At 63.5% G+C, this 230,686-nt stretch carries 163 protein-coding genes and 1 tRNA gene (1 of these 164 cut by a window edge); 83 read left to right on the top strand and 81 right to left on the bottom strand.

Translation table 11 applies throughout. The features are described 5' to 3' along the window. Positions 1-539: 539 nt before the first annotated feature. The 12 genes from HPY44_04470 to HPY44_04525 all read left to right on the top strand — a co-directional run bounded on the left by HPY44_04470 (position 540) and on the right by HPY44_04525 (position 12,695). Complete coding sequence (locus HPY44_04470; GenBank protein NSW55242.1) at positions 540-1,301, top strand: hypothetical protein; 762 nt, start codon at positions 540-542, stop codon at positions 1,299-1,301. Positions 1,302-1,390: 89 nt separating this feature from the next. Next, positions 1,391-2,728 carry a diaminopimelate decarboxylase gene (gene lysA / locus HPY44_04475; protein ID NSW55243.1) on the top strand — a complete coding sequence of 446 codons (1,338 nt, stop codon included), beginning with the start codon at positions 1,391-1,393 and terminating at the stop codon, positions 2,726-2,728. A gap of 75 nt (positions 2,729-2,803) precedes the next feature. Further along, on the top strand, positions 2,804-4,126 hold the full coding sequence (locus tag HPY44_04480; GenBank protein NSW55244.1) for a CCA tRNA nucleotidyltransferase: 1,323 nt from the start codon (positions 2,804-2,806) through the stop codon (positions 4,124-4,126). Continuing rightward, the gene (locus HPY44_04485; GenBank protein NSW55245.1) at positions 4,119-4,346 is read left to right on the top strand and encodes a hypothetical protein; all 228 of its coding nucleotides are present in this window, start codon (positions 4,119-4,121) and stop codon (positions 4,344-4,346) included. The genes HPY44_04480 and HPY44_04485 overlap by 8 nt, the downstream gene beginning before the upstream one ends. A gap of 80 nt (positions 4,347-4,426) precedes the next feature. Further along, positions 4,427-5,050: a site-2 protease family protein gene (locus HPY44_04490; protein NSW55246.1), complete on the top strand. Its 624-nt coding sequence runs from the start codon at positions 4,427-4,429 to the stop codon at positions 5,048-5,050. 50 nt (positions 5,051-5,100) lie between these two features. After that, complete coding sequence (locus tag HPY44_04495) at positions 5,101-6,180, top strand: glucose-1-phosphate thymidylyltransferase (GenBank protein NSW55247.1); 1,080 nt, start codon at positions 5,101-5,103, stop codon at positions 6,178-6,180. 41 nt (positions 6,181-6,221) lie between these two features. Further along, positions 6,222-7,007 carry a segregation/condensation protein A gene (locus tag HPY44_04500; GenBank protein ID NSW55248.1) on the top strand — a complete coding sequence of 262 codons (786 nt, stop codon included), beginning with the start codon at positions 6,222-6,224 and terminating at the stop codon, positions 7,005-7,007. Positions 7,008-7,058: 51 nt separating this feature from the next. Then, positions 7,059-7,730 carry an SMC-Scp complex subunit ScpB gene (gene scpB, locus HPY44_04505; protein NSW55249.1) on the top strand — a complete coding sequence of 224 codons (672 nt, stop codon included), beginning with the start codon at positions 7,059-7,061 and terminating at the stop codon, positions 7,728-7,730. Next, positions 7,727-9,025: a D-alanyl-D-alanine carboxypeptidase gene (locus tag HPY44_04510; GenBank protein ID NSW55250.1), complete on the top strand. Its 1,299-nt coding sequence runs from the start codon at positions 7,727-7,729 to the stop codon at positions 9,023-9,025. The genes scpB and HPY44_04510 overlap by 4 nt, the downstream gene beginning before the upstream one ends. Further along, complete coding sequence (locus tag HPY44_04515) at positions 8,967-9,689, top strand: rRNA pseudouridine synthase (protein ID NSW55251.1); 723 nt, start codon at positions 8,967-8,969, stop codon at positions 9,687-9,689. Before HPY44_04510 ends, HPY44_04515 begins: the two co-directional genes overlap by 59 nt. Further along, positions 9,686-11,212 (top strand): hypothetical protein, encoded by a 1,527-nt coding sequence (locus HPY44_04520; protein ID NSW55252.1) that lies wholly within the window; start codon positions 9,686-9,688, stop codon positions 11,210-11,212. The genes HPY44_04515 and HPY44_04520 overlap by 4 nt, the downstream gene beginning before the upstream one ends. Before the next feature lie 28 nt (positions 11,213-11,240). Next, a complete protein-coding gene (locus HPY44_04525; GenBank protein NSW55253.1) occupies positions 11,241-12,695 on the top strand; it encodes a CCA tRNA nucleotidyltransferase in 1,455 nt (484 codons plus the stop codon). A 27-nt stretch (positions 12,696-12,722) separates the two neighbouring features. Here the strand turns inward: HPY44_04525 and HPY44_04530 are convergent, their stop codons facing one another. The 9 genes from HPY44_04530 to sixA form a co-directional block, all read right to left on the bottom strand. Next, positions 12,723-14,663: a hypothetical protein gene (locus tag HPY44_04530; protein NSW55254.1), complete on the bottom strand. Its 1,941-nt coding sequence runs from the start codon at positions 14,661-14,663 to the stop codon at positions 12,723-12,725. A gap of 184 nt (positions 14,664-14,847) precedes the next feature. Then, positions 14,848-15,777, bottom strand: a complete 930-nt coding sequence (locus HPY44_04535; protein NSW55255.1) for a DUF255 domain-containing protein — start codon at positions 15,775-15,777, stop codon at positions 14,848-14,850. A 106-nt stretch (positions 15,778-15,883) separates the two neighbouring features. Continuing rightward, positions 15,884-17,428, bottom strand: a complete 1,545-nt coding sequence (locus HPY44_04540) for a hypothetical protein (protein ID NSW55256.1) — start codon at positions 17,426-17,428, stop codon at positions 15,884-15,886. Then, a complete protein-coding gene (locus HPY44_04545; protein NSW55257.1) occupies positions 17,425-18,678 on the bottom strand; it encodes a hypothetical protein in 1,254 nt (417 codons plus the stop codon). The genes HPY44_04540 and HPY44_04545 overlap by 4 nt, the downstream gene beginning before the upstream one ends. A gap of 153 nt (positions 18,679-18,831) precedes the next feature. Continuing rightward, a complete protein-coding gene (locus tag HPY44_04550; protein NSW55258.1) occupies positions 18,832-19,518 on the bottom strand; it encodes a hypothetical protein in 687 nt (228 codons plus the stop codon). Between the two features lie 46 nt (positions 19,519-19,564). Beyond that, positions 19,565-20,956 (bottom strand): HEAT repeat domain-containing protein, encoded by a 1,392-nt coding sequence (locus tag HPY44_04555; protein ID NSW55259.1) that lies wholly within the window; start codon positions 20,954-20,956, stop codon positions 19,565-19,567. Between the two features lie 72 nt (positions 20,957-21,028). Further along, positions 21,029-23,674: a HEAT repeat domain-containing protein gene (locus tag HPY44_04560; GenBank protein ID NSW55260.1), complete on the bottom strand. Its 2,646-nt coding sequence runs from the start codon at positions 23,672-23,674 to the stop codon at positions 21,029-21,031. A gap of 248 nt (positions 23,675-23,922) precedes the next feature. Continuing rightward, positions 23,923-24,705 (bottom strand): Nif3-like dinuclear metal center hexameric protein, encoded by a 783-nt coding sequence (locus HPY44_04565; GenBank protein NSW55261.1) that lies wholly within the window; start codon positions 24,703-24,705, stop codon positions 23,923-23,925. 103 nt (positions 24,706-24,808) lie between these two features. After that, positions 24,809-25,261: a phosphohistidine phosphatase SixA gene (gene sixA, locus HPY44_04570; protein NSW55262.1), complete on the bottom strand. Its 453-nt coding sequence runs from the start codon at positions 25,259-25,261 to the stop codon at positions 24,809-24,811. 130 nt (positions 25,262-25,391) lie between these two features. Between sixA and HPY44_04575 the strand changes: the two genes are divergently transcribed. The 7 genes from HPY44_04575 to HPY44_04605 all read left to right on the top strand — a co-directional run bounded on the left by HPY44_04575 (position 25,392) and on the right by HPY44_04605 (position 33,608). After that, positions 25,392-27,062: a DUF4832 domain-containing protein gene (locus HPY44_04575; GenBank protein NSW55263.1), complete on the top strand. Its 1,671-nt coding sequence runs from the start codon at positions 25,392-25,394 to the stop codon at positions 27,060-27,062. Between the two features lie 97 nt (positions 27,063-27,159). Then, entirely contained in the window at positions 27,160-28,242 is a 1,083-nt protein-coding gene (locus HPY44_04580; protein ID NSW55264.1) for a transposase, read from the top strand. A gap of 92 nt (positions 28,243-28,334) precedes the next feature. After that, positions 28,335-28,505: a hypothetical protein gene (locus HPY44_04585; protein ID NSW55265.1), complete on the top strand. Its 171-nt coding sequence runs from the start codon at positions 28,335-28,337 to the stop codon at positions 28,503-28,505. A 71-nt stretch (positions 28,506-28,576) separates the two neighbouring features. Further along, positions 28,577-28,804, top strand: coding sequence for a hypothetical protein (locus HPY44_04590; GenBank protein ID NSW55266.1), 228 nt, complete (start codon positions 28,577-28,579; stop codon positions 28,802-28,804). Between the two features lie 140 nt (positions 28,805-28,944). Next, complete coding sequence (locus HPY44_04595; protein ID NSW55267.1) at positions 28,945-29,583, top strand: DUF1559 domain-containing protein; 639 nt, start codon at positions 28,945-28,947, stop codon at positions 29,581-29,583. 166 nt (positions 29,584-29,749) lie between these two features. Further along, complete coding sequence (locus HPY44_04600; GenBank protein NSW55268.1) at positions 29,750-32,113, top strand: DUF4838 domain-containing protein; 2,364 nt, start codon at positions 29,750-29,752, stop codon at positions 32,111-32,113. Positions 32,114-32,243: 130 nt separating this feature from the next. After that, positions 32,244-33,608, top strand: coding sequence for a sulfatase-like hydrolase/transferase (locus HPY44_04605; GenBank protein NSW55269.1), 1,365 nt, complete (start codon positions 32,244-32,246; stop codon positions 33,606-33,608). Between the two features lie 77 nt (positions 33,609-33,685). Here the strand turns inward: HPY44_04605 and HPY44_04610 are convergent, their stop codons facing one another. After that, complete coding sequence (locus HPY44_04610; protein ID NSW55270.1) at positions 33,686-35,335, bottom strand: hypothetical protein; 1,650 nt, start codon at positions 35,333-35,335, stop codon at positions 33,686-33,688. A 224-nt stretch (positions 35,336-35,559) separates the two neighbouring features. Here HPY44_04610 and trxB point away from each other — a divergent pair, with 224 nt between their 5' ends. The 4 genes from trxB (at position 35,560) to HPY44_04630 (ending at position 39,071) form a co-directional block, all read left to right on the top strand. After that, positions 35,560-36,477 (top strand): thioredoxin-disulfide reductase, encoded by a 918-nt coding sequence (gene trxB / locus HPY44_04615; protein ID NSW55271.1) that lies wholly within the window; start codon positions 35,560-35,562, stop codon positions 36,475-36,477. A gap of 37 nt (positions 36,478-36,514) precedes the next feature. Beyond that, entirely contained in the window at positions 36,515-37,132 is a 618-nt protein-coding gene (locus HPY44_04620; protein ID NSW55272.1) for a hypothetical protein, read from the top strand. A gap of 160 nt (positions 37,133-37,292) precedes the next feature. Next, positions 37,293-38,093, top strand: coding sequence for a hypothetical protein (locus tag HPY44_04625; protein NSW55273.1), 801 nt, complete (start codon positions 37,293-37,295; stop codon positions 38,091-38,093). Between the two features lie 30 nt (positions 38,094-38,123). After that, a complete protein-coding gene (locus HPY44_04630) occupies positions 38,124-39,071 on the top strand; it encodes a hypothetical protein (GenBank protein ID NSW55274.1) in 948 nt (315 codons plus the stop codon). 6 nt (positions 39,072-39,077) lie between these two features. On the opposite strand, the gene HPY44_04635 is transcribed toward HPY44_04630, so the two are convergent. The 5 genes from HPY44_04635 to HPY44_04655 all read right to left on the bottom strand — a co-directional run bounded on the left by HPY44_04635 (position 39,078) and on the right by HPY44_04655 (position 42,629). After that, complete coding sequence (locus tag HPY44_04635; GenBank protein NSW55275.1) at positions 39,078-39,860, bottom strand: hypothetical protein; 783 nt, start codon at positions 39,858-39,860, stop codon at positions 39,078-39,080. A gap of 27 nt (positions 39,861-39,887) precedes the next feature. Continuing rightward, positions 39,888-40,886, bottom strand: coding sequence for a Gfo/Idh/MocA family oxidoreductase (locus HPY44_04640; protein NSW55276.1), 999 nt, complete (start codon positions 40,884-40,886; stop codon positions 39,888-39,890). 32 nt (positions 40,887-40,918) lie between these two features. Next, positions 40,919-41,476: a PqqD family protein gene (locus HPY44_04645; protein NSW55277.1), complete on the bottom strand. Its 558-nt coding sequence runs from the start codon at positions 41,474-41,476 to the stop codon at positions 40,919-40,921. A gap of 80 nt (positions 41,477-41,556) precedes the next feature. Continuing rightward, positions 41,557-41,940, bottom strand: a complete 384-nt coding sequence (locus tag HPY44_04650) for a hypothetical protein (GenBank protein NSW55278.1) — start codon at positions 41,938-41,940, stop codon at positions 41,557-41,559. Between the two features lie 26 nt (positions 41,941-41,966). Beyond that, positions 41,967-42,629, bottom strand: a complete 663-nt coding sequence (locus HPY44_04655) for an SPOR domain-containing protein (GenBank protein NSW55279.1) — start codon at positions 42,627-42,629, stop codon at positions 41,967-41,969. 257 nt (positions 42,630-42,886) lie between these two features. Here HPY44_04655 and HPY44_04660 point away from each other — a divergent pair, with 257 nt between their 5' ends. The 7 genes from HPY44_04660 to HPY44_04690 all read left to right on the top strand — a co-directional run bounded on the left by HPY44_04660 (position 42,887) and on the right by HPY44_04690 (position 50,788). Beyond that, on the top strand, positions 42,887-43,567 hold the full coding sequence (locus tag HPY44_04660; GenBank protein NSW55280.1) for a PEP-CTERM sorting domain-containing protein: 681 nt from the start codon (positions 42,887-42,889) through the stop codon (positions 43,565-43,567). A 159-nt stretch (positions 43,568-43,726) separates the two neighbouring features. After that, positions 43,727-44,845 (top strand): hypothetical protein, encoded by a 1,119-nt coding sequence (locus HPY44_04665; GenBank protein NSW55281.1) that lies wholly within the window; start codon positions 43,727-43,729, stop codon positions 44,843-44,845. Then, a complete protein-coding gene (locus HPY44_04670; GenBank protein ID NSW55282.1) occupies positions 44,842-46,014 on the top strand; it encodes a hypothetical protein in 1,173 nt (390 codons plus the stop codon). Before HPY44_04665 ends, HPY44_04670 begins: the two co-directional genes overlap by 4 nt. Before the next feature lie 32 nt (positions 46,015-46,046). After that, positions 46,047-46,937: an ABC transporter ATP-binding protein gene (locus HPY44_04675; protein NSW55283.1), complete on the top strand. Its 891-nt coding sequence runs from the start codon at positions 46,047-46,049 to the stop codon at positions 46,935-46,937. Next, a complete protein-coding gene (locus HPY44_04680; protein ID NSW55284.1) occupies positions 46,915-48,201 on the top strand; it encodes a redoxin domain-containing protein in 1,287 nt (428 codons plus the stop codon). The genes HPY44_04675 and HPY44_04680 overlap by 23 nt, the downstream gene beginning before the upstream one ends. Positions 48,202-48,235: 34 nt before the next feature. Next, positions 48,236-49,834: a hypothetical protein gene (locus HPY44_04685; protein ID NSW55285.1), complete on the top strand. Its 1,599-nt coding sequence runs from the start codon at positions 48,236-48,238 to the stop codon at positions 49,832-49,834. 189 nt (positions 49,835-50,023) lie between these two features. Then, positions 50,024-50,788, top strand: coding sequence for a PEP-CTERM sorting domain-containing protein (locus HPY44_04690; GenBank protein NSW55286.1), 765 nt, complete (start codon positions 50,024-50,026; stop codon positions 50,786-50,788). On the opposite strand, the gene ftsA is transcribed toward HPY44_04690, so the two are convergent. From ftsA to HPY44_04715, 5 genes are all read right to left on the bottom strand, one after another. Further along, the gene (gene ftsA, locus HPY44_04695) at positions 50,785-52,056 is read right to left on the bottom strand and encodes a cell division protein FtsA (protein ID NSW55287.1); all 1,272 of its coding nucleotides are present in this window, start codon (positions 52,054-52,056) and stop codon (positions 50,785-50,787) included. The genes HPY44_04690 and ftsA overlap by 4 nt on opposite strands. 140 nt (positions 52,057-52,196) lie before the next feature. Further along, positions 52,197-53,486 (bottom strand): GTPase ObgE, encoded by a 1,290-nt coding sequence (gene obgE / locus HPY44_04700; protein ID NSW55288.1) that lies wholly within the window; start codon positions 53,484-53,486, stop codon positions 52,197-52,199. An 88-nt stretch (positions 53,487-53,574) separates the two neighbouring features. After that, positions 53,575-53,835: a 50S ribosomal protein L27 gene (gene rpmA / locus HPY44_04705; GenBank protein ID NSW55289.1), complete on the bottom strand. Its 261-nt coding sequence runs from the start codon at positions 53,833-53,835 to the stop codon at positions 53,575-53,577. A 33-nt stretch (positions 53,836-53,868) separates the two neighbouring features. Then, entirely contained in the window at positions 53,869-54,180 is a 312-nt protein-coding gene (rplU, locus tag HPY44_04710; GenBank protein NSW55290.1) for a 50S ribosomal protein L21, read from the bottom strand. Between the two features lie 209 nt (positions 54,181-54,389). Further along, complete coding sequence (locus HPY44_04715) at positions 54,390-55,115, bottom strand: DUF1559 domain-containing protein (protein ID NSW55291.1); 726 nt, start codon at positions 55,113-55,115, stop codon at positions 54,390-54,392. A 232-nt stretch (positions 55,116-55,347) separates the two neighbouring features. Here HPY44_04715 and HPY44_04720 point away from each other — a divergent pair, with 232 nt between their 5' ends. The 4 genes from HPY44_04720 to HPY44_04735 all read left to right on the top strand — a co-directional run bounded on the left by HPY44_04720 (position 55,348) and on the right by HPY44_04735 (position 60,001). Beyond that, positions 55,348-56,685: an ISNCY family transposase gene (locus tag HPY44_04720; GenBank protein ID NSW55292.1), complete on the top strand. Its 1,338-nt coding sequence runs from the start codon at positions 55,348-55,350 to the stop codon at positions 56,683-56,685. A gap of 694 nt (positions 56,686-57,379) precedes the next feature. After that, positions 57,380-57,709, top strand: a complete 330-nt coding sequence (locus HPY44_04725) for a dinitrogenase iron-molybdenum cofactor biosynthesis protein (GenBank protein NSW55293.1) — start codon at positions 57,380-57,382, stop codon at positions 57,707-57,709. A 30-nt stretch (positions 57,710-57,739) separates the two neighbouring features. Beyond that, the gene (locus HPY44_04730; GenBank protein ID NSW55294.1) at positions 57,740-58,696 is read left to right on the top strand and encodes a radical SAM protein; all 957 of its coding nucleotides are present in this window, start codon (positions 57,740-57,742) and stop codon (positions 58,694-58,696) included. A 93-nt stretch (positions 58,697-58,789) separates the two neighbouring features. After that, positions 58,790-60,001: a hypothetical protein gene (locus HPY44_04735; GenBank protein ID NSW55295.1), complete on the top strand. Its 1,212-nt coding sequence runs from the start codon at positions 58,790-58,792 to the stop codon at positions 59,999-60,001. 243 nt (positions 60,002-60,244) lie between these two features. Here the strand turns inward: HPY44_04735 and HPY44_04740 are convergent, their stop codons facing one another. Continuing rightward, positions 60,245-63,082 carry a DUF4091 domain-containing protein gene (locus HPY44_04740; GenBank protein NSW55296.1) on the bottom strand — a complete coding sequence of 946 codons (2,838 nt, stop codon included), beginning with the start codon at positions 63,080-63,082 and terminating at the stop codon, positions 60,245-60,247. A 137-nt stretch (positions 63,083-63,219) separates the two neighbouring features. Here HPY44_04740 and HPY44_04745 point away from each other — a divergent pair, with 137 nt between their 5' ends. Together HPY44_04745 and HPY44_04750 are read left to right on the top strand one after the other, a co-directional pair. Further along, positions 63,220-63,816 carry an isoprenylcysteine carboxylmethyltransferase family protein gene (locus HPY44_04745; GenBank protein NSW55297.1) on the top strand — a complete coding sequence of 199 codons (597 nt, stop codon included), beginning with the start codon at positions 63,220-63,222 and terminating at the stop codon, positions 63,814-63,816. A gap of 44 nt (positions 63,817-63,860) precedes the next feature. Continuing rightward, a complete protein-coding gene (locus tag HPY44_04750; GenBank protein ID NSW55298.1) occupies positions 63,861-65,141 on the top strand; it encodes an alpha-L-fucosidase in 1,281 nt (426 codons plus the stop codon). Positions 65,142-65,248: 107 nt separating this feature from the next. Here HPY44_04750 and HPY44_04755 read toward each other — a convergent pair whose 3' ends face one another. Both HPY44_04755 and HPY44_04760 read right to left on the bottom strand, forming a co-directional pair. Beyond that, positions 65,249-66,316, bottom strand: a complete 1,068-nt coding sequence (locus HPY44_04755) for a translation initiation inhibitor (GenBank protein ID NSW55299.1) — start codon at positions 66,314-66,316, stop codon at positions 65,249-65,251. A 73-nt stretch (positions 66,317-66,389) separates the two neighbouring features. Beyond that, positions 66,390-69,449 (bottom strand): hypothetical protein, encoded by a 3,060-nt coding sequence (locus HPY44_04760; GenBank protein NSW55300.1) that lies wholly within the window; start codon positions 69,447-69,449, stop codon positions 66,390-66,392. A 179-nt stretch (positions 69,450-69,628) separates the two neighbouring features. Here HPY44_04760 and HPY44_04765 point away from each other — a divergent pair, with 179 nt between their 5' ends. The 6 genes from HPY44_04765 (at position 69,629) to HPY44_04790 (ending at position 80,278) form a co-directional block, all read left to right on the top strand. Beyond that, positions 69,629-72,397, top strand: a complete 2,769-nt coding sequence (locus HPY44_04765) for a discoidin domain-containing protein (GenBank protein NSW55301.1) — start codon at positions 69,629-69,631, stop codon at positions 72,395-72,397. A 39-nt stretch (positions 72,398-72,436) separates the two neighbouring features. After that, entirely contained in the window at positions 72,437-74,308 is a 1,872-nt protein-coding gene (locus HPY44_04770) for a cell surface protein (protein ID NSW55302.1), read from the top strand. Positions 74,309-74,420: 112 nt separating this feature from the next. Further along, a complete protein-coding gene (locus tag HPY44_04775) occupies positions 74,421-78,083 on the top strand; it encodes a hypothetical protein (protein ID NSW55303.1) in 3,663 nt (1,220 codons plus the stop codon). After that, complete coding sequence (locus HPY44_04780) at positions 78,080-79,042, top strand: SUMF1/EgtB/PvdO family nonheme iron enzyme (GenBank protein ID NSW55304.1); 963 nt, start codon at positions 78,080-78,082, stop codon at positions 79,040-79,042. Before HPY44_04775 ends, HPY44_04780 begins: the two co-directional genes overlap by 4 nt. Positions 79,043-79,226: 184 nt before the next feature. Then, entirely contained in the window at positions 79,227-79,760 is a 534-nt protein-coding gene (locus tag HPY44_04785; GenBank protein ID NSW55305.1) for a hypothetical protein, read from the top strand. Between the two features lie 176 nt (positions 79,761-79,936). Then, the gene (locus tag HPY44_04790) at positions 79,937-80,278 is read left to right on the top strand and encodes a hypothetical protein (GenBank protein NSW55306.1); all 342 of its coding nucleotides are present in this window, start codon (positions 79,937-79,939) and stop codon (positions 80,276-80,278) included. A gap of 41 nt (positions 80,279-80,319) precedes the next feature. On the opposite strand, the gene HPY44_04795 is transcribed toward HPY44_04790, so the two are convergent. The 3 genes from HPY44_04795 to HPY44_04805 are packed head-to-tail and all read right to left on the bottom strand — an operon-like array spanning position 80,320 to position 86,309. After that, positions 80,320-83,877 (bottom strand): discoidin domain-containing protein, encoded by a 3,558-nt coding sequence (locus HPY44_04795; protein NSW55307.1) that lies wholly within the window; start codon positions 83,875-83,877, stop codon positions 80,320-80,322. Positions 83,878-83,886: 9 nt separating this feature from the next. After that, a complete protein-coding gene (ccsA, locus tag HPY44_04800) occupies positions 83,887-84,831 on the bottom strand; it encodes a cytochrome c biogenesis protein CcsA (protein ID NSW55308.1) in 945 nt (314 codons plus the stop codon). Then, the gene (locus HPY44_04805) at positions 84,828-86,309 is read right to left on the bottom strand and encodes a cytochrome c biogenesis protein ResB (GenBank protein ID NSW55309.1); all 1,482 of its coding nucleotides are present in this window, start codon (positions 86,307-86,309) and stop codon (positions 84,828-84,830) included. Before HPY44_04805 ends, ccsA begins: the two co-directional genes overlap by 4 nt. 135 nt (positions 86,310-86,444) lie before the next feature. On the opposite strand from HPY44_04805, the gene HPY44_04810 reads away from it, so the two are divergent. Further along, positions 86,445-89,240, top strand: coding sequence for a discoidin domain-containing protein (locus tag HPY44_04810; GenBank protein NSW55310.1), 2,796 nt, complete (start codon positions 86,445-86,447; stop codon positions 89,238-89,240). A 21-nt stretch (positions 89,241-89,261) separates the two neighbouring features. Here the strand turns inward: HPY44_04810 and HPY44_04815 are convergent, their stop codons facing one another. Next, positions 89,262-90,065: a hypothetical protein gene (locus HPY44_04815; protein ID NSW55311.1), complete on the bottom strand. Its 804-nt coding sequence runs from the start codon at positions 90,063-90,065 to the stop codon at positions 89,262-89,264. A gap of 170 nt (positions 90,066-90,235) precedes the next feature. Here HPY44_04815 and HPY44_04820 point away from each other — a divergent pair, with 170 nt between their 5' ends. From HPY44_04820 to HPY44_04830, 3 genes are all read left to right on the top strand, one after another. Next, positions 90,236-91,957, top strand: a complete 1,722-nt coding sequence (locus HPY44_04820; protein NSW55312.1) for an arylsulfatase — start codon at positions 90,236-90,238, stop codon at positions 91,955-91,957. A gap of 290 nt (positions 91,958-92,247) precedes the next feature. Next, positions 92,248-92,997 (top strand): DUF1080 domain-containing protein, encoded by a 750-nt coding sequence (locus HPY44_04825; GenBank protein NSW55313.1) that lies wholly within the window; start codon positions 92,248-92,250, stop codon positions 92,995-92,997. Between the two features lie 142 nt (positions 92,998-93,139). Then, positions 93,140-97,543, top strand: coding sequence for a discoidin domain-containing protein (locus HPY44_04830; GenBank protein ID NSW55314.1), 4,404 nt, complete (start codon positions 93,140-93,142; stop codon positions 97,541-97,543). Between the two features lie 76 nt (positions 97,544-97,619). Here HPY44_04830 and HPY44_04835 read toward each other — a convergent pair whose 3' ends face one another. From HPY44_04835 to HPY44_04845, 3 genes are read right to left on the bottom strand one after another with little or no spacing between them, the layout of a single operon-like run. Further along, positions 97,620-98,633 (bottom strand): Gfo/Idh/MocA family oxidoreductase, encoded by a 1,014-nt coding sequence (locus tag HPY44_04835; protein ID NSW55315.1) that lies wholly within the window; start codon positions 98,631-98,633, stop codon positions 97,620-97,622. Positions 98,634-98,659: 26 nt separating this feature from the next. Continuing rightward, positions 98,660-102,346 (bottom strand): right-handed parallel beta-helix repeat-containing protein, encoded by a 3,687-nt coding sequence (locus tag HPY44_04840; GenBank protein NSW55316.1) that lies wholly within the window; start codon positions 102,344-102,346, stop codon positions 98,660-98,662. Positions 102,347-102,351: 5 nt separating this feature from the next. Further along, positions 102,352-105,561, bottom strand: a complete 3,210-nt coding sequence (locus HPY44_04845; protein ID NSW55317.1) for a glycoside hydrolase family 99-like domain-containing protein — start codon at positions 105,559-105,561, stop codon at positions 102,352-102,354. A gap of 152 nt (positions 105,562-105,713) precedes the next feature. On the opposite strand from HPY44_04845, the gene HPY44_04850 reads away from it, so the two are divergent. The 3 genes from HPY44_04850 (at position 105,714) to HPY44_04860 (ending at position 110,189) form a co-directional block, all read left to right on the top strand. Next, positions 105,714-109,139, top strand: coding sequence for a carbohydrate binding domain-containing protein (locus tag HPY44_04850; protein ID NSW55318.1), 3,426 nt, complete (start codon positions 105,714-105,716; stop codon positions 109,137-109,139). A gap of 14 nt (positions 109,140-109,153) precedes the next feature. Continuing rightward, positions 109,154-109,387, top strand: a complete 234-nt coding sequence (locus tag HPY44_04855) for a hypothetical protein (GenBank protein NSW55319.1) — start codon at positions 109,154-109,156, stop codon at positions 109,385-109,387. Positions 109,388-109,523: 136 nt separating this feature from the next. After that, positions 109,524-110,189, top strand: a complete 666-nt coding sequence (locus HPY44_04860; GenBank protein ID NSW55320.1) for a DUF1559 domain-containing protein — start codon at positions 109,524-109,526, stop codon at positions 110,187-110,189. 1,944 nt (positions 110,190-112,133) lie between these two features. On the opposite strand, the gene HPY44_04865 is transcribed toward HPY44_04860, so the two are convergent. The 4 genes from HPY44_04865 to HPY44_04880 form a co-directional block, all read right to left on the bottom strand. Further along, positions 112,134-113,963 (bottom strand): MBL fold metallo-hydrolase, encoded by a 1,830-nt coding sequence (locus HPY44_04865; protein ID NSW55321.1) that lies wholly within the window; start codon positions 113,961-113,963, stop codon positions 112,134-112,136. Positions 113,964-114,107: 144 nt separating this feature from the next. Next, positions 114,108-115,823 (bottom strand): ATP-binding protein, encoded by a 1,716-nt coding sequence (locus HPY44_04870; GenBank protein NSW55322.1) that lies wholly within the window; start codon positions 115,821-115,823, stop codon positions 114,108-114,110. A 39-nt stretch (positions 115,824-115,862) separates the two neighbouring features. After that, the gene (locus HPY44_04875) at positions 115,863-116,681 is read right to left on the bottom strand and encodes a PspA/IM30 family protein (protein ID NSW55323.1); all 819 of its coding nucleotides are present in this window, start codon (positions 116,679-116,681) and stop codon (positions 115,863-115,865) included. Positions 116,682-116,920: 239 nt separating this feature from the next. Further along, entirely contained in the window at positions 116,921-119,146 is a 2,226-nt protein-coding gene (locus tag HPY44_04880) for a VWA domain-containing protein (protein ID NSW55324.1), read from the bottom strand. A 425-nt stretch (positions 119,147-119,571) separates the two neighbouring features. On the opposite strand from HPY44_04880, the gene HPY44_04885 reads away from it, so the two are divergent. The 4 genes from HPY44_04885 to HPY44_04900 all read left to right on the top strand — a co-directional run bounded on the left by HPY44_04885 (position 119,572) and on the right by HPY44_04900 (position 124,681). Continuing rightward, positions 119,572-120,318 (top strand): hypothetical protein, encoded by a 747-nt coding sequence (locus tag HPY44_04885; GenBank protein ID NSW55325.1) that lies wholly within the window; start codon positions 119,572-119,574, stop codon positions 120,316-120,318. Between the two features lie 65 nt (positions 120,319-120,383). Beyond that, entirely contained in the window at positions 120,384-121,577 is a 1,194-nt protein-coding gene (locus HPY44_04890; protein NSW55326.1) for a PmoA family protein, read from the top strand. Positions 121,578-121,713: 136 nt separating this feature from the next. After that, positions 121,714-122,058, top strand: a complete 345-nt coding sequence (locus HPY44_04895; protein ID NSW55327.1) for a hypothetical protein — start codon at positions 121,714-121,716, stop codon at positions 122,056-122,058. A gap of 82 nt (positions 122,059-122,140) precedes the next feature. Beyond that, complete coding sequence (locus tag HPY44_04900) at positions 122,141-124,681, top strand: hypothetical protein (GenBank protein NSW55328.1); 2,541 nt, start codon at positions 122,141-122,143, stop codon at positions 124,679-124,681. Positions 124,682-124,705: 24 nt separating this feature from the next. On the opposite strand, the gene HPY44_04905 is transcribed toward HPY44_04900, so the two are convergent. Both HPY44_04905 and HPY44_04910 read right to left on the bottom strand, forming a co-directional pair. Further along, complete coding sequence (locus HPY44_04905; GenBank protein ID NSW55329.1) at positions 124,706-126,262, bottom strand: glycosyltransferase family 39 protein; 1,557 nt, start codon at positions 126,260-126,262, stop codon at positions 124,706-124,708. Between the two features lie 114 nt (positions 126,263-126,376). Then, on the bottom strand, positions 126,377-127,096 hold the full coding sequence (locus tag HPY44_04910; GenBank protein ID NSW55330.1) for a 4Fe-4S binding protein: 720 nt from the start codon (positions 127,094-127,096) through the stop codon (positions 126,377-126,379). A 152-nt stretch (positions 127,097-127,248) separates the two neighbouring features. On the opposite strand from HPY44_04910, the gene HPY44_04915 reads away from it, so the two are divergent. The 4 genes from HPY44_04915 to HPY44_04930 all read left to right on the top strand — a co-directional run bounded on the left by HPY44_04915 (position 127,249) and on the right by HPY44_04930 (position 130,976). Next, positions 127,249-129,216 carry a hypothetical protein gene (locus HPY44_04915; GenBank protein ID NSW55331.1) on the top strand — a complete coding sequence of 656 codons (1,968 nt, stop codon included), beginning with the start codon at positions 127,249-127,251 and terminating at the stop codon, positions 129,214-129,216. Between the two features lie 172 nt (positions 129,217-129,388). Continuing rightward, positions 129,389-130,180, top strand: a complete 792-nt coding sequence (locus tag HPY44_04920) for a hypothetical protein (GenBank protein ID NSW55332.1) — start codon at positions 129,389-129,391, stop codon at positions 130,178-130,180. A 144-nt stretch (positions 130,181-130,324) separates the two neighbouring features. Further along, positions 130,325-130,675: a cupin domain-containing protein gene (locus HPY44_04925; protein ID NSW55333.1), complete on the top strand. Its 351-nt coding sequence runs from the start codon at positions 130,325-130,327 to the stop codon at positions 130,673-130,675. A gap of 58 nt (positions 130,676-130,733) precedes the next feature. Continuing rightward, positions 130,734-130,976: a hypothetical protein gene (locus HPY44_04930; protein NSW55334.1), complete on the top strand. Its 243-nt coding sequence runs from the start codon at positions 130,734-130,736 to the stop codon at positions 130,974-130,976. Positions 130,977-131,368: 392 nt separating this feature from the next. Here the strand turns inward: HPY44_04930 and htpX are convergent, their stop codons facing one another. The 4 genes from htpX to HPY44_04950 form a co-directional block, all read right to left on the bottom strand. Continuing rightward, positions 131,369-132,226: a zinc metalloprotease HtpX gene (htpX, locus tag HPY44_04935; protein NSW55335.1), complete on the bottom strand. Its 858-nt coding sequence runs from the start codon at positions 132,224-132,226 to the stop codon at positions 131,369-131,371. 88 nt (positions 132,227-132,314) lie between these two features. After that, positions 132,315-133,055, bottom strand: coding sequence for a tRNA threonylcarbamoyladenosine dehydratase (locus HPY44_04940; GenBank protein NSW55336.1), 741 nt, complete (start codon positions 133,053-133,055; stop codon positions 132,315-132,317). An 11-nt stretch (positions 133,056-133,066) separates the two neighbouring features. After that, a complete protein-coding gene (locus HPY44_04945) occupies positions 133,067-133,906 on the bottom strand; it encodes a TatD family hydrolase (protein ID NSW55337.1) in 840 nt (279 codons plus the stop codon). Next, the gene (locus tag HPY44_04950; GenBank protein NSW55338.1) at positions 133,903-137,301 is read right to left on the bottom strand and encodes a hypothetical protein; all 3,399 of its coding nucleotides are present in this window, start codon (positions 137,299-137,301) and stop codon (positions 133,903-133,905) included. Before HPY44_04950 ends, HPY44_04945 begins: the two co-directional genes overlap by 4 nt. A 175-nt stretch (positions 137,302-137,476) precedes the next feature. On the opposite strand from HPY44_04950, the gene HPY44_04955 reads away from it, so the two are divergent. The 3 genes from HPY44_04955 to HPY44_04965 all read left to right on the top strand — a co-directional run bounded on the left by HPY44_04955 (position 137,477) and on the right by HPY44_04965 (position 140,737). After that, the gene (locus HPY44_04955) at positions 137,477-138,814 is read left to right on the top strand and encodes a sugar ABC transporter substrate-binding protein (protein NSW55339.1); all 1,338 of its coding nucleotides are present in this window, start codon (positions 137,477-137,479) and stop codon (positions 138,812-138,814) included. Between the two features lie 38 nt (positions 138,815-138,852). Next, positions 138,853-139,758, top strand: coding sequence for a sugar ABC transporter permease (locus HPY44_04960; GenBank protein ID NSW55340.1), 906 nt, complete (start codon positions 138,853-138,855; stop codon positions 139,756-139,758). Between the two features lie 97 nt (positions 139,759-139,855). Further along, positions 139,856-140,737 carry a carbohydrate ABC transporter permease gene (locus HPY44_04965; GenBank protein NSW55341.1) on the top strand — a complete coding sequence of 294 codons (882 nt, stop codon included), beginning with the start codon at positions 139,856-139,858 and terminating at the stop codon, positions 140,735-140,737. Between the two features lie 282 nt (positions 140,738-141,019). Here the strand turns inward: HPY44_04965 and HPY44_04970 are convergent, their stop codons facing one another. From HPY44_04970 to HPY44_05000, 7 genes are all read right to left on the bottom strand, one after another. Further along, the gene (locus HPY44_04970) at positions 141,020-141,283 is read right to left on the bottom strand and encodes a 30S ribosomal protein S18 (GenBank protein NSW55342.1); all 264 of its coding nucleotides are present in this window, start codon (positions 141,281-141,283) and stop codon (positions 141,020-141,022) included. A 149-nt stretch (positions 141,284-141,432) separates the two neighbouring features. Further along, complete coding sequence (locus tag HPY44_04975) at positions 141,433-144,858, bottom strand: PAS domain S-box protein (protein NSW55343.1); 3,426 nt, start codon at positions 144,856-144,858, stop codon at positions 141,433-141,435. A gap of 137 nt (positions 144,859-144,995) precedes the next feature. After that, positions 144,996-147,698 (bottom strand): beta-N-acetylhexosaminidase, encoded by a 2,703-nt coding sequence (locus tag HPY44_04980; GenBank protein NSW55344.1) that lies wholly within the window; start codon positions 147,696-147,698, stop codon positions 144,996-144,998. Then, a complete protein-coding gene (locus HPY44_04985) occupies positions 147,695-148,648 on the bottom strand; it encodes a hypothetical protein (GenBank protein ID NSW55345.1) in 954 nt (317 codons plus the stop codon). Before HPY44_04985 ends, HPY44_04980 begins: the two co-directional genes overlap by 4 nt. A gap of 227 nt (positions 148,649-148,875) precedes the next feature. Further along, a complete protein-coding gene (locus HPY44_04990; protein NSW55346.1) occupies positions 148,876-149,685 on the bottom strand; it encodes a sugar phosphate isomerase/epimerase in 810 nt (269 codons plus the stop codon). A 206-nt stretch (positions 149,686-149,891) separates the two neighbouring features. After that, positions 149,892-151,988 (bottom strand): hypothetical protein, encoded by a 2,097-nt coding sequence (locus HPY44_04995; GenBank protein ID NSW55347.1) that lies wholly within the window; start codon positions 151,986-151,988, stop codon positions 149,892-149,894. Positions 151,989-152,099: 111 nt separating this feature from the next. Further along, a complete protein-coding gene (locus HPY44_05000) occupies positions 152,100-154,802 on the bottom strand; it encodes a right-handed parallel beta-helix repeat-containing protein (protein ID NSW55348.1) in 2,703 nt (900 codons plus the stop codon). Between the two features lie 141 nt (positions 154,803-154,943). Between HPY44_05000 and HPY44_05005 the strand changes: the two genes are divergently transcribed. From HPY44_05005 to HPY44_05025, 5 genes are all read left to right on the top strand, one after another. Further along, on the top strand, positions 154,944-155,969 hold the full coding sequence (locus HPY44_05005; GenBank protein ID NSW55349.1) for a hypothetical protein: 1,026 nt from the start codon (positions 154,944-154,946) through the stop codon (positions 155,967-155,969). A gap of 88 nt (positions 155,970-156,057) precedes the next feature. Further along, positions 156,058-157,332 carry an MgtC/SapB family protein gene (locus HPY44_05010; GenBank protein NSW55350.1) on the top strand — a complete coding sequence of 425 codons (1,275 nt, stop codon included), beginning with the start codon at positions 156,058-156,060 and terminating at the stop codon, positions 157,330-157,332. Positions 157,333-157,385: 53 nt separating this feature from the next. Next, positions 157,386-161,315: a hypothetical protein gene (locus HPY44_05015; protein NSW55351.1), complete on the top strand. Its 3,930-nt coding sequence runs from the start codon at positions 157,386-157,388 to the stop codon at positions 161,313-161,315. A 26-nt stretch (positions 161,316-161,341) separates the two neighbouring features. Continuing rightward, positions 161,342-161,887: a hypothetical protein gene (locus tag HPY44_05020; GenBank protein ID NSW55352.1), complete on the top strand. Its 546-nt coding sequence runs from the start codon at positions 161,342-161,344 to the stop codon at positions 161,885-161,887. Positions 161,888-161,937: 50 nt separating this feature from the next. Then, positions 161,938-162,978 carry a Gfo/Idh/MocA family oxidoreductase gene (locus HPY44_05025; protein ID NSW55353.1) on the top strand — a complete coding sequence of 347 codons (1,041 nt, stop codon included), beginning with the start codon at positions 161,938-161,940 and terminating at the stop codon, positions 162,976-162,978. 18 nt (positions 162,979-162,996) lie between these two features. On the opposite strand, the gene HPY44_05030 is transcribed toward HPY44_05025, so the two are convergent. Then, complete coding sequence (locus tag HPY44_05030) at positions 162,997-164,505, bottom strand: Na+:solute symporter (GenBank protein NSW55354.1); 1,509 nt, start codon at positions 164,503-164,505, stop codon at positions 162,997-162,999. Between the two features lie 102 nt (positions 164,506-164,607). Here HPY44_05030 and HPY44_05035 point away from each other — a divergent pair, with 102 nt between their 5' ends. Together HPY44_05035 and ychF are read left to right on the top strand one after the other, a co-directional pair. Next, positions 164,608-165,252 carry a threonylcarbamoyl-AMP synthase gene (locus HPY44_05035; GenBank protein ID NSW55355.1) on the top strand — a complete coding sequence of 215 codons (645 nt, stop codon included), beginning with the start codon at positions 164,608-164,610 and terminating at the stop codon, positions 165,250-165,252. Positions 165,253-165,289: 37 nt separating this feature from the next. Then, positions 165,290-166,315: a redox-regulated ATPase YchF gene (ychF, locus tag HPY44_05040; GenBank protein NSW55356.1), complete on the top strand. Its 1,026-nt coding sequence runs from the start codon at positions 165,290-165,292 to the stop codon at positions 166,313-166,315. Here ychF and HPY44_05045 read toward each other — a convergent pair. From HPY44_05045 to HPY44_05060, 4 genes are all read right to left on the bottom strand, one after another. Further along, entirely contained in the window at positions 166,305-167,120 is an 816-nt protein-coding gene (locus tag HPY44_05045; protein NSW55357.1) for a hypothetical protein, read from the bottom strand. The two genes, ychF and HPY44_05045, sit on opposite strands and share 11 nt — an antisense overlap. Before the next feature lie 43 nt (positions 167,121-167,163). Beyond that, a complete protein-coding gene (locus tag HPY44_05050) occupies positions 167,164-168,525 on the bottom strand; it encodes a neutral/alkaline non-lysosomal ceramidase N-terminal domain-containing protein (protein ID NSW55358.1) in 1,362 nt (453 codons plus the stop codon). Between the two features lie 90 nt (positions 168,526-168,615). Continuing rightward, a complete protein-coding gene (locus tag HPY44_05055) occupies positions 168,616-170,079 on the bottom strand; it encodes a trimethylamine methyltransferase family protein (GenBank protein NSW55359.1) in 1,464 nt (487 codons plus the stop codon). A 90-nt stretch (positions 170,080-170,169) separates the two neighbouring features. Next, positions 170,170-170,643, bottom strand: coding sequence for a hypothetical protein (locus tag HPY44_05060; GenBank protein NSW55360.1), 474 nt, complete (start codon positions 170,641-170,643; stop codon positions 170,170-170,172). A 208-nt stretch (positions 170,644-170,851) separates the two neighbouring features. Here HPY44_05060 and HPY44_05065 point away from each other — a divergent pair, with 208 nt between their 5' ends. Both HPY44_05065 and HPY44_05070 read left to right on the top strand, forming a co-directional pair. Next, positions 170,852-173,839, top strand: a complete 2,988-nt coding sequence (locus HPY44_05065; protein ID NSW55361.1) for a hypothetical protein — start codon at positions 170,852-170,854, stop codon at positions 173,837-173,839. A 98-nt stretch (positions 173,840-173,937) separates the two neighbouring features. Next, on the top strand, positions 173,938-177,405 hold the full coding sequence (locus tag HPY44_05070) for a hypothetical protein (protein ID NSW55362.1): 3,468 nt from the start codon (positions 173,938-173,940) through the stop codon (positions 177,403-177,405). A gap of 31 nt (positions 177,406-177,436) precedes the next feature. On the opposite strand, the gene HPY44_05075 is transcribed toward HPY44_05070, so the two are convergent. Beyond that, the gene (locus HPY44_05075) at positions 177,437-178,936 is read right to left on the bottom strand and encodes a PQQ-binding-like beta-propeller repeat protein (protein ID NSW55363.1); all 1,500 of its coding nucleotides are present in this window, start codon (positions 178,934-178,936) and stop codon (positions 177,437-177,439) included. Between the two features lie 94 nt (positions 178,937-179,030). On the opposite strand from HPY44_05075, the gene HPY44_05080 reads away from it, so the two are divergent. Beyond that, entirely contained in the window at positions 179,031-181,004 is a 1,974-nt protein-coding gene (locus HPY44_05080) for a hypothetical protein (GenBank protein NSW55364.1), read from the top strand. Positions 181,005-181,290: 286 nt separating this feature from the next. Beyond that, positions 181,291-183,408: a thioredoxin domain-containing protein gene (locus HPY44_05085; protein NSW55365.1), complete on the top strand. Its 2,118-nt coding sequence runs from the start codon at positions 181,291-181,293 to the stop codon at positions 183,406-183,408. A 93-nt stretch (positions 183,409-183,501) separates the two neighbouring features. Here HPY44_05085 and HPY44_05090 read toward each other — a convergent pair whose 3' ends face one another. From HPY44_05090 to HPY44_05115, 6 genes are all read right to left on the bottom strand, one after another. Next, positions 183,502-184,437 carry a Tad domain-containing protein gene (locus HPY44_05090; protein NSW55366.1) on the bottom strand — a complete coding sequence of 312 codons (936 nt, stop codon included), beginning with the start codon at positions 184,435-184,437 and terminating at the stop codon, positions 183,502-183,504. 282 nt (positions 184,438-184,719) lie between these two features. Next, positions 184,720-185,370, bottom strand: a complete 651-nt coding sequence (locus tag HPY44_05095) for a response regulator transcription factor (GenBank protein NSW55367.1) — start codon at positions 185,368-185,370, stop codon at positions 184,720-184,722. After that, positions 185,348-187,198 (bottom strand): HAMP domain-containing protein, encoded by a 1,851-nt coding sequence (locus tag HPY44_05100; protein ID NSW55368.1) that lies wholly within the window; start codon positions 187,196-187,198, stop codon positions 185,348-185,350. The genes HPY44_05095 and HPY44_05100 overlap by 23 nt, the downstream gene beginning before the upstream one ends. Positions 187,199-187,222: 24 nt before the next feature. After that, complete coding sequence (locus HPY44_05105) at positions 187,223-190,567, bottom strand: DUF5110 domain-containing protein (GenBank protein NSW55369.1); 3,345 nt, start codon at positions 190,565-190,567, stop codon at positions 187,223-187,225. Between the two features lie 94 nt (positions 190,568-190,661). Then, complete coding sequence (locus tag HPY44_05110) at positions 190,662-191,204, bottom strand: flavin reductase family protein (GenBank protein NSW55370.1); 543 nt, start codon at positions 191,202-191,204, stop codon at positions 190,662-190,664. Between the two features lie 42 nt (positions 191,205-191,246). Next, the gene (locus tag HPY44_05115) at positions 191,247-191,393 is read right to left on the bottom strand and encodes a hypothetical protein (GenBank protein NSW55371.1); all 147 of its coding nucleotides are present in this window, start codon (positions 191,391-191,393) and stop codon (positions 191,247-191,249) included. A gap of 314 nt (positions 191,394-191,707) precedes the next feature. Between HPY44_05115 and HPY44_05120 the strand changes: the two genes are divergently transcribed. The 8 genes from HPY44_05120 to ribF all read left to right on the top strand — a co-directional run bounded on the left by HPY44_05120 (position 191,708) and on the right by ribF (position 199,663). Next, entirely contained in the window at positions 191,708-192,292 is a 585-nt protein-coding gene (locus tag HPY44_05120; GenBank protein NSW55372.1) for a ribosome maturation factor RimP, read from the top strand. A gap of 123 nt (positions 192,293-192,415) precedes the next feature. Then, positions 192,416-193,786 carry a transcription termination/antitermination protein NusA gene (gene nusA, locus HPY44_05125; protein ID NSW55373.1) on the top strand — a complete coding sequence of 457 codons (1,371 nt, stop codon included), beginning with the start codon at positions 192,416-192,418 and terminating at the stop codon, positions 193,784-193,786. A 109-nt stretch (positions 193,787-193,895) separates the two neighbouring features. Next, a complete protein-coding gene (gene infB, locus HPY44_05130; GenBank protein ID NSW55374.1) occupies positions 193,896-196,022 on the top strand; it encodes a translation initiation factor IF-2 in 2,127 nt (708 codons plus the stop codon). Between the two features lie 58 nt (positions 196,023-196,080). Beyond that, the gene (locus HPY44_05135; GenBank protein ID NSW55375.1) at positions 196,081-196,347 is read left to right on the top strand and encodes a DUF503 domain-containing protein; all 267 of its coding nucleotides are present in this window, start codon (positions 196,081-196,083) and stop codon (positions 196,345-196,347) included. Positions 196,348-196,377: 30 nt separating this feature from the next. Further along, positions 196,378-196,749, top strand: a complete 372-nt coding sequence (gene rbfA, locus HPY44_05140) for a 30S ribosome-binding factor RbfA (GenBank protein ID NSW55376.1) — start codon at positions 196,378-196,380, stop codon at positions 196,747-196,749. Next, the gene (locus tag HPY44_05145) at positions 196,733-197,731 is read left to right on the top strand and encodes a bifunctional oligoribonuclease/PAP phosphatase NrnA (GenBank protein NSW55377.1); all 999 of its coding nucleotides are present in this window, start codon (positions 196,733-196,735) and stop codon (positions 197,729-197,731) included. The genes rbfA and HPY44_05145 overlap by 17 nt, the downstream gene beginning before the upstream one ends. Beyond that, entirely contained in the window at positions 197,728-198,639 is a 912-nt protein-coding gene (gene truB, locus HPY44_05150; GenBank protein NSW55378.1) for a tRNA pseudouridine(55) synthase TruB, read from the top strand. Before HPY44_05145 ends, truB begins: the two co-directional genes overlap by 4 nt. Next, a complete protein-coding gene (gene ribF, locus HPY44_05155; protein ID NSW55379.1) occupies positions 198,599-199,663 on the top strand; it encodes a riboflavin biosynthesis protein RibF in 1,065 nt (354 codons plus the stop codon). Before truB ends, ribF begins: the two co-directional genes overlap by 41 nt. Positions 199,664-199,735: 72 nt before the next feature. Here the strand turns inward: ribF and HPY44_05160 are convergent, their stop codons facing one another. Beyond that, positions 199,736-202,384 (bottom strand): discoidin domain-containing protein, encoded by a 2,649-nt coding sequence (locus HPY44_05160; GenBank protein NSW55380.1) that lies wholly within the window; start codon positions 202,382-202,384, stop codon positions 199,736-199,738. A 177-nt stretch (positions 202,385-202,561) separates the two neighbouring features. Between HPY44_05160 and HPY44_05165 the strand changes: the two genes are divergently transcribed. Together HPY44_05165 and HPY44_05170 are read left to right on the top strand one after the other, a co-directional pair. Beyond that, positions 202,562-203,728, top strand: a complete 1,167-nt coding sequence (locus tag HPY44_05165) for an aminotransferase class V-fold PLP-dependent enzyme (GenBank protein ID NSW55381.1) — start codon at positions 202,562-202,564, stop codon at positions 203,726-203,728. A gap of 167 nt (positions 203,729-203,895) precedes the next feature. Beyond that, positions 203,896-204,063, top strand: coding sequence for a hypothetical protein (locus HPY44_05170; GenBank protein ID NSW55382.1), 168 nt, complete (start codon positions 203,896-203,898; stop codon positions 204,061-204,063). 149 nt (positions 204,064-204,212) lie between these two features. Here the strand turns inward: HPY44_05170 and HPY44_05175 are convergent, their stop codons facing one another. The 3 genes from HPY44_05175 to HPY44_05185 form a co-directional block, all read right to left on the bottom strand. After that, a complete protein-coding gene (locus HPY44_05175; GenBank protein ID NSW55383.1) occupies positions 204,213-205,550 on the bottom strand; it encodes a membrane dipeptidase in 1,338 nt (445 codons plus the stop codon). Between the two features lie 440 nt (positions 205,551-205,990). Then, positions 205,991-207,049 carry a uroporphyrinogen-III decarboxylase-like protein gene (locus HPY44_05180; protein NSW55384.1) on the bottom strand — a complete coding sequence of 353 codons (1,059 nt, stop codon included), beginning with the start codon at positions 207,047-207,049 and terminating at the stop codon, positions 205,991-205,993. Beyond that, positions 207,050-208,135, bottom strand: a complete 1,086-nt coding sequence (locus HPY44_05185; GenBank protein ID NSW55385.1) for a Gfo/Idh/MocA family oxidoreductase — start codon at positions 208,133-208,135, stop codon at positions 207,050-207,052. It abuts the gene before it with no gap. A gap of 958 nt (positions 208,136-209,093) precedes the next feature. On the opposite strand from HPY44_05185, the gene HPY44_05190 reads away from it, so the two are divergent. Together HPY44_05190 and HPY44_05195 are read left to right on the top strand one after the other, a co-directional pair. Continuing rightward, positions 209,094-209,168, top strand: a tRNA-Glu gene (locus HPY44_05190). A gap of 177 nt (positions 209,169-209,345) precedes the next feature. Further along, entirely contained in the window at positions 209,346-210,515 is a 1,170-nt protein-coding gene (locus tag HPY44_05195) for a lytic transglycosylase domain-containing protein (protein NSW55386.1), read from the top strand. Positions 210,516-210,609: 94 nt separating this feature from the next. On the opposite strand, the gene HPY44_05200 is transcribed toward HPY44_05195, so the two are convergent. The 18 genes from HPY44_05200 to HPY44_05285 form a co-directional block, all read right to left on the bottom strand. Then, positions 210,610-211,338, bottom strand: coding sequence for a gamma-glutamyl-gamma-aminobutyrate hydrolase family protein (locus tag HPY44_05200; protein NSW55387.1), 729 nt, complete (start codon positions 211,336-211,338; stop codon positions 210,610-210,612). Beyond that, positions 211,335-212,879, bottom strand: coding sequence for an apolipoprotein N-acyltransferase (lnt, locus tag HPY44_05205; GenBank protein ID NSW55388.1), 1,545 nt, complete (start codon positions 212,877-212,879; stop codon positions 211,335-211,337). Before lnt ends, HPY44_05200 begins: the two co-directional genes overlap by 4 nt. A gap of 25 nt (positions 212,880-212,904) precedes the next feature. Beyond that, positions 212,905-214,107, bottom strand: a complete 1,203-nt coding sequence (locus HPY44_05210) for an aminotransferase class I/II-fold pyridoxal phosphate-dependent enzyme (protein ID NSW55389.1) — start codon at positions 214,105-214,107, stop codon at positions 212,905-212,907. Continuing rightward, positions 214,104-214,583, bottom strand: coding sequence for an Lrp/AsnC family transcriptional regulator (locus HPY44_05215; GenBank protein NSW55390.1), 480 nt, complete (start codon positions 214,581-214,583; stop codon positions 214,104-214,106). Before HPY44_05215 ends, HPY44_05210 begins: the two co-directional genes overlap by 4 nt. A gap of 57 nt (positions 214,584-214,640) precedes the next feature. Then, positions 214,641-215,606: a cation transporter gene (locus HPY44_05220; GenBank protein NSW55391.1), complete on the bottom strand. Its 966-nt coding sequence runs from the start codon at positions 215,604-215,606 to the stop codon at positions 214,641-214,643. A 106-nt stretch (positions 215,607-215,712) separates the two neighbouring features. Continuing rightward, positions 215,713-216,909, bottom strand: coding sequence for a protein translocase subunit SecF (gene secF / locus HPY44_05225; GenBank protein ID NSW55392.1), 1,197 nt, complete (start codon positions 216,907-216,909; stop codon positions 215,713-215,715). Between the two features lie 76 nt (positions 216,910-216,985). Next, the gene (secD, locus tag HPY44_05230) at positions 216,986-219,019 is read right to left on the bottom strand and encodes a protein translocase subunit SecD (protein ID NSW55393.1); all 2,034 of its coding nucleotides are present in this window, start codon (positions 219,017-219,019) and stop codon (positions 216,986-216,988) included. A gap of 211 nt (positions 219,020-219,230) precedes the next feature. Continuing rightward, positions 219,231-219,941: a prepilin-type N-terminal cleavage/methylation domain-containing protein gene (locus HPY44_05235; protein ID NSW55394.1), complete on the bottom strand. Its 711-nt coding sequence runs from the start codon at positions 219,939-219,941 to the stop codon at positions 219,231-219,233. Between the two features lie 241 nt (positions 219,942-220,182). Then, positions 220,183-221,268, bottom strand: a complete 1,086-nt coding sequence (locus HPY44_05240) for a hypothetical protein (protein ID NSW55395.1) — start codon at positions 221,266-221,268, stop codon at positions 220,183-220,185. After that, complete coding sequence (locus HPY44_05245) at positions 221,255-222,310, bottom strand: hypothetical protein (GenBank protein ID NSW55396.1); 1,056 nt, start codon at positions 222,308-222,310, stop codon at positions 221,255-221,257. Before HPY44_05245 ends, HPY44_05240 begins: the two co-directional genes overlap by 14 nt. Before the next feature lie 42 nt (positions 222,311-222,352). Beyond that, the gene (locus tag HPY44_05250; GenBank protein ID NSW55397.1) at positions 222,353-223,054 is read right to left on the bottom strand and encodes an esterase family protein; all 702 of its coding nucleotides are present in this window, start codon (positions 223,052-223,054) and stop codon (positions 222,353-222,355) included. Between the two features lie 110 nt (positions 223,055-223,164). Further along, positions 223,165-223,590: a response regulator gene (locus HPY44_05255; GenBank protein ID NSW55398.1), complete on the bottom strand. Its 426-nt coding sequence runs from the start codon at positions 223,588-223,590 to the stop codon at positions 223,165-223,167. A 182-nt stretch (positions 223,591-223,772) separates the two neighbouring features. Continuing rightward, complete coding sequence (gene xylB / locus HPY44_05260) at positions 223,773-225,302, bottom strand: xylulokinase (GenBank protein ID NSW55399.1); 1,530 nt, start codon at positions 225,300-225,302, stop codon at positions 223,773-223,775. A 38-nt stretch (positions 225,303-225,340) separates the two neighbouring features. Further along, positions 225,341-225,715, bottom strand: a complete 375-nt coding sequence (locus HPY44_05265) for a hypothetical protein (GenBank protein ID NSW55400.1) — start codon at positions 225,713-225,715, stop codon at positions 225,341-225,343. A gap of 19 nt (positions 225,716-225,734) precedes the next feature. Beyond that, positions 225,735-226,568: a sugar phosphate isomerase/epimerase gene (locus tag HPY44_05270; GenBank protein NSW55401.1), complete on the bottom strand. Its 834-nt coding sequence runs from the start codon at positions 226,566-226,568 to the stop codon at positions 225,735-225,737. 182 nt (positions 226,569-226,750) lie between these two features. After that, positions 226,751-227,905, bottom strand: coding sequence for a glycerate kinase (locus HPY44_05275; protein NSW55402.1), 1,155 nt, complete (start codon positions 227,903-227,905; stop codon positions 226,751-226,753). A gap of 74 nt (positions 227,906-227,979) precedes the next feature. Next, positions 227,980-228,915 carry a sugar phosphate isomerase/epimerase gene (locus tag HPY44_05280; protein NSW55403.1) on the bottom strand — a complete coding sequence of 312 codons (936 nt, stop codon included), beginning with the start codon at positions 228,913-228,915 and terminating at the stop codon, positions 227,980-227,982. A gap of 164 nt (positions 228,916-229,079) precedes the next feature. Next, on the bottom strand, positions 229,080-230,686 hold the 3' portion of the coding sequence (locus HPY44_05285) for a family 20 glycosylhydrolase (protein NSW55404.1). The gene runs 571 nt beyond the window's last position; the window shows 1,607 of its 2,178 coding nt (coding positions 572-2,178); the start codon falls outside the window, past its right edge; it ends in the stop codon at positions 229,080-229,082.

Below are 230,686 nucleotides of genomic sequence, written 5' to 3' on the forward strand. Positions count from 1 at the left end.
GAACCAGCGACAGAACCAGCGACAGAACCAGCGACAGAACCAGCGACAGAACCAGCGACAGAACCAGCGACAGAACCAGCGACAGAACCAGCGACAGAACCAGCGACAGAAAACCAGCGACAGAACCAGCGACAGAACCAGCGACAGAACCAGCGACAGAACCAGCGACAGAACCAGCGACAGAACCAGCGACAGAACACCAGCGACAGAACCAGCGACAGAACCAGCGACAGAACCAGCGACAGAACCAGCGACAGAACCAGCGACAGAACCAGCGACAGAACCAGCGACAGAACCAGCGACAGAAAACCAGCGACAGAACCAGCGACAGAACCAGCGACAGAACCACGACAGAACCAGCGACAGAACCAGCGACAGAACCAGCGACAGAACCAGCGACAGAACCAGCGACAGAACCAGCGACAGAACCAGCGACAGAACCAGCGGGGCCGGTAGCCCCACCGTTGGCAGAGATGGCGCTCGCTCCCATGGAGGCCGCCCAGCCCGTGACGGGGTCACCGCGACCCCGGACAGGGCTGTTGCCCGTCAAGCCCGAACTGTACCATGAAGGCGCTGTGACGGCGTTGCCGAGCATCAGCTTGTCTGCCCCACCGGCGGCCGGACCAGTTGCGCCGTCACCCGCTGAGCCGATCGTGACTCCCGTGGTGGTTGAGCAGCCAACGCCGACCGAACCCGTTACCGAACCCGTTACCGAACCCGTTGCCGAACCCGTTGCCGAACCCGTTGCCGAACCCGTTACCGAACCCGTTGCCGAACCCGTTACCGAACCCGTTACCGAACCCGTTACCGAACCCGTTACCGAACCCGTTACCGAACCAGAACCGGGACCGCGACGACTGGGATCACAGTCTCGGAACACTGACGTTACGACGGTCTCGCAGCCCTCGGCTGCTGGAGGCCGGAGCATCACGGCCGCCGATGCCGCTCTGCTGGCGGACAGCACCGTAGTCTATGCGGGAAAGGTTCTCCCGGCAGAGGCCCGACCGGAAGTGCATAACGGTGCGGTTATGATGTCGCTCAAGCACCTGTTCGAGGCGGCGGACGGGGCCGTATACTGGTTCCCGGACCAAAAGCTGGCCCGGGGTATCACGGCTCGCGCAGATCTCGCCGTGCGCGAGGGGTCGGACCGAGCTGTGCTCAACGGCGAAACGGTGCCGCTGAAGGCACGACCGATCGCATCCGAAGGCAGGCTGCTGGTGCCGCTGGAGCTGCTGGAGAAGGCCCTCGGTGTCACGATACGGTTGGACCCGGGGACGCGCCAGATCAACGTCCGGCGTTAGGCGAGTACGTGCACGCAATCGCATGGCAGCCCCGGGTGCGCCGGGGCTGCCTTAACACGTATGATACTCAATGAAACGAGGAGACGCTGATGGACGGCTCGGAAACCTTCCTGTTCGGCACACAGAGCATCAATGAGGCCGGGCACCTGACCGTGGGCGGATGCGACACCGTTGAACTCGCGAAGAAGTTCGGTACGCCGCTGTACGTTCTGGATGAGCAGTACATCCGGGACACCTGCCGCGCGTACCGCAACGAGTTCGGTTCGCGTCTCGAGCGCGTTGAAATCGCCTATGCCGGCAAGGCGCTGCTTTGCACCGCAATCTGCCACATCATGCAGCAGGAAGGCATGGCGCTGGACACCGCCAGCACCGGCGAGCTGTTCACCGCAGTCTCCGCGGGCTTCCCCTTGAACAAAGTAAAGCTGCACGGGAATTATAAGACCGACGAACTCCTGCGCAGCGCACTGGAGTACCAGGTCGGCCGCATCGTCGCCGACAGCATCACGGAGCTACAGCGTCTGTCGCGCATCGCAGTGGAGATGGGAAAGGAAGCCGACATCCTGATCCGCGTGGGTCCCGGCATCAAGACCCAGACCCACAGCTACATCCAGACCGGGCAGGCCGACAGCAAGTTCGGGCTGAGCATCGCTTCGGGTGCGGCCATGGAAGGAATCAAGCTTGCGCTTGATCTCCCAAATATCAACCTGCACGGGGTGCACTGCCACATCGGCTCTCAGCTCTTCGGCCTGGACTCCTTTGGCCGCGCCGTGGACATGATGATGGACTTCGTGGCCCAGGTGCGCGCGGAGACCGGCTGGGAAAGCGATGAGCTGGATATGGGCGGCGGACTGGGCATTGCTTATACGCCCGAAGACGCCCCTCCAACAGTCGCCGAACTGGCGGAGATCATCTGCCCGGCGATCATTCAGGCTGCGAAGCAGCGCGGCCTGAAACTGCCGAAGTTGATTCTTGAGCCCGGTCGCTCCATTGTGGGGCCGGCGGGGATCACCCTCTACACTGTTGGCCCGGTGAAGACGATTCCTGGGGTTCGGACATATGTCGCCGTGGACGGCGGACTATCCGATAACCCGCGCCCGGCCCTTTACGAGGCAGAGTACACCGCGATCATCGCAAACAAGGCGAACCAGCCGGCGACCATGGCGGCCAGGGTCGCGGGAGCCCATTGCGAGACGGACACGCTCATCCCCGACACCACACTGCAGCAGGTGGAAGAGGGCGATATCATGGCCGTCTTCTGCACGGGCGCGTACAATTACGCCATGGCGTCCAACTATAACCGTTTCCGCCGGCCCGCAATGGTCCTCGTGAGCGATGGCCAGGCTGATATCATCTGCAGGCGCGAGACCCTGGAAGATCTGGTGTCTCACGACGTCATTCCCGCGCGTCTATCCGGGGAAGGAGAGTAGCCGCCGGCGGGCTGCGAGCGGCTTCCGGAAGCCTTGACGTTCCCGGGGGCCCGCGCCGCCTGCTCGCTCGAGGGCATGCGCTCGCGACTGGTCCGGCAGTTGTCGCCTCCCGAAGTCGATCTATTGCGCCGTGCGGGCAGGCTCGCCCGTCAGCATGGTGTGCGCCTGTTCCTTGCCGGGGGCGCTGCTCGAGATGTCGCCCTGGAGCGTCCCCACGAGGACTGGGACCTCGTGGTGGAAGGCGATGGCATCGCCTTCGCTTTGGCGCTGGCCGATAAATGGGCAGGTCGAGCCACAGTGTACGAGCCTTTCATGACCGCCACCGTGCGTCTGGCTGACGGCACGAGTTTCGACATCGCCACGGCGCGACGGGAGAGCTACCCTTACCCCGGTTCCATGCCGCAGGTAGAGCCGGCCGAGATCATTGAGGACCTTTGGCGCCGCGACTTCACGATCAACGCCATCGCAGTCGGGCTTTGCCCCGGTGAATGGGGCGAACTCCTGGACCCCACCGGTGGCATGGCGGACCTCGACGGAAAACTGGTAAGGGCCCTGCACCCGCGAAGCTTCTGGGACGATGCAACCCGTATCGTGCGCGCCGTCGGATTCGAGCAGCGCCTGGGCTTCACTATCGAGCCGGAGACCTGCCAGTGGATCCGGTCCGCGGCGGCTGAGGGCGCACTGGCCACGGTATCGACGGAGCGCCTTGGGGAGAGCATACTCCCTCTGCTTCGCGACCCCGTGGGTCCCAGGGCACTGCAGCGAGCCAACCAACTCGGGGTAGCCCGTGCGCTGGGCGCTCGGCAAGCCTTCACGCGACGCTCTCTGCGCGCGCTGGACCTGGTGCCCGATGCGTTGCGCCGCCTTGGCGAGACCGGGCATCCCAACCGTCGCGCGGTCGCCTGTCTTGCCGCGCTCCTGTTGGGCCGCGCCGTGACCGCCGACCGGGTGATCCACCAGTTGCATCTGGACCGGTTCATGGCACGTGACCTCCGCAGTGCGGCACGTTTCTTGGGAATGCATGCAGGAGGGTTCCGGCCAGCGCGTGACGATGGCGAACTGTGGGAGCAGATGCGGGAAGCGGACTTCGGTGGTGTGGTGGCCCTGTGGTTCGCGTGTGAGGATGAGGCCGACCGTCAGGCGTTGGAGCGGTACTGGACCCATCTGCGCCATTGTCGGCCCGATTTTGAACCGCGTATGCTCCGGGAATTGGGCTATCCGCCCGGTCCGGCTTTCGGGGACGCACTTCGGGCGGCTGTCAGGGCGAAGCTTGACCGGGGATTGGGCGCCGAGGAGCAACTTGCGGTGGCCCGGGTCTTGCTTGACAGGGAATCGGGACACGACCGTCCGCCGTGGAGCCCGGAGAAGCCGTCGCGCGGAGGGAACCGGCGTGGATGAACTGATCGTTATCGAAGCCGAGAGCACCGCCGAAGGGATACGGATGGAGTACGAGTGGGTCAGTGCACTGCATGGGGAGCAGGGACGCGACTGGCAGCTGGTACGTCAGGCGCTGATCTTCCTCGACGACAAGAAGGTTGACGAGTTGCACATCCGTCTCGCAGACGGTACGGAGAAGCGCTACCGGTTCGATATTACGTCATTCTTTGGCAGATTCTGAACGCTGAAGCCCCGGCGAGGGCCTGGCGAAAGAGGGAATGGCCCCCTGCACACTCCGTCGTGCGCGTGGGGCACACAACCATGCCGCTCATTCATATGCTGGGTTCCGGCGAGTTCGATCTCGGGAGGTTCATTACCTGGATCGTTGCCCTGGCCCTGGCGATCACAATCCACGAGTTCGGCCATGCTTACCGTGCGGAGAAGGCGGGCGATCCTACCCCGCGCGCCCATGGGCGTGTTTCCCTGTACCCGTGGGATCACTATGACCCGCTGGGGACCACGCTGATCCTGTTGTTCGGCCTGGGCTGGGCGAAGCCGGTTCCTACCAATCCGATGAACTTCCGCCACCCACGTCGCGATGAGATCATGGTCTCCCTGTGGGGGCCGCTGGGGAACATAGTCCTGGCCATCCTGCTGGCGATCCCGGTGCGGTTTGCGCTGGTACCGGCGGAGTATGCCATGCCGCTTGTTGACATCATGTACCTGAACCTCCTTCTGGCGGTGTTCAACCTCATCCCGGTCTGGCCACTGGACGGCTCTCACATTCTGTCTGCGATACTGCCGGTGGAGACCGCCCGAAAGCTGGACCAGACGTACCGGCAATTTGGTCCGATGCTTTTGCTCGTGGTTTTCATGATCGCGGGAAGACTAGTCTGGCCAGTGGTCGATGGTCTCATGTACTTGCTCGTGGGACTTAAGCTGTAGCCCGGCTGGCCTAGTGTCGCTGCGGAATCATCTTCAAGGAGGCCTGCAGTATGCCCCAGAAGGCCGTTGTGCTGTGTGCCGGGGAGGGCAGTCGTCTCAGGCCGTTGACTTTCTCGCGTCCGAAACACCTCTTGCCCGTTGCCGGCAAGCCCATTCTGGGCTGGGCTCTGGACGCGATCCGCGAGGCGGGCATCGACGACGTGGCCCTCATCGTCGGGCACCAGGCAGAGGCCATCCGCCAATACGTCGGTGCCGGCGATGCCTGGAACATCAGCGTGGAGTATATCACCCAGGTCGCGCCCCTGGGTATTGGGCACGCAGTGAACCTCGCCCGGGATTATGTGGCAGGCGCCCCGTTCCTTGTCTACCTGGGCGACAACCTGTTCGAGGATGGCATTTCGGGGTTTGTCGAGAGAATTGGCGCCACCGACTGGGAGGCGGCGCTGATGCTCAAGAGGGTGGATGACCCGCGGCGGTTCGGTGTGGCGCGCATGGACGAAGATCGAGTCGTGGAAGTGGTGGAGAAGCCCGCGAATCCGCCGAGCAATCTGGCGATCGTTGGTGTCTACGCCTTCCGCGCCAATGTGTTTGACGCCATTGATTCTCTAGAGCCCTCCGCGCGTGGCGAAATTGAGATAACCGATGCTATTCAGCGCCTGATCCAGGAAGGCGTGCGCGTGACCGGCCGTGAAGTCCACGGAATATGGGAAGACGCAGGCGAACCTGCCGCTTTGTTGCGCACCAATCGCGAGTGGCTCGCCCGCATGAAGGGCCAGGAGCTTCGCGGCAAGGTGGAGGGCTGCACTTTCGAGGGTCCTGTGTCAATCGACACCGGGGCGATTGCAGTCAATTCACGGTTCATCGGGCCATGCAAAGTGGGCGCGAATTGCACGATTCGAGACTCAGAAGTCGGCCCGGATGTGGCGATTTCGGAGGGCTGCGAAGTCATCGAGACACGCCTGCGAAACTGCATCGTGCAGCGCAACAGCCAAATCCGCCATCTCGCCGCCGGACTGCTGGACTCGGTGCTGGGAGAGCACGTGGAAGTTCAGGGGCGCCCCGGGGATAGTGACGGCGCACCCCTGAGCCTTCTGCTTGGCGACATGGCGCATGCCAGGGCGATGAACTGATCGCGGGGAGCATTCACGCGTCGGAGGACGCTTCGAGGAACATGTCGGCACGAACGGACCCACCGCAGGGCCCGGCGGAGATGTTCCGCGGCTTCCCTGTGAAAATCGAGATATTTGAAGGCCCCCTGGACCTGCTCTTGCACCTTGTGCGGCGGCAGGAGCTTGAGATCGCCGAAATTCAGATCGCGCTCATTACCGAGGACTACCTGCGGCACCTGGAGACACTGAGCCAGGTAAGCGTGGACCTTGCGGGCGAATTCCTGGTGATGGCGTCCAACTTGATGTGGCTCAAGTCTCGAATGCTTCTGCCCCGGCAGGAGGAGGTCTCCGCCGAGGAGGACGAACTCCTGGAGGAGGAGTTCATCAAATCCGAGGAGGAATTGCGCCGGCGACTTGATGAGTACCGCGCCTACAAGGAAGCCGCAGGCATTCTCGCCGAGTCCCAACAGATGCGGCAGCGGGTGTTTCTCCGGGCCCTCACCCAGGAGGACGACATCGGCAGCGGTTTCGTCCCGCTGGGCGAGGTATCCCTGTTCGACATGGTCTCGGCGCTCCAGGAGATGCTCGCGCGCACCAAGGAGCCGCCGCCACAGGTGGTTCGGCCGCCTGAGATAACCGTGGCCGACTGCATCGAAGACGTGCTCCTGCGCCTGCATGGATCGCCCGGCCAGACCTGCCGGTTCGTCGATCTCGTCGACCTGCCCACGACGCGGGTTGTTGTCATCATGGTATTCCTAGCCGTACTCGAGCTCATACGACGCCGAGAGATACAATTGGCCCACGACAGCAGCGATGCCCGACAGATCGTGGTCGGTCTGGTTCACTAAGTCCATCCAGCACAACTCCAATATGAAGCGGGCGCGAGCTCGCGGAAGGCAATGAACGAGGACAAGCGGATCGTCAACACGCTGGAGTGCATTCTATTCGCGGCCAAGGAGCCGGTCCCGGTGGCGCGGCTTGCGGAGGCGCTCGAGCAGGAAGCGACGGATATCCCCCGGCTGCTGGAACAACTCGACAGGAGCCTGGCAGAGACCGGCATTCAGGTTGTCGGCCTGGCGGGCGGGTACACACTGGCGACGCGACCCGAATATGCTGACGCGGTGCAACGTTTTCTTGAGCCAGACCCCGAGCGACTTTCAGTCCAGGCGCTGGAGACCCTCGCGATCATCGCATATAACCAACCCCTCACCCGCCCGGAGATCGATGAAATCCGCGGGGTCAATTCCAGCGGTGCGGTGAATAGCCTGATCGAAAAAGGGCTGGTGCGGGTTGCCGGCCGTAAGGATGCCCCCGGCAGGCCGTTCCTGCTGGAGACGACGCCCCATTTCCTGTCCGTGTTCGGGCTGAAAGACCTCGCTGACCTGCCTGCGATCAGCTCTCTACGGCAGGCTATGGAAGAGCAGATGGCGGCCCAGGTCGCCGCACCCGAAGAAGCGTCTGCAGGCGAGGCCGGAGATATTGACGATGGGGTGGAAGCGGGTGAAGATGAACCGCAGGGACCACTCGCCGTCGAAAAGGAGCACGGCGACGAGGAGGAGCCGGACCAGTGAGAAGATCTTCACCGCGATACGCGACGATCCTGGCTGCCACGCTCAGCGCCTGCATCGTCCAGGCCGCGATGGCCGTGGCCGGCAAACCCTCTCCCGAACCGCCCGAGATCAGTGCCGAGGCGGCGATTGTGGTGGACCTGGACAGCGGGCTTGAACTGTGGAGCAAGAACGCCGATGCGCGTATGTACCCGGCAAGCCTCACCAAGATGATGACCGGCGCGCTGGCTATCGAGTACGGTGAAATGGACAGCGTCGTCACCATCTCGAAGGCGGTTGCCGATGTGGACGAGACAGGGCTGTATCTCGAGGAGGGGGAGCAGATTCCCTTTCGCGACCTGGTCCAGGCCGTGCTGATCTGGTCTGCCAATGACGCCTCGGCGGCGGTTGGTGAAGCAGTGGCGGGTACGGTCGAGGACTTCGTGCAACTCATGAACGAGCGCGCCGCCCAGTGGGGTGCGCGCGACACGCATTTCGTGAACCCGCACGGCCTGCACGATAACGATCACTATTCCACCGCCCGGGACCTGGCAAAGATCGCCATCCACGCCATGAGGTCGCCGATCTTCCGGCAGATCGTGGCGAAGCGCAGTTTCGAGATGGCGCGTCCGGAGTACGTGCTTCCCCAGAAGCCCGAAGACAAGGCGGCCCTCGAGCCCGGTGCTGACAGGATTCGGCGCATGGTGGTGCGCAAGTTCACAAATCGCAACCGGCTGCTCGAGCGGTGGGACCTGTGCAATGGGATCAAGACAGGGTACACGCGCCACGCGGGGAATTGCCTGGCAGCGTCGGCTACTTCGGAGGGTTGGACGGCCGTGAGCGTCGTGCTCAAGTCTAGAGACAGCTGGTCGGATGCCCGGACATTGCTGGAGTGGGCATTTGCGACCCATCGCAAGCAGCGGGTTGTGGAACGCGGACAGGGTGCGTGGACTGTGCGCGTTGTGGACGGACGCGCGGCGAATGTGCAGCTGAAGCCCAACAAGGACATCGACTTGCTCGTGCCTGCAGAGGGTGTGCGTGTCGTCCTCCGCCCCAATGTGGACGCCGTGGTGGCCCCGGTGGAGCAGTCCGAAAAGGTCGGCGAGCTTCTCGTGCTGCTATCAGGCAAGGTGGTTGGGCGCGCCCCGCTCGTGGCTGCGCAGTCAGTGCCCTTGAGCTTCTGGGGCCATCTGAAACGTCTGGCTCTTCCGCGTCCGGTGGAGGGGCTGCTACTGTGTCTGGGCGCAGGGGTGTTGCTGCTTGGAACGGCTGCAAAAGTTGCTTGCGCGCGCCGGGATCGCCTCCCGGCGCGCCGCTGAGAAGTTGATTGTTGACGGGCGCGTCACGGTGGACGGCGCAGTTGTTGATGTTCTGGGCGCTCGTGCGGACGCCGCAACCCAGGAGATCGCAGTCGACGGCGAACCGATCCGCATGCCCGATCAGACCTACCTGTTGGCGCTGAATAAGCCTGCCGGGGTCCTGTCAACACGCGCTGACGATCGCGGCAGGAGCACTGTGATGCAGTTTGTGCCTGAACACCTGCGGTCGCTGGTCTATCCCGTTGGCCGGTTGGACCTGGACAGCACCGGGCTCCTGCTCCTCACCAATGACGGCCCGCTGGCTTTTCGTCTGATCCATCCCTCATTCCACGTCCCGAAACGCTATGTCGTCAACGTCGCCCGGCCGCCCGACGACGCGCAGATCCACAAGCTCCGCCACGGTGTGGAAATCGAGGACGGGCGCACCGCGCCTGCCGAAGTCGAGCGCAGCGGAACTGACCCTTGCTGTCTCACAATTGTCCTGTATGAGGGACGCAAGCGCCAGATCCGCCGGATGCTGCGAGCTGTGGGCAATGAGGTGGTGGCCCTGAAACGAGTGTCTTTCGGCCCCCTGGAGCTGGGCGATCTGCCGTCCGGGAAGGTGCGCGAGCTAACTGCCGACGAGGCTCGGGCGCTGCGTGAGGCGGTGGGACTGGACAAGTGAAGTCCACCGGTCCCCTGAGGTTGTCTCCAGCCCTGGTCTGGCCCGTCACCGTTCTGGCGTCAGGGGCCGGCGTCGGTGCTGCTGCGCTGCTGGCATCGCGGCTGCTCCCAAGAGGACACGCGGATGTCTGGGAGTGGAAGCTGCGCACCGAGCCAATTCCTCCGCTGCCCTGGACGCTTCCGGCTGCCCTGGTGCTGTTGGTGCTGGTGATGGTCGCTCTGGACGCCCTGCGTGCGGGAGCAACGCCCTCGCGGGGACGCTGTGCGCTGCTGGTGATCCTGCTGACCCTTGGCTCAGGCGCGCTGATGATGTCCCTGGCTGTGGACGACCCGGAGTATCCCTACCGCGCATCCGCCGCGCTTCTCGCAGATATGACCATGGGCTATTACCTGGAAGCCACTCGCGTGGACAGTCCGCGCGACTGGGTGAGTGATGTCGAGAGACGTACCAGCCGGGCTTTCGTGCCTGAACGCGTGGCGACTCATCCACCGGGGCCGACGCTATACTTCAATCTCGCGCGCAAGTATCTTCTTTCCCATCCTCAAATGCTGGAGCGCCTTGCGGTTGCCTACGACCGGTGGTCCGGCGACAAGCAGCAGCAGGCATCGGTGGCTCTTGCGCGGCGCGTGGCGACCTTCGGTCCGAAGGCCCCGGATGTGGTGATTGCCTTCTGGTCCGGGCTCGTGCTGACCCTTGCTGCTCCGCTGGTGACGCCGCTCGCCTTTGGCCTGGGCACTCTTGCGGGAGGGCCCAGACTTGGGCTGACAGCGGCCACGATTGCTACGGTGATTCCGTCCCTCCAGTGCTTCAATCCCTCCATCGACGGCTTCATTGCCGTGGTGGCCTGCGGCGCGGTGGTCTGCTGGCTGTGGTGTTTGCGCAAAGGAGGAGGGATTCTGCCCGCATTCATTGCGGGTGTCCTGTGGTCGGCCGGTCTTTTCTGGAGCTTCGGGGCGGCTTCTCTCGCCGCGGTCATGGGCATGCAGGGCATCATGATCTGGCGCGATGCGGGGCGCTCCGGGCTGCCCTGGCGAGCCGCATCGGGCCTGCTGGCAGGAGTACTGGCGCCCATCCTGACCTGGTACTCCGTGCTTGGTTACAACCCGGTGGCCAACTTCGCACTTTCCATGGCGACGCAGGGCGAGATCATGGCCCAGCGCCCCGCCGGGCTGTCGATCGTCTGGAATCTGTATGATTTTGCATTGCTTGCAGGCCCGAGCCTGATCATTGCGGCTATCGCGGGTATCCTTCTTAGCCTTTCGCCGTCGCTCAGGCCGAGGGTTGTTGCGGCGGTGGGCCTGTCCGTATTGCTGACTCTGCTCGTTCTCGCTGTCTCCGCTCGAACTCGGGGCGAGGTGGGCCGCATCTGGGCGCTGCTCATGCCGCCACTCACCGTGCCGGCCGCGGTGCCCACGGTGGGACTGCGTGGCTGGGGGCTGATCACGGCGGGTATGCTCATTGTGGTCGGTCAACTGGCAGTCACTGTCCTGGCGAATTCTCAACTCCTGCTGGTGGCGCCATGAGGCCACCGCACGGGATATATGCCTCAAAATGACGATACAGGAAGCATGGGCAGCATCGCCGACCCGCACAGTGACCGCGCGAATCGCCCGTGAGCGCGGGATAGAATCGTATGCGGTAGGCGGCGCCGTCCGCGACGTACTCCTCGGTCGCGAACCGCACGACTGGGACGTGGCATCGCGCGATGCCCTGCGGCTGGCACGCGCAGTGGCTCGTGAGCTTCATGCGGCTTTCGTGTGGCTCCACGATATGCCGGCGACGGCGCGGGTGGTCATTCGCGGCGATCAGGATGGACAGACCCGTGAAGAGCTGGACTACTCGGATTTCCGTGGGGACACGATTGTGGAGGACCTGGTAGCCCGGGATTTCACCATCAACAGCATGGCCTGGCGCATGGATGAACCGGGCGGGGAAATTGCGGACCCCTGCGGCGGGCGCGATGATCTGTCCCGGCGGATCATCCGCGCCAATAGCCCGGCCGTGCTCCACGAGGACCCGCTGCGCTGCCTCCGGGCGTTCCGTCTCGCCTCGGAGCTTGCCTTCCAGATCGACCCCGTGACGGTGCAATGGATCGCCCGACACGCGCGCCTGATCGGCACGATCCCCGGCGAGCGCATCGGTGCGGAGGTCTTGCGGCTCGCGAAGCACCCGCACTTTCCGGAGTGGCTCAGGCGAATGGACGATGCGGGGCTCCTGGAGTACGTGCTGCCTGAACTGCCCGACCTGAAGGGTGTGACGCAGGGACCGTATCACCACCTGGATGTCTGGGGCCACACGCTGCTGGTGGTGGCGGAGATCGAGCGCATCTCTGCGGAACCGGAAGACGTGTTCCCGCAGTCCGCGGAGCCTGTACGCAGCTACCTGGCAGATCCCGACCGACTGGCGCACCTGAAGCTGGCCGGGCTGCTGCATGATGCCGCGAAGCCGCAGACGCGAACGATGATGGGTGCGCGAGTCCGTTTCCCCGGCCACGAACGGGTGGGGGCGAGCATGGCCCGGCGCATCGCTGAACGGCTGCGGCTCACCCGGGCAGGGCGTTCGGCCATCTGCAGGCTCACGGCGGAGCACATGCGCCCGATGCTGCTCGTGGACAACATGGAGGGGGCGCCGCCGTCACTGAGCGCCACCCGGCGGTTGCTGCGGGACACGGACCCCGACGGTGTCGGGCTGATCGTCCTGGCAGCGGCGGACCTTCTCGCTTGCCGCGGGCCGGGGACGAACATGGATGAACAGTACGCGAAACTGTCGGTGCTGGACAGTATGCTGGCGCGGCATTATGAATGGGAGCAGAGCACCCAGTTCGAGCCCTTGCTGCGGGGAAGAGACCTGATCGAGGAGCTGCACCTGGACCCCGGGCCGGTATTCAGCGTCCTTCTCGATGAAGTCGAGCGGGCCCAGAGTGATGGTGAAATCACCACGCGCGAGGAAGCTCTTGAGCTTGCGCGAAAGATGCTGCTCGAAGGGCCGCCCGAAGGCTCGAACTGACGCGGCCACCACCGGTGGGTGGGAAGCCTACTCAGCGGCCTTGGCGCCGAGGTGCACAAGAGCGTAGTTGTTGAGGCCGTGCAAGGACAGGTCACGTCCCCGGCGCACCAGTGCGCACCCATCAGTCTCCAGGATGCGCACCTGCGAGGGGTTCACTCCGGCGCTGAGCTTCAGGTCCAGACGCGACACCCGTGCATCACCGGGGTTCACCACCAGCAGGTAGCAGTCCTCGCGGTCCTCGAAGATGCGCCAATAGGCCGGCGTCGGCACCGTCTCCCCCTGGATCGCCCGCACACTTCGCGTTTCCATGATGCCGGCCATGAAATCCGCCAGGTAGTAGCTGAGTTCCTCGTCGGTGAATGTGTCCCGGGGCACGAGGGTGCAGCGACCTTTGCCGTACTGTCGCGTGACTGGCGCCCGATCTTCTGGTACCTGAAGCTCCGGGGGCACAGTATACGCACCGTAAAGCACCCGCCACGGCTGAGAGCAGAGATAGAGCAGCTCCCCGCCATTCTCCACGTAGCTGACCAGGCGCCCGGCCAGATTGTTTGAGCCGTCCGGGTCCACAGCGAGAAAGGTGTCGCAGACTACCAGGCGCGGGTTACGGACCGGATCGAGGGCCAAGAGTGTGTCGATGTCGGCCAGGTGGAATGTCACGCCGAGGCGGTAGAGTTGGTCGGCTACTCGCTCGTAAAGCGTGGCTGCCGGCCCGCGCACCTTCCACCAGTCCAGGTCCTGTCGGCTCACCAGCACCGTGGGCGGAGACTGCCACTCCTGAAGCAGCCGCTCATTGCGCTCCAGCATGGACATGAGTGACACCGCTGTCTGGTAGAGCGGCTTCGGCGTCCGGTAGCCGTCCACGAGTCCCCAATGCTCCCGGTCATCCCGGTCGCTGTGAGCCTTCGGGTCGCCGGCCCGCTGCCAGTCATCGCAGAATTCGTACAGCCCAATACCCGCCAGCTCCGGGTGAAGCAGGGCGCACGCAACGCTCCGGGTGAGTATCTCGCGCTGCTGATCCGGCGTGGGGATGAGCGTGTCAACGCCGGTCTCGGTAAGGAGAATGGGCCTGCCATGTGCGGCCGCGATCACCTGATCGATTGTGGCACAGTAACGTGCCCAGGACCGAGCGTCCTTCTTGAAGACATTGGCGCTCACGAGTTCCAGGAAAGGCAGGCGCACGCGCTCGGACGCCGGGTCCCACCGCACGCCCGTGGGTTCCTGGTAGGTGCTGGGGCGCACTACACCCACCGAGCGAAGGCCCTTCCAGCCCTCTTCGAGGAAGCCCGCGAACCCGTCGCGCATGAACAGCCACCATTCGTAGAACTCGGGCGAGGGCGTCAGACCCACTGGAGGCAGCACCTCGCTGAAGGACTGGCGATCTTGGCCCGTCAACTGTCTGAAGCGCTCCACTGACCCGAAGCGCCGGGCAAGCTCCTTCTGGTAGGCCGCCACTGTGCCCTCATCGAACCCGCCATAACCGAAGCCCTGGAGGTCGCCGCTGAAACCGCTCCAGGCGAAATCGTTGCCCAGGCTGACCGCGAGGACCCCGGGGTTGCCCTTGAGCGCACTGCCGAGGTCTCGGGCAGCGCCGTAGAAACCCTTGCGGTTCGCGGGGTCGAGATACGCCGGCACAGGAGCGGGCTGGCCGTTGATGAAGAATGTATTCTGCCCGGCCTTGTACGGGACGGTCGGAATGCACACGATGCCGTCCTCATACCAGCTGGAGACGCGCTCGGACGTTACCTGGCCCAGGGGAATTATGCAGTTGGCGCGCAGGCCGCGGATCAGGCGCCGGTCCAGGGCCAGCGTCGTGGGGGACAGGTCGGCACCCTCTCGCGGGTGGGTGGCCGAATATGCCAGGCCTCGCATGAATATGCGCTTGCCCTCGGCCGTGGTAAGCCAGGCAGCATCGCAACAGTGGGCCAATGCAATGAGCGCGAAGAAGGGCAGCACCAATCGGGTCATCATCAATCACAGTCTGGTCGGATGACGGCGCACACGGTCTGCTTGTTGGACCAATAGGCGCGGGCGAAGTTGCTACGGGGAGCAAACCGGGGGGGCGGTGCCATCTGCGGCCGGACGATGCCCCTCCCGGCGAGATGAGACGCCAAATACCGCAGCCGCCCTGGGCCGGCTGTGGCCCTGTGGCTGCTCAGTTACTGCTCAGCTGAGCGCGGATGTTGCGTTCCAGCTTGTCGGCCTCGATGGCCCAGCGACTCCGGTATTGCGGATCATTGATTCCGATCTGCCGGAAGGGCGCAAGAGTGTCCAGCGCCTGCCGCAAGGATGCCGGGGTGTTCTGGGCGTAGTGACAGACGGCGCGCCAGTATGTGGCTTCCAAGATCCGGTCCGAGTCAGGGTAGTCTTTCATGAACCGGGCCAATTCCCGTTCAGCCTTCACTGGATCATCCACGATGGCCAGGATGACCAGATCCAGCGTCGCATCCTCCAGGGCGCCTACCTTATTCTGCGGGTCGAGCTCCTTCGCGCGATTGAGGTGCTTGCGTCCGTCTTCGTAGTCCTCGACCTCGAGGAGCACGTGGCCGAGATCGGCCATTGCCCGAGCGTCATTGGGGTTAGCGTCAATGGCGCGCTTGGCTTCAACGATCTGTTTCGCCTGACCGAGTTTCACAATGAACCCCTCGGGCGGCGTATACCCCCAGAATGTGAAGTACGGATCACCCTTGGCGTTGGTGAAAACGTGGGCGGGCATGGAACCGAATCGAACCTGTCCGCCCTCCGCCTTCGAAACGGACCAGGCGTAGCGATCGATGATCGCTTTGTTGACCGTGAGGACGGAGTCCACAGCGCAGCACTCGAAATTCGCGGAGAGGAACGCCGCGATGGTCGGGCTGCTCAAGGTCTGGGTGCGCATCAACTGGCAGGCCTTCTGGGACGGGGCGAAGATGAACAAGTAGACGGGCTTGCCGGACTGCGCCGCGGCTGCCTGCGCGTCCTCGACCCGCGTATACCACTTGACATCCGCTCCTCGAGCAGCCGACACGCTCAGGAGAAGCAACACCGCAGCCAGCAAGATCGCCCGGCAATAATAGCTATCGCGCACCAGTGCTTGAGCATGCATGAAATCAGTCACCTCAGGTGTGGAAACGCCCCCGTGCGACGGGGGGTTCCGATGCAGTCGGTCAGATCAGGCGAATGAAACGACCGATCCGCACGAAGGTCCCGTCTCACCACGTCCATCGGGCCTGGAGAAACGCTTGATCGATGCGGTCATCATATCCAAGGCGGAAGGGCCCGTACTCGGCGGCAACCCAAAGCAGCTGAGGGTCCTCGAGGAGGGGCGAACTGCCGTCGAACAGGTCGCGGACACCATCAGGCATCTTTGCTAGGCCGATCATGGAGCGGACCTCGCGATCCCAGCTGGTGGAGAACATCAGACTGTCGGCCCCGATTGCCCGGGCTATTCGCGTCTCAGCCCAACTATGCAGCACGTAGTATCGATTGAGGAAGCGCGAGAACTTCGCCAGGGGCGGGTATGACGCCACGGTCATCCAGGGCAGGTAGACCTCGCCGGCAGCATAGGCCTTGTGTTCCTTCAGCGCGCGTTTGATCGCCGGCAACGACACTTCATCCGTCTCCACGAGAGTGTAGGGCTGGCCGGCCAGGCGAGCATAGGGCGACTGGGAGATCGTTATGGGCAGGCGATCTTCGTAGCGCGGATCATTGAGGAGTGATAGAACCCGGAACATCTCGAACATGATGGGCTGGATCACGTAACCGTCAAAGTCGAACTTGAGCAGTCGCTCGGGGCCTCCGGTTACGCCGGGATGAAGCATGAACGCCAGCCCGTCTTCCTCATGGATGGTTTCGATCACTCGCTTCATGGTCATCCCATCGGGGATGTGGTCAGTGGTGAACAGCGCCAGCACCGGCCCGGAGTGAGTATAGACAACCTGGCCGGGTATTACCAGGAAATCCGGGGGGATCTCGCGCTCCCGTTGCAAGCGCGCTGCGATGCGCTGGGCCTTCTGCCAACCGTCGATGCGGCTGCGGTCGGCAACTGCAATCGCCTTCAATCCCTTTCGCGCCGCCTCCCGGATCATCCGCTCAACCGAAGCAACGGAGTCATAGCTGATATTGCTGAGCACCCGCAAGTCCACCGCGATCTGTCCTTCGGGGGGCGAGATCTCCGTGAGCTCCTCGGGCAGCCTGGGAAGGAGGACGCTGCCGGCAAAGTCGGCAATGACGTCATCTTTCAGGTAACTGGAATCCTTCAGCAACGACAACAGGGAATCACTGGCCCATTCATCTGTGCCCCGGTTGAGATAGGCGTATGCGGCCGCCCATGCCAGGCGACGACCACGCTCGTCGGCGTCGGAGGCCAACAGCTCGACTTGGTCGCGCGCGATAACGAAGGGGTTGAATCGCCAGCGCTGGGTGAACCAGGGCGATGAGTAGAAATCCTCCTCGCACATCTGACCAAGGTTGGCTCCGGGATACAGATCGGGGAGGAAGCTCGGGCAGTAGAGAGCGCTCGCACCGAACCCGTAGCCGTGATCAATCGGGGACTGCAGGCGGAGCGCAGCGATGGGCTCGTTGCCGGCATGGGCGGCCGTCTCGGCGAGAGTGCTCATTCCCAGCGTGGCCGCGAAATCCTCGAACCCTGCGCTGATCGTGGCGGTCAGTTCCGCGTCCTGTGGAGACGCGCAGGGGGAGAGGGTCAGCAGCACGCCGACAAAAGCCCTGACTCGCCAGCCGCGGGTGACGTTCACGGGGCCATCGTTCCGTTGGCCTCAAGCGCGCGCGCCACAGCCACCAGGACTTGTGACCGGAGCTGTCTGCTGAGCAGGCTTCGACCGATCTCCGCGGCGCGATCGGGTCGGGTGGGCGCAATCCGGCAAGCGATCTCGGCCAGAGCCGGCTCGACAGTACCCGGATCGTCGATGGAGCCAAGCAGGTCGATGGCCGCATCGGGGTCCATCGCCGCTGTCCGCAGGGCGACTTCGGCCAGCCCTTCGTTCCTGAGTTCCTCGTTGTGGATGGCCAGAACCGTTTCGCGTGCACGGGTCGGGTCAATGGCGGCTAACGCGGCGGCCGCGTCGAGACGCGCCCGGTCGGCTGTCTCGCCTTTCTGGTCACCGAGGGTGCTCAGCGCGGCCTCAGCGAGAACCCCCGCGGCCTGGGCCCCTTCCCCGTGTAGCTCGGCCGCTGCCGCCGCAATCACAGCCGCGCGGTGAGGGCCGTCCGGTAGCTCCTGGGCCAGCGCCAGCGCAGCATCGGGTCGCGCTGATGCCAGCGCGACGGCGAGGCCGGCCAGCGCCGTGTTCTGTCCCTGCGCCTGGACGACCTCATCTACGAGCTGCCGGGCTTGGGTGAAATCAGTGACCGCCCACGCTGCCGCCAGTTCAACACGCGCAAGATCCGCACCAGCCTCCTCCAGCGGAATGGCGCGTACCACCGCAGCCGCCTCGCGGAAGGTGGCGGCTGCCAGGTCGGCATCGATGGTGGAGAGGGTCGCCGCCAGGTCACGCAAGGCGGCCGCCTTCAGGAGAGCATCGTCGAGGGAGCGCGCCGCCTCAAGGGCGCCGTTTGCCGAGTCCCTGGAAGATGGATGGCCGAGTGTGGCTGCGAGCGCAGTCAGTTCGCGTAGCACGACGGTCCGCTGAAGAGGACCTTTGAGTTCCGCGGCGATCGCCAGCGCTGTCTCCAGTATCTGGGCCGCACGGTCCGGATCGACGGTGCCGATGCGCCGCGCAACCGATCTCAGGGCTAACGCGCTGCCCATCTCCGTGCGCTCTGCGGTCGCATAGTCGATCGCGCGGGCGACAGCATCCTCATAGTGCGATGAAGCGCGTCCGTGCCAGACGGTGGCGATGTCGGCCATGCACAGCGCCCGGCTCTGCGGGTCTTGAGCGCGTTCGGCTGCCCTTGCGGCCTCGGTCAGCAGTCTCTCGACGGTCATCTCCTCCGCCAACGCTGCGGAATTGGCGATGAGGGCAACCGCGAGGAAAAGTGTTCGCATGGCGACCCTCCTTTCGCGCGGGACTTCGGACCAATGAGTATGACGCGCTCGGACGCCCGGAGTTTCACCCGGCTGCGGGAGCAAGACCTTGGCGCAACGAAAAGGGGACCGGAGCAATGACCGGTCCCCTGGATGGGCGTGACGATGACCGCATCAAACCCCGAAGGGGTTCGAGGAAGGTTTTTCCCATTCGTGCAATTGCGCGATGTAAGGAAGCGCAGCGGTCTCCTCTTCTTCGTCTTCCTCTTCGACTTCCGGGGGCGCCACCGGGGGTACTTCGGGCAGGCTATCGACGGGCTGGCCTTTCTTGAAGGTGCTCATCGGGATCTCGTAGGGCGCGCCATCGCTGGCATCTCCGAGCTTTTTCAGAGAGAGCTTGGCCTGATCCTGCACGGGGACCGCGGCCTGACCGTTGGCGAGGAGTGCACCCGCTCCGGCGCGCAGGTGGGCAACGGCCTCGCGATCGCCGATCTCGCCCAGGACCCAGGCAGCGCGTGCCCGGTTGCCCACGGGGAGATGAACGTTCTTCATGACCCCCGCCACCATGGTCAGGACCGGGTCCGGCTTTTCATCGGTAACGTTCTCGCGTCCCTGCTTGACCAGAGCGACGCCGGCCATGTCGAAGACTTCCTCGTCGCTCTCGAGGACCTCCACCAGCGCTTCAATGGCCCTTTCATCATCGAGGTTCGCCAGTTCCAGCACAGCTCGCTGACGAACCTTCACATCCATCGAGTCGATGTCCTCAGACAGGCGCTCCATCGGGTCGAGAGCGCAGCCGCTCAGGATGATGAGCGCGCCGCCGACGATGGCCAGAACAAGCAGGTTGCTTCGGTTCGGCATGGAGTATGTCCTCCCAGTAGATCAAGAGACGAGCTGTGGGCGGCGGCTATTCCTTAGGGACGCGCATGCCGAGTTTACGCATGCTCGCCTTCGCGGCCTCGCGTGCCCAGTAGTAATCGTCATCCAGAGCGTCGTTCAGAGCGGTCTTGAGCTGTTCTTTCACGGACGCATCGGCTTTGAGCGACGCCATGGAGTGGAGGGCCGCCGCGCGTACATCTCCGACTTTGTCCTTGAGTGCCTCCACCAGAGCCGAAGCAAGGCTGGCTGCGCCCTGAGAATCCCGCACCTTCTTGGCGACGTCGGCGAATGCATAAGATGCAGCGACGCGGACCTCGACGCTGGGCTCCAGTTCCGGCTTGATCGCGAGAGACAGGGCGTCGATGCATTCCTGCTTCGCAATCATTCCCAGCACACGTGCGCACTCAACGCGCAGCTCCCAGGTCTTGTCAGATGGCGGCGCGGGAGGCGCAACCGCAGGCGGAGGTGGTGGCGGGGGTGGCGGCGGCATTGCGGCCGCGGGAAGTCCAGGCGGGGCAGGCGGAGGCGGTGGCGGGGGCTCCACCCAGAATGAAGCGGCAGGGCGACCGCCAGCTGCCCGGGAAAGCTTCTCTGCATCCTGGAAGGCCTTCGTGGCCGTCTCCAGCGCAGTCTTCGCCGCGTCCACTGCAGCCTTGGCAGCAACCGGATCGAATGGCGGAGGCTCGGGCATCCCGGCGGCGGTTGGGTAGACGGTGATGCCGCCGATGGTTCCCGTCGTACCAGGCACTGGCGCCGGCTTCTTCACCGCGGGAGCGTCGTCGGCAGTTGCAGGCGCCGCGATGGTGGCGCCCGCCGGCGGCTTCGCGGCGAGTTCCGCGTTCTTGAGGGCAGTCTCGGCGTTCTTCATGGCCTGGAATGCGGTCCAGGCGACGGCCTCAAGAGCCTCGGTGGTGTCTTTGAGGATGGTAGACAGGTCGGAAACCGCAGCGTCATGCTTGAGCAGGCCGAGTGCGCGAGCGGCGGCAATTCGGACCGCAAGGTCCTCGTCCTTGTCCGCCAGAAGGGATTGAATATCCGATGCGGCATCCTTCGCTCCCATCCTGCCCAGGGCGAGGGCAGCGGCAGCACGTACGCTGGGGATTTCGTCTTTGAGCGCACCCCTCAGGGGCTCAACGGCCGCGCGAGTGCCGACCTCGCCGAGAAGCGTGGCCGAGCGCCACCTGGCAGGCGCAAAGCTGGACCCGAGGTGCTCCTCGTTCAGCAGCGTCGGGGTGATCGAGCCTCCCCTGTCCTTGAGCTGGTCCATGGCGTCCATGACCTTCGCATAGTCCTTCGAGGTCATGTCTGCCAGCAGCTTCCTGGTGGCCACGGCGCGCTGCCACCGGGTGATTCCGAACACGGCCACCAGGATTGCAGCGATGATGGCCAGCACGGTGATCGTGCGTCGATTCACAGTCATCAACTCGCGTTCTGGCCCGTGAGGGCCCGGACTGGCTTGACCCCACGCTAAGTACCGCCGGAACGGCGGCGTCTAGCGAACGCTCACGGAACGGATAGTGTTCAGCAGCTCTGCCGCTGCCTCAACCTTGTCGGGCTGCGGCTGGTCTTCAGCAGCCAGGTGCTTGATCAAGTCCAGCGCTTGCGCGTCGCCGATGAGGGGCAGAGTGGCGACGAGCCAGGCTCGGTATTCGTTGTCGTCCGACTCACCACGCGCCTCGAGCACAGGTTCGGTGGCAGGCTTGCCGATGGCCCCGAGAGTGGCCATGATCCAGAGCTTTTTCTCGGTTGGTTCGGTCTTCAGGCGCTCAAGGAGCTCCCAGACTACGTTCTCGCCCATCATCGACAGGCCGGCTGCAACCTTGGCCCGCAGGTCGTCGTCCTGGGTGCTCAGCATCAGATCGATGAGGGTCTTGCCCGCCACGGTTACCTCGGGCTTCGTGCCCGGCTGAACCTTTGGAGCTACTCTCTCGCCGATGCGAGCAACTGCCACGGCCGCCTGAGCGGCGAACTTGCTTCCCGGGCGCAGCATCTCTGCCAGCGGGGTGAGGCTGTCCTCCGTCCCGACGTACCCCAGCGCATGGATAGCCCGGTCGCGCACTTTCGCGGATTCTCTCTTGTCCGTGGCTGCGGCGAGAAGGATTGACAGGTTTTCCGTCTTCGCGCCTTCCTGCTCGCCCGAGCCCAGAACGGCGATGTCCTCAAGCAGTTCATGGGGCGCCACAGCGGTCTGTTCCGCCAGAAGGATCGCCGCGCGGCGCTTCGTGTTCTCGTCGCCGGAACTCATCAGTCTCTGCAGCGCTTTCTCCACGTCGCCCAGACGCCAGTCTCGGAGCACATCCATGGCCGCGTCGCGTACCTCGGAAGACCGGCTCTTGAGCGCCGCTACGAGGCCTTCGGTGGCACGCTCGTCAGCGAGTTCGTCCAGCGCTTTGATGGCCTGCACCTGAACGGGGGGCTCCTGCCTGGCCAGGGCGTTGAGGAGGGGCTCAACAGCGTCGCCGGCGCCAGTTCTGCCCAATGCCAGAGCGGCTTCCGCGCGAGCCGTCACAGGAAGGGACGTGTTCTGAAGCACCGCCTTGGCGGGACCTACGGCGTTGTAGCCCACCTCACCCAGGGCAATTGCCGCCCAGTGCGCCCGAACCTGTGACGAGGAGGAGAGAGCTGTGCGCAGGGCCGGCAGCGCAGCGTCGCCGATACGCGCCAGAGCCTCGATCGCCATGCTGTTCACCCGCGGATTGGCGCTCCCGAGGGCGTCGACGAGCACCGGGACAGCTGCGGGGCCCACGTTGGCCAAGGCGTCGCGGGCCGCGTGGTAGACCTTCCAGTCGGGGTCTCCGAGAGCCGCGGCAACCTGGGGCAGTACGCGCACGTCAGCGATGTCGCGCAGGGCGTCGGCAGCGACACGGCGAATCGCTACATCGGCATCCTTGAGCATGCCTCCGAGCGGAACGACTGCGTTCGTGCCGCCGATCTCGGCGATGGCCTGAGTCGCGATGAGACGGACCTCGCCTTCGGGATTGCCCAGGACGCTGCTGAGGGCCGGGATTGCCGATTCGCCCATGGCCGTCAGAGCGATGCGCAACTCAGTGGTGGCGCCCCTGCGGTTGGTTACGAGGGTATTCACAAGCGGGCCAACGGCGCGCAGATCGCCGATACGCCCCAGCGCCTCTACGACAGCCGCCTTGACCTCGGGCCGATCCCCAAGATGCGCGATCAGCACAGGGACCACGCCGTTGTAGATCGCGACCTCCCTCAGCAGACCCAGAGCCGTTGCGGCGCGGCGCTGGACGGCCCACTGGGAATCCTTGTTCAGACGGTCGATCAGGGGCTGCACCACCGGCACGGCGGCAGCCGGCGGCACCAGAGCCGCGGCCTGGTCGCAGATGACGCCGAGAATCCTGCAGGCATTGCCGCGAACGTCGGCGTTATCGAAGGTGAGCAGATTGTCGATGATCGGCTGGATTGCCGCAGCCTTCATGGCGACCAAAGTGGCCTCGGCTGTGGCCCGGGCGCGCATGTACTCCTGGGTTGACTCCTCGCGAACCGTGCCGTCGGGGAGTGTCTTCTGGCCGGGCTCGGTCTTCTGCATGATGGGGATGAGCCGGTCCGTGACGGCGGGCAGGGCGATGCCGGCGAGAATGTCGCGCACCAGGTCACGCACGTACTGATCCCAGGCGTCAATGAGGTCAATGCAGCCGTCGATGACGAGGTTGCCCATGTCCGTTTCCATGCCGGCCATGGCTTTGCCGATAGCAATGAGCGGTGCTTTGGCGGTCCCGCGGGTCACGCCGTCCTTGTCTTGGATGGCCTCAAGGAAGATCTCTACTCCGCGAGGTCCAAGGCGGCTCAGTATATACTGGTCGCGAGCCTGAACCGGAGCGTCCAGAACGGCATGGGTGGTGAGGAGTTCATAATAGGCCTCGTTGTCGCCAATGTAGGGAATGGCGGCAATCGCGTTGTCCATGACCCAACGCGGCCTGTCCTCCAAGGCTTCCATGAGTTTCTGCTTGGCCACGAGGACCCGGACGGCCTCAATACGCTGAGCCGGCGACCCGTAGGCGATGGTGTTGGCCAGCCGGTCCATCTCGGTCCGGCGATAGATCGCGATGATGACGATCGCGACAATCACTGCCACGATGATGATCCAGGTAAGGGGGCGCCTGGTTTTCTCGTCCACGGCGGTCAACTCCTCACGGGATGGAGCGTGATCAGACTCTACTGACCCATCCTGATGGCCGAATCGGCACAGACCGGGGCATCGTCTGCGACCCGGCATCGGACACAGAGGACGCAGACAGGCACCGGCCGCATGCACCCGCTACATACAGGCGGCAGGCGGCGCTGATGCCTCTGCCGGCCTTCGTTTCCCCCCGGCCTGCCTAGATTCCTCCTGCCGGAGCGTCCCTCACACTTTTTTTTCGCGCCTCAGACCGTGCGCCAGGGGCAGGGAACTTCGTGGTAGTGCACTGCAAGTCCCGGGAACTGGCGTCTGAGGATCTCCGCGAACTCCTGCAAGCCCGGGTTCTCGCTGACTGAGTGTCCCAGCTCGATCATGGGGATCCCGGCGTCTTCGGTGAACCGGAATGCGTACTCGTCACACTCGCCCGCGATGAGTACATCCGGGTCGTACTGCAGGAGACCATTCAGAAAGCCCACGTTGACGCTCAGCCCAAGGCCGCCCCAGGGAAGCCCGGCTCTGCGCACGACCCGGTCCAGGTCGCCGCTCACGCGCACGTGGGGCATGCCGACCCGCTCTTTCATGCGGCAGGCAAGATCTCTCACGGTGACAGGATCTATGTCGTATACGCGGTCGTATCCCTGGCGCACCGACGGTTCACCCAGCCCGAGCTTTCGCGCAAAGCCGTCCAGGATGCAGAAGCGGTCCAGTTGGCCGTGCGCGCGGTAGGCGGTGAGATCGAGTTTCGCGAGGCTGCCGAAACGTGCGGTGTTCACCGGCCAGGCCATGTACTTGTGCAGGTCAGGGTCCCGGAAGGTGTAGGGGACGTGGAGTTCCTCATGGTGTATGATCAGGTTGCAGCCCAGTCGGGCGGCGACCTCCATCGCCTCCAGCGTGGCCATGAAGCACACCAGAACGCCGCGGGTCTCCGTCCGGGGATTGCCGAACTTGAAGCCCTCGTCATCGCCTCGCGGGGGCGCCAGCGACTCGATGAAATCGGCCACGTCCGCGTGTGAGATAATGGGTCGCACGTCCCTGCCTGCGGAAGCTAGGTGAGAGGTGATAACATAGCCCATCAGGATTGCAGCGTCAATATCCAGTGGCCGCGCCAGGACCCGCTCTTCTGTCCCGGCCTCACCCCCGGATGAACTTCGGGGGTGACAACCACTTCAGCAACCCCCGGCCGGCGGCGATCTCCGCGCAGTCAACCAGCGCGATTCCGGCCTTCTTCATGTCAACGTTTCCCGCGCCCATGAGCTGCCCTATCATGGTGCTGAAGTCTGGCTCATGCCCGACCAGCATGACCACGTCCTCGGGACCGTGGCGGTCCAGGAGTTCGCGCAGGTCCGCCAGGTCCGCTCCGCTCGCGAGGAGGTCCGTGACCTGCGGGCGGATGCCCAGCGCGCTGCCGACGTGATCGGCTGTCTGAGACGCGCGTACCAGCGGGCTGGTGTAGATTGCACAGACAGTGACACCCAGCTTTCGCAGGGCTTTACCGACACGCTTGGACTGCTTCACCCCATCCTCCGTCAATGGGCGTTCTCCGTCCGGGAGGGCTTCAGCATGACGCAGGAAGTACAGTTGCATGGCAGACCACCTCGGCGAAGGTATTCGGCACAGTATTCGGCGCAGGTGCGGCATCTCCCTGCAGTGACGAAGGTGCTCCGCATGTGACCCACGAATAGGCTGACCGTTGAATCTGGGAGGCTGACCCCTTATGAACTCGCTATTGATGGTCACCGTGTCCATGGCGCTCGCTGCCGTGGCAGCCCTTGCCCAACCCGCTGACGATGAAGGCGCGGCAGGGATGGTTGAGAGCTTGCCGGAACTCAGCGACGAAGTGCTGCTCAACCCGGGAATGGGTCTGTATATGCAGTATCCACCGCTGGATGTGCCGGATGACCACTGGCTGGTGAAAATGTCGGGGATTGCTTACTACCGCCTGGACTGGGCGGAAGTGAATCCGGAGCAGGACGTCTACACCTTCGATGAGTACTTCGGCCCCCGGTTTGACCGTTGGGTGAAACAGTCGGGCAAGCGCGTGGCCTTCCGCGTGATGTGTCAGAACATGCACTCGCGCCGGGAGTACGTGACCCCCAAGTGGGTGTTCGACAGTGGCGTCCCTGGTGTGCAGCATCGCGGCCTGTTCGCACCGGTGCAGATCAACCCGGTCTTCTGGGATGAGCGCTATCTGGATGTGCACTGCGCTTTCATCAGAAAACTTGGGGAGTACCTGGACGGACGCCAGGGACTGGAGTTCGTGGATATCGGGAGCATCGGAGAGTGGGGTGAAATGCACCTGGGCGGTCCGGGGCGCTGGAACCACCAGCAGCTTGAGGAAACCGGTTACACCCACGACAAGTGGGTCGCGGCGCATCGAAGGATCATCGACGCCTTCGCCGACGCGTTCCGCAAGACTCCGGTGTTTCTGAATGTGGGTGGACACAATGACCTGACCAATAATGACTACGCAGCCCTGCGCGGGATGCATTTCCGGCAGGACGGCCTCAGTCCGACGGGGGCCAGCTACAACGTTGGGGAGTGGCTCTACAAGCCGTACTCCCGGCGCGGTGTGAAGTGCAATTTCGAATTCCACAGTGGCTACCGAGAGATGCAGCAGAAGGGTTGGGACCTCACGGAGACCATCGACAGGGCCCTGGAGGCGCCGATCAGTTACCTCAACACCAACCTGGGGACTTTCGGGGGCCAGTTGCCCGAGGAAGTTGAGCAGCAGCTCACTCGCGCCGCAAGGAAGATCGGCTATCGTTTCGCGCTCGTTTCGGTGCGTCACCTGCCCCAGATGGGCGTGAGTGCTGATGTGCCCACCCGGGTGCCCCTGCTGACCACATGGCGCAATGACGGCGTGGCACCGTGCTACGAGAGCTATGCGGTGGAATGGACGGTGGAAAACAAAGACGGCCAGATCCTTGTCTCGCAGGTGACGTTCCCGGCCATTCCTACAACCCAGTGGTGGCCGGGTGAGGAGCAGAAAGTGGACACCATCCTGCGCCTTCCCGCCGGCTGCGAACCTGGGACATACACCCTCAAGGTCGCCATGCTCATGCCGGAGACCGGCCAGATCATCGCCCTGGGAAACGCCGGGAAGGACGCGCGCGGACGCTACCGTGTGGCCGATATCCCCGCTGTGCCGCGTACCGGGCCGGTGGGCGAGGTGTTCCGCGAGGGTTTCGAGGGCGAATTGGGAGGCTGGGGGCTTGCGAAGGGAATCGCCGCGAGTCTCATTACCGACGGGGCGCACTCCGGCAATGCCGCGCTGCTCATTGAAGGCGCGAGTGAGGGTGGATGGAATTACGCGCAGCGCCGAATACCCGTGGCTCCTTTGCCTGCAGCGAAATACCGCCTGACCGGAGTCCGTACCGAAGTCTAATGCCGGGGCGTGAATCTTGCTGAGAACGCAGGGAGCTACCCTTTGTTCGGAGAACGGTAGGTTGTCACCCAAAACCAATCTCCGAGGGGGTAGCTCCGTGAGCACAGTATCGATAGCGCCGTTGGATGTCAACACGTACGAGCGGGATGAAGTGTTTCGTGGCTTGATCGGAATCGTTGAAGGTGTGGCGTGTGAGGCGCTGGAGTCTCTGATCAATGGCGTGCTGGACGATGAGGTCACCCACGGGCTCCAAAGAGAGCCCGGCGCACCACGCGAAGACAGTGGCGAAGCCACGGTGCCGTGGGCGTGTCATCGCTGCGGGCAGGCGTACGCCGGCGAGATGAAGCGCAATGGGCATTACCCGCGGAATCTTCAGACGACTCGTGGCGCTCTGGTGGGTCTGCGGGTGCCGATGGTGCGGTGTTTGCGTTGCGGCGCTGCGGCGAATATCGAGTTCGCCGCCTTGCGCAAACACAAGCAATTGTGGCTCGACGTGGACGCAGAAGTGTTGTTCGCCTATGGAGCGGAAGAGGGCCTGCGCCACATCGCACAGCGTGTGGGGAAGCAGTTGGGCTGGCCTGTGAGCGCGAGCACGATTCAGGATCGGGTCCACAGTTTCTCCGATGCCCTCGCGCAGTGGCGGAATAGTTCCATCGCCGACCCGCCCGACGTGTTGATGCTGGATGGCATCTGGTTCACGGCACTGGCGCCCACCGGTGAGTACACCACGGACCGCCAGGGCCGTCAGCGTCCTGTGATGCGGCGTGTCAAGCGCGTGGCCATCATCGCGCTGGGCTTGTGGTCCGACACAGGTCGCAAGCAGATTATCGACTTCGAGATCGTCGACAGTGAAGAAGAGAGCAACTGCCTTCCCCTGCTCAACCGGCTTCACCTACGAGGCGTTACGGATGCCCATCTGCAGCTGATTGTCAGCGACGGTGCCGGCGGCCTGTGCGCAGCCATCGAGACGGTCTACCCCACCACGGCTCGCCAGCGCTGCGTGTTTCACAAGCTCAAGAACGTGGGCGAAAACTTGCGCCACAAGGGCAGCCGCAAAGCGATCCTGGAGGCCGCCTGCTGGATCTACGAATCGGCGGATGCGCGTCAGGCACACGAGCGGTTGGAGCGCTCGTCGAAGACTGGCAGGCTGTGGAGCCGGAAGCCGTCGCCAGCCTGCTGACGGATTTCGACGCGTCCATCGCATATCTCAGACCGCTCAAGGTGAAGCATCCCCGGCGGTATCGCACGACCAACGCGATGGAAGGTGGGGTGATGAGACCCTTGCGCCGCACCCTGGACCGCGCCACGGCGTATCACAGTGACACAGGCGCCAACGTGGGGATGTTCCTGGTGATCGCAAGGCTCAACGCCAAGCAACGCGGCAAGCCATGGGTACACGAAACCGACGATCTTATAACTATGCTACACAATGCCGGACCTTAGATTTTCGTACAGGCCCCCTGACCGCGTGGATGCGCCTGGACAGGCTTGGGCCGGGGGCGAAGGCGCCCTACGTGAAGATCGGTGTGAACGATACCGAGGGGCGCTGGCTAACCAACTTCAACAGCCAGACCTTCGACCCCGCGATGATGGGCGAGTGGCAGAGGCTGCAGTGCGTGGCCGAGATGCCCGCGAATGTTGGCTCCCTGGATTTTGCGGTGGAACGCGGCACGCCCACGGGTGTTATTGATGTCAGGATGCTTCTCGATGACATTGTGCTGGAAGTCCTGGAAGCACCTTGATACGGCGGGATGCATTTTCGTTCAATCTCTCGCAAAGTGAAAAGAGTTGCGGCACGCTGTCGGGGCAGGTATGTTGAGGGCGTTGTGCACAAAACGGCATCGCCGCCCCACGGGCTACACCAATAAGGAGGTCGTTCACAGTGCCGAAGAGACGTGGATTCACGCTCATCGAGTTGCTCGTAGTTATCGCGATCATTGCAATTCTGGCAGCCATCCTGTTCCCCGTGTTCGCGCGGGCGCGGGAGAAGGCCAGACAGTCGAGCTGCATGTCCAATGCAAAGCAGCTTGCTCTCGGTTTCCTCATGTATGCCCAGGACTATGACGAGGAGTTCCCGAGGCAGTACATCGTTGTCAACGGTGTGGCGGTTCGTTGGCCGGCCTACATTATGCCTTACATCAAGAACTACCAGATTTTCACCTGTCCGTCGGACAAGTCCTACTCCCTCGACACCGCGAACCCCGGCGGCGACGAGACCATCGGATACGGCTACAGCGTCTACTTTGAGGGCGGGCGGTCCATGAGCTGGATCCGAAAACCCGCCGAGACCGTGCTCCTTGGTGACGGATACACCTTCCGCATCAAGCCCGCCGGACATTCGTACGAAAACTATGCAGCGAGCCGCTACGTCATGTACAGGCACAATGACATGGCGAACATCGGCTTCTGCGACGGTCACGTGAAATCCATGACGAAGGATGCCCTGGACATAACCGCGACAAGCGAGGATGGCACCGCACTCACGGGTGATAATACCTTCGTCCTGTGGAACATCTACTGAGCTTGGCGCGACGCGTCAGTCGGAATGCCGACACCAAGCCGGCGCCCCGATCGATGGGGCGCCGGCTTTCTTCGTGTCTCCCGGCCCTGCACGTGAAGGCAGGTGCGCCCGGGCAGGTCCGCGAAATGGTTGGTATGACGTGGGTGCTCACCCGGAGGTGCACGCTATGCGCGCTCTGCTTGCCGTGGCCGTGATCATTGGTCTCTCCCCTTGCTTTGCCCTGACCCTCGCCAAAGACGGGATCCCATCCGCTGACATCATCCTGGCCGCGAATGCGAAGCCGGCGGAGGTTACTGCTGCATCCGAGCTTGCTCATTACCTGGGCCTTATGTGCGGCGGCGAGTTCGACGTCAAGACTGAGCCTCAGACTTCTGCGCTCCCGGTTGCCATATACGTCGGCCCAACGGCGAAAGCAGCTGAACTGGGCATTGATGCCGCGGCGCTGCCGGAGGAGCAGTGGGTGATCCGCGTGTCCGGCAATGCGCTGGTGCTGGTTGGTGGGGGCCACCGGGGTACGATCTACGCGGCTTATCGGCTGCTGGAGGAAGAATTGGGTGTCCACTGGTGGAACCCGTGGGAAGAGACGGTGCCTCACCTCGCGGTCATTGAGCTTCCTGATGACCTGAACCTGACCGGACGCCCGGCCTTCCCGTACCGCGACATCTACATGCTCTACGGCAACGACAAAGGCGCATGCGCGGCCCGCAACAGGCTCAACCGGGACGGCGACGCGCGAATCGCCCCGGAATACGGCGGCTGCATGGACTACGGACCGCCGTACCACGTCCACACATTCTACCTGTACTTCCCGCCGGAGCAGTACTTCGCAACCCATCCCGAGTGGTACTCGCTGATCAACGGGAAACGCGAGCATGATCACAAACAGCTCTGCCTGACGAACCCCGAGCTGCGCCGCGCCTTCCTGGAGAAGCTGCACGCCTTCATCCGCACCACTCGCGAGGAGGCGGCTGCGAAAGGTGCTCCGCCGCCCGTGGTGTTCAGCATCTCCCAAAATGACTGGGGAGGGCAGTGCCAATGCGACGACTGCAAGGCGATTGCAGAGTCCGAAGAATCGGAGGCGGGGCCGCTGCTGGACTTCGTCAACTCCATGGCGGACGCCATTCGCGAGGAGTACCCGGACGTGTTCATCGACACACTCGCGTACATGTACTCCCAGAAGCCGCCGAAACACATCCGCGCCCGGGACAATGTGATCGTCCGTCTGTGCGACACCAGCAGTAATGCCACCAAGCCCATCACCAGCGAGGAGAACACCAAGTTCCGGGAGTTCCTCCAGAGCTGGGCAGTGGTCGCCAAGAACCTGCGGATCTGGGACTACGCGGTGACCTACGCGCCACCACAGGGCCTGCCCTATCCCAGCGCCCATACTTTCCAACCCGATTACCAGTTCTACCTCGCCAACAACGTTGAAGGCGTGTTCACCGAGCACGAATACCCCATCACCAGCGACCTGCACGACCTCAAGGCGTGGCTGATGATGAAGCTGCTGGAGGATCCTTACCGGGACTACGACGAACTGCTGGCGACCTTCACTGACGGCTTCTACGGCCCGGCGGGACCAGTGATCCGCGAGTACCTCGATGCCCTTGAGGAAGCGTGCGACGCGAGGGACAGCTATATCGCCATGAGCCCCGGCCCCAGCGCCTTCAGTTTCATAGACCTCAACTTCGCCACCAGTGCCCAGGCGATGTTCGACCGTGCAGAAGATCTCGTGCGGGGCGATGAAGTGCTGCTACGCCGGGTGCGCCACGCAAGACTTCCGCTGGACCGAGCCTGCGTCGTTCTGTTCCGGAACATCGCGTCGGAATGGGTTCGCAGGGGCAATGCGCCCGAGACAGTGCCGCTTGATCGCGACGCCATTGCTCAGCGCGCCAGGGACACCCGCTACGCCCAGGCCGAGTTGCGCATGACCGGCAGCAAAGTTGCAGCCGAGAAGGCCGAGGCTGACGACGAGATGGCAAGATATGCATCGATCCCGGCTTTCGTACCGCTCCCGGAGAAGTTCCGCGACCTGCCTGCGGGCAGCGTGTTCGACTTCACCGCCGACATGACCCGCAACTGGCGGGATATCGTGAAAGTTGTGAAAGACCCCGAGGCGGAGAGCGGCATCACCAACCGGCTGGAGTTCCCGGCCCCGGTGGACCCGGTGGGGCATCCGCTGGACAAGTACAAGATGCCCATGCCCTGGGGGCTGTACCAACCATCAACGGCGACCTTTGCCTACGGGGAGTCAATCAAGCCCGGGGACGTTCCAGGGCCCGGATACCACTGGTACAGGATGAGCAAGCCGCAGAAAATCGGGCCCACTTACTACCTGTACTTCTTCTGGAGTTGGATTATTCAGTTGGACATCGATAGTGTGATCGACCCAGAGAAACCGGACCAGGAGTACGACATCTGGGCGCGGATCAAGTTCGAGGGTCCGGCATTCCCGCATGGGAAAGAGGGCGACAAGAACGCCATCAGCGTGGAGCGCGTTGTGCTGGTGAAGCACGGGGCAGGGGAGTAACGACGTTGTTCGGAGCCGGCCGGGACGGTCGGCCTACGCGGCGCATTGCCCACACGCCCAGGCTACCCGTGCAGGCCGACCGTCTCGGTCGACATCGCCTCGCACACGACACGGGAAGGACCCGCGGACTATGCCCGAAAACAGCAGACCCAATTTCATCATCATCTATACCGACGACCAGGGCTACGGCGACCTGTCCTGCATGGGTGCGCCCGACCTGAGCACGCCGCACATTGATTCCCTGGCGGCTTCCGGCGCCCGCTTCACTAACTGGTACTCCAATTCACCCGTCTGCTCGCCTTCCAGGGCATCACTCCTCACCGGCAAATACCCCGGCCACGCCGGGGTGCGGTCGATCCTTGCCGGGCACCGGCAGGCGACGGGCCTGCCGCGAGAGACGCCTTCGCTGGCATCAGCCCTCAAACGCCAAGGGTACCGCACCGCCATGTCGGGCAAGTGGCACCTTGGCGTTGCCGAGGATTCCATGCCTCACAACCACGGCTTTGACGACTGGTTCGGGTTCCTGGCTGGGTGCATCGATTTCTACTCCCATATCTTCTATTGGGGCATGGGCGGCGGAACCGACCCGGTGCATGACCTGTGGGACAATGGACGCGAGGTGTGGCGCAACGGCGAATACATGACCGACCTAATCACCGAGCGCGCTGTGAGCCAGATCAGCAGCTTCGCCGCGCACGATGAGCCCTTCTTTCTGTTCGTTGCCTACAATGCGCCGCACTACCCCATGCATGCGCCAGTGGAATACATGGAACGCTTTGCGCACCTCCCCTGGGACCGGCAGGTGATGGCGGCCATGCTGGCGGCGGTGGATGATGGGGTGGGGGAGATCCTCAAAGCTCTGGACCGACACGGCCTGCGGAACAACACCTGCATTTTCTTCAGCAGCGACAATGGCCCGTCTCGCGAGACGCGCAACTGGCTCGATGGCACGAAAGACCCGTACTACGGCGGCTCTGCGGGCATACTCAAGGGGCACAAGTTCAGTCTCTATGACGGCGGAGTACGGATGCCGGCGATCCTCAACTGGCTGGACCAGGTGCCCGGGGGGCAGGTCATACACGAGCCCGGAGCGATGATGGACATCTTCCCGACCTTTGTCAACGCCGCGGGCGGCAGCGCAGGAGACTATGATTGCGACGGCCTGGACATCCTGGGCATGGCGGCGCGGGGAGAGCCCAGCCCCCATGGCCCGATTTTCTGGGAGATGAACAAGCAGACCGCGGTTCGTCGCGGCCCGTGGAAGCTGGTGCTGGAAGGCCAACTGGTGGAAGGCGCACCGCCCGAAGACGCCATTCATCTTTCGAACCTGGACGAGGACATGGGTGAGCGGGTGAACCTGAAGGACGAAGCGCCCGAAATCTGCGCGGAACTGAAGGAAGCAGCGGAAGACTGGCGCGAGGGACTGGAGAAGTACTGGCAGGCCCGTTGGGAAGGGAGCAACTCGGGGCTTACAGGGCATTCGACGAGCCGGTAACCTGCAGATATGCGCCGGGGCGCGGGATTGGTTTTCCGCGCCTTTGTCCAGTCACCCACGCCGGGCAGTCGGCCAGGCTATTGCCCCGACACCAGCAGTTGCGTGAACCTGTCCGCGTCCTTCACATCCACCCGCCCGTCTCCATTCAGGTCGCCCACCGGGTCAACTGGGCCACCCGAGGCTGCATCTTTCCAGCACTGGACGAAGGCGCCGTAGTCCCGGGCGTCGATGAGTTGGTCTCCAGTGAGGTCCGCGCTGAGCTTACGCGTCCAGGCGGTCACGAGATCTTTCTGGCTCGCGTTGGTGACGGACTGCGCTACGATGACCGTTCCGAGTGTCTCGTTTGCCGGCACAGCTGCGTCGGGGGTCACTTCGACCCGGATGTCGATGAATGTCCCCGGCGGCATGTTGGGGCTATCCCAGCCACCGCCCGTGACGTCCGCAGTGATATCCTGACCCGCGGGCCCAAGATACCTGACCGACCAATGCACTGTGCCCGCGGAACCGGCGAGTTTGCATGTGTCGGCTGCGTTGCCATTGTTGTACAGGCGCAGGGTGTAGACGGCCTTTTCCCCGGGCATGACCGGGCCGTGTCCGGCCTGATTCTGGTCGTAGATGTAGCCGCCGACGTAGTCGCCACCCCAGGGAGCCTGGATAAGCAGATCGGGCCGGTAGTAGGGCGGCGGCGGGGCCAGGTCCAAGACGGTGACGCCGAAGTGGTCCTCACCGGCGAACTGGCCGCCCCAGGAGATGACGTGGCTGTCGCTCTTGTCGCAGTCCCAGGTGGTGCGGACGAAGCAATCTTCCTTGCCGCTCCGGGTGTCGTACCCGTAGCCCACCAGCACGTGCGGTCCCACCAGGAGAAGCACAGGTCTGCCCGCATCGATCTGGGCCACGTAGTCGTCGAAGGTGAACCCCCGGTAATTGTACTTGCCCGGCGGCGTGGGCAGGATGAGTTGGTTGAACACGTCATCCACCTGGTACCCCCGGCTTTGTGCGAACAGCTTCAGCCCGTGGCCGCCGTCGCGTACGTCGGGTTCATTTGCTGTGTAGTCCCGGGACGGATAGCCCTGACCGGACCAGAAGACATGGGTGTCTCCGTCGTAGTTGAGCTTGTCGGCGCGGCTGGTCCAGAGCCAGTCGCCGGTGCAGTCTTCCGGTTCATGCGGATCCCAGGGCGTGACCGAGTCGAAACACGGGTCATAGGGAGAGCCCATGTCATACCAGAAATCGTCCACGTGACCGTAAGTGGTCCGGTTCGCAACACCCATGTGCGAAGCCGCCAAGGGGCTTTCGCCCCAAGTACTGCTCAGAAGATTGTCCGGCCAGGCTTCCTCATTGTAAAGCGGGCATACACCGTTTCCGATGGGGTCGGTGTACATGTTCGGATAACCGTGCCGATCATAGTAACCGAACACCATGGCCGCCGCGGTGTTGTAGCAGCCGAAGCACCAGGTATAGGAGGGCATGTCGCTGAGTTTCTTCACTGTGCCGGCCTGGGCATCAACCTGGCCCGGGATAACCGGCGCCGGGCGGCGAGTGAAAGCTGCAACGCCTTCGGGCGGAAGCACATCAGGCGGTCTTCCATTCATGTGGCTGGGCTGGATGTCGCCGATGAGGGATGCTGGGGGCAAGACGGGTGCGTCCGGCCGGCCCACCGAGATGCTGGTGCTCAGTACGAAACACAGAGCGAGACAGAACGTGGAACACACCGGGCGGTCTGACATGCCAATCTGCCCCCACTTGCCCGCGTCTCGGGCGTTTCGTGCTGCCACGGGATATATCAAGTTACACTTTCGCCGTTAGCGGCCTGCCGCCTTCTCGTGCCGCGATAAAGGTTGTCGCTGTATAATGCCTGTGCTACACTTCTTGTGCCAAGTACGGTCCCGGGCGTTTGCTACGAGACCAGGAAGTCGTAATCTCTGGAGGGCCTCCGAGCGTGGCTGTCACCATGGACAGGGAACTGATTGTCGTTGGCGGAGGTGTGGCCGGTTGCACTGCCGCTATGTACGCGAAACGCTATAATGTTGACGTCATCGTCCTGGAGAAAGCAGCGCCAGGCGGGCAGACTGCCTTGGCATCGGAGATCGAGAACTACCCCGGCTTTCCGGAGGGTATTTCCGGCATTGAGCTGGCCGAGCGGGTGCGCCTGCAAGCCGAGAACACCGGCGTCGAGTTCGTGCAGGGCAACGCTGACAGCCTTGTGCGCGACGACAGCCACTGGGTGCTGAAGACCTCGGTGGGCGATATCCGCACGGTGGCTATCATTGCCGCCACGGGAGCTTCCCCCCGTCGCTTGAAGGTTCCCGGCGAGATGGCCCTGTTCGGGAAGGGCGTGTCGTATTGCGCCACCTGTGACGGCATGTTCTACCGGGGCAAGACGGTGGCGGTGATCGGCGGGGGGAATACCGCAGTTGACGAGGCGGTCTACCTCTCCGACATCTGCGAGAAGGTGTACCTGGTGCACAGGCGCGATCGTCTACGGGCTGAGGACGCGCTGCAGCAAAGGGCCTTCAAGCTCCCAAACATCGAGTTCATCTGGGACTCCGTTGTGACCGAGGTCCTGGGGTCTGAGTTCGTCACCGGGCTGCGCGTCACGAATGTCAAGACCGAGGAAGTCCGGAACCTCGACGTCGATGGCGTGTTCGTAGCTATTGGACATGATCCGCAGACGGGATGGCTCGAAGGTGTGGTTGAGCTGAACCAGGGCTATGTCGTCGCAGACTTGACTATGGCGACCTCGGCGCCCGGCATCTTCGTAGCCGGGGATACCCGCGACACCCCGCTGCGGCAGATCACCACGGCGGTCGGTGATGCCGCTATCGCCGCGTTTTCGGCCTATCAGTACGTGCTGAACTTCCGGGAGTGATCGCGGCCTGCGGGTTGCGTGTGGAGGTGGCTAACGGATGAAGCTCGCGTCGTGTCTGCTGCAGTGCCTACTGGCCGCCGGACTGGCCTGGAGCGCGCCTGCATTGGGCCCTCCCGTGGACCTGCTGGAAGGCCTGGAACGCGGGCAGATCTGGGCCCAGTTCTGGGGCGGCGGAGACACCGGGGTAAATGGCGTGATCGGCAGAGGAGAAACCGGCCCGCGCGGGGTGGACATCTCACCCGGGACCCAGTTCTGGGCGCAGACAACGGGCCGACAGGGGCAGACATCTCTGGGCCGGACCCAGGTTGACCTGTCCTCGCAGCGCTACGCCCGGGTGTGGATCCCCACCGCCTGCACCAATTTCAACCTGCTCGCCCCCACCGAAGAGCACGTGATGAACGCCTTCCCGTGCCCCAATGAAGACATGGCCCGGCTGTGTGCGCTCCCCGAGCTGTGGGGCTTTCCGCGTCCCTCGATCCAGCTTGCGGTTTGGGCCATCGCCAACGACCCGGCGCCCTCGAGCCTGCGGGGGTATCTGCGGGATCAGGTCCTTGCATCCAACAATGCCCTCACGGCCGGTGGCATCGTGGACGGCGCGGCCAAGCTCATCACGAACGCGGGGCTGGATCCGCTCCGTTTCGCCATGTTCCGCTGACTGGCGGAACACCAGTGAGTTCAGCGCGCGTTTCTCTAGGCAGTGCAAACCGCAGTGAGGTGCTTCTCGGGTAACCCGCATGAGTCCTGAGCAACCGCGCGACCCCAATTCGAGTTCCGTGCCGGACTTCGAGGCCCCCCGTCCCCGAAGGCGAAGGCCTTTGCACAAGGTCCCAGCGCGGCCCGACTTCGGCGACCCGTCCGGGGCCGCTCTCGCTGCCCCGGATCGGCGAACCCCGGCGATCCCGGATGTTCCCGATTTCCAGGAGCCCGCTGCGGAGCCTGCAGCCACCCCGGCTTCAGCGGCCGCTCCCGGTCCTGCCGCTCCCGAAAAGCCGCGCAGCCCCTGGCCTGCTCGGATCACAGGTGGCGTAACCATCCTGGCGATCCTGGCGATCCTGCTGGCCATCTTCATGCCTAAGGAGCGTCCGGAGACCGACCCGCAGGCGGGCAATCCCACGCCGCAACCCGCGCCGGTGGTGACGCCAACGCCCAATCCCACGCCACAGCAGGTAGCCCCGCAGATGCAGGTTGCCGCGCCGAAGCCCGTTGAGAGCGCTCCGGCTCCATCACCGTCGCCTAGCCCGCAACCGGCCGAGCAGTCCACGACACAGGACAACCAGCCGTCGGACCGCTACGGCACGTGCCCGACCTGCGGCGGCTCTGGGGTCACGCCCTGCCCGTATCCGGCGAACTGGCATACGAAAGATGGGCGCCTGATGCACCCGGAGGGCGTGGCGCTGCCCGAGAATGACGAGTTCGCGCGGGAACTGCGGGAGGATCTGACCGGCGAGGTCTGTCCCTTCTGCGGAGGGTCGCTGAAGACCCGCTGTCTGCGGTGCGGCGGAACGGGCAAGGTCAAACTCGACGAGAACGGACAGCCCGCCGACAACTGGGAGCAGCAGTTCCCCAGTCTCAGCGCCCTGCGGGCACTTCAGGGAGGCGCGCAGCACTCCCACTGATCCGTCTGGCAAGAGCCCCGGAGGGCCCGTATGTCCGCCGACCCAGACCGCAGCAACCGGGGCCCGGACTTCACTGACCCCGAGCCACATGCGAGCGGGCGATCGGTGCCCGATTTCGAAGCTCCCCCGGTGCTCACGGACCGGCGTTCGGCGGCCTCGGTCCCCCAGTTTGAGGACCCTCGTCCAGAGCCTGAACCTTCTCCTGCCGAACACCCGGCGGCCGAACTTCCCGATGATGAGCGCCGAGAGAGGTCGGCGGCCGGCAAAGCAATCGGCTGGCTAGTGGCTCTCGCCGTGCTGGCGATTCTGCTGGGGATCTACATGCCGCGGGAGCGCCCCACGTTCTCGGAGCAACGGCCCAACCAGGTACCCGCCGCGCCACCCATCGCAAATCCCGTCACTCCGCCGAACCGGGCCACCGTATCCACTGCGACACCGGTGGCGCCCGTGCAACCGTCACAGGTTCCGCAACCGCCGCCCCCAGTCACTACCAACCCCAATGCGCTGATGTCTTCCGAGGAAGCCAGGCAAGCTATCCTCGCCGCCGGGGATACGGAACGCGCCGGCAGAGACCAGGCGCTGGGGCTGATGATCGCCTTCCTTCGCCAGCCGCAGTTCCAGAATCCCGAGGACTTCGCGGTGCTCAAGGCGCACCTGAGCACCGTGGGACTAAGCCTGATTCCGGGCGGGGCAACGGCGGGGCACCAGGAGATCATCGCGGCCATCAACCGCGGCGCAACAGGGGAAGAGGCGGCGCGTGAGATCGAGGCGATCGGGCACCAGCCGGCGCTCCCTGCGCCGGTGGAGGAGGGGCTTCTGGCTGTGCTGGCATCGGCCACGACTCTGCCCGAGATCATGAACGGAGTGGACCGGGTTCAGGCGGACACCGGCACCCAGTTGAGCCCGGAGACCATCGAGGTCATCCGCCGCCATGCCGAGCAGGCGGCGCAAAACAAAGGGAATGCGCCCGGGCGCTGATCGCGGTCAGGAATTGGCCGCGATGAACTCTCGGACCCAGTTGGCCTGCTCCTGCTGGCCGTCGATGAGCACCGCCCCGAGGATGCTGAACCCCTGCAGGCTACCGGCCTCCAGATGTCGCAGAAGGGTCTCCCACTGGCATTTCAGCAGGTCCATGGGCACTGGCGCCACCGTCGGGTAATCCCGCAGGTAGCAGCCGAGGATGATGGGCTTGTCGCCGAAAAGGTCCCGGCAGCGCGGGATGTATTCGTTCAGCTTCGGCAGGTTCTCCGCATTCCAAACCCACAGGTTGATGATGTCCATGAAGGGGTGGAAACCCTCCCACTCCTCGGGCATGAGTTCGTGGGTATACACAACTGCCCACAACTTCAGGGCCGGATTGGCGCTCTTGAGGGCCTCGTAGACAAGGGAGTACTGGTCCGCTGTGCAGTTCTCGCGCTTGATCAGCCCGCGCATGTCGTCGTGGAAGCCGCCGGTGACATTTGGGTATCGAAGGGACATGCGGCTGACGTGTTCGGCTTCCCGGCGCACAGACTCCGGGGCGGAATCGATCCAGTGCTCCGCGCCCCCCGCCGGGCTGTCTTTGAACTTCCACTTGCTGATGTCGCAGGTGACCTCGTCCAGAAAGGAGAGTTTGGTGAGTGACAGGTCATCTGTGGGATGAAAGAGGAAGTTGGCGCGGGTGAGGCCGAAGTACTCGCAGCCCTCGCCGACGCCGAAGATTGAGGGGTCTACGCCCGGGTCCAGCCCCTGGCCCTCCCAGACCCAGCCGACATCGCACATGCGCATCGCGAGCCCTCCCTCCGGGGATTGTGTTCAGAGCCGTACTGCTTGGCCCTGTGCTTCAGAACGGGCGCAGGCAAAGACGATCCTGTGGACCCTTTCGGCTGCGCGTAGAGCCTCGTCATCCGGGGCTTCCGCGCGGACGGCCTCGACGAACGCGGCGATGGACTCGCGCATGCCGGAGAAGCCCGCTACGGGCTGGGCGCAGGGCACCTGGGCCTCGTGCCACTGGTTCACGCCCGACTTCCAGCGACAGGCACCGCTCCACAGGTCGATGATGGCCTCGCCTCGAGTGCCGACAACCGCCAGTTCGGTGCGCTGGCCTTCAGCGGCGACCAAGTTGAACTCGAACTGCCCCACTGCTCCCGTTGGGTAGCTGAAGCTCGCCCAGCCGTGGTCCATGAGGGTGCGATTCGCCGCGTAGCCCCCGGTGACGCACACGCGTTCAGGAGCAACCGCGAAGACACGGTCCAGCACATCCACGTACCAACAGCCCAGCCAGGGGAAGAAACCCTGGGGTTCGGCCTCATCCAGCCAGTCGCCGCCGCCCAGGCCCCAGTCGCACCAGAGACTGACTTTCGCGAGAAATGGCTCGCCCAGTTCGTTGGGCAGTAGGCGGGTCATCAGGAAATCCAGCACCGGCAGGCAGCGCAGTTCCAGGTCGGCGCGCACCACCTTGGGGTGACAGGCCACCGTCTCCAGCGCGTGCATGGCTTCGGCTTCTTCCACGGCAATGGGCGGTTCGTAGAGGACGTGCTTGCATGCGTCCAACGCCGCCGCGAGGGCCTCCGCATGCAGCGGCCCGGGCAGTGCAATGGCGACGGCATCCACAGGCGAGTGGTCCAGCAGGTCCCGATAGTCTGTGAAGAGCTCCACACCGGGCCCGAGCAAGTCCGCCGCCGCCTGCCGCGATGCATCGCTGGGCGCCGCGACGGAAATGACCTCCACGTGGTCCAGCGCCTCAAGGGACGGTACGTAAGCCGAGCGGGACCACATGCCGAAACCGATAAGCCCCAACCGGACGGTATCCATCCGGCTTCACCTCACTGATCGCCGGGCGCCGGTCAGTCCTGCGGTGGAGTGTTGGTCGCATCCTGCTGTTCCTCGGCCGCGGACTCCTCGGCCCTGCGCAGGTCTGCTTCCGTGTTCCCGACGTGCTCCAGCCCAAGCAGCTTCTTGTGCTCCTCACCCAGTTCAGCGGCCAGTTCGTCAGGCACAAGGAAACCGATCATCCCGCGTTTCGCAAGCATTTTCAGGAACTCAGTCAGAGACAGTTCGGCTTCTTTGCGCCCGAGACGGTACTCCTTGCTCAGCTTCGCCGACAGTTCGGCGATGCTGCTCGTTCCGTCACAGTTCTTCCAGACGAAAGTGCCAACCTCGTCCAATGCCAGCGGGCGCGTCTCGGGTACGAAAAACATCCATGCAAGAAACTTGCCCGTGATATCGGTGCGGCGCGGAAGGATAACGACGGCCTCGCCGTCGTCGTTTTCGCGCCACTTGAGGCTCGGATTGCGCACAGGGCGGGCGGAGAGGGCCTGCTCGCGCGTGAGTGGCGGGGCCTTCTGCTTCTTTTGGCCCGGCAACAGCCCCCGAGCGCTCTCGATAATGGTCATCAGATCCAAAGATGGCTCACTCCCGAATGACTGGCGGAAAGCAGTTGCCGTTCTCGCAGATGGAATGGCCGCCGACCAAGAAGGTGGCCCTACGAAGGACGGTCCGCACCGGTCGGGTCCGTTGGTGTGACCCCTCGGACTGCCCGGGAGACCACGAACGTCCATCCAGCGACCCAGGCTACCGCAGCGACGATCACCACCATCTCGCGCGGCCCCAGCGCTCGCACCGCGATGGGGCTGTCGCCGCGGGAATCGTAGTCCATGACCCCACCGCCCAGCAGGTACCGGGCATAGGCCAGGCCGGCCGTGCAGACGATGACGCCAACCCAGAGTTGGATAATGGCTGCGCGCAGCCGCCGCCGCTCCACTCCGTGACTGCTTCCGTTGATCCAGGTCAGCCCGGAGATGAGGCTGAGGGCGAGGACAATCGCGGCTCCGATGCCGATCCACTCGGGCAGGCTATGTGCTGTCAAAGTCGTATGCACCGCGGGTGTGAGGGTCAGTCCCCGGCCACGAGGCCGGCGTTGATACCCGCCGCGGCGACCTCCTCTTTCAACTGCTCCGCTTCCCCGCGCGATTTGACTACGGCGACATTCACTCGATGCAGGGTCTTTCCGTTGCGCTGTATCTTCTCAATGTATGGCTTGTAGCCCATTGCCGTCAGTTGGGAGAGAGTGCGACTTGCGTTCTCGGCGCTGGAAAACGCCCCGGCCGTGACCGTGTAGCCGCCCGACCGTCCTTCAGGTTTGCCGGCGGGCTTCGGTCTATCGGGCGGAGGCTTGTCGTCGGCCTCTGCTTCACCCTCATCATCAACCAGCGTGTTGAGCGATGCGCCATCCTGGGGCTCGGCGAGATCTTCCTCGCGCTGGATGCGTAGCTTTTCGGCGTAACTCGGGTCGCGTTCTTCGATACGCACCTCGGCCTTGTCCGGCGCGCGGGCTTCCTGCTCGATCCGCGCGGCGTTCTCCGGGTCCATGTCCGCCTGGGCCACGATTCGCGGGGCGCCGGGCGACATATCAAGAGTCCCAAGCCGTTTCCCCAACCAGTCGCGGCCAACCCGGAAGCCAAGGAAGGCCACGATGGCTGCAATAAAGATGACCACGGACCAGAAAGTCACCGATTCCGCCAGGGCGCTGGGCTCGCGGCGACGTCTGCGGGGCATGCACGACACCTCCAGCCGGCGGGGGCGCATTGGGGGCTGCGAAGCAGTGCGCCGGCGCGTGGATTCTAACACGGGAGCGGAACAGGCGGCAAGCGCCGTGTCCGTGAGAGAGAAAAGAGGACGATAGGTCTTGCAAATCCCCGGTAATTTACAGATAAATCCCCAGTTTTGCCGCACGGTTGCGTTGACCTCGGTAGCTAATCTGATTACTATATTGCGTGGATACTTTGTTTGCAGCACGCCAAGGAGGGGCAGCGATGATCCGGGTCACCATTCTCGCCATCGCTCTCGCGGTTACGTCCGTAACAGCCCAGGCCGCCCTCATCTCCTGGGCCGCCTCGCCTGATGTCCCGGACGCCGACGATGCCTTTCAGTACAGCCAGCCGCTGGTGGCTCTCTTGAACGGCCAGGACATCTACCCCGGCCTGTGGTGGGACGATGTGGCCGGCAAGCGGTACTTCCGGCTGGACATTCAGGGGACGCCGTCCGGTGGAAGCGACTATGCAGAGATCTATGGGATCTACATCGACGCGATTCCGGGCGGCTCAGACGGCCCGACCGATGCACTGGACTACATCCCGGACGAGCTTACGGGGATTGACTATATCCTTGACATGCATTACAGCCCGACCCTGGGCTGGTTTGAGCATTTCCATACCTGGACCGGCGTGACATGGACCGTCGCGACCCCCGACCTCACCCAGCGTTCCAATAGCGACAAGCAGCTTGAGTGGGGACAGGACCTCGCCGACTTTGCGGTGGCCGGCGGCTGGACCTTCTGGGGTGCAACTCACTCCGCTGGTGGCGCGGGCAATCCGGACGTGACCCACGACCTGACTGAGGCGGGAGCCGTTCCCGAGCCCGGCACGGTCGCCTTGTTTGGCCTGGGACTGGCCGCGGTTGCCTGCATCCGCCGCCGCAGAGTCACCGGAAGCTGACGTTTCATACTCGCATCCCATTCCGGGCCTCGCGATTTCCGCGGGGCCCGTTTCGGTTCTGTACCGGTTTGCGTGGCCCCGCGGGTTGGCATCGGCGCCGCATCAGGTTATAATCCTTTGAAATTGAACCATGCCGCAGACGGTGCAGGTTAGGCTCCGATGAAGCGATACTTGTTCATTGTGGCCCTGGCCGTTGTCCTGGTCGGGGCCGTTTGCATGCGAGGACGAGCGCGACCAATCGCGATCCTGGACGGACAGGTTCGTCAGATCGTGGCCGGGCCGCGCGGCGTCTTCTGGATCGAGACTCCGATGCCCGGCGATGGCGGGTCGGCCGGTGATGGACCGTGCCGGGTCGTGGGCGTTCCTCACGGAGGAGGCCGGCCGGTGGTCGTTGCGCAGGAATATGACCTGCGTTCCCTGTTCCTCGACGACGACCGCTTGCTGATCATCGGCTCCACCGGCCCGGAGATCGATAGTGGGCAACTGATCGTACTCGACCTGAACTCCGGCCGGCGCACGGTGCACAGCGGTCTGCACAGGCCCTGTGGCATCTGGGCCCGTGGCGAGCGCATTTGCTGGGCCGAGGGGCGCGAAGCCCGTGGGGCATCGGTCGTGCATGTCCCTGTGCTCCAGCATCTCCAGGCCATTCGGGCGGGAAACGGGAATCCCGCGACGGCGCGGCTGCTCGGGGTGGCGGAGAGCTCCCGCCCCCATTTCTCGGGCCAAATCCTCGGGTCTGATGGCACCTACTACTACTGGGCCGAGCGCGTCGGCGAAGGGTTGTCGGAGGGTGCGACAACGCTGCGGCGTTGCCCCGAGAACGGCGGGGAAGTCGAGACACTGGGACGAGCGGCGGGGCCGAATGTGGGTCTGCTCACGCCCGACAGCCTTGTCTGGACCGCATATTCCGAGGAAATGAACAGCCCCGGGTCTGGACGGTGCGCCCGGATGCTGCCGCTGAAGGGTGGGCAAGCCAGGACAGTCACGGACTGGCTGCCCTCGAGCGGAACATTAGTCTCGGTGGGTCGCACTGTGTGGTACGGTGGCGCCGGCTACCTGTGGCGCATACCCGATGAACTCGACGAGCCGGTTCCGGTCGCACGCACCGGCGCGGTAGGGCCCGGACAGGCCGCCGTGTATGGGGGCAATACATATTCGCAGGAGCAACTGAATGACAAGGCGGTGGTCATGCGCCGGCCCATCTCGCCGTGGGGCCGCGTTCGAGCTGCCCTGACCCTCCCTGGATCATTGAAAGCAGCCGGGCAGGTGGCGCAATGAGACAGCAGCTATCGCCCCCGCTGGTCGCGGCCGTCGTGGTGCTCACATTCCTCGCAGTTCTCACCGGTTACTGGAAAGGTCTTCTGCGAGACAAAGAGGGTGGGGGAACTGGAGAGATGGCTGGTGGCGGCGCGATGCCACCGCCGCCCCTTGTTGGCTTGCCGGGCGTACAAGTGAGCACTGTCGCCGGTCCGGCTCCGCAGGTCGCCGGGGCACTGGACATCTCTCACCGCGACGGTTTCGGCAACGACGCCCGCTTTGACGGTCCCTCCGGAATCGCTATTGCGCGGGACGGCAGCCTGCTGGTCTCCGACGCGCGCAACCATCGGCTGCGCAGGATTGGGCCAGACGGGCAAGTGAAGACTCTTGCCGGCAGTGGCCCCGTCTCGACCGTCACCGGCGCCCATTTGGACGGCCCCGCAACAGGCGCCCGCTTCTGGTGTCCAGTGGGGCTGGGGGAGACGCCGGATGGGGCGGTGGTCCTCGCTGATGCCGGTAACCACCGCGTCCGTCGCCTGAGTGGAGGGACCGTGACCACCCTGTCCGGTGGCGACACCCCCGAAGACAGCCTCGGGCTGCCGTCCGGAGCTCTCGCGGATGGTCCCGGTGCAGTCGCGCGGTTCGCATACCCGACAGATGTCGCGGTCATGCCCGAAGGCTCTGTGCTGGTGGTGGATACTGGCAACCGGCGCGTAAGGCGGGTAGCCCCCGACGGATCGACCAGTACTTACGCCGACTTGTCTGCCGCAGGCGCCAGGGAGCCGTGCGGGATCGCATTGAACGCGTCAGGAGTGGCTTTCGTGGCCGACCCGGCGGCCCAGGCGATCTTCGAGGTTCAGCCCGGCGGCGGTGTGAGCAGGCTTCCGGGCCCGGTTCCCAGCCCGATCTGGATTCGCCCCACGGGAGTCGCCGTGGCCCCTTCCGGGGTGCTGTATGTCACCGACACGGGCAGCCACTGCCTCATGCGCGTTCCCCCGGGTGGCGCTCCACAACTGATCGCAGGGGTGGTCTCTGTGGACGCTCCCGGTCCGGGCTACGGCAATGGCCAGGGCGACACCGCCAAGTTCTCGGCTCCTTGCGATATCGCAATCGGGCCGGATGGTGCTGTGTACATTGCGGATTTCGGCAACAACTGCGTTCGCAAGGTCGTCATCCCTCCGGGTATCTGATCTCGCGACACTCACGCCGGGAGGTGCGCGCGTTGCGCATCGAAGTCGACAAGCTATCGAAAACCTACGAGGGCGGGATCAAGGCGCTCCTGCCCCTGGACTTATCCATCACCGACGGCGTGTATGCGCTCCTGGGCCCGAACGGTTCGGGCAAGACAACGTTCATGCGCATCCTGGCGACCCTGCTGGAGCCGACCGCGGGCACCGCGCACATCGATGGGCTGGATCTGCGCCGAGACCGCCTGGAGATCCGGCGGATGCTGGGCTACCTGCCCCAGGATTTCGGCTTCTACCCGACGCTGACGGTGGCTGAACAGCTGGATTACATGGCTCTCCTGTGTGATCTCGGGACCCCTGCACGCCGACGCGAGGCTGTGGACAGGTGTCTTCATGAGGTGAACATGGCTCAGTACGCTGACCGCAAGGTGGGCGGTCTGTCCGGGGGGATGCGCCAACGCCTGGGCATCGCGCAGGCTCTACTCAACCATCCGCGCCTGCTGATCATCGACGAGCCCACGGCCGGCCTGGACCCCGAGGAGCGCATCCGCATCCGCAGCCTCTTGGCGGAACTGGGCGGGGACCGCATCGTTATTCTGTCCACTCACATTGTGGCAGACGTTGAGGCGACCGCGGACAATGTCTGTGTCCTGCGTTTCGGGGTCAATCTGTTCACGGGGACCACAGAGGAATTGGTTGAGCGGGTACGCGGCAAAGTCTGGATGATGGATATCGACCCCAGCGAGCTGCGGGAGGTCAAAGAGCGGTACACCTTCACGGGGGTCTACCGCACGGCCGAGGGCATGAAGATCCGGCTGCTGGCCGACGATGTAAACGATCCCCGTGCGCGCCCGGACGAGCCCACACTCGAGGACGGATACATCGGGGAGGTGGAGCGCGCCCGTGCTCTGGCGGCTGAGGTATAGAGTTCTTCCTATAGCCAGGTACGAGATGCTGCTGGGGCTGCGCAGCGCCTCCGGGCTGACGCTGCTGGGCGTGTGCCTGCTGGTGGGGCTTGTCTTGGGGGCCCGTTCCGGAATGACCCCGGCGGCCGTTTCCTATCAGGTCGGACGCATGGGCGCGATTCTGCTGGGATTCCTGTGTCTGCCACTCATGGCAGGCGCTGCCCGTAGAGATCAGCAGACCCTTGCCTCGGATGTCGTCCAATCTCGTCCACACCAGGCCCACGACCTGCTGCTCTCCCGCTTCCTGGGCAATCTGGGAGTGGCGCTTTGTCTTTTGGTTGCCTTGGCCGTATTCACTTTTGCGGCCCAGGCGGCTCTCGCCGGGTCACCTCCGCCGGGCGCGGGGCCGAGGATTGCCCCCATGGCACTCATCGACGGCATACTCGCGGGTGCGTTGCCGCTTGTGGTTCTGTGCGCTCTCGGGTATTGCGCCGGCGACCTGCTGCAGAACACTCTTTCCGCCGCGATCATCGCTCTTTACTGGATCTTGGTGCTGCTGGGGCGCGATTATCTGTCGCGGATATTCGACTTCTCCTTGTCGCAGAACGCGGCGGTCTACCTGCTGCTGTCAGCCGGCGTCGTTGCCGCGTCCATGGCGGTGGCTCGCTACCGTCAGGGCCTGTCGAATGCTCGCCGGGCCAACGTGCCTCTGGTAGCAGCGGCCCTGCTTGCCGCGGGGCTTATCTTGGCCGTTCGGTTCGTGCTCACGCGCCACGATCCCCCGATGAGCGCGCACCCGTTGGCCCAGCAGGTGGCCAGCCAGAGCATCCGATCCGGCCGCCTGCCCGGTTTCTGGCTCAAAGACCAGCATGGCAAGCGCGTGGCGCTGAGCGATTACGAGGGCAAGTGCCTCGTGGTTGGTTTCTGGTCGCCTGGCCAGCCCGATGTCGCCCATGTGCTTGGAGCCTGGCAGCGCATCCACGAGGAATATGGAGACAAGGGCGTCCAGGTAGTGGCCGTCTGCCTGTCCGATGACTGGAGCGTCGGCGCACGATTCGCACGGAGCAGCCGTTTGAGCTACCCTGTTGTTACCGACACAGGGACGCACTGGGCCGAGAACATCGAGGATTCATCGCCGCTTGCCGAGGCATACGAGATCAGCAGCTTGCCTTGCACAATGATCGCCGACCGAAACCGTTATCTGGTGCAGCGCCTGGAAGCCCAGGGGCAGGCCCAGTATGAGTCCATTACCTATGCGCTGAAAGGCCTGCTGAGCACTCCCTGACCGGGAGGGCCGGGCCTGCGAACGAGCCCAATTCATGGATAACCTGCGCACGTTGTTCCGCTATAACGCAAGGGTGCTTCTGGCCAACAGCTACTGGCTGTTGATCATCCCTGTTGTCGCCAGCCAATTGGTCATCTTCTGGCACATGGCCATTGCCTCGCTGGTGACGCCGGCGACGGTCGCCCGGACCTGCGAACTGGTCATTCCGCTGCTGGGCGCGTTCCTCGCGGCCCACGCGCTGGCCCCCGAACAGAAATACCGGGTGGACGAGATCACCTTCGCACGCCCGGTGCCCTTCACCCGCACCATCATCCTCCGGCTGCTGGCCTTGTACTCACTGCTGGTAATTCTCGCAGTGCTCATGATGTACGTCTACCGCGCGGGTCTGAAGATTGACGTGGCGCTGGGAGATGTCTTGCTCGCCGGCGTCCCGTCAGTGCTCTTCCTGTCCATGCTTAGTTTGGCATTTGCGGCCGCTTGGCGCAGCCCGGCCCTCGGTGTCGGCGCCGCGCTCCTGTACTGGATTGCAGATGCCTGGAAGGGCAGCGCGCTGAACCCGTTGATGAGCCTGTACGGGTACGCGACCTGGCTGCAACATGAGAAACTGGAAGACGAGCGCATGGAGTGGATCGCCAGCAAGGCGATCCTTGCCGTGCTGGCGCTCGTGCTGATTTTCGTGGTGACACGCGGCCTGCAGCGTCCTGCTTCCCCCCGGCGCTGGCAATCCGTGTTGCGGCTCGCCGTCGGGGTGCTGGTGGTGGCGGGAGTGTATTTCACGTCCGGCGCGGTCTGGCAGTACCAGAAAGCTGCGCGTCTTGCCGCAAGTGACCCGCAGGGTGCCCGCGAGGCCTATCGTGCCACTTTCGCCCAGTACGGGCCCATTCCGGCTGCCTACCTGTTCGGCCAGGCTTTCGCCCAGTATGTCGGCTACCAACCGGGCGCGAGCCGGGAGGCGCGCGAGATCGGCGAATCCCGCAACCTGACGATCACCCGTATGAGGAACGTTGCCGAACGCTGGCCAGACGGTCCCTGGGCGGACAATGCTCTCTACGAAGTGATCCGGATCAGTCCCACGGGCGAGGACAACAGCGAGGAGGCGCGCACGGCGAACCGAGTGCTGCTTGAGACCTCTCGCGATTTCCTGAACAGATATCCCACGTCCGAGTTCGCGCCGTGGGTCGCCGCGCGGATGGTCACTGCCGCCCGGCTGCTCGGAGATGAGGAGTCAATGCAGTGGGCCTACGAGCGGTCCGTCAAGGTCTATGGGGGCTCCGCCGCGTCCGCCCGGGCGGCTGCCGAGATGCGCCAGTTCTATGTGGATCAGGGACAACTGGATAAGGCGGTGGAGTCCGCGCGCCTGGCTGCTGAAGCCGCGGCGCCCGAGGATCGGCCCGAAGCGCTCCTGGACCTGGCTTCCTTCCTGGCTCAGCAGGGCAAGCGCGAGGAGGCGCGGGAGATCCTCCAGGGCGTCGAGAAAGCGGTACAGGAGAAGCTGGCGGCCCTGGGACTGGAGGTCCTCACCCTCGAGAATGCCACCCCAGAGAACATGAAGAGGCGGTCGGAGATCCTGCAACTTCGAACTCGGGCCCGCGAGAAACTAGCGGCCCTCGATGGCAAGCAGCCGGCGCCGTGAATCTGGAGCAAGAAAAGCGTAAACTCCTCTTTACCTCGCTGTGCCTCGTGCCGATACTGACCGAGGGCAAAGTGATTATCGCCGGACAACCGGGGGGTCTGCCCAATGGCCTTGCTGCGCACGACTCTGGCTGTGCTCTGTTTTGTGTTTTCTGCTTCCTGTTCCGCCATAGAAATCCAGAGCGGTACCTTGCAAGCCACCACAGACGAGTTTGGTTACGTGACCCAGTACTCACTGGACGGCGGCGTAACAAATGAGCTGTGGCAGCTGTACGGGTACATTGGCAACGAATACGGGGTAATTCCCACCGCGCCGGGGAGCAGCTACTCGCAGTTCTTCGACGTGGACAGTCTCAACGTAACAGCTACAGGCATCACCTCAAGCCTGAGGCTCAATGCACTCGGTGCAGCGGAGCTGGGACTGTCGGCGGGCGACATTCTGATCGACTGGGCGATCTCCGTTGACGGTCCGCCGGCCAACAGACTGCTTTGGTCGCCAACCATTCGGAATGCCGCCGCCTCGTCCATGACGCTGTCCTTCTATGCTTACCTGGATTTGGACATCAATGAGACTGAAGAGCAGGACATTGCGGAAGGCGGTTTGCACGGCGGAGCATTCGGCGAAGGTGCGAAACGCCTGATCTGGACCCTCGCGCCGACTGCGGAGCATTACGAAGCCGGTCCATTTCCCAGCATCCAGTCGCTGCTGGACAACATGGCCGCAGCTTCGGACCTGGGAGACAGTGGCCTGCCGATCGGTACGCCCTCCGACATCACAGCAGCATGGCAATTCGATCTTCAGCTGGGAGCGGGGGATTCGGCGAGGCTCGACATGGCTTTGGCCACACCGGAACCGGGCACTCTGGTCCTGATGCTGTCAGGAATCGGCGCCGGATGGGTTGCGCTTGTGCGGCGCAGGGGACGAGACACGGGGAAGAAACTGGGACATGGCTAACGACTCGGCCGGCGGGAACGGGATGGGCGGGAGACAAGACTCTGGAACCAGTTCCTGACCGCCGCGATGGTATTGCCCATGGGGAAGCCATCCAGATCGGCGCCTTCGGTGCAACTGGCGCCGTCATTGGCGGCCTGGATAGCCAGGCCGACGCCGGTCGCGTGGATGGGAGTGGCCACGCTTTCGGAGAGCCCCACCAGGTTGCGCGGCGCACCGACGCGAACCGGAAGCCCGTCGAGTACGTCGGAAGCCACCCGCCAGGCGTCCGCAAGTTGTGATCCCCCGCCGGAAATCACGACTCCGCCATTGATTGTGTGGTAGACCCCTGCCCGGCGCAGATCGTTCTTCACCAGCGTGAAGATCTCCTCGACCCGCGGTTGGATGATCTCGGAGATCAGGCGCTGCGGGACGCGCTCAGCCTTGCCGGTTCCGGCGATGTTCACCTGGACATAGTCATCTTCGGACACTGATTCCGGCATCGCCCTGCCGAAACGGCACTTGAGCATCTCGGCATCTTCGAGGCTCACATGCAGGACACGGGCGATGTCGCGGGTAAGGTGGTTGCCGGCGACGGGGATGGCGGATGTGTGGCAGATGGAGCCGTTGTCGAAGGCTGCGATATCCGTGGTCCCGCCGCCTATATCGACGAGGGTCACACCCAGGTCGCGTTCCGCTTCGGTGATCACAGCGAGGCTTGTGGCGATTGGCTCCAGAAGGTCTTGCTGGACCTCGATACCGCAGTCTTCGACGCACTTCTCCACGTTATCGATAATATTCTGCATCCCGGTGACAACGTGGACTTCGGCGTCGAGGTAGGTAGCGCTCATGCCCACGGGGCGTGTGACCCCGGGCTGCCCATCGAGAGTGAATCCCCGGACGATGGTGTAGACGATTTCGCGGTCCGAGGGCAGCGCCACACTGTCCCGTGCGCTCTGGATCACTTTCTCCACGTCTTCGGGTGTGACTTCGCCCGTCGGGCCCGTGCGCACCCGTCCGGTCACATTGGCGCACTGAATGTGGTCGCCGGTGATCCCGACATAGGCACCCGCGATCTTGATGTCCGCCATGCGCTCAGCGGCCGCCACCGCTTCGCTAATAGAATTGCGCGCCAGTTCACGATCCACCACGATGCCGCGTTTGAGGCCGTGGGACGGGTGCGTGCCCACACCCACGACATCCAGCGCCCCACGGTCCGTTGGGCGCCCGATGACCACGCAGATCTTGGTGGTCCCGACATCGATTCCGGCCACGCACAGGTCACGACGCACCGGGTGTTCTCTCCTTGGAAGAGGGCAGACAGAATCGGGTTCGGGCACAGGTCCGCCCGAAACTTTATCTTACCTTTGGCTGGCCGCGGTAGGCAAGCACCTTGCAGCGGCCGTCCGGGCAACGGCATGGCGCGGGTCCGTCAGAGCCCGGAGTACTCCATCTCCACGTCGCCCAGGAACACGGTGTCTCCCGGTTTTGCTCCCTTCGCCTCCAGCATATGCATCACTCCGAGGGCTTCGAGCTGTTCCTGGAGCCTCTCGAGTGCAGGCATGCTCTCCAGATTCGTGCGCTCCACAAGCTTCTCGACTTCGGTGCCCTGCACCACGTAGGTCTCCGGAGCCATTCTGCGCACGCTGATGCGCCTGAATGGGGCAGGCGGAGCTTCGAACAGTCGGGGCTCCCGGAGGCTGTCGTCGAGCGGGTCCGTGAGATCGAGTTCACGGAGCACGCCGGCCACGTAGTTCGTAATCTCCCACACACCCTCCCCGGTGACTGCAGAAAGCGGGAAAGCCTTGCGACCGTCGGCCTCAACTCGCACCGTGAGGCGCTCAATGCTCTCGGGGTCCTGCAGGACGTCCACTTTGTTCATGCCGACCACCTGCGGCAGCGAAGCCAGGCGGTCATCGTGGAGTTCGAGTTCGCGGTTGATGACCTCGTAGTCCTCAACCGGATCGCGTCCTTCCGTCCCGGCGACATCCACGAGGTGAACGAGCACCCGGGTTCTCTCCACATGGCGAAGAAACTCGTGTCCCAGGCCGGTGCCCGCGTGGGCCCCCTCGATGAGCCCGGGTACGTCGGCGACGACAAAGGACTGGTCCCAGTCCATGCGGACCACACCCAGGTTTGGCTCGAGGGTAGTGAAATGATAGGGCGCAATCTTCGGCTTCGCGGAGGAAATGCGACTGATAAAGGTAGACTTGCCCACATTCGGGAAACCGACGATGCCCACGTCCGCGAGGAGCTTCAACTCCAGCCGCAGCACACGCTCCTCGCTCTTCTCGCCCATCTCGGCGAAGCGCGGGGCCTGTCGCGAGGGCGTGGCGAACCGGGCGTTCCCGCGTCCGCCTTTTCCGCCCCGGACCGCAAGCAGCCTGTCTCCCGGTCGCGTCAGGTCGGCCAGCAGTTCGCCGGAATTGGCGTCATAGACCATTGTGCCGGGAGGAACCGGAACGGTCAGGTCTCTGCCGGACTTTCCGGTCTTGTGGGTGCTTCCGCCGGGTTTGCCGTTCTCCGCTTTGAAACTGTGCTTGTACTTGAAGTCCAGCAGCGTGCGCTTGGAAGGGTCTACCACCAGATACACGCTGCCACCATTGCCCCCGTCGCCACCGCCGGGGCCTCCCCTGGGGACGTGGGCTTCGTGGATGAACGACACCAGACCGTTGCCCCCGCGGCCCGATCGAACTCTGATCTCAGCTGTGTCCAGGAACATTGCGTCCACCCCAAAAGAGAAATGCCGACACGCTCGGTGCCGGCATCCCCGGGAAAGCTAACTCGCAGGTTTCTCGCGTCCGGCCGGACTACTCCGCCATCGGGATGACGCTGACCTGCCGGCGGCCGCCCGCGCGGGTACGAAACTGCACGGTTCCGTCAATCAGGGCAAACAGGGTGTCATCCTTCCCGCGGCCCACGTTTTCGCCCTGGAGAACCTTGCTGCCGCGCTGGCGAATGATGATGTTACCGGCACGGACCGCTTCGCCGCCGAACTTTTTTACGCCGAGGCGTTGCGCGGCGCTCTCGCGCCCGTTCTTGGTACTTCCCATTCCCATTTTGTGCGCCATGGGTAACACTCCCTTGGAAGGCGAAGCAGGACGCTACGCCGAGATTTCGGTGATCTGCACCTGGGTGAAATGCTGGCGATGACCGCGGATCTTCTTGTAGTGCTTTTTCGGGCGGTACTTGAAGACGATGATCTTCCGGTCCCTGCCCTGCTGCACAACTCGCCCGGTCACCTTCGCGCCGGCTACATATGGAGCACCGATGTTGGCGCTGTCGCCGTCGAAGACCGCGACGACCTTGTCAAACTCCACAACGTCGCCCACCTTGGCATCCAGACGGTCCATCTTCACGATGGTGTCGGCTTGCGCCTTGTGCTGACGACCTCCGGCCTCGATGATCGCATACATCGTAACGACTGTCCTTTCACCGTGGGACCGCGGAGAGCGGCTCCAGTCACAGGTTGGCAGAATCAAAACACAACCGGGAAGTCAGCCCTCCGGCTGTGGGATTATTAGTATATTGCTGTGCTGAATCCGTGTCAAGAGAAGAAAAGGGCCGGCTGACGCCGGCCCATTCTTGCGGATTCTGCGCGTAGCCACTGTTGTCGCGTGCGCGACTACGGATTGCCCGGGTCCTCGGCGACGAACTTGAGGCCGTTGCCGCGGCGGCCGGTGGGAATGCTGTTCTTGCCCATCCACTTCACGTGGCCGTCCCAGAAGGCGATGTTTGCGCCCTCATTGTGAGGATCCCCGATCCAGTGCCGGTGGTTGCCCGGGCCCGGGTTGCTTATGTTGGTGCAACAGTCGCGGTCTGTGTTGGCATCCTGGTAGTTGTGGGGGATCCACGCGATGTCTCCATTGCGGGTTCCACGTCCGCCACCGTCGGCGAACATCACGGTTTGAGCGGGGGAAGTGAACATTGCAAGCTTGCGGTTCTCGCCGCCCCGTCCCCATGCGTAGGAGCGCCAGGCATCATCCGGCTGTGACGGACACCACCACAGTTGGTGGTTCTTATGGTACGGCAGCAGGGGGTTCCACTTCGGCAGCGCGCTGGCCTGGATATTCCCGGCATTTGCCTCATAACGATGGAAGCAGCCGCTGCAATTGCCGCCGCCGACGAATGCCCAGTTGGTGCCGCCTGCCGTCGGGCCGTGACTGCGCTCGTCATAGTCCTGCACGTACATCAACTCGGCGAGGGCAATCTGCTTCAGGTTCGACTGACAGCTTGCCTGCCGGGCCTTTTCACGAGCTCGGGCGAAGACGGGAAACAGGATCGCTGCTAGGATCGCGATGATTGCGATGACCACCAGCAGCTCAATCAGGGTGAAACCGTGGCGCCTCATGACCAGACCTCCAATGCATTTGATAGAGTGAATGAGACCGGAATACGCACGTCCGTCAATGGCAACCATCCGCAAGTAATTGAGGAGGTTACATGACAAAGATGGGAACGTCAAGGTGCTTTGATTGTCGGGTGTAAGCGCAACGTGATAATGTCCGGTTGGTGCAAAGTAGAAATGTCCGGTGGTAGTGTCGTCGTCGTCGCGCGGCGAACTATCCGGGATGGAACTACTCATGAGCGTAAAAGAGCGTGACTGTCTGAAGATCGTTTCGCAGTTGGCAGGACCCGGCGGTGGTGCCGGCAAGTTGACCCAGGCCCAGGCCGCGGACTTGCTGGGGTGCACTGAGCGCCATGTGCGGCGTCTGGTGCGGCGCTATGAGCACGAAGGCGACGCCGGCCTTGTTCACAAGTCTCGCGGCAGGCCGTCGAATCGCTGTCTGCCCCAGGAGTTCCGGGAACAGGTCATGGTCCAGGTGCGCAAGCATTACCGCGATTTCGGCCCGACCCTTGCTGCGGAGATGCTTGCCGAACGCCACGGCCTATCGGTCAGTCGCGAGACCCTGCGCCAGTGGATGATCGCCGAAGAGCTGTGGAAGCCCAAGCGCCGCAAGGCCGTTTATCGACAGCGGCGCCCGCGCAGGGAGTGCTTTGGCGAACTGGTGCAGATCGACACCTCCGAGCATGACTGGTTTGAAGGACGGGGCGAGAGCGCGGTGCTCATCACCCTCATCGACGACGCCACCAGTCGCGTCACTATGCGCTTCTTTGAAGCGGACGACACGCAGGCCAACATGACGATCCTGCGCGACTACATCGCCCTGCATGGCCGCCCTATGGCTTTCTACGGCGACAAGGCAAGCCATTTCCGGGTCAACCGCCCGGCCAGCGTGGAAGAGCAACTGGAAGGCCTGGAGCCCGAGACCCAGATCGGGCGCGCCCTGCGCGAATTGGACATCACGTGGTTCACGGCCCATTCTCCCCAGGCCAAGGGACGGGTGGAACGCAGCTTCGACACCGCTCAGGACCGGCTGGTCAAACTGATGCGCTTGGACAACATCCGCACCATAGAAGAAGCCAATCGCTTCCTGCAGGAGCGCTACATGCCCCAATTCAATGAACGCTTCACGGTTCCGCCCGCCTGCGATACGGACGCCCACCGTACTTGCGAGGGCCTGGACCTGGACGCCATCTTCAGCCACCAGGAAGAGCGCGTGGTCACGCGGGACTACACGATCCGGTTCAAGAACCAGCGCTACCAGATCAAAAAAGAAAGCGCCGCGCCGGGCCTAGTGCAAAGCAAGCTGATCGTGGAACAGCGCCTGGACGGTAGCATCTGGCTGCGATGGCGGGATCAGTACTTGCAGTTCGTGACGATAACCCCCACCCCGACGGGCGCCGCCGCTGCCCTTCCGGTCGGGCTACGCCCTCCCTACAGGGCAGCGGCCAAGGCACAGCCGTCACCCCGAAGGCAGACCACCCGTGGAAGAAACCCTACAAAGGAGACTCCCGACCCCAACGGCAGTAGGACATTTCTACTTTGCACAAAACCGGACATTTCTACTTTGCGTTGACAGGTGCTTTGATTGTCGGGGGTGTGTTCCGCGGCAGCTGGTGGGTTCGGTCGAGCCGGGGCCCTCTCTCCGTCCTCGGGTGTACCGGCAACGAAAAGAGACGCCCCCGATACCTCAAAGCTCGCGATACGGGCCGCAAGCCCGCGGACACCGGTGCTTGTGAATCACCCAGGAGCCCCTGGAAGGGCAGCACACTGCACAGTGTTCCCATCATTTCTGTCGCCTTCGAGGGCTCAAGCGGTCTGAAGCCCACCGATTCCACGGGGTCCGTTCTGCTTCGCGGGCTGTGAGGCAAAAGGCTCTCCAGCGAGGTCCCAGCACGCTACCAACACTCTCGGCCAGCCGAGCCCGTCTCAGGCAGGGCAGGCGCCTGACTTCAGTAGGTGCTGACGCGCAAGGGGCAGCGCAACTCATGCCAAAGCAGGGAAGGGGCCTGACTTCTATGAGTCCAGGCACGCTCGGGACAGCCATAGATGACGCCCAGGTACCTGCGAGATCAAGACGCCCTCGGCTCTCTGTGCTTTGGTCTCTCGGGGTCATCAGGCGAGCTCGGCTGGAGTCTGCCCAGAAATCGCGTCGCGCGGACGCGGATCCGCGAACCTGAGGGTTCCCACGGCGCTCGATAAGTGCTATAAACATATAGATGTTTTATTAGAGAAATCCGCCCATGATTGATCAAGGGAGGTCATGACACATGAGGGTCGCTGTAGCCTGCGATGGAGAGACAGTCAGTCCTCACTTCGGCCGCTGTGAGAAGTTCCTCATTGCCGAAGTGAGAGGGACGAACATAGACAGGCTTCCGGACCTGGTGAACCCGGGGCACGAGCCAGGGCTCCTGCCGCGTATGATGCTGGAGCAGGGGATCGAATGCGTTCTGGCTGGAGGCGCGGGACCCCGCGCGGTGGGTATGCTGAATGAAGCGGGGATCCGGTTCATCGCCGGCGTCAGCGGGGATGCGACCGCGGCGCTGGCCGATTTCGCGGCCGGGACGTTGAAGGCGGGCGACAGTTCCTGCGAGCACTGAGTCTGGTTGTGCGAAGGGAAGCGGATCTTCGTGGAAACGGCAGACCGTTCTCTGGTGTTCGGCCCAGTTCCCTCGCGGCGACTGGGCAGGTCTCTCGGAGTTGATCTCGTTCCGTACAAGACTTGCTCGTATGACTGCACCTATTGCCAACTGGGGCGGACCACATGCAAAACCGTGAGGCGCGCTGAGTACGTGCCCACGGACCGTGTTCTCGCTGATCTCCGGGAAGCCGTTGAGAGCGGTCCGGCGCCGGATTACATCACTCTCTCCGGGTCAGGCGAGCCGACACTGCACAGTGGCCTGGAGGATGTGATCGCCGGGATTAGGTCGATCAGCGACGTTCCCGTGGCGGTTCTCACGAACGGCTCACTCCTGTGGGACCCGGCCGTTGCAGAGGCTGTGAGCAGGGCGGACCTGGTGCTGCCGTCGCTGGATGCGGGGGACGCCGAGACCTTCCAGGCGGTGAACCGGCCCCACCCCGGCATCAGTTTTCCTCACATGGTGCAGGGACTGATCGACTTCAGGCAGCGCTATGGTGGACAGATCTGGCTGGAAGTGTTCTTGCTCGCAGGTATCACCTCGAGCCCGGTTCAGGTGGCCAAGATCGCGGCTCTCGCGGCCAGGATTGAGCCGGATCGCGTGCAGATCAACACCATCGCACGACCACCCGCCGAGCCGGATGCGCGGGGCGTATCCCTGGAAGAGCTCTACGTGCTGGCAGAGCTGTTCACGGGCACAGTCGAGGTGGTTGCCGACCACCCGCTACCCGCTGCGAGTGCTTTGGGGGAGACGGGCGCAGACAGGGTGCTGGACCTGCTCCGGCGTCGGCCTTGTACTTTGGATGACATCGCCGCCGGGCTCGCTATGCATCGGAACGAGGTCCTCAAGTACACCGACCGGCTGGTGCGCGAGGGGGCCATTGCCATGCGTGAAGTTGGCGGCAAGACTTTCTTCGCGGCGACGGCGAAAGCGCCGGACGCGGCCTGAGATGGCTCCAGTGGCGGGGGAGGAGGTCCGCTAACACCTGTTCGGGAAGTCTTGCGAGTGCACCGAGCTACCCGCACGCGCAGGAGGCTTCCCATGCTCTTCTACGCTGTCGCTCTGGGCTGTCTCGCGGGGCTGACTGCCCTGAGTAGCGCCCAGGAACAGCCCGTCTCTACCAGGAGGCCCGTGCACGACGCCTTCCGGTACGTCATCGGCACCCAGACCTTCAGCCCGTCGTACCAGTTCACCGATAAGCCCCGCCTCCTTGAGACCGCTGAGGCGATCCTGGAGATGGGCTCCAACACCATCAAGTTCGGAATCGGCTCCAACTACTACGGTGAGCGGGGCAATGTGCCGGCCAAGACCGGCGGCATCGACAGCCTGACTGCCCTCGTCCGCGACGAGCCGACACACCGCGCGGTCCTGGACATGCCCTTCGCCCACACCCTGATCTGGGTCTACCCGTTCGCTCCGGGTTGGTGGAAGAACGGGTACTCGGCCGAGGACTCCGCGCGCCAGAGCCGGGAGATCTACGACCTCGCGTGTTACCTGCTGAAGACGTACAGCGGCTCAGGGAAGGCCTTCTATCTGGGGCACTGGGAGGGCGATTGGCACCTGCGTGACGGGTATGACACGAAGACCGACGACAATGTGAAACCGGCGGCCGTGCAGGGGATGATCGACTGGCTCAACGCCCGTCAGAAAGCGGTGGATGACGCGAAACGCGACACTCCACACCACGGGGTCGAAGTCTGGAACTACTGCGAGGTGAACCTGGTCAAGATCGCGCTCGAGGGCCGCAAGTGCGTCACCAATGATGTGCTCCCCTCCACCACTGTAGATTTCGTCTCTTACTCCAGCTATGACACCCAGGACGACCCGGAGACCCTTGAGGCCGCGCTGAACCACATCGAGTCGAAGCTCCCACCGAAGGAAGACATCCCCGGGAAGCGGGTGTTCATCGGCGAGTACGGGTTTCCGGCGGAACACAATAGCCCCGCGCAGCAGGACATCAAGTCCCGCCAGGTCATGCGCGTCGCGCTGGAGTGGGGCTGCCCCTTTGCGCTCTACTGGGAGATGTTCAACAACGAGGTCCGCGACGGACAGCAGCGAGGATTCTGGCTCATCGATAACAAAGGCGAAAAGCAGCCGGTGTATCATACTCACGCGCGGTTCTACGCCTGGGCGCGGGAGTTTGTCGCCGAATACCGCGCTCTTCACGGTCGGGAGCCCAACCGCAGCGAATTCGGGCAGGCCGGGGTGGCTTTCCTGGACTCCTTGCCGCCATCGGATACGCCGCAGGAATGACGCCGATTCCTCTGCCGTCAGAATGGACCGACCTCGACCGCCTTTCTCCACGGGCTCGCTAATCCTACACTGCCGGCTTCACTGGTCGCCGCCGGCGAACTGCTTCAGAAAGACGGTTTCGAGGACGCAAGCGCGGTGCAGACCTGGCATCGCCGGGCCAGGGATCCGACGTGTAATCACCGGGCGATGCACCCCTGGCTCCCGGAGGACGTCGCGTGGAGCCGCGCGGATATCTGGCGCCGGCTACTTGAGCGCCTCCTGCAGTTCGAGGATCCGCTCGACCAGCCGGCCGCGCAGGGCACAGAACCCCTCGTCGCTGAGCTCGGCTCCGAAGTCGTACTGGTTGACGCCCTCTTCGGACGTCAGTATAGCGGATAGAGTGGCAAGAGCCCTTTCCGACGCGGTTTTCTGCTTGGCATTGCCCTCTGCGGCGCGCGCTGCCAGTGCCTTGAGGGTTGCGATGTAACGCATGTCGTCGATGCCCTCTCGGATCGCCTCCCAGTCGAGAGTCGGAATCTCTTCCGTCTCACCTGGATACGCTGCGCACCAGTCCCGGGCAGTGCCGTCGAGGTCGTTGAAGGGGTCCGCATTGAAGCACTGGTAATGCCAGTAATAGTGAGCTTCGGCCGGCCTGCGGTAGAAACCGAAGCCCGATGAGTTTCGGGCCTTGCGGCAGCTCGACAGGTAGGCGGGTCCGTAACGCATATACCGCTTACCCCGGGCCAGCAGCTTTGCCTCCTGCTCGGTGGTGTACTCGATGTTCCCACACCAGATGTCGAAACTGTCACCCCACTTTTCCCCGGCTGCGTAGTTGTTCACGGTGATGTAGCTCGTGGCCCCGGGCACCTGCGCAATGAGACTGCACAGCTCATGGGCTTTCTGCCCGCGCTCATCGTGATTCCCGATTTCGTCAACCGGATAGAAGAGCAACTGGGGGGTGTCCTCGCGCGCCGAAACCTCCTGAATTTGCCTGACGGCCTCGACGAAGTTCGCCTCGAAATCCCCACCAGGGAAGGCCCGCTTGACTGCTCCATCAAGGCCGCCGAAGAAGGGAATCGGGCCTTCCACGCCCAGGCGCTTGAGGTGCTGCAGGAACTCCAGCAATTCGCCTGTCTCAACCACAAGCTTGCCATCCACGTTTTTCACGGGGACCGAGTTGTCCAGCGTCACCGCTGTCACGCCGTGAGCCAGCATGTCTCGGATCTGCCCGTCGAGTCGCTGCCGGTCCCATTGCTGGCTGCGCCAGTACATGCCAACGGGACGCTCCGCCTTTGCGAGTCTGAAAGGCAGGACTCGCAGTTGCATCTGGGACTCCCAGGCCGCTCCGTCGGGCGATGACAGACGTACGGGTGCGAGATATCTTCCCGGCGCGGCATCCTCGGGCACGCGAACCGTGAACCAGAACTGGCCGGTGGTGTCGGCATCGAGGTCCACCGCCGACTCCGCCAGCAGAAGTTCCGGCATTGTCTGGTATTCCTTGCTCCAGGACGACCCGAGACGCTGCGGCCAGCATTTCACGCGTCGGATCTCCACCGCGCTCGCCGGGATCACACCTGCTTCGCCCGAGAACTCACCCACTGAGACTGTCAGGCCTTTTATCTCTCTGAGCGCCCGCACTGCGATGGTGCAGGGCTCGAATTCGCCAGGAGCGGCTTCCAGGGACAGCTTGCGGGTGATGTCCTCTGCGGTGGGTACCGTGTTGGGGTAGATGAGTCGCATCCAGTTCGGGGCCCAGACGATGAAGCCGCGGGCTGTGTCTTCCGCCGAGGGCTCCACCATGGTCGCGGTCTCGACGTGGGGGACCTCGGTGAACTCCCGGTCGAAAGCTTCCTGGTGCTCGCGAATGACGGCCGCTCGGATGCGCTCGATTTTGGCATTCGCGAACTGGCGCTCCTCTTCAGTGTTCGCAGGCAGAATCGCGAGACCGTTGAGTACGAAACCCCGGTTGGCCGGGTTCTCGTGCTCCGCGTCGAGGGTGATGTCCAGCCGGCCGTCGGTGACGGTGGCGTCGAAGACCGCATCCGTTGTGCGGCTCCAGGGGAGCACGAGATTCTCGACGACGCGAGTGCCCTCCGCTTCGACCCAGTACGGCTGCAGACCCCGGCGCCCGTACTCGGTGTCCCCGTGCATCGAAAGGACCCGATATGCCCCGTCGGGCACATCCACGGCGAATGTCTGGCGCACCTGGGTGTGATAATACTCACTGGTCATCACGAAGTCGCGAAAGAGCGAGTCGCTTCCCGCGCCGCCACGGTCACGTTCCCCCAGGCCGGGGACATTAGCGCTTGCCGGTCCGAAGTTGCTCTCCACCACCGGTTCTCCGCCCTCGTATGGAATCCAGCCGTAGCCTTTCTCACGCGAGTAGACGGTCTTCGAATCCACCACGCAGAACTGTGCGAAACTCGGGGATCCCGCGGGGCCAAAGTCGAACGCCCACCAGGTGATGCCATCTTCAACGCGCTTCGGGTCGGAGACGCTCACGCTGTCTGGCGCCGCTCCGGGCACGGGCGTTCCCCAGACCTCAATCTCGCTCAGGGTGATGTAGGCGCGTCCGGGCGCTGCGTGGAAGACGAAGCGCAGGCCGTCTGCCCGTCGGCTGATGCCGATCTCGTTCCAGCCATCGGTGACGGGAGAGATCGTTCCCACCTTGAGCACGTCCGGGAACTCCAGGGGGTCGCCCTTGAGATAGACGTCGATAGCTGCAGCCCCGTGGGGGCCGGTTTCCGGGCAGAGCACCCAGATGCGTGCACGTTCAATGTCGTAGACCCCGTTCAGGCCGACTGTTAGCTCAGCTTGCTGTTGGCCTTGCCAATAGGCATAGGGGAAAGGGGTGCGCTTGTGGTCTGTGCTGATGTCGCCGTTGGTGAGGGCGCCTTCGGCGAAGCTTGCGCGCGGCGCGTCTTGGCCCCCTTTGAAGGGTGGATTCGCCTCCGCCCAGCCGCCGGTCAAAGGGCGCTCAAACTGCTCATATTGGCTGAACTCCGGATTACGGAGCCCGTTCTCCGTGAGCAGTCTGGCATTCTGGGCACAAGACATCGCGGCGACCACGAGCGCGATCAGCAGCATGAGCAGGCGCGACATGGCACATCACTCCAGTCCCCGCTGCGCAGCCGGGGAGGGATAGAGCGGCAGGTGAGGGAACCCAAGCCACTACTCATTTCGCCGACTGCGCCCCTTGGCCCTGCGGCGCAGTCACCTCCGGTCGGAGGAACCTGGCGATGAACAGCCCGTTCGAGACCGTCTACATCGTCGGGTTGGTGCTCGGGTCACTCATCCGGGCCGTTTATACTCGTGGCAGGCGATCTCGGCGCATTCTCACTTCGCGCTGTCATGCGCTGGATTCGGTGCTCTTGCTCCTTGCAGGGGTGGGCATGATCCCGGTGCCCATCGTCGCTCTTACTACCGACTGGTTGAGTTTCGGCGGCTACACGACCCCGCCGATCGTTGGATGTGCTGGGACCGTACTGCTCGCCGCGGCGCTCTGGCTGCTGTGGCGGTCGCACCGTGACCTTGGCAGCAACTGGTCAGCGCGGATCGACGTGCGCGACGGCCAGGCCCTTGTCGTCACCGGCGTCTACAGCCGAATCCGGCATCCGATGTATGCCGCCCATTGGCTCTGGGCGATGGCTCAGCTCCTCTTGATTCAGAACTGGCTGGCCGGGCCCGCGATGCTCGTGTTCTATACACCCCTGTATTTCCTGCGGGTGGGCCAGGAGGAAGCGCTGATGCGCGAGCATTTCGGGCAGCCGTATGAGGACTACATGGCCCGCACCGGCCGCGTGCTGCCCCGATTGGGAGCGCGGCGCGTTGACTGAGATCACCCCGGCGCTCAAGCGCGCCTATGGGAGGTCGTACAAGTATGGCTGACAAAACGACTGCTCGTCCGCCTTGGTTCGACCAGCCCAGGCTGGGCATGTTCGTTCACTGGGGCATCTACGCGATCCCCGCCTGGCACGAGCAACTTCAGTGGCGGGGGCGCATGTCTCGCGCGGAGTATGTGAAATTCGCCGACCAATGGAACCCGGTGCGCTTCGACCCCGATGCCTGGCTTGACCTGGCGCAGGAAGCCGGGATGCAATACCTCTGCATCACCACGAAGCACCACGACGGCTTCTGTCTATGGAACACCAAGCAGACGCCCTTCAACACCATGAATACCCCGTACGGGAAGGATATCCTGGGAATGCTGGCCGAGGCCTGTCATCGCCGGGACTTCCCGCTCTTCCTGTACTATTCGTGCGCCGACTGGCATCATCCGAACTATCCGAACCAGGGACGGCATCACGAACTGCCGGGACCGGAGCCCGGAGACGACCCCGACCTGGGCAAGTACTTGGAGTTCCTGAAAGCTCAGGTGCGTGAACTGTGCAGCAATTATGGGCGCATTCACGGGTTCTGGTGGGACATGAATGTGCCGCAGCACCGGGACCCGTCGATCAATGCGATGATCCGCGAGCTCCAGCCAGGCATCGTCATCAACGACCGCGGGTATGACGAGGGGGATTTTGGCACGCCCGAGCGAGACTATCAGCAGGGGATCGACGCGCTCAAAGGCTTTGAGCGGCCCACCGAGGCATGCCAGTCAGTGGGCATCGAGAGCTGGGGATTTCGGCAGGACGAGGATTACTACACCGACCGGCACCTCATGCGCAGCATCGACCGGTATATGGCCAGAGGGGCTCACTACCTGCTCAACGTGGGGCCAACGGCGGAGGGAGTGATCCCTGCGCAGGCAGTGCAGGTTCTGCGCCGGGTGGGAGCGTGGTTCAGGCGCATCCGCGAGTCCGTGGAGGGCGTCGAACCGATGCCGGATCTTGTTGCGAGCAATGATGTACTGCTGACTCGGCGCGGCAATACGGTCTACGTGCATCTGCATCGCGACCCTCCGACTGCAGCGGTGAAGCTCAATCCGCTGGCGGTCGTGCCTCGGCGGGCGAAGCTCTTGAATACCGGCGCACCGGTAGACTGTGTCGTTGACCTGCTTCCCAGCGAGCATGCGTCCGGCAAGCCTTGCCTGCGCCTGCGGAACCTTCCGGTGAATACGCTGGCGAACACGTGCCTGGTGGTGCGGCTGGACTTCGACGCATTGCCGGAAGGCGCCGCTCCGGACGAGGACACGCCGGAGGTTCTCAGAATGTAGCCGGAGGGCCGACGTAGAAGCTACAGGGTCCCGAGTGGTGCTCGGGACCCTGTGGACTGACGTGATCGCCTGTTCCGCGCCGTGCGTGGAGCCCGGCACGCATCCCGTCAATCACATCGCGCGGCGTCCACCTCAAGCTCGAACAGAAGGTCGTCCCGGCAGATGATGTTATTCGCCACGATTGCCGGAAGCGCCGCGAGGTCCGGGCGCGAGGCCACGAACCGTTGATATGCGCCAACGTCGGAAGTGAGCCGGACATAGGCTGTGGCGCGGGTGACGTGGCTCCAGTCCATCCCTCGCGATTCCAGGATGGCCTGGACAACCTCGAAAGTCTTCGCGACCTGACCGTCGACGTCGCCCACATACACCGTATTCCCATTCCGATCAATACTTGCGGTACCCGACACGAGCAGGCGCTTGCAGCCAGGCGTCGCCACCTCCACCACGCGGCTGAAAGAGCTTCCGTAAGCCAGCGCAGGGCACTGCAAAGGCGAGGGCACCGCTTGGATGCAGACCTGATCCGATTTGGGCTTCATCGCGAAAGCCGATGCAATCATGGCAGACCCGGCGGGGTTCGCGCCCCCGATGCCGGTGCTTGCGGGCACCAGCTTGCTGAAGACGTCCCGCTCATTGAAGAACCGGGTGCGGACCCCGTTGAACTCCCCGTACCACTCGAGTATCTGGTCCAGGAAGAGCCAGGTGCGGACCACGTTGGAGAAGTCCATGTCCACCTGGGCGAGAGCTTTCTCTATGTTCTCGAAGGTCTCGCGTGCCTGTTCCGGGCGGGATTTGTGGGTGTGGATTGACCGGATGCCTGCGAGGGTGCATTCGGTGGCGTAGGGTGTCTCCACGACCGTGCCTACGACTCGCCCGTCAACAAGGAGCGGACGGGTCTCCGCACCCTGTACGGCATGGACGTAGACACCGCTCAGATCTGCGCCGTCCGGATGCTCATTGCAGACCCAGGTTACGGGAAAGTCCGGCTCCTCCCAGCCCGGTGTTGGGGGGCCGAACACGTCAGCGCGCACGATCCGTGCGCCCCCAGCCTTGTCCACCAGATCGCTGATGTCCGTGCAGTCCGGACCGGACAGGGTCAGGAATAGTTCGTCAAACTCCTGCCTGTTCCGGGTGACGGTGTACAGCTGCTGCGAGGGTGCGGCGGCATGTTCGGCCATGAACGGACCTCCGGGTGAGCATCCGCTTGATGCTCTCTTGAGCTTTTCATTCCCCGAGACGTTCCCCCCGCTGTTAGTGTTCACCTTCGTCGGGTACTCTCTCACCGCTGCGCAAGGCGGCCCGGTTGCGCATCTCGATCTCCAGGCGCTTTGCGTATTTCGCCTCGCGACGCAGATCCAGGTCGCAGGCGACGAAACCATCCATGTCCGCCCGTGGCCGCATGGCGAGCATCCGCTTGCCGGCCTCGATGATAGCCAGTGCTTCCCGGTATGCTTGCGGGTTCTTCTCGCGGATTGCAGAAAGGCACGGGCTCAGTTCGGGCCTGTCGAAGCTCACTTGCGGCCCGGAGTTAGCGTTGCAGGCTGCTTGCGCCGCGAGGGGCACACCTGTCAGTTCCTCCAGGCGCTTGAGTTGCCGGTCGTCCAGCGGAGACCGCCCGGAAAGGTTGTCCGGATATGCGCTTGCGTATGTCGGGTAGTAGGGTGCATTGATGTCGATCCAGGTCACAATGCGGTCCAGATCCTCGGGCGTGAGCTTGTCGCCGACGTGCCCGGCTCTGAGGGTAGCCACGATCTTGCTGGCGTGGGATCCCCAGGATCGGGCCTGCTGGATCTGGGCCGGCCCTGCACCGATCGCCTTGATGAACCCGCGCCGCCAGAGTTCATTGTACGAGGCGTTGAAGAACAGGTCGCGGTCGCCGGCGAGGTTCAGCGTCTTGCCTGCGGGTTTGCCATAGTCGTGGCAGGAAACGCACAGCCGGTCGAACACGGGCTGCACCTCGGCCATGTAGCTGAACAGCCGTGGCTCGCCCCTCCATGATTCCAGCTTGCGAGGCGCCTTGTCGAGAGCTTTCAGCATGCGCGGCAGCTTCGCCGGCGGCGCCATATGTCGGTCTTCGTGGCAGCCCACACAGCCGGCATATTCCCCCGACTGCACCATGGTCCCGCTGCGCATGGACTGCACCATCATCCCGTCGGAATCGAGAAGCTGAAAGTAGACGAATCGGTCGGAAGGGACCTCGAAGTAGGCTGAGCCGTCCTCTTCCACGGGCACGGTCCCCAGAATTCGCTTGTTGTTGAAATCGTGCCAGCCCATCGCCGGGCTCTGACTGCCCTGGCCACCCCACCATGGGTAGACCCACTGCCGCTTCTCGGGGGACTCCACCACTCGCAGGTACTTCACATCGCCGCGCTTCACTCCGGCCATGTGGGTGCCGCGGTACACGTCCACCACATAGAAGTACCCCGGCGCGTTGTCGAAGTTCCGTCGCGTGGGTATGTCCGGTGGACGGGTTCGAGCCGCAAGGGGCATGGGGTCGAAGCAGCCGGGCTCCTCGGTATGCAGGAGCAGTTCATTGCCGAACACGTCCAGCAGACAGATGCCCATCTGCTCGCCGCTGCCGGTCATGCGGGAGCACAGGAAGTACTTGCCCGCGCCCGCGCCCGTGTTGGGGTCGGCGAGAGGGTACGGGTCCTCGTACTTCGGGAACAGGTTCACGTACGAGTCGATCCCACCGATGTCGACACTCTCAATTGCCGACGCAGGCCAGATCCGGACCACGGCACGGCGGCCGTCAATGGCCAGACTGCGGTCAACGATGGCGATTGCGCCCCAGGGGCGGTCGTGACACGATGTGAAGGTGCAGACAACCTGCTCCGTTCCCGGGATGATTCGCGGGTCTACTACGGCACCTGGCGAAGCGGTGTTGTTCCCCCAGTACACTGCATGATTGGTGCCATCGGGGTAGACCGTCCACAGGCCCTGGGCATCACCGAAATTGCGGTCCACGTACTCCCAGCGGTTGTACAGGATGCGGCCGTCGTGGGTCAGCGAGCCGTGACCTTCCATCAGAGTGCTCTTGCCGATCTGGTGGATGTTCGTCCCGTCCGGGTGCATGCGGAACAGGTTGGCCATGATGTGCCGGTTGCACATGCAGTACTTGGGCTCGCGGGTGGATGAGAATGCGATATCTCCACTCGGCAAGTACAAGGGGTCGATGTCGCTGACTCCCGGCGCGAAAGTCAGCTGTCGGGGTTCCCCGCCTGCCGCCGCTATCTCGTAGATGTGCGCGTCATCCCTGGCGTCCCGGCGCAGGGATACCAGGATGCGCGCGCCTTCGAAGTGCACGTCGGGGTCCCGCACGACGCCCTGCGGCAGGTCCAGGAGCGTGCGCACAGCCGCGCCGGCACCGAAGTCGATGGTCTTCAGCGCGCTGCCGCCGCGGAAGCTCCCGGTGTTGATCTCGCCGGTCTGGAACATGGTGGCGGTGTTGTGGTGGTCCGGCGCGTACTGTCTGCGCACAACGTAGAGGATTGGTTGCCCGCTGACCAGCGGATTGGCGATGAGAGCCTCGCGCTGCAGTTCGCGGAAGTCCTTGAGCGCTGCGCGGCGTGTTGAAGGGTCTTCGGAGGCGAGCGGTCCGTCAAGCGCTTCGAGACGAGCCAGGAACTCGTGTCCGCGCGGGTAACGCTCCCCGAATGTCGTGATAAGGTCTGCGATTGCGGCGCGCAGTGTTGCCGGGGTGCCCGGATCGGGCATTCCCGCAAGACGCAGGGCTTCCAGGATTACCTTATTCTGCGCGAAGTTCCGCTCTGTGGCGGCCGCGTCGATGGCGGCTTCCGCCTGGAAGTCATCGATGGTTATGTGTCCCCAGCCGCCCGTGTTGCCGTCCACGATGCGCAGGAAGAGGCGCTTGCCCACCAGCCCGGGGGCCGTCCACCGCACGGTCTGCATGGTCTCGGTGTTCTTACCCCGTGCCTGCATCTGCTCCTCACCATCATCGGCGGTGCAGAGGGCAACGTATGTGTCCTTGTGGGCCCCGCCGCCCACGAGAAGAGTCATCTCCGGTGCCTGAAGCAGGAACACAGGGGACTCGATGACGCCGGTGAAGCGGTCACTGGGTCGGTTGTCGCTTTGCTCGAGGGTGGACAGGAAATACTTCCCCTGCTTGTTGTATGGCTGCCCGGTATTGTGGAAGACCGCGCGGTCGCAGACGAGCTTGTCGAAGCCGCCTTCGATCACCCGCCAGCCCTGGAGATCGCCGGTCTCGAAATCGAACCGCAACTGCTCAGCCTGGACGCCGGACCATAGACCGAGTAATCCCACGATGACCGAAGTCAATACGAGACGCATGTGCCGAGGTCCCTCTTGTGGTGCCCGCGAATAGCTGCCGCCGATCCGGGGCCGCAGAGACTCTGAAGGTCTCTCACAGGAATTCGGAGAATACCCACTCAACAGGGAAACAATCGCCCTCTGCAGGGCGCCAATGACCGTTCCGCGAGGGGATGCCGAAGCCGGTGAGAAGATGCGCATTGCTCGCGACACTCACGTGTCTGTGCCTGACCTGCGCTGCCGAACGCATTCCGCTGACGCCCGAGCAGCTTGAGGCGGACTGGCTGCTGCAGGAGCGCGACCTGCGACCCATCAGTACGAAGGATGACGCCCTGAGCGCCCTGGACGGTGTGAAAGACGGCGGCTGGGCCTTCCATACTGGCCTGGACAACCCACCCTGGTGGCAGGTGGACCTCGGCGAGGCTGTTGCGCTCGACCATGCGCTGGTTTTCAACCGTTGCGATGCAGCCGCCTCGCGCATGGACAGGATCATCGTCCTTCTCAGCGACGACGGCAAGGACTGGCGGCAGGTATACCAGCATAACGGGCCGACTTTCTACGGCGCACGCGGCGGTCCGCCTCTCAGGGTTGACCTGACCGGCCAGACCGCGCGGTACCTGCGGCTCACCGTGCCGGGACAATCCTTCCTGCACCTCGATGAGGTCGAAGTTTACCCCGCAGCCGACCCCGAGCGCAATATCGCCCTGTGGAAGGAGGCGGACCAAAGCAGCATCAGCCAGTGGTCCTCGCGGGCCGTACGCCCCGGAGAGGACGCACCGGTTTACCTGCTGGAGCGTGTCCTCGAACGCGGACAGAGACTGGCTGCCGACCTCGCGAGCGCCGGCTTGGACACGTCTCGTGCGGCTGAACTGCTGCGTGAAATCGCCGCAAAGGCGCCCAACGCCACAGGCGAAACCCGCGGGGACCTCTGGCGGCTCGCGCGGCACACCGTGCGCGAGATGGCTTTCCGCAATCCGCTGCTCAATTTCGAGAGCATTCTCTTCGCGAAGCAGGTTCCCGGCAGTTTCAGTCACATGTCTGACCAGTACTACGGCTGGTGGTCGCGCCCCGGCGGCGGCCTGTTCATCCTGAGCGGCTGGAAGACGGACCAGCCAGTCGAGCGTTGCCTGACTTCGAGCTTCCCCGAAGGCAGCTTCATGCGCCCTGAACTGTCCTGGGACGGCAAACGCATCCTGTTCGCCTATTGCCGTTACTACCCGCATGTCGCAGGGTTGCCGGACAAGCAGAATAAGGAGAACGTCCCCGAAGACGCCTTTTACCACGTGTACGAGATGAACGTGGACGGCACCGGGATACGACAGCTAACGCGCGGCCGGTACGATGACTTCGACGCCCGCTACCTGCCATCGGGCGACATCGTGTTCCTGTCCACCCGACGCGGGCAAAAAACACAGACCAGCGCCGCAAGCGCCATGGCGACTCTGAATGCGACGCTGCCGGACTCCTACGTGCGTTGCGGGGGCGACGCGTACCGACCGGTGGCTGTCTACACCCTGCATCTCATGGACCGCGATGGCGGCAATATACGGCCCCTGTCACCTTTCGAGAACTTCGAATGGACCCCATCAATCGCCTCCGACGGACGCATCCTGTATGCGCGTTGGGACTACATCGACCGCAATAACATGCCCTACATGGGCCTGTGGTCGATGAACCCCGACGGGACCAACCCGCGCATGGTCTATGGCAACTTCACCCACAGTCCCCATTGTGTGTTCGAAGCGCGGTCGATTCCGGGCTCACACAAGCTGATTTTCACCGCGTCGGCGCACCACGCGATCACAGGGGGCAGCCTGGTGCTGCTTGACCCAATGCAGGGCTTTGACGGTCCCGAACCGCTTACGCGTCTGACGCCGGAAGTGTGTTTCCCGGAGATCGAGGGCTGGCCCGAGACCTACTACACCAATCCGTTTCCTCTGTCGGAGACCTACTACCTGACCGCCTGGAGCACGCAATGCGTGGCGCGCCAGGGCACCAGCGGGCCCAATAACTCTGTGGGCCTGTACCTGTTCGACGCCTTTGGCAACCTGGAACTGATCAATCGCGACAGCGAGATCTCCTGCATGTACCCGATTCCATTGCGGCCCCGGGAGATGCCGCAGGCCATCGCCGGGCCGGTGGACTGGAACGGTGGCGAGGGGCGTTTCGTGGTGCTGGATGTGCATGAAGGTCTCAGCGATGTCCCGCGGGGAACGGTGAAAGCCCTGCGGGTGGTGGCGGTTCCGCCGAAAACACAGCCGAACATGAACACCCCCAATCTGGGGGTCACGGCAGACGATCCGGGGAAGTGCGTATTGGGCACGGTGCCCGTGGAGACCGATGGCTCGGCGTTCCTGCGGGTGCCATCCGGGGTCTCGGTGTTTTTTCAAGCCCTGGATGAGCACGGCCAGGCAATCCAGACCATGCGCAGCGTGACCTGCGTGCAGCCCGGCCAGACGTTGTCCTGCGTGGGTTGCCACGAACCCCGTAACTCGGCGCCGGGCGTGCGCAGAACCGCGGCGCTCGGTCGCGAACCGTCCAGACTCAGGCCCGGGCCCGAAGGCTCGTGGCCCCTTCGTTACGAGGACCTGGTGCAGCCTGTGCTGGACCGCAGGTGCATCCGCTGCCACAACCCGCAGAGCAAGAGCGAGGCTGCGGCGGCATTCGACCTCTGTGGCGCGGGCTCGTACCAGCGCATGTTGCGATGGGGCAAGCCCAGCCTGGCCGAGCACGTTGCGCAGCGGTACCGCGAGGGCAGCTCCAAAGTGAACGCAGGAGCCGCGCAGACCAGCCCAATACTGGCGATGCTGCGAGAAGGTCATCATGGGGTACAGCTGGAACAGGACGAGTGGGATCGTCTTATCACGTGGATGGACACATACGGCCAGCGGCTGGGGTCCTTCAGCCCGGAGCAGGAACAGGAGTTGCGAGACCTGCGCGTCGCTCTTGCCGACCTGCTGGCCGAATAGCTCAGACCTTCGCGTTCACAGCGAATCGGGAGAAAACAGATGCTCCACGCCATGCGTCGTGCCGGTATTCCGTCGGGTGCGCGCGCTCGCTACTTCGCCCTGGGGTTGGTGGCGGTCATGCTGGTCGCTGGCGTCGCGCTCATCGGGCGGCCTGCAAGCACACAGGCAGGGCCCACTTACCATTCCCCCTTGTACATGGCCCTTTCGCCTGATCAGCAGACGCTCTACGTGACCGACCATACTGCCGATGGCCTGTGTGTCCTGTCCGCTAAGGATGGGTCGCTGGTCCGCACGGTGTCGATCCCGGCGCCGACAGGCGTCGCGGTCTCTCCCGATGGCGCAACGATTTATGTGGCGAGTTCGTTGCAGGACCGCGTCTATGAAGTCGATGCCGCGGATGGCCGCATCCGTGGATCCCTCGGCGTGGGCCGATACCCGGTCGGCCTTGCGGTATCCCCGGATGGCGCCACGTTGTACTGCTGCAATCAGTTCACCGATGATGTCTCCGTGATCGACACAGCCAATATGGCCGAAACGCGGCGTCTCAAAGCGATCCGCGAGCCCCGTTTCGTGGCGATCGCCGCCGCTGGTGACCGGCTGGTGGTTACGAACCAGCTTCCTCTGGGCTCCAACCTCGATGACTCCCTGGCGGCCGAGGCCACGGTAATCGACTTGCCCGGCGGTGATACCACGGCCGTCAAGCTCTCTCTGGGTGCGACCGATGTTGGGCAGGTCTGCTGTTCGCCCGACGGACGCTTCGCTTATATTCCCCACGTCCTGGCGCGCTGGCTCGTGCCACCGACACAGCTTGATCGGGGCTGGATCGCTACGAATGCACTGACGATCATCGACCTGCAGGAGAAGAAGCGGGTCAATACCGTGCTTCTGGATGATCTCGACCGCGGGGCTGCCAACCCGCAGGGCATCACGATCTCTCCGGACGGCGCGCGGCTGTACGTCACCCACGCAGGCACCCATGAGATACAGGTCATCGACCGGGCAAAGCTTCACAAACTGGTTGACGAGTGGCCGGCCGACGCGCTCACGGAGCTTGAGAATGACCTGACCGCCGTCTACCGGGCCGGTGTGCGCATCCGCGTGCCTTGTGGAGGCGTTGGCCCTCGCTCGGCTGCCGCCACGTCGGACGCGGTTTTCGCTGCGAATTACTACAGCGGCGATATTACCCGGCTGCCCGCTGATGGCAAGGGCAAGCCGACGATGATTGCGCTGGGAAACCAGCCGGAGATGGACTCCGTACGGCGCGGCGAAATGCTGTTCAACGACGCCCGCATATGCTTCCAGGGATGGCAATCCTGCGCAACCTGCCACCCCGAGGGACGCGCGGACGGGCTGGCGTGGGACCTGCTCAATGATGGGATCGGTAATCCGAAGAACGCCAAGTCGCTGCTTCTTTCGGGCCCGACGCCTCCGGTCATGGCCCACGGCGTTCGGGGTAGCATGGAGATCGCGGTCGGGACCGGGCTCAAGTACATTCTCTTCCACGTCCCAACCAATAACGAGATCCCGGACATCGCCGCGTACATCGATTCCATGAAACCCGAACGGAGCCCGCACCGGAATCCCGACGGCACGCTGTCGGAGGCGGCCCAGCGCGGCAAGGCCATCTTTGAACGTGAGGACGTTCAGTGCGCCAAGTGCCACCCGGCGCCGCTGTATACCGACCTGCAGACATACGATGTGGGTACCCGCGGGCCATACGACCGCCGCGACGATTTCGACACTCCCACCCTCGTCGAGATGTTCCGCAGTGCGCCGTATCTGCATGACGGCAGCGCGGTGACCATGATGGACGTCCTGACAACGTACAACAAGAACGACAAGCACGGCGTCACCTCGCACCTGTCGCAGCAGGAACTGAACGACCTGGTGGAATACCTGCTGTCCCTGTAGGCCACAAGTCGGGGCGAAGTGAGTACGCAGTTCTCCTGCCCGGGGTGGCGACGCCCCGGGCAGGAGTACATTCAGCCGCGGAATCCCGTCCGCATCCGGGAGCCTTAGCGCGATGAGCAACCGTCTCACGTATGTATGGATGTCGGTGCTGTTTGTGATTCTCCGCCCGGTCTTCTGCCAGGATGCGCCGGTCACGCCTGACAGCCTGTACGTTCGCAGCGATACCTGGCAGCATTCGTTGGAAGCATCCCTGCAGCGTCTCGCGGCCTTGGAGAAAGCCGAACGCACCGCAGCTTCCGGCGGGGTGGAACTTGGCCCATGGTACGCCGCGGGCTCCTTCAGCAACCTGGACGGGAAGGGTTTCGCCCATCGATATCCCCCCGAGCAGGCGGTCAAGCTCGACGCGCAGTATCCCGGCATGTATGGCTCCACCGTCAGCTGGCGGCGCATGGACATGTTCGAGGACGGGCAAGTTCACAGCCTGCTGCCTCATTTCCAGCACACCGAATGGGCTATCTGCTACCTGTATCGCACTATCACCACGCGCACCGGAGGCACCCTCAAGGTGTCCTTCGGCAGCGACGATGGTCTCGCGGTGTGGTTCAACGGACAGAAGATCGTGTCGCAGGATGTGCCTCGCGGGCCCGGCCCAGACCAGGCAGTTGAGACCCTGGAACTTGAGCCGGGGGAGAACCACCTTCTGCTGAAGATCGTGAACCGCACTGGCGGCTGGGGGTTCTATTTCCGCGCAGAACAGGTGGCCGGAGACTTCGAGCCGTGGCACGTCATTGGACCCTTCGACAACACTGACGGCAAGGGGTACACCACCGCTTACCCGCCCGAGCGGGAGATCGACTATGCGCGCACGTACCCCGGGATGAAGAACACCGTGGCCGCCTGGCGACCGATGGAGCGTTTCGTAGACGGGCAGGTCCATGATCTGCGGCCCCATTTCAAGCACACCGACTGGGCCATTGCATATCTGCACCGGGTCATCAATGCGAAGCGCGATGAGGAGATCACCGGTTATTTCGGCAGCGACGACGGTCTCGCCGTCTGGCTCAACGGGGAGAAGCTCATTGCGAAGGAGAAGGTTCCGCGCGGGCCTGCACCGGACCAGGACAAGGCGGTCCTGCGTCTGAAGAAGGGGCGCAATGATCTGCTCGTGAAGATCGTCAACCAGACCGGCGGGTGGGGCTTCTACTTCCACACGAAGCCCGGTGGAGGAGATCCCGAAGAGAACCCAGTGCGTCGCCAGCGCATCGCCGCCATCTGGGATCGCCTCCGCGTTGATTTCACCTCTCCGGAAGACGTGCGACAGATGAAGGACGAGAGCGCTGACGGCATCTGGCCCATCGGCTGGCACCCCACCGACTGGGCCTCCCTGGCCCGGCGATACCAGGACGCGACCCGGACCCGTCTGAGCGCTGCGCAGCGGCTTCTTGATGGCCTGCGGCTCGATCTCGGCGAAGATGAATGTGCGGCCGAGGCGCGGGCCATCCTGTCCGTGACCTCCGCGCCGTCGAGGACACCCGACGCGGACGCTGTTGAAGCTCTACGCGCACCGTACCACCAGGCTGCGCGCCTGCAAGACCTGTTCGCAGGCCTCGCGAAGCTGGTGAGCATCGGCCTCGCGGTGGACGACCTGTCTGCGACTTATCCCGGCCAGTACCCGGGTGCCGAGTTCCGAGGCGCGCTCGATGACTTGCGCGCGCGCCGGACTGCACTCCTCGCGGGCAGGGGCGGCGCATACGGGCAGCTTGATGCCGTAGCGGTCTCGGCGTGGGAGGAGGAGATCACCGCACTGCAACGCAAGGCGCTGATCGAAGCCAATCCGGTACTGGATTTCGGTGAACTGCTGTTCATCACCCGCAAGCCCGGCGGCGGCAACCCCGGCCTGCCCCAGAACTGGCAGGGCAACTCCAGCATGCGCCGCAACGGCTGGGACACGGCGATCTCTATTCTTTCGTCGGCGCGCGGTGGGGGTACTGTTCGCACGATCTTTCACTCCCCCAGCGCTTTCGTGGGCGATCTGAATCTGTCCTTCGACGCCACCCGGATACTGTTTTCCATGCCTGATGAGGCCAGGAGGATGACTTATCAGGTGTGGGAGATCGGCACGGACGGGAGCGGTCTGCGCCAGGTGAGCGTGGGCCCGGACGAAGACTATGACAACTACGACGCCTGCTACCTGCCCGATGGCCGTGTCATATTCACTTCCACTCGCTGCTACCAGGCTGTGCCCTGCACTGGCGGTGACCACGTGGCGCTACTGTATCTGATGGACGCTGACGGCGGGAATGTGCGGCAACTCACTTTCGACCAGGACCACAGCTGGGACCCCACGGTCCTGAACGATGGTCGGATCATCTACACCCGCTGGGAATACAACGATACGCCCCATTACTTCAGCCGGATTCTCTTTTCGATGAACCCCGACGGCACGCGCCAGAGCGCATTCTATGGGACTAACTCGTTCTTTCCGAACACCATGATGTACCCGCGGCCTATCCCCGGCAGCGCGACGAAGATTGTGTGCATCCTCTCTGGGCACCACGGGAACCCGCGTATGGGGGAAGTCGCCATCATCGACACCGCGCAAGGCGAGCGCGAGGCTGAGGGCGTGGTACAGATCCTGCCCGAACGCCACCGGAAGATCGAGCCGGTTATCGTGGACCAGTACGCTACCGGAAAGTGGCCCCAGTTTGTGCAGCCGTGGCCACTGTCCGACAAGTACTTCCTGGTCTCCTGCAAGCCTTCACCCGACGACTGGTGGGGGCTGTATCTGGTGGATGTCTTCGACAACCTGGTGCCGATTCGCGTGGAACCCGGCGCGGCGCTCATGGAGCCGATCCCGCTGTGCCCGCGCAAGACGCCGCCGATCATCCCCGATGCGGTCGATCTGAAGCGCAAGGACGCACTGGTCTATCTGTTCGACATATATCGGGGTGAAGGTCTGGACGGCGTGCCGCGCGGGAGCATCAAGAAGCTGCGGCTCATCGAACCGGTCTACAGGTACTGGGGCAATGGCGAGACCTACAGCACGTCCATCGATGGGACCTGGGACGTGAAGCGCATACTCGGGACGGTGCCCGTGGAAGCGGACGGATCTGCGTTCTTCCGGGTGCCTGCCAACACTCCGATCATGGTCCAGCCCATCGACGGACGGAACATGGCACAACAGCAGATGCGGAGCTGGTTCACGGCTATGCCGGGCGAAGTGCTGTCCTGCGTGGGCTGCCACGAGCGCAGGCGCGAGGTGCCGACAACCGGGGGCCGCGCACTCGCACAGGCGCGCCCACCTTCGGAAATCGAGCCCTGGCGCGGGCCGGCGCGCGGATTCTCCTTCGAAGCCGAAGTGCAACCTGTGCTGGATCGCCACTGCGTACGGTGTCATTCCAAGGGAGCCCTTGACTTGCGCCCCGCAGGAACACCGGGCGCGCGCGAGGCTCGGTTCAGCCCGGCGTATGATTCCTTGCACCCGTACGTCCGCCGGCCAGGTCTGGAGGCCACCATGCACATGCTGCCGCCGCGGGAGTTCGCGGCGAGCACCAGCCAGCTTGTGCAGTTGCTGGGTAAGGGGCATTTCGGGGTGAAGCTCACCGGGGAGGATTGGGACCGGATCATCACCTGGATTGACCTGAACGTCCCATACTCCGGTGACTGGCGCGATGCGATCCCACCTGCGCCGGAGAACCTCATCAGGCGGCGCGAGGAAATCCGCGCGCAGGACGCCTGGGCTGTAGCTCAACGGGAAGCGCAGGTGCGGCCATGAAGCGCGTTCTGACGGTCCTCGTCGTGTGCTGGATGTACACGGTGGCACTGGTCGCTGATGATGCGCCGAGGGGCTGGCCTTTCGACACTGCCGAGGCCCAGCGGCGACAGCAGGAATGCGCTGGGGAACTTGGCGGCGAGATCACCCGCTCGCTGACGCTGCCGGGCGGAGGCACACTTGCGCTTGTCCTGGTTCCGGCCGGACAGTTCCTGATGGGCGCGCCGGAAGGCGAGTCGCTGCTGGATCCAGACGAGGTTCCGCGCTTCGTCGCCGAGGTTCCCGGCCCGTTTTGGATGAGCCGGTGCGAGATTACGAATGCCCAGTACCGGCTGTTCAGGCCTGATCATTCCAGCGGCAACATTGACACATACTGGAAGGATCGCGTGGGGCCAGGTCCGTCACTTGACGCCGACGACCAGCCCGTTGTCCGCGTCTCCTGGCACGAAGCCAAAGCCTTCTGCCAATGGCTGGGGAAGCAACTGGGGAAGACGGTGCGCCTGCCGACCGAACCCGAGTGGGAGTGGGCCTGTCGCGCGGGAACCGACAGCCGGTTCCATTGCGACCCGGCAGAGCTTGACAAGTACGCGAACCTCGCAGATGCCAGCCTGCGCTCCGTCAAGCCGTGGGCAGTGCGTGACAACGAACGCAATGACGGAGTGGCGGTCTCAGCAAGTGTGGGCCGCTATCTGCCCAATGCCTGGGGTCTATGCGATATGCATGGGAACGTGGCGGAGTGGTGCGAGAGTCTGTATCAACCGTACCCGCTGAACGCGACAAAGGAGTCCGATGCGACCGCTGACCCCGAAGCTCCCCGCGTCGTTCGCGGCGGGTCGTGGGATGATCGCCCGCGCCGCATACGCTCTGCATTCCGGCTGAGCTACCCGCCGTCGCAGAGGGTTTACAACGTGGGGTTCCGGGTCATTCTTGCCGATCCAGAACCTGCAACGTTGGGCCGGTAGGCATTCCCAGTCATCCAACGCAACGTCCATCGCTATCCAACATTCCACGTCCGCGTTACGTCTCGATCCCCGTGTTGATACTGTCGTGTGTTTTCTCGCAGAACTGTGAGAATTCAAACAACGTTCGTATTGACTTTTTGATGGCCGTACCTGTATAATACACGCCATGAGGGATATGGACGCAATGGAGGTGATCACCGTGGAGCACGGGAACGTTCTTCGGTTTGTCAACATACAGGGAATACGCGATCGGATCGAAGAGTTGCGCCCGGCCGCGAATGAGTTCGATGCGTTGGTGCGTCTGTTGGACGCAGTGAACCGCGAGCTTGGCGGTGATAGTGCAGTCGCGGGAGCAACGGCCGCTCCCAGGTTGTCAGGCTCACAGGCCGAGACAGGGCCCGGTGGCGCTGATGCCCGGAAGGGGTACGGAGGCGAGGATCTGGTGGACCACGTCTTGCCGATCCTCGCGGACGCGAATGGCCCGATGGCGACCCAGGATATTCTGACTGCGCTGGAGGCCCGGGGGATAGCGTGTTCTGGCACGAGCGCTCGGAACACACTGTATAGCGCTCTGCACAGGAGCGACCGGGTAGAGCGTGTCGGGAGAGGGCTGTGGCAGCCTGCTGGACGCAGGGCTGGGGACGTGCAGGCGACTGCCCAGTCGAGTCGGTCGACAGAAGATACCGAGGAAGGTGATGCAGACGACCGCGAACAGTAACCAGAACGCAGAACGCCCCCTATCCCGCCAAGGTCTCAGGGGCGCTCCAGCCATACACGGCCACTGGGGGTGGTTGCCCCATGGCCCGACGGGTCGAGAGAGAGGACCCGAGTTAAATGGTTTATACCAGACGGAGGCCTCTTGCGCAAGAGTGAAGTTTCGGTGAGGTGTATGCCATGGACGACGCCGGCCTGAAAAAACGCCTTCTGTCGGTGCTGTGCTCGCAAGCAGTAGGACCGGAGAACGCCAAGAGCGCAGACACACTTGCACAACTCGTAGGCATCAAGCAGAGTCGAGAGAACGTCGAACTGCGCGGACTGATCCGCGATCTGTTATTCCTCGGGTACCCGGTCTGCGCGGCCACGGGTGCTCGTTGCCGGGGCTTCTTCATCGCGACGGAACGCCAGCAGTTGGTGCGATACCGCGATAGTCTGAGCAACCGGATTGCCGAGATCGCGAAGCGACGTGACGCTGTGGACCGCGCCATTGCTGCGTGGGATGAGATGCGGGCAGCCTGACGTGGAATGGCCAGGGGCCGCCGTCGCATGGCGGCCCCCCGCTACTCCGCCGGGCCGGTTGCTCCCAGGACCTTGGCCTTCATCAGCGCGTAGTTCGCGTCCTCCCGGCTCAGCCAGGTGAGGCCGCGGCACTGCTCCCAGCCGCCCTCGCTCTCAGCGAGCGGTGACATGAGCACCCGGCTTTCCTCGGGGATCGCCACGTTCACCAGCGCCTCCAGCGGCTGCTCGCTCATCCCCTCGTGGCACTCATTACACGCGCTCCTCACATGCTCGCGCAGGGCCGCCACGCCCTCTTCGGAAGGCTTTCGGCGCTCCGGTCTGGTGAATGAGTAGTCGCCGTAATACTGGCCGTTCAGGTCCAGCCACTCCGCGATGCGGGTGAAGCTATCGGGGTCGATTGGGGCCTTGCGGTGGTGCTCGTTGAGCAGGAATCGCGCGAGTTTTCCGGCGTGCGAGCCATAGTCCATGATCTTGCTGATGTCGGTCTGCTCGTTGCGATGGGCGAGGGCGACCCAGCCCGGCCGCGTCACCAGGGCCTCGTAAGACTGACTGAACTGGCCCTTCGGAGTGCCCAGCAGGTCGAGGTTACCCGCGGTCCGCTTGAGCCCGTGACAGCGGATGCAGTAGCGATCAAGCACTGGCTGCACTGAGCGAGCGTAGCTGAACCCCCCGGCGTATCGCGGGCCGGCAGTTGGCTGGAGCTCCTTTGCCTCGGCGGGGGCGAGGCGCCGGCCACCATAGGGCAGGGAGCCCCGGGGTTCGTGGCATCCGGCACAACTGATGACCTCGCCGGGCTGCAGGTAGACCTGGCTGCGCATGCTGAACACGGCCATGTTGTTTTCATCGAGAAGCTGGAACAGCAGGGGTTCTTGGGCGGGTGCGCGGAACGCCACAGAACCGTCCTCTTCGACCGGAACGGTCCCCACTACACCCTTGACTATCTCCTGGCTCACCCAGCTGCGCTCCGGGACGGAAGCAGTGGGCTGCTCTATCATGCGCACCACACGCAGGCGCTTGATGGTGCCCGGGATCAGCGGCTCTACGCTGTCGTAGACATTCTGGATCAGGAAAACACCGTCAGCACGTCCCGGCTCCAGTGAGGACGAGAGCACCGGTGGCACCGGCCGCGGCCGGACCGGGATGGGGGAGAAGCAGGACATCCTCGGGTCCCGGTAGATCAGCTCCCGGCCGCCGAGGGTGTCCACGAGGTAGATCCCATAGGCTTCAGTCGCCTGCACATTGCCCTGAGAAACCAGCCGGTCGGGGCTGTAGGCTGCGAGATACAGGTCTTCGGAAAGCGGCCAGGGCTGGCTGTAGCTGCCGATGGGCCAGCCTTCGGTTTCGGGGAAACTGGCGTCAGGGGTGATGCGCCGGACAGCATCAAGCCCATCTTCGCCGAGGCGGCGGTCAATGGCGATGATCGATCCGGCTGTATACGAATGGTGGGCCATCGCCGTGGCCGCGACGAGATCGGTCCCAGGGATCGGCTTGGCCTCGGCGATCATGCACGGATTGCGCGTGGAATTTCCATAGTAATGGGCCACTGCGGTACCATCAGGCCGGGTGGTCCACAGACTCTGCAGTACGGTGTCGTGGCGGTTGATGTAGTCCCAGCGGGTGTAGATGATCAGGCCGCTGGGTAAGACAGCCGGATCCCACTCGTTGGCTTCGCCATAGCTGAGACGCGTGATGTTGCCCCCGTTGGCGTCACACCGGTAGAGAACATAGGAGGGGGTGTAGCGGCCTCCGTGGCAGCGACCGAAGCCCTGGTTGCGGGTGGAGACAAAGGCGATCCCGCCATCCGGCAGGTAGCAGGGGTCGAAATCTTCAATGAGGACGGTGGTGCGGCCCATCCACCCTTGCAGCGGATCGACGCCGGGCACTCCGGTGAGTTGTCGAACCACGCCCGAGACAAGGTCAAGCTCGTACAGGAAGAATTGTCGCGCATTGCGGTCCTGGACGGTGTGATCACAGAAGCTGAACACCACACGGCGACCGTCGTATGACAGGTCCGGGTGGAGGACGGAGCCGACCGGCAGCTTGTCCGCGAGCAGCGGCACTGCCAGGGGCTGCGAGCGCCAGGACTTCAGGAGCACAATACCATCACCCGGGCGGCTGTGACGGCCCTCATACTGATCCACCATGTGGCTGTACAGGGGAGGCGGGCGCTTGGTGATAAGCAGGTCGCTGAAGTCCAGCAAAGGATGGGACAAGATCATCTCGCGCCGCAATTTGCGCACGTCGAGATACAGCGACTGCCAGTCAGTCCCAGGCTTCGCTTCCGCTATCCGTGCCTCGAGACCCTTCAGTCGCTCCGCAAGGTCTGGCAGGGGCCTTGCGGCAGACACGAACTCCAGCGTCTTGCGCGCGAGCTCGAGGGCGTCGGCGGTAGCGGCGCGGAACAGCGCGTTGTCAGCTCCCGCGCCCATCCTCTTCGGGGGTGTGTACGTTGACCAGGGGCTGGAGCTACTCTGGGTCGCGGGCTGGTCCAGGGCGATGTTCAAGTCGGGCTTATCGGCGGCGTAGACCTCGACTTCGTCCAGGTGCAGGTAGCTGCGACCGGGCAATTGCAGCCGCACGTAACGAGCCTTCTGGCCCTGAAGCGGCACTTCCATGGGCTTGCCATCTAGCGCGCCGTGGAAGAGCACACCCTGGTTCTGCCACACCTGCCGCCAGTTGTAGCCATCGCTGGACAGGAGCATCATCAGTACATTGTTACGCGAGCCGGCGTCCTCGCGGTTGTACAGTAGCGCGCGGTCAAGGACATATTCCTTGCCTAGGTCCACTTGCCACCAGGGCTTCTCCTCAAGCTGGGTGTGGAATCCGGTGCCGCCGTCCTTGACGCCGTCCACAGCCCCCGGTGCGTCGTCATCAACGGACACCGATGCGCCTGGCGTGGGCTTCTTTTGCCTCGCCTGGCGAATCCAGTCAAGTTCCAGCAGCAGGTCGTTGATCTCCAGTGGAAAGTCCCGGGCGATACGCTGGATGAGGGTGTCCGGGCCCTGGTCGACGGCGAATGCGAAGCCGGATGGCCCAGCGCCATTGCAGATTTTGAGGAGCAGGTGGTTTTCGCCTTTCCTTAGCTTCAAAGTGAGACGCTCGTCACCCAGTGTGCAGGCGCGCCCAATATTGTGTGCCAGCAGCTTCTCTCCATTGAGCCACACCACGATGGAATCATCACTACCCAGCAGGATCGGCAGTTCCTGTGCCTCGGGCACCGTGATCGTGCGGTAGAGGTAGACGGCGATCCAGTCGTCATCGCCGAAGATGCGCAGGGAGTTCTCCTGGCCGTCGCGGAAGCGCGTGCCCGGTTGCCAGCGCACCGTCCTGCCGCCCTTGCCCTCGTAGGAGGCCTGGAGGTCGATGGCTTTCTCGGGCGGATATACGGCGTCGAACCCCTTACCGTCCGGGGAATCGAAGGGCCCGATGTAGTACCAGCGTCCGAACTCCAGGCCACTGCCCTCGGCTTTGAGCGACGCTAGCCAGGTCTCGCGCGCGGTGTCGCACCGTACGTATTCATAAGCCAGCACCGGAGAGAGTTGCGTTGGCAGGAGCACAGCGGCGATGATGGAGATCAGCGCGGACCTCAGCCTTTTCATGTGAACGGGTCACCCGTCTGTGGTGTTGCGTGAATCGGTCTCAGCGACGTGCGCTTCCCCCACTCGGCGCTCGGCCGCCTGTCGAATCCAGTACAGTATCCCCCATCCTGCCGCCAGTGCAAGCGCTCCGTAGGCGAAGATTGCCAGGGAAACGTGGATATGCAGCCACAGTTTGTTCTGAAGGGCCGGCGGCAGGGCAGTATGGCCCTTGTGCGGGAAGTACAGATATCCGTACATGGCAATCAGCAGTGCGAGCGGAAGGCCGGCTGTGAGCGCCAGACCCTGACCCCGGAGTGACGCAACCAGCGCACACAGCACGATCCCCCACACGAACCAGAGCGAGAAGTCGTAGCCGCTGGTGAAGGTGATGCGCCCCGCGTCCACCATGCGCATTACCAGCACTGCCGAAAGTGCCAGCAGACCGGCGAAAGCCGCCACCTGGGCCGCCTTGCTCGACCCCGCCACGCCGCGCGCAAGGTTCCCGGCAGACAGCGCAAAGGCCACCAGGAACAGCACGAATGCGGCAGTGGTTAGCAGTGCCTCCGCCGTACTGACGCCCGAAAAGCCGCCCAGTAGCCGTCCTTCGGGCGATGCGTGGGCTAAGCCGTAGGAGTGAAGGCTCTGCAGGTAGTTCACACCGGCATACGTGAACAGGACCGCTGCCAGCCCTATAACCGCGAACCCGGCCGAAGCAGCGCCGCCCCAGTTCCTCTGCTTGCGTCCGTGCAGATATGCCGCGTAAATGAGCCATGTGACCAGTGACGCGGTCTCTTTCGGGTCCCAGCTCCACCAGCGCTGCCAAACATACTGTGCCCACACTGCCCCGGTGATGATGACCATTGTCAGGAGCGGGAATCCAAAGGCGATGGTGCGGTAGATGTTGCGGTCGATTTCATCAAGCGGCGGCAGGCTGCTGCAGATGTGCGCCCACACGCCCCGAGAAGGTCGCGTCATGCGGGGCCTCCAGCGGAATTGTCTATCTTGTCACCCACGCCCACGAATACCTCATGGAATGCCGAACCAAGGCGGAGCATGTCTTCATTGTCGCGCCCCGGGCCGATCGCGGCAAGAGAGACCTTGACGCCGTCCTCGCCCTCTACGAGGCGCACCGTGGCCTGGTTTGCCCGAAGGTAGAAGATGAGCATCATCCCCAGGAGGCAGCCCACAAAGCCTGTCCAGACCAGGGGTACTCCGGGGTCTCGCCGGATCCCCAGGCCCGACCAGGACAGGGCGCGCTCGAAGGTGATTTCGCCGCCCGGAATCGGCGCCGACTGACCGGTGAAAATGGGTTTCATATCGCGGATATCGTGCGTCCCGTCTTCCGCGACGGCAACCACGGACAGGCCCAGGGCCGGCCGGCCGGGAATCTCGGAACCGCTGCCTTCCACCCGCCCCTGACGCTCGACGGCATCCGGAACGAACCACCGGGCGACCAGCGCCGTCTTCCGGTCGGGCAGGATCACCGCGGCGTTGTCCTTCCGGAAGCGCCATCGCAGCCCCTGGTCGTTCTCGCCCGCGGGTTCAAGAGGAAAGAAAACGGAGTAATCTTCGCCCTCGACGGTCACGGTCGCCTCGGCTCCGGCCATGCCCCAGCTCGATTGGCTTATGTAGAACCCGCGGTACTTGAGGGGGTGGTTGACGCGTATGGTCCGGCGAAGGCGCTCCTGCCCGGATTCAAGGACGGACAGGTCGCTGTAGTAGTTCTCGATACCACCCGATTCAGGGTCGGGACGCACCTCGAAGGAGTTGAGGCGCAGGTCAAAGGGCATGCGACCGTCGGGGTCCTTGTACGTCTCGCCTTCGACGATGATCGCCGTTGTGTCTACCGAAGTCGCCGGCAGTGACCCAAGAAGGGCGCCGAAGCCTATCAGGAAGATGGAGTAGTGGGTCAATGCCGGACCCCAGGCCGCCCAGCGGAAGCGGGACAGATAGATCCAATGGGCGCCCTGGTGCTCGCCAAGGTCGTGCACGGCGAATCCGGCGCTCCTCGCAGCGAGGCGTACCGACGCCGGCATCTTCTCGACGGACGGCGCCGTGAACGTCGTCGCATTGCTCTCGGCGAAACGTGCTGCTGCAGCCGCTGCCGTGGGGACTCGCCACCGCCCAATTGACAGTCGCCAGAGCCGACGTGTGCAGGCGACCAGACTGACCATCAGGATGCCGCTGATGAGCAGGAACCACCACGACGTGAACACTCGGTCCAGACCAAGAAGGGGTACAAGGCGCCCGAAGACGCCATACCATTCCTGGTAGAGTTCGGGGGGCTGCTTCTGGGGAATGATCGCACCGGTCAGGCTCCCTGCCGCGAGGGCCGCGAGGATAACCATGACGACACGCATTTCGCTCAGGCGCGACAAGAGGAACCGCAGCAGCCGGCCTGCGGTAATCTCCGGGTTCGTCGGCGAGGGTGTGTTCGGGGAAGGGTCGGCCACGCACCGCCTCCGGATCGGTTCTGGGCAGTCTCCGGGTGTGCAGTATTGCAGGAGAGCTGCCTGTCTTGAGGGAATATGTGCAATGCCAATTGGTCATCGGGCCTGCATTTACCTGCCCGGCCGGGAGACAATCCAATGCACCGTCGCTTGACATGTTGCGTGCTGTGTCTTCTCTTCGGCCTCGGCTGTGCGTTCGGCTGGGCGCACAGTTCATCGGACTACGCCGCGAGTATTCGCGAAGACTGGGATTGGCAAGCGCGTGTCGGCGAACCGGTTACCAACCCCAGCGGCGAGATACAGGGCGCGCCGGCGTGGGCTGATGCGGCCGGTGGAGTGGATGGCGAGCGAACCGGCAGCTACGGCTTTCACACCACCAACTCGAAGAATCCCTGGTGGCAGGTGGACCTGGGCGAGCCGGTTCGGATCGGCCGGATCATTGCATACAACCGCAACGAGAACGGGCTCGAACATCGGGCTTCGGGCATGCTGATCCTGGTCTCACAAGACGGAAAAGCCTGGCAGGAAGTGTTCCGACACACAGGCGAACCCTTCGGGGGCATTCGCGATGGCAAGCCGCTGACCGTGGATTTCGGCGAGAAGCCGGTGGAAGGCCGGTTCGTCCGCTGCGCGTTAGAGAAACAGGGCTCCTTCCATCTCGATGAAGTCGAAGTATACCCCGCGGGAGAGCCGGACCGCAACGTTGCCCTGAACAAGCCCGCCGATCAAAGCAGCGCAGGTCGGTCCTCGCGTTACCACGACAATTCGCCTGTGGCTGAGGAACGGCGATGGCCAACTGAGACCATCGCGAGAGCGCTGAGTCGCCAAGAACTGCTGCTGTCGGCGCTTGCTGCACTGGACGGCGACAGGCGGGCAGCTTTCGCCGCAGAATTGAGGGCTGCCCGACAGGATCTGGATGCGCTGTCAGCCGCACCTGTCTCGTCACTTGCGCGTCGTGATCTCTACTACCGCGTGATGGAGGCCGGCCGCCGGCTGGCGCTCACCAATCCACTGCTGGACTTCGACGCGCTGGTCTTTGTGAAGCGCAGACCCGGTGCCATCGCCCACATGTGCGACCAGTTCTTCGGAAGCCTGGCGCGGCCCGGCGGGTCCTTGTGTGTGTTGGAGAACCTGCGGGGAGAGCCCACGGTGCGAGACGTCATCGGTGGCCGGCTTCCCCTGGGCAGCTATCTGTCTCCGGACCTGTCCTGGGATGGCCGGCGCATCGTTTTTGCCTATGCGAAAGGCGATGCGGCACGCGAGCCGGTCTGGAGCAGTTCGCCTGACCTGGCGTACCACATCTTCACCGTGAACCTGGACGGAACGGACTTGCGGCAGATCACAGAGGGCCGTTTTGACGACATCCACCCGCGCTGGCTGCCGGACGGGGACATCGTGTTCATTTCCACACGGCGCGGAGGGGAGACCCGGTGCAGCGGCCGTCCGGTGCCCACATACACGCTGCACAGGATGAAGCCCGACGGTTCACACATCACCCGGCTATCCTGTCACGAGACCCACGAGTGGCACCCGTCCATTTTGCCCGACGGCTCGCTATTGTATACCCGCTGGGACTACGTGGACCGGCACACCAATATCTCGCACAGCCTGTGGAGCTGCCGCCCCGACGGATCAGCCCCCGTGGCGGTGTACGGGAACTACAACCACGAACGCAAACCGTGGGGGCTCTGGTCGGCCCAGCCTGTCCCGGGTTCTCGCAAGATCCTCGCGATTGCCGGCGCTCATCATGGCTATGCCGCAGGTTCGCTGGTGATGATCGACCCCCTGCTGGATTTCGATGGGAGCGATCCCGTGGAGCGCCTCTCGCCGGAGATCGCCTTCCCGGAGGCCGAAGGCTATCCGTACTCGGCATTCGACACTCCCTGGCCGCTGAGCGAGGATTTCTACCTGGTCGCGTACAGCCCGGCCTGGTCAACCCACAGTGCCGAGCACCAGGTAACCACGGGCATCTATCTCGCGGACCGTTTCGGGAACCGGACTCTGCTGTACCGCGATCCGGAATGGCCGTCGCAGGGCCCGGTGCCGGTGCGTCCGAAGACGCGCCCCGATGTGTATCCTTTTGCCACGGAACGGGGGCCCGAGACTGGGCGGTTTCTGGTGGCGAACGTGCGCGCCAGCGGGCAAGCCTTCCCCAATGTGCCCATCAAAGGCCTGAGGATTGTGCAGATCTTGCCGAAGACCACCTACGCGGCGGATGAGCCGAGAATAAGCGTGGCGCGGCAGATTTCGGCGCGGGTTGTGGTGGGGGAGGTGCCGGTTGAGAGGGATGGATCTGCGTATTTTGAGGCGCCCGCGGGGGTGCCCGTGTATTTCCAGGCCCTGGATGAGAATCGTATGGCGGTCCAGACCATGCGCAGCATCACTTATCTGCAGCCCGGCGAGGTGCGCGCGTGCATCGGCTGCCACGAACCGAGGCAGTCGGCGGTGGCAGTGCGCCGTCCGCTTGCGGCAGTACGGGAAGCGTCGGTTCCCTCACCCGGCCCGGAAGGCACCCGGCCGTTCTCCTACATGCGATTGGTGCAGCCGGTGCTGGACCGCCACTGTACGCGCTGCCACAGCTCCGGTGGCAGAGCGGCGAAGCTGCCCCTGACCGGTGACTTCGCGTCCAAGAAGTCGGCGTTCACGCGCTCCTACGAGACCCTTGCGAGAAAGAGTCTGGTGCCCTGGTTCGACAGTGTCAATGGTGGTGAGTGGATTCCTCAAAGCACCCCCGGCAAGATCGGGGCCCGGGCGAGCAAGCTCGTGAACATGCTGCGCGAGGGGCATCAGGGCGTGAATATGCCCGCCGATGATCTGTATCGGATATCGCTGTGGGTCGACTTGAACGTGCCCTTCTACGGGAGCTACGAACCGCAGCACGTAGCTGCACAGCGCGCCGGAGATGATCCGCCAATGGAAGAGATACTGCAGTAGCCCCCGGTTGCGTCGGGCTTCTCAGCGCCTCAACTCGAACACATCTACCTGGTCGCCGTAGAACTGTGGCACGAACAGCCGGTTATTCGCACGGTCCAGACCGATATCCGCGGCGGAGTTCACGTCGGCCAGGGCGCGGGCCTGCAGGTGATCGGCGGAGATCAGCCAGACCTTGTTCCCCAGGAAATCGGAGACGATCATTTCACCGGTATCCAGCACTTCGATGCCGTCCAGCGCCGTAAAATGCTGGGCCAGCCCGAAGGGCTGCGGGTCCTTCACGCCTGCCGGATCCAGTTCGTACACTTCGTGGTCTTCCCAGCTTACCGCGTACATGTGGCCCTTGTGGAAGGTGATCCCGTTGATGACCGGCACGCCCTTCATCCAGCGTACGTGCCGGGTCGGCGGGTCAATGCGCACCACCATGCCCCTTCCGGTATCCGATGCCCAGACAGCCCTGCCGTCGGTGGCGAGGTCATTGAGGCGCTGAGCGTCAGGAACTTTGATGGTGGCGGTGGACTCCGGGTCGTCCAGTGAGAAAACCTGGACCTGATTGATGTCCGCGCAGTAGAGGAAGCCGTTGAGCACGCACATGCCCTTGGGTGCTCCCAGCGGGGCGTCCTTCGTCCGCTCGCGCCATTTGAGGGTCTCGATGGAGCCGTCGGCGTTCAGTCGCGAAATGAAGCCGACATTGTCATTCTCCCATCCGGGCCCCACGATATTTGAGACATACACGTACCCCGTGTCCGGATCGTGGTAGACGCTCTCGGGCACCACCATGCCCTTGATGGACAGGATCAGCGCGGCGATCAGGGCTTTCTCAAGCATGGTCATCTCTCCAGTTGTCGATAGCGACCCAGACAATTGTTTCCCGTGCTTTTCGCCGTCGGACTCCCGCGTACCTGCAATCCGCGAAGGTCGAGACGCCGACTGAGGGGAATGCACCATGGGACGGGCGCATCGTCTCGTTCCCCGCCCGTGCACAGGAGCGATGAGCCATGCCTGACACTCCGCGCCGCCCCAATGTGGTGCTGGTAATCACCGACGACCAGGGTTATGGAGACCTGGGCTGCCACGGCAACCCCATTATCCAGACACCCAACATCGATGCGCTGCACTCACAGAGCGTGCGGCTCACCAACTTCCACGTGGGACCTACCTGTGCACCTACTCGCGCCGGCCTCATGACCGGGCGTTACTGCAACTGCACTGGCGTCTGGCACACCATCGGCGGCCGATCCTTGCTGCGCAAGGACGAGATCACCCTGGGGGATGTGTTCCGCGCCGGTGGGTATCGCACCGGGATGTTTGGTAAGTGGCACTTGGGTGACAATTATCCTTTCCGCCCCCACGACCGTGGCTTCGACGAAGCGCTCTACCATGGGGGCGGCGGCGTGAGCCAGACCAATGACTGGTGGGGCAACGACTACTTTGACGACATCTACCTGCGCAACGGCGAGCCGGAGGCGTTCCAGGGTTACTGCACCGACGTGTGGTTCTCGCAGGCAATGGATTTCGTGGAGCGGAACCGCCAACAGCCGTTCTTCTGCTATCTGTCCACCAATGCGCCCCACAGCCCGCACAATGTCCCCGAGCGGTATGCGCGATTGTACGAGGGGCTACCCTGCGAGCGCGACCGGTTTTATGGGATGATTACCAATATCGACGACAACATGGCCCGCTTGCGCGCGCACCTGCGCGAGCTTGGTCTGGAACGGGACACGATCCTGATCTTCATGACCGACAACGGGACCGCGAACGGCTGCCGGCTGGATCGCAGCGGATTCGTGGTGGATGGCTACAACGCCGGAATGCGGGGAGTGAAGGGCTGGGAGTACGACGGCGGGCACCGAGTGGTCTTCTTCCTGCACTGGCCCGGTGGCGGGATGGATCAGGGGCGGGATGTGGGCGAACTCGCGGCAAACATCGACGTGATGCCCACTCTGGTGGACCTGTGCGGCATCCCGGGCCCCAGTCCCGAAAACGTACACGGGATCAGCCTGGCTCCGCTCTTGCGCGGGGAAGCGGAGAGCCTGCCGGCGCGCACCATCGTAACGGACTCCCAGCGCGTCGAAAGTCCCATCAAGTGGAAGCAGAGCGCAACCATGACCCAGCGCTGGCGGCTGGTCAACGGGACGCAGTTGTTCGACATCCAGGCTGACCCCGGGCAGCGCAAGGACATTGCGGCGGATCATCCCGACGTCGTGGAGCAACTGCGCGGCGAGTACGAGAAATGGTGGAACATCGTATCGGAGCGCTTCGATGATGACCCGGCGATCATTATCGGCTCAGACAATGAGCCGGTGTCGATGATCACCACCCATGACTGGCACAATGAGAACAGCGAGTGCGCCTGGAACCAGGGGATGGTGCGCCAGGGCCACCGCTGCAATGGATACTGGGCAATCGACGTGGCGAGACCGGGACGGTATGAGTTCGAATTGCGCCGCTGGCCGCGCCAGGAAGATCGTGGAATGACCGAGGGCATTCCGGGAGAGATTGTGGATTGGTACACAGGCGGCAAAGCCCTGCCACTGAGGGAAGCCCGCATCCAGGTGGGTGACTGTGAGGCGAGCCGGGCCATCGGGCCCCGCGACAAGGCGGCGGTGTTTGAGTTTCGGCTTCCCGCGGGCCTGACGAGTCTGCAGACGTGGCTTGTGGACGAGAACGGCGAAGACATTGGCGCGTATTTCGTGTACGCCCAGCGCGTGGGGGACTGAGGCGAGGGGGCGCGCCAGACGGTGGCGTGCTCCTTCCACCGTGCATTGCTCCAGGCAAGCGAGGCAATCCCTTGAAACCTGCCCCGGGGGAAACCCCGGTATGTGCGGCCCATTCCATTTCCCAGCGCCGCCGTCCTGGCACACATGCCAGACCTGTGCGAGGGGCTGTCGGTAATTGCGACGTAAGAAGGTACCCGACGTCGGGGTGTGGAACACCCTGACTATCAGGCAACCAGCATCCCAGGGACAGGCGCAAAGTGGCCTGCCCATCAACTACAGGAGGCTTTGAGATGGCTGACGGCAAGATCGGCTATGACGACACCCCGGTTCTGGTGGGCGCGAAGTGGCACGTCCACGATGGCAACCGTCCGCAGCCCAAGGTTGTGACCCCCGGCACCAACAGCACCCAGGAAGCGCCCGGGATTCCCCCGAGCGATGCCGTGATTCTCTTCGACGGTAAGGACCTGAGTGGATGGGTGGCAAAGAATGGTGGCGAAGCCGGCTGGAAGGTTGAGGACGGCTACATGGAGGTCGTACCGGGCACCGGGAACATCCAGACCAAGGAGCACTTTGGCGACTGCCAGCTTCACCTGGAGTTCCGCTCACCCCACGAGGTCAAGGGCGAGGGGCAGGGCCGCGGCAATAGTGGCGTGTTTCTCATGGGCAGGTACGAGATCCAGGTTCTGGACTGCTACGATAACCCGACCTATCCAGACGGCACAACCGGCGCCATTTACGGGCAGTTCCCTCCCCTGGCCAACGCCTGCCGCAAGCCCGGCGAGTGGTCAGAGTATGACATCATATGGGAGGCCCCGCGGTTCGAGGGAAACCGCGTGATCCGCCCCGCATATGTTACGGTGTTGCTCAATGGCATTGTCCTGCACCACCACAAGGAGTTGCTGGGCGTCACCAGCCACCGCGTTCTGACCACCTACGAACCCCACGGACTGGTGGGCCCGCTGGAACTTCAGGACCACGGCGACCTGGTGCGCTTCCGAAACATCTGGTATCGACCGCTCCTGGACTACGACGCCGAATAGTGTTGGTCGCGTTGGAGCGACGATCCATAGCGGCAGCCCGGAAGGGCTGCCGCTATGGATTCATGAGACAAGGACCTGCAGCCGAACGCGGTGAATCACTACCAGTCGCATCTCTCCAGACGTACCCAAGGGGGCCAGTGCTGTGCCACGCCTTCTCGCCGCGGCTATCGCACTTGTCTGCTGCCTTGCGCAGGCCGGGCCAACCATGCAGGACCCGGAGATGCGTCCTGCGCTTTGCCTCAACGGTGAATGGCAGTTCCAGCCTGCGACGGACGCACTTGATCCGCCCTCTGCGGACGCCTGGGACGCCGTGCCGATCCGCATTCCTTCGCCCTGGAACGTCAACTCCTTCTCGCGTGGCGACGGTGGGGACTTCGTGGCCTTTCCGAGCTACCCGGAATCGTGGGAAAAAGTGAGCGCGGCGTGGCACCGGAGAGAGTTCACCTTGCCCGAGGCCATGCGCGGCAAGAGCATCTTCCTGCGCTTTGAGGCCGTGAGTTTCCGCGCGGAAGTCTATGTAAACGGGAAGCTCGCGGGGACCAACGAGGACGCCTTCCTGCCCTTCGAACTGGACGTGACTGAGCTTGTGCGTTTCGGCGGACCCAACGAACTGCTGGTGGGCGTGCAGGGACACCATCTGTTCAACGTAAAGGGGCGAGCGACCTACGGCTGGGGGAGTTTCTGGGGCGGGCACATCCACGGCATTTGGCAGGATGTGTGGCTTGTCGCAAGACCAAAGATCTGCGTCCGTGATGCTTTCGTGATGACCAGCGTTGAAGATCGGGTCATTACGCTTCAGATCACGCTTGCGAACCAGTCCAGCCAAGCTGCCCGGGTGCGGTTGAACAACCACATCTTCCCGGCGGACAAACCGGCGCCAGGCAGCGTACCGGAAAAGGGGTTTCAGCGCAGGTGGGTTGAGATCGGTGCCGGTGAGACCTGTACCGTAACGCTCAAGGAACCCTGGGCATCCCCGCGTCTGTGGTGGCCGGATGCCCCGTATCTCTACATGCTCGTGACCCGCATCTACCTCACCGATGACGCCAGTGAACCGCTGGATATGTTGCGTACCCGCTTCGGCTTCCGAGAGTTCAGGATCGGCCCAGACGGCCGTAAGTTCCAGCTCAACGGGGTGACCTGGTCGGGGCGCGGAGACGCCTGGCACTTCATGGGCATCCCGCAACTCACACCCGCCTATGCCCGGGCGTGGTACGAGATGGCCAAGTCCTGTAACATCAACATCATCCGTCTGCACGCTCAGGTCTACCCGGAATACTACCTGGACGTGGCCGATGAGATGGGCATGCTGATCGTGGATGAGACCGCCCTGTGGGGCTCGGCCATCAACTTCTGGTACAATGACGATTTCCTGCGTCGGGCCCGCGACCACGTCAGACGCCTGGTCCTGCGCGACAGGAACCATCCTTCCGTGGTGCTCTGGAGCGTGGCGAACGAGATCTATGCCCGGAAGGCCGACGACAATGCCCCGAGCCTGGACTGGATATTCGCCCGCTACGCAGAATGGGCGCAAGAGATGAAAGACCTCGACCCCACCCGCGAGGTATCGAGCGACGGCGACAACGACCTCAACGGGCGCCTGAACATCTACAGCTACCACTATCCGGGAGCGGGAGACCCCAAGCGCGGGAAGATCACCACCATTGGCGAAGCGGGGAGCATGTACTACTCCACGCCGCCGGAGGTCGCCCATGCCATCGGCGACCGGGCGTACCGGACCTCGAATGACCGCATGGAAGCGGTGGCCATCGAAACCGCGGACCTCATCGAAGGCTACCGCAAATGGGCTGCTTACGCCACGCCGTTCAACATCGCCTGGTATGGACTGGAGCCCCTGCCGATAGACGCGGAGTTCCAGTACGATGATCTCACCGCGCCGGGCGTGAAGCCTGAGCGCCTGGGCCCTTACACCACAACCCTCAATGCCGGGCGCGACCCGAAGCTCCCGAGTTTCCGGCCCAATCCCTTGTATGTGGCGGTGAAGGACGCTTTCGAGCCGATCCGTTTCTTTCTGAAAGAGCGCGGTGCGGCTCTCTGGGCGGGGCAAGAGACCGTGCGCCACCTCACCGTCCACAATGACACGCTGGAGCGTGCCGGGTTGTCACTCGCCTGGCAGTTCAGCGTGGAAGGCAAGCTTGTAGTTCGGCGCACAGAACGCCTCACGCTGGCCCCGGGTGAGATGTCGGAAGTCGAGCTTGTGATCCCGGTTCCAGCGGTGCCTGAGAAAGCCGAAGCAGTCGATGCTCTGCTCGAACTACGACTTTCGCGGGGCGGCATGACCTGCTACCGGCAGCGCGTCGGATACACCGTCTATGCCCCCGGTCACGAGTGGTCAGCCCGGGGCCTGCTGCGCTCGATGCCCCCCATTGCTCTCTTCGACCCGTCCGGGATGACCGCGGCTCTGTTTTCCCGGCTTGGAGTGGCATTCACTGAGTACGCCAGTGTTGACGAACTGCTATCAGCCCTGTGGCCGCAGGACGATAGAGTCGTGGCCGTTGTGGGGGCGAGTTCCGGAATCACTGCCGATGATGCCCTGCGCCTGGACGACTCGCCCCACCCTGTGGTGGTATTCGAGAATAACCCGGCTTTCTACGGCGACCGCTTCTATTGCACGCGTCATGGGGGAACGTACAGGCGAGGGTTCGCCACTCCGTGGCTTGCCGTGGACCCCGATGCATCTGCTCACCTCTCCTTCTGGGGCGAAGATGGTGTGATCGCGCGGGCTGCATGCGGGCGGGAAGTGCATGGGAATGTGGTCCCCCTGGTCACCTGCGGAGATGGGGATCTTGCGATGTTTGCGGCCCAGCGTCACGGTCGGCCGCGCATCTTCTCGGAGTTGTGCCTCATCGAAAAAGCAGAGACGGAGCCTACCGCTGCAGTGCTCGCGAGGCTATCCATTCTCATGGCCGCATTCCCGGGGTCGGATTGGCCCACCGGGACTGCTCCGGCGCGTGTGCTGTCTCCTGAGGACTCGCGGTTTGGCACTGTGGGGGAAGTCCTCGGAGTCCTGAGCACGGAAGAACCGCCCGGCGTGCTCCTGTGCGATGGTTCGGCGCCGCCGACCGACCCCGGGGCCGTCCGCTCCGCTCTGGGCTCGGGAGACCCCCGCAGCGTGCTTCTCTGCGGTCTACGCCCCGAGACGTTGGACGCCTGGAACGCAGTCCTGCCGGTGAAGCTCTCCCTGGAGCCCTGTCCGGCAGTCCAGCTCATCCGCGCCGATGAGGGATCGCCGCTGGTCTGGGGCATCAACCATCGAGACCTGTTTTGGATAGAAGAGAACAACACGCGTCCGCTCATGGATTGGGCGGTGACCTGCGAGGGCCCCGATGCGCAGCCGCTCCTTGTCACCAACCACACTGACTGGCGCCGCTGGTGCTGGCAGGGCGAGAACATCAAGACAGGAGCGCTCCTCCGCTCCGAACGCGAGCCCTTCAGGGAACAGACCGGACTGCTGCGGATGCCCTCGGGCGCCTCTCAACTGCTGGTCTCCCAGGTGCGACTTGATCCAACCAGCCCCAAGTCCATGCGCTACTACAGCCAGCTTCTCACCAACCTGGGCGTGCCCCTGCGTCGCGGCAAAGCTACTTCCGTGGACATGACCGCCTTCAACGTGGACTCCGACGGATTCATCCTGTCATGGCTGCTCTGCGGGCCTTTCGCAAAGGCGGATTCGCTTCCAGTGGGCACACCGGGCTTTGCGCCCGAACCCGGTCTGCTCAATGCCGGGCGCATCTGGGGCGCACACCGGTCTGGGGCGCCCGTGGTGGACTTCACCCGGCCCGAACTGTTTGGCGAACTGCAGGACGTGGCAGTCTACGCGGCAACCTGGGTCCGTGCTGAAGAGGACACCCCTGTCCAGTTGTGGCTGGGTAGCGACGACGGGGTGACGGTATGGCTCAATGGACAGCAGGTCCACAGCAATGCGGCGGTGCGCCCGGTCACGCCTGATTCCGACCGCGTCCCGGACCTCACCCTGAAGGCCGGCTGGAACGTCCTGGTGCTGCGAGTGGATCAGGGCTGGGGCGAGTGGGGGGTGTGTGCGCGGTTCGTGGACCGGGATGGCCGGCCGCTTGAAGGCATCAAGGTCTCGCACCAGGGGCCGGCGATGGCGCGCATGGAACTGTCCCGCGACAACTGGACGGCCACTGCGAGCCCCTCAAAGGAGAGTGTGGCCAGTGCATTTGACGGTGACCCGGCGACACGGTGGTCCACCGGGGAGCCGCAGCGGGATGGCATGCAATTCACAGTGAATCTTGGATCGGAGCAGACCGTGAGCCAGATCGTGCTGGATTCAGAAAACTCGCCCGGTGACTACCCGCGAGGCCTTCGGGTGGAGGCATCGTCAGACGGGCACAACTGGAAAACGGTGGCCGAGTGCGATGACTGTTCCAGCGCACAGTCGGGCGGGGTGCTGAAGCTCATTATCGACCCGACAACCGCGAGTGCGCTGCGATTCACCCAGACCCGCCCGGCAGGTTGCGCGGGCGGGCTGTGGTGGTCGATCCATGAGTTGCGGTTGTTGAAGTGAGGGAGCGGAGAAGCCGCCCCATCCATGGCTGTTGGGTGGTGACGCACAGCGCCCACATGGGGGCTGTGCGTCCGCATCAGCTCAGCGGCACCGGCACCTTCTCACCCGTGCGGGAACTCTCAATGGCTGCAAGGACCATGGAGAGTGACTTGATGTTGTCGTGGCACTCGGTCTGCGGCGCCTTACCTGTGCGCAGGTAGTCCAGCATCTCGCGCAGTGCCCCGTGCATTCCGCCGAACTCCAGGGGAGAGGGCACAATCGTCGCGTCCTTCAGCGACCGGTGGAAGCCCTCATCGTTGGTGATTATCTGGCCGCGCGGATCGGCGTCCTGTTCGTACAGGAGTGTGCCCTGAGTGCCGATGATTCGCCAGTTGCCGTTCCAGCTTGTATGGCACCCTTCGGCGCACCAGCTCCCCCGGTATGTAAAGATCACGCCGTCCGTCATTTCGAAGATACAACTCGCCGCGGCATCGCCTTTGTACCAGGATCCTTTCGGGTTGAACTCCCGGCAGTAGACACTTACCGGGTCCAGGCCTGTCATGAACCGGGCGAGGTCGAAATGATGGATGGCCATGTCCAGGATCAGCGGGCTGTCCATTTCGTCGCGGAACCCCCCGAAATGAGCGCCGATGTAGAAGTCGCAGTTGATCGTGGTAATATCCCCGATCGATCCGTGGGCGACAGTGGCGCGCACTGAATCGTGCCGCCGGTCCCAGCGCCGGGACTGGCTCACCATGTACAGTCGCCCGGTCTTCTCCGAGGTGGCCACCTGTCGCCGCGCTTCGTCCATACTGGAAGCCATGGGCTTCTCGCCGATGACGTGGCACCCGGCCTCCAGCGCGGTGCAGGTCACCTCACAGTGGGCTTCGGGAACGGTCAGGTCCACCACAAAATCCGGCCTGTGTTTCGCCAGGGCGGCACACAGGTCGCCGGTTGCCTCGGCATCCAGTTCGTACTTGGCTATCTGGGCAAGAGCGGCGTCTGGATTGAGGTCAACAACCGCTGCGACATGCACTCCCTCGGCCTTGAGCGGCGGGAACCAGGCGTTGGATATCCCCCCGGCTCCCACGACAACTGCTGTCTCCGGCATTGTAAGCTGCTCCTCTCGGTCCGAACTCACTGGGGTTTGCGGACGCCTGCGGTGATGCCGATGAGGATCGGCACGCCGCCGCCCTCCTCGGCCACCATCTCAACTTCGGTCACATCGCACCAGTCGTGGGGATTCACCCATGCCATCATGTACACGGAGACCTTCTCAAATGTCTGATTGCTCCCGCTCCAGGCCACCTGCGTTGTGGTCGGATACTCGCGGTCCAGTGGCAGGTGGGCGTTGGGATCGGACCAGTCGCGGATGTTCTCGCCGCCAATGACGCTGAGCGTCTCCGAAGTGCCGTCTCCGCGGCGGATGATGTACTTCCAGTGGGTCCTGCCGCTTCCCAGCCAGGCGCCGGAATGCAAGAAGTAAAGGACATCTGCCTTCTTTTTCACCGGGATGACTACCCGCGCCGGGAGGTCGCTCTGGGGCCGGAAACCGGACTTGAGCACCAGGCAGCCCAGCGGGGCGTTGATCTGGAATGGGACGCCGTTGAACTCCTGCAGCCCCGTGGGGAAACTACGCAGGTCGGTTGTCGGGCCCTGATCACTCCAGCCACCGATACCGTCGTCCGCTTTCTCATCCGCAAAGCCGCGGTTCATGAGAGCGGAGATATCAACCGGCGTGAATGCCAGGTTCTTTGGAACCGCCGGGCGCTCCACAATGCGCCGGGTGCCCGCGATCTCGTACGGGCCCATGTCCGGCCCATTGCCCAGGGGGCGTCTACGTCCACGGGCATCGAAGGGAACATCCGGAAGCAACTCGCCCTGGTCAACTCCCGGGGAGTCGGGCTGCAGGCGCAGGTCCATTCCTGGCGAGCGCTCGAAAACAGGCGCGGCGGAGATGGAGTGCTTGCCGAACCCTGAAGCTTCCCGCCAATTCTCCACGGTCGAGAACGCCGCCCCTCCGAATCCCCAGCGAACCAGTGGTACGCCGCCCGAGCTATACAGCAGGTTGTAGTCGGACTGGTTCCCATAGGTGTCCTCGTCAACTCCATTGCGGCGCAGGGAGAGCTGGCAGGACAGGTTGTTGACGAGGATGTTGTTGCGCACGTCCACATCGTGGGTGGACATGTAGACAGTCACGGACTTGCGTTCCCCGTAGTCCGAGACATCGGCGCTCTCGCGCCGGGCCCATTCGGCGAAGATACCGGCCGACTCATTGCGGTAGCACAGGTTATTGTAGACCTTGGTGTGGGGCGAGGAGGAGATGAAGATGCCGTTGCCACCTGAGCCGCCCTCGGTGCGCGTGGCCTGACAGTTCACCGGTGCATAGCCCTTCTTCTCAAGAGGACTCAGGTCGATCCCGGGCAGTGTGTTGCGATTGTTGGCGCACACATTGTTGCGGACGATCACGCCCCGGCTGATTTCCACCATGATCCCGGGGCCTTCGTTGTCGTGGCAGTAGCACCCCTCGATCACGCTGTCATTGCACGAGCCGTCGAACCACAGGCCGGGGCCATAATTGAAGGCGAACTCCGAGTTGCGCACGGTGGACTTGTTGAACCACGGGATGAGCTTGGCCCCGCCGCCATGCCAGCCGGGAGAGTATCGCCAATAGTTATTGTGGGTGACGACGCAGCCTTCGATAAGCTGGTTTTCGCCCACCCCCGCTCCCATCCCCGAATTGCCGCAGTACGAAGCTTCGCAGCGCAGGATACGGTTGTCGAAGCCCGACATGCTGATGCCCACAAAGTTTGCCCAGGTGACAATGCAGTCCTCAAGGCTGCAATCGAGCCCGCTGACGCCCGAGGAAGACCAGTTCGTGACCCCTGCCATGTTGAACTGGCGCATCTGGAAACCGCGCACGCGTACGTGGCGGCGACCCACGGTGATGCCCCAGCCGCGCACGGGCACTTCGACGCCGGGGTTATTCGGGTCGAAAGGCTCGCCGGTGTCCACAGGCCAGATGGTAATGGTCCCAGTGGACTCATCCCAGAAGCATTTGCCCTCTCGCAGCTCTTCGGGCGTCCGTACCCGGAGAAGCACGATGGCCTCATCGCGGATGCCGTCTCGCTGGAAGACTTCATGCACATTGGCCGAGACAAGCCGTCCGCCCACGGCAAACTTCCGGACGAACTCATCCGTCCAGCCGGTCTTCCGCCAGACTTCGCCGTCTTTCTCCCAACCCGTCACGACTTCGGAGCCCTTCACCACCACGGTCTCGCCGGGAGCGGCCTGCACGGTGATCGGCTTGTCGGGCCGACCGATCAGGTCGAGTACTACCGACTCCCGATACACGCCGCCCCGGACAGTAAGCGTGTCGCCGGGCAGGAGTTCCTTGACACCGCGATTGATGGTCTTGAACGGCTGCTCCCGGGTGCCAGGGTTGTCATCGGATGCATTCGGGGCGTTGGTGTCAACGAAGAACTCGACGGGCTCGGGGCGCGGCTCGGGAGCCGGCGGTGTGGAGAAGTCCGGCTTCACGGGATCGGTCGGCCCCGCCAGCGGGATTGCCGGGGTCTCGGCCTCAACCTGAGCGATGACCACGGGTTGTGCGGGTTCGGAGTCCTGAGCGGTGATCCAGTACCGGGCGCTGCGAGAGATGCGCAGTTCGTCGATCTCTGTGCCCGCTGACCCGATCCCGGCAAGAGTGGGGATGCGCGAGGGCAGCTTACCGGTGGCCCAGGACCGATTCGCTTCCTGCTTTGCACCAGTATGGGCGGTGTCCACGGGGAACCCGTCCAGAAAGAGAGTGTACCAGTCGGGGGTCCAGGAGACCGCAAGATGGTGCCAGTCTCCCGCGCCCCAGCGGTTGGCGTACTGCCAGTGTTGGGACTGGACGTTCCCCATGCTCTGCGCCCAGCCGTCAGAGGCGCTGAAAAGCACGTGGTTGTACCGGTCGCGCAGGATGGAGTACCCGAACCCGTCGGTACTCAGGGTGACCAGGAAGTGGTCATTGTTGTCCCGGCCCTCCCACGCGGGCCGGAACCAGAACTCGATCGTCCCGCCCTGCAACAGATCGCGATACCTCCCGGGCACCTGCAAGAGCTCTTCGGCGCCGATGCGGTAGGCCTGTCCCTGCACGCCGCCCACCAGTTGCCCCGTGAAAAGCGCGCCCTCGGCCAGCGGTGCGTCCCCGGTGGCTATGGCCAGCGTGGCGTCATCCGACACCACGGGAGCAGCGAGATCAGGAGCATTCACGCGCGTGCCCTCGATCTCAATCGAGACATCATCGAGGAGCGCTTTGCCTGCGCCGAGGGTGAAGCTGACGCCGGCGGCGCCTTGCGGCAGGGCGAAGTCGGCTTGGTATTCTACGTACCCCTTCGCGTCTGCGTTGCCTATCGCCTGGAAGGGTGGGTAGAGCATTTTCGCGGGGGCATCCGTGAGGACCAGCCCGACGGATAGCCCTGGCTTTCCGGTGGCCCAGACCCGAACCCTCCCTTTGGCCTCCTGGCGTGCGGGCAAGTAAGGCAGGAACACTTCGCCCGGCGCCAGTTCCAGCGCGCAGTTGCCGGAATGCGCCCTCTCGGGGTCCTCAACGAGCCGGATGGCGTGGTCTGTCTTGCGCGCCGCGATGGCCCCGTAGTTGATCTGCCAGACCTGGGGCAGACGCGGGGAGAGGTTGAGTTGCGCATCCGCTGCGGACCCACGGAAGGACTCGTTGACTGCCTCCGTGCGTTCGAAACCGCCATTGACATCGATCACATCCGCCTGTGTGGCGAAAGACGTGATGACCAGCAGTGCAGCGATACAGGTCGGCGCTCTCATCAAGCTCACTCTCCCGCGGGAGCATCTTGCGCCATCTTTGCAACCTCATCAGCAGATAGTGCCCGACTGTAAATGCGTACCTCGTCCAGAACACCGCGGAAATAAGCCCTGTGGCCCGCCTCGTAGTTGCCAATCGTCATGTTGTGCCCGTCCCAGTTGATCCTGCCCCTGCGTTCCATCTGTCCACAAGGCTTTCCGTCGGCAAACAGTCGGATCATCTCGCCGTTGCAGGTTCCGACCACATGTATCCAGCGCCCCACCGGCAGAGGCTCGGCGGAGACGAGATGGTGGCTCCAGCCGCTGACGGGCACTGCGAAACAAAGGCGTCCGCCGCTGGTCACACCCATCCGAAATCCCGCGTTCCCGGGCCCGTGGAGACTGTTGATGAACCACTTATCCTGTTGTCCCGGCTCACCGACTTTGATCCAGCAGGAGACTGTCAACTCGCGCATTTTGAATTTCAGGTTGGGTCCGGGGACGGTGACGGCGCCCCCGTCGCACACCAGCGCCTTGCCTTTCACGCCGGGCACTCGCGCCGCGTCGGTGATGAACCCACCCCGGCCGTTCCCGGTCCAGTCCCAGGCGTAACCCGTATCCTCAGGTTCGTCAAAGGTGTACCACGCCTCCAGATCAGCTTCGAGGCCGCTCTCGGCAACCATTCTCTGCGCGCAGTGGGCGATGCGCTCCTTGAACCCGCGGTAGAGGGAGTCATAGGGACCCAGGCCGAGGTCCTCGGGGACCAGGTCCACGTGCGGGGGGTCATCGGTGAAGGCCTTTCGGGCCGCGTCGAGGTAGCCGAACCCGTACTCGCGGTGCGGGGAGATATAATGGCCCTCGCCAAACTCGTTCCAGTTGTCGAGCAGGATCATCTTGCTGCCGAGGCTGGTTTCCGGGAAGCTCTGCGCCATAGCTTTCGCCCGTGAGCAGGCCTCGGAGAATTCCTCCGGGGTAAGGCGCCAGATGGAACTGCTGTAGTGCCAAGGAGTGGAATCCCAGCCCATGGAGACCGTGAGCACTTCCGGGATGATCCCTTGCTCCGCGTGCTTCTTCCAATAGCGTTCCTGCGCTTCGATTGCCTCCCGGCCGGTGGGTCTTTCGGCGGACATGGGCCAGCAGTAGGCGAAGGTGTAGTCGAGCCCCTCATCGGCCATGAGTTGCAGGGGACGGGGGTCGGTGCCCCGATACTCACCCAGGAGAATTAAGCCGGCAAACCCCGCATCCACGCAGGCTTGTCGCGCCTTGTTCAAGGCCATACGCACATTTTCTACACTGCCGAGGTCGTCCACGAGGTATTCCGGGCGGTAAATGAACAAGACGGGTTTGTTGTCGATCTTGAGGTACTCGGGGCGCTTGAAGTAGTTGTCGATCCACCAGGGCAGGAGGTTTGTCAGGAAGTCCTCCTCGGACGCAACGCCGGATCGCCCGCGTGCCTGGTTCTCCCACATGATGGTGAACTTGAACTGGTCGCGGTAGCGCGCGTTGAATAGGCCGTCGTGAATGGCATGGCCCAGGAACTGCTCCACCGGCCCTCCCTGTGACGCCCGGTACCAGCAGTAGACGAAGAAGTTGATCCCGTGATCCAGCGCCCACTTGATCTCCCAGTCGGTCACTTCGGGATTGTGCTCGTCATACCAGCTTAGCGCCGGTTCGCGCTCGGGAAATGGTTCGATGAGTTCCCAGCCGCTGCCCCGTGCCCCCTGCTTCCACAGCGGGCAGTAGTGCGCACCCACCAGGATGTCGCTCTTCGGTGGTTGGGGCGCGGGCACATAGTCGGCCTTTGGCACATCCACCGCCGGGTCGAAACGGATGGGCCACGTTGACTGGCTGCTTTCCGCACCGTCTACTGAGATTCTCAGGCCGAACTGCACGATGCCGGGGGTCTCGGCGCGCACGGTCCAACTTGCTTCGCCACGCGCGAGATGGGGCAGGGATGCGATGAGCTGGGGGTTGCCTTCGAGGACCTCCACGCCCGGGGGAGGATCGAGTTGCAGCGTCACATCGTGCGCGATCCCGCCATAGTTGGTGACCTCTGCGCGGATCTGCGCTTCCCTGCCCGCGCGAATGATGGGCCTGCCAGACAGCACTCGTAGCGGCACCACCTCAGCCTGCACTTCGGGGGTGGCGGCAACGGTGAGGGAGGCCAATCGTGTCTCTGCCTCCCGGTCGGACGGCACCAGCGCCAGCATGAGCAGGTCGCCGCTCCACTGGGGCACGTCGCTCAGGTCCACGACGTAGGAATGCATCTTCCCGTCCGCGCGCAGGGGGATGACCGCCGCGCCCGGTCCGGCCGAGGTCTGGAAGAGCAACTTGCCCCGGTTCCCGGTGCTCACGCTCATTCGAAGGGAGACGAATGGCTTGTCGCCCACCGGAAGCTGCAGCCTGCGGTGAGCAATGCCGGGTTCACTGGGCGCGGTTTTCAGCAGCAGCCCTTCCGGCGTCGCACTGACTTCGCCCGAGACCCGCTGCCAGTGTTCAGGGAGAAGTCGCGCCTCAGTGGTTCTTGGCCCCTGGGGATCTGGGGCCAGGCCGAACTGGGCGCCGAGGACCTCGGTGGCAGAAAGCGCACGGTCGTACAGGCGAACCTCGTCGATCACTCCCTTGAAACCCGCGGGGGCCCACTTGAAGGGCAGGCCCACCAGAAGAGGCTCCCGTCCGCCTGTGACCCGCCCCGGCCTGCTTTGGCTGTACTCCTGCCCATTCACCCAGAGGCTGGCCATGCTGCCGTCCCAGGAAGCAACTGCGTGGTACCACTGGCCCGCCTCCAGGATAGGGCCGCGCACCCGGGGCTCCAGGCTGCCATTGAGGTCAGGGAAGAAGGACAGCCTACGCGCCTCACCGGGCGGGTCGATGCGCAGCATGAACACGCCTGCGAGGTTCACCACGCTCGCGTTTTCGGAGACCGTATCCGGCCGGAACCACAGGTCCACGGTGAATCCCCTGGACAGGTCGGGCACGCTCCCCGACGCAAGAGTCAGGCCACCTTTGCCCGAAAGCACCAGCCCAAGCCCGTGTCGCCCCTCTCCGCTTTGCGCTTCTACGGCCTGAGCATCGCGTCCGTGCTCCGAACTGTCCTTGCCCAGCGCTGCGGGGTCTTCGAAACGGTACCAGGCGAAGGGCGTGCTGTCGGCCTGGCACCAGCACGGCAGCACAATGAGCATCGTGAGCACCACCAGTCGCAGTATGACATCGGGCATCCTGGCCCCCTTGCGTCCCATCCGGTAAGCCTCCTTCGTCGAACTCAGACGTGCTGAGGGAACGTCAACGCATGCGCGGGCGTTGGTCCCAAGGAATCCGCATTATCGGCGGTGAACAGACTCGGGTCATATTTCCGTCTGCGCGCTCACAGACCTTCAAATGGAGGAACATCATGCCGCGGTTTGTTGCCCTGATGCTCTTGTTGCTCTTGCCCCTGTTGGTGTCCGCCCAGCAGGAGTTGGTCTTCGAAGCGGAGGACGTTTCCTCACCTTCGGAGGCCTGGGCGAAGGATATCACGCCCAAGGACCGCTGGAATCTGTGGTCGAAGGACAAGGACGCGGAGCTCAAGTGGTCCGGCGGCAAGGTCTTGCAGTCCCCACAGGTGATGCAGGACCGTGAGAAGCCGGAGGACGGGGCTCCAGTGCTCCACGTGGTCCTCGAGAATATCCCCGACGGGCGCTACCAGGTGGTGCTCAAGTATGGGCGCGCCCTGGCGGCATCTCTCGACCAGGAGAAGTGGATCAACCTGTCCAATACGGGCGGCGAACTCGGGCGCTTCGACATCACTGGCGGAAAGTTCGAGTTCTGGGTGGACGACCGGTTCGCGGACGCCAACAGCCCCGGGTTCACGTACTTCGACAACATTCGGCTCATCCCGCTCATGGCCGAAAAGAACGGCGTCACCAACGGGGACTTCCAGGCAGGCAATGATATGCCCGGCAGCGGCTGGAGCTGGTTCTCCCGGGAACAGAAGGGTGGCGTGACTTTCTCCGATGAGGGCCGCAACGGATCGCGCTGTGCACTGATCACTCACGAGGGCGAGCGCGACTACGCCTTTACCAACGCCGGCAGGCTCAACGTAGAGCCCGGGCAGACCTGGGTCGCTTCCGCATGGATGAAGTGCGAAAACACCGACAGTGCAGACCTGGCCATCGTGGCGCTTTCGGGCGGCAAGCTGGTGAGCTGGAGTATCGGCTCGGACGGCGTCTACGGCACCACAGATTGGAAAAAGGTGCAGGCCGAAGCGTATATCCCCCAGGGCGTGGACCAGATCCACGTGCGGGTGGTGGGCAGTGGCAATGCGAAGGTCTGGGTCGATGACGTCGCTTTCGAGGCCAGCACTACTCCCCAGCGCGTGCGGCCGAAGGGGCCGGTGAATGGCTGGGCAAAGGAGCGCGTGGAAGAGCAGATCACCCGCGGACTGGTCGCTCTGCCCAGGGAGGATGGCAGCGTCTACGTGGGCTGGCGGCTGCTCAAGAACGATCCGCCGGACATTGCTTTCAACGTCTATCGGGCCGCCGGACGGATGCTCCCGGTAAAGATCAGTGAGCAGCCGGTCACGAAGACCACGGACTTCATCGACATGGACCCACCCCGGGGCATCGACTTCTCCTACTGGGTGAAGCCCGTGGTGGACGGCAAGGAAGGCGTGCCTTCCGACCAGGCCTTCCTTCCCGCCGATCCAACGCCCACCGGTTATGTATCCATCAAGCTGGACGGTGACTACAGCTTCCAGAAGTGCGGGATCGCCGATCTCGACGGCGACGGCCGGTATGACTACGTTCTCAAGCAGCCCGGCGATAACATTGACCCGTACCAGGGCTACTGGACCCCCAGCCCAGACACATACAAGCTCGAGGCATATACCAGTGACGGCGAGTTCCTTTGGAGGAAGGACCTGGGCTGGGCGATTGAGCGTGGAATCTGGTATTCACCGTGTCTCGTGTTCGACTTCGACGGTGACGGCAAGGCCGAAGTCGCCGTGAAGACCGGTGACGGCGATCCGCGCGATCCTGATGGTCGCGTACGCTCCGGCCCGGAATATATCTCGATTCTTGACGGCATGACCGGCGAGGAGAAGGCACGCGCAGACTGGCCCTCGCGACAGGGATTTGGCGGCGGACTGAATGGCTATAACTACGCGTCGCGCAACCAGTTGGGTGTAGGCTACCTCGACGGCAAGACGCCCTGCCTGCTGGTGGCACGGGGCACTTACACCGTCATGAAGGTGGACGCCTATCAGTACCACGACGGAAAGCTGGAACTGCTCTGGAGCTTCGACAGCCGCGACGAGGTCGGTCCTTACGCCGGGCAAGGCGCCCATTTCATGCACTCGGCCGACGTGGACGGTGACGGCCGTGATGAGGTCATCCTTGGTTCCAGCGTCATCGACGATGATGGCAAGGGGCTGTGGACAACGGGCCTCGGTCATCCGGACAAGTGTTATGTGGGGGACATCGACCCCAACCGCCCGGGCATGGAGATCTTCTACGTCATCGAGCCACGGCGGAAAGAGAATGGCGTCTGTCTGGTGGATGCAGCCACGGGCGAGATTATCTGGGGGACCAGTTTCGAGACTTTCCACGTTGGTTCAGGTATGGCGGCGGACATCGACCCGACAAAGCTAGGCATGGAATGCTGGGCATGCGAGGACCCCAAGGGCGACCCTGCCGGGCTGAAGTATAACAACAACCCGCCGCGCTGGATTTTCTCCGCCTCCGGCGAGTTGCTGGGGCAGGAGGAGAAGGTCCCGTCGATGATCACTGCATACTGGGACGCGGACGGCCTGCGCGAACTGGTGGGCGGCGGACGGATCTACAAGTACCGCGGGCAGACCGTGGCCCAGGGCATCCAGGGGAGCCAGGTGATATGGGCGGATGTCCTCGGCGACTGGCGCGAGGAGATCATCACCAGCGTCAAGGGTGAGATGCGCATCTATTCCACCACCATCCCTGCCAGTGATCGACGCGTCTGCCTCATGCAGGACCCCGTCTACCGTATCGACACCGCTAACAACGCCATGGGGTACAATCAGCCGCCGATGACCAGCTACTTCATGGGCCAAAGCGGCGCGGTGCTCTGGATGGACACGGGCTCTGCATCAATCCGCTTTGGACAGCCGCGAGAAGTCAATGTGGTGCTTGAAGCCCCGGCGAAGCAGGCGGTCCAGGGCACCGTTGTTCTCACAGGCAGCGACGACCTGACAATTGCGCCTGGGCAGGTCGAGATCAACGCTCCCGCCGGGGGCAAAGCGGAAGCCACCTTTACCGTTTCCCTCCGCGATAGGCCCGCCTTCCTGGCGGGGGTGAAGAGCCTGGCCTTGACCGCGACGCTAACCGCGGATGAGCCCCTCCAGGCGAGCGCGTCCCTGCGCGCCGAGGATGAACTTCCCGAAGGTGCGTTGGTGGTGGAAGCCGAGAGTTTCACGGCGCAGGAGGGTGGGGAGGTCCAAATCCGCGAGGACAAGGTGGGGCACTCCGGCAAGTCTTTCTCTCACTGGGACGCTGCCGGTCACGCGCTGACATGGAAGGCAGAGGTGCCGGCAGACGGCGAGTATATGCTGGTCGTGCGCTACTGCTCCACCTGGGACGTGGACCGGGAGATTGCCATCGACGGTGGTCAGCGGGTGAAACAGAGGTTCGTGTCCACTGGCGGCTTCAGCAGCACATCCAGCGACTGGCTGCACGCTCCCGTCAAGGATGCGGACGGAAAGACGGCATTGCTGTCCCTGAAGGCCGGCGAACATATCATCGAGATGGTGAATACCGACGGCAAGGGGATGAACCTGGACTACATCGCCCTGGTACCGAAGGGCTGAAAGGAGTCGATACGATGTCGGACGGCACTGAAGCCACACTCATCGCAACCTGCGCAGACTACCTCAAGACGACTTACGGCGAGGAACTGCTGGAGTGGGACATCCTGGACAACTCTGTGGACAATGGCAACGGCCGCCTGCGGATGGAGTGCGTTGTGCGGGCAGGCGCGAGCCGGTCCCGGTGGCAGAAGACCTTCACCTTCAAGAACGGCAGGGTCACGAATATGACGTGGCAATACCTCGGGTAATGCATGCAAGAGGGCCGGTCCTTCAGTAATGAAAGACCTTGCTCAAAGCTTCTCTTTTCTGTAAGATGCAGGGGTCCAGGTGGCGCTCCAATTGTGTGGAGCGCCACCGTTATCTCTCCAGGAGGTCCTTTGCGCAATGGTTCGACGTTCCGGCTTCACTCTCATTGAACTGCTCGTGGTCATCGCCATCATAGCCATACTCGCCGCGATCCTCTTTCCCGTGTTTGCGAGGGCGCGGGAGAAGGCCCGTGCCGCGTCCTGCCAGTCCAATCTCAAACAGATCGGCATCGCCTGGGCCATGTACATCCAGGACTACGACGAAACGCTGCCGGGCTTGTACACCGTGACCCCGGGGCTTTCCGGAGGGTACTTCCACACACCCGAGGTCCTCAACCCCTACGTCAAGAATGTGCAGCTGTGGCTTTGCCCCTCGGACAAGTCCTCCTACCAGGCTTTCCAGGACCCGCCTGGTCTGAACATCAACTACGGCTACAACCAGAGCCGGTTCGCCCAGGCCTCAGTCCAGTTTGACGGCTTCCTTCCCCTGGCCAAGATCGACGACCCTGCCCAGACCATCGTCTTCATGGACGACACAAACCTGTATGCCGGGCCTTACAACCCCTACGTTCCGGTAGGCTACAATCCGGCGGAGAATGTGCCCAACGACCCGACGCAGGCCAACACTGCAAGCTGCCGCGCGGTCCCGCGCCACAATGACATGTACAACATCCTCTTCGCGGATTCGCACGTGAAGACGATGAAGGACACCCAGTACCGCCACTGGTCCTACTGGACCGACTAACCTTCTGGCTCTCGCCCCATCACCCTGCAAACACGCGCAGCACGGCGACCCTTCGCCGTGCTGCGCTGATTCGTATGCCGGGCATGTTCATGATCTCGGAGGTGGAAGTCCTCTACGGTATCGGAGACCGTAACCGTTAAGCGAAGGCAAGGGCGTCGCCGCGAGGCGGGGTCTGAAAGAAGCCTTAGCCACAGCCACGACCTGACGAACAGAAATCGGATAGAAGGCATCGAGCGCCGGGTGAGCTGGCGAACGACAGTGAAACCCGAGGTCTCCAAAGGCGGCCCGGTGTAAATCCGGCAGGTGCGGGGCGAAAGATCATGGGCTTATCCCGGGAGATCTGCCTGTCTGCCACAGATGTGGCTACCTGATCGGCAACGGTCGGGGATGGGCGGGCAGAAGTCAGCAAAGGCCATAGTACCTCGCCGTGTGAGGGAAGGGCTGAACACCAGCTACAAGGACCCACGTGAGGGATCGGACACGTCATGCGGCAGAAAACCAGGCAACTGGCCTTCGACTGGGGGGAGGACGGTGAATTCCGTCCGGGCCTCAGTGAAGGGCTCGACACGTGCCTGCCGCCTTCACGCACGGGAGCCTTGGCGCACGGCCTGATGGAGGCTGTGGTTGCCGCCGACAATATGCGGCAAGCTCTGAAGCGCGTCTGCGCGAACAAGGGCAGCCCCGGCGTCGACGGGATGAGGGTCGACGAATTGAAGGGCTACCTGACGGGCGCGTGGCCGCAAATCCGCAAGGCCCTGCTGGAGGGGACATATCGCCCGCAGCCGGTGAAGCGAGTGGACATTCCGAAGCCGGATGGCGGGACACGACAGCTGGGCGTCCCGACAGTGTTGGACCGGCTGATCCAGCAGGCGCTGCTGCAAGTGTTGTTCCCGCTGTACGAGCCCACGTTTTCTCCCCACAGCTACGGCTTCCGTCCGGGCAGAAACGCCCACCAGGCTGTGGAAGCGGCCCGCGGATACGTGGCGGAAGGGAAGATGTGGGTGGTGGACCTCGACCTTGAGAAGTTCTTCGACCGGGTGAACCACGACGTGTTGATGGGCCTTGTCCGGCAGCGCATCGGCGACCGGCGCGTGCTGCGCCTGATCCGCCGGTACCTGCAGGCCGGTGTCCTGTTCAACGGCGTGGTGACGGACCGGTACGAGGGCACACCTCAGGGCGGTCCGCTGTCTCCGCTGCTTGCCAACATCCTGCTGAACGAGTTGGACAGGGAGCTGGAGCGCCGAGGCCATTGCTTCTGTCGGTACGCCGACGACTGCAACATCTACGTCGGCAGCCGACGCGCGGGCCTTCGCGTGATGAGTTCGGTGACGGAGTTCCTGGAACGCAGGCTGCGATTGCGAGTGAACCGCGACAAGAGCGCGGTTGCCCGTCCGTGGCATCGCAAGTTCCTTGGCTATCGGATCATCCTGCAACGTGAAGTGCGCCTGACCATCGCCCCGGAAAGCCTGCAGCGCGCGAAGCACAAGATACGTTGCCTCACGCGCCGCAATCGGGGAGTGAGCCTGGAGCGAGTGCTGCAAGAGCTGCGGACGTTCACCGACGGTTGGGTGACGTATTTCCGCTACGCGCGCAGCCCTTCGCTGTTCAGGGAGTTGGATCAATGGATCAGGCGTCGCCTGCGGTGCTACGTATGGAAGCAGTGGAAGAAACCTCGAAACCGAGCGCGGGAACTGATGAAGGCGGGCGTGGCCCCGGACCTGGCCTGGAGGACGGCCTATAGTGGGGCGAGGCTGTGGCGTATGGCGGGAAGCCGCGCCCTGACCCAAGCACTGAGCAATAGACGACTTCGGAACTGGGCTATCACAGCCTACTTGAACGGTACGAGGCGCTTGCCGCTGCGTGAACCGCCCGGTGCGGACCCGCATGCCGGGTGGTGTGGGAGGCGGGGTCGGCAACGACCCCGCCTACCCGATACCAGACCGGTTATCCTGCGATGTCGACGAAGGCCTCCGTCGCCTGTCCCATGCGCTCGTTCCCGAGGGTCACGTCTGCGGCGATGGCCACGCGTGGCAGGCCCTTGTAACGCTGGCTCACGGAAAGCTCGAACTTGACTGTCCCCTCCTGTCCGGGCGCCAGCTTGACCTCGCGTGAGGATGGCTCGAAGGCTATCTGGCCCGGCCCGGCCATGGCGACGCGAACAGAGACCGGCTCCTGCCGGGGGTTCGTGATCTCCACGGTCAGCTTTGCCTTGCCGCCCCGTCTGGCCTCGATCTGGTAAGGCCGAATGCGCACCCAGTAGGGGTTGATGGCATCCAGCCCCGCATCCTCCGGCAGGATGCGGCGGAAGAGGGTGCGAAGCTGCTGGGTGTGCTGGCGCAGCGACGCGAACTCGTCGGCATGCGGCACCCACGGCTCACCGTGCCCGGGGGCGATGATATCCGCTCTCAGGCCCATCAGCCGATGCGCGCACTCCTCGTGGCTGCCGAAGCGCAGGTTGTTGCGCATAATGACGGGGCATGCCAGATGATTGCCTATGCGCTGCAGGCTGTCGCCGGTGAACAGCACGCGTTTTCCGTCGACGTGGAGCAATACCAACGAGTGGTACTCAGTCTGGCCGGGGAAATGCCATGCCTGTAGCCGGAATCCTTTCCATTCAAATTCCTCACCGTCAGCCAGCGTGCGCGCCACCGGAATTGGCGTGGGTAGCAGGCACAATTCGCTGTAGCGTTCGGGGTGTTCGAGAATGTCCTGAAGCACCTCGGATGCCCAGACCTCGGTGCCAAAGCGCCTCCGCAAGTAGGGGAACCCGGCAACGTGGTCATCGTGGTAATGGGTCGGTATCGCCACATCGACGGACTTGAGGCCGTGGCGGTTCTGCAGTTCCCACAGCCCATGGTCGACATACCTCGTTGTCTCCCAGGGCTCGCGGTACGTCTCGTGCATCCCGAAATGCGGACCATCCGGGGTCCCATGATCGATGAAGAGCGCCTGGCCGTTTTCCGCGACCAGGGCATACCATGCGCAGCATGCCTGCGGGAAGGCGAACAGGTGCTCGGTAATCTGGACCGGCCGCTGGAGGCAGGGAAGCTCCGAGCCCGTGCGCCAGCGGTACCACGCACGGGCGTTGTCCTGAAGCGCACGCAGAGCCGGCCGGGCATTGGGGATGGGCTCTCCGTGGGATGGGCAGATCAGCTCCACAGGTTCGCGTTGGAGTCGGATTGCCGAATAAGCGGTCTGGTCGGCGCCCTCACATCCGCCGTAGTTGTGCTCCAGATCATGCAGGCTCGGAAACCTGCCGTCGTCGCAGAGAAGGTCGCCGGTAAAGGCCACTTGTTGGCCATCGATTTCGCAGAGCAGCGAGCACGCGCCGCGGGTGTGTCCGGGAGTGGGGATGATGTGGAACTCAAAGCCCCGCCAGCGGAAGATCTCGTAGTCCTGAAGCGGCTGATCCACAGGCAGGTCAGTCAGGCGTGTCTGCACAGTGCTGCGGCCATTGTAGCTGTCATAGACGGGGCGACTCTGCATGTACTGCGAAGCATGCTCGAAGAGGAAGCGCTCATGTTCGGGAACCGCGACCCGCGCCCCCTTGCTGACCAGCTTTTCTGCGCCCTGGTTCTGATCGCGGTGGTGGTGGGTGAACAGCAACCACTCCACCTCCTCCACACCCAGGCCGCGCAGGCGCGCGGTGAACCCGGCGTCCCCGCAGTCGATGACCAGGGCCCGGCTTCCTTTGCGGATCAGATAGGCATTGCAGGTGTCGCGCAACAGGTACAGGTGCTCCGACAGCCGAATCGGCTCGGTGACCTGGGCCACGTGGCCTCCCTCCCGGCGCCACTCCCCAGACCGTGCTGGCCGGCATCCGCGGCGTGCCGACCCGTTCCCGGTATTGGGGTTGGATCTGTCGCGTCCGCCCGGTACGTCGCTGCTCCCTGGTCCCCGCCCCCGTTGTGCCCCTCGTCAGATCCCCATCCTCATGCGCAGTTCCTCCAGTTCCCGGTGGAGGACCCCACTCTCCAGGGCCCCGACGTAGGCCTCGGGGAGGAGGGAACGAGACGTGCATGAAAGCACCGACAAGAGCTCCATGAGCCGGATCTGGTCGGCGTTCGAAGTGGTCGGAGGGATGTAATCGCCAACGGCGAAGGTCAGGTCATCCGGGCTGACGCTTTCACGCCCGTCGAAAACTGCCTTGCGCTGGGCGATCCGCACGACTTCCTTCAGATCTGCGCCCGAGTAACCCGCAGTCTGGTCGGCGGCGGCACCGAGGTCCTCCACACAGTGGGGTACCTTGAGGGATCGGAAGGTTACCTCAAAGATGGCCTTGCGGGCGTCCCGGTCCGGCAGGAGGAACGGTAGTTTGAGGTCGAACCGTCCCGCCCGAAGGGTCGACGGGTCGATTAGATCCGGACGGTTGGTCGCCGCCCCGAACAGGATTTTTCCCTGGTGGCGTTCGTCGCTGAGGAAGGCGTTGAACATCGCGAAGACGCGCCGGCTTACCCCGCTGTCCGAGTCGCTGGTGACCCGTCGGCCGTACGACTGGTCGAACTCGTCGATGAAGACGAAAACGGGCGACAACGCCTCCAGATAGTGAAAGAGCTTCTCGAGGTTGGATTCAGTCGCGCCAACGTACTTGCTGAAAACGTTCTTGAGCTGGACGAATGGGATCCCGCAGTCTTTGGCAAAGCACTCCATGCAGAAGGTTTTCCCGCAACCAGGCGGGCCGGTGAGCAGGATGCCTTTCGGGACTACCGCCGTCTTTCCGGAACGAAGTGCCTCGGCGGTGCGCAGGAGAATCTCTTTCTGCTTATCCACGCCGGCGAGGGCCTCCAGCCCCATCCGGGGCATGGTGAACTCCACCAGGTCCCCGATTTCTATTTCAATGGCTCGGCGCTTCCATTCAGCAACTAGCTCGAACGTCACCTGGCGTTGCTGACGTATGGCGCCACGCAGGAGCGACCCCACCTGAGTGAGTGACAGCCCATTGGTGATCTCGGCCAGCACTTCGGGTGTCATGGCCAGTTCGGGCCGCGAATCTCCCAATGCTTCCAGCTCGAACTCCACGTACCGGGCCCGGTCGCCTTTCTCTGGCATCGGGATCTCAACGACTTCGGTCCGCGATGCCCGAGCGTACAACTCTTCGCTCACGTCCGCCAGTGATGCGGCAATCAGGAATACGAAACTGTTGCGGCGCAGGAGTCGAGGGTCGTCACCGAGCTGGCGGAGCATGGTGACGAGGCGCCGCTCGTCGAAACTCATGAACCGCGCCTCCTCGCGGGGCGCGATCTTGTCCAGGTAATCCACGATCAGCGCCACGCCGTTGCGCGAAAAGAGATACTCCTGCAAGAGTGGGAGCGCAACGGCGGGCTTGATGATCTCCTCGTCGGTGGGACGGCCGCCGGATTGCCTGCGGTAGACCTGGAGGAATGCGTCGAACTCCCGCTGTGTTTCGGGCTGCGGGAACTGCATGCCGCGGCTGATGTCGTAGACGACGACTTTCTTGTCTGCGCAGAAAGCGTGTTCCAGAAACTCCGGCAACTGCAGATACCTGCCGGAGTAAGGGAAACGATCGCGCACGCCGTGCAGGATGAAGACGGAGGCGTTTGCGGACATATATGAGTCGCGGATCTGAGTTACCCACGCCGGCATGTTGCCCGAAGTGGCCGTGACTTCCTGCATCTGTGCTTCCTCGTGGCGGTCGTGGTATTCCGCACGGGCCTACTGCTGCTGGGTGTCCTCCTGCCTGGGCTGGGCCCAATTGACATCGCCGGTCATATCCTGCTGCTCCACGGTCTCCGGCGGAGACGGGGGTGCTTCGGTCTGCAGGGGCACGGATTCCATGGTTTTGACCGGGGCTTCCTCTTCGGGTAGCAGCCCCAGTTGCCGCTGATACTCCTGGTAGGCCGCCTCGGCAGAATCCAGCGCAACATCTTGTTCGAGTTCGGAAATCTGTGTCTCCACGCTGCTCTGGGCCACCTCGATGCGGGCCTCGGCCCGGGCGAGCTTCTCGTCAATCACTTCGGTCATGCGCTGGAGGGTATCGGTCTCGTCACCTGTCTCGAAGGTCCCCATAATCTCGGCCATCTCGGCCTCGACCTGCGCCCGTTTGGCCCGGTCGATCTGGTGCATTGCCTCCTGCATCTGCTGGCGCACCTTGGCCTCGAAGGCGGCGCGCATCTTCAGCATGCGCTGGGAGTTCTCCTTGGCCCGCAGGAGAGCTGCCTGGGTCTCCGCGAGCTCCTTTTCAGCCTGCTGGAGCTGCATGATGAGCGCTTTGGCGGCCTCCTTGCGCTCGGGACCGGCTTTCACGGCTGCCTCGACCTGGGGCTTGAGGCGTGCAACCGCTTCGGACTGTCGGTCTAACTGCATTTCCAGCATCTTCTCGTGCTTCACGATCTCTGCAACCTGGCGGTTCAGCTCAGGGATCTTCTCCCGCAGGTCGTCGCGAAGCTGCCGCAAGATCATCTCGGGATCCTCCGCGCCCCGGATCAGCCAACCGAAAAGCGCCCGAAATATGCGCTTGATGCGTTTCCACATGGATGATTCACCTCGTGTAATGTGACAGGCAAAGGCACAGGTGCATCTGCCGGGGCACATGCTCAGGTTTGTTTCTACTTGGCCGGGTGGGAATCCTGCGTCGGACAACGTCTTTTTTCGTAGCGGCGCTGAATCGTTGCTTTTCGATCCACCGTTGTAGAGAGAAAAAGAGACGGCGGGCACTGGATGGGCCCGCCGTCTGCGTGTACGAACTCGAGGGAGAGTGCCAGTTCTGGCGTCTAACCCCGCGCATTGCGGAGATTATCTATGTCCTCTCGGGTCAAAGTCGTCTTTCCGTCGGCGCCAATCTGCACCGCCCGGCCGTTGAGGACGAATACGACATTGTCGGAAATCGCCAGGTACTGGTTGGCCATCGGGAACTCCCGGCTGAGTTGGAAGTACGCCTCGCTGTACGCCTGAACTTTGAGTGGCTCGCCGAACTTCGCCGGGTCATAGCGCAGGTCCTGGACCTGCCCGCGACGGTTCACGAACCCGCGTTGTCCTCGGGCTTGAACGTTACTGATCGTGACCTCCTCACCTTTCTCATTGAGGTACCGGTTCCGGGTTACCAGACTGGCGCTGTCTCGCATGCGCTGAGCGTTCTGAGCCTGGGATGTCGCCCAGCCTCCTCCGCGCTGCTCGAAGGCCACACCCATGGCTGCCTCAGCCGCTGGGGCGGCTGCCGCCATGCCTGCCGGGCCGGTGATCGGGGCGTCCTCGTCGGCCAGGAAGGCCGTGTACTCAGTGAGGATTCCATATTCCGTGCTCAGGGCGACAATCTCGTCCACCAGCTCTTTCCCCTTGCCATGCAGGCGAATCTGGTCCAACAGGAACCCGATCTTGCGGGACGCCCACAAGGGCGCAAGATACTCAGTATGGTCCCGGGTTTCGGGGAAGGTCACCTTCGTCTCGAAGCTGCGCTTCGCATCTCCCGCCTTGCCGGAAAGAGTGATCGTGGTGGTCCCGCAGCTTTCGCTCTTGTAGCGACCGAATACCGCCAGTTGAGAGCCGGAGAACAGGTCCGGCAGTTCGCGCGGGTAGCTGTCATAGGTCTTCACGGTGCCGAAGTCCAGCTCCAGCTCTGTGAGAACCGGCTGGGCGATCTTTGAATACCAGCTGGAGACCTTCACCTCGATGTTTTCGCCGGGGCGCACGTAGGTGGACACGCCGCCGTTTTCGTCCGCCACGCGGTCGAGGAAGTGGGTGTCCACATCATAACCCACGCCGAAGGTGAAGATGCGGGTGGGCAGGGACTTGTCGGCGATCTGTTTCTTCGCATCATCCGCGATCTGATCCGGGTCTGTGACCTCTCCCACCGTAGGCAGTCCGTCCGTGATCAAGGCGATGTAATTGGGATGCTTCTCGCCCCTCGCACGGATGGCGCTTGCCAAGGCCTCGCTCATCGCGGTCCCGCCGCGCGCCGTGATGTCGGCCACGAACTTGCGGGCCTTGTCGATATTCTCCTTGCTCGCCGGCATCAGCCCCTCGCCCAGGGATTCCACGGTGGAGGAGAAGGCCAGTATCTCGAACTCATCCTGAGGATTGAGGCTGTTGACGCAGAACTCCAGGGCTTTGCAGGCCTGCTCGATCTTCTCCCCGGCCATGGAACCGGAACGGTCGAGCACGAAGATCACTGACTTGGGCGCGGCTTTCGCGGGCCCGGCGTCCTCGCTTGATGGGGACGCCAGGAGCAGGAAGAACCCGTCCTCATTCTTCTCTTTGAAGGTCAGGACGCTGGTGGTCACATCCTGCTTCGCGGGCGAATAGTGCAAGATCATGTCCCGATCAGGCTTGGTGTTGGTCTCCTCGTAGGACACCACCACTTCGCCGTCCGCCTTGCGGCTCACGTCCACCTCATGGCTGGGCGAATAGACCGCGCCGATCTTGCCCTCGGACTTGATCTTCGCCTCGAACACTGTCTCGCGGATGGGCTTGGCCGAGAACTTCTCCGTGCTCATGGGGTAGTTGTACGAGACCAGCCCATTGTCGAACCCGAGAAGCTCAGTGTAGCGAAGCTCAATGCGCCTTTCGCCGCGCCCAGGGATGGGGTAGATGCGGGCCCGATATGTGTTGCGGCCGGTGTACTCCAGCAGCGCGGGGTCCTTGCGCTTGCGGACGATCTCTTCGTAGATGGAAACGGCCTTCTCGCGCTCGAGGATCTCCCCGGGCATTGGCTTGCCGTCTACGATCAGCGTGAAGTCCTTGACGACTGCCCCAGGCGGCAGGGGGAAGATGTACGTGGCCTCCTGCTCGCGGTCGGTCTCGTTTACGAATACCTGGTCCACGTAGGTGGTGGCGATCTGACCCTCGATGCTCACCTTGACGTGGTGATATTTGATGCTGAAGTAGGGGGCTTCTTCGATGGGGCGCAGCGGCGGGATGAGAATCCCGTCAGCAGCGACACCCGCGCAGATTGCCACAGACAGTATCGTCACCCAAAGATGCACCAGCGCGCGTCGCGACATGAGCTTCGCCTCCCGGCCGTTGTCTGGAGCTATTGCCCAGCACGTCATTATGCGCCACTGCCAGATGGACGGATGGCAAGGCCGGTATGTTCCGCAATCGAAACTGTGCGTGCAGGGTCCGTAACAAGCGGTCGCATACGGGGGCGACGAAGATGGGACTGGCATTACGCGTCGACCGCAGGCGGTCACCAACCGGGTGCTTGTACCCGGCGGGGCAAGCCTTCGCGGAGTGCGCATTGGGTGCAGGCGCGGTCTGTGGATGACGCTCGGAGCCGGATGCCGGTCTCCCAATGCGGAAGGAGAACCTCGCTGCCCCTCATTACCTTCATCACTGGGAGGGCGCATCGGGTTGTCCGGCGAATGTAATCCCGCGTGGGCGCGATGGCCCGGCTGCGAACAGACACCTGATGGGCTGGGGATGCCCGATGCGATTCGGTCTCGAGATAGGATTCGAGGATGGCGAGGACGACCTGGCCCGTGTGGCGAGGCTCGCAGAGATCGGGTACCAGTATATCCACCTCTCGGTGGACTGCCTTCGTTGCGGCGCGGAACCCGAGACCTACTACGCGGTGCGCCGGGCCCTGAAACGCGCGGCCCTGCGGCCCGAGGTCTTCTCGTGGGCGATGCCCCCGGAGATGCCACTGGTGGGTGATGATGTTCACTGGCCCGCCACCGAGAAGCATCTGGCCCTTGCGCTGGAGCGCATCGAGGAGACAGGCGGGCAGGTCCTCGCTTTTCCGGCCAATCCGGGCGCACGGGTCCCGCCCGACTACCCCATTGACGACGCGGTGAACCAGGTCCGGTATTTCCTGGGGATCGCTGCCGACTATGCCGGCTCTATCGGCCTCGCCCTGGGTGATCTGCTCCGGCCTCCAGAAGACGCCGATGAATCGGCGCCGGACGCAGAGGAGCTTCTCAGACTCCTCGGACGGCCCGAGATCTCGCTGCTGTTGGAAGGGCCACGGGATCAAGGAAGAGTCCGTGATGACCTTGACGTAGCTCGCGTGGCGCAGGTGATTGTCTGCGGCGACGAGCCGGACAGACTGGAAGACTGGGTAACTTCTATGGCGCGCGCGGGCTACGCCGGACGCGTTACCATCCAGCTGGCAAGTCTTGATGAAGATACGGCAAGTGAAGCGCTGCAAGCTGCCCGTCGGGCAGGCGGGGCTTGACTTCCCCTCGCCGGGGTTGGTTAACTAACCACACCAGCGGTACAACACGAGGAGGCGCAAGCATCATGGCCGAGTCTCACCAGCCGGGCACAATTCTCGAAGTCAATGCCGGACTCCACGATCGCAAGGACGCGATCGTTACCTGGACCTGCTCAGGCGGTTGCGACTGCGAATGCGACTGCGAGGTCGGGCACGTCCTGTACGAGCTGGACGAAAACGGAAACCAGGGCGCGGAAGTGCCCTGCCAGTGCATTCCTGACTGCGGGTGCGAAGATGACTGCGGAGGGGAGTGCGGCAGCCTTACGTGGGTCGTCCCCGAGCTCAAAGCGGGGCAGACGAAGCGCTATATTATCGGCGATGGCCAACCCACGCAGGTTCCCGGTGTGACAGTTGGCCTCACCCCGGGCGAGAAGGCCGATTTCGTCGTGGCAGGAACGCCTTTCACGAGCTACGTGGTGAAGGAGGGCATTGCCCGACCGTACTGCTATCCCGTCTACGGACCGGGCGGCGCCGAGGTCACGAATCTCGGCCCCTCGGACCATGTGCACCACAAGTCCATGTACATCGCGCAGGGTGAGGTCAACGGCTGCGACAACTGGTCGGAGCTTGAGGGCCACGCATCGACGATCAACCGCGAAGTCCATGTGACTGCGGAAGGCCCGGTTTTCGGCGAGATCGTGAGCATCAGCGACTGGGTCAGCGCTAAGGGCCAGAACATCCTGCAGGAGATCACCGCGATCCGGGTCTACAACACCCCGGACAACCGCCGTATCATGGACTGGGACATCACCTGGTTCGCGGCCTACGGCGGCGTGTTCTTCGGAGATACCAAGGAAGCCGGGACCCTTGCGGTGCGTGTGGCCGAGAGTATGGAGGTCCGCAACGGTGGCACCATCCGCAACTCCTACGGCGGCTTGAACGACGATGAGTGCTGGGGCAAGCGCGCGGAATGGGTGGACTACTACGGCCCTGTGACCTCCGGCGTTGCCGGGATCACGATAATGGACCATCCGGACAACCTGCGATTTCCGACTTACTGGCATGTGCGCGGCTACGGTCTGTTCACCGCGAACCAGTGGGGGATTCACGACTTCACCGGTGACTGGAGCCAGCGCGGCGACCTTGCCCTGGAAGCAGGCGATGCCCTGAACTTTGTGTTCCGGGTGTACATCCACGATGGTGACACGGATCATGCGGCAGTGGCGGCCAAGTACATTGACTTCATCTACCCGCCGAAGGTGACCGTGGTCCAGAGCTGAACAGCGTCCGAGATTGACAGAGCCTCAAATGAAACGGCAGGGGGCGCCGTTGGCGCACCCCCTGCCGTTTGCTGTGACCTGCCGGACCCAATGTTCGCATGCAGGAACTGCCACTAATGCACGGAGACAAATCGACGTGAAGGAACTCAGTACGCTGCACCGCAAGGTCCCGTTCTACTATGACGGACAGGTTGGCGAAGATACGATCATCCATTACGGTGAAGGTGGCCGGAAGACCACGCGGATCAGCTCCGCGGGGTGGAAGGCCATGTTGAAGGAGTTCAGCGGGCAGGAAGTGCGACTGGGCCGCTCTCCTCGCAACCCGTCCCCGGGCAGCCTGGGCGAATGGCTGAAGAAAGTGTTGCGGCGACCCGGCATCGCTTCTTACGTGGCACCGATCCTGATTGCCGAGGGGTACGCCGAAGAGGTGCCCGGCGAGAAGAGCTCGCGCATACGCTTTTTCGGAAACGGTGAGCACTGAAGGAGGCCCGGGTTCCCCCGCGGCGAAGTTTATGGGACGCGCGTTGGGAGCGCGATCTCAGTGGAAGCCGGAGGGGATTGCCGTGCATGGAGCCATCATCGGATGCGTCGCCTTGCTGCTGATCGCCGGGCATGCGCAGGCGGATTTCGACGACCCCTTTGATGCCCCCGCACTCGACGAAAGATGGGAGTGGTACGTTCCCAAGCCTGGTCCCGAGCTTTCACTAACCGCCAATCCTGGCCATCTGCGCATCACACTGCCTGCCGTGCCAGGCGGCTACAACCATTGGGTCAATCCCGACGCCAAGCAGGCTCCCCTGCTCATCACTGCCGCCCCACAGGAAGACTTTCTGCTGTCCGCCCGGATCAAGCTGATCTCGCACAATCCCCAGAGCAACTTCCACCTTGCGCTGATCACCGGATTCTCCAGGCGGTACCTGCTGGGCTGGGGACCGTTCTTCGCGCCGGCACTCGGGAACCCCACCCAGGCCCCCGAATTGTGGGGGGAACCCACCGGACAGGGCGGTTATCTCAAGCTCAAGGCGGACTGCACTGACGTGATTCTCGCCATCCGCAAGCGTGGACGGGTCTACGAGATGCTGGTGCGCGAGGCTGAGAACGCTCCCTGGCGCACGATCGGCAGTTGGGAGACCCCGTGGCCATCGAAATACGTCGGCTTCATGGGCAAGACATTCGGCGATTCGGGGCCCGTGATCGTGGACATCGACTGGGTGCGCCTGGAGTCGTCAACTCCGGCTCCCGTTGAACCACTGAGGGCGAGCATCAAGGTGGACGCAATGCACCAGGGCTGGCCGCTGGACGAGATGCGCTTCGGCCAGTTCATTGAGCACATGTTCGACTGCATCCAGAATGGCATCTGGGCAGAGCTTGTCTGGAACCGCAAGTTCACCGGTGCGGTGGACGGCAATGGGGTAGTCGAAGGCTGGCGGGCCAGCGGCCTGCGCGAGGGCGTTCGTTACAGCCGCGACAACCGCGTGTACTACTGCCCGGCTCAATCGCAGCGGATCGAGCTCCCGGAAGGGGATCCCGCGGGTATCTCGCAGCAGTTCGGTCTGCGAGGAGGAGTGGAGTACAGGGCGCGATTGGTTGCCAGACAGGACGGTCTCGCAGGTCCGGTCAGCCTGCTTTTCATGGATGGCGACCGCCTGATCTCCCGCGCTGAGGTCACGGTTGGGCAGGACTGGACTGTCAGGGAAGTGACTCTCGCGGGGCCGGAGCACGAGTGCACCGGGCGCTTTGTCATTCAGGCGGCCGGTCCGGGCACGCTTTGGCTGGGGGCGGTGTCCGTGATGCCGGCGGACAACGTTGAGGGCTTCCGGGCAGATGTGCTTGAGGCCATCAGAGAGATACGGCCCCCCGTCGTGCGCTGGCCGGGAGGGAACTTCGTGTCCGGATACGACTGGCGCGACGGCATTGGCGAACGCGACCGCAGGCCACCACGCTGGAACCGCGCCTGGAATCACTGGGAGTTCAATGACGTCGGAACAGACGAGTTCATCCGCTTCGCTCGGCTGATCGAGACGAAGCCGTACATCTGCGTGAATGCGGGCGAGGGCAATGCCCGGGACGCCGCGGCCTGGGTGGAATACTGCAACGGAGCGGCGGACACGCACTGGGGCAGGGTGCGGGCTGATGGCGGCAATCCGAAACCGTACGCGGTGGAGATATGGGGCATCGGCAACGAGATCTACGGCCCGTGGCAACTGGGGCATTTGCCGGCAACGCGATACGGGATCAAGGCGGTGGAGTTCGCCGAGGCGATGAGGGCCGTGGACCCGGGCATCCGCTTGATCGGAGTCGGCGTTGAGGCGGACGGCTGGAATGGCTGGAACGCCGAGGTCTCGCGCATCGCCGGTCACACCTTCGACTGGCTCTCGGTTCACTATTACCTGGGGATCGAGTCGCGCGATGACCCGGTGCTGAACTACATGTCTGTGCTCGGAGGTCCACCTGCGGTGGAGAGGATGCTGGATCGTTCCTGGCAGATCGCGCGGGAGGCGTCGGGCAAGGACCTGCCAATCGCCTTCGATGAGTGGAATGTGGTGGTTGACAACGGCGCGTCCGTCTACTCCCTGCGTGACGGACTGTTTGCATGCGCCGTGTTCAACGCCCTGCACCGCCTCGGACCAAAATGCCCCATGGCGAATCTGGCGCAGCTTGTAAATGTACTGGGGGCTGTCGAGACCACCCAGACGCGGGTGCTGCGCACGCCGGTCCATCGGGCGTTCCAGCTTTACACGGAGACAAGCCAGCCTGTGGGTGTACCAGTGGAGCAGGAGTGCCCGTCCATCGAGACGCCCGGCGGGAGAGTGGATGCCCTGGATGTGGTGGCATCGCGCAGCGAGGACCGATCGGCGCTGACCATCGCGCTGATCAACCGAATGCCGGGCGATCCGGTAACGGCAGATATACAGCTGGGAGATTTCGTGGCGCGCGGTTCGGTCAAGGTCTCGGCGCTGATGGCCGACACCCCGGAGACCACGAATACCTTCGAGCATCCCGACCAGGTGACGATCAAGCGCTGGAGCATTCCGGTGGACGACTTGCGCTCGCTGGAAGTGCCTCCGCACACGGCAATGGTGCTTGAATTGGAGAGGGAGTAGCGCGGACGGCCTGCCCGCACCCTCTTAGTCCTCAGCAATGGGTTGTTTTCGCTCCAGGATGTCCACGAAGGTGCGATATGGCGGAAATGGCCGTCTCACGAACCGGCGCTTCATCGCGGCGTCCGGATCGGGGTTCAGGTTGAGAGTGACCTTGGGCTCAAAGCCCTCCTCCTTCACCATGCGGTCCAGTGACGATGGGCCGGCGCCCTTCCTCTCGCTGGCTCCCGAACCCGGGGAGCGCTCCCAGATGATGCGCTGAGCAGCCGCAACATCGTGTTGCTGCACCGCGTAGGCATTGAGCGCAGGGGTGCCCTGCTGCTTCAGATACCACAACATCGCGGGATGTCCGGTGATCACCAGGTCTCCGGGCTGATAGGCCTCGCCGATGCGCCTGGCTACTTCTCGCCAGTCGTCGAGCGCCTGCGTACCAAGGTAGTCGCGCCCGGCAAACATGTTGGCCTGCCCCAAAGCCGCAATCATCGTGGCCGCCAGCAGCCCCATAGCAGCGGGCATCCGATTACCGGACCGCATGAGCAGGAGAGCCTTCAGGGCAAGATACGCCGCGTTGCTGGCAAGGTAGTAACAGGCCACCGCCATCCGCGGGAGCCAGATGAACATGGCAACCGGCACGGCGGCCAGCACGAGGAGCACGGCACAGGGGTTCGGGCCGGTCACGAGACCTGATGCGAACGACGCTCTTCGCCGAAGTGCAGACAGGGCCCACGCGAGAGCGATTGCGGTCACCAGGGCGTAGGGGACCACGATATGCCAGCGCCAGGGAAGGAGCGTCGCCCCGACGTCGAAGGAGTACAACAGGTAAGCGATCTTGCCAAGGATGCCCCCCTCAATGGGTGCCCGGTCGAAGCCGGCTGAGCCGCGGATGAGGCCGGGAATCTTGATGGCCACCCACGGGGCGACGATGAGCGCAGACAGAGCATGGGCCCCCAGCAGGACTGTCCACAATCGTGCCCGGCGCCGGACGGGCGTGAGTGCGTAGATGATCCACTGGACCAGCACGATGCCCGCAAAGGTCAGGTTGTACAGGGCGCCAGCGATACAGGCGAGAATGAGGCCGGTTGTGGTCGCACGGGTTCTCCCCCGAAGGATGATCGAGATCCAGCACCAGATTGCGAGTAGCGCCAGCGCCGCAAAGGGCATGTACCAGCGCGCCGAGCGGCTGAACAGGACCAGGTGGGGAGAGATCGCCGCCAGGTAAGCCGATGCAATGGCAATGCGCCTATCGCCTGCAAGATCCCGGACGATGAGATACACCAGGGGGATGAGGAGGATCCCGGCGATCGCAGCAGGAATACGCACCGCAGCTTCGGACGTTCCCGCCACCCGCACCCAGCACCAGAGCATGAGGGTGTGCAGGGGCGGGTGCACGTCACTCTCGGCGATTTTCATCGTCTCGACGAAGGGCTGGATCGCCGCATTGACGCTCCAGGCGTCGTCCCCGGTCAGACACAGGCGGCCGAGGTCAGCGAATCGCAAGCTCGCACCCAGGAGCATGATGCCCGCGAGCCAAAGAGCGTCTCGTGCGTATCTGGGACGGTCGGGCGCGGATACGTCTCCCGTCAAAGGAATCACCGAATTGCCGCTGTAGAATGAAACTCGCCGGGGGCGAGATTGAGAGCGCAAGCCCGATTTCGCTTTGCACTCCCGAAGCACCTCTCAGCACCCCGGCGCTCAGGTTCAGGCCGCCTTTTCCTTCGTCTGGTCACCTTTACTCGGGAAGGCCAATGCGCCGACGGGGCAGGCTACAGTGCACTCGGCGCACTTCAGGCAGTCGCGGTCCTCGAGGATTCCAGCGTCCTTGTGGTCCATGGGCGACAGACCAAAGGGACAGGCCTTCGCGCACAGGCCGCAGGACTTGCAGGCCGACCCGTCGATCTGCAGAGTGTGCTTGTGCCCCCCAAGCTTGTTCTGCATAGTCCCCATGGGGCAGAAGGAACACCACGCGCGAGGGTGAACCAATACCCCTAGAGCTACGCCGATTGCAGTGGTTGCGAGGCACGTCACCCAGAACACCCGGCCCCAGTGCATGATGTCCGTCGGGTTCTGGGATATGCGGAAGACCATGAACCCCATCATCGCAGCCAGGACGATCCACCGAAATGCCGGCTTGCGCAAGAACTCTGGAATCGGCCGCTTCAGGCTGATTGGAGCGATTATTCGGTCGAGGAAGCTCCCGCGCGGGCAGAGGTTCCCGCACACGTAGCGGCCACGGATGATTCCACCAATGATGCCGATGAGCATGACGGTGGGGACGATCAGACCGATCAGCGGGTACTTCCAACCCAGGCCGATGGTGATGATGACCAAGGGAGCGAGCAACCACTGTGTGGTTCTTCGCCGCACATTGACGCGTGAGGCTTTCTTCTTGCGGGGCGTGGACGCAGTTGTCGCGGACATGGGCGACGCCTCTTTCATTGGAATATAACTAATTTCTTATAATATATCTGGCGAAGCAGTACCTGTCAATACCTGGAGCTCAGACATCAGAGGTGTGAGCGTTCGGGCAGTTGAGCTAGCAACATTCTTCGATCCCATGGAGGGGTGTACCCATGAGACCGCTGTTTGCCCTGCTTGTTCTGCTCTTCTCGGCCGCCGCTTGGTCCGAAATGGCCGTGACCGACGCCAAGGGCAACATCACCGCGATCCAGACCGCGGGAGAGTATATCCCTGTGCAGATCGGTTTGCGCATTCCGGTGAAGGGGTGGTCGCCGATTCGCTCGCTGAGTGACGCAACCGATGTGAAAATGACCCGGGATGGCGACGCCATCTCCTGGCAGGGCAAGGTGGAGGTGGAGGCCGGGAAGACCTTCGGGTATGTCCAGAGACTTGAGGAGCGCGAAGGCTCAATCTTGCTGCACTGGGACGTTACCGCCCAGGCCGCCGCGAACATTGAGGGCGTGTTCCTGTGGCTGGATGTGCCGATCGAGTCATTTTCGGGAGGCACCTGCGAGCTTCTAACGGGAGACGTTCCCACCGCATCGGCCAGCTTCCCAGTCTCGAAGCCTGAACAGCGTCACTTCGTTCGGGCGACATCGGACCGCATTGTCATGACCGCGCCGAATGGCCGGATTCGCCTCGAAGTTGCCCTCGACCGTGCTCTGAACGTGGTTGTTCAGGATACGCGGGAGTGGAATGGGGCGGTGTACACTGCCTTCCCGCAGATCGCCGGTGGTCTCGAGGCGGGGCAGACGGCGTCGTTGGACCTGGAACTGAAGGTCACCGCACAGCCCGATGAGACCCCGGCCAACCTGTCCCTCGATGCGAACAAGACCCGGTTCCGCCTGCACGGGTTCGGAGGCAACTACTGCTTTGGCATCGAGTCGCCGGTGACCCAGTACACCCTGGCGAATCTCAACGTCGCATGGGCCCGCACGGAGATGACGCCTATCGAATGGGAGCCCGAGAACGATGACGCCGACCCATCACACATGAACTGGGAGGCCTATGAGAGTCGAGACAAGCCAGGCAGCAACCTCCGCCGGGAATTCGAGCTTGCCCGGCAGATACAGGACAAAGGCATCCCGTATGTGATCAGCATCTGGAACCTCCCCGAGTGGCTGTACAAGGACCCCGGCAAGGGTATCCAGGCCCACCACCGGGAAGTCTCACCGGAGCTGTGGGACGAGTTGCTGGAGTGCCTTGGATCGTATCTGCTCTATGCGAAGCGCCAGTATGGGGTGGAGCCAGACCTATTCTCCTTCAACGAGCCGGATTACGGGGTAAAGGTGTACTTCTCACCTGAAGGTCACCGGGAGGCGATCAAGTCTATCGGCGGGTACTTCGACAGACTTGGGCTGAAGACGAAAATGCTCCTGGGGGACACCGCTGCGCCGCGCAATACCCACACCTACGGCATCCCGGCATCCGAAGACCCTGAGGCCTTGAAGTACGTGGGGGCCGTGGCCTTCCATTCCTGGGGCGGAGCTTCACCGGAGCAGTACAAAGCATGGGGCGACTTCGCGGAACGTCTGGGCCTGCCGCTTCTGGTTGCCGAACTCGGGGTGGATGCAGGTGCGTGGCGGACGCGCTCCTATGACAGCTTCCACTATGCCTTGCGCGAGGTCCAGATGTACCAGGAACTGATCCTGTACGCCCGGCCGCAGGGAACGATGCAGTGGGAGTTCACCTCGGACTACAGTATTGTCAAAGAGGTCCGAGGAGCGGACGGCACGGTGACCCTCGAGCCTACCGTGCGCTACCACTTCGTGCGGCACTTCTGCAACCTGACGCCGCACGATTCCGAAGCGCTCGCGACTGAGAGCGACCATCCGAAGGTGCTCTTCACCGCCTTCCGGAAAGCCACCGAGGAAGGGGAGAGATGGGCTCTGCACATCTCAAACCACGGGGCAGCCCGCAAGGTGCGCGTCGCCGGACTGCCCGGTTCGCTGACGAGTCTCATCCCGACAGTGACCAGCGAGAAGATGTTCTTCCAGCAACTCGGCTCGATTGCTCCGCGGGATGGCGTGGTCGAGATTGAACTGCCGGCGCTGTCACTCACGACGCTCACCAGTCCATAGCCTGGCCTGAGCTCACGGAGCTGCATGGATGTCCGGCCGCCAAACTGAGTATGAGCTTTACTTCCGTCTGCGACGAGGAGGCTGCGGAGTTCCTTTTGCTCTTGCGCGTGCCGAGTGTCATGCGTGTCTCCGGGACTTGCCGGTGGTCGTGACGAGCGAGGCCCCCGCTCGGATGAAGATGCGGCTAACCTGCCCTCATGAACTTGAGGCCGAGCTGATCCGCCGTGCCGGGTTCCTCGGGTACTGTGTGGCTCTGAGCCGGGTCACACGCGTTCCGGGAGCCGGGAGCAGACTGAGCCAGGGCCGCAAACATTCGGGGAGAGTCCTGCGCGGCGAGTACCGCGTGGGGGACGATCTTGTTCGGTATGAGCCTATCTGGACTTCCGACGAGGAGCGCAGGGCGAGTGCCTCGCCGCACCGCCGGGAGTTCCTGCTTGACGTTGACGGCTTCGCGGTCCGTAGTATGGCTCGACGTAGATACAGACGCCTGTCGGTCTGTGATGCACGCCTGCTGCTGAACCTGGCGAGACTTGACGAGGGCGCGACGGTTCTCGATCCATATGCAGGAATTGGGGGGATCGTACTGGAAGCCCGGCAGCGCGGACTACGCACGATCTGTGGCGACGTAGACCCGGCGCTGCGTCTCGGTCTGGCGGAGTTGTCAGGCGGGCTGGCGGCGGTCTGGGATGCCACAATGCTCCCGCTGCGTGACTGCTGCTGCGACGCCGTCGTAACCGAGCCTCCCTATCTGGGTGCCGCGCATGGTGCAGTCGTCGTCGCGCTGCCCGAATTGGCGCGCTGCGTCCGGCCCGGTGGCCGTCTGTCGATGCTTGTTACCCGCGAACTCGGCAGGGAGGTCTTGCGTGCGGCCCACGGAATTGGGCTGGTGTGTATGGAGACCTACGAACTGCGCCGTGAGGGATGCATGGTTTGTGACGCGGTGGTGCTGCAAAGGCGCGAATGACCGGAAATGGACGGCGCAGGAGGCCGGTCTCTCGCGCCTTGAAGCGTGTGTGCAGAGGCGTGGGGCCGGGATTGCCGAGTAAGAGCCTGTCGAGACTGAGTAGCAGATGCGAGCCGTCACCGCGAACCCATTCGGAGGGAGACAATGCCAATCGTCAATCTGTACGAATTACCCCAGACCCAGACCTGCGTTCGTGGCGGAGAGGGGATGTGCCTCGGCGCCACGGCCTTTGGCCCGGAGGCATTCAAGAGCAAGATCATGGGCGTTGGGATGACTATCATTCCGCCGGGTTGCAGCATCGGCAGCCACAACCACGGGAACGAGGAAGAGATCTACCTGGTCATGGAGGGCGAGGGCATCGCCGAACTGGATGGCCAGCAGCAGCGTGTGAAGAAGGGCGATGTGATGCTCAACGTTCCCGGCGGCACTCACGGTCTGATGAACGACCAGCCTGAGGACCTTGTGATATTCGCATTCGCGGTATCGGCAGATTGAATTTGCGGCGGCATATCTTTGCTCGGGTGTGGGGACGAACAGAGAAGAGGTCTGCGGCATGCAATGGCCAAAGTTGTTTCTGATCATCCCGGGCGTTCTGGGCTTCATGATCCTGGCCTTCGCCATCGTGCTCCTGGTGGTGAAGCTCCTGTGGGCATGGACGATTCCCGACCTGTTTCCGGGAGCCGTGGAACAGGGCCTTGTGGCCGGAACGATCTCCTGGTGGACCGCTTTCAAACTGGCGGTGTTCGTGGCGGTGCTCACGGGGATAGCCGGTGCGCGTCGCGGGAGTTCGGAATAGACGATGGAGCAATCCCGACGATGGGACGGCAGGTGCTGTCGATAACCGGCTCCCCCAGTCCAACCTGCGCCGGTGTGTCAGAGTGACTGCGCAGCGAATGGTGACACGGGGGACGGTGTCACATACGACGGCGGCTGACGCCGTGCATCTGCACAGCGGGGACTGTTCGGCGGCCCTGCTATCCGAGCCGGTGTACCGGGATGTGGTGCTGCCGACGAATGGGAGATTGCCCGGCGTTCACTTTCAGCCGTTCGTCGCCCCGGCGCCCAGATGACCCTTCGCGTCTGGTCACTGGACCGCGAGTCGCCCGCGGGGAACGTGGCGGCGATCTACGAAACAGTGGAGGAGCGCGCCCAGTCCTGAGCGGCTCCTCCGTGGCTGTCCGACCGAACCTATCCTAACCCGCCCTCACGTGCCATCCTCTCCAGGCGCTCGATGCGTGCCTCAAGCGGCGGGTGGGTGCTAAACAGGTTGATGATCGAGCTCCCGCTGAGGGGGCTGACGATGAACATGTGAGCGGTGGATGGCTCCGCGTCCATCGGGATCGCCTCATTGCCCCGCGAGAGCTTCTGCAGTGCCCTGGCAAGTCCCAGGGGATTATGGGTCAGCGCCGCAGCGCTCGCGTCCGCCTGGAACTCCCGGGACCGCGAGATTGCCATCTGGATCAGCATCGCTGCGATGGGTGCGAAGATCATGGCGAACAGGGCGCCGAGGCCCCCGCCATTGCGATCCCGGTCTCCGCCCCCGCCAAAGATTAGCATGGAGTATCCCAGGATACGCGCCAGGATCATCAGTGCCCCCGCGAGGGTGGCGGCGATGGCGCTGATAAGAATGTCCCGGTTCTGCACATGGGAAAGCTCGTGGGCGATGACGCCTTCCAGTTCCTCCTCAGTGAGCATTCGCACGATCCCATCTGTGACCGCCACGGCGGCATGCTGCGGGTCGCGCCCTGTTGCGAAAGCGTTTGGGGTAGGCGTCGGGATCACATACAGCGCAGGCATGGGCAGCCCTGCGCGCTGTGTAAGCCGCTGCACCATGGAGTAGAGCCTGGGCGCAGAGGCGTAGTCAACAGGCTGCGCCCGGTACATCGCCAGCACGATCTTGTCGCTGAACCAGTAGCTGACGAAGTTCATGACCGCGGCGATGCCCAGGGCGATGTACATGCCCTGCCGCCCGCCCGCAAGGTCTCCCACGAACACCACTAGTCCGGTCAACAAGCCCATCAACAAGACAGTCTTGATTGTATTCATTCGCATCACCGTCCAACCAGCAGGTGCTGGTTCTCATCGATTCGCTGCCCGTATATATAACGCGTTTCGGCCCCTGGAAGTTTACATTTCAGCCGGATTTCGAACCCGGGAACAGGTCGCCCAGGAGTATGCGCAGAGCCTCGTTGGCTGCGAACAGGCCAAAGATGCCAGTGAGAGTGGGCAGGCTGCCGAGGGCCCGTCGCGGGCGGCCGCGTGCGAACTCGTCGCACCAAGGCTCGCCAGACTCTTCCGGCGGCACTACGAAACGGGTGTCGGCGGGTTCATCGCTGTAAATGCAGGAAATGCCGGCATCCAGGCCTCGCGCCCTGAGGGCCTTGCGCACGCGTCGCGCCAGGGGGCAGCACTGTGTGGCGGAGAGCGGCCCGCAGCGGATGCGCGTTGGGTCGGTGCGCAAGGCCGCGCCCATGGATGAGATGACCGGTACGCCCCGCTGGATGCAGCCTGCCAGCAACTCAACCTTCGGACGCATGGAGTCGATGGCGTCGATGACGAGATCCGGCGGTCCGGCGAGCACCTGGCCGAGAGTATCCCCGTGGACGAAGATCTTGAACGCTTCGACCTGGCAAGACGGGTTGATGTCGAGCACCCGCTCGCGGGCCGCTTCGGCCTTTGGCTGCCCGATGGTGGACTCAAGCGCCAGGAGTTGCCGGTTGATGTTGCTGGGGCGAATCACGTCGAAATCCACCAGTCGCAGGCGCCCGATGCCCGCACGGGCCAGGGCTTCCGTAGCGTAACTGCCTACCGCGCCCAGGCCGACCACCGCGACGAAGGCAGAGTGCAGGCGTGCCAGGCCCTCGTCACCCACCATGTGCCGCAGCCTCAGGAAGCGGTCGTCAGGCAAGGCAACTCCCCCATGAGTCTGTGGGTATTCCGTACGGTGGTGCGGGCAAGATCGGCGGCCGGGATGTTCCGGATCTTGGCGATGCCGGATACGATTGCCGGCAGGTTCGCGGGCTCGTTGAGCGCCTCGCCTTCCGGCCCAAGCGTCACCGAAGGCCGGAAGGGTTCAGGGGGTAGCATTGCCGGGGCATCGGTCTCCACGAGCAGGCGTTCCAGCGGAACCGCCGCGAGGCCCGCTCGGGCGCGCTTGTGGGCCGGATCCAGCACGCTCCCGGCGAAAGAGCAGTATGCACCCATCTCCACCAGGGGCGTGACCATCTCCGCTGCACCGCCCCAGGCGTGGATCACCATCCCTGCGCGAGGCGGCCCCATCTCGTCGAGAATACCAAGCAGCATGCCCCATGCGCGCAGGCAGTGGATCATTGCGGGCAGGCCGAGGCGATTCGCCAGATCAAGCTGGGATCGGAACACCTCCTCCTGCTCTGTCTCGTCACGGTCCCGAACCCAACGATCGAGCCCGATTTCTCCCAATCCGCGGCAGCCTTCCTTGAGAAATGATTCCAGGCGCTCCAGCCAGCCCTTGGACCGCTCGCGAACGAACCACGGGTGCAGTCCCAGGCAAGGGATCACCTGCGGCCAGCGGCGGCTGATCTCCAGCACTGTCTCCCAGTCACCTTCGTGAGTTCCGTTGCAGATAAGACAGGCCACGCCAGCCTGCAGACTCCGGCGGATCATGTCATCCACCAGCCCCTCCAGAACCTCCTCCTGCAGGTGGCAGTGTGCGTCAACCAGGCCTGTCAGCGTCGGCGCATCGGTCACCAGGTCACCCTGAATCTCCCGGCGCCCGGCTGCCCTACTCTGAACACCACGCGCCCGTTTTCGATGCGGTGCGGCACGACACCCATATCTTCCGCGGTTCCCGCCGCAAGCGCTCGGACCTCTACTCGCGCGAGGTCGATGGTCGCGGCCGGGACCGCCCGCTTCGGGTCTATGCTCACCGTGAACTCTCGGTCGCGCGGATAGGGGAAGACCGTCAGGCTATCCTGGGCCAGGTTGACCTTCACCGAACCGTCCGTGGCGATGACCCCGAAATCAACCATCGTGCCCGCTGGGTTGGTATGGGCACTGAAGTCGGCACGGACCGCCGCCCAGCGCTCACAGGCCTCGTCGAAGTCGGCCAGTTCGATGTTGGTGATCTGTCCATCTTGTCGGGTCACGCGCAGCTCGCCCAACAGATACGCCCGGTCACCCGCCACGGGTCCCTTGAGGGCCACGCGGCCCTGGGCGTCGTAGAGCCCTGCCACGATTGCGTAGCGGTCCCAGGGCTCGTCCGGTACCGTTATATCATGCGGGCCGTCCACGATGACGTCGCCGGGCTTCCAGTCCCGGACCGGCTTGCTGAAGCCGTGGTCATTCTGAAATACAATCCCCTGGTTGCCACCCGCGGATGGGTTGGTGAAATGCACGAAGCTGATAGGGTCACGGTTCAAGACCTGCTTCACATCCCACTCGTATGTGAGTCGGATCTTGTCTCCGCCCATATACTCAAAGCTGCGCAGGCGCGGTTGGATGTCGTTCTCGGCCAGATAGGGCATATGGAAATAGGTGCGGGCGTCGGCGAACAGGTACTCGGGACACCGGGCGAAGTCCGCGAACTTGCCGCCGTCGACTACGGTGCCGACCTCGGTGCCGGGCCCCAATGCCAGGAAGCCCCACTGCGGGAGAGTGCGGCCCTCCACGTCCCACGGCTCCTCTCCCCAGTTGACCCAGAGGGTGAGGCCAGTCTCGTACTCGATCTTCTGTCGCATCCGTTCGTTCGCCGCCAGCGCCGCGCTCCCGGTTACAAGCCGACCGTCGACCTCGTAGGCGATCCGCACCGGCCTGCTGTTTCCGGTCAGCCGCTGGACCGCGTGCATCAGGTGGTGTTCCTTCGCCACCCACTGCACATTAGCGGTCTGGGCGTTACCGATAAACCCCGCATGTCCGTAGGCCAGTTCCTGCGCCCGGTACTTGTCCACCTGCCAGGGCGCGCCGGTGTCCATGCCCCACTGGTGGTTGTAGCCCCTGGTGAACCAGCGCTCGTAATACCCCATGCCGTGGTTGACCATCTGCGGGTGGATCTTGAGCAGGTCGAAGTCCAGGAAGGGAACGTGGTTTTCACCGCCGGCGACCTGGGCCTCCACGCCGTCCACCTGCCCCGCCCAGTAGAAATGGTTGTGGCCCTCGCCGAACAGCGGGCCCTCGTGGGTCTGGCGCATATAGTCGAACAGTTCCGCATCATAGATGACCTTTGCGCGGCACATCGCGGCCATGGGTTGGTCCGCTTCGTGGTCAAGCTGGTGCCACGGCGGCACGCAGGTGTGCACATCGAGATAGGCCGCAGTAGTGGCGAACCGCCGGTGGATTTCGGGGGCATTCTGCTGAGCATATCCCAGCGCGCGGTTGCACTTGAGCCCGTAGCTCTGAACGCCGGTTCCCGCATTGAACCAGGCCTTGGATGGTTCGCCGTTTGCCAGCAGCACGCGCGCCGCCGGATCGTAGGATGGTGCGTCTGGATACAGGTCGATGTAGTTTTCATGCAACGACCAGACATAACCGCACTCATTGGCGGCCTTGCCGAACTCCACCATGCCCTCATCGCCCCCGTATCGCGCATTGGCGGGCAGGTGGTCCGGGAGCTTCACGTCGTATCCGTAGCACTGCCAGTCGTGGGAGATGATGGCCAGGTGATCCACGCCATTGTCCTTGAGATTGCGCAGGTTTTCAGCATCGCCCTGGTAAGTGCCCTTGTAGTGGCCCCAGATGTCCAGCATCACCCGGTCCCCGAGCAAGTCCAGGTAGCTTGACGGCTGCCATGGAATGTTTGGAAACACCTCGTTCACGTTGGGCGACACGCAGACATAGCCGGTCTCGAAAAGCGGGTTGCGGGTGCCGTCAGTTTTCGGCTCGTACACGGAAGCGCCCTGTGGGCAGCGCGAGGCATTAGTCTTCGTCCAGTCAAGGTACCTGCCCACGAACAGCAGGTCGGCTGGGAGCCACTCCACCGAGCCTCGGCTCCAGTCCGCGGGAAGGTAGGGGATGGTGATGGTCCGGCGCAAGGGAGCTCCGGCCACGTTACCCAGCGAGAAACCCTCCGCCACCGGTTCATCGCAGGAGACTTCCACTGTGAGGGCTTTGGCCTGGATGCCGAACTTCCAGGTCGCCCGCACGGGACCGCCCGGAAGGGCGTATTCCCAGACCACCCGCACCTTGCCTGCGTCGACACCAGCCGAGACGAGCCTGGCCTTCGCGTCCTTTCCTGTGTCCCCAAAGTTGATAGCCCCTCCGCCGGCAGGTTGGAAAGGTTTGCCTGCGTCAACAGACACCCGGAGATCGTCAAGCGTCCCGGTCCGTGGCTCGTAAATGTAGGTAATGTCCGCATCTGCAGCCTGGTAAACGAACTCGAACCCGTCGCCTGCCCTCCGCACGGCGTTCTGGCAGTCCAGGAGATTTGACGGCGCGATCCCTTGGCCTGATGCATTGCTCAGACGCACCAGACTGACATCGGCAGTTGCCTTATAAGCGCGACTGTTGACGATCCGTTCCAGCAGGACCGACTGAGCATCAGCGCCAGCGCCGCAAGTGATCGTTGCGTCGCCGAAGTACGAGTAGTCGAAAGAAGGGCTATTCTTCGGGCCTGGTTCGGTCTGCAGGCGGAGCGTGATCCGCTCACCCGCATAGCGCGACAAATCAAAATTGTAGTCCCTCCATTCGCCCTTGTCGTAGTGAACCCGCAGGAGTTCCTCCCGGTTATCCTGCTGGATCACCGTGGCGCTGAAGGTCACGCCGTCGCTCTTGCCGGGCACGGCGACGTCTGGAAGCATCGCAATCCCGAATCTGAGGGTGATCGGGCGCTGGTCGGGAAGCTGCAGAAGGTAGTCGACCCAGGCGGGGCCAGTCGGCACGCGCCACGGGCAGTGCAGCAGGATCGCCGGGCGGCCCAGGAGCCACTCCGCAGGGGAGTATGAGATGCCGCTGGTGGGCTCGAAATGCCCGGTCCACGATGGCGGCATGTCTACCTGGTCGCCCTCGTAGGATCGGTACGAGACCTGATATACCCCGATGTCCGACAATGCGGTCTCACCCGGCGGCAACGCGACGGCCTCCGGCTCCCCGATAGCGGGCAAGGCGGCGAGGATCAACAATGCCAACAGCACGGCGTATTCCACGGACATTGGGAGCACCTCTTCACGGGTTCGGACATTTCTGACCCGTCCGTTCTTTCGCCGTAGCCTCGTCGCGTCCTTCCACGAGTGTCAGGAGGAGAACGGCGCCTGCCGTGCGAAACAGACATTGTGCATACGGACCGGGAGCGTTGCGCCGGGCCGCTATTCCTCTGGAGCCACGTTCATGAAGCAGCTCTTCCTGGCGATGTTCGTCGTGCTTGCGATCCTCTCGGTGGTGGCGCAGGTGACCAAACCCAGCCGCGAGTTCGCCGGGCGGACGCGGATTATCTGGACCACCGACGACAACCCTGCGCGGCAGGCCCAGATTAGCATCTTCGATCAGCAGTTCCCGCACCTGAAGCTCACCATCGACCCCGCGAACAATGACATGAGCAAGATCATCGTCCAGACGATGGCCGGGATCGGGCCCGATGTCATCGACTGCTACAACCGGATGCAGCTTTACACCTACTACCAGGCCGGGATTCTCGAGGACATTACCGACTGGGCGAAGGAAGCTGGAACCACGCCGGACATCTGCTGGGAAGCGGCCCGGGAGAATATGATGATCGAAGGTCGCCAGTACGGCTTCCCCACCAACCCCGGACCGTGGGTCATCTTCTACAACAAGGACATCTTCGATAAGGCTGGCGTGCCGTACCCAAGCGGAGACTGGACCTGGGACGAGTTCGTGGACGTGGCGAAGAAGCTGACCCTCAAGGAGCCGGGCAGCCGCCGCAATACCACGTACGGAATCATGGGCTATGACATCATGGAGGCGATCTGGCAGAACGGCGGGAGCCTGTACAACAAGGACGGCACCCGCTGCGTTCTGGATTCGCCCGAGGCAATCGAGGCGGCCCAGTGGCTCATGGATCTGCAGTTCGTGCATGGTTGTGCGCCCAGCCCCAGCGAAGAAGAGGCCATGGCTGCGGCCGGCGGTTGGGGGCAGGGCATCATCACCCTCTTCGATGCGGGCCGCCTGGGAATGATCCGTTACGGCCGCTGGGGGCTCATCGTCTGGCGCAAGAACCCGAAGCTGCGCATTGGCGTCTGCCCTCTGCCTTACAAGAAGCAGAAGGCGACCACCTTCGTGACCCGCATCAGCGTCCTCAACAAGAAGAGCCCGTACAAACGGGAAGCCTTCAACTTCATGAAGTTCCTGGCCAGCGAGGATTACGGCAACCAGATCAATGACAGCGCCGACAACCTCGCTCCGGTAAAGAGACTCTGCTACCTGGACCGCTTTCTGCACAACCCGCAATACCCGCAGGAGGACTATAACGAGGTTTTCCGCGACGAGATGGCCTGCGCCAGGAGCGTGGAACTGAGCAAGTTCTCGAATCCTTTCGTGGTGGACCGCATCTTCAGGCGCTACATCGACCTGATGCGAAACAAAGAGATGACTCCCGTCGACGCAATGACTGCGGCGGCGAAAGAGATCAACGAGTCGATCGAGGAGCACGTCGCGAAGTTTCCGGAGCTTCAGGCAGAGTACAGGAGACTGACAGAAGCGCGCTGACCGTCTCTGCTCCACCCATCCCTTGCAGGGGGAAATCCATGACACGACGCGAGAACAACTGGCCCACGGCGCTGCTCTTCCTGGCGCCCAATTTCCTGGGTTTCCTGGCATTCATGCTGTTGCCGATCGTCTTCAGCCTGGTGATGGCCTTCACCAACTGGCAGATGACCGCCACGGCGCCCCTGGAGTTCGTGGGTATCGACAACTTCAAGGATCTCCTCACAGATCGCCGTTTCTGGCAGTTCTTCGGCAATACGGTCTATCTGATGATGGGCATTCCGCTGAGCATCGCCGGGTCGCTCGTCCTCGCGGTGGTTCTCAGTGCGCGCCTGCGTGGCGTGGTCTTGTTCCGCACCATGTTCTACCTGCCCACCATCACCAGCGGAGTCGCCCTGTTCATCCTGTGGAAAGCCATCTACAACCCGGAATTCGGTCCGCTGAACACCATGCTGGGTGGATTGTTCGACCTGTTCGGCATCCAGGCCGATCCCCCCGACTGGCTCCTTTCCATCGCTTGGGCGAAGCCCGCCATCATGATCATGGGCATCTGGACAGCCATCGGTGGCACGAACATGCTCCTTTACCTGGCGGGGATCAGCAATATTCCGCCGGAACTCTACGAGGCCGCGGAGATTGACGGGGCCGGCCGCTGGGCGATGTTCCGGCACGTCACCTGGCCGCAGCTTGCGCCCACCACGTTCTTCATCGTCGTCATGAGTGCGATTGGCGGTCTGCAGGGCGGCTTTGAGCAAGCCCGGGTCATGACACGTGGCGGCCCGGCGGAGTCAACGGTCACCCTCGGCTACTACATCTACATGAAGGGCTTCGAGGAGTACCAGCTCGGATATGCTTCAGCAATCGCCTGGGTCATGTTCCTGCTGATCTTCGTGATGACCCTGATCAACTGGAAGTTCGGCAAGAGCGCCTTCGATATGGACGTGTGAAGCAGACGGAGTCCGGGCACCGGACCCCGAAGGGTTTGGGATACGGCCCCGAGGTGTCTGGCCGGTCATCACTACTCGCGATACACGAGGACGCCCAATGGCGGCACACGACTACCTGGACGAGAAGGAAACGCGAACCGCGCAGGGGTTCCGCAAGCGCACGCCCCTGCAGGCGGTGGTCACGATTGGCGGCTATGTTCTTCTTACCGCCACGGCGCTGACCATGATGTACCCATTCCTGTGGATGGTCGCGACCAGCCTCAAGCCACTATCCGAGGTACAGTCGGGCCATTTCCTGCCCATGGAATGGCGATTCGCCAATTATGCCGAGGTCATTCGGACCATCCCCTTCGGGCGCTACTACTTCAACAGCGTCTTTGTGGCCGCGTGGGTGACTTGGGGGCAGGTGCTGACCAGCGCCGCTGCGGCTTATGCCTTCAGCCGTCTGCGGTGGAAGATGCGGGACCAGGTCTTCTTGCTGTATCTCGCCACACTCATGGTCCCGGGCCTGGTCACGCTCATCCCGAACTATTGGGTCCTGACCACATTGAAGCTCATCAATACTTACACGGTCCTGATCCTGCCGGCGTGTTTCAGCGCATACGGCACCTTCCTGCTGCGACAGTTCATGCTGACCATCCCCACTAGCCTGGACGAGGCGGCGGAGATCGACGGCGCCAGCCACTGGCAGATCTTCTGGGACGTGGTGATGCCCCTTGCGCGCCCTGGCTTGATTGTGCTGGCGATCTTCACCTTCATGGGCAACTATCAGTCATTCTTCTGGCCGCTGGTCATGATCAAGGACGACTTCCTGCGCACCCTGCCCATCGGCTTGCTGTACTTCGACAGCACCTACGGCCGCGAGACCACCCTACTCATGGCGGCGTCGGTGATGGCAATGATTCCGCTGATCGTGCTGTTTGTGGTGGGCCAGCGCTTCTTCGTCCGTGGCATCCAACTCGGGGCAGTGAAGGGGTAGGGGAGACACACCAGACGCGCCGCGGAACAGAGGCATGCCGTGAGGACCCGGGATCGCGGCAATCGGGGGGGATGATGAGTGGACTCAGGCAGTCTTCTTACGAAGATCCGTCCGGGACCGGCGGGTGCGCGCGAACGAGCCTGCCGCTAGAATCACACACGCCGCGCAGACGGAACGCGCGCGGCTGAGAGGAGATCGCTGGGGGCCTCCGGCGACGGCCAACACGGCGAACCCGCGCGGCCTGCCGTTGAGAGGCGACCGCGCGGGTGCAATAAGTGTCCGCTAGTCGACGACGTAGGGCAGCAGGGCCATGACCCGTGCGAGCTTGATGGCCTTGGCAACCTGGCTCTGATGCTTGCGGCAACTGCCAGTTTGCCGGGCCTTGCGCACTCGGCCATGCTCGTCAACGTATTGCCGGAGCAACTCGAGGTTCTTGTAGTCCACGATGTTTACTGCGGGATTTGCGCACATCGCGCACGGCTTCTTCCTGCGCCTGCGGAAGGGGCGCGGTCGGCGCTGCCCGCCACGACGTCTGTCTTGTGCCACGTCTGTCCAGCCTCACTTTCTGATCCTGCGTCGCAAAGCGGGGTAACTATAACAGACATGCCCGGCGTCGTCAATTGAAGCAGAAACTTTGCGGGACCATCAGTCTTGTGGGATCTGTGCCGGCTGAGGCCGCAGTGCCGATAGACAGGTCATTCGCCGGGCTCGGCCTGTCGTCGGGCAGCACAGTCCTCGAGCCTTTTCACCAGGTCCGCAACGCTGAACGGTTTGGCGAGCAGGACGTCGGCCAGACCACTCATGGCCTCCTCGTCGGGCTCGATGCGGCCCGTGACGACGATTGCGATGGGGCGCGGGTCCAGATCCCTCAAGGCCTGCAGCGCCGCAACACCACCGCCGCCAGGCATGACGAGATCGGTCACCAGCGCGTCGAATGGGTAGCTGCGCAGGGACTCTGCGGCCGCGTCGCCGGACGCCACTGTGACCACCACGTGCCCGCGCTGGGTAAGTACGTCGGTGATCAGTTCCCGCAGGCCTGGCTCGTCCTCGGCGACCAGCACCCGAAGACCCGAGACCGGGGCGCCGCTTTGCTGCACGGTTCTGCCGGGGCGTGAGGAACGGGCCTCTTCGTCGGTGCAAGCGGGAATGCGCAGGGTGAAAGTGCTGCCCCTGCCCCACGTGCTGCTGGCCTCGAGCGTCCCGCCGTGGCCCCGCATGATGCCGAGAGAAACCGAGAGCCCGAGACCACTGCCGGGCAGACGGCTGTCTCCCCGGACGCCCTTAGTCGTGAAGAACGGCTCGAAGATGTGGGGCATGTGCTCGGGCTTGATCCCGGTGCCGGTGTCAACCACGTCTGCGACCGCCACCCGACCACCGCCCCCGTCTACCTCGCTTCGGGTGCGGAGGGTCACGACGCCACCGACCGGCATGGCGTGGCATGCGTTGATGATGAGATTGAGGAATACCTGCTCCAGTTGCCCCGGGTCCGCCATGACTGTGACCCCGCCGCTGCGGTAGTCCCGGACCACCGTAACATCGCTGATTTCCAGTTGGCGCGACGCCACGCTCAGGGCGGCATCGATGGCCTGTTCCAGCGTCACCGGTATTCGCATTGGCTCGCGCGGCCGCGCGAAGGTCACGAGATTGTGACAGATCTCGGCCCCTCGTGCGGTCGACTCAAGCACGACCTCGGTGAGCCGGCTGAACCCCTCGGGGTCACGCCGGTCCTCGGCGAGTTCGGCGGCCAGCATCATGCTCGCCAGCAGATTATTGAACTCGTGGGCGACCCCAGCCGCGAGCTGCCCGATGGCCGCCAGACGTTGTGCGTCGGCGATGCGTCGGCGCTCTGTGACATCGTGGAAGACCCCAAGCAGTGCGCTGATCCCATCCAGCTCAACCCGTCTCGCGCTAATGTCCGCATAGAAGACGCTCCTGTCGCGCCGCAGAACGGGCACGTCCTTGACCACGCTCAACTCGCCGCTGGCCATGGCGTGGAACTGGCGCCTGACATCTTCGAAGGATTCCGGCGGATGGATGTCGCGGATGCCCATGGTCAGGAGTTCATCGGTGGTATACCCGATCATCTCGCTGAACGCAGGGTTTGCTGTCAATATCCGTTCCGTTGCGATGCCCACCGCCAGAAGCCCTTCATTGGTGGCATCGAAAAGGGATCGGAAGCGTTGCTCGGAAGCCCTCAGCGCGTCCTCGGCAAGTTGTCTGTCCGTGATGTCGACCGTGAAGCCGATCACCTGCACAGCGCGCCCAGTCTCGTCATGAACGTTGGCGGCCTTGGTATTCACCATCCGCACTTCGCCGTTGGCACGGATGATGCGGTACGAGAAGTCGAGCTCATCGGCGCTTTCCGCGTTCAGCACGTACTCCGCAATCCGCCGGTCCGCTGGGTGCACCAGTTCCAGCCAGGCATCCTCCCGGTTCAGAAAATCCGCAGCCGGCCTGCCGGTCAGCCTCTCGAAAGCTGGGCTAATGTACTCCAGGCGGCGGCCATCAACCGAACTCATCCAGAAAACGGCGGGCATGAGCTCGGCCATTTTCCGGAGTCGCTCTTCGGAGCTGCGCAATGCCTGTTCCGCGCGCTTACGCTCAATAATGTTCCCCAGGAAGGAGCAATAGACAGCGACCAACTCCTGGGTCACCGGGTCTAGCGGTCGGCGCTGGCGGGCATTGTCGTTGTAGAAGATTCCCACCACCCGGTCGGCGGCGCGGATCTGGGTCCGGGCCGTCCATCCGGGACCGATGTCGCGCATCTCTCGCCCATCCCACTCTACGAGGGCCCCCTGGGACGCAGTCCAGCGGGGCTGTCCCGGCTCGCGCAATCCTGCAGCTTCGGACCGGATGTCCGCGGGGATGCGCAGTTCGCGCTCATCGCTGGTGGACCCGTCGAGGTGAGTGCCATAAGTCCCGCGCAAATGATCGCCTTCCGTCAGATACACGGAGCAGCGGTCGAGACCAAGGGCCTCGCGCGGGAGCTCTACGGCTTTGCGCAGAAGTGCGTCCATCTCATCACACTGGAGCAACTCATCCGCAATCGCCACCAGTGATCGCAGACCGCTGGCCATGAGACGCTGGCGCTGTTCGGCCTGCCTGCGTTCGGTGATGTCATGGACGTAGACGGCAAGCCGCGTGACAGTGCCGTCCTCGCTCAGGACAGGGTAGATCGAAGTCAGGAAACGGCTATCGCCGCGCGTCTCCTCGAAACGCGCCGGTTGCCTGGTACGCAGGACCATCTCGCCGCGCTGGCGGCGCAGCTGGACCACCGACGCATCCATGTGCTCATAGACCTCAGTTCCGACAAGGTCTTCGACGCGCTTTCCGAAGGTCCGTGCGCAGGCATCGTTGATTGCAAGGATCCGCCAATCTGGATCGACGAGAATCGCCAGATCGTTGCTGGCGTTGAGGAGAGCCCACGCTGTATCCTCGCTGGCGCGAAGGGCTGCCTCGGCCTCGCGACGGGCCGATACGTCTCGCGAGACTCCCAGGACAGAGACGACGTTCCCTGATTCATTCAACAGGGGCACGAGACGAGTGTCCAGCCAGATGTGACGTGTGCCCAGGTCGATGCAGCTTTCACGGGAAACGGATCTGCCGGTTTCGAAGGCCTCCGCGAGAGCCGCCCGCTGGCTCGCCGCGACGCTCTGCGGGAAGAGGGAGGAACGCGGCTGGCCAATCAGGTCTGCGGCCGTGCGTCCCAGGACGTTGGCCGCGACCTCATTGACGTATTCGATCTGGTCGTCGCGCCCGATGATGAACACTAGGTCCTGGGTTGCGTCAATGATGCGCCGGAAAATGCGGTCGGTGCCGCTGTCCGACGGGGAGATCACAACTATCCACCCGCCGTTTGCAAGGGACGCGATCACCACATGCGCCGCTAGCTCGCCCCCGGGCGTTCGGAAGCCGCAGGCGCGGCCAGACGGCCCCGTCGCTTCGGGAGCCCTTCCGTCCAGCGAGAGCTCCAGCCACGACACCTCTCCCGACCCGTTGCAGAAACCGAAGAGTTCCCGGGCAGCCGGGTTGGCATACGCTATCCGGGAATCGCTATCCAGCAAGAGCGCGGCGTGCGGGATCGTCTCGCACAGTCCCCGTACATCGGCCCACTCCGACATTGGCCACTCCCAGGCCCCCTCTTGGTTGTCGCATTTGCCACAGTTTAGTCGCTCTCGCCCGGAGCGGCAAGATGCGGGATTTCTCGACGCGCACGACCTGTCCACGGACGTGGGTGGTTTCCATGAGCGCCATGATATCAGGGCGCCCAGGGCTGCTCCGGCAGCTTGCCCGTGTTGATCAGCCGCTCAAGATGCTTGATCAGCGCTTCCACCTGCGCCTTGGCCTGGGGCGCTCGAAACTGAACTCCGCCGCCGGCAACATACGGGAACCAGCCACCCCAGCCGCATGGTCCACCGCCGGCTTCCAGGATGGAACGCTGGTACATGGCTTCGATGGTCTCCAGGTCTTTCGCCAGACGCCGGAACTTCTGAAGCTCGGGCGCGAGCTGATCCGGGAGCTCCGCGAACCCAAGCTGCCGCGCCTGGGCGTAAGATTTCACAAGGCTATCCACCGCCAGGATCAGCCGCGCAACAGTCTCGTGAATGTGTACGTCATGCAGGTAGAACTCGGCTGTGACCACATTTCGGGGTGCTGTGGCGAGCCAGTGCTCCAGGGTGCTCCGAGCCTTGCGGCAGTGCCCCTCAAGCTCCTGCGCCTGGGACACCATCTCCGGCTTCTCGGCGAGGGTCTCAGCGAGTTTCGACAGGGGCTGCCCGAGGATCTCCTCCAGTGCCCGGTTGTTGGCCCAGAAGCCCTGCTTGCCGGGAGCGCCGTAGGGGGCGTGGATGGCGTCCATCACCTGCTGGCCCAGATCGGGGTCGTCCAGCCCGAACCATTGCCGCCCAAAGCGCCATGCGAAGTCTTCCGTTTCCGCCGCCAGCGGATTCCAGGCGCAGTTTGCGCTGAACACCACGCCGTACAGGTTCAGCTCGAACAGGTTGCGTCCGCCCCAGATACCGTGGACCCAGGTGCAGGTGCATTCGCCCGGCACCCTGCGCCGTGCGCCCTCTGTCAGGAAGCCCCGGATGTTACCGAAGGTGTTGCGCCAGTCGTTTCCGCCGTCGTAGTAGCGCGTCACCGCCGGCGTGGCCCAGGTCGGGAACCCCAGGTCCTGCAGGCGCTTGAGCGACGGATAACTGGCCTGGTTCCCGTAGTGCCAGTCGAAAACCGCGATATCCTTGGAGAGCCTGTCTCCTGCCTTCTCCGTGAAGCCCTCCTCGTGCCACCAGATCATCATCTTCCTATTGCGCGCCGCCAGCATCTCACGCAGCTTCTCCAGGTGTTCGGCGTACAGCCCTTCGGGGCCGATCTCCGCCGCCCGGGCCTTGCACTGGTCGCACTTCGCGAACCCGTGGAGGAACTCGTCCCCGCCCACGTGAATGGCTTCGGCGTGAGGGAAAGCCTGAATGAGTTCATCGAACAGGTCGCCCAGGAACTCGAAGGTGCGCGGGTTGGATGAACAGAAGACCCCGCCGCTCTCGCGCAGGTCCTTGAGCTCCTCGTGGGCCAGCACATTTCCGGAGTGCCCGAGGGCCTCCTGTTGCGGGACAAGGCTGATGAAATGCTCTTTGGCATAGTCGCTGAGTTCCTTGCCCTTCTCGATGGTGAAGCCGTCCCGGCCCTTGAGTCCCAGGAAGGGGTACTTCTCGTAGTAGAAGGTGCCGCCCTCGAAGTAGGGCATGATGTGGCTGATCTTCACCGCGGCCAGTTCGCGGATCACCCGCTTCCAGTACTCGACGTCGATGACCTTGAACGCCCCCTGGCTCACGGCGATCATGACCAGGCGGCTTTCGATGGCCGGCCAGTCGGTAATGGTGCACTGCGGAAGCTTCCGGCCTGCCGACGCAAGCTGGCAGAGGGTTTGGGCGCCGTAGAAGAAGCCCCTCGGCGAGTCGGCGATGATCTCCGCGCTGTTGCCGAGCACCTCGATCCGGTAGCCCTGGTCGCCATGCCAGTCCGCCGGGCGCTCAGCGGTGGGACGGCTGAGAATCAGAGCGCCGGCGGGCCCGTCAGTGCCCACGCCCAGTTCCAGGTCCAGTCGCTCCTTGAGGACAGCACGGACGATTTCCACGTCCCGCATCCTGTCCGGGTGATTGGGGTCCGGGATAATGACGGTGTCTGGAGCGAAATCGAAGGCTCCCTCGCCAAGTGTCACCCGCTGGGGGAAAGGGATCAGCGCGATGCCGAGTTCGGCCAACTTCGCGCATGCTTCGGCCTGCTGTTCAGCCAGCCGGCGCTCTTCAGCAATGCGCCGCGCCTGTTCCTGCATGGCCACCATGACGTCTTCGCGGTCGGTGTCCACGGTCAGGTTGTCCCAACGCGTGCCGCCCTGGTTCGTGGGTGCTTCGTCTACGAGGGCGCAGGTGGTCTCCTGGCCCACGTCGTCCATGGGGAGAATGCCGGTGTCCCACAGGTCCTGATCTGCGCCCTTCTCTCGGACCGTGAACTGGAATGACGTGCGCGTCAGCGTCGCCCGGGCGGTGTACCATGTATCCGGCCTGATCGGCCCGGCCCAGGAGGCGCGCTGCTTCCATGCGCCTTCATGCCGCAGGTGAAGGTTCATGCCGCCTCCCGGATGCACATACACCATATAGTGGTGGCTGCTCGGGGTCTGCGAGACGAAGGACTGGCACTGGTTGCCGGGAGCAATCTGCTGGAAGTCATACTGGACCGTCCACGTCCCGTCACCCACGGGCAGCGGGCCAACGTTGACGCCGCTGCGCTGCCAGTTGGGCAGTGGAGTGGTGACCAGGACGCCGTCCGCGATCTTGGCGTCTCCGGTGATCTGGACAAACGGCCCGGTCTTCTCGGAGCCAAAGTTTTCCGTAATGACCTGGGCCGCCGAAGCACTCAGGCACAGGGCCGCCAGAGCAGGCGCAAAGAGTGTCCACAGACTCATTGTCCGTCTCCTTCAGGCTTCCGGACCACTGCGCGCCGCAGGGCCGTGGTCATCTCGTGCAGATCGAAAATGTAGCCGAACATGGTGCTGGTCTTCCAGTACGCGTACTCGAGGTTCTGTTCACCCACTGCGGATTCCCGGTTCTCTATAGCCACGCAACCACCGCGCACCGCCGAACACAGGTAGCCCTTGCGGCTCATGTCGCACATGCCGCCGGGAGAGAACCACAGGCACCAGTTGAGCGCCCAACCGCAGTAGATGAGGTGGTCAATGCCCCGGTTCTTGCAGAGCCGATGCAACTGCCAGGAGTATGCGGCGCAGATGTCTCCCTCCCGGGGCTCGATAACGCTGCCCTCCAGCTTCCAGGGCAGGTTGGGCGCGGAAGCATCGATGGCGGGCTCATCCGGTCGGGGCAGGTCAAAGACATCCCGCATGTGGCGAGCCCAGCGGGTTTCGTCCCGTGGGATCACATCTTCATCCGGCGGGGGAGCCTCGCCGGCTTCCTTCAGAGACGCCTCCCAGACCGGTCCGTCCCCGGGTGCGCCCCAGACATGGGCCACCTGGAGCCCAGCCGCCCGCGCTGCCTCCACCAGCCTTGGCAGGCGAAAGGCGACGAGGTCCATCGTACGCGGCACCCACTCGACGGTGCCGAGACTGTTGGGCGTCCGGCAGTCGGGGCCGAACTCGGTGTCTGGGGTCAGGCCCGTGGAGGGCAGGTGCATGAGGACCAGGCAGGTGCGCTTCAGGTTGAGCGGACGCACCTCGCTGTCCCAGCCTTTGAAACCCGCGGCGGCCGAGTCCCAGCGGGAGAAGTCCGCGGGGAAATGGCGGTAAATATGCCACGGCACGTCAACTGTGGTCGCGTCACTGTCACCATTGGCCGCACCTAAGGAAACGCACAGTACCAGCATGATGGCAACGCAGAGACCGAGAGCGAAGAGCAACGTCACTTTGCGACCTCCTGATTCTGCGGCGGGGTCGGGCCCCGGTGGAAATGGGTGCGCGTCAGCCACGCGTTGGGCATCGTGCGCTTCGTCCCATCACTCAGTAAGAACGCGGTGTGCCGTGGGTCGACCGACTAGACCGTACCCATTTGCCGTCGCCGAGATCGAAGCTCTGGTCCGGGGACGGACGGTTGGGGTGTTTGTATATTCTCGTCAGCCCCCGGCTCACAGTGTCACGGCAGCAGCGATTTCAGGTACTCGAAACTCAGCCGGTGGTTTTCGGCGGCAGTCCGTGTCTGCGGCGTCCCTTCTTCCAGGGCCAGTTCGAGCAGGACCGGGCCGCTGAAATCCCGCTGAACGAGCTGATGGATCAGCGGGCGGTAGTCCAGGTCGCCATCTTCAAAGGCCTCGGTCCAGATGCCGTCCCGGGACTGCCGCAGGTGGAAAGAGACCACGCGGTCGCCGTACAGTTCCCATAGTTCCCACGGGTCCGAGCCTCCGCGCCAGCACCAGTGCCAGTCCATACAGAGCCCCACGGCGTCGGGGGATGTATTGCGCAGGTTGTGGTGGAACTCCCGGGCGCCGTTCACCATCTCCGGAGTGTGATTGTGCAACCCCAGGGCGATCCCCACCGACCGCAGGCCCTCACCCAGCCGCTGGATCGCTGCCGCCTGGACTGTCAGCTCATCGACGGTTTTCTCGCGTCCGATGGGATCCGGGTTCATGTTGAGGACGCGGAACCCCTGTTCCGCCAGAGTGGGAGCGAGTGCGAGCAGGTGATCGCAGGTGTTCCGCGCGGCCTCGATCTCGTGCAGTGCGCCACCGGCGTAGAGGCTTACGGGTGTGAGATCGTTGGCGCGCAGCAGGTCGGCCCAGGCGCGCACACCGGCGGCATCCAGGTCGCCCAGCACTCGCTCTGCGGTGCCCATCCCGATGTCACGCACCGTCGCAAGCACCTCGTGGTAGTGGTCCTCGATCCGCTGTCCGTCACGCGCGTATACCTGTCCCCATCCGTACAGCTGGGTACCTGTGAGCAAGGACATAGGGGGGCCTCCGCCGGATGTTGCCCGGCCAACCGTGTGTGTCTACCTCGCTACTGGCCAAGTTCGCCGCGGCTTGCCCGAGTACCTCGGCGGAAACCAGATGCGAAGCGCGGGGACCGGCCCTCCCCGTGGTGTCTCGGGAGAAGTGCCGGTCCCCGCTGCTGGTTCACATCAGTGCTCTGCAGCCTCTCGGCCACACGCGTACGCTAGGGTCTGATCTGTTCGGTCCGCAGCCGCGCTCCAGCCAAGTTGAGGCGATCCAGCTGCAGGCTCTGCCCCTGTATATTGCGCCAGTTGCCGGGACGCAGAATACCGGTCTGGGTCGGCTCTATCCTCATCCCCACCAGGCCGGTTGCTGAATGCAGATTCGGCCCATCGACGGCCAGGCGAACCTGGGTGTTGAGTGCTGCCCCTCCGCGGTTCACCATGCGCAGGGCACTGTTGCCCGTTTCGAGGCTCACCTCAACAGGGTCCGCTCCGGCTCCCTGCAGCCCGCGTATGTCGAAGGTCCGCTCCTCCGCCGGGCCCGTGATGCCGATGAGCTTGAGCGACTGCAGGTTCATCGCGCTGGGATTCAGCAGGCGCAGCACAGGTTGGTTCGTGTTCACTGCCGAGCTGCCAAGCCTGATCTGGGCTCCCGTTGCGACGAGATCGGTCACCAGGCCCTTCTGGGTGAAGTTGATGGTGGTGGCCGCGCGGGTCGGGTTCTCGATCTCGATGGTGTACTCGCGTCCGCGGGAGTTCATGAGCAGCCACGTTTCCGGGTAGTCCGGAGCCGGCGGATTGCCCAGCGGGAAGGTGCGTATGACCCCCGGTATGCGATTGGCTCCGGTATTCTGGTTCCCGCCCACGTAGTAGGTATTCCCCTGGGGGTCCGAGATCTGCGCCACCCGGGCGGGGGGTGTGACCGACAGGTAGCTGCTGTCGGCCGCTGCACCCATGCCCGGACCGCCGGCCTCCGTGGGAAGGTTCGGCGCAACGAGAAGCTCTGGCAGGTCATAAGTACCCACCCTGTTGTACGAACCGTAGGAGAAGGTATTGGCAGCCTTGTTTGTCGTGGCAATGCTCCTGTCGGGGCCGCCGGTCTCAGTAATGGTGTAGGGGGTGTTGTTGTCGTAGAGCATGAACCGGCGGCTGGCTTCATCGGGCCCGACGTCATAGACGACCACCGCATGGCCGCCGCCGCCGGTGATGCCCATGACCACTCCGTGGGGCGCGGGCAGGTCTACATGGTCCCGCGCGAAGACCCACGCCTGGTTCGGAGTCTGGTTGTCGATGCGATCCCAAAGGAGCGTGTGCTGCGGCTCGGACAGCTGGCTTCCTTGCATTTCCATGACGGTCTGCCAGACTTCATCCAGGTTGCGGTTGGTATCGTAGTCCCATACCCACCGTTTGGGATTGGCGATGAACCACGCGCTGTGCAGAAGTCCGGTCAGGTTGCCGTGCTTCACGCGCAGGCTCGACAGGCTCATGCCGTAGCAGTTGCCGCCACCACCGATACCTTTGTAGCGGGAGTCATACCAGCTCTGCGCTGCAGGCCGGTGGGTTCCGTCTGCGAACTCTACCGCGGACGCCCCGAAGTAGTTCCGGTATATCGCCCAGGGAATTGTGGGGCCGCCCCGGTTGGCGACCTTCCAGCCCCATTTGCCCCGGTAGCCGCGAGGCGAGACAATCTGGAAGTTGATGCTCCCACTGGAGCTGTCACCAGTGCGCACCTGCATCGGATAGGTCGCGCCCACGGTCACCCCTGTGGTCGGCAACTGGAAGCAAAGGAAGCGCGGGCTGGCGTCGCCCCAGAACAAGATCGGTGTTGTGCTCAGTTCCACGTTGTTCAGGTAGACTTTGGAGGTCGACCGGAAGTTGTCTCCGATAGCCAATCCGTACTCGCCCTTGGCTCCGTCAGGCGGCGAGACGGCGCGGAGCACTGGAGGCAGGAGCAGCTTGATTTTCTCCGGGTCAATCCGAGCCCAGGGACTGGGCCTCAGCGCTCGAGTCCCAGGTTCCAGACGCTGAACCTTGTCGGCCGGCTCGATCTGCCTGACAAGTTCCTCCTGAACAGGAAGCGGGAGCTTCCTGAATGCGGCCAGGTCCTTTTGCATCGTGGCTTCGGGCATGTTCTGCGCCTTGAGCAGCGCCGAGAACTCAGCCTCTGGTTGCAGGGACAACTGCACGGCAGGGAGCTTGATGCTTTCCAGGGCTCGGGCTCCCGGAAGTTGACGTGGCGTACCCTGGCCCCACGAGACGGATGCGACCAGCAGCACGAAGAGCGTAACCATCGAAGCAGTTGGGTGGACTTTACGCATCGTTCTCACTTCCCCTCTCACTCAGATAGACGCCTGTTAGCCCCACAACATGCCATTACATTATTCTCGCACCGGGCGCTCTCCGCCAAACCACGATGTTCCGGATCGCGGCTACTCCACCTCCTGGGTGATGATGACATTGTCCACGTACCATGTGGCCTGTGTAGCCAGGCTGGTCACGAATCCCAGCCAGTGCAGTTGCTGGAACTGATTGCCCGCGAAAGGCAGGTCCGTCCACCGCTGAGTCTCCTTTCCGAGCGGGGTCAACGAAAGGGAATACGACCGCGCCGCGTCTTCGCCCAGCGGGCAGACGAGTTCCACCCGTGTCCAGCTCTCCAGGGGCAGCGTGGTCAGCCGGCGTTGGCCTGCCAGAATATCCCCGTCGGCCTCGAAGGTGATGCTCGGGCCGATGCAGGCGGGATAACCGGTTTGGTCGCGCAGTTCCACCAGCAGAGCGCCCTCGCCGCCCAGGTACACGTCGAAGCTCAGACGGGCGGTTCCGTCGGTGTAGCGCGGCTGGTAGAAGAAGTGGGGCTCCCAATCATTGCTCAGGCCGGGGCGGTCGGTGATCTTCAGACTACGTGCGCCTTCTGCTGCTTTCTCGTCGGTCACCCGGATCGATGCGCCGCCCTGTTCCCCCGAGACGAAGGAGTTCGCCGGACGCGCGCCCACGGGCGTGTCTTCGAAGCCATCCGCCACCGTCAGCGGTTTGGGCGGTGGAGGCGGCTCGGGTAGCTTCGTCGGCGAGTGCTGGACCAGTTGCGCACGGGCGACCCACTGAGGGTCGCCATACAGGCCCACCGTCGATGTGTCGATGGACTTGATCCCCAGTGCCGGCGCCGGCGAGTCCTCCCGGAGCCGGAAGTCGTATGCGCCGGCGTCAACAAACTTCGGGTCGGCGATGATGGAATGGGTGTCCAGCCCCATCTCTTGCCACTTCGCCCACCTGTGGCCGAAGAAGCGGATGTCGGGGTCAGTCGGGTTCCAATAGCAGTTGTAGTCCCACTCGCCGATGGGTTCGTTGCGAGTCAGGCGCTCGCGCAGCCGGGTCTCAGCCATGGGGATGAACAGATCGCCCTGGGTGATGTAGATTATATTGCGGCGGAAGACATTGGGCTCCACGGCGGGCCAGCAGGGCCAGAGCATCTGTTGCGCGGAGAAGGCGAACACGTTGTTCTGGATGATGTTCGCATGCCCGCCGTTGTGCTTCATCAGGCCCCCGCTGAGAGTGTTGTAAACCACGTTGTTTTCCACGAGATAACCGTTGGTGGTGGCGTCCAGGTAGATGCCCCAACCGATAGCGCTGTAGGGCCACACGTCGTGAAAGACATTATTGCGGATAACACTGCCCGGCGAGGTCCCCAGGGTGTAGATGGCCCCGCCGTCATTGAGCATCCCGTTCATCACATGGTGGACATGGTTGAACTCGATGATATTGTCGCGGGTGCGGTTGGGCGCGTCGTCCCAGTTCCAGCCGATGGACATGCCGGAGTAGTTGAAATCGTGGACTTCATTATGCGAGATTACGTTGCGGCTGCTTTGCGCCACCCAGATGCCCACTCCCGAAGCGTAGACGTGCCCACCATCATACAGGTGGCAGTTGTCCAGGACGTTTCCGGCAGATTCTCCGGCATCTTCGGGCGCTCTGACGGTTTCCCCGATCCGCACCGCTCCCGCACCCAGGTCCCGCACGATACACTGCCGGATTACATTGTCCCGGCAGCCCCGCCGCAGCCAGATCCCGTAGCCGCCAACGTGGGCCAGTTCACACCCCTCGAAAGCGCAACCTGAAGCGCCGTCAGCCATGATCGCCGCGGGCACCGTGAAGCATGCCTGGGCGTCACTGTGCCCCCTCGGGTCGATGGTCCAGTCCTGGTGCTCGAAGGTGATGCCGGAGAAGGTCACATTGCACACAGCCAAGCCCAGATCGGGTTCGCCCCGCAGTGCTACCAGCGTTGCCAGCCGTGGGGCGATGACCTGCGCCCGCGCCATGTCCTCGCCGGGCATTGGGATATACCTGAGAACCCCGCTCTGCCGGTCGAGATACCATTCTCCCGGTTGATCCAGGAACTCCGGGGAGTTCTCGGCGAAATACCGCTGCTTCGGTCCCCATCTCTCGAAGGGCCAGGCGGCCGGGCCGGTGAAAGTGACCTCGGAACTCTCCTCGTTGATGCTCTTGATGAAGAGCCGGGAGACATCCCAGGAGTGGAAGACCACCACGTTCACGTCCTCCAAGCCGTCCCAGGTCTCGATGTCACCTGGAACGAAGCGGAAGGCGACATTCGACGGCGCGCTCGCCCCCGGTGGCAGGACGGTGCCGGCGGTGTAGAAGTAGCCCTCGTTGGGGGTGCGCGCTCGGGTGCGGCGCGTGCCATTTACGAAGAGCTGCTTCGGGTACCAGCGACCCTCTGCAACCCCGGGCACAAGCGCCTGCCACACACCGCCTTCGCCCCGCTGCCAGCCAGTGATCTGCGTGCCACCGCTGAGCACCGGCTTCTCGCCCGGATAGGCGGCATAGGTGATGGGAGCCTGCTCGGACCCCGAGTCCAGCGGTGTAAGGACGAAGGGCTCGGACAACTCGTATCGGCCGGCCCGCATGAGCACCCGGGCCGGCTCATTCCTCGCGGGCATGGCGCGCAGGCGATCCCGGGCTGCGAAGATGGTCGCCAGCGGACCGTCGGTTCCCGCTTCGTTGGGGGCGGGAATGCTGCCGGTCCAGGCATCGTTCCCGTTCGGGGCAACGTAGAGCGTGACGGGCTGGGCAAAGGCCGCTGTTGCGGCAATCAGCGCACAGAGGGCAAGCCCTGGTTTCATATTCAGCACCTCGGTTCGGTTTACTCTGTCATGACTCCTGTTCGCGCGACACAGCCCGGTCTCCTGCGCGTCATTTGCGGTTGAAGGTCGGGGGCCGGGGAGAGGGGAACGCGGAGACACTAAACAACGAGGGAGTCCGTTATGTTCGAGCCTGTCGCTCTTGAGGTCTACAAGCGCCCGTCTCTTGTCCCGGGGCTGGAAATCACCGACTTCGCGTCGCCGGACACCGAGCTGATCTGCCCGTACTTCCACCAGCGCTTCTTCACCGCCGATAGTCGAAGCTTCATCTGTCAGGGGACCTTCGAGGGGACCCCTGAGGCCGTCGTGGTGCGGATGGATGAGGCGAAGGCGTGGCGCCTCACCAAAGGCGGGGCCAATGTGCATACAGCGGACCTGGCGCCGGATGCTCGCACCCTGTACTTCACCCGCGATCAAGCCCTCTGGTCGGTGGATGTGGAGACCGGGGCTGAAGCGCGGCTGCGGGACCTGCCCGCCGAAAACGGGTACGTCTGTCTGCGTTGCGTCCACCGCAATGTGGACGGGAGCCTGATCGCGCTGGCCGCGAACCGTGAGCACGCCAGCGGTGCCAGAGAAGGCCGGGTGTGGGCGATCCCCACGGACGGCGGCCCGGCGCGGGTCATCATTGACAGACCTTTCCAGATCGGCCACGTACAGTTCTCGACCACCGACCCGGACCTGGTCATGTATTGCCACGAGACCGGCGGATCATCGCCTCAGCGCATGTGGCTGGCCCGGGTGGACGGCAGACATCCCGGAGCGCTCTTCTACCATCCCGGCCACCCGTGGGTGACTCACGAGACATTCACCCGCAATGGCGAATGGGTGGTGTTTGTGCAACACCCGGACGGGATGGGCATGATTCGGCCGGATAACACGGACTACCGCGCTCTGGACGCTCCTCGCGCCTGGCATCCGGGCCCCACGGCTGACGGGAGCTCGATCATTCACGACACCCACGCCGGGGAGGTACGCCTGCTCCTGCTGGGTGAAGAGGTTCAGCTTGTGACACTCAGCCGGTCGGAACTCGCGCCCGGTGGCCCCCACCCGCACCCGTGTTTCGCACCCGACGACCGGACGGCGATCTGGACTTCCAGTGGGAGCGGGAAGGCCTGCGCATCCGTTATCGACCTGCTTGGCGTGGTCTGAAGGGACCCGCGGGAGCAGGATGGGGCAGGCCGCTGGAGAATAGGACAAGGTCGGCTTCGCAAATCTCGCAGACCGGGGTACGAAGAGGATGACCGATCAGATCGGTCTCGAGCCTGAACAGGTGCTTGGTTTGGTGAGTACCATCATCTTGTGCCTGCTCATCGGGTGGGAGCGCGAAGAGAATCGGGCCACCGACAAGGTCTACATCATCGGCGGGGTGCGCACATTCCCGATCATCGGGCTAATCGGGTATGGAATCACTCTTGTCTCCGAGGGGAACCCGATCGGGCCTGCGGTGGGGCTTGCCGCTGTGTCCGCGTTTCTGCTGGTCTCATACCTGCACAAGCTGCGAGACGCCGACCATGGCGGCACCACCGAGCTTGCCGCGCTGCTGGTATACGTCGTCGGAGTTCTGGTGGGTTCCGGGCTGATCTGGGTCGCGGCGTCCCTGACCGTGGCAACCGTGCTTCTCCTGCACGCAAAGGCGCCGCTGGAGAACCTCGCGACCGGGATCGACCGGCGCGAGATCGCCACCCTGGTCCAGTTCTTGCTCCTCGCCGTGGTCATCCTGCCGGCGCTGCCCAACGAGGAGTACACCCGCTTCGACCTCAACCCCTTCACCACCTGGCTTGTTGTGGTGGTAGTGAGCGGGATCTCGTATGTGAGTTATGTCATCCAGCGCTTGATGCGTGGGCGCAGGAGTGAACTTCTGTCCGCGGTGCTGGGCGGCACATACTCCAGCACCGCCACCACCGTTGTCCTTGCGAAGCGCTCCCACACCAGCGACGACACCCGGCTATACGTGGGAGCCATCACCCTCGCGAGTTCCGTCATGTATCTGCGGGTGGCGATTCTGCTTGCCCTGTTCAACGCTGAACTTGCCTGGGCGCTGTCCATGCAGCTTGCCATTCTCGCCCTCATCGGCAGTGCGGTCGGGTATGGTCTCGCCACCTTCCGGCGGGAGACCCCCGCCCAGCGAGCGGAAGCGGATGAGGGGCCTGTGCGCAACCCGCTGGAGATCTGGGCTGCGGTGACTTTTGCAGTGCTGTTCACAGTGGTTACGGTCGCTACGCGCCTGGTCACTGAAAGCGTCGGCAAGGCGGGCCTGTACGCGCTTGCGCTGCTCACGGGCGTGACAGACGTGGACGCCATGATCCTGAGCCTCACCCAGACCGCAGGCAGCACCAGTGGGCCTGCGCTGCACGTCGCAGTAGTGGCGATCCTTCTCGCCATGGCCGGGAACAACGTCGCCAAAGGCGTGTACGCGCTGATGTTCGGCCGGCGGGCGGTCGGGTTCGGCGCACTGGTGGCGTTGGTGGCTCTGGCCGCCCTCAGCCTGGTGGCCCTGATCGGCACGACATGACGCCCGCACCCGTGTTCTCTCCGGGCGGGCATTCGCAACGAGGAGACATTCGCATGAGACTCGCGCTGCTGGCCATGACCGCGGTAGTGGCCATTTCGCCTGCCACCTGGGCTGACGTGGCACTGCAGGGCTTTGAGGACATCACCCAGTGGGCCGACAACCGCGACGGCGGCAATGCGCCCGCGATCGACGCAGACACCGGCTACATGCACGAGGGCCAGGGAATGCGCATCAAGTACACCGATGCCCCGCCCCACTGGGGCAATCTCACGGGCCCGTGCACCGTCCCCCCTGAAGCCCGGGCATTGCGTTTCTGGGTCTACAAGCACTCGTGCGAACCCTCCGCGGCAATGCACATCTGGCTGTTCGAGCCCGACGGTGACGCCTGGCTGCAGAAGGTGTTCCCCGGCGGAAAAGACCTGGTGGAGCTTCCCGAAGGCTGGCATCTCGCGCGGCTACCCGTGGCAGGCTTCCGGTTTGATCCGCGGGGAAGGCGGAACCGGGAGATGCTCAGCGTCAACCGGATGCTGATCGGGTGCAATTACGGCGATCTGGAGGTCACTGTGGACAGCATGATCTGGGAGACCGGACCGGGTGGCGAACCACTGCCACTGCCGCGAACAGAGAACCTGACGATCAAAGAGGGCGACGCGGGGAGCGTGGGCGTCCTGGACATGGGCGGCGGGCTGCCCGACGGATTCGTCCCGGCGCACAGCCCGAGTGAGCTCGCGTCCGCGCTGGCTGACCTGGGCTTCGGCGGGACAGTTCTCAAGGCCGGAGACCTCGCAGATCCGGTGACCCTCACGCCGGACAACTTCGACGCGGTGCTCCTCCCCTGCGGCCCGTACTTTCCGGCTGAAGCAGCCGATGCGTTCGCCGCCTACCTGCGGGCGGGAGGCAGTTTCCTGTCAACCGACGGCTACGCGCTGGACCAGTTGCTTTTCCTCACCGAACGCGGCTGGACAGCGATCGGCACCGAAGTGACCGCCGCTGAGATGGACAGCACCGCGGATAAGCCCGCTCTGCGCCGCCTGAATACCCGCGTGGGCAAGCCGGGCGATGCCATGAGCCTTGAGCCCGACCAGATCGGGGTCTTCGACCCCCAGTATCCGCTGCAGCACGCCGATCAGTTCCGTACAACGGGCTGCTATGCGCAGACGGGGGACACTCCAACGTACCATTTCGCGGAGCCGGTGCAAGGGTTTTCAGCCTCCGGGCTGACGGGCGTGAACAGCCCGGTCTTCCCGGAAGTCTACCGGCGCTGGATTCCGGTGCTGGAGGCCGTGGAGAGCAGGTCGGGTGTGGTGCGGGGCACGGCGCTGTCGATCATGCACAACTTCTCGGGGCACTACAAGGGTTCCAGTTGGGCTTTCAGCGGGATCACATCCGGGCAGGATATCTTCCTGGCCGATGCGAACCGCCGCGCGCTCCTGGGGCGAGTGCTGAAGGACATCACCGAAAAGGTGTACGTTCAGGCGCTGGCGTCCGACCTTGCCTGCTATGAGCCCGGCGAGACCGCGAAGCTCACCGCGACCGTTGTGAACTTCGGTAAGCGCGCCGCGAACCGGAAGCTGGCCGTTGAGGTAGGCAATGCCACAGTTCTTGAGAGCGACCTGGCAATAGAGCCTGGCGCGAGCGTGACCGTGGAAGTCAGCGTGCCGGTGGATGACCTGGGCGGTCTGGACCTGGTGCCTTGCGCCGCCGTTCTGTCCGAAGGTGGGCGCATCGCCGACCGGTTCGAAACCGCATTCTGCGTCCGGAACGAGGCAATCCTGGCAAGCGGGCCGAAGGTCGCCTGGAAGGGGAACTACCTCACCGTGGACGGCCGGGCGAACTTCCTGGTGGGCACCAACCAGACGGGCATGATGTACTTCTCGGCCAACGAGACCCCGGCTATCTGGGACCGGGATTTTCGGTCCATGGCTGAGCGGAACTTTCATATCATGCGCATCCTGCATTTCTCGCCCTACTCCAAGGGCGGATACGAGGGACGGCCCACGAATAACCCGTTGGATCTGACGGAGCGACCTCTGCGACTGGTGCGGCAGATGGACGCAATCGTGCAGCTCGCCCAGAAACACCGGGTTGCTATCTTCCTTTCGCTGCACGACTGGATGGGCGTTACCCTCACCGACCAGGAACTGGCCGCCCAGCGAGACTGGAACCGATTCTGGACCGAGCGCTACAAGAGCGTCCCGGGGATCTTCTACGATGTGCAGAATGAGCCGTCGGTGGATGTGCCCGACCGGCCGGACGTGGTGGCTCTGTGGAACGCCTTCCTGCAGGAGCGTTACGGGTCCAGCGAGGCGCTTCGGGCGGCCTGGACCATCAGCCCGCCGGAGGCCGACCTGCCCAATGTCCCCATTGGGAAGGCCAGTGGCGAGTGGGACGATGTCCGGGCAGCCGACCGCAAACGGTTTGAGGCCGAGCTGCTGAATCGCTGGGTGAAGGTGAATGTGGAGGGGATACGCGAGGGCGACCCGGACGCCATCGTCTGCGTGGGCTACCTGCCCAGCATGCCCCCCGCAGACAAGATCCTGGGCGTGCGGCACACGGACTTTTCGAACATGCACTACTACGGTGCCACCGACCGCATGCCGCTTGAGCTCAAGCCCATCGACCGGCGCTTCGTGGGCAAGGGTTTCAGTCTGGGTGAGTTCGGGGCGCAGGAGGCCCACGATGCTCGGGTCAATGGCAATTACGGGGTGCCCGTGGATGCCTCGGTGCAGCGGTTCCAATCGTACATCCACTACGCCGCGGGAATGGGCGCGGCCTTCATGGCCAACTGGGATTGGAAGGACTTCGACGAGTGTGTCTTCCCCTGGGGGCTCATGCACCACGGCACGAATCTCGCCAAGCCGTGGCTCAACACGCTGCAGCAAGCCAGCCTGCTTCTGGCGACGAGCGAACTGGAGTATGAGTCCCCGAGCGTGTTCATCCTCGCACCCGACAGCCACCGCATCGGCCCGCGTTTCAATGATCTGCATGGCGCGCTTCAGAACTGCGTGGCCGGGCTGCTGGACCAGCGGGTGGACTTCGGCGTCATCAATGAGGAAGACATCGAGGGGCTGCCCGAGACCGCGCGGGTGATCTTCTGGCCCTTGCCGTACTGCCCGGATGACGCGACTTTCGAGATAGTGCGGCAGTGGGTGGAAGCAGGCGGGACGCTATGCTTCACCGGCGGAATCGGTTTCGACCGCACTCGCAAGCCCAACCGCTCCGAGCGTTACACCGCTCTTGGTCTTCCACAGGAGGAGCCCGTCAAGCCCTTCGAGACCCCGGATCAGGCGTGGAAGCGCGACTTGATTGAGGGCGCGGCAGGTCGAGGCAAGGTGCTCTTCGCGCCATACCCGGCAGAATTGCGGGGCTCCGAAGGACTGTTCGGCCTGTATGCCCGAGCGCTGGAAATGGCGGGGATCGAGCCAATCGCCATCGAACCCGCCGATGCCCCGGTCCGGGCGCAATCAGTGCCAACTGCCGGCGGCGGCCGGGTGTTCATGGTTGCTCGGACCGGCGGAGCGGAGGACCGCCTGCGCATCACCCTGACCGCGGCGAGCGTGACCATTGAGCTGGCGCAGGGCGGCAGCGCCTTCGTGATCATCGGCGCGCAGGGAGAGCTCATCGCCGCCGAGAGCCAGGGCGCGTTGAGCATCGGGGATGAGCTGTTGGCCGAAGCGAGCGGGTATTTCGGAATCTGCGCCCTGGACGGCAAGGACTTGCGGGATTCCCGGCAAGTCCTGGTTCTCCCGCACCGGTGCGACCAGATCAGACTGGGGACAGTGGCAGGCGAAGCCGCGATGCAGGTTATGCGCGTGACGCCGGGACTGGCGGATTCGGATCCGGTCGCACTCAGCAGGACACTCAGCTTCGCGCCTGGCGCCGGCGGGCAGATCGCCCTGATCGCTCCCGCCGAAGAGATGGCTAAAGCCCGGCAGCAACTAGCGGACATGACGAACCTTCGCGTCGGTGCAGGAGCCGACTGACGGGATCGAAACCGGGAGGAACCCCCATGATCGGGTGCTCCGAATTCTGCGGGTACTATGACTGGACCTTCGAATGGCTGCGACGTAACTACGGCGAACAGGCAGTACGCAGGTACTGGGAGGAAGCGATCTACCGCGATTCCCAGACCCACGCGCAGGAACTCATCATCCCGAAGGGCATCGCGGGCATGGTGGAGTACTGGGGGCATACACTCGCCGAGGAAGAGGCCGGCTACACCTGCTGTTATGATGAAGACGCGGGGTATTACCGCATCGACATGTACGCGTGCCCGTCCAAGGGATACAACCTCAAGCACGGGTATGCCTACTACCACGACTACTGCGACCACTGCATGGGCTGGATCAAGCCCATCATGGATCGCGCGGGGTTCGTGATTCACCACGACCACAACCACGCGGGACTGTGCTGGTGGGAGATTCGCCGGGCCCAGGATGACCCGGGGCCGTCCGGCCCTGGCGAGCTGACCGAAGCCGACGTCCGCTTGCGCGAGGACTACGACACAGGCCACCACCACACCTGGCGCGCCAGTGTGTTGGAGGGCGCCGACTGACTCCCGGAACAGCTCATCGGCCGCACATCAACACCACCGGAGGCCCGCGAATGAGCAAGCTCAAGGCCGTGATCGTCGGAGCCGGACGCATGGCTGGAACCATCGACGATGAGGTGCGGGGCGAACTGGACTGGACGCTCCCGTATTCCCATGCCGCGGGATATGCCGAGTTCCCGGACATCGAACTCGTGGCCATTGCCGATATCGACCCCGCAAAGACCGCAAGCCTGCAACACCGTTACGGCATCCCCCGCGCATACACCGATTACCGCGAGATGATCGTCACCGAGAAGCCGGACATCGTGAGCGTCACCACGCCCGGCACCACGCACGCCGAGATCGCGGTGTTCGCGGCCGAAAACGGTGCACGGGGCATCTACTGCGAGAAAGCCTTCGCGTGCTCCCTGGAGGAAGCCGATCGGGTGGTGGAAGCGGTGGAGCGCAATGGCGTGAAGTACAACATGGGCACACTGCGCCGCTGGAACTCCGGGGCGAACCGGGCGAAGCAGCTCATCGACGACGGAGAAATCGGCGCCGTCAACAGCGTCATCAGCTACAGTTGCGGCTCACTGCTGCACAGCGCCAGCCATTTTATCGACATGATTCTCTACTTCGCCGACGACGCCCCGGTGGAGTGGGTGCAGGGGAATATATCGGGGAACTTGGAACCCACCGCGACGCGCAGCGACAACGACTTGGGTGGAACCGCGATCATACAGTTCGCCAGTGGCGTGACCGGATACCTCATGAACTCGCCGCTCTGGGCGCAGTACGAGGTGGTCTGCGACGCGGGAGCTATCCGCACCGTGAACGACTGCGAGCAGTGGGATCTGTGGAAGATGGCCCAGGGCACCAGGTACCGACACTATGAGGCGCACCCGTTCCCGGAGTACGAGCGGGAAAGCTCCACGGTGCGTCTCATCCGCGACCTCGTGCAGGCCATGGAGACCGGCGGCGAGACCCAGCAGGGGGTGCGCAAGGCGGCGATGACGGCGGAAATCGCTTTCGCAGTGGTGGAGTCCCACAAACGCGGCGGCGCCAGGGTGACGCTGCCGGTGGAAGACCGCACCTTCTGGATGTTCACCCACTGACAGGGGAGCAGTGTGGTTTCACGCCTCACTTTTCGGCGGGTTGAGACGTCGGAACAGGCCGTCCACTCGCGCCTGCTCGTCGGCGGTCATGCGACTGATCGCGCCCTCGCCCATAAAGATCGCGAAGGCGACCAGTAGCTCGGCCCCGGTGCTCATGGTCCACGCGAGGGCCTCCGGCGGCGCATCTCCCCACAGCGCCATTCCCAGCGCCGTGGCGCCCCAGTACTTGACCACCACGAAGGTGACAAAACCCCCGAGCCACGATAGCAGTGCTCCGCGCCAGGTCGTCCAGGGAACCAGCATCCCGAACAGGAGAGGGATCGACACTGGCCCGAGAACCGCCGCGTACCAGTTCACCATTGCATCGAAGGCGCCGCCCAGGCTTTCCGTGGCGAGCCCGCAGGCGATGGTGATCGCCCCGAACACGCCGGTGGCGATCAGGCCAATCTTCAGCAGCTTTTCGTCACTCGCCGTGCGGTTGATGACTCGCCCGTAGATATCCTTGGTGAAAACAGCCGCGAGGGCGTTGATGTCGGAGTCCACCATAGACATGGTCGCCGCGAACATTGCAGCGACCATGAGCCCCAGAAGGCCGGGCATGATGCTTGGCAGCTGTTGCTGGGCCACCGCGATGTAGGCCTGCTCCGGGTCGACGAGGTCACCAACCAGCATCGGGGCCGCCCAGACCGGTATGTACAAGGCGATCGGGTAGAGCAGGTATAAGAAGGCGGACAGAAGCGCCGCCTTTTTCGCCTCGTCGGGCTTGCCCATGGAGTAGAACCGCTGGGCAAGCCCCCACGCCCCGCCGTTATAGCTGAGCATGATCACGAAGAAGTAGACCACCAGACGATACGCGGGCCACTGTTTGCTGAAGAGCGTAAAGGGCAGGGACTTCGGGCTGTTCCAAAGGCCGTGCCAGCCGCCGACTGCCGCAAGGACGACAGGGACCAGCGCGAGAGTGATCCCGAACTGCACCACGAACTGGGCGAAGTCGGTCATCAGCTCAGCCCACAGGCCGCCGATGAGAACGTAACTGACGGTGAGCACTCCACAGCCGATGATCGTCCCGGAGATTGACAGTCCGGTGCAGGCGTTGATGACTTTGGCCAGGGAGTAGAGTTTCGTCCCCTCGTCCACAAACTTCAGTGCGATGCCGCTCCAGGCGATGCACTGTCGGACCGTGTTGTTGAAGCGCTCCTCGAGATACTGGACCGGTGTCATGACCGCGAGCCTGACCCAGCGCGGCGCCCAGACATACGCGCCGGTGACCATCGCCAGGAAACAGGGCAGCGCGAAGATGGTCCAGACGTTGAAGCCCAGCTTGTACCCGACGCTGGCGTAACCCACGAAGGCGAAGGCGCTGTATCCGGAGACGTGGTGGCTGAGTGCCGCGAGCCACCAAGGAATCCGGTGGCCGCCCGCGAAGTAGTCATCCAGGCCGTGGATCATTCGACGGGCGAAGAACCCGATGAGCGCCACGCCCATGAAGTAGACACCGATCACACCGTAGTCGATGTTCGTCAGCATGCTGGGCCCTCCCGTGGCTTGACGACCCGGCGGAGCTGGTGCGGTCTGGTGGGAATGTTGGCCGGCTGCTGCGCTTTGACCTTCATATGCGTGAGAGGACCGATGCAGACCCGACTCATCCATGTGACGCCCGAGAACTCCGCCCACGCTGCCGCGGAAGCGCTGGAAGTCCTGGTGGATTGCGGACTGGTGGCGATCCCCACCGACACCGTGTATGGACTGGCGGTGCGCGCCGACGACGACCGGGCCGTGCTGCGTTTGTTCGAGGTCAAGGGCCGCCCGGAGACCAATCCTCTGCCGATTCTCATCCCCGACGCGCAGTCCATCGGCCGCGTCTGCTCTCTGGTGCCCGAGGCTGCGCTGGTCTTAGCCGAGCATTTCTGGCCAGGTCCGCTCACCCTCGTGGTGCCGAAGGCGCCGGAGATCAACGACCGTGTCACCGCCGGGAAGAAGACCGTTGGCATTCGTGTGCCGGATCATTTCGCCGCGCGGGCAGTGCTGGCAGCCTGCCCTTTCCCAGTGGCCGTGAGCAGCGCGAACGCTTCCGGACAGGCCCCGGCAACCGATGAGAAGCAGGTCATCGCGGCTTTCAGTGGGATGGTCGAGTTGATCATCGCTGGGGGACAATGTCCTGGAGGCGTGCCCTCGACGGTGGTGGACGTCACCGGGCCCCGGTGGGCTGTACTCAGGCAGGGCGCCCTGAGTGAGGAGGAGATTGCCGGCGTGCTTGGCCCTGCCCCGGACTGACCGCCGGGGAAAGATCGCAGACACAGGGAGGACTGCTATGCGCATCGGGATAACGGGATTGCCCGGCAGTGGGAAGACCACCTGTTTCCGGGTGCTCAGCGGACAGCGCCCGGCGGACACACACCACGGCGCCGCAATCGCCAGCGTGCCCATTCCCGACCCGCGGCTGGACAGAATCGCGCAGTCGGAGAACCCGAAGAAGGTCAGCTACGCGGACGTCACTTTCGTGGATTTCGAGGGGCAACATGCCGTGGACCGGCAGCTGGCTTCCGAAGTGGATGCCCTTGCGCTGGTCATTCAGTGCTTCGGGGACTTGGACTCTCGTGGGGAGCCGCTGGATCCGGGCGCGGATTTTGAGACGATCTTGCTCGAAATGGCGCTGAGCGACCTGAAGGTCATCGAGGGCGCACTCGACCGTCTCAGCAAGGGGCCGAAGACCGACCGCAAGCCCCAGGTAATGGACCTGCTGCAGCGCTGCCGGGACCATCTCAGCGCTGGAGGAAGCCTGCGCCACCTGGAGATGGGTTCCGAAGACGCCAGGTACCTGAAGGGTTTCGCGCCGCTCACGATGATGCCGCTTCTCGTCGTATGCAATGTAGCGGAGGATGACCTGAAAGGCGGTCGCGCCCGTTGCGTGGGCGAGCAGGCCGAAGCTCTCGGCCTGCCACATATCGAGTTCTGCGCCGAGCTTGAGGAAGAGATCGCAGAACTGTCGGCTGAGGACCAGGCGGCTTTCCTGGCGGACTACGGGCTGGAGTCCTCTGCGCGCGACCGCTTCCTGCGTGCCTGTTTCGAAATTCTCGACCTCATCACGTTCTTTACCACCAATAACAACGAAGCCCGGGCGTGGACACTGCCTCGCGGCACGCTCGCACCCCAGGCCGCCGGGAGGATCCACTCCGACCTTGAGCACGGGTTCATCCGCGCTGAAGTGACCGCTTTCAAGCACTTCGAGCAGGTGGGGTCAATGCACGACTGCAAGGCGCAGGGATACACCCGCGTTGAGGGCAAGGACTACGTGGTACAGGACGGAGACATCTTGCAGATCCGTTTCAGTCGCTGAGGTCCTCAGCAGACCACACCTGCAGTGAGCGGCAGCCGGGACAGCGCCAGCGCACGCTGCTCCCTGGCCTGGCGTCGAGCCCCACCGTGCCGCAGGCGGCGCAGCTGACCGGGATCCAGCCGCCCCCGTCTTCCGTGGTTTCCAGCGGCTTCACCGTTTCGTGCAGATACGCGTTGCCGCGCTTGCCCACCCGGACAATGGCCCCCAGACTGTGCAGGCCATACGCGATCTGCCCCGCCAGCCACCGGTTCACTCCCTGGGCTTGGGCAAGATCAGCCACAGTGAACGGGCTAGGCAGGTTGGCGGGCAGGAGCGCCAGGTAATCCTCTGGCTCCGCGAAGCGCTGCACTTCAAGGACTTCCACCAGTTCGCGGCCAATGAGCGATGCGCGCCTGTGATACCGACCACGCCGGGTCTCCGGTGTGCGCAGTTCGCGTTCGACGGTCCAGACCACCTCGAGACTCACCGTGTCCTTCGCCAGCACCTTCGCCATCCGCCCCAGTTCCGGGAATATCTCGCTGATGCGACCCTCCTTCGGAGAGCGGCGGGCCGAGATTTCCGCGCCGGTCTCCGGGTCCACGCGCACAATCACTTTCGTCCGCGGAACCGGCCAGACCACCACGACGGGCATCTGATCGGCGAGCTTGTCCACTTTGTCGCTGATCTTGAAGAAGCTGCCGGTCTGTATCTCGTACGCCACGCCGTCCCGCAGCACGTCGAGCCGGTATCGGCCGAAGCGCACCTCGATCTGCCCCGTCTCGCCGGCGTAGTACTCCTGGAGTCCGCCATGCAATTGCGTTGGCATCAGCAGGTCCTGCGGACAAACACGGGGATTGGTGCCCACGGAATCATTCGAATACACCCCGCAGTTGTTCCAGAACACAAGCGACCATCTTCTCCGGACCGCCTCGACCCACGCGACACCACGCGCCTTCGCTCACCTCGTACCCGCCGTCATCCCACGCGCTCTCCGGCGCGAGATACCCCACGCAGCCATTTGCGCACTCGGCGATCATTGTGTGCCGGGCGGGTGATTCCGCTTTTGTCTGCAGCCCGAGGCCGCAGAACAGTTCGCCCGGAAATGCCGCAAGGGCCGTGTCTCCTATCCGCAGAGCCTGCAGCTCAACGGCGACGGGGTCCTGGCCGAAGAGAGACAGCCGGTATGTCTCCCGCCAGCGCCGGGCGTTTCCGTACGCGGTCGCATAATCAGCTGAGTCGCGGGGCGTCGCGGAAAGGCGCAGTTCAGCGGCTTCCAAGGCAGCGCGCGCATCATCGATCGTTGGCGCGGGGCGCGCGTCGACCCGGATCGACTGCAGGCTGCCCTTGAGCGCCGGCTCGCACTGGCCTTCGGCTATGCGCGCATTACCGACAGCTTCCAGGATGCCTCCAGCGAGCATCAGGCCGTAGGTCTCCACATCGCGCCAGTCCCCGGAAGCGTCGCCGATGGGGTTGATGTCCCCGGATGCCCCTTGCAGGAACAAGCAGCGGGACTGACTACCCAGCGCGTCTTCAACGATCTGCGTGGCACGTCCAGGGAAGTCAGCGGAGACCAGCGGTTGTACCTGTACCGTGACCGGGTGACAAGCGTAGTTCGCGATTACGATGGGCCCGGAACCGTCACATTCCAGGACGAGCGCAGCCAGCTCCGTGTCCACCGGGCCTGGGTCCACGATCTCGGCGTCCTCGGGCTTGCGCTTCGCCGAAAAAAGCCGGCCCAGTGTGTCTTTCATGCGCCGATTGCTGCCGAGGCCCACAAGTTGCGCCGAACCGGCGCGCAGAGTGGCCGGCCGCATGTCGCGCCAGGCGAGAACCAGAGTATCGGCGAGCTTGTCGGCGAAAGTCTCCAACCACGCCCGGCAGTCATCGCGCTCCCAGATGCGGGTGATGCCGTAGGTCTCAGGCGTGGAGTGCGCATGGGTCGCGGCCAGCAGGATGCACTCGTGCGGCAGGCCGGTCTCGTGAGCCACGCGGGTGCGGATGCGATCGATGAAGTCTCGCTCCGGTCCCAGTAAGTCGCGCGAAAGACCGAGAGCATCGACGCTGAGTATGCCCACCGCTCCGTCGTCCGTGGCCAGAACGGCGGCCCGCGCGAAAAGCGGGTCATGAATGCCTTCGAACAGCGCCTGTCGCGGGTCGAAGCCCAGGTACGGCACATGCAGCGGAGCGGTGATGTCCGTTTTCCACGCGCCGGCGCGGAGTGTCGTCTGCATGGTGAGTTCTCCTTGATGCCGGTCATGCAGGAGCTGGTTCCGGTAGCGCTGATGATTCGCGCCGGGCCCCCACACTTTGCCAGTCGGCACTCAATCTGCCTGCCTGGGCTTCCGCTTCGCCACGAAGGCATCCGCCTCGGCCACGATCCCCACCACTTGCTTTCGCTGCTCTTCGGTGAGCGGGCACTGATTCTCGGCGGACTCGCACAGGCGCAAGGCCTTCTCACGGGCGCGATCCAGCATGGTGCGCTCGTCCTGCATCCAGGCGCTGGGGAAGCGCCGGTCCATGAGTTCGGCCGCCCAGAGTTCGTCCCGGAAATGCAGCGCCGTATGCTCGTGAACCAGGTACTTCGCTCCCTGTGGCGCGATTTCGCCGATTACGCCGGCGGCCAGTGTATGCTCATCCACCCGGGCACCGCGCGCAAGTCGCTCGAGAGTGTGCACGAGTTCGAGGTCAAGCATGAGCTGGGTCGCGCTCGCGGCATCACTGGCCGCCAGGACACCCAGCGAAGCGAAGCTGCGCACGCCCGACGCGAAAGCCCACATGGCGTCCAGCGCCTTTTCCATACAGGACTGGGCACCCGGGGTTTTTGCGGTGGTGGACAGGGCGCCCACGGCGGTGTAGGTGCCCCCGAAGACCCATGCACCCATCTGCCTTGCCATGAGGCTCAGAATCTGGCCGTCAGGAGAGTTGGCCACCGGGGTTCCGGCGCGCATGTCGAAGCCCAGCATGGATTCCGTCCAGCCAGTCACCCGGTCATCCAGTGCGAGGGTCACGGTGTTCAGCGCAAGGCACTCGGCCACGCTCTGCACCAGGGCCCCAGCGAGAGTTCCGGGGGCGGTAGCCCCTGCGACCGGCATGGCAAAGACACGGAAAGGCAGGCCCATCAGCTCCCGCGCGCGCATGGCGATGTCAATAGCCTCGCGGGAGATCATGAAGGGCGAGTTTACATAGCACGTAGTGTTGAAAACCGGCGCTTTGCGGACCTGTTCTTCGGAGCCGTCCACCACCGCCTGCAGAGCGATGAAGAACGGGATCAGGTCGGCGTCGTAGACCGAGACGCGGCAGGGCACGCGGCTGTTGAGGATGATGGTGGCGAAGGAATGCACATCGCAGGTCGCCACGGGCACGTCCTGCGGGATGTATGTCGGGTGGCCACGCTGGAGCCCCGGAATGGCGTCACACAGGCGCGACCACTCAGCGAGATCTTCTGTTGTTGCGGGCCTGAGGGAACCGGTTCGCGTGTCGCAGCAGTGAAAGCCTTGTCCGTTGGTCTGGAAGCTAATCGTCTCGGCGTCGACAATTGCCGGACCGTAGGGCCCATTCCTCTGGCGCTCCGTCTCAATCCGCGCCAAGACCTTGTCGCGCACGGCCTGCGTGAAGTGGATCCTGTCGCCGCGCACGTCGCAGCCGTACTCGCGCAGGGCCTGCATGAAGTCATCGGGACCGGGAGCGCGCAGGGGCACCTCGGCCCACACCATCAGGGCAGTGTCCCAGATGCGCCTGATCTCGTCCTCGCTCAGGACTTGCGGGCTGTGTGTGGTGAGCTTCACGCGGGTCTCCGGGGGCATATCAGCCGACCATTGCTTCGCCCGAGCATTGGGGAGGCCCTCCGTGTGGACTGCGGAAGTCAAGATGCTGCGTCACACCGAGCCGTCCCGGGGCTCGGAGTCTGTGCGGCACAACTGACGCGCCCGCGGGCAGTAGAGCGTGAAGCCGAAGGCTACCGCCGACAGGGCGAAGGCGCCGATCAGAAAGAGCAGTACGGGATGCAACTGGCTGTCGAACAACCGGGTGCCCAGGAGCCAGCCGAGAGCGCCGCCCAGCAGGTTTATGAGACAGCCCAGAGTGCCGCCATAGCATCGTTCTTCAGTGGTGGTCTTGCGCACGAACATGCAGGACACCATGGCGCCTATCCAGATACCTATGAGCAGGGCAGCGATGAGCCCGATGACCGTGAGTGTGCTGCGGTCTGCCCCGAGGCTGACGGTGTCCAGCAGTTCGCTTCTGTCCAGCAGCAGCCAGATGGCTCCTGCGGCTACCGGCCCTCCGACAAGGGCGCCCAGTGCGGCGTGCCGAAGCATCCTCGAGCAAAACAGCGCATCGTCCTCATTCACGGCGAACCGCCTCTGTTGAACTACAGACGCAGGTACTCCCGCGGGTGCACAGAGCGCAGTATCTACTTCGATAGCAGGCGTCCGATTCCTGCACGTGATGCGGATGCGGAGGGCAAATGAGACCGACCAGCGAATTAGTGCATACTAATGGCAATTGGTTCTGTCACCACAGACAGCAGATTTCGCCACCGGGAGACGTGGTCCGACTATGCGCCTGAACGCTTTCATCATCGTCGCAATACTGTGCAGCCTGAGCTTGAGCATGCCCGGGTTTGGGGAGGGCCTCGTACGCAATTCCGACTTTTCGGAGCAGGACGCAGCGGGAAAGCTGCCTGCCCACTGGAACATGGATGCCGCTGCCCGGGCGCTCTACTCGAACCCCAATGATGACGGGCACAGCGGATCTTTCTCAATCCGCTATGAATCCTTGAACGCCGCGCCTGCCGGCCTTGTGACGCAGACGGTGGCGGTCGAGCCGAATACCGACTACGTCCTCACCGCCGCGCTGAAAAGCGACGGCAAGGTGAAGCCCTTCGTGGAGGCGCTGGTGGAGGGCACCACCAACCGCGCCGCCGGGGTGATCTCCGACGGCACCACGACCTGGAAGATTTTCTCGGCCCGCTTCAACAGCGGCGAGGCGCGTGGCCTCGTGGTGCGCGTCTTCGGCGACCGCGAGATGGCGAGCACCGGCACATCTGTTCCGGGCAGGTCCGGTGTGGACGACGTCCAGATCTACCTGGCGGCGGACGCCCCAGCGGAGATGCGCCCCGCCGACCTGTTCGAGCCGCCGGGTCCCAATGTGGCGCTGGGGAAGAGCTACACCCTCTCGCCGGCCCCCAACTATGGCTATTCGACCGATCCGGATGACCGCGTTCAGCTCACGGACGGGATCTACACGGTGGGCTACTTCTGGACCCAAAAGACCACTGTTGGATGGTCCAACGCGGTGCCGGCGATCATCACTATCGACCTTGGGGAGATATTGCCTATTGCCGGGCTCTCCTACAGCACCGCTGCAGGGGTGGCAGGGGTCACCTGGCCGGCGAGCATCGGGGTCCTTGTCAGCGATGACCAGGCCCAGTGGCGGCGGGTAGGCGACCTGGTGGAGATGGGCACACGCAATGGCGCTCCCCCCAGCGACGGCTACCGTCAGTTCCGCTTCGCAACGGGCGACCTCAGGACCCGGGGCCGGTATGTTGCGCTGGTCGTCGACTCGGCGCCGTACTGCTTCGTGGATGAAGTCGAGGTCTACCTGGGACCTGACGAGCTGATGACCGCGGAGCTTACGGGGCCGGTGGTCGCCAATCCGAAGGAACATTTCACCGAAATGCGCGTGCGGTCGGCATACACCTGGCGGATGCGGGCGGATCTTGCAGCGGCGCGTGATGCCGTAGAGAAGTCCGACCTACCGGCAGATGAGAAGGCGACGCTCTTGCAGGAGGCTGACAAGATCGCGGCAGAGATGCCTGCGGTGGTGCAGGATCTGCCATCCGACTTCACCACCGTCCTTCCGCTGAACCCGTTGCATGCCCGGACCTATGCGCTCAACGCTCCTGTCCTGCGGTCACGCGGCCTGCCGCGCTTCTCGGTCTGGCAACGCAACCGCTGGGACATGCTGGCACCCACCGACGCGCCGGATGCCCTCGAAATCGCACAGACGCCCGCACTGTCGGTCAAGATGATGCGGGGCGAGTACCGGGCCGAGACCTTCAATGTCACCAATGCCTCGGACAGCGATTTCGACCTGAACTTCTCGATCGAGGGGCTTCCGGGCGGGTCGAACCCCGATTACATCAGCGTCCGCGAGGTACTCTTCACGGACACACGCGATCGCCGACCTGTCGCCGCTGCGCTTCCTGATGCCGCCCGCACCGAGAGCGGCTACAAGGTGACCGTGAACGCCGGCTGCTCAAAGCAGGTCTGGCTGTCCTTCAACCCGCGCGATGTGGACCCGGGTGAGTATGCGGGAACCGTCAAGCTGTCGGCCATGGTAGACAGTGGTATGCGGACCGGGGAGAAGGTGCTCGAGAACGTGACCGCGGAGCTACCGCTGTCCCTGGAGATCGCCCCCTTCGACTTCCCGGAAGAGGTGGACATCGCTGTCGGCGGCTGGGACTACACCAACGGCATGGGGGCTTACGATGTGACCCCCGGCAACATGCCCATGTTCATCAACAATCTGCGGGAGCACTTCGTCAATACGCCCTGGGCAAACGCCGGTGTCATGCCCTCCCAGGCTGAGTTCGACGCCGAGGGCCGGCTGACTTCGGAATTGGACTTCGCCGCCTTTGACGCCTGGGTGGAACGCTGGCCGGATGCTCGCTACTACTGCGTATTCATGTCCGTCGGCGACTCGTTCCACGGGGAGAAGATGGGCACCGACAGGTTCAACCGCATGGTCGGCGACTACTTCCAGGTGTGGACTTCGCACATGGCCGACTTGGACATTGACCCGGGCAAGCTGGCGGTGCTGCTGGTGGACGAGCCCCACCAGGCGTCCCAGGTGGAGACCATCATCGCGTGGGCGAAGGCGATCCAGGCCGCTACGCCCGAGGTCGTCATCTGGGAGGATCCGACCTACAAGGACCCGCGCGAGGCGGATATGGAGATGTTCGAGACGATGGACGTCATGTGCCCCAATCTGCCGATGTTCATGAGTGGTACTGAGGAGGCCCGGCAATTTTACGTGGACCAGCAGGCCGCCGGCCGTGAACTGTGGTTCTACTCATGCTCGGGGCCGGCGCGGCTGCTAGACCCGTATTCCTACTACCGCGGGCAGTTCTGGTGGGCGGTCGAGTACGATGCGAAGGGCTCGCACTACTGGGCCTTCGGTGACGAGGCGCAGTCCGGCAACTCCTGGAACGCCTATCTGGCCACGCGGAACCAGTACTCGCCGCTGTTCATCACTCCCACCAGCATCACCGACGGTAAGCAGATGGAAGCGATCCGCGAGGGCGCCCAGGACTTCCAGTATTTCGTCATGCTCCGTGCGCGGGTGGAAGAGCTCGAGGCTGCAGGCAGGCAGGGACCGCAGCTCGAGGCTGCGAAGGCGCTGTTGGAGACGGGGCCGCGCCGGGTGATCGACGACATCAAGATCGGCACTCTCGGCTGGGGCGAGGACAAGGACCGCGGCGTGATGGACCGCGTGAGGCTCGAGGTCCTGGATGCGCTCACGGAATTGGCTGAAGCGAAGTAGCACCCGGAAATCCGTGCCTGGGTCAGCGACCGACATGGGCGGCGGGTGTCGAGTAGTGAGCAAAGACTCCGCCTGCAATCCTCAACGGAGGCACTCACATGCGCCTGTGCATAGTGCTTTATCTGGCCACTGTCACCTTCTGCGGGCTCGCCGCACCCACCATCTTCTGGGCCTCCGACCCCGTGGGACCGGACGATACGGTCCTGGTTTGCGGAGATGGTTTCGGCGAGGCGCCGGTGGTCGAACTGCGGGGGTTTGAGCGCCTGCTGTCTCCGGGGTCTCTCGGCGCTAGCTGGCCCGCGGATACGGTCAGACCCGAGGTCATCCACCCCTCCGACCAGACCCTGAAGTTTGTCATCCCGGCTGACCTCGCCGGTCCCGTCTACGCATTCCGGGTGATCGGGCCGGACGGGCCCTCGGCTCCCTGGCCGCTGAATCTGCCGACGGTGTACTGGGTACAGGGCGACCAGGGCACCAGCGCATCCCCCGGTGGTTGGGTGCGCATTTTCGGTCGGTGCATCAGCAAGCCCCCCGACGAACCCACTGTCACGCTTCAAGGTGGCGCCCTCGGCAAGCCTCTGAAGGTGGTGCCAACCCACTCCCAGTGGGACGTCACCGCGCAGATTCCCGAAGACACGCGCCCGGGAGAGTACACGCTTGAGCTGAATAGCGGTCACGGTTCGGCAGCTCGCGGCAGGGAGCTCTTGCGCATCAGCGTCCGGGTCCCTGAGGTCTGGCCCGAGCAGGTCTTCAACGTCATGGACTTCGGCGCCTCCGGCGACGGCCAGCCCCAGGACGATGGCGCGGTGCGCGCGGCACTGAAGGAGGCCGAGAAGAACGGTGGCGGCGTGGTGTACTTCCCGCGTGGGCGCTACTACATCATGGGGACACTCAACATCCCCACTCGCACGGTTCTCCGGGGTGAAGCGGCGAAGCTGTCCTGCCTCTTCTGGCCGGACAGCGATGAGGCGTACACGCTGGTGCAGGGGACCCACCATTTCGGCCTGGAGGACCTCACGCTCTACGCCAGCAATCATCTCCACTGCATCGCCGGCGAAATAGGGACACCTGAGGCCGGCCACACCTTCTTGAGGCGAGTGACTGTTCGCGCAGACATGTACCGGGGGCATCTCACCCAGGAGCAGGTGGCAGACCGGATGCGCGCAGCCATGCGCCTGTCCACAGGCGGTGGCGACACGGTGCGTCTCGGCGGTGAGAACGTGGAGATCATCGGCTGCGACTTGTACGGCTCCGGGCGCTCGCTTTACCTGCTAGCGGCCAGGGGCGCCCGGGTATCCAACAATGTCTTCTACAATGGCCGCTGGGGCTGGTACTGCCTGGACGGCTCGGATGGTCTGATCCTCGAAGACAACGTCATCACCAGCGCGGACCTCATGTCCACCGGCGGCAGCCTCAACTGCTACACCACCGCGCGGTCGCAGAATGTTTGGTATGCCCGCAATCGCCTGGAGCGCGCCCATGGATGGGATCGCGAGGCAATGACTTCGGACGCGGGATACGGCGCGTTTTTCGGGAAGGCGGTGGAAGTCGGCCCGGACTGGCTGGTCTTGGACAATGACCCGGAATGGCGCCGCAAGAAGGACTGGACCGGTGGCGGCGTATTCATTCTCGACGGCAAGGGCATGGGCCAGTACCGGCAGATTGCGAAGTACGAGGGCCGCCGGGTGGAGCTGGATCGTCCGTGGGATGTGGCTCCGGACACGAGTTCAACCATCACGATCACCATGCTCCAGCACCGGTACCTGTTCGTGAACAATAGCTTCGAGGACGTGGGCATTGCGCTCCAGTACTACGGGACTTCCATCGACCACGTGGCCTCAGGCAATACATGCACCCGCGGCGGCGGATTCTACAATTCCGGTCGCTGGTACCGCCACTTCCAGCCAAGCTGGTACTGCCAGTTTCTCGATAATATGATCGACGAGGGCAACTGCTATCGCTTCGGGCCCAACAACTCCACGAACTCCGGGCTCTCATTCATCGGTTCGGAGGGCCTGCAATCCCAGGGTGGGCAGGCGCCGCTGGCTCTGTGCAGTGTGCACCGCCGCAACCAGCTTCTGAACAACGCGGAACTGCGGTTCATCGGCGTCAGCAGAGACTTCCCAGGCCTGCGAGACGCGGTGGCCGAACACAATCTCATCGAAAACTCGCCACGCGGGATCTTCATGGACGACGGTTGCCGGGGCGTGCTCCTGCGGGAGAACACTTTCACCAATGTCGCCGATGAACTCGTTACCCCGGCGATGATCGCGGCGAAGCTGCAAGCCCAGCGGGCCGCGCTCATCGATCTGCAGGACCCGGTGCTGGTGCTGAATTTCGACGAGACCGCGGGCGGCAGTGTGCCCGACCAGTCGGGGCACAACTTCTCGGCAGTGCCCACCGGGACTATCGAGTATGAGGCCAGCCTGTCCGGGAAGGCGCCGCGTTTCGACGGCTCGGCGTACTTCATGGTGCGCGATCGGCAGATGCTCAAGTTCCCGCGCATCACGCTGTCCGCGTGGGTCTGGCCGGACCAGATCAAGGGCCGCTGGGGGGTGCTGGCCAAACGCAGCCGGGGTTCCGCCGCGCCCTATGTGCTGGCTCTGCGCGAAGGCGGGATCAGCTTCGAGGCCACCGACACCGAGGGCAAGTGGTCGTACAACATGACCACGAAGCCGGTCATTACGCCGAACGCATGGAACCACGTGGCGGTTACCTGCGAGGAAGGCGTGGGCATCCGCGTTTACTGCAACGGACAACTGGTGGGCGAGAAGCAAGTGACCGGGAAACTTGTGGAGACCGACGACATTCTCACCATCGGTTACGAAAACTGGGGCGGTCCGGAGAGTAAAGCAGGAGAGTCCGGGAACTTCCGCGGGCTCATCGACGAGGTGCGCGTCTGGTCGCGCATCCTGTCGCCCGAAGAGATCGCAGCCCAGTATGAGTCCCTCAAGACCCAGGCTGCGCAGGACGCTGAACGCCGCGAGAAGGAGCGCGCGGCGGCCGAGGAGCTATCGAAGCGCTTCGCCACCGAGATCGTCTCAGCCGGCGGCGTCAACTGGAAGCTGGTCGTGGCCGACGATTTCGAGCGCGCCGACATTGGGGCCGACTGGAAGACACTGCGCGGCAAGTGGACCGTCGTCAACGGCACGGTGCAGTGTAAGGACGTGTCTTTCCTGGGGCTTGCGAGGAAGGTCAAGGCTCCGGTGCGCATCGAGTACGACGCGCGCTCCCAGCACCCGGGAGACCTGACCGCCTTCTGGGGTACGGAGCGAGACGGCTACCAGGGCGGATACTTCATTGGGTTCGCTTCCAACGGAAACACAGCCAACAAGATCCTGCGGCTGGGTGAAGATGTGGTCTCCAACGAAAGGCCCAACGCGACGCCGGGAAAGTGGCACCACATCATCGCCCAGGTGATCGGGGATCGCGTGCAGCTCATCGTAGATGGCGAACTCGCGCTGGAGTACAGGGACCCGAAACCGCTCACAGACCCCGACATGCCGGGTCTCATCGCCTGGGGTGAAGGCGAGTTCGACAACGTGCGCATCTACTCCGGGCAGTAGGTTTGCCCCTGCCTCGCAAGGAAGTTCGCGGCTACCTCAAGCCCGAGGTTACCGTCTGCGCGGTCTCATACCGTGCGCGGCCCACTGCAGTGATGTGGCGATCATGCGCGCGATCCTCCCGTCGACGCCGAGGTCGGTATGGGGGAAAGGCAAAGGGCTCAGGATGAGCGCGCACAAGGCGGGCGAACCCCAGTTGGGCATGGCTGGATCCCCGGGTCGGTGAGCAGGGAAGAGGAGTGCCCCCCGGTGCGGCCTGAGTACCCGGCCCCAGGCAGACCAGGCGCCCCTCCGAATTCTTCGCATACAGGCATCCGTTGGCGATGGTGACATGGGGCCAGCAATAGCCCTTGAGCAGGCCGTTCTGCGAGGCAAGCTCCCGGTAAGACTCCCACGCGCGCGAGACGTCCACCAACACCAACCGCCCGCGGCCCAGCACGACGAGTCGGCCGTCGGAGGTGACCACGCACGAACTGTCGTCGCCGAACCTCCCGCCGGACCAGATCGGCTCGCCTGTCTCCCAGTCCAGGCACCAGAGCTTCTGCCAGGCGTGGTACACGCGGCCTTCGCGGAACACCGGGCTGCAGACTTTGCTGTATTGGGGCACTGACCAGACTTCGCGGATGCCGCCCGCACTCACGTGCAGCCGGGCGATGCGGCTTATGTTGTATCCGGACGTCACCACCACCGAATCCCCCACCACCAGCGGGGTAGCGATGCCGTTGGCGAAGTGCGTCTGCCAAGGGTATGTGGCCAGCGTCTTGCCCTCATTGCCGGGGTCAAGGCGCGTCACGAGCACGTTGTGAAGGGTCAGCACCACCACGCAGGGGATGCCTTCGACGATGATGGGCACCGGGCTGCCGCTGTGGCCCGCTGGGTCTTTGCATTCCGAGTACCAGAGAGGTTGGCCGGTGTGCTTTTCGAAGCTGACCAGGTTGCCCTGACCGCAGCCCACTTCGACCAGCAACTCTTCGCCCAAAACTAACGGGGATGACGTGTAGCCATAGTCCCGCTGGCCGCCTCCGACGTCGGGCCGCATGGGAACCTCATATTCTTCGTACAGATTCACGCGCCAGATAAGCCTGCCATCCTCAGCGGCCCGGCACTGGAGGTCGCCGTCGATGCTGAGGGTGAACAGCAGGCCCGAGTTGATATCAAGGGTGGGCGTGGACGACGGCCCCTTGTAGAAGACCTCGTCGCCCCGGTGATAGCGGCCGTACTCTGCAGACGGGCTGCTCTGCTGCCAGACGACCTCGCCCGTAGCGGCGTCCAGGCAGTGAATGGTGTCCCTCCCGTCGCGCCACCCTGTTGCGAAGAGCTTCCCTCCCGCGATGATGGGTGAACTTGCACCGACGCCGACGGAAGCCTCCCAGCGTTGCTCTATCGGCCACCGGGTGCCGTCCCATCCCGATGGCTCGTCGACGCTGCCATCCCTGTCGAGCCCGCGCCAGTGGGGCCAGTCTGAGCCGAAGCCCACACTCGCAGCAAGGATGTAGACGGTGATCATGAATGACAGCGATCCTGCCTTCGACATGCGCGCCTCCTGTGGATCGGGGCCTGTACAGATTGCAGGACTCCGGGCCGCGACGGTGAATTGCCCGGCATCACGGCCTAACGGGAGACCACAGATGGCAACCTTCGACCTTTCACAACTGGACTGGCATTGGCTGGGCTGGCGTCCGTGGACCTGGAAACTCTTCACATCTATGGAGACGGGACGCCGCCTGCACAATGATATCGGCCCTGTTCCCGCTGTGGTGCCCGGAACCCTTCAGGAAGCACTGTTCCGGGCCGACCTGCTCCCCGACTGGCATGTGGGCATGAACTCGCTGGCGTGTGAGTGGGTGGAGCACCGTCACTGGGAGCTCACGACGGTCTTACCCGGGGCTGTTGCAGCTGACGCCGAGAGAATCGTGCTTCATGCGGGGGGCCTTGATTACTCAGGCTGGGTATTCATAGATGGCGAGCAGGTGGCGGAGTTCGCCGGGGTCCTGAAGCCCACGGAGATCGATCTGACAGAGCAATTGGCCGACGGGGAAGATCACCGCCTGCGCATCATCTTCGACACTCCGCCGCCGGAACAGGGGCAGATCGGGTTCACCTCGAAGTCCCGGTACTTCAAGCCACGGTACAACTACAGTTGGGACTGGTGCCCCCGGTTTGTGCCCATCGGGACTGTGGGCTGCCTGGAGTTGCGCACGGATCTGGACGCGAGCTTCCGACTGGTGCGCGCCTGGACGGACCTTGCGGGTGACCTGAGCGCAGGAACCGTGAATGTCACCCTCGCTCTGGACGATGCGGCTCCGGCAGGCTGGTCCGTGCAGTTCACCGTCCTGGACGGCGATGCACCTGTGGGCACCCTGGTGGTCCCACTGGAGCAAGGCGAGCGACAGGTACGCATGGAGGATCTCGTGGTCGAGCCCTGGTGGCCCAATCTCCACGGCCCGCAGAAGACCTACGCGCTACTATCGCAGGTCCGCGATGACTCCGGCGCTGTGCGCTGGGAAGACCGTCGCAACATCGGGTTCCGGCGCATACGCTGGATTGCCAATGAGAATGCGCCTGAGGACGCCATGCCGTGGATCTGCGAGGTCAACGGACGCCCCAACTTCCTGCAGGGCGTCAACTGGTCGCCCATCCGCATGGCCTGGGCGGACACCACCCCTGAAGAGTACAAGCGGCGGGTGGACCTGTACAAGGAGATGGGCTGCACCATCCTCCGGGTCTGGGGCGGCGCGTACCTGGAGACGGAGACTTTCTATGACCTGTGCGACGCCGCCGGGATTCTGGTCTGGCAGGAGTTCCCGCTGTCTTCTTCCGGGATTGACAATTGGCCGCCGGAAGATGAGCAGGTTATCCGGGACATCACGGGCATCGCCGAGTCATACATCAACCGCCGGGCCCATCACCCGTCGCTGTTCATGTGGTGCGGGGGCAACGAGCTTCAGGGCACCCCGGACGGGGGGAAGACCGGGTGTGGCCTGCCTGCGCCACCGGACCACCCGTGTCTCGCCGCGCTGGGCGAGGTGGTGGCGCGCCTTGACCCCACCCGCCGGTTCCTGCACACCTCCGCCAGCGGTCCCACTTTCTACGCAAACCCGGAGAACTTCGGCAAGGGCATCCACCACGAGGTGCATGGTCCCTGGGGATTCGACGGGAACATGGACGGCTTCAAGGACTACTGGAACCGCGACGATGCCCTCTTCCGGGCCGAGGTCGGGGTCCCGGGAGCAAGCGATGAGGCGCTGATCCGTCGGTACTATCCTGAAGGCGCGTGGTGGCCGCCGACCAATGACACCTGGGCGCACTCCTCGCTGTGGTGGCTCATGTGGGAGACTTACGGACATCTTGGTCAACTGCGGCCCCATCAGGCTCTGGCCGAGTATGTCCGGCAGACCCAGGAGATGCAGGGCGAAGCCTATGCCTGGGCTGCGGCGCGCTGTAAGGAGCGATTCCCCCGCTGCGGCGGGTTCATCATCTGGCACGGGCATGACTGCTTCCCTTGCGCCGTGAACAACTCGATCATCGACTTCGAGGGCAACCCGAAGCCCGCTTACTATCGAATCAAGGAGGTCTTCCGGGCGGAAACCGGCGGAGACTGACGTGTAACCTGCATGTGGTGAGGGCGCTGTCCTCCTCGGCAGTGCTCTCACCCCAACCCACCTGGCGGGGCCTGACGTGGCGCCCCGACCTCCCCCCCGATTGCCTGGTCTGCGCTTCACCCCCCTGCTGCCCCCTTCCCGCCGGATCTTCTGATTCCCCATATAAACTTGAGGTTGGACAGTTCCCTTCTGTGTATAATCTAATTATATAGTGATGCGTTTGTGCATTCGCGGGCTCGCCGGGGTGCAGGCGCAACCGCAGGTACACAGCACAGGAGTGGGTCATATGACGGACTCGGGACATGCCGGTCACCAGCCGTCCCAGCCGAATCACCTTGCAGGTGAGAAGAGCCCATACCTGCTCCAGCACGTCCTCAATCCCGTCGACTGGTATCCATGGGGCGATGAGGCCTTTGAGAAAGCGCGCCGTGAAAACAAACCCATCTTCCTGTCAATTGGCTACTCCACGTGCCACTGGTGTCACGTCATGGAGCGCGAGTCCTTCGAGGACCCGCGTGTGGCTGAGTTGATGAACGAGGCTTTCGTGTCCATCAAGGTAGACCGCGAGGAACGTCCGGACATCGACAATGTGTTCATGGCGGTCTGCCAGATGATGACCGGTGGCGGGGGCTGGCCACTGACTATCATCATGTCTCCCGACATGCGGCCGTTCTACGCGGGTACGTACATCCCCCGGGCGACGCTTTTCGGGCGAATCGGGATGTTGGAGCTGATTCCACGCATCAAGCAGCTATGGCACCGGGACCGAGAGAAGCTGCTGGCGATAGGGGATGAGATCGCCGGGGCGCTCAGAGCGGAGCGGTCCAGTGCCGGTGATGAGGTCGGCGAAGGCGCGCTTGACGAGGCATACCGCGAGTTTGCGGAGCGCTACGACCCGGTTCATGGCGGGTTCGGCAGAGCCCCCAAGTTTCCGTCACCCCACACCCTTTCCTTCCTGCTGCGTTATGCGGAGCGGACGGGCGAGGTGCATGCCCGGGAGATGGTGGAGGGAACCCTCCTGGCCATGCGAAAGGGCGGAATCTTCGATCAAGTCGGCCTGGGCTTCCACCGCTATTCAACGGACCGCGAGTGGCTGGTTCCGCATTTTGAGAAGATGCTGTACGACCAGGCCATGCTCCTCATCGCCTGTGCCGAGACCTATCAGGTCACGGGAGACCCGCGCTTTGCACAAATGGCGCGGGAGATCGTGGAGTACGTCCGGCGCGACATGACCAGCCCGGATGGGGCCTTCTACTCGGCAGAAGACGCGGATAGCGAGGGCGAAGAGGGGCGCTTCTACCTCTGGACGGATGCGGAATTGCGCGAGGTGCTGTCCACGGAGCAGTACCAGCTTGCTCGGCGCGCATACGGGGTGACCCGCGCCGGGAACTATACGGATGAAGCCTCGGGCAGGCAGACGGGACGCAACATACTGCACCTCACGGACGAGCCGGAGGAGCTTGCGCGAGACCTGGGCATGGCCCCGGAAGACCTGGCGCGGGAGCTGGAGGCAGTCCGGCAGCGTCTCCTGGAAGCCCGGGGCAGGCGCGTCAGGCCGTTGTGCGACGACAAGGTCCTCACCGACTGGAACGGGCTGATGATCGCCGCGCTGTCGATTGCCGGCCGGGCGCTGGACGAACCATCCTGGATCGTCGCCGCCGAGCGGGCCTTCAGCTTCGTCGTGCACAACCTGCGCGTCCCCGGAGGACGATTGCTGCACCGTTTCCGCGAAGGCGAAGCCGCCGTGGATGCAAACCTGGACGACTTTGCCTTCCTGAGCTGGGGGCTCATTGAACTGTATCAAGCAAGCTTCAAGACCCGTTATCTGCAGTACGCACTCCAGTTCACGGAGCAGATGCTGGCGAAGTTCAGCGATCCGGATGGCGGGGGGCTCTACTTCACGGCGGAGGACACCGAAACTGTGCTCGCCCGGCGCAAGGAGTACTATGACGGCGCCATACCTTCCGGCAACTCGGTGGCCGCGCTCAATCTGCTGCGACTGTCGCACATCACCGGACGATCGGAATTCGCGCAAGCAGCACAAGGGATCATCAGGTCAACAGGGCAGTCTGCCAACGCCATGCCTTCGGCTCACGCACAGTTGCTGATCGCCCTGGACCTTGCGCTGAACAAGCACCGGGAGATCGTGGTCGTCGGCGACCCGGACGCGCCGGAGACCCAAGCGATGGTGGCTGCGACCCGTGGGTTCTTCGCCCCCCACACGGCCGTCCTGCGCATTGATCCCCGGCGCGAGGACGACGAAATCTTGGGCATTGTGCCGGGGATCAGGGCCCTGAGTCAGGTCGAAGGCAAGCCGACGGCCTACGTCTGCGAGGACTTCGCGTGCCACTCACCGGTGACAGACGCCGATGCGCTCCGGTGTATCCTGCACGGGGGCCGCTGATCCGCAAGATGCGGGCAAAGAAAAATGCCGGACAGCAGCGCGGGGGGGGCTTCCGCGCCGCCATCCGGCAAAACGTTGGATTTGGTTGGTTGACTACATCATCAGCTGGCCGGGCTTGATACCGAGAACTTTGCCGCCGGGCTTCATGAAGTCGATGAATCGGCCCTGGATGTAGCGGTCGGTACCGTTGGTGATGACGTCCTCGAGCCAGAATGCGCCAAACTTGTGGATCCTGAATCGCGCTCCGCTCCCTGTCCCGTCCAGATACTCCACGAAGGGCACGATCAGGATCCGCGGGTTGTCCACGTGGAAATCGCCGATGCCGAAAGTATCCGAGGCGTAGATGCCCTGGGTGCCGCGCTTCAAGCGTGAATCCCAGTCGTTCTTGAGCGGGCCCCGCCATTGGTCTACAGCGAGACCGGTCTTCGCCCAGACGATGTCCCCCTCTTCAGCCCGCTGGAGTTCTTCCTGTTCCAGTGAAATCGTGCCCTTGAGCGCCGCCTGGAAGTCCACGCCACCCTGGGGCTGCAGGAACCCGAAGCTGCCGGGAATGCCGCAGTGTGGTGCATCCGCCATGAGAAGCTGCACTTGCTGCCCGTACGTCACGGGCGTGGTGTACCAGATCCAGATGGGCGCGATGCACATTCCGCCAAGATAGGCGGTCGCGATGGCTTCCCTGCGCACCGTGATGCCGTTCACGCCGATAACGCGGAGGAAGTTGTACGGCACCCACTTGCTTGACGTGACCTTGAGCGCTCCGTTGCGAGGCGCCGTCCGACCGTCGCCAAGTGCGCCGCCTTCCGGCACGAAGGTCACGCTGGTCCAGTACCTGGCCCCGGTGCTGTCGGTTTGCCGGGGCACATTGGCCCATGCAGTGACCCAGGCCACATACTGGGCGTAGTCTGGTGTCCTGATCTCCTGGGCCCCGGCAAGAGCCCCGGCGTCAGCAATCTTCTGGCACTCCTGAGCCCCCAGGGCCGCGAGACCGATGTCAAGGGTGAATCCGGCGAAGGCCACTATGACAGCCATGCCGAGAATCATCGTCGCGACGACGGCACCTCGTCGCGCGTGCATTTTGCGGTTTATGTCTGCCAGGTTGACGCGGGCCACTGCTTACCGCCCCCGATCAGATCCGTCCCCCAGCCCCGACGGGCACTTCAGGCGCTAAAGTGGGCCGTGGGGCTGGGCCCAAGGCCTGTCTCGCGCCAGCGATCTGAGCCTGCTATGATGCTACCTTGAGCAGGGGAAGTTGACACTCAGGGGAATCCTGAGGGGGGGGTTCGAAATACCTTACCAGTTCTGTCGCGGTCTTTAGTGCTCGAGGGACGTCAAGCCCTCGCGGATCGCGTACTTTGTAAGGCCGGCAACCGTGTCGATACCGAGCTTTTCCATGATCTGGCGGCGGTAGGTTTCGATGGTCTTGATGCTCACGCTCAGGCGCCCGGCAATCTGTTTCGTTGCGCAGCCCTCGGCGATGAGTTGGAGAACCTCGCGCTCACGGGGGGTGAGCAGGTCGCGCGAGGATTCCTCGCCGGCATCGGCGGCGCGCACGTACTCGTCGATGACTAGGGAAGCGATGGAGGGGCTGAGGTACTTCTCACCGGCAGCCACAGTCTGGACCGCCTGGACCAGTTCCTGAAAGGCGCAGTCCTTGAGGAGATAGCCCGACGCGCCAGCGCGGAGCATCGCGCTCACAAAACGCTGGTCGGCGTGCATGGACAGGGCGACCACACCCACCCGCGCGTTGTCGGCGAGTATCTGTTCCGTGGCCTCGATGCCGTTGAGATCGGGCATCGCGACATCCATGATGATCACATCGGGGTGCAGTTCAGCGGCCAGCGCCACTGCCTGACGCCCGTTTTCGGCATGGCCCACCACCTGGATGTCCTTCGCCTTCTCAAGCAGTGAGGACAGGCCTTCGCGGAAAATCTTATGGTCGTCAGCAAGCATGACCCGGATCATCGTTTGGCTCACCTGATCCATTCTGCTCCGCTTTCAGGGGCGCCGTCAAGATAGCCCGCACTCCCTGGCCCGGCGCGCTGGTGATCTCCAGCGAACCACCCGCGCGGCGGATCCGCTCGTTGATGCTCAGGAGACCGAACCCGGTCGCTTGCTCCACCGGTCTGACTCCTTCCGGCAGGCCTATGCCGTCGTCGGCAACCTCCACCCGTACGTTGGGGCCATCGGTCTTCAGGTCGATGGTGACGGTATTGGCCTGGGCGTGCTTGACTGCGTTGGTGAGCAGCTCCCGCACCGCTTTGAAGACCACGGCAGCCACGTCATCGTCCAGGGGTTTCGGTGTGCCGTCATCCCGCAGTCGGCAGGTCAGCCCCTGGCAGAGGGGCGTATCAATCAGCCACGAAATTGCGGCGGAAAGGCCCAGTTCGCGAAGCACCGGCGGGCTCAGTTCGAAGGTGAGGGAGCGCGCCTCGCGGATGGCCTGCTCGAGAAGGCGGCTGATCTGGTGGAGGTCGTCGGCGAGATCCGCGCCCGTGTCTCCGGACTCCAGGGCTTCCACGCGCATTTTGGCAGTCGCGACCAATTGCGAGACGCCGTCGTGCAATACGTCTGCCAATTCGCGGCGTTCCCGATCTTCGGTGGTGGCAAGGTCCGCGGCCAGGATTCTGAGTTGAGACTGATAGGCGATCAGCCGCTCCTCCGTCTCCTTGCGACGCTCAATATCCTGTTCCAGCAAGCTGTTGGCCACCTGGAGTTCCCGCGAGCGTGCGGCCAGCGCCTGTTGGGCGTCTGCGAGTTGCGAGAGCATCTGGTCGAACTCCCGGGCGAGAAACCCGAGCTCATCGGTGCGCGATGTGCCGCTGCGCAGCATGAGGTCGCCTGTCTCCCGAACACTGCGGACCTGCCGCCCCAGCGCCTGAATTGGGGCGATGACGATGTATCGCATGAGAACGACCACCGCGCCCAGGACCAGCAGACCGCGGTACATCGCCGTGAGAATAGCATACCTGCCCACGTAATGCCCGCGTTGCGTGATGGTCCGGGGGATGCTTGCTCGCACGAGCAGAGCCGGTTTGCCTTCGAGGTCGGCGACAGTGCGGAATGTATGCAAGTGGTCGCCGCTGTTGGCCACTGTGATGAATTCAGGTTGCGACTGCAGGTTTGCCAGCGCCCAGCGCGACTGGGGGTCCAGGGGATGCCCGTCCAGGACGGATATTCGCAGCTGGGTTCCCGCTTGCCGGGACCAGCGATCAGCCACGCTGGCCGTCAGGTAGCGTCCCATGATCAGTGTCCCGCGCGACGGGCCGCTTGTGTCGCTGCGGCGGATCGTTCTTGCCACGAGAAGCATGGGGCCCTGTGCGGTCATCATCACTCCGGACAGGGTTCGCCCCCTGGTCCCCCCGAGCAGGGCGGGATGGTCTCTTGGCAGCTGAATGGGCGGGAACTCGGGCAGGACGATTGCGTTGGTCGATCCAGGGGCGAGAGCGCGCCCGTAGACCACCTTCCCGCTGACATCGCAGATGAATATCAGGTCCAGATGGCTGTCGATGAAGGTGGACTCGACCAGGTTCGTACGAACGTACTTCGGGTCCCCGGTCACTACGTAGTCGTAGGTGCTATCCCAGGCGGCCCAGTCCTCGCACAGGATTCCGAGCTGCCGTAATTCCTCGTCCATGATGTTGATGCAGCGAGCCATGTCGGCCCGGGCCCAGTCCCGCTCCAGCTCGTGGAAATGGGGCATGATGAGCCGCTGTTGGGCCACATAGTCAATCGCGGCCTGCACCAGAACCAGCGCGGTCAGAATTGCCACCATCTTGGCGGTGAGTGACAAGTGTGCCCCCGCTCCTCCCTGGGATCATCCGTCAGCGTCGATGGTGTTGCTCAGTCCGTCGAGCGGCGCGCCATCGGGCCCGAGTACTTGCAAGTACAGTCCCCACTGCCCGAACTCATTGGCGACCTTGTACAGCACGGTGTTCTTCCCCCTTTTCAGGCGCACCGGCACCTGGTCCTGGCCGGGGTCCGGCGGCCGCGGTTCAGGATGGGAGAGCACCAGGTCTCCGTTGAGCCACACCTTGCAGCCATCGTCCGTGCCGACCCAGAGCACGGCATCCGTGTCCTGTTCCGCGACAAGATATGTCACGGCATACGCAATGGCCTGGTCCTTGGGCGTGATGAGCGGCTCGAGATTGACAAACATCGGCGCGTTTCCACTGGCTTCCGGAAGCCGCCAGCGGGTCTCGACCCACTTCGCCTGGCCGTCCATTCCCGAATAGCTGCGGGTCACGTCCAGGACGGTCTCTGGTTCATAGACAGTCTCCAGGCCCTTTCCGTCGCGGTTGCTGAAAGGACCGACGATTCGCCATTGCTGCACGAACGTGCAGTCAAGACCTGCGACGACCCGGACCGGCAGCGACGCACCAGCCCACGAGACGCCGCCCTCGGCGCCCAGTTCCAGCAGACCCACGGGCGGGTTCTGCTCTGTCCGCGGAGCAACTGCGACAAACTCCACCGTTCCCCCGGCCCCACGTTCGAAAAATGCTAACGACTGGTCAGCCTGCCCGGCCAACGTCCATCCCGGCGGAAGCACCGGCGTCAGCGCCAGTTCCGACCCGGGAAGGTTGATACTGCTGCTCACCGCGACGTGCACCCGGCGAGTGCCGGCGTCCTGCCCGGGGCTGATTCCTGCGTGGGAATTGAGCCCGATGAGGGCGGACATCGCTGCGTGCCTCGCATCCTCCTGGCCGGTGGCAGCAGCCAGCGCCTGCCAAGCCTCGCGCAGTGAGCGGCTGGGAGCTTCCTCGTCCAGGTCCCGGGCCATCGCTTTGCGGGTGTCTTCGACAACGCCCACAATGCGGGCCGCCAGATTTCGCGGCAGTCCGTTGTCTCGCGCAACGCGCTCGGCGTCCTCGGCGCAAGTGAGAAGACCCTTGAGCCTGGCGCGCCTGACCTGGGATTTCTCATCGGCGGCCCCGGTCACTGCGACTTTCAGGCCCTTCGCCGGGTCCACAGCCGGAAGGTTGATGGTGAGCAGGGCGTCTTGTGCGGAATACCGCGCCCAGGCCTGTTCGGCGTGGGAGTCGCTTCCGGCACCGGTCCGGACCGCGACGATCTCGCCGTCTGCTGTGACCAGCCCAGGCTCTTCGACCCCATGGAACACCAGCCGGTAGCACCGTGGGCCTGGAGCGCCCTCGAATGCCCCGGTCCGTGGCGCAATCTCGGCAGCAAGGTCGCCATACGACTGGGATACGGAAATCCGTGTTCGAGTGAACGCCTCGCCAGTGTAGCCCATGCTCATGCCGTCATCTTCGTATAGGTCCAGCGACCCGTTCCCGCCCGGCCAGATGTGGACGGTGATGGGGTCGGCCGGCTTCTGGCCCATGTAATCCATATCAGGCTGCATGGGGACAATCGCGCCGGCGCGGGCGAAGATGGGGCAACGGTCGAGGGGCGCCTGGTATGCCACTATCCGGGGGCCCTGCATGGGTTCGCCGGTCCAGAAGTCCCACCACAGGCCTTCGGGGAGCCAGATCTGTTTCGTCGCTACACCGTCCCGGCCTGGTTCCGTGATGGGCGCGACCAGGAGGTTTGGCCCCAGCATATACTGGCCCATGAACCGGTAGGCCTCCTGCGCACGTGGCCAGTGCATGTACATCGCACGGCAGAGCGGCATCCCCGTCTCGTACACTTCGCGCTGGCAGGTGTTCAGGTAGGGGTACATCCGGTGGCGCAGGCGAAAGAAGTCTCCCACAATCTTGAGCGCCTCGTCCCCGTATTCCCAGGGCTCGCGGACACCATGATTGCTGTGCAACCGCAGGACGGGGCTCAGGGCGCCGAACTGGCACCAGCGCACGTAAAGTTCGGGGTCCAGACGGTTGCCCATGAATCCGCCGATGTCGTGGGACCAGTACGGGAAGGCCACGTTCCCGGCTCTGAGAGTGAAAGGCACCTCGTAGTCCAGCACTTCCCATTGCGAATAGACATCGCCCGAGAAACCAGTGGGATACCGGTGCTGGCCAAGGTCACCGTACCGGCTGAAGGTGAGCGAGCGTTTCCCCGTGCGCCTGCCGGTGCCGTCGTAGTAGGTCTTCGCGCACCACATGGTGGCATTCAGCCCGCGCTTGTTGGCCGCCGGGTTGCCGTCGATCCACCAGAAGTCGACACCCATCGCCTCCAGCGGCCAATGCACCGCTTCCACGAAAGCGCGGTTCAGGCTCTGGTTCGCAAGGTCCCAGGCCAGGGGCTTGTCCTTCGCCTCGTCGCCCAGCCCGGCAACCCTGACCGCTTCGGCGTGGTGAGTGTCCTCCACAGGCAGTGGGCTGCCCGGATGGTTATTGAGGGTCACATACGCGCCCTGGTCATGTACCCACGCGAGAAAGCCCTCGGGATCGGGGAAGTACTTCTCCTCCCAGTCGTAACCCTCCCAACCGTACTTGTGCCAGTCCACGTCCACCACGAGTACATCAAGCGGGATGTCCAGTTCGCGGAAGCGCTCCACGATCGCCTTCAGTTCGCTGTCGGTGTACTGCCAGTATCGAGAAAACCAGGGCCCCCAGGCATAGCGGGGCAACATGGGGATGCGGCCGCAGAGGCGCACGTACTCGGCCAGCATGTGGCCGTAATCGGTGCCGTAGGCGAAGAAGTACCAGTCTCGGCAGTCGTAGTCCGGGCGGTCCTGGAGCCAGCCTTCCTCGCCCAGCCACAGCGGGCGCTGGGAATCATCCAGCAGTGTCCAACCTGCGCGGCTGAGCAGCCCGTCGCCCACTGGCGGCAGGTTGGTCCGGTTCACGCCGTCCAGTGCGCCGCGGGTGCCCCCTAGGTCGCCGGTATCTTTCGTTCCCGGTCGCCAGGCTCCGGAATTGCCCCCGTGATGCCAGCTGATCATGAGGTTGGTGTCATTCCAGGGCCAGGCACCCGCAAGCCAGCGCAGTTCGGCCTGTCCCGTGTTCACTACCAGCCACTCGTCCTGCTCCTCCACTTCGAAAGGGCATTCGGGGAAATCGCGGTCCAGCACGAGGACCGTGGGCTGGTCCACGAACTGGCCCTTCGGTGAGTATTCCAGGCGCAGCAAGGTGGGGGACAGGACGGTGAAACGCGCCTGGCCGCAGGTGATGCGGCTCCCGTCGACGCTGTACGGTATGGCCGCCGCAGCGAGACTGCAAAGGCTGAACAGCAATGCCACAAGACCCAGTCTGCGCAGCATGGTGGGCCTCCCTGATCGCGGACCCCGAACACCGTGATCCGTGACCGCCTGTGGGGAATGGTTGTCTCCGAGCATGGCCCGGTCCTCGTCACTATTACTGCGCGAAACGCTCCTCGAAATCCGGGTCGGCATGGCAGGCAAGCACTTCGCCGAAGAAGACTCGGTGATAGTCGCCCCTCGGGTAGGAGCCCTCGCAGATGCCGGCCGCAAGATTGTCGGGCAGAAGGTCGGAGTGGCCCACCGTTCGGCACTCCCAGGCCACCCCGCACTCGGCAATGTACGGAGATGCGACCTCCTTGGACTGCGCGGGGACAGCAGTGAATCCGCATTCCTTGAACTTGTCGTAGTCGCGGCCCGACCGGCTGCCACAGAAGAGCACCTCGTCGGCCTGGGCGGGGTAAGGGATGTTGACCGTGAAGTCACCCGTGGAATTGCAGCAGTTGTAAGTATAGCGGGACGGACGCACCAGCACGGTACAGATGGGCTTGCCCCAGATGATCCCTAACTGCGCCCAGCCGATGGTCATCGGATTGGGCCGGTTGTCCTCGTCCAGGGAGACCAGGAGCGCTCCCCCGCTCTCCAGGGCTTGGCAGAGCTCGGCGAAGTACCTGTCGAACAGCACATTCACGCGCGACATCGCGGAATCACCTCGCGTTTTGGCCGGCTTGGGGGCCGGGCGTCAGTCCGTCCACGCATCCCGCAGGACGCGCCACAAGTCGCCATCTAGGGCGTCGCCTTCGACGGTCACGGCGGTCTGCGGCAGGCCATCCACAGAGAAGCCAAGGGCAGCAATAACGAGAATGCCGGGAAGACTCACAGCTCGCACACGGACCACTCCCCCTTGTTCAAGCTTCGTGGAGCGGGCACGGTGGTTAGGGCTATGCTGTTGGACTACTAGACTTCGGTGCAGACTGCGGGCATACCTCCCCGCTGTAGTACCCTGCGGCCCGTTTCGCGCACCAGGAAGCCCTGAAATCTCGCTCAGAAGTGGCATTTTGGCGCGATTCTTGGCGAATTGCGCTTGCATGGGCGCGACTTTGCGGGTATAATCTGGTCCAGTAGCAAAAGTCTCAGGCGCCGTTTCCTGGGAGTGGGTGATACGCCCACTCCGTTTTGTTTGGGCGGACGGATGAGGGACGCATGAAGCGCAAGGCCAACCCGCTCGAGGACAAGATCTTTGGCGAGATCGACCAGACGCTCACCGTGTTCGGTTTCGAACTGGTTGATCTAAAGGTCGGCGGGCGCAGGGGCAACCGCACCGTAACGGTGCTCATGGACAAGCCCGGAGGCGTCACAGTTGCCGACTGCCAGTATATGTCCAGCCGCCTGTCGTTGCTGCTGGACGCGGTTGACCCGATTGAGGGTCGCTACACGCTGGTGGTATCATCGCCCGGCGTCGAGAGGCCTCTCGTGAAGGACGCGGACTTCCAGCGGTTCGCCGGCGAGAAAGCCGCGGTGCGCCACATTGGCCCGGACGGTAAGCGCCGCACGGACACAGGCGTGATCAAGGGGCTCGCCGGTCAGTACGTGGAGCTTGATATTGAGGGTCAAGGGGTGCGCATCGCCACCGACGACATTGAGTCCGCCCGCCTCGTTTACGACTGGGACGCCGAACTTGGAGCCCACGAAGAAGCCGGCGAAGAGGTGCAGTTTGACGTCGAAGACCTGGATGAGATTGACGACCTGGAACCCGAAGAAGACGACGAAGACCCAGAGGAAGACTGATCCGGAACGTTTTGCCTGGCGTGATCGTCGGGCTTGTGCGGCTGGTACGAGGGCTCGGAACGCCGACTCTTGGCGGGATGGCGCTCGCGACAACGTAAACACGCAGGGAGCTGACTGACTGACATGAACGGGGAGTTCCTCGAGGCGCTGGACCAGTTGGAGAAGGCAAAAGGGATCCCGAAAGCCTCTCTGATCCAGACGGTTGAGGCGGCGATGCAGTCCGCCTACCGCAAGCATTTCGGCACCACTGAGGAAGTGCGGCTGGATATTGATGAAGCCCGCGGGACGGTTCGTATGATCGCCCGAAAGCCCATCTATCCGCAAGTGGAACTTGAGGGCGGGGAGACCATGGAGGCCCTCGCCGCTCAGCAGGAAGTCCGCTACGAAGAGCACGAGATCGACACCAAGGAGTTCGGCCGCATCGCCGCCCAGACCGCCAAGCAGGTGGTCATGCAGCGGATTCGTGAGGCCGAACGCGAAATCGTGTACGACGTCTTCAGTGGTCGCGTCGGCGAAGTCCGGACCGGTGAGGTCCAAAGGCGCGACGCCCGAAACGTGTACATCGCTGTGGACGGGGTCGAGGCGATCCTGCCGGCGCACGAGCAGATACCCGGCGAGCCGTACCGTTTCGGCGATCGAGTCAAGGTGTACGTGCTGGACGTCAAGCGCACCACGAAGAACCCGCAGGTCATCGTCTCGCGCACTCATCCGCATCTTGTGGTGAGACTGTTCGAACTTGAGGTGCCGGAAGTCTACGACGGCATCGTGGAGATCAAGTCCGTGGCCCGCGAGTCCGGGGCCCGCTCCAAGGTCGCGGTCCTCAGCCGTGACCCGCAGGTGGATCCAGTCGGTGCGTGCGTGGGGCATCGCGGAGCCCGGGTGCAGGCAATCGTCGACGAACTGCGCGGCGAGAAGATCGACATTGTTCGCTACAATGACAATGTTGAGGAGTACCTCAGGAGCGCACTGTCGCCGGCCAAGGTCAGCAAGGTCATGGTGAATAAGGCGGAGCGCGCAGCCATCGTCATCGCCCCTGACAACCAGCTTTCCCTGGCCATCGGCCGACGCGGACAGAACGTGCGCCTCGCGGCGCAGTTGACCGGCTGGCGCATTGACATCCGCAGCGAGACTCAGTGGGCCGAAGCGCCGGAAGAGATCGTCGAGGCGATCGAGACCACCCGACCCGTGCCCGAAGAGAAGCCCATAGAGGGCGGGACCGAAGGTCGCATCCGGATCTACGAGTTGGCCCGACAGCTTGAAGTCGAGAGCAAGGACCTGGTGGAGATCCTCCAGGAGGAGGGTATCGAGGTCACGAGCCACGCCAGCAGCATCGATATCGAGCAGGCGGAGCGCATCCGCGACATGCTCCTGGGTGGCGAGGCAACTCTCGAGGATCTGGAGACCGGCGATCTGCTCATCGACCTGGAAGCGGATGTCTCCGCGCCGGCACACATGTCCGATGATATGCCGCCGGACCCCGATGACGTGATATAGGGCCTGCCGATTCTGGCGGAGCAAGGCCGTACCAACAAACGACAATCCAGACGCACGGCGCCCTGTGCGCCAACAGGTAAGCGGGACGTTTCCGCGGAGGTGTCCGATCTTGGCGAAGGTTCGCGTATTCGCACTTGCAACGCAACTTGGGCTCCAGAGCCAGGCGCTCGTGGCCGCTCTTCAACAATTGGGCATGACCAAGGTTAGTCCGGCTACGTCCATTGATGAGGAGACCGCGCGAGCCGTCCAGGAACTTCTGGCCGAGCAGGCGCGCGCGGCGCGTGAGGCGAGCCAGAAGGCGGCGGAAGAAGCCGCCGCCAGGGAAGCCGCCGCTGCTGCAGCCCAACAGAAGGAGGCGGCCGGCGCCGTCCTGGAGGTCCCTTCGCCACAGGCTGAAGTCTTGGTGGAGCCCGAGGTGGAAGTCGTGGTCGAGACTGGCTCGAAGAAGGATGAGGACGAAGACGAGGACGTCCTCACCCGCGAGGACAAGGAGACGGAGAAGTACTATCGTCGCCGGGGACAGTCGCGGATTGACGACGAGCAGGATGGCCTCGCCGAACTGGAGCGCCAGTTGGCCGAACTCGCAAAGCAGGAGGAAGAGGAGCGTGCCCGGCGCGCGAAAGCGGGCGAAGTGGTACCCCTGCCCGAATTGGTGCGGCGGTCTACAGGCCAGCGGCCCCCGGATGCCATCGAGTTGCCTCCCGTTGTGACCGTTCTCGGACACGTTGACCACGGCAAGACGACCCTGCTTGATTCACTTCGCAAGACAAACGTCGTTGCGGGTGAAAGCGGCGGCATCACCCAACACATCGGCGCATCCGAGATCGAGACGGAGAACGGCAAGCGCATTGTCTTCATCGACACCCCGGGCCACGAAGCGTTCACTGCCATGCGCGCCCGTGGCGCCATGGTCACCGACATCGCGATTCTGATCGTGGCGGCCGATGACGGCGTCATGCCGCAGACTGTGGAAGCCATCAAGCACGTGAAAGCCGCCAAAGTCCCGGTCATTGTCGCCATCAACAAGATCGATCATCCCAGCGCCAATGTGGAGCGCACCAAGCAGCAGCTTCTCGAGCATGATCTGGTGCCGGAAGAGTGGGGCGGCGACACCGTGGTTGTCCCGATTTCAGCACTCACCGGGGAAGGACTCGACGAGCTGGTAGACATGATCCTGCTCGTCGCCGAAGTCCAGGACCTGTGGGTGGAGCCCAATGCCGACTTTGCAGGGATCGTCATCGAGAGCAGCATGGACAGCAGCCAGGGAACGATCTGCACGGTTCTCATCCGCAAGGGCGAGCTCAAGGTGGGTGATTCCGTGGTCTGCGGCACCGCCCACGGCCGAATCCGCCGCTTGCGCACCTGGACGGGTCGCTCTGTCAAGGAGATGGGCGTTGGGTCGCCGGTGGAAGTCATCGGTCTCACCGGAATGCCCGAAGCGGGCGAGGTCATGATCCGCGTCAAGAACCCCAAGGAAGCCCGTCGCATCGCCGAGGAGCGCGAGCAGGCCCTGCGCGCTCAGGAAATGGCCGGCGTCAGCGGAATCTCCCTGCGCGACCTGTTCCAGGACGCCGAAGGCGCAGCCCACGCCGCACTCAATGTCATCGTCAAGGGCGACGTCTGGGGCACTGTGCAGGCGCTGGAGAGCAAGCTGGCCGAGTTCGACGCGCGGCTTGACGGGCTGGACATCAACGTCGTTGCCACGGGAGTCGGCGACGTCACTGAATCCGACGTCATGCTTGCGAGGGCCTCCGAGGCTATCATCATCGGCTTCCATGTGGATGTGGACGCGAATACCCGCCAGACCGCGCAGAGCGAGGGCGTCGAGATCCGCCTGTACCAGGTCATCTACGAGGTGCTCGACGACATTCAGCACGCGCTTCTCGGACTGCTTGAGCCGGTGTACGAGGACGTTCTCCTTGGCAAAGCTCAGGTCCTGGAACTGTTTCGGGTCTCGCGCATCGGCGTCATCGCGGGTTGCCGCATCACCGACGGAACTATACGGCGCGGCGCTGAAATGCGTGTCATCCGGGGCGGTGAGGAGATCTTCCGCGGACCGCTTCAGTCGCTCAAGCACTTCGACCAGGATGTGCGGTCGCTGGACGCGCCCAACGAGTGCGGTATCTCCACTTCGGCGTTCCGCGGCTGGGAGCGCGGCGACATTGTGGAGATCTGGGACAAGGTGGAGAAGGAACGCAAGCTCCCACTCCGTCCTATGAACGAGTCGGCTCGCTGAGAGAGCGTGACCCTGCCCGCGCTCCAGGTGAAAGCCAATGCCCGCCCGTGTGGGATTGCTGACCGTTGACATCACGGTCACGGACTCGATCACTCTGAAAGACAAGCGGCAGGTGGTCCGCAGTCTCCTGGACCGCCTGGCGGCCCGCTTCAATGTTTCGGCCGCCGAAGTCGACCGCCTCGACAGCCGCCGCCGCGCACAGCTGGGTTTCAGTTGTGTCTCAAATGACGGCGGGCATGTGCGCGAGATGCTCCAGGCGGTGCTCGACGCAGTGCGGAGTGATCCCCGGGCGGTCGTGGAGGACAGCGAGATCGATGTCTTCTGATCCATTCGCACCCGTACAGGATTGACCGCCATGCCCACTCAGCGACAACTCCGCGTCAACAAGCTCCTGCAGGAAGAGATCGCCGACATCTTGCAGCGCGAGTTGCAGGATCCACTGATCGGGTTCGCAACGATCACCGGCGTCGAGGTGACCCCGGACCTGAAGCACGCGAAAGTGTTCGTCAGCGTTCTGGGGGATGATGAGGCCAAGCATTCCACGATGAAGGCTCTGCGGCGTGGGCACAAGTATGTCCGCGCGGTGCTGGCGGACCGCATCACGCTCAAGAGCATCCCCGAACTGAACTTCCGCCTTGATGAAACCGCCGAGCGGGCTCAGCGAATCGAGATACTGTTGAGACAATCGGCCGAGGAGCTTTCCCGCAAAGATGAGCCAGAGCCCTGAGAGCAGTCCCGCCGAAAGCCTCCAGCCCACCGGCGCACGGGTTATCGCGGATCGGCTTGCGGGTTGCCGGCGCGTCCTCGTTGCCACCCACGAGAACCCCGACGGTGACGGCATCGGCAGCATGCTGGCTCTGCGTCTGGCGCTATCACGGCTGGGCTGTGATGCCGTATGCGTCCTGCCGCAGGGCTGCCCAAGACGCTACCGATTCCTCCCGGCAACGGAAACCATTCTGGCCGAGCCGCCGCCTCAAGCCTTCGATTGCGCCATAGCCCTGGACTGCGACGCACCGGGTCGGCTTGGGGACCTGGAGCAGGCGTTCTTCGCGTCACCCCTCACCCTGAACGTTGATCACCATGCGGCCGAGAATGAGTTCGCGCAGGTCAACTGGTGCGATGGCACGAAAGCGGCTACAGGCCTGATGGTCCTCGAACTGATACGGGCGATGGGCGTGGACATCGACGCCGCGATTGCCACGTGCCTGTACTGCGCGATTGTTGCGGATACCGGGGTTTTCCGGTTTCAGAATACAAGTTCGGAGGCCCTGCGGGCTGCGGCGGATCTCCTTGAAGCGGGGGCGAATCCCGCTGAGATCGCCCGTCGGGCGGCAGAGGAAATGCCGCTTGCGAAGGCGCGCCTGCTCGGCCGCGCGCTGGCGTCGGCGCGGCTCGAGGCGGGGGTGGTGCTGATCGCCACGCTCAGTCTCGACGACTTCCAGGCGGCGGAAGCACTCCCCGAGCATACCGACGGGATCATCGACGACCTCAAGCGCATTTCGGAGGCCCGGGTGACCATGCTTTTGAGGGAAGAGCGTCCCGGATCCTGGCGCGTCAGCCTCCGCTCCCAGGATGCGGACGTCGCCACCGTCTGCCGCAAGTTCGGCGGAGGTGGGCACCGACTGGCGGCGGGTTGCGAACTCGAGGCGAGCCCCGAGGAAGTCACGGCGTCAGTATTGCGCGAGATCCTTGCCGAGCTTTTCCCATGAGTCAGTCCATCTGCGGGATCGTCAATGTTCTGAAGCCGCCGGGGATGACTTCCCACGACGTTGTCGCCCGAGTGCGTCGAATAAGCGGTGCGAAGGTCGGGCACACGGGCACACTCGACCCCCTGGCCGCCGGCGTCCTCGTCCTCGCTCTTGGCGGGGCTACCCGCGTGAGCGAGTTCATTCTGCAGGAAGACAAGACGTACCGGGCCGAGTTCATCCTGGGCCTGTCCACCGATTCGTTGGACCTCGAAGGCGAGCTAGTGAGTGAGACTTCCAGCGCGTCTGTCCAACGGGAAGACGTGGAGCAGGTGCTTCGGACTCTCACGGGCGAGATTGAGATGATCCCGCCGATGTTCTCCGCCGTGCGCCACGGAGGCCGGAAGCTATACGATCTCGCGCGCCAGGGGCAGGACGTGGAGCGTCCTGCGCGCACGGTTCAGGTCTTCCGCTTTGAGCTGCTGGACTTCGCTCCGGGTCACCGCGCCCGAGCGCTGTGCGAAGTCCACTGCTCCAAGGGCACGTATATCCGCAGTCTCGCCGAGATGGTGGGGGATAGGCTGGGCTGCGGCGCCTGCCTTGGGTTCCTGCTTCGCACATCCCAGGGAGACCACCGCATCGAAGACAGCAACACTCTCGAGGAGCTTTCCGACCGGGAAAGCATTGCGGCGCGCGTGGTGCCCCTAGTCCGGGCCCTGCCGCAGATTCCGGCGGTGAGCGTTGACCTGGCAGCCGCTGGGGTACTCGCCAACGGCAATCCGGTTGCCTTGCCTGATGATGCCGCTGCTAGACCCGACCTGCGCCCGGGAGGATGGGCGATGGTGACCTGCGGCGAAAACGCGGTTTGCCTTGCCGAGGTGAGCGGGGAGGGTGCGGCGAAACAGCTACTGCCCCGGAGGGTCTTTCAGTAGCGCGAATTCTGCCGGGACCTTCGTGCTTCCGGATCTCGACTGTATCTTCGAAAGCGCCTTTTCAGCCATGCTTGTCTACAATGGTCTCGATGACCCTGCCCTCACGCGCACCGATCGCGTTCTCGCGGTAGGGGCCTTCGATGGCGTCCACCGCGGACACCAGCGGCTGCTCAACCACATCTGCCGCATTGCCCACGAATACGGCGTGCAGTCGTCGGTGATGACCTTCGAGCCGATCCCGGCGCAGGTGTTCCGGCCCGCGGGGCCCAATAATGTGCGCCTCACCACCCGCGAAGAACGCGACCGGGAGCTGTCCAAGCATTGCATCGACGCGGCACTGGTGGTGGATTTCGACCAGAAGTTCCGGGCTATCTCAGCGGTGGAGTTCGCGCGGGACATCCTGGTGGAGCGCCTCGGCGTCATCGCCCTGGTGGCCAGCAAGACCCACAGCTTCGGCCGCAATGCCGAGGCCGACGTGAGACGCATCACCGAACTCGGGATGGAGTTCGGCTTCGAAGTCCACGTGCTGCCGCCGATTCTGGTGGATGATCGCAGGATCAACAGTACCGAGGTGCGGCGGCAGTTGTGGGCGGGTGACGTGGAGACGTCGAATACGTGGCTGGGGCGGCCTTACGAGCTGTCCGGCGAGGTGATACAGGGGCGGCACGTTGGCCGGCAGCTTGGCTTCCCCACGGCCAACGTGCAGCCGACACCCGAGAAGCTCGTGCCGGGTGACGGAGTCTATGCCTGCGCGGCGTATGTGGACGATGGGTCGGCGGAACTGCCTGACTGGGTCCCCGCTGCGGTGAGCATCGGCGCCCCGAGCACCTTCGGCATCCAGGAGCGCACCATCGAGGCACATCTGTTAGCGGGGAATGACCTGGACCTGGTGGGCCGGCGCTTGCGGCTGTTATTCCTGGCGCGGTTGCGGGATGTGCGTACATTCCACAGCCCGGATGCCCTCGCGCGCCAGATTGCCCGCGACGTGGAACAGGTACGCGCCGAGTTCAAGGAGCGCCTCTAGCTTCTTCAGGCGCAACGCATCATCTTCACTCGCGCCGTTCGCCTTGCGCTTGCAGCACCCTCCCCCGAATCCTCAGTCGGCCGGAATCACATCAAGCTCCGCCAAGGATGCCCAGGGTTGCCCGTCGAAGGCCTCCTGTGCCACGAACCTCAAGTAACGGGCCTTCACCGTTTCCGCGAACTGCACAGTCTTCAGCTCTGGCGTCTTGTCCCAGGTCCCCGCGGCGACCGCCGATCCCCACTGGTCGGGGTCATTCGAAGCGTACAGGGCGAACTTCGCGATATACCCGTTCACACCGCTCTGGCGCGGCAGGACGGTGATACCCTTGAGCGCCATCTCCTCGCCGAGGTCCACCACGAGCTCATGCGGGTACTGCGGAACCTCACCTCGCCAGCGGGTGTGCCAGATGGTGTCCGCGAAGCCGTCCAGCGCATTGGATGCCTCGCCATCCCCCTCGTTCTCGCTGGACACCCGCAGCACCGTAGCCTTCGGTGCCTTGCGCTTGTCGCGGGGGTTCTCGGGTGGGAAGTCGGCGGGCATCCATACGGGCAGGTCTTCGATGGACCTGCGCGCGTCTTCGGATGTGGGTACTCCCCAGGCCACAAAGAACGGTCCCAGGTTGCGTCCCACCTGGCGGCTGAAGCGGGTCAGCCACTGGTCGCGCTTCTCATCGTCGCTCTTCGGCCGCTGGCCTTCGGGCAGATCTCGGTAGACCGCGAACACCTGCTTGAAAGCGTCCCAGCCGAACCCGTCGATGAGTTGGGTGTACATGGTCAAGGCCAGGAACGGGTCGCGCTTCCAGCGGTCGAAGTCGCAGCCCGAAGCGATGTGCTTGAGGACCATTGACTGGGTTTTGTCCGCGGATACCCGGGTGTCCGCCAGGCGCATTCCGCACAGCCGGTCCAGCACGTAGAGCGTGAACAGGTTCACGGTCACCTCGCCAGTGCCGCCGAAGGTCCAGTCACTGTTCTGGTGCATGTGCCCGGTCTCGTGATAAAGCCCCCAGTCGCCCTCGTTCACCAGATGCGCCACGTTCACCAGGTCCGGCGCGGCGCTGTTGGGGATCATAATCGGGTTGCCCGCGTGCATGTACCCGGCGCAAATCTGTGCATCGGCGCAGTACCGCTGTGGCTTTACGCGATCGCGCGTGGGGAAGGCGGCCAGGTCTGCACAGTGGTCGAGAATCTGGTCCCAGACCCGCAGGAGGCTGGCGGGGTTGTCGAGTGTACGGATCACCGCGGAGGGAACAGTGAGGATAGCCTTGTCCGACGCGATCTCGGCTCGGGGAGCGGGAAGGTTGCGCACCGTGCTCTTCCACTGCTCCAGCGTGGTCTGTCCCGCCACGAAGTACGGCGCCTCAACTGCATTCTCAATCCGGACCGCGATCTCCCGCGGCTCACACTTGTCCGGCACGACAATGTACACCAACCCGCCAAAGGCGTTGGCAATCGGTGTTTCGGGGTCCTTCAGGGCGAATTGCCGATCGACTTCCGGCGCTCGGGTCCATTTCGCATGGTTCCACAGGCGGCAGGTGGTAGAGCCGATGCGGGCTTCCAGCTTCAACTCGGTCGCGTCCGCGGGAATGCTCACGGTGAGCAGTTCGCCCGGCGCGGCGTACAGCCCGGTGCTGTGCCAGCCGGGGGTGGATGTATGGATGGTCACCTCGCGGCTCACGCGTGGAGCATCAGCCGGGACTTCGCCGGGAAATGTCGCGGCTGCCGGATGCGCTTTCACTTGGTCCGCCGGCGCGCTCTTGGCATTGCGTATTGCGACGGTCATCGCCAGACGGTCCAGCACATCCTCCTGGCGAATCGGCTTCTCGCGGGTCGGCACCAGGTTGCGCGCGGCATCGCTGACCACCGCCTCAATGCGCGGCAGCAGGATTGTGTCGCTGGGCGGCATGGCCTGGAGCGTGCTCGAGATGATCGCGCCGGCCTGGGCGAGTTCTGCGTTACTGAGCTTGACCTCGCCGCGCTCATGGGCGATGGTGCGGTCAAGTGCGGTGCCGGCATTGGTGAGCTCGCTCGGTACCTCGCCGGCGACGTACCCGTCTTTGGCGGTGCGGTCAAGGATGCCGTCGAGTATGATTAGACCCATGGGCGCGAGGAGCAAGTTAGCGTGATTGTCCCGGGGTAGCGTCTTGCCGGGGTTGATCTGCAGCCAGCCCCAACCCAGGTCCCCGGCAACCAAGCCCCCGCCCGCCCTCACGAAATCGGAGATCATGGGCAGTTTTTCCGCCGGGGCATGCGTCGGGTTGAGCACCAGGACGTCTACGCCGTCCAGACTTGAGAGATCGGTCTGCCGGGCCTGGATACCATCACGGCTGAGGGCCTGCGTGAGACCGTCGTGGCGAAGAACTGCGGCGACGATTTCGCCCTCCTTGCCCGAAGCCCAACGGATCGCGTTCCGAAGCAAGCGGCCTGTGTCATGCAGGTCCATGGTGCCGGCATCGAGGAACTCGCCTTTGCCGAAGAGCACCGCGCGGCCCTGGCCGAAACGGGTCGCGGCAACCAACGGAAGCTTCGTGCCGCCGTCCGCTCCACCGACGACCACCGCGAAGGCATTGGGGCCGAAAGCCGAGACGGGACCGGGCAGTCCGGGTGCGTCGATGAGCTTGACGCCCTCCAGGATCTGGCGGACGTCTTGCTCGGATGCATGAAGGGCGATGATGGAGTTGATTGCCAGAGCCGCCAGGGCGAGGGTGATCCAGTTGCGAGTCATATTCCGAAGGGGCTCCTCACGGCGCGTTGAGCCTGCCGGTAGGTTTGATGTTGAGTAGACAACATAATGTGGGAATATATCCATTGAGTCAAGATGCGCGCAGCCGGATCCGCTCGTTGCGCGGTTTTCTGACGCGTGGTAACCTGCCGCCAGATCATTCCCGGAGAGTGCGCCCCAATGGACCTGACCCCCAAAGCCCTGCGCGCCCAGTTCCCCATCAAGCAGCACTGCGCGTTCTTCAACCACGCCGCCGTGGCGCCGATCCCCGCCTGCACTGCGGATGCCGTGGCCCTTCTGGCGGCCCAGCAGCGCGACAAGGTGTACTCGAAGTATGGCGACTGGGTGGCACGGCTGGCTGAAGCGCGGAGGAATCTCGCGGCGCTTCTGGGCACGAAGCGGCGCAATATCGCCTTCACGAAAAACACCACCAGCGGCCTGATTCTCGCTACCCAGGGCATTCCCTTCGAGCCCGGCGACAATGTGATCATTTCCTCCATCGAGTTCCCGGCCAACGTGTACCCGTGGCTGGCGCTGGAAGCACAGGGTGTCGAGACCCGCATGGTCCAGCCGCGTGAGGGACGCATTCTGCTGGACGATGTGGCCGCCGCCATGGATGCGAACACCCGCGCGGTCTCGCTGAGCTGGGTGCAGTACTCCAACGGCTTCCGCGTCGACCTCGCTTCCCTCTCCCAGCTCTGCGCGGACCGCGGCGCGTGGCTCGTTGTGGACGCCATTCAGGGCCTGGGCGCGATCCCCATCGACGTGGACAGCCTGGGCATCGATTTCCTGTGTGCGGACGGGCACAAGTGGTTGCTCTCGGTGGAAGGCTGCGGGGTGCTGTATGTGTCGGACCGCGCCATGGAGCAGATGCGGCCGGCGAATGTGGGCTGGATGAGCGTCAAAGGTGCCCAGGACTACGGCGAGTACCGGCTGGAATTGCGGGACGATGCCGGGCGCTTCGAGGAGGGCACCCACAACATGCTGGGCGGCCATGCGCTGGGGGCATCGGCGGGGTTGCTGCTTGACGTCGGTCCGGAGCGCGTCTGGGAGCGCATCCAGCAGCTCACCGGGCGACTGGTGGAGGGCCTGCTGGGGGCGGGGTGCGAGATTCTCTCTCCGCGCGGGGAAGGGGCAACATCGGGCATCATCAGCTTCCGCCTGCCGGGGATGGCACCGGAGACGGTGGTGGAGCAGCTTGCGAAGCGGGACATTGTTGTCTGCGCCCGGGCAGGTGGCGTGCGTGTTTCGCCCCATTTCTACAATGACGAGGCCGAGATTGATCGGCTGGTTGAGGAAGTGCGCAGGCTATCTCCTGAAATGGGTACAGGCACCATCCTCCGGTAGAGCTGGGAATTGGATGCCGGTCCCCCATTTGCCGGTTGCCGCCTCGTCTTCTACCACGGCGCGCCCTGTCCTGCTCGCGCCGGTCCTGGTTCCCGCCGACCTGCCGAGCCCCCATCAGCTTGACTTGCTCGATGAGGAACGAGGTCGGTTTGCCGGTGGTCCGGGTGATGCTCTTTGCGATGTCCATGCGCCACGTGCCGTCCTCCTGTTTCGCGAGGACGAACTGTGTCTGCGCCGGAGCCGTCGGGACCCGCGTGATCGCCCTCGTTAGCCTGCTGTTCCACCATCACGTCCGCTTCGCCGCCACGCTGGAGGCAGCATGGAAACCCCGGTGAGCATGGTTCTCATGTCCACCGCCGACGCTGCGTCCTGAGCCGGGCAGTGCGTGGTGGCGCCGAAGAGAAACGAACCGGCGAGAAGGATCGCGAGCGAGTTGCCGGGTTCGCAGAATATGACAGTGCCCGTCCCGTCTGTGATGACCGATCTACCTGCGCAGTACCGCCTTCGCCACCCGCAGCACATTCCCCCCCAGAATCTTGCGGATGTCCTCGTCGCTGTAGCCTCGCTGCACCATGCCCACGGTGAACAGCGGCCAGTTGGTCCACGCGAGGCTCTCCTGCATCTGCGGCTCGTGCCACTTTCTGTCGAAGAGAGGGTCATTGGGCTGCCAGAAGTTCTCCCAGCGTGGGCGGGATTTGTGCCGGGGCACGCCGCCCTTCTGGGCTGCCGGGGTGCGCGAAGAGTAAGCGGTGTCGGTGCCGATGGTGACGTGGTCCGCGCCGAACACCTTGACAACGTGGTCGATGTGATTCAGAAAAGCATTGATGTCCCCGCTGCCGCCCAGGAATGCCGGGATGCAGCAGATGCCAATGTACCCGCCCGTGTCGCAGATGGCGCGGATCACCTCGTCGGGCTTGCAGCGATGGTGCGCGTTGAGTTCGGCGCAGCCCGAGTGGCTGCATACCATGGGCATCGAGGATGCCCGCGCGGCCTCAAGGCTGGTCTGCCAGCCGGAGTGGGCGCAGTCTACGATGACGCCCACGCGGTTCATCTCGGCGATCACCGCGCGGCCGAAATCGCTCAGGCCGGCATTGGCCGGTTCAGCGCACCCGTCGCCGATCATGTTCCGGCGGTTGTAGGTCAGATGCATCATGCGGATGCCAAGCTGGAAGAAGACCCGGATGTAGCGCAGCTCCTCATGCACCGAGTTCCAGTCTTCAGCCAGTGGAACGCCGTTTCCGGAGAAGTACAGGCACCGCTTGCCGTCGCGTTTCGCCTGTTCCACGTCCTCCGGCAGGGAAGCCCGGGAAAGCACGTCGCGCCCGAAATCCGCTGCATAGGTGAACCGCGCGAGGCGTTTGAGGAGCCGGGAGATCGACTGGCTCTCCTCGCCCGCATTCTGGAAGATGCAGTCGACCCCGGCGTACTCCCAGGCCCTGCGGTACTCTTGCTTCTCGGTCTCGTCCTCCACCCAGCGGGACAAGCTCATGTCCTCGGAAAGGTCTTGCAGTTCGAGGTCGGAAGCGCCGGCTTCAGCGGCCTCACTCAGGACCTCGGAATCCACGGCTGCTCTTGGCGCGAAACCGTAGGAGTCGAAAACCAGGCTCTCCTCGTGGAGCTTGAGGCCGTAGTTCAGGTCTCGCTGCGAGGGCTTCAGGATAGAGATTCCAACTTCGCGGCAGTGGTCAACGAATGGGTTCACGGGTTGTCTCCTGATTCGGCGGTCACAAGAGGCCGACCGGGACGGTCGGCCTACGCGAAAACCGCATTCCCCATCAATCCGCGTGGGGCGTCGTCTCGCCCGCCGGCCGGTGCCGCCGATTTTCTGCCGCCCCCTTCGGGGGCTCTTATAATCTCGATGGCGGCCTGGTTCCACCAGCTCACGCTGGTGGCAAAAGGCTTACGCCCCTTCGGGGCTGGACGGAGAACGGCAATATGCCAAGGGAGCCAACCGGGACGGTCGGCCTACGCGGGACCGGAAGGTTCCCGCCGGGACGGTCGGCCTACGCGAAAACCGCATTCCCCATCAATCCGCGTGGGGCGTCGTCTCGCCCGCCGGCCGGTGCCGCCGATTTTCTGCCGCCCCCTTCGGGGGCTCTTATAATCTCGATGGCGGCCTGGTTCCACCAGCTCACGCTGGTGGCAAAAGGCTTACGCCCCTTCGGGGCTGGACGGAGAACGGCAATATGCCAAGGGAGCCAACCGGGACGGTCGGCCTACGCGGGACCGGAAGATTCCCGCCGGGACGGTCGGCCTACGCGTTCAGTACCAGCCCTCTTCCCAGGCCGTCTCATACATGGCGATAATGTTCTCCACCGGCGTGACTGCCTGGATGTTGTGGCATGGGGCGAGGATGTACCCGCCGCCCCTGCCCAGTGTGCGGATGCAGTGGCGCACTTCCTCGCGCACCTCGTCCACGGTTCCGAAAGGCAGGATAGACTGATTCTCGATGCCTCCGTGGAAGCAGAGCCGATCGCCGTACGTGTTCTTCAACCAGTCCAGATCCACGTTCCCGCAGACATACTGCACAGGGTTGAGCACATTCATCCCCAGGTCGAGCAGCCGCGGGATCAGCTCCCACATGGCCCCGTCATCGTGGTGGAAGATACGCACTCCGTGGTCCTGCATGAGCTTCGCGAGGCGCTGGTAGCCCTCCAGGAAGTACTCGTCGAACATGGACGCGGAGATCATAAGCCCGGTCTGCGAGCCGAAATCATCGGTGAGCTGAGACATGTCGATGAGCCCGCCGCCGGCCTCGAAGAGACGCTCGCAGTAGTCGTAGAAGAAATCGCACAGGCGGCGGATGATCTCGTGAGAAAGCTCGGGGTTCAGCGCCAAGTCCAGCAGCGACTGCTCGAGCCCGCGCAGCTTGTTGAAAAAGTAGAATGGCGCGCTGTAGCCTGACTCGATGACCGCGGTCTCGCAAACTGCCTCGCACTGGGCCCGGACGCCGCTGAAGTCGAACCAGTCGGCGCGGGGCCAGTTGTACTCGTCCAGATCAGCAACGGTCTTCGCCGATGCCAACGGATGATGGCACATCTCATAGTAGGTGCCGGTCTCATACTGGATGGGCCGCGAACGGATGCCCCAGTAGTCCTCAATGGTGCCGTCTGAGTACGTCGGCACAGGCGGGCCTATGTAGGCCGGACCGACGCCGGCGAACCCGTCGATGTGCAGTTCGCGGCGGATCGCCCCGATGTCGTCGGTCTGGAAATGGGCCTGCAGCTTGGCCCAGACTTCCCCGGTGGCCCATATATCCAGAGGCACGCGGTCGGGCTTGCCCAGATCGATTGCGGCCAAGACGCGCTCGCGCGAGGTCATTCAATAGATCCCCTCTTCCCGCAGGACGTCCAGCATTCGCCGGGGCTCCTCGAAGGGGAGGTGTATCTTCTCGTGCCCCCGCCGCTCGGATTCATACAGCGCCATGATAACTTCGATGGCAGCGCGGCCGTCCTCTCCCGTGGAGCGCGTCTCGGTGCCGAGTTCCATGGACGTCACCAGGTCGCGCACTGCATTGAGTATCCCCGTGCCGTCCCAGACCGGAGGCGGGAACTCGTCCTCGGCAAGCGTGTACCACCAGGTCTCATCGGTATCCGCGCGCACGGACTTGCGCGCTTCGAACACCGGGCCGACTTTGACCAACCCGCGTTCGAAGTGAAGCTCCAGCCAGAAGCGGGAGTCTTCGGTAAGCTCGTCCACGATGGTCACGCCCTGCACGCCGCTGGAAAACTGGAGTATCGCCAGGCTGGTGTCCTCCACGCGCAGGTCATGGCGCTTGCGTCGCGACGCGGTGCCCATCACCCACTCCACATCGCCGGCGAAAAACCGCATGAGATCGTACAGATGTACGGCGTCGTGGAGCATTGGGCCCTCGAACTCGGCTTCCCAGTCGGGAAGTGGTTTGCAGCCCTGACAGCAACCCACCATGTGGAGGAGCTCGCCCCATCTTCCCGCGGTGATCTCGCGCCGCAATGCCTCGTACTGCCCGATCCAGCGCCGGGTGCAATTGATGAGAAGCTTCGCGCCCGACGCCCTGCAGGCGGCGATCATGTCGTCACATTCGCCGATGCTCAGCCCCATGGGCTTCTCGCAGAAGATGCCCTTGACGCCGGCCTCGGCAGCCGCAATCACCTGGTCGCGATGCGCACCAGGCGGCGTCGCGATCCCCACGATGTCAAGGTTCTCGTGGGACAGCATAGCCCGGTGGTCGTGGTAGAGTGCGGTCACTCCCCAGCGCTTGCCGAACCTCTGCAAGCGCTCTTCGCCGCGGTTGCAGCCCGCCACAAGCTCGCAGTCGGGGTGCATGGTGAATGCCCCGGCGATACTGGATGGCTTTTCAGGGAAGAGATCCTCGAACTCGCTTCCGATTCTGCCGCAGCCGATGAGGCCCACGCGGTACTTGCCCATGTCTTGCCTCCATTCACAGGTACGGAGCGGTCTTCGGCGCAGAACTACGACCCCTTCGAGCGCCTCGGGCCCGCCGCGCAGCCACTTACCTGTTGTGACAGGAATCGAACCGAGGTCCCGTGTGGGAATGGGATTACATCAGCAAACCCGTTCCACTGGAAGCCTCGGTCACAGCCACGTTCGTCCATCGCTACCTCAATACCTTCTATCTGTGCGTGGTGCTCGTCTACGCAGGGCGCGGTTCACCCACCTGTGCCGGGGTCTGTTCGGCGTGCAATGCAACGGGCTTGGCGGTCTGTCCGCAACGGCATGAAGGGTGGGTTTCGGCCCTGAACGCATCAACGCGTCATCGGATCGGCGCCCCAATTCTGTCTGGACCTGCCGCAATCAGACGGTCTCCCTGTTTGGTATGACTTCGGCGGGCCCAAGCGTGTCTCGAACAGCTGGCACCAGGCGCTCTGCGTGTTTGGCGCGAGACCGGCCGGCGCGATGGGTCTGGACCTGCCCGAACCAGGCGCTCTCCCTGTTTGGCGGGGGCTCCACTGGCCGAGCGTGTTGCCATCTCGCTGCTGGGCCTTTTGCCTCACAGCCCGCGAAGCGGGCGGCAGCCTATAGCCACGGGTGGAGTGGAGCGAAGCGGAACGGAACCCGTGGACCCGGTGCACCTCGGATCACTTGAGCCCCCAACGGGGGCGACAGAAATGTACAAGATGCTGTGCCGTTGTTCCCCCCTTCCGGGGGCTCTTGGGTGGTCTTCCGGGGCCCGGTGTCCTGGGGCTGCGCCTCGCTTCGGGGACTATGAAACAACGGCAGGGGCATCCTGCGTCTCGGGATACAGCAGACGATGGGGATAAGGACTGGGCTCGACCGAGGCCACCTGCTCCAGGTAAACGCGAAGCGATGGGTAGCCTTGACAACCTCGCAAGGCGGCAGTATAATCCTGCCTGTTGTGAGCGGTGCGCCCATAGTCTAGCGGTCAGGACGGCGGGTTCTCAGCCCGCTAGCCGGGGTTCGAATCCCCGTGGGCGTACCAAATATCGTCCACTATGCTTGCCGGTCGCGGCCCCTCGGGTCGTGCGGGAAGTATTCCTGAAGGCCACGCATGGGCGTGGTCTTTGCTGTTACAGCTGGTGTTTTGTCGCGGTACGGGGCGCTTGGATGCTGGTCAAGCGCCTTCTCGCACCACGGCTGGGGGACGATGGGAGTCGCTATGCACCGAGTCTGCACGGGCATCCTCGCGTTGGTCATCTCAGTCGCTCTTGCCGCCGACCTACCCCTGTTTTCGTCCTATCCCACCGAACCAGGGCAGGCTCTCGCCGCGTACTCGCGGGTCCGTGAGGCTCTCAACCCGGCCTCCGGCGTGGGGAAAGGGCCGGCTCCCGCGCCGTCGGACTACTCAGGGAAGGCGCTGGAGCTGTCCGGCGAACTGGCGGGGCGCATCGCGGTCAACGCCACCGGTTCCACCCGCGCCAGTGTTATAGTCCGTCTGAAACTGGGTGACGGCTCCACGGTGTGCGCGAGTTCGACCAGTGAGCTTTCCGGGCTGGACGACGGTGAACCGGTGCGGGCGATCCTGGACGTCACCACGACCGCTGGGGATCCCCCTCGTTTCCGTCTGCGCGCAATCATCAGCGAATTCGACCTCCCTTCCGTAGCCCCTGCTCCTCAGCCCGCCGCCGCAGGCTCTGCGTCCGTAACCAGACCACCATCGACGGCGCGACTCACTCCCGGGTTGAGCGCGCCGACCCACGGCAGCATGGCACTTCCCCCGGAATTGCGTGGACAGGCGCCAAGCGTTCCCGGTCTCGCACCTTTCGCGCTTGGGGTCGTGGGGAACCCCAGGGACGGCAAGGACGGCGCATGGGATCCGGTCGGCAATGCAGGCTTCCCCATCGTTGAGACAGCTGTTCTTGAGCCTTGGAAAGCCTGGGTGCGACGCCAGAACTCAAACCTTGACGATTGGCAGGCGGACTGGATCGTTCGCTGGGTGACCTACTACTCCGGGCTGTACGGCGTGGATCACCGACTGATATTCGCGATGATCAAGTGCGAGTCCAGCTTCAACCCATTCGCCGTTTCCAGCGCGGGGGCCGTGGGCCTCACGCAGTTGATGCCCTGCAACATTGTCGACTACAAAGTCTCGAACAAGTGGAACGTGCAGGAGCAGATCCGCGCGGGCGTGCGGCATTTCCGGGACATGCTCGACATCTGGGAAGGCCGCAGTCCATACGAGCAGTTCGCTCTCGCAGCCGCGTCCTATAACGCCGGCCCAAATCGCGTCAAGCGGGACGGCGGCATCCCCAACATCCCCGAGACTCGTAACTACGTGAAGAAGCTCGGCGATCTGTTCTACCAGCTCGTGAAAGACGGGTATCCGTAGAACCTCGTCGCACAATTCCGCGGACGCGCAAACGCCCGCCTTCACCATTGGCGGGCGTAGCTGTGACTTGGGCAGTCTGCCGTTGCCGGCGGGGTCAGGCCGTGGCGCGTGCCTCCTCAACAAGGCGTTGGAACAGCGCCATCATTGGCCCGCCGCACTCTGCCATGAGCTCCGGGTGAAACTGCACACCCAGGCAGAGGCGCGCATCCTGGCGCTCGATGGCCTCCACGATGCCGTCGCTGGCCCTTGCCACCACGCGGAACCCCGATGCAACAGAATCCACCGCCTGGTGATGAAAACTGTTGGTGCGGATCGTGGTCGCACCGAGTGTCCGGGCAAGCTCACAGTCAGCCTCGATCTGGACCTCGTGCGTCCCGTACCAGCCGGGCGCCTGCTGCGAGTGCTGCAGCTTGCTGCCGGTGCAGGAGGGGATATCCTGGTGCAACGTTCCTCCCGCGAAGACATTCAGTGTCTGAATGCCCCGGCAAATCCCGAGCACTGGGACCTCAGGATGCTGCAAAACCCACTCAACGACGGCCCGATCCTGTGTGTCCCGCTCCGGGCTGATGCGCCCCAGTTCCCGCGCAGGTTCCTGACCGTACAGTGCCGGGTCCAGGTCGACGCCCCCCGTAATGATCAGCCCCCCGACCGCTCCCAGAGCATCCTCCGCGACTGCTGGATCGTCCATGCAAGGGATCAGGATCGGTACCCCGCCGGACCGGGTCACGCACCGGCCGTATGCGTGGGGAACCGTGTCGCTGCCCGAAACAGCCGAACCCTCGGGCGACGAGTAGGAGCAGCAGACGGCGATCAGGGGTCTCATGGCGCGCGGTTACCTCGCAGGAACGCCAGGCAGTAGAGGGCAGCCCAGATCAGCACCAGCGGCAGATCGCCCATGCGGTGGTAGGGAGTGATCGCGTCTCGCGCGTAGATTGTCTCGGTCGCGATGCCCTCGGTGAAAACGGGCACGCTGGCGATCTGCTCGCCGTAGGGGTCGTAGATAGCGCTCTCCCCGGATGTGGCGGCTCGGCAGACATACCGCCTGCTCTCGACTGCTCGAATGGGCGCGGTGTGGCTGTGCTGGGCGGGTTCGATCGTCTGCCCTTCCCAGGGATCACCCGTCATGAAGACAATGGCCTGGGCGCCCAGAGCGCAGATCTCCCGGCTCGCGTCCGGGAACATCGCCTCGAAGCAGATGAGCGGCGCTACCTTCACGCCTTTGACGTCCATGAGTGTGCGCTCGTGTCCCGGGGTAAAGTCCCTCTGCCGGATCGGGTAGCGGTTCAGGAACTGGAGATGCTCCCGGAAGGGCACATACTCCCCGAAAGCCACAAGGTCAACTTTGTAGTACTCATCGACGCGCTGGCCAGTCGGGTCGTAGAGTATGGCGGCGTTGTAGTACACGCCATCAATGTCCTCCAAGGCGCCGGCCAGAAGGTAGCCCCCAGTCTCGCGGGCTGCATCGCGCGCTGCGAGATCCAACTCGGGCCACTGCTGGATGTAGCTGGGAAGCGCGGCCTCGGGCCAAACGGTCAGGTCGGTCTCGTCCGGCACCAGTTGCGAGAGCCGCAGGTAGGTTAGGCGGGAGCGCTCCATGTCCTCCTCAGTCACGCTGGCGCGAGGCGAGCAGTTGCCTTCGGCCACCGTCACCTCCAGCGACTGACCCTCCTCAGGGCTCCGAACCTTTATGGTGAAAGCTCCCCAAATGTAAGAGAGGATGAGCAGGACGTAGCAGGCTACGGCCACCCGCGCAGATGCTTGCGACCACCACTTCAGGGGAGCGTCGGCACGCAGCAGGGGCATCGGCAGCACACCGAGCAGGGCCTGGGAGAGCGCCGCGTTCACGCAGGCGATCGCGAAAGTCAAGCCGAACTGGCCGACAATGCTGACCACCTGAAGGATCGGTATCTGGTCGAATTGCGAGAAGGCGAGGTCGCCGCCAGTGAATGGGATCGGGATCGCGTGGGCACGCAGATAGGCGCATAGCGTCCAGGCAGTCGCGCCGCCTAACACCCTCCAGCCCGGCCGGACCAGGCGCATGGCAGGCCCTGCCGCGACACCAAATATGAACCCGAAGAACGCCTGATACAGGGCCGCAATCGCCCAAGGGAAGGTTCCGTAGGGCAGCAAGAACTGAACGTAGTGCCCAAAGAACACCAGCGCAAAGACGAAGCCGCACAGCCCCCCCTGCAGGACTGTGCGGGTCTGGCTCAGCGCGAAGAAAAGCGGCACGAGCGCGACCCAGGCCAACGGTCCCAGGTCGGTCGGGGGGAAGGCCAGGATCAGCAGTACCGCTGAGATCATCGAATACCCCACTAGCGCGGGAACGCTGATGTACCGGGGCAGGGGAGAGGCTTCGTTCATTAGCGTCGCCCCTCGCAGGGCGCCATCACTCCTCGATCCTGACCTTGCCAGCCTTGAGCTTGTCGAGGAAGCGCTCCATCCGCACGAGCGCCTCCTTCAGGTTCTCCATGCTTGTGGCGTAGGTGCAGCGAAGATAGCCTTCACCCGACTTGCCGAATGCGGTGCCCGGGACCGCTGCGACGTTCTCCTCGAACAGCAGCGCCCGTGAGAACTGTTTGGACGTCAGGCCCGTGTGAGAGATCGACGGGAAGGCGTAGAACGCGCCTTTGGCCTCGAAGCAGGGCAGGCCAATGTCATTGAGGCCTTTGATGAAGACGCGCCTGCGCTGATCATACTGGCGTACCATGTCCTGCATTTCGCGTTCGCAGTTGGTCAACGCCTCGATCGCCCCGATCTGACCCATGATTGGCGCGCACAGGGCCGTATAGGCGTGGAGCCGCACCATGCCCTCGATCACCTGGGCTGGGCCACATGCGTACCCGATGCGCCAACCTGTCATCGCGTAGGCCTTTGAGAAGCCGTTCATCAGCAGCGTGCGTTCGCGCGCTCCCGGCAGCGCCGGGAAACACGTATGCTCGCCAACGTAGGTCATGTGGCAGTAGATCTCATCTGAGACGACGAACAGGTCGTGCGCGGCGGCCAGTTCAGCAATCGCGGCCAAGTCTTTCCGCGGCATGATGGTCCCCGTCGGGTTGCTCGGGTAACCCAGGATGATCCCCCTGGTTCGCTCCGTGATCGCTCTTTTCAGGTCGCCAGCCGTAGGCCGGAAATCGGTGTCAATCGTGGTGGGTATGGTCACTGGCACCCCGCCGGCCATCGAAACGCATGCCGGGTAGGAGACATAACATGGCTCCGGCACGAGCACCTCATCGCCCGGGTTGAGCAGGGCGCGCATCGCGGCGTCCATGGCCTCGCTGACGCCCATGGTGACGACGATCTCGGTCTCCGGATCGTACTCCACGCCGTAACGAGACTGGATGTCAGCGGCGATTGCGCGTCGCAGCTCGATCATCCCGTAGTTGCTGGTGTAGGACGTCATGCCCCTGCGAAGACTGTCGATCACCGCGTCGCATATCTTCCACGGGGTCGCAAAATCGGGTTCGCCCACGCCCAGGCTGATGACGTTATCCATCCCCAGGACGAGGTCGAAGAACTCGCGGATGCCGGACGGCGGCATCTCTTCAACCGCCCGCGATATTCGCAAGGCCTGGCACGGACCGGTGTTCATGGGCTCACCGCCAGTCGGTTGGTGGCATGCCGGCCATCAATGGATATGCCTTCCAGCTTGTAGGTCTTCAGCACGAAAGCAGTAGTCGTGCTGCGCACCCCAGGTATCGGTGCGAGCTTCTCAGCCACGAACCGCGCTATCTCGCGGAAGTCCTCACCTTCAACCACAACGTGCAGGTCGAAGCCGCCAGACATCAGATACACGGAGTGGACCTCTTCGAACTGGCTGATGTACTCTGCGATCTTGTCAAAGCCCGTCCCGTGCTCCGGGCTCGCACCCACATTGATGAAGGCGAAAACCTTGGGGTTGTCGGTGCTTTCCCAGTTCACAACGGCCGTGTGCCCGAGCAGTATCTTCCGCGACTGGGCTTCACCGATCGCCGCTTCGACTTGCTTCACATCGATCCCGAGCCGATCGGCGATCTCCTGCGTCGAAAGACGGGCATCGCTCTCGAGGAGTTCGAGTATCTCACGCAAGACCTGTCACCTCCATGATGCTCTGCGGGGCCGAAAGTGCCGGCCCGAGTGGGTCAGCTATCTGGCAGACGGCGCTGGCGGCGCGCTCGACTCCGGGCAATCCTCGGGGCACGCCCCATCGAGGCAAGGCTCAACATGAATCATCACCTGGGCGCTGGGGAATGCGCTCCTGATGTCCTGCTCAAGATGGTCGGTCAGCGCATGGGCTGTGCTGACGGGCACATCGCGGCAGACCACGAGATGCAGATCGATGTGCCGCTCGTGTCCCGCCTGACGAGTCCGCAACTCATGATACTCCACGAACATCCCCGAATGCGCGCTGATGATCGCCTCGATGCGTGCGATCTCCTCCGTCGGCAGCGCGCGGTCGACCAGTTGCGCAAGTGACTGCGACGCGATCCTCCAGCCCTGACCCATCACCAAGAGCCCGACCAGTATGGCCAGTGCAGGGTCTACCCAGTGAACGGCTCGCCCCGCCTGATCGAATCCGTAAGCGACCGAAAGGCCGACAAACACCCCTGCAGAAGTCCAGACATCCGCTGTCAGATGAGCCGCGTCCGCGTGCAGAGCGATTGACTCGTGGCGGTTCGCGACGTGGCGCAGGTGCGCTGAGACCACGATGTTTGCGAGCGCAGACACGCCCATGACCGCGATCGCCGGGCCGTGCTCAAGCTCGTGCCCCTGCCCCAGAAGCATGTCGCGTATGGCAGTGGCGATTATCGCCAGGGCGGCCACCACTATCAGTGCCGCCTCGATGGCTCCCGAGAGCGCCTCAAACTTGCCGTGACCGAAGGCATGTCTTCGGTCTGCCGGCTGGCTGGCCTTGCGCACGCTGAACAGCGCAAGTAGCGCGGCTACAAGGTCATTCCCCGAATGGAGTGCTTCAGAGATAACACTCACCGATCCGGTGAGAAGGCCTATAGTCAGTTTGGCGCCGGTTAGAAGGCTATTCGACAGAACTGAGACCATGGCCGCACGGCCCGTCTCTCTGCCCCGGACGTCTGGCCCCTGTTCTGACGACATCTGCTCCTCACCTCCGCCTCGCGTTGACGGGTTGCGAAACTGGGCGGTGGCCCAGGAGCCGACCGCCCAGCTATCTTGGTACGCATCCAGGCTTGAGAAGAAGCCGCTAGAACCGGCGCTTCTTGCTCTTCCGCGCCTTCTCCTTGGCCCTTTTCTCACGGCGTTCCTCACGCTTCTGGGCCGTCTCCTCGTCCACCTCACGCGAACGCTCCGCCTGCTCTTCCTGCTTGAGCCGCGCGATCACGCTGTCCTGGCTGACCTTGGAAGCACCAGAGTCATGCGGCGCGTCAGATACATCCGAGCCCCCGTTCCCGGCGGCGGACCTGACCGTTCGCCCACGTGCCGCCGCGACTGCCTGGGCCCGCTCACGGGCTGCTTTCCCCTCCCAAAGGACCACGATCGGGCTGCTGATGAAGATCGACGAGTAGGCGCCAACGGTGATCCCGAACAGCAGTGCCAGTGAGAAGCTGGCGATGGACTGGCCACCCAGGAAATACAGGGAGATCAAGGGTAGCAAAGTAGTCAACGTCGTGTTGATCGAGCGCGCCATCGTCTGCAGAAGGCTTGAGTTCACCGTCTCCGCGAAATTCGCGCGGCGTCGCAGACGCATGTTCTCGCGGATGCGGTCGAAGATGATGACGGCATCGTTGATGGAGTAACCGAGAATGGTCAGAATTGCCGCCACGAAAGACGAGTCCAGTTCCACCTGGAGCAGGGCCATCATGCCGATCGTGAAGAAAGCATCGTGAACCAGGCCGATCACACCCGCCACCGCGAAGCGGAACTCGTAGCGAACCGTGATATAGATCAGAATCAGGGCCCAGCCGAGCACCAGCGCCAGTATTGCATTATTCTGTAGGTCGCGACCCACCACGGGACCCACCGTCTCGCGTCCCAGGTCCCGGATCTGGCCTTTGTCGGGAAACAGCTCTTTGAGGCCTGCAACGATCTGCGCGTCGCGCTTCGCAGCTTCCTCGTCATTGGCGACGGCGGGGGCACGCAGGTAGAGGGCGGTCAGTGCACCCTGTTGGTCGCCGACGATCTGCAACTGGGAGCTCTCCAGACCGATGCCGGCCAGCATGCCACGGACCTTCGCGAGCGTTGCCGGGACATCCGACTCGCTCTGTGCGAGCGGCTGCTCAAAGGAGTACCGGTGCAGGCTTCCGCCGGTGAAGTCGATGCCCAGGTTGAGGCCGCGGACACCCAGGGCGATCAGGCCGGCCAGAATCAGAAAGCCCGTGATAGAAAACCAGAGCTTGGTTTTGCCAATGATATCCCACTGTCTTGTGCGGAAGTACTCCACGTCGCAAGAACCTCCTTGGGCCCGGCAAAGAGACGCTGTCTGCGCCCAGATCGTGGACGGTTTTTGGTCGCTGCTCTTACTCGCGATCGACGCCAAACAGTTTCAGATTGCGTCCGAGGCTGGACTCGGCCACCATGGTCACGAGCCAACGGGTGACTGTCACCGCGCTGAAGAGCGAGCAGAGAATACCGATCGCAAGCACGGTTGCGAAGCTCTTGATGAGGCTGGTCCCGAGGAAGTACAGGACTGCCGTGACGATGAGCGTCGTAACGTTGGAGTCCAGGATTGCTGTCCAGGCGCGGTCGAAGCCGGCCGAGACGGCAGCCCGCAGGGACTTTCCGGCCCACAGCTCCTCTTTCATACGCTCAAAGATCAACACGTTGGCGTCCACTGCCATGCCTATTGACAGGATGATCCCGGCAATACCCGGAAGCGTCAGGGTGATCCCGCCAACCCCTTTGATGGCCTGTGACGCGGCCATGACAGCGATCACGAGCAACACGTAGATTATCAGGGCGATATCCGCAAGCAGGCCGGGAAGCTTGTAGTAGAGCACCATGAACGCGAGTACCAGGAGCAGCCCGAGCATCCCTGCTTTGACGCTGCGCTCAACCGAGTCCTGCCCGAGGGTCGCGCTGACGGTCCGGTTCTCCGCGATCTCCAGCGGCACCGGCAGCGCGCCTGCGTTCAGAAGCAGGCGAAGGTCGCCGGCCTCTTCGGCGCTGAAGTTGCCCTCGATGACGCCCTCACCGGGAATCGGGCTCTTGATTACCGGGGCCATCTGGCACTGGTCATCGAGCACGATCGCCATCAAGCGCCCGACATTCTTCCGGGTGAACTCGTGGAATGCTCTCTTTCTGTTGGCCTTCAACTCGAAGGTGACTTCCCACTCACCAGCGCCGTCACCGGGCACAACCCTGGACGTTGGTACAAGATCAGAACCGCGGAACTCCGCCTTCGACTCTGCAAGCACCCGGTCCCAACCCACAAGTTGGCCGCTGCGCTTGTCGCGCCACTCATCATACATTTCGCCGCCAGGCGATGCGTTCTCATACTGCTGAGGGATGAGCCGGAATTCGAGCATCGCGGTGCTCTTCAGGATCGAGGTAACGCGTTCCGGGTCCTTGACGCCCGGGATTTCAACGATGATCTGATCCCTGCCCTGTTTCTGTATCACCGGTTCGCGGATTTCGCCCATGGCGTACAGGCGGCGATCGATGACGTTCTTCACCTTGTCGGCCGTATCCTCGGCAATGGTGATGACCTCGAACTCTTCGTCGGGAGGGTTGATCGTCTTGTAGTTGGGGTAGATGCTCTGCAGTGTGCGCAACACAAGGCTTCGCTGCTGCTTGGCCAGCCGCTCATCGCCAGCGTGGGTCTTGACGATCAGCCTGTGCGGGGAGACCGCACTGGCCTCAACCGTTCCGGCCTCGGCAAGCCCGGCCCGCACGAGTTCGGTGACCACGCGCTTTTCCAACTCGGCGCGGGTCATCTTGGGCGCTTGGGCCGCGCCAGATTCTGATGCCTCGGGCGTCTGTGCATCGCTCGGGGACGAATAAAGCGGTTCGGCACGGCCCTCTTCTTCCGAGGTCACGAAAGCCATGCTCGCGTAGGGAAGACAGCGCAGGACAACATGCAGGCCGCCCTGAAGGTCGAGACCCAGCTTCACTTTCGGGGAAGGCGGGTAGAAGGCGAGGATGCCACCAAGTTGGCTGATGGGCTGCTCAACCTCTTCCTGCTGCACACGCCCGACCAACTGAACCGACGAGTACTTGGCCTTCAGCGCCTCGAGGATCTTCTGCTCATCGGCCTTCGCCTGCTCTTCATCCAGCGCATAGGTCTTCACACGCACGAGATCGTTCGCGAGGAGAGTAACTTCCTCAATGTCCTCATCGTTGAAGCCGCCGGCAACGAGAGCCTGCAGGACTTCGTCCGCCTTGGCCTCATACTCGCTCTTGGCTTCTGCGATGGGTTTGTCGAAGCGATACTCGAAGGCCGCTTCGGGGGCGACTGGAGCCGGCGGGCGGCGGATCGGCTGGAAGCCGATTAGAAAGGAGATCACCGCTATGAGGACGAGCATCAGCAGCCACAGCCTGGTCCGTGCTTGCATGAACAGACTCCCCTTCTGGACATCGACCACGATCAGCGGTCATATCATGAGACAGGCCCGAACTGCGGAGCCCTGTGACTCGAGAACTCCCGCCCGGGGAAAAAAGTTCGCGCTGGCGATACCCGGCGCGAACTCCGGTCATCTCGTTTGAACACGGCAAGGCCGGGACAGGCGACCGTCCCGGCCCATACCGACTGCGCAGACGTACAGTCTAGTCCAGTTCCGGAGTGAAATCGCTGGCCGCTGCCGTCTTCTGGAACTTGACGTGACCGTCGTAGTAAGCAACGTTGACGCCATCGTTGTGCCGGTGCATGCGATCCAAAACCTGGAGCGAGTTGACGTAGCTCGTGGTCTGGTTGTTGACCCAGGATGCGAAGGTTTGGGGCACCGGAGTGCTTCCCTCGCCCACGAAGTAGAACATGAAGGCGTTCCAGCTGGCCGCTGCCGCCGAACCCTCGAAATACCACCCATCCATGACCATGAAGGTGCCCGCCGGGTCCTTGACCGCAGTCTCAGACAGAACTTCGCCCCGCTGCCCCATGACGGAACCCAGCGTGTAGAGATAGCTGGTCTCCGGAAGTGGAGAGTTGCGGTTGGGGCGTGAAATGTCATTGGCGTCCTTCGCGACCTCATTGCTTGGGCACTCGAAGATCTGGTCGTTGTTCACGTACGGGTACACGCAGTGGATCCAGCGGTACGGAATGCGGTTTTGGGCCATGTAGGCCATGACCGGCAGTTTTCCGTCATAATCAACGCGATACGAAGCGAAGGCAAGACCCATCTGTTGGAGATTGCTGGCGCAGGACGCCTGCCGTGCTTTCTCCTTGGTCCTGGCGAAGACCGGGAAAAGAATGGCCGCCAGGATGGCGATAATGGCAATGACCACGAGCAGTTCGATGAGCGTGAAACCTCTGGACCGCATGACGTGTCACCGTCCCCCATAGTGTGGGTGTTATGCCTACAAACAACGGATGCTGCACGCCAAAGTTCGCCACCAAACGAGGGCAAATTATAGGCCGCCCCCCATATGGTGTCAAGCAATTCACCCCCTGCAAGACCCTCGGCGGGGCCTTTCCCAGTCACCTCCGTTCCGCCACCCGGGCAGCGGTGCAGGGGCACATTGCCGGCTGACGCCGATTGTCCCCCGCACCCCATCCAGGTGTCTACCGGCCTCGCATCTTGATGTGTCGAAGCACGGCCTGCCCGGCGACTTCCACGATCTCGTCCTCCTCAATGTCCGCCAGGGCCTGCCATGTTCCCGTGAGATGCCGGGCTGTAACGTCATCCGCATTCAGCTTCAGGCCCCGGACAACACGCTCGGCTACTGCGCCGCCCAGCACGTTTTCAAGCGCCGCCAGGGTGCTGATCGCGCTGTCATAGGCCGCTGTATCAAGGCCGGCCTTGAGCGGGTCTTCCTTGGGCGGGTTAGGAAGCAGGCCGCGCGAGACATACTCGGCGATCAGTGCAGCCATATCCGGCATGTTGCGCTCGGCCGCGAGCTTGTCGGCGAGCCGCCCGATGCTCTGCTGATTGAGCAACTGGGTCCGAAGATAGACGGAGATACCTTGCTGCGGCCCCTTACTCATCATCGAAGCCATGTCGATTGCCCATTCCACGCTGCCGGCGCCTGTCGGGCGACCATTGGTCTCAACGATGCGGCCAGGCGCGCGGATTGTCAGCGAAAAGCTCGGCTGCTGGCCCATCGCGCCCATGAGCCCCATTAGCGCATCACTGTCGAATCCCTCCTCGCCTCCATTGGCATCGTCGGCGGGCACGCCATCGGCCTGGGCGATCCGCTCGCCTGAGTGCAGCCATGCCTCGGAAGGCGCACCCATCGGTGATGTGGGCTCCAGCGGGATCTCGCCCTGGATCGTGTATTCGGTGGAGAACAGCCGCTGCACTACCTTGACATCAATATCGGCACCCGCGTCCTCGGGAACCGGCAGGAAAGCGGCCCCGGCAGGAGACGTTCCCCTGAGTATCAGGCCCCGCCACCCCTCCTCCTGCAGCTCTTCTACCTGCCAATCGCCCGCGGGCAGGTTTTTCCTCATCTCTTCCAGTGGGTTCTCGCCCTCGGGCCCTTCACCGAGAGAAGCCAGCGCGTCGCTGATGCCGATTTCCAGCACTGTCTGGGCGGACCCATCCACCTTGAGCTGGACATCGGCCCGCACCCGGAAACAACCAGTCATGAGACTCGCCAGGGCTGCCACTGCAATCAGCGTGAGGATGACCCGGCTAGTACCGACCATATTTGTCCACCGCCTCGAAGAACGCCTCGATGTTTTCCCACGGCACTTCAGGTTCAAGAACATGCGTGGGGGCCAGGAATAACCCGCCGCCCCGCCCCACCGTCTCGATCAGGTGCTTCACCGTCTGCCGCATCTCCTCCGGGGTTCCGAAGGGAAATGTGGTCTGCGTGCCGACACAACCCCAAAAGGCCAGCCTGTCGCCATACTGGGCCTTGATCTTCTCGGGGTCCATGCACTCGGGCTGCACAGGATTCAGAATATCCAGACCGATCTCGATCAGGTCCGGGATGATCTCCTCGATGTTCCCGTCTGAGTGGTAGAAAATCTGCACTTCCGGCGCAACGTCCCGGACCGTACGCCAGACCCGGGCCCACAAGGGTTTGAGCCATTGCCGCCACATGTCCGGGTGCATCATCAGCTTATGCTGCATGCCCACGTCATCGCCACACAGGATGCTGTCGCATCCGGCTTCGGCAAACCGTCGGGCCTTGAATTCCGCATCCGCCGCAAGTTTTGAGAGAACAAAATCGGCGAGTTCTGGCTTCTCGATGAAGAACATCATGATATTCTCCATCGATGTGATCTGCCAGGCAGTCTCCCAAATGTGACCCACGCCGCCCTGCACATACCAGCCATCGGCGTGCAACTGGCGGACCTGATCTTCCAAGTGCTCATGGCGGTACGCGGGGGTGATGTCAGGCCAGGGGAATTCCTCGAATTCCTTCAACGTCTGAGCGTGGCGGAGGGGGTAATCATGCTGCCAGAAGTGTTCGAAGGTGCCGGGCTTGTGAGCCGTGCCGTACTCGGAAAAGGTGGTACCCTCCGGCATACCCTGAGGGTAGTAGTCTGACCAGTCCTGCGCAGTCTGTGGCCCCTTGAAACCAACTCCGGCGACGTCGTAGTCGAAGTACTGGCTGGGATTGGTCTGTCCCGTGGCCTCCTCGAACTTCCGCTGGATCGCAGGGGTGAACGCGGCCGCCTTGGGGACGCGGTCCGGAACCTCGCGGCTCATCGCGATACGGACACGCTCTCTCTTGGTCATTTGCCCTCCTCAAGACTGCTCTCTCGTCCCGAGTGTTCAGGTTCAGATGCCCAACTTTCTACGATGGAACGCGATTGCCTCCTGCACGTGCTCATCCCAGTAGTCCCAGGAGTGCCCGCCCGGGAATTCCTCGTATTCGTGGGGGATGTTCAGGCTGTCGAGGTGTCGGTGGAACTCCCGATTATGCTCGATCAGGAAATCGTCGACCCCGCAGTCGAAGCGGATCGCCGGTGCAGTGCCCGGCTCCAGAGCCGAAGCCAGCTCCAGGCAGCAGTCGATATAGTCGAGCTTGCGGGTCGGATCATTGCGCAGCCCGAAAGCCCCGCTGTGAGCGGTTACACTGCAAAACAGGTGCGGGTACTTGAGTGCCAGTTTCATTGCCCCGTAACCGCCCATGGACAGACCACCGATGACCCGGCCATCCCGGCTGGCAACAGTAGGGAGATAGCGATCTACAAAGGGAAGGAGGCCCTCAATGAGCGACTTCTCATACGCGGGCCCATCCGGAACGTCCGAGTACCAGTGGCGGTCGCCGTCCGGGAGGACAACAATGATCGGCAACTCGCGCACGTATCGCTCAATGTTGCTCCACCGCAGCCATGCCGTGTAGTCGTCGGACAGGCCGTGCAGCAGGTAAAAGACCGGATAGGGACCGGGCTTGTCCTGACGGTCAGGAAGAAGCGCCAGAAACGCGACTTCCTTCTGGAGCGGGCCGTTGAAATAGTTCAGGTGGGCGACAGCCATCGCAGTGCCTCTCGAGTACAGTGGACGCTCTCGCGCCAGCGCCCCGTGCAAGAATCGAAAACGGCCCCCGATTTCGGTGGCCGTTTCAGATACAGAAAGCCCAGGCGAACTCAGACTTCCCAGACGTTGCCGCCGGCGGAGTCATATCCGCCGCCACGGCTATCCTCAAGGCTCTGGAAGATGCGCTCCACGAAGGTGAGCAGTTCGCGGGGGTTGAAAGGTTTGGTCAGATATGAACTGACCCCCTGCTGCCAACCTTTGAAGATGTCCGCGTCCTGAGCCTTCGCGGTCAGCATGATCACTGGAATCTCCGCCGTGTCCGGATTGGCCTGGAGATTCTGCAGCACCTCAAAACCATCCATGCGCGGCATCATCACGTCCAGCACGATCATGTCTGGCTTGGAGGCCCTGACCTTTTCAAGCGCTTCGACACCGTCGTAGGCAGTGTCGACATTGTAGCCGGCTCGCTGGAGATTCACCTCAACCAGCCGTACAATATGGCGCTCGTCGTCAACGACCAGAATTGTCTTCGCCATTTGGTGACGGGGCCTCCTCACACTTAAGGCCGCGCAGGCTGCCACGCCAGGACACCTCAGAGGATGGGTGACCTGACTGTCCCGATGGATTGCTTGCGGACTTGCCGATTATAGCAATACCCGTGGGGGGTGTCAAACCCGCAAGTGCCGGCTCTTTGCTCCCCGACCGGGAACCACGCGCCTTAGCCGATAAGGGACTGTACTTCCTCGAAACAGCCCACCAACTGATGGTACAAGCGGCGATACAGACCAAAGTACCTGTCGTAGGCGCTCTTATTGTCCGCATCCGGGTCTCTCCGGTCCATGACGCGGATGGTTTCCCGACATGCTTCCGGCACGCTGGACCAGATACCGGCGCCAACCCCCGCGAGTAGCGCGACCCCGTAGGCCGGCCCCTCGTCGACATTAATCGTGCAGTGCGGCCGTCCGGTCACATCCGCCTGGATCTGCCGCCACAGCGGGCTCCTCGCTCCACCACCGGATGCGCGGACCTGCTCGATCCGGACACCCATTGCCTCGATGATCTCAAAGGAGTCCCGCAGACCGAAGGCCACGCCCTCGAGAACCGCGCGGGTCAGGTGGCGTTTGTCGTGCCGCAGATGCAGGCCAAAAAACACGCCCTTTGCGTTTGGGTTCGGGTACGGGGTGCGTTCGCCGGTGAGATAGGGGAGAAAGACGAGCCCCTCCGAACCCAACGGAGCCTGCGCCGCGGCGTCTGTCATGTACTCATACGGGTCGCGGCCGGTCAGCGCCGCAACAGCACGTTCATCAGAGCACAGTGCGTCCCGCAACCACCTGAGGGATCCACCTGCGGACAGCATAACGCCCATGACATGCCACTTGCCCGGCACCGCATGGCAGAAAGTGTGTGTCCGCAGTTCGGGGTCCATGAGAGGCTCGTCGAGGTGCGCGAAGACCACACCCGAAGTGCCCGTCGTGGAGGACACGATGCCTTGCTCTACGATCCCGTTGCCCACAGCTCCCGCCGCCTGATCGCCGCCGCCGCCAACAACCGGCGTGCCCGCAGCCAGACCGGTAAGTGCTGCGACTTCCTGGGTTATCCGGCCGCTGATCTCCTGCGATTCGAACACCGTGGGCAGCAAATCGGTCGCCAGGCCGATACGGTCCAGCACGACGCTTGACCAGCGGCGCTCACGCACATTCAGCAGCGCCGTGCCGGAGGCATCGCTCACCTCCGTTGCGAACTCGCCGGTGAGCATGAATCTGATGTAGTCCTTCGGGAGCAGGACTTTCCGGAGCCGCTCGAAGTTGCCCGGCTCCTCATCACGCAGCCAGATGATCTTCGGCGCCGTAAAGCCCGTCAGCACCGGGTTACACGTCTCAGAGACGAGATCCTGTGCGCCGACCGCATCGGTAATCCAGCGGCACTGGGCCGCTGTGCGCTGATCGCACCAGAGCAGGGCCGGGCGTATGACCTGGTGGGCGTCGTCCAGGAAGACCGAGCCGTGCATCTGGCCGGACAGCCCGACGCCTTTGATGTCCGAGGCAGCCACGCCGCTCCTGGCGAGTACCGCTCGGATGGTCTCCACCGTCGCCCTCCACCAGTCTGCTGGGTCCTGTTCAGCCCAGTTCGGACGCGGCGTGTGAAGAGGATATTCCGCGCTGGCGCTGGCTATCACTCGCCCCGTCTCGTCGATGAGCAGCGTTTTCGTGCCCGACGTGCCGATGTCGATGCCGATGAGGAAGGCCATGCTCTGTCCTCCGATGGATCGCCGGCCGAACCGGCAGGCTACTCTGCAGCCTCGATGGTCACCTTCGCCCCCGACCGAACAGACTTGAACACCGTGGCATCTCCCTCAACCGTGCCCAACGTGTTCACCGGGCTGGCCGCAACGGGGGCGTCCCCCGAACTCATGGGCGTAGGGCCAAAGAAGATGCAGAATGCGTTTCCGGGGGGCCAGTAGGCAATGTCTCCCACCGCCCTCTCGGCCCTGGCATCCGGCTCCGTATTGGCCTGCACGGGGATGCCGAAGTAGATCTCGTCTCCCCAGGTCTGTGCGGATGCCTCGATGGGCAGCGCTTCCCAGACCTTCTTCGCGGTGGGCCCATCGCCCAGTTGCGCATAGGCTGATACGTCACCAGCAGTGATTTTGATGCGTGGCATATCCTGAGCCTCCCTGCTGCTACGATCCGTCGGCGAACTGACGCAGGAAATTGAGTCCCAGCCGGAAACCTTCCTCGCGTCCCAGCGCACTATCCTCGTGCTCGATGGACAGGACGCCGTTGAACCCGTTCCGGCGCAGGCGAGCGCAGTAGACGCCCCAGTCGATATCGCCGAAGCCCGGAATAACGTACCTCCACCAGCCGCCGGCCTGGGAGCCTACGAAGGCCTTCTTGTGCGCCACGACTTCAGTATCCTTGGCGTGGGTGTGGAAAATGCGCGAGGCGTAGCGTTCCACGGCCATCAGGTAGTCGATGTCCTGCCAGTACAGGTGGGATGGGTCGAAGTTCAGCCCGAAGTTGTCCGCATCCACCAGCTCGAAGATCATGTCCCACTGCCCGAGATGCTGGATATTCGTGGCATACCAGTTCTCCATGGCGATTTTGACGCCTTTATCCGCGGCCTTCTTGCAGAACTTGCGATAGAACGGCGCGGCCATGTCGCGGATGCAGTCTTCCTTGCTCATCCCGGCCGGAGGGAGCCCCGCCATGGTGCACAGAACGTCGACACCGATCTTTTCGCAGACACTCAGGGCCTTATTGAGGGTATCCTGATGCATCTTCCGCTCGGCCTCGTCGCCTGCGGTGATGTTGATGTACGCGGCGAGACTGGAGACTTGGATACCCGCTTCGTCGAAGGCGGCCTTGAACTTGGCAGCGTCGAACTTCCCGGACAGGTCGCAGTGTTTGGCTCCAACGCGGACCTCGCAGGCGTCGAAACCGGCGGACTTGGCGAAACTGATGACGGTGTCGAGGTCGTCACCACTGAACGGCGCGGTCAGCATCCCGACTTTCATGTCCTTCGTCCTCCCTGAATGGCGCAGCCTGGCGCCCTGCTGGTGTGACTGGCAAAGTGGCCAACACGGATCTGGTTCGCTCGCGGGTCATCAGAAACGCTGCGCGAGCGCTATCCCGCGGCAAAGTTCGCTGCCCGCATGACTTCCCCTCCGTCATCTTGCATGATTCCGCGCACCTTTGCCTACATCCTCCTCCCAACGCCCAAGAGGTATGTTCGGAGCACCTGCTCGGCAATGAAAGCCAGCAAGTCCCGTGCGCGGACGGGTTCCATGGCCTCCTCCAGTGTCATTGGTTCGTTCACGATGGGGAAGAGGGCGTGGAAGCCACGCGAGTGCAGTTCTGTGGCGTTCAGAGCGACCCCGCCGCCGATAGCCACCACGGGGATTCCAAGGTCCTTCGCCACATCCGCCACGCCGCTTGGCGTCTTGCCAAAAGCTGTCTGGAAGTCGATCCTACCCTCTCCCGTGATGACAAGCTCCGATCCCGCCATTTTCTCACGCAAACCAACGGCCTCGACCACGATCTTTACACCACTCTCGAGCTTTGCCCCGCAGAATGCCATAAGTCCCGCACCGAGTCCGCCTGCTGCTCCTGCCCCGGGGACTTCGGCCACGTTACATCCAAGGTCCCGGGCCATCAGATCGGCGAAGTGCCTCAGGCCGTCGTCCAGTGCCCTGACCATCTCCGGAGTAGCCCCCTTCTGCGGCCCATAGACGTGGGCTGCGCCCCGTTCGCCGAACAGTGGGTTATCGACGTCGCAGGCCACTCGGAAGGTGGCTTCTCGCACGCGCGGGTCCAGCCCTGACACGTCGATCCGCGCCACGTCCGCCATGCGCCCGCCGGTCACGCGGTTGATCTCGGCTCCATCCTCGCCCAGCATCTTCACCCCGAGCGCCTGGGCCATCCCGGCGCCGCAGTCAGTGGTGGCACTTCCGCCGATGCCCACGATCAGGTTCCGGCAGCCCATCTCGAGCGCCGCGAGGATCAGCTGGCCAGTTCCGAAGGTGCTTGTGAGCAGCGGGTTTCGCATGTCCGCAGGCACCAGCGGAAGCCCGGATGCAGCGGCCATCTCGATGACCGCGGTCTCGCCGTCTCCAAGCACCCCGAACACCGCGTCAACGGCTTCGCCGAGAGGTCCCTCGACAGTCCTGGTCACGAACTGCCCGGCTGTTGCCTCAACCAGCGACTGCACCGTTCCCTCTCCACCGTCGGCCATGGGGACGCTCTCGATTTCGACGTCGGGCAGCACTGTCCGCAAGCCCTTTTCGATGGCCTGGCAGACTTCCAGGGCGGTGAGACATCCCTTGAAGGAATCGGGAGCGATGGTGGTTTTCACTGTGTTGACCTCCAAAACAGACGGGGCAGCGACTTCGCGCCGCTGCCCCGGTTCATACTGGACAAGTTGACCACTTACAGGCCGGCCCACGCACGCTTCCAAATCCGCTTGGTCTGTGCAAGCACGATCTCGGATGTCTCGCCGGGCATGGGCTTGACTTCTACGGTGACGATGGGCTTCGCCGTGGGAAGGTCGCGCTCGAAGTAGCCGGAGTATTTGAGCGCCGAGAGGAATTGGCGCAGCTCCTCAGTCCCGTTCTCGCCACCGGGGTACTCGAAGCGGGGGTGGTAATCGCCATAGCCTTCCTGTGAGGGGTCGGCGCAGACGCAGTTGCCGACATGGACGTGAATGAGGTGGTCGCCCGCTGCCATGAGTGCGTCTGCGTAATCTTCGCGGAGCATCGGGATATGCGACAAGTCCAGCGTCAACCCGGTGTTCGAGATGCCCTCCGCCTTGAGTCTCTCCATAACCTCCGCCGCACGCGGGGTCGGGCCGAGCAGGCACGCTTTGTCGGTCTCGTGGTCGAATGTTTCGATGGACACCCAGCACACGTAGTTCTGCGCCTTGTCCTGCGAGTACTGGCAGACCTGTTTCATTGAATCAACGAGCAGGTCAAGCTCGATCTTCCGGGCCTCATCATTGCCTGGATCCTTGCCGGTCAGCACAGCGCAAATGCGGCAGTCCATCTCGTAAGCCGCGTCGATCGCCTTCTTGACCTCGTCGATGGCCGCCTTGCGTCCGTCCTCGTCTTGGTCATTGAGGCTGAGCTTGGCTCCCAGGAGTCCGGGCTGGGCTCCGAGACCCAGCTTCATGCCCGCCTCCTCGGCGATAGCCTTGAGCTTCGCGTGTACGCCGGGCTTCTCGCTGCGCCGCACTTCGAGAATGTCCCAGAAATCGTCTCGTGCGAGGTACTCCGCGCTTTGGATTACGTAGTCCGCATCCTGGCTTGCGGGAAACGCCATGAAATGGACGATCCCGACATCCATGCTGTTACGCCATGATTCCGTCATCACTTGGCCTCCATGATATGGCTAAGCCTGCTGGCAGGTCTTCCGTCAGCAGCCTGTTACGCACACGCACGTCTCCCCGCGTGTGGGCCGGGGAACGTCTGGCATTATATGGGGGGCGCGGAGCGAAAGTCAATTTCAGCCGTTCCACGCGCCGTCATTGTCCATCATCCCTCCCAAGGTATCTCCCTCACCCGCAGCACCTCGAGCTCAGGCAGGGCCGTGATCCGGTGCGACATGATCTGCTCGCGGATTACGTTCAGGCTCCCCAGGAGGGTGGTCATGAACCTGCGCATGAATGACAGCTCGCGCAGCATGTGCGGTTGCACGTAGTGCTCGCGGTGCTCCTCAATCGACGCCAGCAACCCCTCCATCTCCTCGAGTGCCGCTCCGAGACGGTCCGAACTCTCGGCGAGAGTCTGTCCGGAGCGTATCGCCTCATCCGCGGCCACGCCCATCGAGAGTTTGTGGTAGGCCGCGATGATGTTCATGCACGTGGTGAAAGCCCCGGCCATGACTGCGATCCGCTCACACTCAACCAGATATATCTGCTTGAGTTGCTCGTCCAACCAGTGCGCCTTGCTTAGCTCTCTGGCTGCACGGCGCGCCTCGGACCGCAGCCCCTCCAACTGGCTGGCGGACATTCCCGGAGGGGTATCCCAGATCGCCTCAAGCTGCGCCTGGGGGTAATTGTCCCGGGCCCGGGCCTGCTCGTGTGACTGGCCGTAGTCGTAGGCATACCGAAACAGGCTCCCGGCGAGAGAGACGCAGACGGGATCATCCACGATGCCGCTGAAATAGCGCAGACCCCGCAGCCCTTGGCGCCAGTCGTCCCCGAAAAGCGCCTTCGCATACTTGATTGCGAACTCCTCGGGCTCCCCGCCTCCCGCGTTGTTCCAGCTCCATTCGCTCAGTGCGCAGAAGTGACGGTGGAATGCGTTGTCGAAGACGCCGTAGCTCTCCGTCCCCTCGGCCTTTTCGGCCACACCAAGCCTCTCGGCCAGGAAGATGTTGTCAATGTGGCCTCGGTAGGGCATCTGGTAGAAGTAACCGGTCATCGGCGTCACCCAGCGCCGGAAGCCCAGCTCGGGCATGGTGGTCTCGAAGAAGTCTGAATACCTCCACCAGTGCAGGATGATGTTTCGGGTGAGGCCGGCCTGCTCGAATTTCGTGACCAAACTCTTGTTCATGGTTCCCCCACGAACTAGTTGGTCATGCCACATGCTGATGTGCTCGATGCCTTTCTCCTTGAGGTGGGACGCGATGCGCACTATGTAGTCCACATACCACTCGGCGTCTGGCCTCTGTCGGCATCTTGCGCATTTGCACCATGGGTCGATGCGCCGGTAGGGATAGTCCGGGTGCATGCCCACCAGCGGATATACTTCATCCGCCGCAATGTGGTACGAACGCACGCCGTGGGGCAGAAGGTAACGGTCACAGATCTCGTCGATGATCTGGAACATCACTTCATAGGTCCGCTCGTTGGACAGGCAAAAGCCATATCCTGTTGGTTCGCCATTTTCGTCCAACGCTGATATCTCCGGGATCAACCGCGGTATGAGGGTGTTGTGGCCCGGCGTATTGAAATGCGGGCGCACCATAACACCACGCGTCTGGCCGTAGGCTACAACTTCTCCGAAGAAATCATCCTCCACCATCCGGGGCAGGTACTTGAGGGTCTTCCACTCCCCGGCCTTGCGGGAGTAGTACTCGATCGTCTGGGGGCGGTTGAGCTCCGGGAATCCCTTCAGCGGTACGAGCAGGAACTCGG

The sequence above is a fragment of the Armatimonadota bacterium genome, assembly GCA_013314775.1.
Classification (GTDB): Bacteria; Armatimonadota; Zipacnadia; order Zipacnadales; family JABUFB01; genus JABUFB01.

Excerpts from the sequence above, each read along its gene's own strand:
- lysA (NSW55243.1), top strand. The coding sequence starts at position 1,391 with ATGGACGGCTCGGAAACCTTCCTGTTCGGCACACAGAGCATCAATGAG.
- HPY44_04480 (NSW55244.1), top strand. The coding sequence starts at position 2,804 with ATGCGCTCGCGACTGGTCCGGCAGTTGTCGCCTCCCGAAGTCGATCTA.
- HPY44_04490 (NSW55246.1), top strand. The coding sequence starts at position 4,427 with ATGCCGCTCATTCATATGCTGGGTTCCGGCGAGTTCGATCTCGGGAGG.
- HPY44_04495 (NSW55247.1), top strand. The coding sequence starts at position 5,101 with ATGCCCCAGAAGGCCGTTGTGCTGTGTGCCGGGGAGGGCAGTCGTCTC.
- HPY44_04500 (NSW55248.1), top strand. The coding sequence starts at position 6,222 with ATGTCGGCACGAACGGACCCACCGCAGGGCCCGGCGGAGATGTTCCGC.
- scpB (NSW55249.1), top strand. The coding sequence starts at position 7,059 with ATGAACGAGGACAAGCGGATCGTCAACACGCTGGAGTGCATTCTATTC.
- HPY44_04525 (NSW55253.1), top strand. The coding sequence starts at position 11,241 with ATGACGATACAGGAAGCATGGGCAGCATCGCCGACCCGCACAGTGACC.
- HPY44_04530 (NSW55254.1), bottom strand. The coding sequence starts at position 14,663 with ATGATGACCCGATTGGTGCTGCCCTTCTTCGCGCTCATTGCATTGGCC.
- HPY44_04535 (NSW55255.1), bottom strand. The coding sequence starts at position 15,777 with ATGCATGCTCAAGCACTGGTGCGCGATAGCTATTATTGCCGGGCGATC.
- HPY44_04545 (NSW55257.1), bottom strand. The coding sequence starts at position 18,678 with ATGCGAACACTTTTCCTCGCGGTTGCCCTCATCGCCAATTCCGCAGCG.
- HPY44_04550 (NSW55258.1), bottom strand. The coding sequence starts at position 19,518 with ATGCCGAACCGAAGCAACCTGCTTGTTCTGGCCATCGTCGGCGGCGCG.
- HPY44_04555 (NSW55259.1), bottom strand. The coding sequence starts at position 20,956 with ATGACTGTGAATCGACGCACGATCACCGTGCTGGCCATCATCGCTGCA.
- sixA (NSW55262.1), bottom strand. The coding sequence starts at position 25,261 with ATGCAACTGTACTTCCTGCGTCATGCTGAAGCCCTCCCGGACGGAGAA.
- HPY44_04575 (NSW55263.1), top strand. The coding sequence starts at position 25,392 with ATGAACTCGCTATTGATGGTCACCGTGTCCATGGCGCTCGCTGCCGTG.
- HPY44_04585 (NSW55265.1), top strand. The coding sequence starts at position 28,335 with ATGAGACCCTTGCGCCGCACCCTGGACCGCGCCACGGCGTATCACAGT.
- HPY44_04600 (NSW55268.1), top strand. The coding sequence starts at position 29,750 with ATGCGCGCTCTGCTTGCCGTGGCCGTGATCATTGGTCTCTCCCCTTGC.
- HPY44_04605 (NSW55269.1), top strand. The coding sequence starts at position 32,244 with ATGCCCGAAAACAGCAGACCCAATTTCATCATCATCTATACCGACGAC.
- HPY44_04610 (NSW55270.1), bottom strand. The coding sequence starts at position 35,335 with ATGTCAGACCGCCCGGTGTGTTCCACGTTCTGTCTCGCTCTGTGTTTC.
- trxB (NSW55271.1), top strand. The coding sequence starts at position 35,560 with ATGGACAGGGAACTGATTGTCGTTGGCGGAGGTGTGGCCGGTTGCACT.
- HPY44_04620 (NSW55272.1), top strand. The coding sequence starts at position 36,515 with ATGAAGCTCGCGTCGTGTCTGCTGCAGTGCCTACTGGCCGCCGGACTG.
- HPY44_04630 (NSW55274.1), top strand. The coding sequence starts at position 38,124 with ATGTCCGCCGACCCAGACCGCAGCAACCGGGGCCCGGACTTCACTGAC.
- HPY44_04635 (NSW55275.1), bottom strand. The coding sequence starts at position 39,860 with ATGCGCATGTGCGATGTCGGCTGGGTCTGGGAGGGCCAGGGGCTGGAC.
- HPY44_04640 (NSW55276.1), bottom strand. The coding sequence starts at position 40,886 with ATGGATACCGTCCGGTTGGGGCTTATCGGTTTCGGCATGTGGTCCCGC.
- HPY44_04655 (NSW55279.1), bottom strand. The coding sequence starts at position 42,629 with ATGCCCCGCAGACGTCGCCGCGAGCCCAGCGCCCTGGCGGAATCGGTG.
- HPY44_04660 (NSW55280.1), top strand. The coding sequence starts at position 42,887 with ATGATCCGGGTCACCATTCTCGCCATCGCTCTCGCGGTTACGTCCGTA.
- HPY44_04665 (NSW55281.1), top strand. The coding sequence starts at position 43,727 with ATGAAGCGATACTTGTTCATTGTGGCCCTGGCCGTTGTCCTGGTCGGG.
- HPY44_04670 (NSW55282.1), top strand. The coding sequence starts at position 44,842 with ATGAGACAGCAGCTATCGCCCCCGCTGGTCGCGGCCGTCGTGGTGCTC.
- HPY44_04685 (NSW55285.1), top strand. The coding sequence starts at position 48,236 with ATGGATAACCTGCGCACGTTGTTCCGCTATAACGCAAGGGTGCTTCTG.
- obgE (NSW55288.1), bottom strand. The coding sequence starts at position 53,486 with ATGTTCCTGGACACAGCTGAGATCAGAGTTCGATCGGGCCGCGGGGGC.
- rpmA (NSW55289.1), bottom strand. The coding sequence starts at position 53,835 with ATGGCGCACAAAATGGGAATGGGAAGTACCAAGAACGGGCGCGAGAGC.
- rplU (NSW55290.1), bottom strand. The coding sequence starts at position 54,180 with ATGTATGCGATCATCGAGGCCGGAGGTCGTCAGCACAAGGCGCAAGCC.
- HPY44_04715 (NSW55291.1), bottom strand. The coding sequence starts at position 55,115 with ATGAGGCGCCACGGTTTCACCCTGATTGAGCTGCTGGTGGTCATCGCA.
- HPY44_04720 (NSW55292.1), top strand. The coding sequence starts at position 55,348 with ATGAGCGTAAAAGAGCGTGACTGTCTGAAGATCGTTTCGCAGTTGGCA.
- HPY44_04725 (NSW55293.1), top strand. The coding sequence starts at position 57,380 with ATGAGGGTCGCTGTAGCCTGCGATGGAGAGACAGTCAGTCCTCACTTC.
- HPY44_04735 (NSW55295.1), top strand. The coding sequence starts at position 58,790 with ATGCTCTTCTACGCTGTCGCTCTGGGCTGTCTCGCGGGGCTGACTGCC.
- HPY44_04740 (NSW55296.1), bottom strand. The coding sequence starts at position 63,082 with ATGTCGCGCCTGCTCATGCTGCTGATCGCGCTCGTGGTCGCCGCGATG.
- HPY44_04745 (NSW55297.1), top strand. The coding sequence starts at position 63,220 with ATGAACAGCCCGTTCGAGACCGTCTACATCGTCGGGTTGGTGCTCGGG.
- HPY44_04750 (NSW55298.1), top strand. The coding sequence starts at position 63,861 with ATGGCTGACAAAACGACTGCTCGTCCGCCTTGGTTCGACCAGCCCAGG.
- HPY44_04755 (NSW55299.1), bottom strand. The coding sequence starts at position 66,316 with ATGGCCGAACATGCCGCCGCACCCTCGCAGCAGCTGTACACCGTCACC.
- HPY44_04760 (NSW55300.1), bottom strand. The coding sequence starts at position 69,449 with ATGCGTCTCGTATTGACTTCGGTCATCGTGGGATTACTCGGTCTATGG.
- HPY44_04770 (NSW55302.1), top strand. The coding sequence starts at position 72,437 with ATGCTCCACGCCATGCGTCGTGCCGGTATTCCGTCGGGTGCGCGCGCT.
- HPY44_04775 (NSW55303.1), top strand. The coding sequence starts at position 74,421 with ATGAGCAACCGTCTCACGTATGTATGGATGTCGGTGCTGTTTGTGATT.
- HPY44_04780 (NSW55304.1), top strand. The coding sequence starts at position 78,080 with ATGAAGCGCGTTCTGACGGTCCTCGTCGTGTGCTGGATGTACACGGTG.
- HPY44_04785 (NSW55305.1), top strand. The coding sequence starts at position 79,227 with ATGGAGGTGATCACCGTGGAGCACGGGAACGTTCTTCGGTTTGTCAAC.
- HPY44_04790 (NSW55306.1), top strand. The coding sequence starts at position 79,937 with ATGGACGACGCCGGCCTGAAAAAACGCCTTCTGTCGGTGCTGTGCTCG.
- HPY44_04795 (NSW55307.1), bottom strand. The coding sequence starts at position 83,877 with ATGAAAAGGCTGAGGTCCGCGCTGATCTCCATCATCGCCGCTGTGCTC.
- ccsA (NSW55308.1), bottom strand. The coding sequence starts at position 84,831 with ATGACGCGACCTTCTCGGGGCGTGTGGGCGCACATCTGCAGCAGCCTG.
- HPY44_04810 (NSW55310.1), top strand. The coding sequence starts at position 86,445 with ATGCACCGTCGCTTGACATGTTGCGTGCTGTGTCTTCTCTTCGGCCTC.
- HPY44_04815 (NSW55311.1), bottom strand. The coding sequence starts at position 90,065 with ATGCTTGAGAAAGCCCTGATCGCCGCGCTGATCCTGTCCATCAAGGGC.
- HPY44_04820 (NSW55312.1), top strand. The coding sequence starts at position 90,236 with ATGCCTGACACTCCGCGCCGCCCCAATGTGGTGCTGGTAATCACCGAC.
- HPY44_04825 (NSW55313.1), top strand. The coding sequence starts at position 92,248 with ATGGCTGACGGCAAGATCGGCTATGACGACACCCCGGTTCTGGTGGGC.
- HPY44_04835 (NSW55315.1), bottom strand. The coding sequence starts at position 98,633 with ATGCCGGAGACAGCAGTTGTCGTGGGAGCCGGGGGGATATCCAACGCC.
- HPY44_04840 (NSW55316.1), bottom strand. The coding sequence starts at position 102,346 with ATGAGAGCGCCGACCTGTATCGCTGCACTGCTGGTCATCACGTCTTTC.
- HPY44_04845 (NSW55317.1), bottom strand. The coding sequence starts at position 105,561 with ATGGGACGCAAGGGGGCCAGGATGCCCGATGTCATACTGCGACTGGTG.
- HPY44_04850 (NSW55318.1), top strand. The coding sequence starts at position 105,714 with ATGCCGCGGTTTGTTGCCCTGATGCTCTTGTTGCTCTTGCCCCTGTTG.
- HPY44_04855 (NSW55319.1), top strand. The coding sequence starts at position 109,154 with ATGTCGGACGGCACTGAAGCCACACTCATCGCAACCTGCGCAGACTAC.
- HPY44_04860 (NSW55320.1), top strand. The coding sequence starts at position 109,524 with ATGGTTCGACGTTCCGGCTTCACTCTCATTGAACTGCTCGTGGTCATC.
- HPY44_04870 (NSW55322.1), bottom strand. The coding sequence starts at position 115,823 with ATGCAGGAAGTCACGGCCACTTCGGGCAACATGCCGGCGTGGGTAACT.
- HPY44_04875 (NSW55323.1), bottom strand. The coding sequence starts at position 116,681 with ATGTGGAAACGCATCAAGCGCATATTTCGGGCGCTTTTCGGTTGGCTG.
- HPY44_04880 (NSW55324.1), bottom strand. The coding sequence starts at position 119,146 with ATGTCGCGACGCGCGCTGGTGCATCTTTGGGTGACGATACTGTCTGTG.
- HPY44_04885 (NSW55325.1), top strand. The coding sequence starts at position 119,572 with ATGCGATTCGGTCTCGAGATAGGATTCGAGGATGGCGAGGACGACCTG.
- HPY44_04890 (NSW55326.1), top strand. The coding sequence starts at position 120,384 with ATGGCCGAGTCTCACCAGCCGGGCACAATTCTCGAAGTCAATGCCGGA.
- HPY44_04910 (NSW55330.1), bottom strand. The coding sequence starts at position 127,096 with ATGTCCGCGACAACTGCGTCCACGCCCCGCAAGAAGAAAGCCTCACGC.
- HPY44_04915 (NSW55331.1), top strand. The coding sequence starts at position 127,249 with ATGAGACCGCTGTTTGCCCTGCTTGTTCTGCTCTTCTCGGCCGCCGCT.
- HPY44_04920 (NSW55332.1), top strand. The coding sequence starts at position 129,389 with ATGAAGATGCGGCTAACCTGCCCTCATGAACTTGAGGCCGAGCTGATC.
- HPY44_04925 (NSW55333.1), top strand. The coding sequence starts at position 130,325 with ATGCCAATCGTCAATCTGTACGAATTACCCCAGACCCAGACCTGCGTT.
- HPY44_04930 (NSW55334.1), top strand. The coding sequence starts at position 130,734 with ATGCAATGGCCAAAGTTGTTTCTGATCATCCCGGGCGTTCTGGGCTTC.
- htpX (NSW55335.1), bottom strand. The coding sequence starts at position 132,226 with ATGAATACAATCAAGACTGTCTTGTTGATGGGCTTGTTGACCGGACTA.
- HPY44_04940 (NSW55336.1), bottom strand. The coding sequence starts at position 133,055 with ATGGTGGGTGACGAGGGCCTGGCACGCCTGCACTCTGCCTTCGTCGCG.
- HPY44_04950 (NSW55338.1), bottom strand. The coding sequence starts at position 137,301 with ATGTCCGTGGAATACGCCGTGCTGTTGGCATTGTTGATCCTCGCCGCC.
- HPY44_04955 (NSW55339.1), top strand. The coding sequence starts at position 137,477 with ATGAAGCAGCTCTTCCTGGCGATGTTCGTCGTGCTTGCGATCCTCTCG.
- HPY44_04960 (NSW55340.1), top strand. The coding sequence starts at position 138,853 with ATGACACGACGCGAGAACAACTGGCCCACGGCGCTGCTCTTCCTGGCG.
- HPY44_04965 (NSW55341.1), top strand. The coding sequence starts at position 139,856 with ATGGCGGCACACGACTACCTGGACGAGAAGGAAACGCGAACCGCGCAG.
- HPY44_04975 (NSW55343.1), bottom strand. The coding sequence starts at position 144,858 with ATGTCGGAGTGGGCCGATGTACGGGGACTGTGCGAGACGATCCCGCAC.
- HPY44_04980 (NSW55344.1), bottom strand. The coding sequence starts at position 147,698 with ATGAGTCTGTGGACACTCTTTGCGCCTGCTCTGGCGGCCCTGTGCCTG.
- HPY44_04990 (NSW55346.1), bottom strand. The coding sequence starts at position 149,685 with ATGTCCTTGCTCACAGGTACCCAGCTGTACGGATGGGGACAGGTATAC.
- HPY44_04995 (NSW55347.1), bottom strand. The coding sequence starts at position 151,988 with ATGCGTAAAGTCCACCCAACTGCTTCGATGGTTACGCTCTTCGTGCTG.
- HPY44_05000 (NSW55348.1), bottom strand. The coding sequence starts at position 154,802 with ATGAAACCAGGGCTTGCCCTCTGTGCGCTGATTGCCGCAACAGCGGCC.
- HPY44_05005 (NSW55349.1), top strand. The coding sequence starts at position 154,944 with ATGTTCGAGCCTGTCGCTCTTGAGGTCTACAAGCGCCCGTCTCTTGTC.
- HPY44_05010 (NSW55350.1), top strand. The coding sequence starts at position 156,058 with ATGACCGATCAGATCGGTCTCGAGCCTGAACAGGTGCTTGGTTTGGTG.
- HPY44_05015 (NSW55351.1), top strand. The coding sequence starts at position 157,386 with ATGAGACTCGCGCTGCTGGCCATGACCGCGGTAGTGGCCATTTCGCCT.
- HPY44_05020 (NSW55352.1), top strand. The coding sequence starts at position 161,342 with ATGATCGGGTGCTCCGAATTCTGCGGGTACTATGACTGGACCTTCGAA.
- HPY44_05025 (NSW55353.1), top strand. The coding sequence starts at position 161,938 with ATGAGCAAGCTCAAGGCCGTGATCGTCGGAGCCGGACGCATGGCTGGA.
- HPY44_05030 (NSW55354.1), bottom strand. The coding sequence starts at position 164,505 with ATGCTGACGAACATCGACTACGGTGTGATCGGTGTCTACTTCATGGGC.
- HPY44_05035 (NSW55355.1), top strand. The coding sequence starts at position 164,608 with ATGCAGACCCGACTCATCCATGTGACGCCCGAGAACTCCGCCCACGCT.
- ychF (NSW55356.1), top strand. The coding sequence starts at position 165,290 with ATGCGCATCGGGATAACGGGATTGCCCGGCAGTGGGAAGACCACCTGT.
- HPY44_05045 (NSW55357.1), bottom strand. The coding sequence starts at position 167,120 with ATGCCAACGCAATTGCATGGCGGACTCCAGGAGTACTACGCCGGCGAG.
- HPY44_05050 (NSW55358.1), bottom strand. The coding sequence starts at position 168,525 with ATGCAGACGACACTCCGCGCCGGCGCGTGGAAAACGGACATCACCGCT.
- HPY44_05065 (NSW55361.1), top strand. The coding sequence starts at position 170,852 with ATGCGCCTGAACGCTTTCATCATCGTCGCAATACTGTGCAGCCTGAGC.
- HPY44_05070 (NSW55362.1), top strand. The coding sequence starts at position 173,938 with ATGCGCCTGTGCATAGTGCTTTATCTGGCCACTGTCACCTTCTGCGGG.
- HPY44_05075 (NSW55363.1), bottom strand. The coding sequence starts at position 178,936 with ATGTCGAAGGCAGGATCGCTGTCATTCATGATCACCGTCTACATCCTT.
- HPY44_05080 (NSW55364.1), top strand. The coding sequence starts at position 179,031 with ATGGCAACCTTCGACCTTTCACAACTGGACTGGCATTGGCTGGGCTGG.
- HPY44_05085 (NSW55365.1), top strand. The coding sequence starts at position 181,291 with ATGACGGACTCGGGACATGCCGGTCACCAGCCGTCCCAGCCGAATCAC.
- HPY44_05090 (NSW55366.1), bottom strand. The coding sequence starts at position 184,437 with ATGGCTGTCATAGTGGCCTTCGCCGGATTCACCCTTGACATCGGTCTC.
- HPY44_05095 (NSW55367.1), bottom strand. The coding sequence starts at position 185,370 with ATGATCCGGGTCATGCTTGCTGACGACCATAAGATTTTCCGCGAAGGC.
- HPY44_05105 (NSW55369.1), bottom strand. The coding sequence starts at position 190,567 with ATGCTGCGCAGACTGGGTCTTGTGGCATTGCTGTTCAGCCTTTGCAGT.
- HPY44_05110 (NSW55370.1), bottom strand. The coding sequence starts at position 191,204 with ATGTCGCGCGTGAATGTGCTGTTCGACAGGTACTTCGCCGAGCTCTGC.
- HPY44_05120 (NSW55372.1), top strand. The coding sequence starts at position 191,708 with ATGAAGCGCAAGGCCAACCCGCTCGAGGACAAGATCTTTGGCGAGATC.
- nusA (NSW55373.1), top strand. The coding sequence starts at position 192,416 with ATGAACGGGGAGTTCCTCGAGGCGCTGGACCAGTTGGAGAAGGCAAAA.
- rbfA (NSW55376.1), top strand. The coding sequence starts at position 196,378 with ATGCCCACTCAGCGACAACTCCGCGTCAACAAGCTCCTGCAGGAAGAG.
- HPY44_05145 (NSW55377.1), top strand. The coding sequence starts at position 196,733 with ATGAGCCAGAGCCCTGAGAGCAGTCCCGCCGAAAGCCTCCAGCCCACC.
- truB (NSW55378.1), top strand. The coding sequence starts at position 197,728 with ATGAGTCAGTCCATCTGCGGGATCGTCAATGTTCTGAAGCCGCCGGGG.
- HPY44_05160 (NSW55380.1), bottom strand. The coding sequence starts at position 202,384 with ATGACTCGCAACTGGATCACCCTCGCCCTGGCGGCTCTGGCAATCAAC.
- HPY44_05165 (NSW55381.1), top strand. The coding sequence starts at position 202,562 with ATGGACCTGACCCCCAAAGCCCTGCGCGCCCAGTTCCCCATCAAGCAG.
- HPY44_05170 (NSW55382.1), top strand. The coding sequence starts at position 203,896 with ATGCTCTTTGCGATGTCCATGCGCCACGTGCCGTCCTCCTGTTTCGCG.
- HPY44_05180 (NSW55384.1), bottom strand. The coding sequence starts at position 207,049 with ATGACCTCGCGCGAGCGCGTCTTGGCCGCAATCGATCTGGGCAAGCCC.
- HPY44_05185 (NSW55385.1), bottom strand. The coding sequence starts at position 208,135 with ATGGGCAAGTACCGCGTGGGCCTCATCGGCTGCGGCAGAATCGGAAGC.
- HPY44_05195 (NSW55386.1), top strand. The coding sequence starts at position 209,346 with ATGCACCGAGTCTGCACGGGCATCCTCGCGTTGGTCATCTCAGTCGCT.
- HPY44_05200 (NSW55387.1), bottom strand. The coding sequence starts at position 211,338 with ATGAGACCCCTGATCGCCGTCTGCTGCTCCTACTCGTCGCCCGAGGGT.
- lnt (NSW55388.1), bottom strand. The coding sequence starts at position 212,879 with ATGAACGAAGCCTCTCCCCTGCCCCGGTACATCAGCGTTCCCGCGCTA.
- HPY44_05210 (NSW55389.1), bottom strand. The coding sequence starts at position 214,107 with ATGAACACCGGTCCGTGCCAGGCCTTGCGAATATCGCGGGCGGTTGAA.
- HPY44_05220 (NSW55391.1), bottom strand. The coding sequence starts at position 215,606 with ATGTCGTCAGAACAGGGGCCAGACGTCCGGGGCAGAGAGACGGGCCGT.
- secD (NSW55393.1), bottom strand. The coding sequence starts at position 219,019 with ATGCAAGCACGGACCAGGCTGTGGCTGCTGATGCTCGTCCTCATAGCG.
- HPY44_05235 (NSW55394.1), bottom strand. The coding sequence starts at position 219,941 with ATGCGGTCCAGAGGTTTCACGCTCATCGAACTGCTCGTGGTCATTGCC.
- HPY44_05240 (NSW55395.1), bottom strand. The coding sequence starts at position 221,268 with ATGGTCGGTACTAGCCGGGTCATCCTCACGCTGATTGCAGTGGCAGCC.
- HPY44_05245 (NSW55396.1), bottom strand. The coding sequence starts at position 222,310 with ATGACCAAGAGAGAGCGTGTCCGTATCGCGATGAGCCGCGAGGTTCCG.
- HPY44_05250 (NSW55397.1), bottom strand. The coding sequence starts at position 223,054 with ATGGCTGTCGCCCACCTGAACTATTTCAACGGCCCGCTCCAGAAGGAA.
- HPY44_05255 (NSW55398.1), bottom strand. The coding sequence starts at position 223,590 with ATGGCGAAGACAATTCTGGTCGTTGACGACGAGCGCCATATTGTACGG.
- xylB (NSW55399.1), bottom strand. The coding sequence starts at position 225,302 with ATGGCCTTCCTCATCGGCATCGACATCGGCACGTCGGGCACGAAAACG.
- HPY44_05265 (NSW55400.1), bottom strand. The coding sequence starts at position 225,715 with ATGCCACGCATCAAAATCACTGCTGGTGACGTATCAGCCTATGCGCAA.
- HPY44_05270 (NSW55401.1), bottom strand. The coding sequence starts at position 226,568 with ATGAAAGTCGGGATGCTGACCGCGCCGTTCAGTGGTGACGACCTCGAC.
- HPY44_05280 (NSW55403.1), bottom strand. The coding sequence starts at position 228,915 with ATGACGGAATCATGGCGTAACAGCATGGATGTCGGGATCGTCCATTTC.